The organism is Halalkalicoccus sp. NIPERK01 (assembly GCF_030287405.1).
Classification (GTDB): domain Archaea; phylum Halobacteriota; class Halobacteria; order Halobacteriales; family Halalkalicoccaceae; genus Halalkalicoccus.
The window spans coordinates 766,712-987,542 of record NZ_JASVVV010000001.1 but is presented as its reverse complement, the minus strand read 5'-3'; the positions used below and the strand labels follow the sequence as shown (position 1 = coordinate 987,542).

245 protein-coding genes, 8 tRNA genes and 1 pseudogene (2 of these 254 cut by a window edge) are annotated in these 220,831 nt (G+C 65.4%); 144 read left to right on the top strand and 110 right to left on the bottom strand.

Going from position 1 to position 220,831, the window contains the following annotated elements; all coding sequences use genetic code 11:
• Both QRT08_RS05330 and QRT08_RS05325 read right to left on the bottom strand, forming a co-directional pair.
• Positions 1-714, bottom strand: the 5' portion of a protein-coding gene (locus tag QRT08_RS05330; protein WP_286044876.1) for an alpha/beta fold hydrolase. 180 nt of this gene lie to the left of the window's left edge; only the first 714 of its 894 coding nucleotides appear in the window; it begins with the start codon at positions 712-714; its stop codon lies beyond the left edge, outside the window.
• 91 nt (positions 715-805) lie between these two features.
• Complete coding sequence (locus QRT08_RS05325; RefSeq protein WP_286044875.1) at positions 806-1,657, bottom strand: eIF2B alpha/beta/delta subunit family protein; 852 nt, start codon at positions 1,655-1,657, stop codon at positions 806-808.
• A 332-nt stretch (positions 1,658-1,989) separates the two neighbouring features.
• On the opposite strand from QRT08_RS05325, the gene QRT08_RS05320 reads away from it, so the two are divergent.
• Complete coding sequence (locus QRT08_RS05320) at positions 1,990-2,334, top strand: DUF7969 family protein (RefSeq protein WP_286044874.1); 345 nt, start codon at positions 1,990-1,992, stop codon at positions 2,332-2,334.
• Between the two features lie 40 nt (positions 2,335-2,374).
• Entirely contained in the window at positions 2,375-2,578 is a 204-nt protein-coding gene (locus QRT08_RS05315) for a hypothetical protein (protein WP_286044873.1), read from the top strand.
• Here QRT08_RS05315 and QRT08_RS05310 read toward each other — a convergent pair.
• Together QRT08_RS05310 and QRT08_RS05305 are read right to left on the bottom strand one after the other, a co-directional pair.
• Positions 2,575-4,035: an RtcB family protein gene (locus tag QRT08_RS05310; protein ID WP_286044872.1), complete on the bottom strand. Its 1,461-nt coding sequence runs from the start codon at positions 4,033-4,035 to the stop codon at positions 2,575-2,577. The two genes, QRT08_RS05315 and QRT08_RS05310, sit on opposite strands and share 4 nt — an antisense overlap.
• Positions 4,036-4,077: 42 nt before the next feature.
• A complete protein-coding gene (locus QRT08_RS05305; RefSeq protein ID WP_286044871.1) occupies positions 4,078-4,665 on the bottom strand; it encodes a DUF8159 domain-containing protein in 588 nt (195 codons plus the stop codon).
• A 91-nt stretch (positions 4,666-4,756) separates the two neighbouring features.
• Between QRT08_RS05305 and QRT08_RS05300 the strand changes: the two genes are divergently transcribed.
• Together QRT08_RS05300 and QRT08_RS05295 are read left to right on the top strand one after the other, a co-directional pair.
• The gene (locus QRT08_RS05300) at positions 4,757-5,986 is read left to right on the top strand and encodes a cation:proton antiporter (protein WP_286044870.1); all 1,230 of its coding nucleotides are present in this window, start codon (positions 4,757-4,759) and stop codon (positions 5,984-5,986) included.
• Positions 5,987-6,108: 122 nt separating this feature from the next.
• On the top strand, positions 6,109-6,864 hold the full coding sequence (locus QRT08_RS05295) for a hypothetical protein (RefSeq protein WP_286044869.1): 756 nt from the start codon (positions 6,109-6,111) through the stop codon (positions 6,862-6,864).
• A 17-nt stretch (positions 6,865-6,881) separates the two neighbouring features.
• Here QRT08_RS05295 and QRT08_RS05290 read toward each other — a convergent pair whose 3' ends face one another.
• Positions 6,882-7,292 (bottom strand): archease, encoded by a 411-nt coding sequence (locus QRT08_RS05290; protein ID WP_286044868.1) that lies wholly within the window; start codon positions 7,290-7,292, stop codon positions 6,882-6,884.
• 77 nt (positions 7,293-7,369) lie between these two features.
• Between QRT08_RS05290 and QRT08_RS05285 the strand changes: the two genes are divergently transcribed.
• The 3 genes from QRT08_RS05285 (at position 7,370) to QRT08_RS05275 (ending at position 9,993) form a co-directional block, all read left to right on the top strand.
• A complete protein-coding gene (locus QRT08_RS05285; protein WP_286044867.1) occupies positions 7,370-7,846 on the top strand; it encodes a GNAT family N-acetyltransferase in 477 nt (158 codons plus the stop codon).
• 45 nt (positions 7,847-7,891) lie between these two features.
• The gene (gene priS, locus QRT08_RS05280; RefSeq protein WP_286044866.1) at positions 7,892-9,064 is read left to right on the top strand and encodes a DNA primase small subunit PriS; all 1,173 of its coding nucleotides are present in this window, start codon (positions 7,892-7,894) and stop codon (positions 9,062-9,064) included.
• Positions 9,065-9,132: 68 nt separating this feature from the next.
• Complete coding sequence (locus QRT08_RS05275) at positions 9,133-9,993, top strand: DNA replication complex subunit Gins51 (protein ID WP_286044865.1); 861 nt, start codon at positions 9,133-9,135, stop codon at positions 9,991-9,993.
• A 42-nt stretch (positions 9,994-10,035) separates the two neighbouring features.
• Here QRT08_RS05275 and QRT08_RS05270 read toward each other — a convergent pair whose 3' ends face one another.
• Both QRT08_RS05270 and QRT08_RS05265 read right to left on the bottom strand, forming a co-directional pair.
• Positions 10,036-12,306, bottom strand: coding sequence for a CDC48 family AAA ATPase (locus QRT08_RS05270; RefSeq protein ID WP_286044864.1), 2,271 nt, complete (start codon positions 12,304-12,306; stop codon positions 10,036-10,038).
• Entirely contained in the window at positions 12,303-12,551 is a 249-nt protein-coding gene (locus QRT08_RS05265; RefSeq protein ID WP_286044863.1) for an Hsp20/alpha crystallin family protein, read from the bottom strand. Before QRT08_RS05265 ends, QRT08_RS05270 begins: the two co-directional genes overlap by 4 nt.
• A 141-nt stretch (positions 12,552-12,692) precedes the next feature.
• Here QRT08_RS05265 and QRT08_RS05260 point away from each other — a divergent pair, with 141 nt between their 5' ends.
• Positions 12,693-13,466: an alpha/beta fold hydrolase gene (locus QRT08_RS05260; RefSeq protein ID WP_286044862.1), complete on the top strand. Its 774-nt coding sequence runs from the start codon at positions 12,693-12,695 to the stop codon at positions 13,464-13,466.
• On the opposite strand, the gene panB is transcribed toward QRT08_RS05260, so the two are convergent.
• Positions 13,460-14,266, bottom strand: a complete 807-nt coding sequence (panB, locus tag QRT08_RS05255) for a 3-methyl-2-oxobutanoate hydroxymethyltransferase (protein ID WP_286044861.1) — start codon at positions 14,264-14,266, stop codon at positions 13,460-13,462. The two genes, QRT08_RS05260 and panB, sit on opposite strands and share 7 nt — an antisense overlap.
• A gap of 90 nt (positions 14,267-14,356) precedes the next feature.
• On the opposite strand from panB, the gene QRT08_RS05250 reads away from it, so the two are divergent.
• Positions 14,357-14,602 carry a DUF5822 domain-containing protein gene (locus QRT08_RS05250; protein WP_286044860.1) on the top strand — a complete coding sequence of 82 codons (246 nt, stop codon included), beginning with the start codon at positions 14,357-14,359 and terminating at the stop codon, positions 14,600-14,602.
• On the opposite strand, the gene QRT08_RS05245 is transcribed toward QRT08_RS05250, so the two are convergent.
• The 4 genes from QRT08_RS05245 to QRT08_RS05230 all read right to left on the bottom strand — a co-directional run bounded on the left by QRT08_RS05245 (position 14,599) and on the right by QRT08_RS05230 (position 18,352).
• Positions 14,599-15,150: an HAD family hydrolase gene (locus tag QRT08_RS05245; RefSeq protein ID WP_286044859.1), complete on the bottom strand. Its 552-nt coding sequence runs from the start codon at positions 15,148-15,150 to the stop codon at positions 14,599-14,601. The genes QRT08_RS05250 and QRT08_RS05245 overlap by 4 nt on opposite strands.
• Positions 15,151-15,442: 292 nt before the next feature.
• Complete coding sequence (locus tag QRT08_RS05240; RefSeq protein WP_286044858.1) at positions 15,443-16,561, bottom strand: acyl-CoA dehydrogenase family protein; 1,119 nt, start codon at positions 16,559-16,561, stop codon at positions 15,443-15,445.
• 41 nt (positions 16,562-16,602) lie between these two features.
• Positions 16,603-17,823: an alanyl-tRNA editing protein gene (locus tag QRT08_RS05235; protein WP_286044857.1), complete on the bottom strand. Its 1,221-nt coding sequence runs from the start codon at positions 17,821-17,823 to the stop codon at positions 16,603-16,605.
• Between the two features lie 31 nt (positions 17,824-17,854).
• A complete protein-coding gene (locus QRT08_RS05230; RefSeq protein ID WP_286044856.1) occupies positions 17,855-18,352 on the bottom strand; it encodes a helix-turn-helix domain-containing protein in 498 nt (165 codons plus the stop codon).
• A 136-nt stretch (positions 18,353-18,488) separates the two neighbouring features.
• Between QRT08_RS05230 and QRT08_RS05225 the strand changes: the two genes are divergently transcribed.
• From QRT08_RS05225 to QRT08_RS05110, 24 genes are all read left to right on the top strand, one after another.
• Positions 18,489-18,573, top strand: a tRNA-Leu gene (locus QRT08_RS05225).
• A 382-nt stretch (positions 18,574-18,955) separates the two neighbouring features.
• A complete protein-coding gene (locus QRT08_RS05220) occupies positions 18,956-19,306 on the top strand; it encodes a hypothetical protein (protein WP_286044855.1) in 351 nt (116 codons plus the stop codon).
• Entirely contained in the window at positions 19,281-19,781 is a 501-nt protein-coding gene (locus QRT08_RS05215) for a hypothetical protein (RefSeq protein WP_286044854.1), read from the top strand. Before QRT08_RS05220 ends, QRT08_RS05215 begins: the two co-directional genes overlap by 26 nt.
• Before the next feature lie 217 nt (positions 19,782-19,998).
• Positions 19,999-21,651 (top strand): DNA cytosine methyltransferase, encoded by a 1,653-nt coding sequence (locus QRT08_RS05210; protein WP_286044853.1) that lies wholly within the window; start codon positions 19,999-20,001, stop codon positions 21,649-21,651.
• A gap of 375 nt (positions 21,652-22,026) precedes the next feature.
• Entirely contained in the window at positions 22,027-22,242 is a 216-nt protein-coding gene (locus QRT08_RS05205) for a MarR family transcriptional regulator (RefSeq protein ID WP_286044852.1), read from the top strand.
• 387 nt (positions 22,243-22,629) lie between these two features.
• On the top strand, positions 22,630-23,001 hold the full coding sequence (locus QRT08_RS05200) for a hypothetical protein (protein WP_286044851.1): 372 nt from the start codon (positions 22,630-22,632) through the stop codon (positions 22,999-23,001).
• Complete coding sequence (locus tag QRT08_RS05195) at positions 23,001-23,210, top strand: hypothetical protein (RefSeq protein WP_286044850.1); 210 nt, start codon at positions 23,001-23,003, stop codon at positions 23,208-23,210. The genes QRT08_RS05200 and QRT08_RS05195 overlap by 1 nt, the downstream gene beginning before the upstream one ends.
• 183 nt (positions 23,211-23,393) lie before the next feature.
• Entirely contained in the window at positions 23,394-23,603 is a 210-nt protein-coding gene (locus tag QRT08_RS05190) for a hypothetical protein (RefSeq protein ID WP_286044849.1), read from the top strand.
• Positions 23,604-23,921: 318 nt separating this feature from the next.
• Complete coding sequence (locus tag QRT08_RS05185) at positions 23,922-24,269, top strand: terminase small subunit-like protein (RefSeq protein ID WP_286044848.1); 348 nt, start codon at positions 23,922-23,924, stop codon at positions 24,267-24,269.
• On the top strand, positions 24,266-25,633 hold the full coding sequence (locus tag QRT08_RS05180) for a PBSX family phage terminase large subunit (RefSeq protein ID WP_286044847.1): 1,368 nt from the start codon (positions 24,266-24,268) through the stop codon (positions 25,631-25,633). The genes QRT08_RS05185 and QRT08_RS05180 overlap by 4 nt, the downstream gene beginning before the upstream one ends.
• Positions 25,634-25,687: 54 nt before the next feature.
• On the top strand, positions 25,688-27,136 hold the full coding sequence (locus tag QRT08_RS05175; RefSeq protein ID WP_286044846.1) for an anti-CBASS protein Acb1 family protein: 1,449 nt from the start codon (positions 25,688-25,690) through the stop codon (positions 27,134-27,136).
• Between the two features lie 3 nt (positions 27,137-27,139).
• Entirely contained in the window at positions 27,140-28,240 is a 1,101-nt protein-coding gene (locus QRT08_RS05170; protein ID WP_286044845.1) for a phage head morphogenesis protein, read from the top strand.
• Positions 28,241-28,347: 107 nt separating this feature from the next.
• Positions 28,348-29,589, top strand: coding sequence for a DUF2213 domain-containing protein (locus QRT08_RS05165; protein WP_286044844.1), 1,242 nt, complete (start codon positions 28,348-28,350; stop codon positions 29,587-29,589).
• A 2-nt stretch (positions 29,590-29,591) separates the two neighbouring features.
• Positions 29,592-30,047 (top strand): hypothetical protein, encoded by a 456-nt coding sequence (locus QRT08_RS05160; RefSeq protein ID WP_286044843.1) that lies wholly within the window; start codon positions 29,592-29,594, stop codon positions 30,045-30,047.
• Positions 30,044-31,069 (top strand): major capsid protein, encoded by a 1,026-nt coding sequence (locus QRT08_RS05155; protein ID WP_286044842.1) that lies wholly within the window; start codon positions 30,044-30,046, stop codon positions 31,067-31,069. Before QRT08_RS05160 ends, QRT08_RS05155 begins: the two co-directional genes overlap by 4 nt.
• 5 nt (positions 31,070-31,074) lie before the next feature.
• Positions 31,075-31,365 carry a hypothetical protein gene (locus tag QRT08_RS05150; RefSeq protein ID WP_286044841.1) on the top strand — a complete coding sequence of 97 codons (291 nt, stop codon included), beginning with the start codon at positions 31,075-31,077 and terminating at the stop codon, positions 31,363-31,365.
• A gap of 98 nt (positions 31,366-31,463) precedes the next feature.
• Entirely contained in the window at positions 31,464-31,820 is a 357-nt protein-coding gene (locus QRT08_RS05145) for a hypothetical protein (RefSeq protein ID WP_286044840.1), read from the top strand.
• A 1-nt stretch (position 31,821) separates the two neighbouring features.
• Positions 31,822-32,157: a hypothetical protein gene (locus QRT08_RS05140; protein ID WP_286044839.1), complete on the top strand. Its 336-nt coding sequence runs from the start codon at positions 31,822-31,824 to the stop codon at positions 32,155-32,157.
• Between the two features lie 5 nt (positions 32,158-32,162).
• A complete protein-coding gene (locus QRT08_RS05135) occupies positions 32,163-32,591 on the top strand; it encodes a hypothetical protein (protein ID WP_286044838.1) in 429 nt (142 codons plus the stop codon).
• Positions 32,588-33,130, top strand: a complete 543-nt coding sequence (locus QRT08_RS05130) for a hypothetical protein (RefSeq protein ID WP_286044837.1) — start codon at positions 32,588-32,590, stop codon at positions 33,128-33,130. The genes QRT08_RS05135 and QRT08_RS05130 overlap by 4 nt, the downstream gene beginning before the upstream one ends.
• A 15-nt stretch (positions 33,131-33,145) precedes the next feature.
• Positions 33,146-33,409: a hypothetical protein gene (locus tag QRT08_RS05125; RefSeq protein WP_286044836.1), complete on the top strand. Its 264-nt coding sequence runs from the start codon at positions 33,146-33,148 to the stop codon at positions 33,407-33,409.
• 128 nt (positions 33,410-33,537) lie between these two features.
• Positions 33,538-34,821 (top strand): hypothetical protein, encoded by a 1,284-nt coding sequence (locus tag QRT08_RS05120; protein ID WP_286044835.1) that lies wholly within the window; start codon positions 33,538-33,540, stop codon positions 34,819-34,821.
• A gap of 29 nt (positions 34,822-34,850) precedes the next feature.
• Positions 34,851-35,273, top strand: a complete 423-nt coding sequence (locus QRT08_RS05115) for a hypothetical protein (RefSeq protein WP_286044834.1) — start codon at positions 34,851-34,853, stop codon at positions 35,271-35,273.
• A 164-nt stretch (positions 35,274-35,437) separates the two neighbouring features.
• Complete coding sequence (locus QRT08_RS05110; protein WP_286044833.1) at positions 35,438-35,935, top strand: hypothetical protein; 498 nt, start codon at positions 35,438-35,440, stop codon at positions 35,933-35,935.
• A 166-nt stretch (positions 35,936-36,101) separates the two neighbouring features.
• Here the strand turns inward: QRT08_RS05110 and QRT08_RS05105 are convergent, their stop codons facing one another.
• Positions 36,102-36,434: a hypothetical protein gene (locus QRT08_RS05105; protein WP_286044832.1), complete on the bottom strand. Its 333-nt coding sequence runs from the start codon at positions 36,432-36,434 to the stop codon at positions 36,102-36,104.
• Between the two features lie 50 nt (positions 36,435-36,484).
• Between QRT08_RS05105 and QRT08_RS05100 the strand changes: the two genes are divergently transcribed.
• The 12 genes from QRT08_RS05100 to QRT08_RS05045 all read left to right on the top strand — a co-directional run bounded on the left by QRT08_RS05100 (position 36,485) and on the right by QRT08_RS05045 (position 50,801).
• On the top strand, positions 36,485-40,087 hold the full coding sequence (locus QRT08_RS05100; protein WP_286044831.1) for a phage tail tape measure protein: 3,603 nt from the start codon (positions 36,485-36,487) through the stop codon (positions 40,085-40,087).
• Positions 40,088-40,111: 24 nt separating this feature from the next.
• Positions 40,112-42,415 (top strand): glycoside hydrolase family protein, encoded by a 2,304-nt coding sequence (locus QRT08_RS05095; RefSeq protein ID WP_286044830.1) that lies wholly within the window; start codon positions 40,112-40,114, stop codon positions 42,413-42,415.
• A 9-nt stretch (positions 42,416-42,424) separates the two neighbouring features.
• Positions 42,425-44,014, top strand: a complete 1,590-nt coding sequence (locus QRT08_RS05090; RefSeq protein WP_286044829.1) for a hypothetical protein — start codon at positions 42,425-42,427, stop codon at positions 44,012-44,014.
• 22 nt (positions 44,015-44,036) lie between these two features.
• Positions 44,037-44,276: a hypothetical protein gene (locus tag QRT08_RS05085; RefSeq protein ID WP_286044828.1), complete on the top strand. Its 240-nt coding sequence runs from the start codon at positions 44,037-44,039 to the stop codon at positions 44,274-44,276.
• Positions 44,276-44,851 (top strand): hypothetical protein, encoded by a 576-nt coding sequence (locus QRT08_RS05080; RefSeq protein ID WP_286044827.1) that lies wholly within the window; start codon positions 44,276-44,278, stop codon positions 44,849-44,851. The genes QRT08_RS05085 and QRT08_RS05080 overlap by 1 nt, the downstream gene beginning before the upstream one ends.
• Positions 44,851-45,996 carry a hypothetical protein gene (locus QRT08_RS05075; RefSeq protein ID WP_286044826.1) on the top strand — a complete coding sequence of 382 codons (1,146 nt, stop codon included), beginning with the start codon at positions 44,851-44,853 and terminating at the stop codon, positions 45,994-45,996. The genes QRT08_RS05080 and QRT08_RS05075 overlap by 1 nt, the downstream gene beginning before the upstream one ends.
• Before the next feature lie 2 nt (positions 45,997-45,998).
• The gene (locus tag QRT08_RS05070; protein WP_286044825.1) at positions 45,999-46,688 is read left to right on the top strand and encodes a hypothetical protein; all 690 of its coding nucleotides are present in this window, start codon (positions 45,999-46,001) and stop codon (positions 46,686-46,688) included.
• A gap of 94 nt (positions 46,689-46,782) precedes the next feature.
• The gene (locus tag QRT08_RS05065; RefSeq protein ID WP_286044824.1) at positions 46,783-47,481 is read left to right on the top strand and encodes a hypothetical protein; all 699 of its coding nucleotides are present in this window, start codon (positions 46,783-46,785) and stop codon (positions 47,479-47,481) included.
• 4 nt (positions 47,482-47,485) lie between these two features.
• Positions 47,486-48,769, top strand: a complete 1,284-nt coding sequence (locus QRT08_RS05060) for a hypothetical protein (protein ID WP_286044822.1) — start codon at positions 47,486-47,488, stop codon at positions 48,767-48,769.
• Between the two features lie 23 nt (positions 48,770-48,792).
• The gene (locus tag QRT08_RS05055; RefSeq protein ID WP_286044821.1) at positions 48,793-49,368 is read left to right on the top strand and encodes a hypothetical protein; all 576 of its coding nucleotides are present in this window, start codon (positions 48,793-48,795) and stop codon (positions 49,366-49,368) included.
• Between the two features lie 351 nt (positions 49,369-49,719).
• Positions 49,720-50,079 (top strand): hypothetical protein, encoded by a 360-nt coding sequence (locus QRT08_RS05050; protein WP_286044820.1) that lies wholly within the window; start codon positions 49,720-49,722, stop codon positions 50,077-50,079.
• A 101-nt stretch (positions 50,080-50,180) separates the two neighbouring features.
• Positions 50,181-50,801, top strand: coding sequence for a hypothetical protein (locus QRT08_RS05045; RefSeq protein WP_286044819.1), 621 nt, complete (start codon positions 50,181-50,183; stop codon positions 50,799-50,801).
• A gap of 227 nt (positions 50,802-51,028) precedes the next feature.
• Here QRT08_RS05045 and QRT08_RS05040 read toward each other — a convergent pair whose 3' ends face one another.
• From QRT08_RS05040 to QRT08_RS05020, 5 genes are all read right to left on the bottom strand, one after another.
• Positions 51,029-51,289, bottom strand: a complete 261-nt coding sequence (locus tag QRT08_RS05040; RefSeq protein ID WP_286044818.1) for a hypothetical protein — start codon at positions 51,287-51,289, stop codon at positions 51,029-51,031.
• Entirely contained in the window at positions 51,286-51,876 is a 591-nt protein-coding gene (locus QRT08_RS05035) for a DUF6884 domain-containing protein (RefSeq protein WP_286044817.1), read from the bottom strand. The genes QRT08_RS05040 and QRT08_RS05035 overlap by 4 nt, the downstream gene beginning before the upstream one ends.
• Positions 51,873-52,145 (bottom strand): hypothetical protein, encoded by a 273-nt coding sequence (locus QRT08_RS05030; RefSeq protein ID WP_286044816.1) that lies wholly within the window; start codon positions 52,143-52,145, stop codon positions 51,873-51,875. Before QRT08_RS05030 ends, QRT08_RS05035 begins: the two co-directional genes overlap by 4 nt.
• 1 nt (position 52,146) lies before the next feature.
• On the bottom strand, positions 52,147-52,353 hold the full coding sequence (locus QRT08_RS05025) for a hypothetical protein (protein ID WP_286044815.1): 207 nt from the start codon (positions 52,351-52,353) through the stop codon (positions 52,147-52,149).
• 246 nt (positions 52,354-52,599) lie between these two features.
• The gene (locus tag QRT08_RS05020; protein WP_286044814.1) at positions 52,600-52,905 is read right to left on the bottom strand and encodes an SWIM zinc finger family protein; all 306 of its coding nucleotides are present in this window, start codon (positions 52,903-52,905) and stop codon (positions 52,600-52,602) included.
• A 187-nt stretch (positions 52,906-53,092) separates the two neighbouring features.
• On the opposite strand from QRT08_RS05020, the gene QRT08_RS05015 reads away from it, so the two are divergent.
• Entirely contained in the window at positions 53,093-53,581 is a 489-nt protein-coding gene (locus QRT08_RS05015; RefSeq protein ID WP_286044813.1) for a hypothetical protein, read from the top strand.
• Between the two features lie 223 nt (positions 53,582-53,804).
• The gene (locus QRT08_RS05010; protein ID WP_286044812.1) at positions 53,805-53,993 is read left to right on the top strand and encodes a hypothetical protein; all 189 of its coding nucleotides are present in this window, start codon (positions 53,805-53,807) and stop codon (positions 53,991-53,993) included.
• Positions 53,994-54,016: 23 nt separating this feature from the next.
• Here the strand turns inward: QRT08_RS05010 and QRT08_RS05005 are convergent, their stop codons facing one another.
• From QRT08_RS05005 to QRT08_RS04995, 3 genes are all read right to left on the bottom strand, one after another.
• A complete protein-coding gene (locus tag QRT08_RS05005; RefSeq protein WP_286044811.1) occupies positions 54,017-54,592 on the bottom strand; it encodes a DUF8164 family protein in 576 nt (191 codons plus the stop codon).
• 63 nt (positions 54,593-54,655) lie between these two features.
• A complete protein-coding gene (locus tag QRT08_RS05000) occupies positions 54,656-54,835 on the bottom strand; it encodes a hypothetical protein (protein WP_286044810.1) in 180 nt (59 codons plus the stop codon).
• 46 nt (positions 54,836-54,881) lie between these two features.
• Positions 54,882-55,631: a hypothetical protein gene (locus QRT08_RS04995; protein ID WP_286044809.1), complete on the bottom strand. Its 750-nt coding sequence runs from the start codon at positions 55,629-55,631 to the stop codon at positions 54,882-54,884.
• Between the two features lie 78 nt (positions 55,632-55,709).
• On the opposite strand from QRT08_RS04995, the gene QRT08_RS04990 reads away from it, so the two are divergent.
• Positions 55,710-55,844: a ribbon-helix-helix domain-containing protein gene (locus QRT08_RS04990; protein WP_286044808.1), complete on the top strand. Its 135-nt coding sequence runs from the start codon at positions 55,710-55,712 to the stop codon at positions 55,842-55,844.
• Positions 55,845-55,864: 20 nt separating this feature from the next.
• Here QRT08_RS04990 and QRT08_RS04985 read toward each other — a convergent pair whose 3' ends face one another.
• Entirely contained in the window at positions 55,865-56,323 is a 459-nt protein-coding gene (locus QRT08_RS04985) for a hypothetical protein (RefSeq protein WP_286044807.1), read from the bottom strand.
• Positions 56,324-56,388: 65 nt separating this feature from the next.
• Complete coding sequence (locus tag QRT08_RS04980) at positions 56,389-56,679, bottom strand: hypothetical protein (RefSeq protein ID WP_286044806.1); 291 nt, start codon at positions 56,677-56,679, stop codon at positions 56,389-56,391.
• 543 nt (positions 56,680-57,222) lie between these two features.
• Between QRT08_RS04980 and QRT08_RS04975 the strand changes: the two genes are divergently transcribed.
• The 11 genes from QRT08_RS04975 to QRT08_RS04925 all read left to right on the top strand — a co-directional run bounded on the left by QRT08_RS04975 (position 57,223) and on the right by QRT08_RS04925 (position 61,579).
• On the top strand, positions 57,223-57,486 hold the full coding sequence (locus QRT08_RS04975) for a hypothetical protein (protein WP_286044805.1): 264 nt from the start codon (positions 57,223-57,225) through the stop codon (positions 57,484-57,486).
• A gap of 176 nt (positions 57,487-57,662) precedes the next feature.
• Positions 57,663-57,956, top strand: a complete 294-nt coding sequence (locus QRT08_RS04970; protein ID WP_286045025.1) for a PadR family transcriptional regulator — start codon at positions 57,663-57,665, stop codon at positions 57,954-57,956.
• Positions 57,949-58,344 carry a DUF7344 domain-containing protein gene (locus QRT08_RS04965; protein WP_286044804.1) on the top strand — a complete coding sequence of 132 codons (396 nt, stop codon included), beginning with the start codon at positions 57,949-57,951 and terminating at the stop codon, positions 58,342-58,344. The genes QRT08_RS04970 and QRT08_RS04965 overlap by 8 nt, the downstream gene beginning before the upstream one ends.
• Positions 58,331-58,615: a hypothetical protein gene (locus QRT08_RS04960; RefSeq protein WP_286044803.1), complete on the top strand. Its 285-nt coding sequence runs from the start codon at positions 58,331-58,333 to the stop codon at positions 58,613-58,615. Before QRT08_RS04965 ends, QRT08_RS04960 begins: the two co-directional genes overlap by 14 nt.
• Before the next feature lie 118 nt (positions 58,616-58,733).
• Entirely contained in the window at positions 58,734-58,880 is a 147-nt protein-coding gene (locus tag QRT08_RS04955) for a hypothetical protein (protein ID WP_286044802.1), read from the top strand.
• Complete coding sequence (locus QRT08_RS04950) at positions 58,880-59,017, top strand: hypothetical protein (protein ID WP_286044801.1); 138 nt, start codon at positions 58,880-58,882, stop codon at positions 59,015-59,017. Before QRT08_RS04955 ends, QRT08_RS04950 begins: the two co-directional genes overlap by 1 nt.
• Positions 59,018-59,138: 121 nt before the next feature.
• The gene (locus QRT08_RS04945; protein WP_286044800.1) at positions 59,139-59,828 is read left to right on the top strand and encodes a hypothetical protein; all 690 of its coding nucleotides are present in this window, start codon (positions 59,139-59,141) and stop codon (positions 59,826-59,828) included.
• Positions 59,825-60,151, top strand: coding sequence for a hypothetical protein (locus QRT08_RS04940; RefSeq protein ID WP_286044799.1), 327 nt, complete (start codon positions 59,825-59,827; stop codon positions 60,149-60,151). The genes QRT08_RS04945 and QRT08_RS04940 overlap by 4 nt, the downstream gene beginning before the upstream one ends.
• Before the next feature lie 132 nt (positions 60,152-60,283).
• Complete coding sequence (locus QRT08_RS04935; RefSeq protein WP_286044798.1) at positions 60,284-60,499, top strand: hypothetical protein; 216 nt, start codon at positions 60,284-60,286, stop codon at positions 60,497-60,499.
• Positions 60,496-60,669, top strand: coding sequence for a hypothetical protein (locus QRT08_RS04930; RefSeq protein WP_286044797.1), 174 nt, complete (start codon positions 60,496-60,498; stop codon positions 60,667-60,669). The genes QRT08_RS04935 and QRT08_RS04930 overlap by 4 nt, the downstream gene beginning before the upstream one ends.
• Positions 60,670-60,802: 133 nt before the next feature.
• On the top strand, positions 60,803-61,579 hold the full coding sequence (locus QRT08_RS04925) for a winged helix-turn-helix transcriptional regulator (protein WP_286044795.1): 777 nt from the start codon (positions 60,803-60,805) through the stop codon (positions 61,577-61,579).
• A 10-nt stretch (positions 61,580-61,589) separates the two neighbouring features.
• Here the strand turns inward: QRT08_RS04925 and QRT08_RS04920 are convergent, their stop codons facing one another.
• Together QRT08_RS04920 and QRT08_RS04915 are read right to left on the bottom strand one after the other, a co-directional pair.
• Entirely contained in the window at positions 61,590-62,795 is a 1,206-nt protein-coding gene (locus QRT08_RS04920; RefSeq protein WP_286044794.1) for a tyrosine-type recombinase/integrase, read from the bottom strand.
• A gap of 344 nt (positions 62,796-63,139) precedes the next feature.
• A complete protein-coding gene (locus QRT08_RS04915) occupies positions 63,140-64,444 on the bottom strand; it encodes a polysaccharide deacetylase family protein (RefSeq protein ID WP_286044793.1) in 1,305 nt (434 codons plus the stop codon).
• A 140-nt stretch (positions 64,445-64,584) separates the two neighbouring features.
• Between QRT08_RS04915 and QRT08_RS04910 the strand changes: the two genes are divergently transcribed.
• Positions 64,585-65,148, top strand: coding sequence for a DUF420 domain-containing protein (locus tag QRT08_RS04910; RefSeq protein WP_286044792.1), 564 nt, complete (start codon positions 64,585-64,587; stop codon positions 65,146-65,148).
• Between the two features lie 161 nt (positions 65,149-65,309).
• On the opposite strand, the gene QRT08_RS04905 is transcribed toward QRT08_RS04910, so the two are convergent.
• The 5 genes from QRT08_RS04905 to QRT08_RS04885 form a co-directional block, all read right to left on the bottom strand.
• Complete coding sequence (locus QRT08_RS04905; protein WP_286044791.1) at positions 65,310-65,444, bottom strand: hypothetical protein; 135 nt, start codon at positions 65,442-65,444, stop codon at positions 65,310-65,312.
• A 68-nt stretch (positions 65,445-65,512) separates the two neighbouring features.
• Positions 65,513-66,964, bottom strand: a complete 1,452-nt coding sequence (purF, locus tag QRT08_RS04900) for an amidophosphoribosyltransferase (protein ID WP_286044790.1) — start codon at positions 66,962-66,964, stop codon at positions 65,513-65,515.
• A gap of 151 nt (positions 66,965-67,115) precedes the next feature.
• Positions 67,116-67,292, bottom strand: coding sequence for a 50S ribosomal protein L37e (locus QRT08_RS04895; protein ID WP_286044789.1), 177 nt, complete (start codon positions 67,290-67,292; stop codon positions 67,116-67,118).
• The gene (locus tag QRT08_RS04890; RefSeq protein ID WP_286044788.1) at positions 67,289-67,474 is read right to left on the bottom strand and encodes an LSM domain-containing protein; all 186 of its coding nucleotides are present in this window, start codon (positions 67,472-67,474) and stop codon (positions 67,289-67,291) included. The genes QRT08_RS04895 and QRT08_RS04890 overlap by 4 nt, the downstream gene beginning before the upstream one ends.
• Before the next feature lie 41 nt (positions 67,475-67,515).
• Positions 67,516-68,571 (bottom strand): M20/M25/M40 family metallo-hydrolase, encoded by a 1,056-nt coding sequence (locus QRT08_RS04885; protein ID WP_286044787.1) that lies wholly within the window; start codon positions 68,569-68,571, stop codon positions 67,516-67,518.
• Positions 68,572-68,650: 79 nt separating this feature from the next.
• Here QRT08_RS04885 and QRT08_RS04880 point away from each other — a divergent pair, with 79 nt between their 5' ends.
• Together QRT08_RS04880 and QRT08_RS04875 are read left to right on the top strand one after the other, a co-directional pair.
• The gene (locus tag QRT08_RS04880) at positions 68,651-69,073 is read left to right on the top strand and encodes a hypothetical protein (protein ID WP_286044786.1); all 423 of its coding nucleotides are present in this window, start codon (positions 68,651-68,653) and stop codon (positions 69,071-69,073) included.
• Between the two features lie 39 nt (positions 69,074-69,112).
• The gene (locus QRT08_RS04875; RefSeq protein WP_286044785.1) at positions 69,113-70,066 is read left to right on the top strand and encodes a zinc-dependent metalloprotease; all 954 of its coding nucleotides are present in this window, start codon (positions 69,113-69,115) and stop codon (positions 70,064-70,066) included.
• On the opposite strand, the gene QRT08_RS04870 is transcribed toward QRT08_RS04875, so the two are convergent.
• From QRT08_RS04870 to QRT08_RS04860, 3 genes are read right to left on the bottom strand one after another with little or no spacing between them, the layout of a single operon-like run.
• The gene (locus QRT08_RS04870; protein WP_286044784.1) at positions 70,063-70,248 is read right to left on the bottom strand and encodes a hypothetical protein; all 186 of its coding nucleotides are present in this window, start codon (positions 70,246-70,248) and stop codon (positions 70,063-70,065) included. The two genes, QRT08_RS04875 and QRT08_RS04870, sit on opposite strands and share 4 nt — an antisense overlap.
• Positions 70,249-70,259: 11 nt before the next feature.
• On the bottom strand, positions 70,260-70,628 hold the full coding sequence (locus QRT08_RS04865) for a nuclear transport factor 2 family protein (protein ID WP_286044783.1): 369 nt from the start codon (positions 70,626-70,628) through the stop codon (positions 70,260-70,262).
• A gap of 29 nt (positions 70,629-70,657) precedes the next feature.
• The gene (locus QRT08_RS04860; protein ID WP_286044782.1) at positions 70,658-71,206 is read right to left on the bottom strand and encodes a hypothetical protein; all 549 of its coding nucleotides are present in this window, start codon (positions 71,204-71,206) and stop codon (positions 70,658-70,660) included.
• A gap of 100 nt (positions 71,207-71,306) precedes the next feature.
• Between QRT08_RS04860 and QRT08_RS04855 the strand changes: the two genes are divergently transcribed.
• Both QRT08_RS04855 and QRT08_RS04850 read left to right on the top strand, forming a co-directional pair.
• On the top strand, positions 71,307-71,741 hold the full coding sequence (locus tag QRT08_RS04855; protein ID WP_286044781.1) for an NUDIX hydrolase: 435 nt from the start codon (positions 71,307-71,309) through the stop codon (positions 71,739-71,741).
• 37 nt (positions 71,742-71,778) lie between these two features.
• On the top strand, positions 71,779-74,481 hold the full coding sequence (locus QRT08_RS04850) for an AAA domain-containing protein (protein ID WP_286044780.1): 2,703 nt from the start codon (positions 71,779-71,781) through the stop codon (positions 74,479-74,481).
• On the opposite strand, the gene QRT08_RS04845 is transcribed toward QRT08_RS04850, so the two are convergent.
• On the bottom strand, positions 74,478-77,303 hold the full coding sequence (locus QRT08_RS04845) for an ATP-dependent helicase (RefSeq protein WP_286044779.1): 2,826 nt from the start codon (positions 77,301-77,303) through the stop codon (positions 74,478-74,480). The two genes, QRT08_RS04850 and QRT08_RS04845, sit on opposite strands and share 4 nt — an antisense overlap.
• Before the next feature lie 103 nt (positions 77,304-77,406).
• On the opposite strand from QRT08_RS04845, the gene QRT08_RS04840 reads away from it, so the two are divergent.
• Positions 77,407-78,186, top strand: a complete 780-nt coding sequence (locus QRT08_RS04840) for an MBL fold metallo-hydrolase (RefSeq protein WP_286044778.1) — start codon at positions 77,407-77,409, stop codon at positions 78,184-78,186.
• On the opposite strand, the gene QRT08_RS04835 is transcribed toward QRT08_RS04840, so the two are convergent.
• From QRT08_RS04835 to QRT08_RS04770, 14 genes are all read right to left on the bottom strand, one after another.
• Positions 78,183-78,554: a 2Fe-2S iron-sulfur cluster-binding protein gene (locus QRT08_RS04835; protein WP_286044777.1), complete on the bottom strand. Its 372-nt coding sequence runs from the start codon at positions 78,552-78,554 to the stop codon at positions 78,183-78,185. The genes QRT08_RS04840 and QRT08_RS04835 overlap by 4 nt on opposite strands.
• A 210-nt stretch (positions 78,555-78,764) precedes the next feature.
• Positions 78,765-78,893 (bottom strand): hypothetical protein, encoded by a 129-nt coding sequence (locus QRT08_RS04830; RefSeq protein WP_286044776.1) that lies wholly within the window; start codon positions 78,891-78,893, stop codon positions 78,765-78,767.
• A gap of 869 nt (positions 78,894-79,762) precedes the next feature.
• Positions 79,763-80,830: an mRNA surveillance protein pelota gene (locus QRT08_RS04825; RefSeq protein WP_286044775.1), complete on the bottom strand. Its 1,068-nt coding sequence runs from the start codon at positions 80,828-80,830 to the stop codon at positions 79,763-79,765.
• Between the two features lie 38 nt (positions 80,831-80,868).
• On the bottom strand, positions 80,869-81,507 hold the full coding sequence (locus tag QRT08_RS04820) for a DUF4013 domain-containing protein (protein WP_286044774.1): 639 nt from the start codon (positions 81,505-81,507) through the stop codon (positions 80,869-80,871).
• A complete protein-coding gene (locus QRT08_RS04815; protein WP_286044773.1) occupies positions 81,507-82,400 on the bottom strand; it encodes a DUF4013 domain-containing protein in 894 nt (297 codons plus the stop codon). The genes QRT08_RS04820 and QRT08_RS04815 overlap by 1 nt, the downstream gene beginning before the upstream one ends.
• Before the next feature lie 37 nt (positions 82,401-82,437).
• Positions 82,438-84,531, bottom strand: a complete 2,094-nt coding sequence (gene rqcH, locus QRT08_RS04810; RefSeq protein ID WP_286044772.1) for a ribosome rescue protein RqcH — start codon at positions 84,529-84,531, stop codon at positions 82,438-82,440.
• 48 nt (positions 84,532-84,579) lie between these two features.
• On the bottom strand, positions 84,580-85,020 hold the full coding sequence (locus QRT08_RS04805; protein WP_286044771.1) for an SHOCT domain-containing protein: 441 nt from the start codon (positions 85,018-85,020) through the stop codon (positions 84,580-84,582).
• A 40-nt stretch (positions 85,021-85,060) separates the two neighbouring features.
• Entirely contained in the window at positions 85,061-85,573 is a 513-nt protein-coding gene (locus tag QRT08_RS04800; RefSeq protein WP_286044770.1) for an HVO_2922 family protein, read from the bottom strand.
• A 34-nt stretch (positions 85,574-85,607) separates the two neighbouring features.
• Entirely contained in the window at positions 85,608-86,309 is a 702-nt protein-coding gene (locus tag QRT08_RS04795) for a DUF4013 domain-containing protein (RefSeq protein WP_286044769.1), read from the bottom strand.
• A 272-nt stretch (positions 86,310-86,581) separates the two neighbouring features.
• Positions 86,582-88,237, bottom strand: coding sequence for a tRNA uridine(34) 5-carboxymethylaminomethyl modification radical SAM/GNAT enzyme Elp3 (locus QRT08_RS04790; RefSeq protein ID WP_286044768.1), 1,656 nt, complete (start codon positions 88,235-88,237; stop codon positions 86,582-86,584).
• Between the two features lie 44 nt (positions 88,238-88,281).
• Positions 88,282-90,309 (bottom strand): DHH family phosphoesterase, encoded by a 2,028-nt coding sequence (locus QRT08_RS04785; RefSeq protein ID WP_286044767.1) that lies wholly within the window; start codon positions 90,307-90,309, stop codon positions 88,282-88,284.
• A 65-nt stretch (positions 90,310-90,374) separates the two neighbouring features.
• Positions 90,375-90,992, bottom strand: coding sequence for a YIP1 family protein (locus QRT08_RS04780; RefSeq protein ID WP_286044766.1), 618 nt, complete (start codon positions 90,990-90,992; stop codon positions 90,375-90,377).
• A 96-nt stretch (positions 90,993-91,088) separates the two neighbouring features.
• On the bottom strand, positions 91,089-91,679 hold the full coding sequence (locus QRT08_RS04775; RefSeq protein ID WP_286044765.1) for an NADPH-dependent FMN reductase: 591 nt from the start codon (positions 91,677-91,679) through the stop codon (positions 91,089-91,091).
• Positions 91,680-91,709: 30 nt separating this feature from the next.
• Positions 91,710-92,606, bottom strand: coding sequence for an HhH-GPD family protein (locus tag QRT08_RS04770; protein ID WP_286044764.1), 897 nt, complete (start codon positions 92,604-92,606; stop codon positions 91,710-91,712).
• Positions 92,607-92,750: 144 nt separating this feature from the next.
• Between QRT08_RS04770 and QRT08_RS04765 the strand changes: the two genes are divergently transcribed.
• A complete protein-coding gene (locus tag QRT08_RS04765) occupies positions 92,751-93,077 on the top strand; it encodes a ribbon-helix-helix protein (protein ID WP_286044763.1) in 327 nt (108 codons plus the stop codon).
• Positions 93,078-93,342: 265 nt separating this feature from the next.
• Here the strand turns inward: QRT08_RS04765 and QRT08_RS04760 are convergent, their stop codons facing one another.
• From QRT08_RS04760 to QRT08_RS04745, 4 genes are all read right to left on the bottom strand, one after another.
• Positions 93,343-94,686: a class-III pyridoxal-phosphate-dependent aminotransferase gene (locus tag QRT08_RS04760; protein WP_286044762.1), complete on the bottom strand. Its 1,344-nt coding sequence runs from the start codon at positions 94,684-94,686 to the stop codon at positions 93,343-93,345.
• A 65-nt stretch (positions 94,687-94,751) separates the two neighbouring features.
• Complete coding sequence (locus QRT08_RS04755) at positions 94,752-96,005, bottom strand: MgtC/SapB family protein (RefSeq protein WP_286044761.1); 1,254 nt, start codon at positions 96,003-96,005, stop codon at positions 94,752-94,754.
• Positions 96,006-96,044: 39 nt separating this feature from the next.
• Positions 96,045-96,320, bottom strand: coding sequence for a PadR family transcriptional regulator (locus tag QRT08_RS04750; RefSeq protein WP_286044760.1), 276 nt, complete (start codon positions 96,318-96,320; stop codon positions 96,045-96,047).
• 415 nt (positions 96,321-96,735) lie between these two features.
• On the bottom strand, positions 96,736-96,882 hold the full coding sequence (locus tag QRT08_RS04745) for a hypothetical protein (protein WP_286044759.1): 147 nt from the start codon (positions 96,880-96,882) through the stop codon (positions 96,736-96,738).
• 129 nt (positions 96,883-97,011) lie between these two features.
• On the opposite strand from QRT08_RS04745, the gene QRT08_RS04740 reads away from it, so the two are divergent.
• Positions 97,012-97,737, top strand: coding sequence for a DUF7117 family protein (locus tag QRT08_RS04740; protein WP_286044758.1), 726 nt, complete (start codon positions 97,012-97,014; stop codon positions 97,735-97,737).
• On the opposite strand, the gene QRT08_RS04735 is transcribed toward QRT08_RS04740, so the two are convergent.
• Positions 97,729-98,622, bottom strand: coding sequence for a bifunctional methylenetetrahydrofolate dehydrogenase/methenyltetrahydrofolate cyclohydrolase (locus QRT08_RS04735; protein WP_286044757.1), 894 nt, complete (start codon positions 98,620-98,622; stop codon positions 97,729-97,731). The two genes, QRT08_RS04740 and QRT08_RS04735, sit on opposite strands and share 9 nt — an antisense overlap.
• Positions 98,623-98,796: 174 nt before the next feature.
• On the opposite strand from QRT08_RS04735, the gene QRT08_RS04730 reads away from it, so the two are divergent.
• The 3 genes from QRT08_RS04730 (at position 98,797) to QRT08_RS04720 (ending at position 101,299) form a co-directional block, all read left to right on the top strand.
• On the top strand, positions 98,797-99,354 hold the full coding sequence (locus QRT08_RS04730) for a DUF6789 family protein (protein ID WP_286044756.1): 558 nt from the start codon (positions 98,797-98,799) through the stop codon (positions 99,352-99,354).
• Positions 99,355-99,467: 113 nt separating this feature from the next.
• Positions 99,468-101,024: a Na+/H+ antiporter NhaC family protein gene (locus tag QRT08_RS04725; protein WP_369684814.1), complete on the top strand. Its 1,557-nt coding sequence runs from the start codon at positions 99,468-99,470 to the stop codon at positions 101,022-101,024.
• Positions 101,021-101,299 (top strand): DUF7513 family protein, encoded by a 279-nt coding sequence (locus QRT08_RS04720; RefSeq protein WP_286044755.1) that lies wholly within the window; start codon positions 101,021-101,023, stop codon positions 101,297-101,299. Before QRT08_RS04725 ends, QRT08_RS04720 begins: the two co-directional genes overlap by 4 nt.
• A 12-nt stretch (positions 101,300-101,311) precedes the next feature.
• Here QRT08_RS04720 and QRT08_RS04715 read toward each other — a convergent pair whose 3' ends face one another.
• Together QRT08_RS04715 and glyA are read right to left on the bottom strand one after the other, a co-directional pair.
• Positions 101,312-101,755 (bottom strand): luciferase domain-containing protein, encoded by a 444-nt coding sequence (locus QRT08_RS04715; RefSeq protein WP_286044754.1) that lies wholly within the window; start codon positions 101,753-101,755, stop codon positions 101,312-101,314.
• A gap of 47 nt (positions 101,756-101,802) precedes the next feature.
• Positions 101,803-103,050 (bottom strand): serine hydroxymethyltransferase, encoded by a 1,248-nt coding sequence (gene glyA / locus QRT08_RS04710; RefSeq protein WP_286044753.1) that lies wholly within the window; start codon positions 103,048-103,050, stop codon positions 101,803-101,805.
• Between the two features lie 145 nt (positions 103,051-103,195).
• Between glyA and QRT08_RS04705 the strand changes: the two genes are divergently transcribed.
• The 3 genes from QRT08_RS04705 to QRT08_RS04695 all read left to right on the top strand — a co-directional run bounded on the left by QRT08_RS04705 (position 103,196) and on the right by QRT08_RS04695 (position 107,931).
• Positions 103,196-105,202: a hypothetical protein gene (locus tag QRT08_RS04705; protein WP_286044752.1), complete on the top strand. Its 2,007-nt coding sequence runs from the start codon at positions 103,196-103,198 to the stop codon at positions 105,200-105,202.
• 158 nt (positions 105,203-105,360) lie between these two features.
• Entirely contained in the window at positions 105,361-106,176 is an 816-nt protein-coding gene (gene tbsP, locus QRT08_RS04700; RefSeq protein ID WP_286044751.1) for a transcriptional regulator TbsP, read from the top strand.
• 51 nt (positions 106,177-106,227) lie between these two features.
• Positions 106,228-107,931 carry a YcaO-like family protein gene (locus QRT08_RS04695; protein WP_286044750.1) on the top strand — a complete coding sequence of 568 codons (1,704 nt, stop codon included), beginning with the start codon at positions 106,228-106,230 and terminating at the stop codon, positions 107,929-107,931.
• Here QRT08_RS04695 and QRT08_RS04690 read toward each other — a convergent pair.
• The 4 genes from QRT08_RS04690 to QRT08_RS04675 all read right to left on the bottom strand — a co-directional run bounded on the left by QRT08_RS04690 (position 107,928) and on the right by QRT08_RS04675 (position 110,530).
• The gene (locus QRT08_RS04690; RefSeq protein WP_286044749.1) at positions 107,928-108,278 is read right to left on the bottom strand and encodes a hypothetical protein; all 351 of its coding nucleotides are present in this window, start codon (positions 108,276-108,278) and stop codon (positions 107,928-107,930) included. The genes QRT08_RS04695 and QRT08_RS04690 overlap by 4 nt on opposite strands.
• A gap of 64 nt (positions 108,279-108,342) precedes the next feature.
• Entirely contained in the window at positions 108,343-109,476 is a 1,134-nt protein-coding gene (locus QRT08_RS04685; RefSeq protein WP_286044748.1) for a DUF63 family protein, read from the bottom strand.
• 39 nt (positions 109,477-109,515) lie between these two features.
• Positions 109,516-110,004: a Mut7-C RNAse domain-containing protein gene (locus tag QRT08_RS04680; protein WP_286044747.1), complete on the bottom strand. Its 489-nt coding sequence runs from the start codon at positions 110,002-110,004 to the stop codon at positions 109,516-109,518.
• A gap of 442 nt (positions 110,005-110,446) precedes the next feature.
• A tRNA-Leu gene (locus tag QRT08_RS04675) sits at positions 110,447-110,530 on the bottom strand.
• A 184-nt stretch (positions 110,531-110,714) separates the two neighbouring features.
• On the opposite strand from QRT08_RS04675, the gene QRT08_RS04670 reads away from it, so the two are divergent.
• From QRT08_RS04670 to QRT08_RS04660, 3 genes are all read left to right on the top strand, one after another.
• A complete protein-coding gene (locus QRT08_RS04670) occupies positions 110,715-112,238 on the top strand; it encodes a phosphoenolpyruvate carboxykinase (ATP) (protein WP_286044746.1) in 1,524 nt (507 codons plus the stop codon).
• A 421-nt stretch (positions 112,239-112,659) separates the two neighbouring features.
• Positions 112,660-112,920, top strand: a complete 261-nt coding sequence (locus QRT08_RS04665) for a hypothetical protein (RefSeq protein ID WP_286044745.1) — start codon at positions 112,660-112,662, stop codon at positions 112,918-112,920.
• A 22-nt stretch (positions 112,921-112,942) separates the two neighbouring features.
• On the top strand, positions 112,943-113,476 hold the full coding sequence (locus QRT08_RS04660; protein ID WP_286044744.1) for a DUF309 domain-containing protein: 534 nt from the start codon (positions 112,943-112,945) through the stop codon (positions 113,474-113,476).
• Here QRT08_RS04660 and QRT08_RS04655 read toward each other — a convergent pair.
• The 3 genes from QRT08_RS04655 to QRT08_RS04645 form a co-directional block, all read right to left on the bottom strand.
• Complete coding sequence (locus tag QRT08_RS04655; protein ID WP_286044743.1) at positions 113,473-114,813, bottom strand: tryptophanase; 1,341 nt, start codon at positions 114,811-114,813, stop codon at positions 113,473-113,475. The two genes, QRT08_RS04660 and QRT08_RS04655, sit on opposite strands and share 4 nt — an antisense overlap.
• Positions 114,814-114,903: 90 nt before the next feature.
• Entirely contained in the window at positions 114,904-115,353 is a 450-nt protein-coding gene (locus tag QRT08_RS04650; protein WP_286044742.1) for a UPF0179 family protein, read from the bottom strand.
• Between the two features lie 25 nt (positions 115,354-115,378).
• Positions 115,379-115,762 carry a DUF5820 family protein gene (locus QRT08_RS04645; RefSeq protein WP_286044741.1) on the bottom strand — a complete coding sequence of 128 codons (384 nt, stop codon included), beginning with the start codon at positions 115,760-115,762 and terminating at the stop codon, positions 115,379-115,381.
• A 341-nt stretch (positions 115,763-116,103) separates the two neighbouring features.
• Between QRT08_RS04645 and QRT08_RS04640 the strand changes: the two genes are divergently transcribed.
• The 7 genes from QRT08_RS04640 (at position 116,104) to QRT08_RS04610 (ending at position 126,002) form a co-directional block, all read left to right on the top strand.
• Positions 116,104-118,173: a PrkA family serine protein kinase gene (locus tag QRT08_RS04640; protein WP_286044740.1), complete on the top strand. Its 2,070-nt coding sequence runs from the start codon at positions 116,104-116,106 to the stop codon at positions 118,171-118,173.
• Entirely contained in the window at positions 118,170-120,446 is a 2,277-nt protein-coding gene (locus QRT08_RS04635; RefSeq protein ID WP_286044739.1) for a PrkA family serine protein kinase, read from the top strand. The genes QRT08_RS04640 and QRT08_RS04635 overlap by 4 nt, the downstream gene beginning before the upstream one ends.
• Complete coding sequence (locus QRT08_RS04630) at positions 120,437-121,747, top strand: YeaH/YhbH family protein (protein ID WP_286044738.1); 1,311 nt, start codon at positions 120,437-120,439, stop codon at positions 121,745-121,747. Before QRT08_RS04635 ends, QRT08_RS04630 begins: the two co-directional genes overlap by 10 nt.
• A complete protein-coding gene (locus tag QRT08_RS04625; RefSeq protein WP_286044737.1) occupies positions 121,744-123,741 on the top strand; it encodes a SpoVR family protein in 1,998 nt (665 codons plus the stop codon). The genes QRT08_RS04630 and QRT08_RS04625 overlap by 4 nt, the downstream gene beginning before the upstream one ends.
• Before the next feature lie 206 nt (positions 123,742-123,947).
• Positions 123,948-124,442, top strand: a complete 495-nt coding sequence (locus QRT08_RS04620) for a DUF7344 domain-containing protein (RefSeq protein ID WP_286044736.1) — start codon at positions 123,948-123,950, stop codon at positions 124,440-124,442.
• A 542-nt stretch (positions 124,443-124,984) separates the two neighbouring features.
• A complete protein-coding gene (locus tag QRT08_RS04615) occupies positions 124,985-125,449 on the top strand; it encodes a DUF7344 domain-containing protein (protein WP_286044735.1) in 465 nt (154 codons plus the stop codon).
• Positions 125,450-125,771: 322 nt separating this feature from the next.
• Entirely contained in the window at positions 125,772-126,002 is a 231-nt protein-coding gene (locus QRT08_RS04610; protein ID WP_286044734.1) for a hypothetical protein, read from the top strand.
• A 306-nt stretch (positions 126,003-126,308) separates the two neighbouring features.
• On the opposite strand, the gene QRT08_RS04605 is transcribed toward QRT08_RS04610, so the two are convergent.
• From QRT08_RS04605 to QRT08_RS04595, 3 genes are all read right to left on the bottom strand, one after another.
• Positions 126,309-126,383, bottom strand: a tRNA-Glu gene (locus QRT08_RS04605).
• A gap of 104 nt (positions 126,384-126,487) precedes the next feature.
• On the bottom strand, positions 126,488-128,464 hold the full coding sequence (locus tag QRT08_RS04600; RefSeq protein ID WP_286044733.1) for a 3-hydroxyacyl-CoA dehydrogenase/enoyl-CoA hydratase family protein: 1,977 nt from the start codon (positions 128,462-128,464) through the stop codon (positions 126,488-126,490).
• 155 nt (positions 128,465-128,619) lie between these two features.
• Complete coding sequence (locus QRT08_RS04595; RefSeq protein ID WP_286044732.1) at positions 128,620-129,054, bottom strand: universal stress protein; 435 nt, start codon at positions 129,052-129,054, stop codon at positions 128,620-128,622.
• A gap of 115 nt (positions 129,055-129,169) precedes the next feature.
• Between QRT08_RS04595 and QRT08_RS04590 the strand changes: the two genes are divergently transcribed.
• On the top strand, positions 129,170-129,760 hold the full coding sequence (locus QRT08_RS04590) for a DNA-3-methyladenine glycosylase family protein (RefSeq protein WP_286044731.1): 591 nt from the start codon (positions 129,170-129,172) through the stop codon (positions 129,758-129,760).
• Positions 129,761-129,766: 6 nt separating this feature from the next.
• Here QRT08_RS04590 and QRT08_RS04585 read toward each other — a convergent pair whose 3' ends face one another.
• A complete protein-coding gene (locus QRT08_RS04585; protein ID WP_286044730.1) occupies positions 129,767-131,131 on the bottom strand; it encodes a RimK family alpha-L-glutamate ligase in 1,365 nt (454 codons plus the stop codon).
• 84 nt (positions 131,132-131,215) lie between these two features.
• Between QRT08_RS04585 and QRT08_RS04580 the strand changes: the two genes are divergently transcribed.
• The 5 genes from QRT08_RS04580 (at position 131,216) to QRT08_RS04560 (ending at position 135,880) form a co-directional block, all read left to right on the top strand.
• A complete protein-coding gene (locus QRT08_RS04580) occupies positions 131,216-132,232 on the top strand; it encodes a succinylglutamate desuccinylase/aspartoacylase family protein (protein WP_286044728.1) in 1,017 nt (338 codons plus the stop codon).
• 93 nt (positions 132,233-132,325) lie between these two features.
• Positions 132,326-132,718 (top strand): succinate dehydrogenase, cytochrome b556 subunit, encoded by a 393-nt coding sequence (sdhC, locus tag QRT08_RS04575; protein ID WP_286044727.1) that lies wholly within the window; start codon positions 132,326-132,328, stop codon positions 132,716-132,718.
• Positions 132,719-133,087, top strand: a complete 369-nt coding sequence (locus QRT08_RS04570) for a succinate dehydrogenase hydrophobic membrane anchor subunit (RefSeq protein WP_286044726.1) — start codon at positions 132,719-132,721, stop codon at positions 133,085-133,087.
• Between the two features lies 1 nt (position 133,088).
• Positions 133,089-133,970 carry a succinate dehydrogenase/fumarate reductase iron-sulfur subunit gene (locus QRT08_RS04565; RefSeq protein ID WP_286044725.1) on the top strand — a complete coding sequence of 294 codons (882 nt, stop codon included), beginning with the start codon at positions 133,089-133,091 and terminating at the stop codon, positions 133,968-133,970.
• A gap of 50 nt (positions 133,971-134,020) precedes the next feature.
• Complete coding sequence (locus tag QRT08_RS04560) at positions 134,021-135,880, top strand: FAD-binding protein (RefSeq protein ID WP_286044724.1); 1,860 nt, start codon at positions 134,021-134,023, stop codon at positions 135,878-135,880.
• A 4-nt stretch (positions 135,881-135,884) separates the two neighbouring features.
• Here the strand turns inward: QRT08_RS04560 and QRT08_RS04555 are convergent, their stop codons facing one another.
• From QRT08_RS04555 to QRT08_RS04540, 4 genes are all read right to left on the bottom strand, one after another.
• The gene (locus QRT08_RS04555; RefSeq protein ID WP_286044723.1) at positions 135,885-137,177 is read right to left on the bottom strand and encodes a 5'-deoxyadenosine deaminase; all 1,293 of its coding nucleotides are present in this window, start codon (positions 137,175-137,177) and stop codon (positions 135,885-135,887) included.
• 1,316 nt (positions 137,178-138,493) lie between these two features.
• Positions 138,494-138,567, bottom strand: a tRNA-Thr gene (locus QRT08_RS04550).
• Between the two features lie 17 nt (positions 138,568-138,584).
• On the bottom strand, positions 138,585-139,055 hold the full coding sequence (locus QRT08_RS04545; protein ID WP_286044722.1) for a GNAT family N-acetyltransferase: 471 nt from the start codon (positions 139,053-139,055) through the stop codon (positions 138,585-138,587).
• A gap of 46 nt (positions 139,056-139,101) precedes the next feature.
• A complete protein-coding gene (locus tag QRT08_RS04540) occupies positions 139,102-139,653 on the bottom strand; it encodes a CBS domain-containing protein (protein WP_286044721.1) in 552 nt (183 codons plus the stop codon).
• 124 nt (positions 139,654-139,777) lie between these two features.
• Between QRT08_RS04540 and udk the strand changes: the two genes are divergently transcribed.
• Positions 139,778-140,545, top strand: coding sequence for a uridine kinase (gene udk / locus QRT08_RS04535; RefSeq protein ID WP_286044720.1), 768 nt, complete (start codon positions 139,778-139,780; stop codon positions 140,543-140,545).
• Here the strand turns inward: udk and QRT08_RS04530 are convergent.
• Entirely contained in the window at positions 140,542-140,862 is a 321-nt protein-coding gene (locus QRT08_RS04530) for a DUF5785 family protein (protein WP_286044719.1), read from the bottom strand. The two genes, udk and QRT08_RS04530, sit on opposite strands and share 4 nt — an antisense overlap.
• Positions 140,863-140,951: 89 nt before the next feature.
• On the opposite strand from QRT08_RS04530, the gene QRT08_RS04525 reads away from it, so the two are divergent.
• Complete coding sequence (locus QRT08_RS04525; protein ID WP_286044718.1) at positions 140,952-141,719, top strand: CPBP family intramembrane glutamic endopeptidase; 768 nt, start codon at positions 140,952-140,954, stop codon at positions 141,717-141,719.
• A gap of 218 nt (positions 141,720-141,937) precedes the next feature.
• Here the strand turns inward: QRT08_RS04525 and QRT08_RS04520 are convergent.
• A tRNA-Ser gene (locus tag QRT08_RS04520) sits at positions 141,938-142,021 on the bottom strand.
• A 270-nt stretch (positions 142,022-142,291) separates the two neighbouring features.
• Between QRT08_RS04520 and QRT08_RS04515 the strand changes: the two genes are divergently transcribed.
• Both QRT08_RS04515 and QRT08_RS04510 read left to right on the top strand, forming a co-directional pair.
• A complete protein-coding gene (locus QRT08_RS04515) occupies positions 142,292-142,780 on the top strand; it encodes an ester cyclase (protein ID WP_286044717.1) in 489 nt (162 codons plus the stop codon).
• Positions 142,781-142,985: 205 nt separating this feature from the next.
• Positions 142,986-144,575 carry a DUF7282 domain-containing protein gene (locus QRT08_RS04510; protein ID WP_286044716.1) on the top strand — a complete coding sequence of 530 codons (1,590 nt, stop codon included), beginning with the start codon at positions 142,986-142,988 and terminating at the stop codon, positions 144,573-144,575.
• A gap of 48 nt (positions 144,576-144,623) precedes the next feature.
• Here QRT08_RS04510 and QRT08_RS04505 read toward each other — a convergent pair whose 3' ends face one another.
• The gene (locus QRT08_RS04505; protein WP_286044715.1) at positions 144,624-145,361 is read right to left on the bottom strand and encodes a hypothetical protein; all 738 of its coding nucleotides are present in this window, start codon (positions 145,359-145,361) and stop codon (positions 144,624-144,626) included.
• 45 nt (positions 145,362-145,406) lie between these two features.
• Positions 145,407-146,114: a CAP domain-containing protein gene (locus QRT08_RS04500; RefSeq protein WP_286044714.1), complete on the bottom strand. Its 708-nt coding sequence runs from the start codon at positions 146,112-146,114 to the stop codon at positions 145,407-145,409.
• Between the two features lie 126 nt (positions 146,115-146,240).
• Between QRT08_RS04500 and QRT08_RS04495 the strand changes: the two genes are divergently transcribed.
• The gene (locus QRT08_RS04495) at positions 146,241-146,441 is read left to right on the top strand and encodes a hypothetical protein (RefSeq protein WP_286044713.1); all 201 of its coding nucleotides are present in this window, start codon (positions 146,241-146,243) and stop codon (positions 146,439-146,441) included.
• A 343-nt stretch (positions 146,442-146,784) separates the two neighbouring features.
• Positions 146,785-147,012 (top strand): hypothetical protein, encoded by a 228-nt coding sequence (locus QRT08_RS04490; protein ID WP_286044712.1) that lies wholly within the window; start codon positions 146,785-146,787, stop codon positions 147,010-147,012.
• A 4-nt stretch (positions 147,013-147,016) separates the two neighbouring features.
• Here QRT08_RS04490 and QRT08_RS04485 read toward each other — a convergent pair whose 3' ends face one another.
• From QRT08_RS04485 to QRT08_RS04470, 4 genes are all read right to left on the bottom strand, one after another.
• Positions 147,017-147,646: a uracil-DNA glycosylase gene (locus QRT08_RS04485; protein WP_286044711.1), complete on the bottom strand. Its 630-nt coding sequence runs from the start codon at positions 147,644-147,646 to the stop codon at positions 147,017-147,019.
• Positions 147,647-148,074: 428 nt separating this feature from the next.
• Positions 148,075-148,446, bottom strand: a complete 372-nt coding sequence (locus QRT08_RS04480; RefSeq protein WP_286044710.1) for a hypothetical protein — start codon at positions 148,444-148,446, stop codon at positions 148,075-148,077.
• 29 nt (positions 148,447-148,475) lie between these two features.
• A complete protein-coding gene (locus tag QRT08_RS04475) occupies positions 148,476-148,700 on the bottom strand; it encodes a DUF7976 family protein (protein WP_286044709.1) in 225 nt (74 codons plus the stop codon).
• Positions 148,697-149,737: an Mrp/NBP35 family ATP-binding protein gene (locus QRT08_RS04470; protein WP_286044708.1), complete on the bottom strand. Its 1,041-nt coding sequence runs from the start codon at positions 149,735-149,737 to the stop codon at positions 148,697-148,699. The genes QRT08_RS04475 and QRT08_RS04470 overlap by 4 nt, the downstream gene beginning before the upstream one ends.
• A gap of 117 nt (positions 149,738-149,854) precedes the next feature.
• On the opposite strand from QRT08_RS04470, the gene QRT08_RS04465 reads away from it, so the two are divergent.
• From QRT08_RS04465 to QRT08_RS04360, 22 genes are all read left to right on the top strand, one after another.
• Positions 149,855-150,433 (top strand): hypothetical protein, encoded by a 579-nt coding sequence (locus QRT08_RS04465; protein ID WP_286044707.1) that lies wholly within the window; start codon positions 149,855-149,857, stop codon positions 150,431-150,433.
• A 68-nt stretch (positions 150,434-150,501) separates the two neighbouring features.
• Positions 150,502-151,485, top strand: coding sequence for a GTP 3',8-cyclase MoaA (moaA, locus tag QRT08_RS04460; protein WP_286044706.1), 984 nt, complete (start codon positions 150,502-150,504; stop codon positions 151,483-151,485).
• A 172-nt stretch (positions 151,486-151,657) separates the two neighbouring features.
• On the top strand, positions 151,658-152,416 hold the full coding sequence (locus QRT08_RS04455) for a hypothetical protein (RefSeq protein ID WP_286044705.1): 759 nt from the start codon (positions 151,658-151,660) through the stop codon (positions 152,414-152,416).
• Between the two features lie 119 nt (positions 152,417-152,535).
• Positions 152,536-153,843 carry an aspartate aminotransferase family protein gene (locus tag QRT08_RS04450; RefSeq protein WP_286044704.1) on the top strand — a complete coding sequence of 436 codons (1,308 nt, stop codon included), beginning with the start codon at positions 152,536-152,538 and terminating at the stop codon, positions 153,841-153,843.
• A gap of 98 nt (positions 153,844-153,941) precedes the next feature.
• Positions 153,942-154,024 (top strand) — tRNA-Ser (locus QRT08_RS04445).
• A 72-nt stretch (positions 154,025-154,096) separates the two neighbouring features.
• Positions 154,097-154,609: a 30S ribosomal protein S13 gene (locus QRT08_RS04440; RefSeq protein WP_286044703.1), complete on the top strand. Its 513-nt coding sequence runs from the start codon at positions 154,097-154,099 to the stop codon at positions 154,607-154,609.
• Positions 154,609-155,133: a 30S ribosomal protein S4 gene (locus QRT08_RS04435; RefSeq protein WP_286044702.1), complete on the top strand. Its 525-nt coding sequence runs from the start codon at positions 154,609-154,611 to the stop codon at positions 155,131-155,133. Before QRT08_RS04440 ends, QRT08_RS04435 begins: the two co-directional genes overlap by 1 nt.
• Positions 155,134-155,523: a 30S ribosomal protein S11 gene (locus tag QRT08_RS04430; protein ID WP_008417422.1), complete on the top strand. Its 390-nt coding sequence runs from the start codon at positions 155,134-155,136 to the stop codon at positions 155,521-155,523. It abuts the gene before it with no gap.
• 1 nt (position 155,524) lies between these two features.
• A complete protein-coding gene (locus QRT08_RS04425) occupies positions 155,525-156,271 on the top strand; it encodes a DNA-directed RNA polymerase subunit D (protein WP_286044701.1) in 747 nt (248 codons plus the stop codon).
• Between the two features lie 118 nt (positions 156,272-156,389).
• A tRNA-Leu gene (locus QRT08_RS04420) sits at positions 156,390-156,474 on the top strand.
• A gap of 42 nt (positions 156,475-156,516) precedes the next feature.
• Entirely contained in the window at positions 156,517-156,870 is a 354-nt protein-coding gene (locus QRT08_RS04415; RefSeq protein WP_286044700.1) for a 50S ribosomal protein L18e, read from the top strand.
• Between the two features lie 115 nt (positions 156,871-156,985).
• Positions 156,986-157,423 (top strand): 50S ribosomal protein L13, encoded by a 438-nt coding sequence (locus tag QRT08_RS04410; RefSeq protein WP_286044699.1) that lies wholly within the window; start codon positions 156,986-156,988, stop codon positions 157,421-157,423.
• Entirely contained in the window at positions 157,417-157,812 is a 396-nt protein-coding gene (locus tag QRT08_RS04405; protein ID WP_286044698.1) for a 30S ribosomal protein S9, read from the top strand. The genes QRT08_RS04410 and QRT08_RS04405 overlap by 7 nt, the downstream gene beginning before the upstream one ends.
• Positions 157,813-157,823: 11 nt before the next feature.
• Entirely contained in the window at positions 157,824-158,015 is a 192-nt protein-coding gene (locus QRT08_RS04400; protein WP_286044697.1) for a DNA-directed RNA polymerase subunit N, read from the top strand.
• Positions 158,012-158,191: a DNA-directed RNA polymerase subunit K gene (locus QRT08_RS04395; RefSeq protein WP_286044696.1), complete on the top strand. Its 180-nt coding sequence runs from the start codon at positions 158,012-158,014 to the stop codon at positions 158,189-158,191. The genes QRT08_RS04400 and QRT08_RS04395 overlap by 4 nt, the downstream gene beginning before the upstream one ends.
• Positions 158,188-159,387: a phosphopyruvate hydratase gene (eno, locus tag QRT08_RS04390; RefSeq protein WP_286044695.1), complete on the top strand. Its 1,200-nt coding sequence runs from the start codon at positions 158,188-158,190 to the stop codon at positions 159,385-159,387. The genes QRT08_RS04395 and eno overlap by 4 nt, the downstream gene beginning before the upstream one ends.
• The gene (gene rpsB, locus QRT08_RS04385; RefSeq protein ID WP_286044693.1) at positions 159,384-160,175 is read left to right on the top strand and encodes a 30S ribosomal protein S2; all 792 of its coding nucleotides are present in this window, start codon (positions 159,384-159,386) and stop codon (positions 160,173-160,175) included. The genes eno and rpsB overlap by 4 nt, the downstream gene beginning before the upstream one ends.
• A gap of 60 nt (positions 160,176-160,235) precedes the next feature.
• Complete coding sequence (locus QRT08_RS04380) at positions 160,236-161,192, top strand: NAD-dependent epimerase/dehydratase family protein (RefSeq protein WP_286044692.1); 957 nt, start codon at positions 160,236-160,238, stop codon at positions 161,190-161,192.
• Positions 161,193-161,587: 395 nt separating this feature from the next.
• Positions 161,588-162,898 carry a glycosyltransferase family 2 protein gene (locus QRT08_RS04375; protein ID WP_286044691.1) on the top strand — a complete coding sequence of 437 codons (1,311 nt, stop codon included), beginning with the start codon at positions 161,588-161,590 and terminating at the stop codon, positions 162,896-162,898.
• A 234-nt stretch (positions 162,899-163,132) separates the two neighbouring features.
• A complete protein-coding gene (locus QRT08_RS04370) occupies positions 163,133-164,014 on the top strand; it encodes a polysaccharide deacetylase family protein (RefSeq protein ID WP_286044690.1) in 882 nt (293 codons plus the stop codon).
• Positions 164,004-165,026: a lipid II:glycine glycyltransferase FemX gene (locus QRT08_RS04365; protein WP_286044689.1), complete on the top strand. Its 1,023-nt coding sequence runs from the start codon at positions 164,004-164,006 to the stop codon at positions 165,024-165,026. Before QRT08_RS04370 ends, QRT08_RS04365 begins: the two co-directional genes overlap by 11 nt.
• Complete coding sequence (locus QRT08_RS04360; RefSeq protein WP_286044688.1) at positions 165,023-165,670, top strand: alanyl-tRNA synthetase; 648 nt, start codon at positions 165,023-165,025, stop codon at positions 165,668-165,670. Before QRT08_RS04365 ends, QRT08_RS04360 begins: the two co-directional genes overlap by 4 nt.
• Here the strand turns inward: QRT08_RS04360 and QRT08_RS04355 are convergent.
• The gene (locus tag QRT08_RS04355) at positions 165,667-166,818 is read right to left on the bottom strand and encodes a glycosyltransferase family 4 protein (RefSeq protein WP_286044687.1); all 1,152 of its coding nucleotides are present in this window, start codon (positions 166,816-166,818) and stop codon (positions 165,667-165,669) included. The two genes, QRT08_RS04360 and QRT08_RS04355, sit on opposite strands and share 4 nt — an antisense overlap.
• A 111-nt stretch (positions 166,819-166,929) precedes the next feature.
• Here QRT08_RS04355 and QRT08_RS04350 point away from each other — a divergent pair, with 111 nt between their 5' ends.
• From QRT08_RS04350 to QRT08_RS04335, 4 genes are all read left to right on the top strand, one after another.
• Positions 166,930-167,715 (top strand): polysaccharide deacetylase family protein, encoded by a 786-nt coding sequence (locus tag QRT08_RS04350; protein ID WP_286044686.1) that lies wholly within the window; start codon positions 166,930-166,932, stop codon positions 167,713-167,715.
• A gap of 148 nt (positions 167,716-167,863) precedes the next feature.
• Positions 167,864-168,970 carry a phosphotransferase gene (locus tag QRT08_RS04345; protein ID WP_286044685.1) on the top strand — a complete coding sequence of 369 codons (1,107 nt, stop codon included), beginning with the start codon at positions 167,864-167,866 and terminating at the stop codon, positions 168,968-168,970.
• Between the two features lie 130 nt (positions 168,971-169,100).
• Positions 169,101-170,549 (top strand): oligosaccharide flippase family protein, encoded by a 1,449-nt coding sequence (locus QRT08_RS04340; protein WP_286044684.1) that lies wholly within the window; start codon positions 169,101-169,103, stop codon positions 170,547-170,549.
• A 261-nt stretch (positions 170,550-170,810) separates the two neighbouring features.
• On the top strand, positions 170,811-172,919 hold the full coding sequence (locus QRT08_RS04335; RefSeq protein WP_286044683.1) for a DUF2206 domain-containing protein: 2,109 nt from the start codon (positions 170,811-170,813) through the stop codon (positions 172,917-172,919).
• Position 172,920: 1 nt separating this feature from the next.
• Here QRT08_RS04335 and QRT08_RS04330 read toward each other — a convergent pair whose 3' ends face one another.
• A complete protein-coding gene (locus QRT08_RS04330; RefSeq protein ID WP_286044682.1) occupies positions 172,921-174,198 on the bottom strand; it encodes a right-handed parallel beta-helix repeat-containing protein in 1,278 nt (425 codons plus the stop codon).
• 232 nt (positions 174,199-174,430) lie between these two features.
• On the opposite strand from QRT08_RS04330, the gene QRT08_RS04325 reads away from it, so the two are divergent.
• The 3 genes from QRT08_RS04325 (at position 174,431) to QRT08_RS04315 (ending at position 177,567) form a co-directional block, all read left to right on the top strand.
• Positions 174,431-175,429: a DUF1616 domain-containing protein gene (locus tag QRT08_RS04325; protein WP_286044681.1), complete on the top strand. Its 999-nt coding sequence runs from the start codon at positions 174,431-174,433 to the stop codon at positions 175,427-175,429.
• A gap of 50 nt (positions 175,430-175,479) precedes the next feature.
• The gene (locus QRT08_RS04320) at positions 175,480-176,298 is read left to right on the top strand and encodes a glycosyltransferase family 2 protein (RefSeq protein WP_286044680.1); all 819 of its coding nucleotides are present in this window, start codon (positions 175,480-175,482) and stop codon (positions 176,296-176,298) included.
• 108 nt (positions 176,299-176,406) lie between these two features.
• Positions 176,407-177,567: a glycosyltransferase family 4 protein gene (locus QRT08_RS04315; protein WP_286044679.1), complete on the top strand. Its 1,161-nt coding sequence runs from the start codon at positions 176,407-176,409 to the stop codon at positions 177,565-177,567.
• 161 nt (positions 177,568-177,728) lie between these two features.
• Here QRT08_RS04315 and QRT08_RS04310 read toward each other — a convergent pair whose 3' ends face one another.
• Positions 177,729-178,760: a lipid II:glycine glycyltransferase FemX gene (locus QRT08_RS04310; RefSeq protein WP_286044678.1), complete on the bottom strand. Its 1,032-nt coding sequence runs from the start codon at positions 178,758-178,760 to the stop codon at positions 177,729-177,731.
• A 55-nt stretch (positions 178,761-178,815) separates the two neighbouring features.
• The gene (locus tag QRT08_RS04305) at positions 178,816-179,706 is read right to left on the bottom strand and encodes an NAD-dependent epimerase/dehydratase family protein (protein WP_286044677.1); all 891 of its coding nucleotides are present in this window, start codon (positions 179,704-179,706) and stop codon (positions 178,816-178,818) included.
• Between the two features lie 120 nt (positions 179,707-179,826).
• Here QRT08_RS04305 and mvk point away from each other — a divergent pair, with 120 nt between their 5' ends.
• The 5 genes from mvk (at position 179,827) to QRT08_RS04280 (ending at position 185,951) form a co-directional block, all read left to right on the top strand.
• Entirely contained in the window at positions 179,827-180,810 is a 984-nt protein-coding gene (gene mvk, locus QRT08_RS04300; protein ID WP_286044676.1) for a mevalonate kinase, read from the top strand.
• Positions 180,807-181,532 carry an isopentenyl phosphate kinase gene (locus QRT08_RS04295; RefSeq protein WP_286044675.1) on the top strand — a complete coding sequence of 242 codons (726 nt, stop codon included), beginning with the start codon at positions 180,807-180,809 and terminating at the stop codon, positions 181,530-181,532. The genes mvk and QRT08_RS04295 overlap by 4 nt, the downstream gene beginning before the upstream one ends.
• Positions 181,533-181,744: 212 nt before the next feature.
• On the top strand, positions 181,745-183,091 hold the full coding sequence (locus tag QRT08_RS04290; protein ID WP_286044674.1) for a ribonuclease J: 1,347 nt from the start codon (positions 181,745-181,747) through the stop codon (positions 183,089-183,091).
• Complete coding sequence (gene idsA3 / locus QRT08_RS04285) at positions 183,091-184,185, top strand: geranylfarnesyl diphosphate synthase (protein ID WP_286044673.1); 1,095 nt, start codon at positions 183,091-183,093, stop codon at positions 184,183-184,185. The genes QRT08_RS04290 and idsA3 overlap by 1 nt, the downstream gene beginning before the upstream one ends.
• Positions 184,186-184,232: 47 nt before the next feature.
• Positions 184,233-185,951, top strand: a complete 1,719-nt coding sequence (locus QRT08_RS04280) for a glutamate--tRNA ligase (protein ID WP_286044672.1) — start codon at positions 184,233-184,235, stop codon at positions 185,949-185,951.
• Position 185,952: 1 nt separating this feature from the next.
• Here the strand turns inward: QRT08_RS04280 and QRT08_RS04275 are convergent, their stop codons facing one another.
• The 3 genes from QRT08_RS04275 to QRT08_RS04265 form a co-directional block, all read right to left on the bottom strand.
• Complete coding sequence (locus QRT08_RS04275; protein ID WP_286044671.1) at positions 185,953-186,120, bottom strand: DUF8014 family protein; 168 nt, start codon at positions 186,118-186,120, stop codon at positions 185,953-185,955.
• Positions 186,113-188,332, bottom strand: a complete 2,220-nt coding sequence (gene tmcA, locus QRT08_RS04270; protein WP_286044670.1) for a tRNA(Met) cytidine acetyltransferase TmcA — start codon at positions 188,330-188,332, stop codon at positions 186,113-186,115. The genes QRT08_RS04275 and tmcA overlap by 8 nt, the downstream gene beginning before the upstream one ends.
• A gap of 190 nt (positions 188,333-188,522) precedes the next feature.
• Positions 188,523-189,752 (bottom strand): MFS transporter, encoded by a 1,230-nt coding sequence (locus QRT08_RS04265; RefSeq protein WP_286044669.1) that lies wholly within the window; start codon positions 189,750-189,752, stop codon positions 188,523-188,525.
• 355 nt (positions 189,753-190,107) lie between these two features.
• Between QRT08_RS04265 and rpl7ae the strand changes: the two genes are divergently transcribed.
• The 5 genes from rpl7ae (at position 190,108) to QRT08_RS04240 (ending at position 192,306) form a co-directional block, all read left to right on the top strand.
• Entirely contained in the window at positions 190,108-190,470 is a 363-nt protein-coding gene (gene rpl7ae / locus QRT08_RS04260; protein WP_286044668.1) for a 50S ribosomal protein L7Ae, read from the top strand.
• Positions 190,471-190,481: 11 nt separating this feature from the next.
• The gene (locus QRT08_RS04255; protein ID WP_286044667.1) at positions 190,482-190,706 is read left to right on the top strand and encodes a 30S ribosomal protein S28e; all 225 of its coding nucleotides are present in this window, start codon (positions 190,482-190,484) and stop codon (positions 190,704-190,706) included.
• Positions 190,706-191,146, top strand: coding sequence for a 50S ribosomal protein L24e (locus tag QRT08_RS04250; RefSeq protein ID WP_286044666.1), 441 nt, complete (start codon positions 190,706-190,708; stop codon positions 191,144-191,146). Before QRT08_RS04255 ends, QRT08_RS04250 begins: the two co-directional genes overlap by 1 nt.
• Complete coding sequence (ndk, locus tag QRT08_RS04245) at positions 191,143-191,607, top strand: nucleoside-diphosphate kinase (RefSeq protein WP_286044665.1); 465 nt, start codon at positions 191,143-191,145, stop codon at positions 191,605-191,607. Before QRT08_RS04250 ends, ndk begins: the two co-directional genes overlap by 4 nt.
• 243 nt (positions 191,608-191,850) lie before the next feature.
• Complete coding sequence (locus QRT08_RS04240; RefSeq protein ID WP_286044664.1) at positions 191,851-192,306, top strand: hypothetical protein; 456 nt, start codon at positions 191,851-191,853, stop codon at positions 192,304-192,306.
• A 9-nt stretch (positions 192,307-192,315) separates the two neighbouring features.
• Here the strand turns inward: QRT08_RS04240 and QRT08_RS04235 are convergent, their stop codons facing one another.
• From QRT08_RS04235 to QRT08_RS04195, 9 genes are all read right to left on the bottom strand, one after another.
• Positions 192,316-193,314, bottom strand: a complete 999-nt coding sequence (locus tag QRT08_RS04235; RefSeq protein ID WP_286044663.1) for a PfkB family carbohydrate kinase — start codon at positions 193,312-193,314, stop codon at positions 192,316-192,318.
• A 60-nt stretch (positions 193,315-193,374) separates the two neighbouring features.
• Positions 193,375-194,433: a methionine synthase gene (locus tag QRT08_RS04230; protein WP_286044662.1), complete on the bottom strand. Its 1,059-nt coding sequence runs from the start codon at positions 194,431-194,433 to the stop codon at positions 193,375-193,377.
• Between the two features lie 55 nt (positions 194,434-194,488).
• Positions 194,489-195,478 (bottom strand): 5-methyltetrahydropteroyltriglutamate--homocysteine methyltransferase, encoded by a 990-nt coding sequence (locus QRT08_RS04225; RefSeq protein WP_286044661.1) that lies wholly within the window; start codon positions 195,476-195,478, stop codon positions 194,489-194,491.
• 71 nt (positions 195,479-195,549) lie between these two features.
• The gene (locus QRT08_RS04220) at positions 195,550-196,125 is read right to left on the bottom strand and encodes a HemK2/MTQ2 family protein methyltransferase (RefSeq protein ID WP_286044660.1); all 576 of its coding nucleotides are present in this window, start codon (positions 196,123-196,125) and stop codon (positions 195,550-195,552) included.
• Complete coding sequence (locus tag QRT08_RS04215) at positions 196,122-197,303, bottom strand: mechanosensitive ion channel family protein (protein ID WP_286044659.1); 1,182 nt, start codon at positions 197,301-197,303, stop codon at positions 196,122-196,124. The genes QRT08_RS04220 and QRT08_RS04215 overlap by 4 nt, the downstream gene beginning before the upstream one ends.
• Positions 197,300-198,133, bottom strand: a complete 834-nt coding sequence (locus tag QRT08_RS04210) for a 16S ribosomal RNA methyltransferase A (protein WP_286044658.1) — start codon at positions 198,131-198,133, stop codon at positions 197,300-197,302. The genes QRT08_RS04215 and QRT08_RS04210 overlap by 4 nt, the downstream gene beginning before the upstream one ends.
• A gap of 51 nt (positions 198,134-198,184) precedes the next feature.
• Positions 198,185-198,751, bottom strand: coding sequence for a DUF655 domain-containing protein (locus QRT08_RS04205; RefSeq protein WP_286044657.1), 567 nt, complete (start codon positions 198,749-198,751; stop codon positions 198,185-198,187).
• A 40-nt stretch (positions 198,752-198,791) separates the two neighbouring features.
• Positions 198,792-199,148, bottom strand: coding sequence for an RNA polymerase Rpb4 family protein (locus QRT08_RS04200; protein WP_286044656.1), 357 nt, complete (start codon positions 199,146-199,148; stop codon positions 198,792-198,794).
• Positions 199,145-199,435, bottom strand: coding sequence for a 50S ribosomal protein L21e (locus QRT08_RS04195; RefSeq protein WP_286044655.1), 291 nt, complete (start codon positions 199,433-199,435; stop codon positions 199,145-199,147). The genes QRT08_RS04200 and QRT08_RS04195 overlap by 4 nt, the downstream gene beginning before the upstream one ends.
• Positions 199,436-199,524: 89 nt before the next feature.
• Between QRT08_RS04195 and QRT08_RS04190 the strand changes: the two genes are divergently transcribed.
• Complete coding sequence (locus QRT08_RS04190; protein WP_286044654.1) at positions 199,525-200,700, top strand: cystathionine gamma-synthase; 1,176 nt, start codon at positions 199,525-199,527, stop codon at positions 200,698-200,700.
• A gap of 236 nt (positions 200,701-200,936) precedes the next feature.
• Here the strand turns inward: QRT08_RS04190 and QRT08_RS04185 are convergent, their stop codons facing one another.
• The 6 genes and pseudogenes from QRT08_RS04185 to QRT08_RS04160 all read right to left on the bottom strand — a co-directional run bounded on the left by QRT08_RS04185 (position 200,937) and on the right by QRT08_RS04160 (position 204,812).
• Positions 200,937-201,203, bottom strand: a complete 267-nt coding sequence (locus QRT08_RS04185; protein WP_286044653.1) for an elongation factor 1-beta — start codon at positions 201,201-201,203, stop codon at positions 200,937-200,939.
• Positions 201,204-201,205: 2 nt separating this feature from the next.
• Positions 201,206-201,385, bottom strand: a complete 180-nt coding sequence (locus QRT08_RS04180) for an HVO_2753 family zinc finger protein (protein ID WP_286044652.1) — start codon at positions 201,383-201,385, stop codon at positions 201,206-201,208.
• A 101-nt stretch (positions 201,386-201,486) separates the two neighbouring features.
• A pseudogene (locus QRT08_RS04175) lies at positions 201,487-202,678 on the bottom strand (tripartite tricarboxylate transporter permease).
• A gap of 100 nt (positions 202,679-202,778) precedes the next feature.
• Positions 202,779-203,114, bottom strand: a complete 336-nt coding sequence (rpl12p, locus tag QRT08_RS04170; RefSeq protein ID WP_286044651.1) for a 50S ribosomal protein P1 — start codon at positions 203,112-203,114, stop codon at positions 202,779-202,781.
• A 15-nt stretch (positions 203,115-203,129) separates the two neighbouring features.
• Positions 203,130-204,173, bottom strand: coding sequence for a 50S ribosomal protein L10 (locus QRT08_RS04165; RefSeq protein WP_286044650.1), 1,044 nt, complete (start codon positions 204,171-204,173; stop codon positions 203,130-203,132).
• On the bottom strand, positions 204,174-204,812 hold the full coding sequence (locus QRT08_RS04160; RefSeq protein WP_286044649.1) for a 50S ribosomal protein L1: 639 nt from the start codon (positions 204,810-204,812) through the stop codon (positions 204,174-204,176).
• A gap of 227 nt (positions 204,813-205,039) precedes the next feature.
• Here QRT08_RS04160 and QRT08_RS04155 point away from each other — a divergent pair, with 227 nt between their 5' ends.
• On the top strand, positions 205,040-205,750 hold the full coding sequence (locus tag QRT08_RS04155; protein ID WP_286044648.1) for a hypothetical protein: 711 nt from the start codon (positions 205,040-205,042) through the stop codon (positions 205,748-205,750).
• On the opposite strand, the gene QRT08_RS04150 is transcribed toward QRT08_RS04155, so the two are convergent.
• The 3 genes from QRT08_RS04150 to QRT08_RS04140 all read right to left on the bottom strand — a co-directional run bounded on the left by QRT08_RS04150 (position 205,751) and on the right by QRT08_RS04140 (position 206,966).
• Positions 205,751-206,005 (bottom strand): amphi-Trp domain-containing protein, encoded by a 255-nt coding sequence (locus QRT08_RS04150; RefSeq protein ID WP_286044647.1) that lies wholly within the window; start codon positions 206,003-206,005, stop codon positions 205,751-205,753.
• A gap of 45 nt (positions 206,006-206,050) precedes the next feature.
• A complete protein-coding gene (locus tag QRT08_RS04145) occupies positions 206,051-206,539 on the bottom strand; it encodes a 50S ribosomal protein L11 (protein ID WP_286044646.1) in 489 nt (162 codons plus the stop codon).
• 226 nt (positions 206,540-206,765) lie between these two features.
• The gene (locus QRT08_RS04140; protein ID WP_286044645.1) at positions 206,766-206,966 is read right to left on the bottom strand and encodes a VNG_1110C family protein; all 201 of its coding nucleotides are present in this window, start codon (positions 206,964-206,966) and stop codon (positions 206,766-206,768) included.
• A gap of 168 nt (positions 206,967-207,134) precedes the next feature.
• Here QRT08_RS04140 and QRT08_RS04135 point away from each other — a divergent pair, with 168 nt between their 5' ends.
• From QRT08_RS04135 to QRT08_RS04115, 5 genes are all read left to right on the top strand, one after another.
• A complete protein-coding gene (locus tag QRT08_RS04135; RefSeq protein ID WP_286044644.1) occupies positions 207,135-208,244 on the top strand; it encodes an OBG GTPase family GTP-binding protein in 1,110 nt (369 codons plus the stop codon).
• 54 nt (positions 208,245-208,298) lie between these two features.
• Positions 208,299-209,972 carry a Na+/H+ antiporter NhaC family protein gene (locus QRT08_RS04130; protein ID WP_286044643.1) on the top strand — a complete coding sequence of 558 codons (1,674 nt, stop codon included), beginning with the start codon at positions 208,299-208,301 and terminating at the stop codon, positions 209,970-209,972.
• 51 nt (positions 209,973-210,023) lie between these two features.
• Positions 210,024-210,740 (top strand): phosphatase PAP2 family protein, encoded by a 717-nt coding sequence (locus QRT08_RS04125; RefSeq protein WP_286044642.1) that lies wholly within the window; start codon positions 210,024-210,026, stop codon positions 210,738-210,740.
• Between the two features lie 66 nt (positions 210,741-210,806).
• Positions 210,807-211,604 carry a VOC family protein gene (locus QRT08_RS04120; protein WP_286044641.1) on the top strand — a complete coding sequence of 266 codons (798 nt, stop codon included), beginning with the start codon at positions 210,807-210,809 and terminating at the stop codon, positions 211,602-211,604.
• Between the two features lie 84 nt (positions 211,605-211,688).
• The gene (locus QRT08_RS04115) at positions 211,689-212,507 is read left to right on the top strand and encodes an undecaprenyl-diphosphate phosphatase (protein ID WP_286044640.1); all 819 of its coding nucleotides are present in this window, start codon (positions 211,689-211,691) and stop codon (positions 212,505-212,507) included.
• Here QRT08_RS04115 and QRT08_RS04110 read toward each other — a convergent pair.
• Both QRT08_RS04110 and dph5 read right to left on the bottom strand, forming a co-directional pair.
• Positions 212,490-212,870, bottom strand: coding sequence for a VanZ family protein (locus QRT08_RS04110; protein WP_286044639.1), 381 nt, complete (start codon positions 212,868-212,870; stop codon positions 212,490-212,492). The two genes, QRT08_RS04115 and QRT08_RS04110, sit on opposite strands and share 18 nt — an antisense overlap.
• Positions 212,867-213,640 (bottom strand): diphthine synthase, encoded by a 774-nt coding sequence (gene dph5, locus QRT08_RS04105; RefSeq protein ID WP_286044638.1) that lies wholly within the window; start codon positions 213,638-213,640, stop codon positions 212,867-212,869. The genes QRT08_RS04110 and dph5 overlap by 4 nt, the downstream gene beginning before the upstream one ends.
• A gap of 83 nt (positions 213,641-213,723) precedes the next feature.
• Here dph5 and QRT08_RS04100 point away from each other — a divergent pair, with 83 nt between their 5' ends.
• From QRT08_RS04100 to QRT08_RS04090, 3 genes are all read left to right on the top strand, one after another.
• A complete protein-coding gene (locus QRT08_RS04100) occupies positions 213,724-214,764 on the top strand; it encodes a class I SAM-dependent methyltransferase (RefSeq protein WP_286044637.1) in 1,041 nt (346 codons plus the stop codon).
• 57 nt (positions 214,765-214,821) lie between these two features.
• Positions 214,822-214,894 (top strand) — tRNA-Thr (locus tag QRT08_RS04095).
• Between the two features lie 622 nt (positions 214,895-215,516).
• Positions 215,517-216,170: a helix-turn-helix domain-containing protein gene (locus QRT08_RS04090; protein WP_286044636.1), complete on the top strand. Its 654-nt coding sequence runs from the start codon at positions 215,517-215,519 to the stop codon at positions 216,168-216,170.
• A 290-nt stretch (positions 216,171-216,460) separates the two neighbouring features.
• On the opposite strand, the gene QRT08_RS04085 is transcribed toward QRT08_RS04090, so the two are convergent.
• From QRT08_RS04085 to cysS, 5 genes are all read right to left on the bottom strand, one after another.
• A complete protein-coding gene (locus tag QRT08_RS04085) occupies positions 216,461-217,696 on the bottom strand; it encodes an MFS transporter (RefSeq protein ID WP_286044635.1) in 1,236 nt (411 codons plus the stop codon).
• A 733-nt stretch (positions 217,697-218,429) separates the two neighbouring features.
• Entirely contained in the window at positions 218,430-218,552 is a 123-nt protein-coding gene (locus QRT08_RS04080) for a cupredoxin domain-containing protein (protein ID WP_286044634.1), read from the bottom strand.
• 10 nt (positions 218,553-218,562) lie between these two features.
• Positions 218,563-219,207: a DUF6517 family protein gene (locus QRT08_RS04075; protein WP_286044633.1), complete on the bottom strand. Its 645-nt coding sequence runs from the start codon at positions 219,205-219,207 to the stop codon at positions 218,563-218,565.
• Between the two features lie 50 nt (positions 219,208-219,257).
• Positions 219,258-219,905 carry a DUF6517 family protein gene (locus tag QRT08_RS04070; RefSeq protein ID WP_286044632.1) on the bottom strand — a complete coding sequence of 216 codons (648 nt, stop codon included), beginning with the start codon at positions 219,903-219,905 and terminating at the stop codon, positions 219,258-219,260.
• A gap of 48 nt (positions 219,906-219,953) precedes the next feature.
• Positions 219,954-220,831: the 3' portion of a cysteine--tRNA ligase gene (gene cysS / locus QRT08_RS04065; protein WP_286044631.1), read on the bottom strand. It continues 592 nt past the right edge of the window; the window shows 878 of its 1,470 coding nt (coding positions 593-1,470); its start codon lies off the right edge, out of view — the gene reads right to left on this strand; the stop codon is at positions 219,954-219,956.

Genomic DNA, 220,831 nt, shown 5'->3' with positions numbered 1-220,831 from the left:
CCGGCCGATCAGCCCGTCGCTGGTGGTCGCATCGGGCAGGCTCCGTCCGGGGACCTTCGAGCGGAGCGTCCCCCGGAACAGCGCCCGGTAGTAGTTGAGCATCGCGGTCATCGCACCCGGCCGCAGGCAGGCCTCCGTGTAGCGGCGTATCGCCTCGTCGTCGAACGCCTCGGGATTCGCTGCACCTCCCCGAAACAGCGATTCCAGCAGGCGCCCTCGCCCGGCTCGAACGAGGAGTTCGGGCAGCCACGGCAGTTGGAAGAACAGCACGTACCACGAGCGTTTCGCCTGATCGGACTCGGGGTTCCAGAGTTCGCGGCGATACGCGCTCGGGTGGGGTGCGTTGAGGACGACGAGCCGATCGACGCTGTCGGGGTGGCGGGCGGCGACCTCCCACGCGACGACGCCGCCCCAGTCGTGGCCGACGAGGTGGGCGCGGTCGGCCCCGCAGTGGGCGATCAGCGCGCGGACGTCCTCGACGAGGTTCCCGATCCGGTAGGCGCTCACGCCGGGCGGTTTCTCCGAGCGGTTGTACCCGCGCATGTCGGGGGCGACGACCCGGTAGCCCGCCTCGACGAGCGCGGGGATCTGCTCGCGCCAGCTGTACCAGTGTTCGGGAAACCCGTGGAGGAGGACGACGAGCGGTCCCTCCCCCGCCTCGACGTAGTGGAGCCGGACGCCGTTGACGATCGCCTCCTCGTGGGACCAGTCCATGTCCCCCGTGTGAGCGGCCACCGGGTAGTTCTTGCGCCCGGCGGGTCATCTCGCGGGGATCTCGTTCGAGGGCTCGGTTCGAAGGACCGCTTCAGAGCGACATGGCCCCGTCGTCGGTGATGATCGCGTCGAGAAGCCGAACCGGGGTCGCGTCGTACAGCGGGTTCTCGATTGCGAACCCCTCGACCGGTTCGAGCATCACCTCGCTGGCCGGGCGATACTCGTTCTCGAAGACGAAGCCGCCGTCGATGAGCTTCGCCCCCGATCCGGTCACGTACATCGGCACGTCGAGGTCCGCGGCGGTCGCCGCGATTGGATAGGTGCCGATGCGGTTGTAGAGCGTATCGCTCACCAGACAGTCCATCCCCATCAGCACGCAGTCACACTCGTCGAGGTAGGTGCCGGCGGCGCTGTCGACGATCAGCGTCGGCTCGACGCCGTCCATCCCGGCGAGTCGGCGGGCGGTCTTGCGGCCCGCGAGTCTGGGCCGGGCCTCGGTGACGTAGACCGACAGCGAGACGCCCCCGCCGACAGCCCGCTCGATCGCCGCGTTCACCGTCGAGGAGTAGTCGTGGGTCAGAAGCGTCATGCCGTCCTCGAGGTAGTCGGCGGTGTGTGCCGCGGCCCGGGCCTTCCCGTCCTCGATCCGGTCGACGACCTTCTCGATCGCGGCCGTGAGCGCCGCCTTCCCCTCCTCTACGGTCTGGGGGTCTGCCTCCTCTACCTCGCGCGTGATCGTCCGCTGGACGTTGTACAGCGATGCGTGCGAGGGGTTCGCCCGCCGGAGCACCGAACTGTTTCGCTCGACGTCGCGGACGAACTCCTCGACCGTCGCGTACTCGCGGCCGGTCAGTTCCGAGAGCGCGCGGGCGGCCTTGACAGCCACGATCGAGGAACTGTGCGTCTGCATCTCCTCGATCTCCTCGACCGTCTCGTCGATCATACCCGATCCTCTCGGTCTCGGGGCAAAGACCTTCCGACGAAAGCCCTCGCTCCGGCTTGGCAGCCTCCGCTCGCCCTTTTCATGTCCCTAAGAAAGGCCGCGAAGCGGCCTTTCTGGGTCCCGAAAACCGGAGGTTTTCGGGGACCGCCAGGACCGCATCGCAGCCGTCCGGCCGGACGGCTGCTCTCAGGGACGCCAGCCCTTCCCCGCCCCGCTCACGCAGGCGGCGAAAGCGCCGCCTGCGTTCGCGCCGGCCACCCCGTCGCCTGCGGTATCGATAGCAGGCAGTCGCCGCGCCGCAGAGCTAAACGGTCCCGGCCACTACACGAACTATGGTCGCCGTCACCTACTACTGCCCGCGCTGTGGAGCGATCGCCGAACTCGAACGCGACGCCTACCTCGCCGACAAGTCGGTGACGCCCTATCCCCTCGAGGGGTGGGAGTACGTCACCCCCGAGGAGGCCTACGAGGAGAGCGACGGCGTCCGGTTCGTCTGCGGGGAGGACGGAACCCTCGCGGACGAGAGCGACACCGGCGGGTGTGGCGAGCCCTTCTACCTGAGTTTCGTCCGGTTCGAGGCCGGCGAGGAGGTCGATCCCGCGCCGCCATCGGAGTACGTCGAGATCGGGGCCGGGATCGGACCGCGTGGTCCGCGTGGACCCGGCAGACGGCCGTAGCAGGCAGAAGGATAAGGGGGCTGACGACGTAGCGGGAACCATGGACGAGGAGATCCTCGCCGATCAGCGCGAACTCGTCGAGCTGCTCGAATCGGCCGGATGGACCGTCACCGACGCCGAACTCTCGGTCTACGAGAGCCCGTGGGAGGACGACGAGACGCCCGAGGCGTCGGTCACGCTCAGCGCGCGAAAGCGCTACCCCGATGAGGACGCCGACGAGGACAACCCGTTCCGGGTGCGCTAACCCTTGATGTTGCAGACCGGGAACGTGCGCGCGACCTTGTCGCCGATCCCCAGCGCGTCGCTGACCCGCACGACCTCGTCGACGTCCTTGTAGACGCCGGGGGCCTCCTCGGCGACGGTCGCGCCGCTCTGTGCCTTGACGTAGACGCGGTCCTGATCCCGGAGGTCGGTCCGGACGTCGCCGCCCCAGAACTCCTTTTTCGCCTGCGTCCGGCTCATGACTCTCCCTGCCCCGTGGGCGGTCGAGCCGAACGTCTCGGTCATGGAGTGCTCGCCGCCCCGGAGGACGAAACTGCCAGCGCCCATGCTCCCGGGGATGATGATCGGCTGGCCCACCTCACGGTACGCGGCGGGCACCTCGGGGTGGCCCGCGGGGAACGCACGCGTCGCCCCCTTTCGGTGGACGTAGAGTTCGCGATCCTCGCCCTCGACGTCGTGGACCTCCTTCTTCGCGATGTTGTGGGCCACGTCGTAGAGCAGGTCCATTCCCATCTCCTCCCACTCGCGCCCGAACACCCGTTCGAAGACCTCCCGGGTCCGGTGCATCACGAGCTGGCGGTTGACCCACGCGAAGTTGATCGCCGCACACATCGCACCGTAGTACTCCTCGGCCAACTCGGAGCCCGCGGGCGCAGCCGCGAGTTCCTTATCGGGGAGTCGAGCGAGCAGGTCGCCGTGGCGCTTCTCGATCTTCCGGAGGTAGTCCGTACAGACTTGGTGACCCAGCCCCCGCGACCCGCAGTGGATGAGCACGACGATCTGGTCCTCGCTCAGGCCGTAGGCGTCGGCGGCGTCCTCGCGGAAGACGTCGGTCACGCGCTGGACCTCGAGGAAGTGGTTGCCCGATCCCAGCGAGCCGATCTGGTTCTTCCCCCTGTCCTTTGCCTTCTGGCTCACCGCCGCGGGATCGCTGTCGCTCCTGACGCCCTCGTCCTCACAGTGAGCCAGATCTTCCGGGGTCGCGTACCCCTCCTCCAAGGCCCACTCCATCCCCCTGTCGAGGATCGATTCGACCGTGTCGATCCCGCTCTCGACGACGCCGCCGCCGCCGAGTCCCGAGGGGATGTTCGCGAACAGGGCGTCGACGAGTTCCTCCTCGCGCCCGTCGACGTCCGCGTAGGTGAGGTCCGTCTTCATCATTCTTACACCACAATTGATGTCGTAACCAACCCCACCCGGCGAGATACAGCCGTCCTCGGCGTCGAGCGCGGCGACACCCCCTACTGGAAAGCCGTATCCCTGGTGGCCGTCGGGCATACACAGCGCGTACTTCCGAATGCCGGGCAGGTGGGCGGTGTTCTTCAGCTGTTGGAGGGTCTTGTCGTCGCTGATCTGTTCCAGGAGGGCTTCGCTCGCGAGCACGCGGGCGGGGACGCGCATCCCGTCCTCCCGTGGGATCTCCCAGACGTTCTCACGCACCCGTTCGAGCGTGATCCCGTCGGCGTCGAAGGTGGTCATACCCGTCCATCGACTCGGCGTCGGGGAATAGGTTTCGACGGCTCAGCCCTCGGGCGTCGCCCCCACCTCCGTGGGGTATCGTCGTGACTCGATCGTGCCGGCGACGAGTTCGCCGTACTCCTTCGCGGTGTACGCGTCCCGGTTGTACTCGATGGCCCACGAGGTTTCGACCTCGGCGGCGCCGACCGACGACGAATCGTCGTCGAGGATCGTTATCTCGAGGAACTCGGCCTCGTAGTCCGTCCCGATGAGCGCGGCGTACGCCCCCGCGATCGGTCCGACCTCGTGGAGCGTCCCCTGCCCGTCCCGGTCGGTCGCGACGTACTCGACCGTGAGGGTCCCCTGTTCTCGCTCGACGGATTCGACGTCGATGCCGTGCTCCTCGAGGGCGCGCTCGAACGCCTCCTCGTCCTCGATATCGCGTCCCTCGAACGCCTCGACACCGGATTCGACGACGGTCGAGCGCTTCGTAACGGGGAGATCCGGTGCGTACTCCCCCGTCGGCCACTCCCGACCCGGGGGGAACTGCTCGCCGATCTCCTCGACACAGCCCGAGAGCCCGACGGCGATCCCGAGCGCGCCGATACTCCGGATCAGCAAGCCCCGTCGCGGGAGCGAACGGTCGTCCATATCCGGCTTCACGCACGCCTCGGGTATGGATCTACGGCCGGCAACGGCGTGCAGGCTCAACCGTTTTGTGTGGCCTCTTCGTACGGTTTCTGTGGCGATCGAACTGTACGACGTCGGGTTGGTCGTGATCGGACTCACGTTGCTGGGGATCACCGTGTTGCAACTCGTCGCCTCCGAGCGGGCGATCTCGTTGCCGATCTTCTTCGTCGCGTTCGGCGCGGCGGTCTTCTTGATCCCCGGTATCCCCGCTCCCGACCCGCTCGAACAGGGGCTGCTCGTCGAACACCTCGCCGAACTGGGGGTGATCATCGCGCTGATGGCCCTGGGCCTGAAGATCGATCGCCCACCCGGCCTTCGGCGGTGGGCCGTAACGTGGCGACTGCTCGCGATCACGATGCCGCTGTCGATCGCCGGAGCCGCGCTGCTGGGGTGGTGGCTCGTCGGCTTCCTCGTCCCGACGGCCGTGTTGCTTGGGGCGGTCATCGCGCCGACCGATCCCGTGCTCGCGAGCGAGGTGCAGGTCAAGGAACCCGGCGAGGGCGGCATGGACGAGGAGGGCTCCGAGCCACGGTTCGCGCTCTCCTCGGAGGCCGGGCTCAACGACGGGCTGGCCTTTCCCTTCACGAACCTGGCGATCGCGATCGCGCTCGTGGGCCTCGCCCCCGGAAACTGGCTCGGCGAGTGGCTGCTCGTCGCCGTGGGCTACAAGATCGTCGTCGGCACCGTCGCCGGGGTCGCACTCGGCGCGGTCCTCGCCCGGATAATCTTCGCGGCCGCACCCGAGACGCGGATCGCCCAGTCGGTCCGGGGCCTCGAAGCGATCGCTGGAACGCTGTTCGCCTACGGACTGACCGAGGTCGTCGGGGGCTACGGCTTCATCGCGGTGTTCGTCGCTGCGCTCACGATCCGCCACTACGAGCGGGACCACGAGTACAACGCGTCGCTCCACCAGATCGCCGAACTCGCGGAGCAGGTGCTGATGGCGCTGATCATGCTCTTTTTCGGCGGGGCGATCGTCGGCGGACTGCTCGGCCCGCTCACACTCGAAGGGACGCTCGCGGCGCTCGCGGTCGTCTTCCTCGTCCGCCCGCTCGCGGGCGCGATCGGACTCGTCGGCTTCGACCGCCCGTGGGGCGAGCGGGGCGCGATCGCGTTCTTCGGGATCCGTGGGATCGGCTCGTTCTACTACCTCGCCCACGGCCTGAACGAGGCCGCGTTCGCCGACGCCGACCTGCTGTGGGCGGTCGTCGGCGCGATCGTTCTCGTCTCGGTCGTCGTCCACGGCGTGACGGCGACGCCGGTGATGAAGCGCCTTCACTGACCCGCGCCGTTACGGGTCGGTCCACACGAAGGCCCGCGCGGCCGGATCGGCGAATCCGACCGACGAGCGGTCTCGCCCAAAACAGTCAGAATATATATCTATCGAGTGCGTCGATAGACGGTATGGATCGACGAACGGCCCTCAAGACGGCGGGCAGCGCCCTCACGTTCACCGTCGCGGGCTGTCTCGGGGACGGCGACGGGCCCGGAGATGGCTCCGGGAGTACCGGTTCCGAGGGGAATGACCCGGAGACCGACAACACCGAGGGGAACGGTTCGGAGTACTCGATCGAGGACCGGACGTACGAGGAGTGCCACCTGATTTCGATCGAGTACGAGTGGCTTCCCGAAGACGTCAGAAACGAAGTCGACATCGCACTCGACGACGGACGATACGAAGCGGACGAATTACTGTTCGCCGAGGCCGTCGATCCCGGACGGTCGTATCTCGTCGTCGACGATACACCCTACGATCCGACCGTCGAAACCGATGGTGAGACGTGGACGCTCGAACTCCACGAGGACGAGGTCGTCCGGGCGCCGGAGCCGCGGCTCATTATCGTCCAAAACTCCGCCGGACGTGATCACGAGGTACACGTCGAACTGACTGGCGACGATACGTTCGTCGACGAAACCGTGACGATCACCGCGGGCGAAGAACGCGAGATAGCGGCAACCGACGAGTTCGGACGGTACGAGTTGACCGCTCAAGCGCTCACCGGCCACGAAGGGATGGATAGCTTCGAGTTCGTGGTCAGCGACTCGGCTTTCGACGGGATCGTCGAGGTGACCGACACCGAAGTATGGGTTTCACAGGACGTGGCCGATGTCGTACCCTGTTCGTGGGACACGACGAAGTCCGGTGCGAGCGGAGGATAACCGACGAAATCATCTCCCTACACGTCTAGGACGACGTACGCCTCCCAGCCCCCCTCGACCTCCTCGAGGCGCATCTCGGAGTAGGTGACGGCCTTCACCTCCCGGGCCTCGATCCCGTCGAGGGGGACGCCGCGCGCGCTCGCGTCGAGTTGCCACTCCTCGGGATCGATCCGGACCTCGTTGCCGACGGGGAGCACCGACCGGACGTCCCGTTCGTAGATGAGTTCGTCGAGGTAGTCGAACAGCAGCGCCTCGGGGCTCTCGGCGGTGATCGAGAACGCGAATCGCTCGCCCGTTTCGGGGATCGAATCGCACTGGGCGGCCGCCAGACCGTCGCCGAGCGCGCCGAAGACCGCCTCGAGCGTGGCCCCCTCGGCGGCGACGGCGACGTCGGCGGTGTGGTCGCGCAGTTCGAACGCCGTGTCCATGGTTCGACGCCGGCGGCGGGACACAAAGCCCTTGCCCGTCGGTGGAGTTATAACGGGGTCGGTACTATACTTCGGGAGTGAGTGTCAACGTCGATCTGCAGGTCGTCGGGCCGGGCGACGATACCCACGTCGAGACCGCCTGGCGGCTGAAGGAGGACATTCGCCTCCGGGAGGACGTCCTCAAGCAACGGCGTGGTTTTTTCACCGACGCCTATCGCCGATCGACGGTTCACCTGCTCTTCATCGACGACCGGCTCGTCGGCTTCGCGGCGACGCGCCGCGACGGCTACCTCCTCTTTCTCGCCGTCGACCCCGAGTACCGCGGGGAGGGGTTCGGCGAACGACTGATCGATCTGGTCGCCGAGAAACACCGGACGGTGACGTGTCACGCCCGGACGACGAACGAAGAAGCGCTCGCCTTCTACGACCACCTCGGGTTCGAGATCGTCCGCCGGATCGACAACTACTACGAGGACTCGGGGGACTCCTTTTACCTCAAACGCGGCGACACCGACGGAATCGCCGGCCGGCTCTCGGAGTACCTCCGGCGCTGACCGGATCGCTATCCATTTATCGACGGGACCGAGAGTCACTCGGGTATGGAGGAGCGAACGCGCGCGTATCTCCGGGGGCGCTTCAGCGACCACTACCGCCGGACGACGGTGACGCCCCCGCCCGCCGCGGGCGAGCGCGAGTGGGGGTACATCCCGTGGCGGGCGGGCGGCACGACGATGATCCGCCACCGCTCGCTGCTCGACCTCGGCGAGATCGGCGACTTCCTCGCGCGCGAACGCCCCCGGCACGTCTACTTCTCGGCGGGCCGGTACGACGACCCGGGTGCCGGTTCGATGGGCGAGAAGGGCTGGCGCGGCTCCGACCTGATCTTCGACCTCGACGCCGACCACCTTCCCGGCGTCATCCCCGGCGAGGACACCTATGGAGAGATGCTCGAGACCTGCAAGGGGGCGCTCTACAAACTGCTCGACTTCCTCGACGACGACTTCGGCTTCGAGGAGCTGACGGTCGTCTTCTCGGGCGGGCGGGGCTATCACGTCCACGTCCGCGATCCGGGCGTCCAGGAGCTCGAACGCGACGCGCGACGCGAGATCGTCGACTACGTCCGCGGGATCGGGCTGGACTTCGAGGAGCTGATCACCCGCGAGACGGTCGCCGGTCTCGGCCGGCGAACCCCCGCCGAGAAGCGCACCCTCGACACCCGCGGCGGGTGGTCGAGACGCGCACACGAGCACGTCGTCGAACTCGTCGACGACCTCGCCGACGCGAACGACGAAACGGCCATCGACCGGCTCCGGGAGTTCGAGGGGATCGGCGAGGGGAAGGCGAAGGCGGCCCTGAAGGCGATGCGGGAGAACCGCGCTGAGATCGAGTCGGGCAACGTCGACGTCCATCCCGCCTTCTTCAGCCTCGCCCGGCAGGTCGTCGCCGAGAGCGTCGCCCGGGACAACGCGCCGATCGACGAGCCGGTCACGACCGACACGAACCGGCTGATTCGCCTGCCCGGGAGCCTCCACGGCGGCAGCGGTTTGGCGGTCCAGCGACTGAGCCGCGAGAAACTCGACGACTTCTCCCCGCTGATCGACGCGGTCCCCGAGACGTTCCAAAACCACGAGATCACGGTCGACCTCGACGAACCCCGACGGGTGGAACTGGGCGGGCTCTCGCGCTCTCTCGAAGCTGGAACGCACACGCTCCCCGAGTACGCGGGGATCTTCCTGATGGCCCGCGGGTGGGCCGAGAAGGGACGCGAATGAAACAGTTAAGGGGATCGGGAATGACAGTCGGGGGTATGTATCGGTTCGTCGGGGAGGTGCGTCGATAGGTGGATCTCGACGAACTCCAGACGGTCAAGGACACCGAGCGGGGAAAGGACAGCCTCCAGCATCTCCCCGACTCGTTTTACACCGACGTGGCCGACCACATCGCGGCGCTGAAAGACGAGCGATCGGAGCGCGCCGCGGCGGCCGACGACCCCTTCGGCGACCCCGAGGTCCAGCGCCTGACGAGCGAGATCGACTCGACCGAGCAGGTGGTGAAATCGATCTACGAACGCCGCGTCGGCAAGCTCGTCAAGCTCGCGAGCTTCGCCGCCGCGGACATGCCCGCCGACGAGGAGGGCCTCACGAGCGAGGAACGCGACCTGTTCTCGGATCTCGTCGCCCGGATCAAGGACAACCGCGCGCACGTTCTCGACGTGCTCGCCGGCGAGGCCGAAGCGGACACGAACGCCGACGACGGCGAACCGGCCGGCGATCCCGGGCCGACCGGGGCGAGCGAGGCGGCCGATCCGGCCGCCCCACCGGAGGAACCGACCCCGACCGACGAGCCGTCCGTGAGCGCCGCGGACCTCATGGGCGACGGATCGGAGACCGAGGAAATCCCGTCGACCGCCGGGGCCGCGACGGACGACCCCGAATCGGCCACGGTCGGTGAGTCGGCGCCACCCGAAGGGGAGAACGACGAGACGACGGAGGCGTCCGCCGGAGACGACGTCGATCCGGTCGAGACGGGCGCGGACGAGGAGGGAATCGAGCGGGCGACCCTCCGGATCACCCGTGACGTGGGCGAGATCGTGGGGATCGACGACCGGGAGTACGATCTGGCGACCGACGACGTGGTGAGCCTCCCCGAGGCGAACGCCGGTGCGCTCGTCGAGCGCGAGGCCGCGGAACGCCTCGAGTAAGGGTGATCGGCCGATCGGAGGCGTCGGGAAAACAGTACGGGCCTACTGGAAGGTGCGGCTGACTTCCTGTTCTTCGAGTTCCGCGCCGCCCCGGTCGAAGCGCTCCTCGATCTCGGCGTAGCGCTCGCGGGTCTCGGGGGTGACGCTCGGGTTCACCTCCTCGAGCGCCCGCTCGAAGTGTTCGCGGCTCACCCGGACGTTGCCGACGCTGTCGAGCGTCTCCTCGGGGTCGACGCTGGTGATGAACTCGCGGGTCGCGGCCATCGAGGCCTCGCGGCTGACCGCCTCGATGTCCGCGCCGACGTAGCCCTCGGTCTCGGCGGCCAGTTCGTCGAGGTCCACGTCGTCGGCGAGCGGCTTCTCGCGCGTGTGGACCTCGAAGATCGCCCGGCGTGCGGCCTCGTCGGGCACCGGCACGTGGACGTGGCGATCGAGGCGGCCCGGCCGCAGGAGGGCGGAATCGATCAGGTCCGGGCGGTTCGTGGTTGCGATCACGACGACGTCCTCGAGTTCCTCGAGGCCGTCGAGTTCCGTCAGCAGCTGTGAGACCATGCGCTCGCCGACGCCCGAGTCGCCCGAGTGCCGGCCGCGCTCGCCCGCGATCGAGTCGATCTCGTCGAAGAAGATCACCGTCGGGGCGTTCTCGCGGGCCTTGCTGAAGACCTCGCGGACCCCCTTCTCGCTCTCGCCCACGAACTTGTTGAGCAGTTCGGGGCCCTTGATCGAGATGAAGTTCGACTCGGCCTCGTTGGCGACGGCCTTCGCGAGCAGGGTCTTCCCGGTGCCCGGCGGGCCGTAGAGCAGGACGCCCTTCGCGGCGTCGAGGTCCATCGCCTCGAACACCTCGGGGTACTCGAGGGGCCACTGGATCGTCTCGCGGAGGCGCTCTTTGGTGTCCTCGAGGCCGCCGACCTGCTCCCAACTCGTGTCGGGCACCTCGACGAACACCTCGCGCAGCGCCGAGGGTTCGATCCCCTTGCGCGCCTGTTTGAAGTCCTCCTCGGTCACGCGCAGCGCGTCGAGGACGTCGGCGTCGATCTCCTCGCTCTCGAGGTCGAGTTCCGGGCGGATCCTCCGAAGGGCGTTCATCGCCGCCTCACGGGCGAGGGTGGCGATGTCCGCGCCGACGAACCCGTGGGTGTTCTCGGCGTAGCGCTCGAGGTCCACGCCGTCGGCGAGCGGCATCCCGCGCGTGTGGACCTGCAGGATCTCGCGGCGGCCCTCCTTGTCGGGGACGCCGATCTCGATCTCGCGGTCGAAGCGGCCACCCCGGCGGAGCGCGGGGTCGATCGCGTCCACCCGGTTGGTCGCGCCGATGACGATGACCTGCCCGCGTTCCTCGAGGCCGTCCATCAGCGAGAGAAGCTGGGCGACCACGCGGCGTTCGACGTCGCCGCTGGTCTCGCCGCGCTTAGGCGCGATCGAGTCGATCTCGTCGATGAAGACGATCGCGGGGGCGTTCTCCTCGGCCTCCTCGAACATCTCGCGGAGCTGTTCTTCCGATTCGCCGTAGTACTTCGACATGATCTCCGGCCCGGAGATCGTGTGGAAGCTGGCGTCGATCTCGTTGGCGACGGCCTTCGCCATCAGCGTCTTGCCCGTTCCGGGCGGGCCGTGCAGCAGGACGCCCTTCGGCGGCTCGATCCCCAACTGCTGGAACAGTTCGGGGTGGCGCATCGGCAGCTCGATCATCTCTCGGACCTGTTCGAGCTCCCGATCGAGGCCGCCGATGTCCTCGTAGGTGACGCTGGGCGACCCGCCGGGGACGCCGCCCGCGCCCTCACGGATCTGTTCGGCGGGCTTCTCGCTGATCGTGATCTCCGTCCCGTCGGTGACGACCACCGTGCCCGACGGCGAGGTATCGGCGATCTTCAGCGGGATCTCGCGACCGCCGCCGGACATCGGGCCGATCCCGAAGCCCACTCGGACGGTCTGGCCCTGCGTGACCGCCTGCCCGCTCAGGCGGTCCCGGACGAGCGGGCCGATGTTGCCCTGGATGCGGAGGTTCTGCGGCGTGGCGATGGTGATCTCGGTCGCGGGCTTGACGTCTGCCTTCTCGACGGTCGCGCGGTCGTCGATCCCGACGTTGGCCTCCTGTCGGAGTCGGCCGTCGATGCGGATCACGCCGCGGCCGTCGTCCTCGGGGTAGCCCGGCCAGACCCGCGCGACGGCGCGCTCGCCGCCCGATCCCCCGATCAGGATGTAATCACCGTTCTCCAGTTCGAGCTCCTGCATCGACGCGCGGTCGACGGCCGCGAGCCCGCGACCCGCGTCCTTCTGCTTCAGCGGTTTGACGGTGAGTTTCGCGCTCATGACTCTACCTCGATGGTAAGGACGCCGTTTTTGATAAACGCTCGTGCTCCCTCGCTCGGAAGGTCGAACTCCTCCTGGCGTTCGCCCTCCGCCGTCTCGACGACGACGATCGCGGTGTCGTCGACGACGTCGACGCTCGCGTCGCTCGCCTCGCTGCCGAGGTCGATCGCGATCACGGCCTCGTCGTCGTACTCGTAGCGGCGAACCAGGGTGTCGCGCCCGTCCGTGATGTGCTGTGGGGTCATGATGATACTAACTCCAAGTTAGTCATTTGAATATAAAAGCCTTTCTCAAGAAGTAGCACTACTGGAGGGGGGCAACGCCCGAGCGGTTGTATTGCGGTTCGGGGTAATGAGCTTTATCAGACGAGCGGCCGAACCGACCGTATGGAGACCGTCTCGCACCACGGCCGGGAGACCACCTACGAACGCCACGACCGAGGCGGCGAAGGGCCGGCGATGCTCTGTGTTCACGGCAGCGGCGGCGAACGCGGCGTCTGGAAGTCCCAGGCCAGGATGGCCGACGAGCGACCCGTCGTCGCGCTCGACCTCTCGGGCCACGGCGACAGCGACGACATCGACGCCGACCCGGGTTTCAGTACCCTCTCGGCGTACGCCGACGACGTGATCGCCGTGGCCGAGGAGACGGGGTCGGGAGTCCTCGTCGGCAACTCGCTGGGCGGGGCCGTCTCCCTCCACGTCGCCCTCTACCGCGAGTTCGAACCCGACGCGCTGGTCCTCGTCGGCACCGGCGCGCGACTCGCGGTCCTCGAGGACCTCCTCGCGTGGCTCGCCGACGACTTCGAGCGCGCCGTCGACTTCCTCCACGAACCCGAACGGCTCTTTTACGACGCCGACGACGACCTCGTCGCGCTCTCGCGGGAGGCGATGCGGTCCTGTGGGAGGGCGGTCGTCGAGCGTGACTTCCTGAGCTGTCACACCTTCGACGTGCGCGGCGACCTCGACCGGATCGACGTCCCGGCACTCGCGGTCTGTGGCGAACACGACCGGCTCACGCCTCCCAACTATCACGCGTATCTGGCCGAGGAGATGCCCGACTGCGAGTTCGAAACGATCGACGAGGCGGCGCATCTGGCGATGCTCGAACGACCGGCGGCGTTCAACGAGGTCGTCTCGGAGTTCCTCGGTCGCGCTCAGTAGACGTCGTCGATCTCCTCGACCGTCTCCGAGTGCTCCTCGGCGGGAAACTCGCCGCTCTCGACGGCCTCCTTGTACTTCCCGACGGCCGATTCGATCTCGCCGCGAACGTCGCCGAACTGCTTCGAGAAGGGCGGCGACCAGTCGCCGAGACCGATCACGTCGGTGATGACGAGGACCTGCCCGTCACAGTCGGGACCCGCACCGATCCCGATCGTCGGGACGTCGAGCGCTTCCGTGATCCCCGCGGCGAGGTTCGCGGGGACGTGTTCGAGCACCAGCGAGAAGGCGCCGGCCTCCTCGTGGGCGCGCGCGAGGTCCACGATCTCCGCGGCGGCCTCCCTCGTGGTCCCCTGGCGGCCGTAGCCGCCGATCTGGTTGACGCGCTGGGGGGTGAGCCCGAGGTGGGCCATCACCGGGATCCCCAACTCGACGAGCCGTTCGGTCAACCCGACGGTGTGGGGGCCGCTCTCGAGTTTGACGGCGTCCGCGCCCGCCTCCTTCACCATCCGCCCAGCGTTCTCGATGCTCTCGGCCTCGTCGACCCCGAAGGAGAGAAACGGCATGTCCGCGACGACCAGCGCCTCGTCGGTCACGCGGGAGACGGCTGCCGTCCTGCTCGCGACCTCCTCGATAGTCACGGGGAGCGTCGAGTCGTGGCCCAGGACGGCGTTTCCCATGCTGTCGCCGACGAGGATCACGTCGATGCCCGCCCGCTCGACGAGTTCGGCGGTCGGGGCGTCGTAGGCGGTGAGCATCGTGATCGTCTCGTTGGCCGCGCGAATGTCCGCGACAGTCGGCATGGAGGGGGTTGCCGCCGCCCGACCTAAACGCCCGCGGTTTTCGCAGCCCGAATCCACAGGCTTACGACCGCGCCACGCCCACCGTCGGGCGTGCCAACCCCCGTCGAACGCCACGACCCCGAGGGGGTCGACTACGCGTGGGTCATGCAGGTCACGTTCGTGCTCACTATCGTCGTCGGCGCACCCGTGGTCGCGCTGCTCTCTACCGCGACCGTGTTGCCGACGTGGGGCGACCGCCTCAAGTTCACCGTCCGAGTGGGGTCGGTCGTCTGGATCGCCATCGGCCTCACGACGTTCCTCTACGCGCGCAGACGGGCGGAGCGAGAGCGCGTCTAGAACAGGTCACGGACGTACAGAAAGCCCGTCCCGGCGCGTTCGGCGGTGATCGCGTCCCGGTCGGTGTCGCCGACGAACACCGTCCGTTCGGGCGGCACCTCGAGCGCCGCCGCGGCCGCCTCGAGCGGCCCGGGGTCGGGTTTCGGCTTCGCGGCCGAGTCCCGCCCGATCACCGCGTCGACGTGTTCCTCGAGGCCGTGGGTGGCGAGCGCGATCCGACACGCCTCCTCGCAGTTGAGCGAGCAGACCGCGATCGGGCGCTCCTCCTCGATCACTTGCTCCGCGAGGGGCAACCGCTCGGAGTATCGGGCCCCCTCGCGTTCGTACTCCGAGATGATCTCCTCGACGTGCCCGCGCAGGTCCGCCCGCGAGGCGCGTTCGAGCAGGTCCCAGAGGTTTCCGCTCGTGTCGATCCCCCGTTTCGCGAACGTTCCCACCACCGCGGTCGCGACCTCGTCCCAGTCGACCGCCAGATCGACGAGGGTGCCGTCGAGGTCGTAGATGATCGCCTCCCACCCGTCGTCGATCCGGCGTGGCCCGCCAGTCATACCCGGTGTTAGGCGGTGGGGAGGAAAAATAGCTTGCCCACGAAAGCCCTCGGCACGGCTTGGCAGCCGTGCCTCGCCCTTTTCATGTCCGCCAGGACAGCAGGCCGCGGTGCGCGACAGCGAGGGACCGAAGGTCCCTCTGGCCGTTCGAGCGGGCCGAAGGCCCGCGAGAAGATCGCGCACCGCTTCCGAGGACACCAGCCCTTCCCCGCCCGCTCGCGGAGCCGTCGAGAGTGACGGCTCCGCTCGCGCCGGCCACCGCGCCGCCAACCGACGCACCGCACGGTACCGGCTATTTCAACAGTTCACGGGCGATCACGCTCTTCTGGATCTGGCTCGTCCCCTCGTAGATCGTCGTGATCCGCGCGTCCCGGTAGTAGCGCTCCACGTCGAAATCGGTGGTATATCCCGCCCCGCCGTGGATCTGGACGGCCTCGTTCGTGATCTCCATGGCCGCCTCGCTCGCGAAGTACTTGGCGACGCTCGCGTCCATCCGTGGGTCCTCGCCCGCGTCCTCCTTGCGGGCGGCCTCGCGCGTCAGGAGGCGGGCGGCCCGGAGCTTCGTCTCCATGTCGGCGAGCTTGTGCTGGATCGTCTGGATGTCGCCGATGGGCCCGCCGAACTGCTCGCGCTCCCCCGCGTAGGCGAGCGCGTCGTCCATCGCGGCCTGCGCCAGTCCGACCGCCTGACTCGCGATCCCGATCCGCCCGCCGGTCAGGGTCGAGAGGGCGGCGCTCAGCCCGCGCCCCTCCTCGGTGAGGCGGTTCTCCGCTGGGATCCGCACGCCGTCGAACAACAGGGCGGTGGTGTCGCTCGCGCGCAATCCGAGTTTCTCCTCCTTCTTCCCTACGTCGAGGCCCTCGCTGTCGGCGGGCACGAGGAACTGCGTCACCTCGCCCTCGCCCGTCTTCGCGAAGAGGATCACGACGCCCGCGCGCGAACCGTTCGTGATCCACTGTTTCTTCCCGTCGATGACGTACTCCTCGCCGTCGCGCTCGGCCCGAGTCGACATCTCCGCGGGGTTCGACCCCGCCTCGGGTTCCGAGAGGGCGAAGGCACCGACGGGCCGCCCCGCGACCATCTCGGGGAGCCACCGTTCCTTCAGGTCGTCGCTCCCGAACTCCGCGATACACGAGGTGGCCAGACAGTGGACCGAGAGGGCGGTGGCCACCGAGAGGTGGCCGTAGGCGAGTTCCTCGTTGACGAGGCTGTAGGTCGTCCTGTCGGACTCGAACCCGCCGTAGGCCTCGGGCACAGTAAGACCGGTCAGGTCGAGGTCCGCCAGTCCGTCCCAGACCTCCTCGGGGAACGTCTGGGTGCGGTCGGCCTCGGCCGCTCGGGGCCGTAGCTCCTCCGTGGCGAACTCCCGGACCACGTCCCGGATCGCACGCTGCTCCGACGTGAGTTCCATACCGCCCGTTCGGTCACGGACGAAAAAAGATGATCGATCACTCACTCGCGCAGGAACGACACGACCTCGTCGGGGTCGGCCGCGATCCCCCCACCCTGTGCGAACTCGGGGCCGCCGCCACCGCCCCCGCCGAACTCGCTCGTCAGGGAGTCGACGACCGCGCCCGCGTCCGTCTCGCCCGCGCTCGCGACGGCGACCGTCACCGGGTTCCCGTCCGTGACGAGCGCGACCACCTCACACTCCTCGCCGGCCAGGTCGCGCGCCCGGTCCGACAGCGTGTCGCCGTCGATCCCCGACAGCGAGCCGACGAGCCAGCGTTCGCCGTCGCGTTCGACCGGTTCGGGGAGCGCGTCGATCTGCGCGTCCGCGACCCGTTCGAGCAGCGAGTCGCGCTCGCTCGTCAGGTCCTCCAGTTCCGCTCGCTGGCGCTCGATCGCTCCCCGGAGGTCCGAGACGCGAACGCCGAGTTCGCGGGCGGCAGCCAGCGCCGACGCCCGCGTTTCGGCCCGATGCTCGATGGCCGCGGGACCGACCGCTAGCTCCACCCGCGTCAGCCCCTCGCCGGGGTTCGACCGGTCGAGAACCGATATGAGACCGATCTCGCGGGTGTTCGAGACGTGCGTGCCACCGCACGCCGCTGCGTCCCACGGATCGGCCGCAGCGTCTCCCGTCTCACTGCCGCCGACCGTCACGACCCGAACCCCGTCGCCGTCGTCGAAGACCCCCTCCTCGGTCTTCGTGTTGAACGCGACGCCCTCGCGGGCGCGGGCCTCGGTCGTGGGGACCGTCTCCCACGAGACGGGCCGGCCCTCCCAGACCGCGCGGTTCGCGAGCGCTTCGAGCTCCACGAGGAGTGCGTCGTCGATCTCGGTGGTGGTCTCGAAGTCAATACGGGCCTTTCGATCGTCGATATCGAACCCGCCGTAGCCGAGGTCGTCGAGGAGGCGACGGCCCGCGCCGTAGAGGACGTGACTCGCGGTGTGTGTTCGCATGCAGTAGGTTCGAAACGCCGAATCGACCGTGCAGGCGACCGTCGCGCCGGGTTCGAGGTCGGTTTCCTCGGCGGTCGTGTGAACGACTTCCCCGTCGCGTTCCTGTACGTCGGCGACCGTAGCGCCGCCGATCTCACCCCTGTCGGCGGGCTGGCCCCCGCTCTCGGGGTAGAAGTACGTGCGCTCGAGGACGACCTCGCGTCCGTCGACGTCCTCGACGCGTGTCTCGAACTCGCTCCGGTAGGGTTCGTCGGGTGCCAGGGAGTTCATCGGGGTTGGCTTTTCGCCGCAGGTGGAAAACCTACTCGGCGAGTTCGACGTCGAGTTCGGACTCGAGGGCGGCGATGAGCGACCCGCCGACGTCCGCGCGTGCGGCACGACCCTGTTCGACGGCCACGAGCTGTTCTTCGGGAACGTCCAGCGAGTCGGCGAGCTCGTCGATCTGGAGGCCGGCGTCGCGTCTGGCCTCGCGAAACCGGTCCCCGTAGTCCGAGACGAGGTAGGGCAGCGGATCGTCGGCGTAGTTGGTGCCCTCGCGCTCCCAGCGGGTCGAGTCGCCCTGCTGGGCGTCGTGCATCTTCGCGACCGTGCGGGCGGCGCGCTTCTTGCGGTCGCGCTCGTCCGGCGCCTCCTCGCGTCGCTCCTTCTTGGCGTCGTCGTGGGGCGTACAGGCAGAACAGACCTGCAGGGTCGCCCCGGCGATCGACGCCGTCGTGAGCGATCCCGAGGTCGCCCCACAGAGTTCACAGGAGCCGCCGTCGCCCCCGCCCGCGGAGTCGCCGGTGGAGTACTTCGCCATGTGACTCCTACGGAACCCGGACATTTGAATATACGGTCGATCCCGCGTTGGGGGTGGGAAACCTGGCCAGGGGACCGGCGAAACGAAAGCCCTTTTATCGGAGGTGGAATAGAGTCGGGTGCAAAGACGCACGCGAGCGTGGGTAGCCAAGCCAGGCCAACGGCGCAGCGTTGAGGGCGCTGTCCCGTAGGGGTCCGCCGGTTCAAATCCGGTCCCACGCACTACCCCAACGGTGCTGATACTCCTCACGGAACAGCACCCACGCACAATCCTCACGAAGCGAATCCCGTAGCGACGGGATCAGCGCGGTTGTTTATACCGCGTTTCGGTTTATCAACTCCGACAGCCACGGCCACGGAGGTGGCGTCATGAGTCTGGCGCCGATCCCGCACCCAGACGCCTGCCCCGAGTGTGGTCGGCCCGGGCTCGAATTCGAGGGCGAGCTGTACTGTGCGAATGCGTCCTGCCCGAAGTACCGTGAGGTGGTTCGATGACGCCCGCCTGTACGGCGTGCGGCACGATCCTTCCGGAGGATGCTCGGAGAGGCTTCAGCGGTGAGTGCCCCCACTGCCGTCGACAGAACCGGCCCGAGGAGGTACTGCTATGAGCGTCGATCAGCCCGATCCACAGCTGATCGAGGCGCTTCGAAAGCAGGTTGCCGCCCTTCGCGATCGCGTCGACGAGCAGGACGAACGGATCGCCGAGCTCGAAGAACAAATCGATAACGGAGGGTCATCCTCCGGTGTCGGTGGTCGCGATCAGGCGGTGATGGACCAGCTCGAGGTCGGCGACGTCGTCACCAGCGCGCGACTCATGGAGCTGTACCGGAACCACACCGACGTCCGGAACAAGAAGACACTGAAAAAGCGCGTTAAATCGATCAAGAAGCGTCCGGAGTTCGAGGCGATCGGCTACGGTAAGTGGCGATATGGTGGGGGTGACTCCGATGTCTAAGAGGCGGAAATCGGTCTCCCTCGACGAGCCGGTTTACGAGCAAGTCCAAGATGACGATGCCGAATTCAGTCCGCTCGTGAACAAGTGGGCCGAGGACTACTACGCCGAGGGCCGACGACCCGCGATGAAAGAGCAACAGGTAGAACAGATGCTTAGTGACCTCAACGAGCGAGAGGAGCAGTTCGAAGAGTTCGTCAAAGATACGATGGCGATGTTTGACCAGCACCGTTCGATGCTGAAATCTGCTCTTGGAGATACCGCTGCCGAAGACGACGTCCTCGAGGAGCAGTTCGAGGACGTCTACAACGAGCTCACCGAACGGACACAATTTACTGACTACAGCACGCCCCGCGATCCGGAGAATCCTGCGATCCGCCAGCACGCGAATCGGATCGGTGTTTCTCCGCAGCGCCTCGTCGAGGAACTCAAAGAGCGCGATCGTCGTGATGGATTCGGCCAGGAGGTCGAACAGTGATGTTCCCGACTGCCCCCGTCCGAATTGACGCGAGTGAAGTAGCCGACCGAGTATTACGTGTTACGGGGGAGTGTTACGTAATACTCAAACACACACTAGACCTCCGTAGAAACACACACCACCAAGAAGAAAGAAGAAATAAAGCAACAGCTAACTGCCGCAGGCTTGATTCTGTCTATGCTGGCTCTTCTCTTAAAGGTTCGGGAGGCGGGTCGCGATGAACGATCGACGCAAGCGCGACGACACCGTTCGCGCGGTCGACCTCTTCTGCGGCGCCGGTGGCCTCTCCTGGGGGCTCGCTCAGGCCTGCGAATCACTCGATCGCGACGTCGAGCTCGCCGCGGTCAACCACTGGGAGCGGGCGATAGAGACCCACGAAGTCAACCACCCATGGGCCGACCACTACCACGCGAAGGTCGAAGAGCTCGATCCGCGGGATGTCTTCGATACCGAGCGCGTCGACATCCTCACCGGCGGTCCGCAGTGTACCCATCACTCGAACGCGCGCGGTAGTCGTCCCGTCGACGAACAGAAGCGAGCGAGCCCGTGGCACGTTCTTGACTGGCTTCAGAAGCTCTACGTGGACCACTTCGTGATCGAGAACGTCCCTGAGTTCCGCAACTGGGGGCCTGTCGGTGCCGACGGCCAGCCGATGAAGTCCAAGCGCGGCGAAACGTTCGACGCTTGGATCAACGCGCTGCACTCGCTTGGCTACTCGGTCGACTGGAAGATCCTCAACTCGGCGAACTACGGTGACGCGACCGCACGTCGACGACTGTTCGTTGTCGGACGACGTCAACAGCAACCCGAGTTCCCGACGCCAACCCACTCCGAGGGCGGCGAAGATCCCGGGACGGAGCCGTGGAGATCGGCTGCAGAGATCATCGACTGGTCCGATCCCGGCAAGAGCATCTGGGAGCGCGACCGCCCGCTCGTGAACAACACGATGCAGCGCATCGCCGAGGGGATCCGTCGGCACGGTCACGAGGATCTCAAGGCGTACGCCGACGCAATTGCGGAGCTCGGAAAAGAGGACGTCGAAGCGATGCAAGAAAGCGTCGTCGACGGGCCGGACATCGAGCGGGCTGTCGAGGAGCGGGATGGCCCGTTCCTGGCGCGCAGTGCCGAGGGCGTCGAGTCGATGGGGCTGTGCCTTCCGTACCTACTTCGCCAGCAGTCGGGTGGCGTCCCTTCCTGTGCGGATGCTCCGGTGCCGACGATCGCGACGAAGGGGGCGATCAGCAAGGTCGAACCCCGGCCGTTCGTCCTCCCGCGCAACGGCTTCCATCGCGGCCTGCACAGCAACCCTGCGTACGATCCGGACGAACAGCCGTTACACACCATCACGGCGAAGAACCACGACGGTCACCTCGTCACGCCGTATCTCGTCCCGTACTACAGCGAGCGCGCCGGGCAGGCACCCCGGACGCACGATATCGAGGATCCGCTACCCACCGTTACGGCCACCGGGTCACAGACCTACGTTGCCAACCCATTCCTCGTCGAGTATTACGGGAATGGCGGCGCTCAGCCGGTCGACGAACCACTCCCGACGGTGACGACGCGCGATCGCTTCGCGCTCGTCCTGCCCGATCAGTACCCGTGGGGGATCGACATCCGTTTCCGGATGCTTCAACCCCGGGAACTGGCGGCGGCGATGGGCTTCCCTGACGACGTCGAGTTCGTCGGCAACAAGACCGAGACGATCGAGCAGATCGGGAACGCCGTCCCGGTCAACCTCGCACAGTCGCTCTGCGAGCAGCTGCTCCTCGAGGGCGACCCGACGCTACGCTCGTTCACAGATTCGGATCCGATCGAAGTCGCCGTGGATGGCGGCATCGATGCCGGTGCCCAGGAGGCGGATGACTGATGAACTGCCTCTCCTGTAGCGGCGAGATGGACGCCCTGCGGACCGTCGACGTCGACCACGACGGCTCGACCGTAGGATGGAGCCCCGAATTCGTCTGCCCGGACTGCACTCCGACGTACCACCGGAGGTTCGCATGAACTCATCCAGTGCAGCCTACCGACACACTATCAATCATGACTTATACTGCGCGATAGCGCAAGCCTTCTCGCTAATCGGGTCCGTTTCCTTCCAACAACTATCCGGGAAGGGGTGGGATAGAGCTCCTGTACGTGTCCATGGTCACGGCCGTATAGTGACCCACTCCCCCCGGTATGCCTCTGACAGCGGCATTCTTTTGCGCGACCCACTACGGTCACCAGCGGAGCGTGGTCGCGAGTGACTCAGACCGATGACCTCCCACCGGGGGCGCTGTTCGTTCGCCACATCGTCAAAACGCAGGGCCCGATCGAGCGCTCGGAGCTGATCGAGACGACGGGCCTCCCGCGGACGACCGTCGCCGACGCGGTCGCGACCCTCGAGGAACGGGGCGAACTGACAAAACAGCAATCTGAGAGGGATAAACGCCGAGTCCGGTACGATATTCGGAAATAAGCTTATTTTATCGGACTAGAATGAGATGAATAGACTCCGAGTGCTCGGAGTCAAGCTGTCAGAGGCACTATCAACCCCTCCCCATCACAACACAGCTTTCCACGTTCCCCCTGGCACTCGCCGAACAGGCTCCCAAATGGGAGTCTCGTCCAACAGCCCTGCGAATCCCCGTTTCCCTGATTTCGATTCATGAGACCATTCCGTGACCTTCCCATAGAGACACGTCCATCGGACGAAGCGGGATATCAAGCGTTCAAAGACCTCGTGTGGTACTGTGGCGAGGTGTGCAACTCCTGCTTTTCTCAGGTGCGCACCATCGGGCCGGAGCATACTAGGCAACTCGACACCTCTGGTCCCCGGCACCTCGCCGATGGCCCGCCACTGTCCATGACTATCAACGAGTGGTACGATCGAACGGAGCAGGGCTCACAGGAGCACACGACGTGGGATCACAACAAGCGCTTCGGGACGTGCTACTGTCTCACCTGTGGAACCGACTGTAACGGCGGGCATCGTAACAAGTCCCTCGAGGAACTCACGCCCCTCGTCGAGAACATCTTTCGATACATCAAACGCGAGACAGCGTACGATCTCGATGGGAAGACCTTCGGGCGGCAGGTCCGCGAGCTGAAACAAGATCCGAGCGCACAGGGCCTCGAGACAGAGGTAATGGCGCTGGCCTTCGGTCGTGCCCTGGTCCGCGATCGGGCTCGTGTTCGCGGTGAGACGTCGAACTACGCAGGTGCAACGGCGGACTGATGGCAACCGCACCAACACCGGTGCTCACGGAGTACATCGGCCAGCGCGTCGAGGCCGAGTTCGCCGGGCGGCGCATCGACGGCGTCGTTCGCGATGTTGAGCACCGCCTGGAGACGATCCACTACGAGCCCCAGCTGCTGATCGCGCGGAAGGGTGGCGCGACGATCTCCGTGCCACCCGAGGCAGTAGTGGATCGGCACGATCACTAATTTTCATGCACAAAACTTATGCAAAGACCCGAGTTAGACGGTAGTGGCCGCAAGGCCAGCGCATAGGGTAGTAAACGAACTGGAAGGTCGTATGGGCCCTGTCCCCCCCTCCCCCCGATTGCCACCCTCTGCTCTCCCCTCCCCCGGGGAGAGCCTGCCATTTCCCGGTGATGTCCAAGACCGATGAGTATCAACGACCGCGATCGCACCACTGACCGTGACGAATGGGGCCGTGTCGACACTGCCGCCCACCTTCCACGTCGTCCCGATCGGCTCGCCGGAACGGTCGCCGACGGCGTGCTCGCCATTTACGATCCGGCAAACGCGTTTGCGTGGATCGAACTCGAGTTACCCTACGAGGGCGCCGTCTTCAACCTGAAAAACGCCCGCTGACTGCTCATGCCCTCCTCCGCTGTCATCCTCGTCGACCAGTGCCCGGTCTGGGGTGAGGGTTTCTATGACGACGACCGGCGCGGACCTCCAGCGCCGGCTGAACGCCCATGACGAAGTCCGACCTGCGGATCCACCTGAACGTCCTGATTACTCATGACCGATGACGATCGCTGTGGATCGACTGATACGGTTACCGGCGAGCCCTGCCGCCGCCCTGCTGGCTGGGGTCGCGACGCCGACGACGGTCCCTGTGTAACCCATCACGAGGAGGACGAACCGTCGACGTCCCGGCCGGCGAACCGGCCGACGAAGCTCACCATGCAGCGCCAAGAGAACATCGCAGCGATGCTCGAGCAAGGCCAGTCGGTCGCTGCGGCCTGTCGCTGCAACGGGATCGGGACGACGACGTTCTACGAGTGGCTCGATCGTGGCGACAAGCAAGAAGAGGGCATCTACGCGGACTTTGCGGATCGGGTCGCACGCGCACGTGGGGCCGGCGAAGCCGAACTCGTCGACGAACTCCTCGAGATGGTCCGGGAGACGGGCGACACGCGAACGATGCTGTCGGTCATCAAATCCCGGTATCCCGAGTCGTGGGGCGACGCCGAAGCGGCCGAAGAGGGTGGGACAGTCAACATCCACCTCTCGCCGACCGATGACGCATGAGCACGACTGGTACGTCCCGCCAGTATCGTGATGCGTTCCCCGAGCCAACGCACTCGAGGTTCGATCGCGGTGCCGATACAACGACCGACCTCGCTCCCTACCGGCACGACGAGACAGGACTCGCGCCACAGGCGCAGTTCCTCGCTGGGCCGGCGGGACAGGCCGATATCGTCTCGGAGGCGCGCAACCACGCGTTCGTCTCCGGGCTCGGCGCCGGCAAGACGGCGTCACTGATTATTCGGGCATGGGTCAACGCTGAACACTGGAACCCCGGCGAGCTCGGGATGCTGATCGCGCCGACGGTGCCGGCGATCAAGAACGTCATCCTCCCCGAGATGCGCTCGATGGGGCTGCTCGACGTCTGCGAATACAACGGCAAAGGCTCCGAGCGTCCTGGGATCATCACCCCCTCGGGCTCGCGGATTATCCTCGAGTCGGCGGACAACACCCGCAAGATCGAGCGCCTCCGAGGCCCGTCGATCGCGTGGGCCGGGATGGACGAGGCGTCCTCGATTGCCGAGCGTGCCTACGAGATCATCACAGGTCGACTTCGGACCGGCGAGTACCGCAACCTGTTCGTCTCAACGACGCCGAAGGGCTTCAACTGGGTCCACGATCGCTTCTACGACGATCCGGATCCAACGATCCGCTACGAAGGGGCGTACGAGTGGCTCGAAGCTAACGGAACGAACGGCGTCTTCGGCGTTCCGTCGTGGCTCAACCCACACAACCCGGACGACTACATCGAGCGCCTCGAGGAGGAGTTCGACGGGTCGTTCTTTCAGCAAGAGGTTCAGGGCGCCTTTACGAAATTCGAGGGGCTGGTTTACCCGTGGTTCTCCCGCCCAGAGCACGTTATTGACGACCTCCCCGAGGAGGGAGAGTACGACGAGGTCATATACGGCGTCGACTGGGGGTTCAACAATCCCGGCGTGATCCTTGCGCTGGTTCGCCAGGGCGATCGCTGGGTCGTCGTCGAGGAATTCTACGAACGGCGCTGTACGGACGAGGATATGGCCGAGCACGCCAATGATATGATCGATCGCTGGGGCCCGGGACGGATGTACTGTGATCCTGCCGAGCCCGCCTCGATCGAGACGTTCCGTCGTAAGGGCGTCCCCGCCCGGTCTGCAGAGAACGCCGTCACGCCAGGAATCAAACGCGTCTCGAGTCTGCAGGACGATCTCAGGGTTCACCAGGACTGTCAGAGCATCCGCAACGAGTTCTCACAGTATCAGTACAAGGACGCCGAGGACTCGGACGACCCGCTCAAGGAGAACGATCACGCGATGGACGCCCTCCGCTACGCGCTGTTCACGCACAACGCCGGCCCGACTGTCAACGACCTCGGCTGGGGATCCTAATAATAACTCATGACTGACGAGACTACCACTGAGACTCGCGGGACGTTTGAAGGGATGTCCACAGCACAGGCCGTGATGATGGCGGCGACCGCGTCGAACCTCGCCGCTCGTCACGAGTTCGCGAATCGAGCCGGCCTACAGCACAACGGCCAGCGTGATCTGTGGGAGGAGTTCGGTTACAAGAAGGGGTTCACCTACGCGGACTATCGGGACTGGTACGATCGGGGCGACATCGCGAAGCCGATCATCGATAAACCCGCCGAGACTTCCTGGAGCGAACGCCCGGATATCATCGACGACGCGGAGGTCGGCGAGGACGAACAGACCGAGTTCGAGAAAGACGTCGAGAAACTGTTCGACGCCTCGGAGGATACCAACCTCGATCGCGGTCTCTCACACTATTTCGAACGAGCCGACAAGCTCGGCCGGATCGGCGAGTATTCCGTGCTCTTTCTTGGACTGAGCGATATCGAGAGTGCTCGCGAACTCAAAAATGAGGTCGATCCCTCTCAACTCAGTGGGCTTGACGATCTCCTGTATGTAACGCCACTCGGGCAGGGCGACGCGGAGATCAACGAGTGGGTCACCGACGTCACGGACCCACGGAACGGCCTCCCGAAAACGTACAAGCTCGACCTCGCGAACGGGGACCAGACGAACACACAGGTCGTCCATCACTCGCGAGTAATTCATATCGCAGAGGGGGTCCTCGATGACGACGTCAACGGCGAGCCAGCACTTCGCGCAGTCATGAACCGGCTGTTCGACCTCCAGAAGGTCGCTGGTGCCTCAGCCGAAGCCTACTGGATGCTCGCGAATCCGGGGCTTGCGCTGTCGGTCGACCCTGATTTCGCGGACGTCCCGACCGAGAAGATGGACGAACAGGTCGAGGAGTACGAGCACAGCCTTCGGCGGGTCATGAAACTGTTCGGCACCGACGTCGAGCAGCTCGAGAGCCAGGACGTCGACCCGAGCGGCGTGACCGACGTGCTCATGAAGCTTATCGCCGGAACGATCGAGATTCCCCGCCGCAAACTCGAAGGGAGCGAACGTGGTGAGCTCGCAAGCTCCCAAGACGAGGCGAACTACCTCGAGATGATCAGCGCCCGTCAGGAGTCGTTCAACGAGCCGGTGATGCTGCGGGCCTTTTTCGACCGGGTGCTCCGCTTCGGGATCGTCCGCCCACCGCGTGCCGGGTCGTACTCGGCGGAGTGGCCCAACTTGTTCCAGCTCACCGAGCTCGAGGAGGCCACCCTCAAGAAAGAACTCTCGACAGCAATCAAGAACATCGCCCCAATGGGCGACGTCGAACTGCTACACTCGCTCGAAGCGCTGCGGGAGTTCTCGCCGGTCGAGGAACCCGAGGACGCGACACCGCCCGAAGAGGCGGAGGACGTCGACGAGGAGATCGACGAAGAGGACGAGCAGGTCCAAGAGCAGTTCGATCAGCAGATGGGGCGGACGCCCACGGTTGCTGATGGTGGGACGGAGGCCGACGACTAACCGATGAGCGTTCACGCTGGCCACGGGCAGGACTGCGACCACGCCGCCTGCCAACCTCGATTCGGTGCTCGCGAAGAGCAGCGTCGGACTGATCCAACGAGGACAAAGACACCACGCAAGCGGTTCGCCCAGCATCTCCGTGGCCGGTTCGACGCGATCAAGTATCACGTCAACCGGGGAATCGTCGACAACGACGCTCTCGGACTCGGGGGCCCGGACATCAGCAACCTCGAAGCGGGCGACGATACCGATGAGTTCGGCGTCCAGGTCGACACGAACGATGACCTTACCCCGGGCACCGGCCAGTTCGATTTCCCGAGCAACGCTGACGCGGCGGCGGCGTTCGACGACTGGCTCGACGAGGCCTTCGAGGGCGAGATCCTCGAGAAATACAACGGCGATCGGTACGTACGAACCGGCTACCGTCGTGGGATCGATCACGCTGACAAGCAACTCCGTGATTACGGCGCGACCATTCCGGAGGATAACGCCGCGCAGACACTTCGGATCCCGATCCACGAGGACAAGCTCTCGCTCATGTACGAGCGGGCGTTTGAGGAACTCGAGGGGATCACACAGGCGGCGGGCCAGGAAATCCGCCGCGAGCTGACTGAAGGACTCGCCCAGGGGCAGGGGCCCCGCAAGATCGCCCGGAACATCAACGACCGCGTCGAGAAGGTCGGCAAGACGCGGGCGACGGTCATGGCCCGGACGGAGGTGATCCGGGCCCACTCAGAGTCCTCGCTGACTGAGTACGAGCGGATTCTCGGCGAGGATGCAGCTGTCTCGGCGAAAGCGGAGATCTCCACTGCCGGCGACAACCGCGTCTGTGATATCTGTCTTGGGCTTGAGGGCCGTGTCTTCTCGCTACAGGAGGCGCGAGGAGTCATTCCTGTACATCCGCAGTGCCGGTGCGCCTGGGTCCTGGCAGAAGAGACGCTGCAGGGATCGACGAACAGCGCCCGGCTGCAGGACAAGCGAGTGGCGTTGGCCTGCGACGAGTGTGGGATCCCACTCGCTGAAGAACGGCCTCGGTGTTGGCACTGCGATCGGGCGGCTGCAGTGGACCTCCCGATGACGGATCTCCGAGACGTCGCGGGATAACACGATCACCGATGATGGCACGGCCCGCCGGAGCCGTGTACTGAGGTTGCCCCGGCGAATCGCGCAGTAGACGCGATCGCGGTCAGAGCTTCAGTTTCCGTACAGATATGCAAAGCAAATACGCGACGCAGAGCGCCACGCTCGCAGCCCAGGCTGACGAGGTCCGAACTGAGGACCTCCGAGGTCGCGAACACGTCGTCGCACCAGTGACTCTCGTTCAGGAGATGGTCCTGAAGGGGGAGTTCCTTCCCCTCGAGGAGATCGAGGCGACGCAACTGGCGTGGAACGCGAAGCCATCGACAATCACCCACCCGACCAACCAGTCGGGTGACTTCGTCCCGGCCTCGAGTCCTGCGCAGTTCGAGAGTCACGCCGTTGCGACGCTATTCGACGTCGAAGCGTCCTCGGCGAGCCGTGCCCTCGAAGGCGAGGTGTGGATCGACCGGGAGCGCTCGGCGACTGTCGCCGAGGATCTCGATCGGGACGATCCCGCCGAGATGCTGCTCGACGATGAGACGGTCGAGGTCTCGGTCGGCTACTGGTACCAGCGCTTCGAGGCGGACGGAGAGCACAACGGCACCGAGTTCGACGCCGTCCAGGTCGGGGTCCAGCCCGATCACCTCGCACTCCTTCCGAACTCGACGGGCGAGTGTTCGATCGAGGACGGCTGCGGCGCTGGTCGCGACGATGCGGCCGGGGCAGCCATGAACACACAGTCGGGTGCGCCGACGTCGATTCTCCAGTGGGGCGCCCAGCGCCTCCAGAATCTGGGGATCGATTTCGGTGGGGCATGCGACGGATGTGGCGGTACCTGCGACGCACACGACGGCGGCGGATCGGATCCGAACGATACGGAGGACACCATGAACGACAGAATCAGAGAACTCGCAGAACAGAGCGCGTTCGACGCCGAGACGCTCGAGGAGTGGGACGAGGACGACCTCGCCTCTCTCGAAGCAAGTCTCGACACGTCGAACTCGAACAACGACGGTGGATCGCCGACGAACAACGACAACGGCGCGGACACGGACGACGCCGTCCTCGAGGAGCTGCAGAGCCTCCGCGAGGAGATGGTCACGGAGGACGACGTCGAGACGATCGTCTCGCAAAAGGCGACCGAAGACAAGCGCGAGGACCTCATCCAGGATCTCGTCGCCCACACTGGCAAGGACCCCGAGGACTACGAGGACTGGGGCACCGAGCAGCTCGAAGCCCATGCCGAGGTCGTCGTCCCGAACGGCGGCGTCTACGCCGGACGCTCCGGCGGCGCGTCCTCCCAGTCGAACAGCAACGACGGGTCGGACATCCCGATCGGCGTTGGCGACCGCTACCTCGAGGAGGCTGACTAACAATGGGATCGAACGTTATCGCCGGGCCCGGCGAGTACCAGACGCACGAACGCGAAGCAGCGGCGGACGTCGAGATGGGCCATCTCGTTGAGTACGCTGCTGACGGACGGGTCCAGCCCCACTCGACCGCGGGCGGTCCTGGCTTCACGGCCTTCGCTATCCCGTTCCGATCGCTCGGCCAGACGGTCGACCACACGGCGACGTACGATGCCGACAACGATGAGGGCGAGCGGGTCAAGTACGCGTTCCCCTCGCCAGGAACGAAGGTCCCTGGAGCTCGCCTCGCGGCTGGCGAGAGTGTCACGGACGGCGACCCGCTGGTCAGCGCCGGCGACGGCACGCTTCAGGCCGCAGCTGGAGACGGGACGGAGGACGCGGCGATCGTCGCGTACGCGAACGAATCGACGGATAACTCGGGCGGTGCCGAGGCCGTCCGTCACGAGGTGATTAGCGCATGAGCGCAGGCATGAACGGGAACGGCATGAGCGGCGGCGCACAGGTGACGGGCGGACAGAACTTCGGCGCGCAGTCGGCCGCCGAGCCGGTCCTCGCCGGCCAGCGCGCCCGCCAGCAGTATCGGGCCCAGGCCTCGGCACTTCCCGAGGATACGTGGTACGATCTCGACGATCTGATGGTCACAGTCGCTCAGGAGCGACTCAACATCGTCGCCGACTGGCAGGGTCGCGGCCTGATCGACACGGTCGGGATCGGGACGACTATCACCTCGTGGCAGGAGACCAACGCCTTCGGCGAGGCAGCGGTCGACATGGCCCCCGAGTCCCTCGGCGATGAACAGGCGAGCGAGTACGCGACCAAGTACGCGCCCGTCCCGATCATCCACCAGGACATCCGCTTCAACCGCCGCGAGGGCGACCAGCACGACGTCCGCGGAACCGACGCCCCGAAGTCGATCCGGTCGGTCCTCGAGAAGATGGAAGAGTTCGCGGTCGAAGGCTGGGGCCAGACGATCGTCGACGCCGACGGACGCGAGGCCCACATCTACGGGCTTCGCACCCATCCCGATCGGAACACCTACCCCGGCTCGAACTGGTCGACTGACTCGAGCGCTGTCGATCCAGACGTTCGGGAGATGATCTCAAGGGCGAAGGCGGACAACTACTACGGGCCGTATACGATCTACATGTCCGGCGGTGTCGAGGATGTCCTGATGGCTCCCTCGCCGGACTTCGACAACATGCGGCTGGCCCAGCAGATCAACAACATGAGCGCGATCGAGCGCATCGTCGTCTCGGACAAGATCCCCGACGGCGAGATGTTCCTCGTCGACGTCTCCTCGGAGGTCATCGACGGGAAGATGATCGAGGGTGGCCCGGTCGACACCGCCGAGTGGGAGAACACCCCGTTCGTCACGAAGGTCAAGGCCTTCGGCGGGTTCGCTCCCCGGATCAAGTCCGACATGGGCGAGGACGGCGGGGAGAGGCAGTCCGGCGTCGTCCACGCAACCGGCCTGCTCGGGTGATCACCGTGGCTGATCAATTTCGGTGGACGGCCAGCAAGCCCCTCGGCCGGGACGATCCCGTTGAGCAGGGCGAGACGTTCGAGCCGACCGACGCCGAGCGCCGGGCCTACAGCGACCTCATGAGTCCGGTCGAGTCCGAGCCCGACAACGGCGATGAGGACGCCGGCGAAGGCGACGATCGCGATCTCGAGGAGCTGACTCACGACGAACTCAAAGAACTCGCCGAAGAGCGAAGGGTCGCCGACGAGATCGACCTTCGAAGCAAAGGTTCGATTATCGACGCACTGGAGGAGTAATCTCCATGCCCTACGGCACTGCGTACGTTCCCGACGACGAGGACGAAGACGAGGAAAGCGACGACGAAGACGAGGAGAGCGACGACGAGGAGTAACTCATGGCCGACCCGATCACCGTCAACTCAGAGGACGTCCGCGACATTCTCGATGGCGACGCTGACGACAGCTATGGCATCGAGATCAGACTGGCCGAGGCCATCGTCAACGACGACCTGCGGCCGGCTGCCTCGACGAACGTTACGGCCGATCGACTGGAACTCGTCGGCGCACTCATCGCCGCCGCCTACGCGAAAGACGACGGCGACGGAAACCTCTCGAGTATCACGCAGGGCTCGGCTCAGATATCGTTCGACAACGATAACGCCCTCTCGTTCTGGCGTCGGGCGAAGCAGCTCGATCCCACTGGGGTGCTAGCAACACTTGAAAAACCCACTGCATCGTTCGAGGTCTACTGACATGGCTGGGATGCAACTGCTTGGGACGGCCGCCTTCCTGGACGGCCTCGAGGACATGATTGACTACCACACGCCCGACACGGACGGCTACCGGATCGGCAATACTGTCGACTACGTCGACGATCAGGAGTTCGGGGCGAAGAACCAGCCCGGGACGCCTCATTTCCGCCCGGGAATGGACGCGACGCGGGCGCAGCTTGCACAGATAGCCGTTCAAGCCTCGGGGATAGACGAATTCATGCGCCTCTCAGCCTTGCGCTGGCACAAGGAAACGACGGAACGCGCGCCGGTCGACCTTGGAACTCTCAAAGCGGGCTGGACAATCGAGGAACTCTAACCGCCATGCCATCGGGACCATTCGACGCCATCCAGAGCCCCGTTCGCAACCTGCATCAGCAGGCGGGCTGGCCCGGAACGGTCTACAACCACGCGCCTGCCGACGACGGCTCAGGCGACTGGTACGACGACTCGGGTGGCGGCGACGACGGCTGGATTGAGGACGACGGCGTCTCCCTGACGATCCGCGTCGAGGTCGGGACGGCCCCGAACATCATCCGAAGCTCCGGCGGCCGGGAGATAACGGGCGACGCGACCGTAACTGTCGACCCGACCGATCACCCCGACGGCAAAGGCGCGTTCACGAACGGGAACGCCACTGATCGCAAGGCAACCGAGATCGTCGACGAGGACTCGGGGGACCGCTATCGCGTCCTGCGCGTGATGGACGAACACAACGGTGTCCTCCTGCTCGACTGTGACCTCCTAACATGAGCACCGAGCAGACCGACCTCCGAGAGGGTAGCGTCCGCGTCGCACTGGGCGACCTGCTCCGTTCGGAGTGGAATTCCGCGAACGCCGCGGGCTACGATCCCACGGTCTCGGAGGGTAACGGGAAACACCTCAACGTGACGCTGGGAACGTACGACGAGAACGGCCCAGACCCTCAGATCGCCCTCCGGGACGTCTCGGAGATGCCGACCGGTGGCGATGGGTATTCGGCGATCAAAGCTACGGGCGCGGGCCCGATCCAGACCTCTCGCGGGCGGATCGACTGCAACGTCTTCACTGGCGCACAGGACGATCTCCCCGAGCACCCCCAGTTACTCGCCAAGCGGATCGGCCTCGAGGTTCGCGAGATCATACACGACAACGCCCAGGGGATCATGGACTCGGCGACCGGCGAGCTGCTCGTGACGGACGTCGCCTGCTCCCGTCCTCGGGTGACGCCCGACACCGACCGGCCCACCGTCGAGTGGATCGGCCGTTGTGAGGTCACGTACACGATCCACGACGATCCGCCGGAACGCTAACACGTCACCGATATCATGAAGATCAGGAACACCGCCGCGAGCAGCGGCACGACCACGCTCCACGACGCGGAGTGTATGCCGGCCGACTACACGGTCCGGTTCGACGAGGACGACGGCACGGTCTCGACCGTCCGCGAGAAGGTCGGCGAGGCGCTCGTCGAGAAGTACCCATCGATCGAGCCGGTCGACTCGGGCGAGGTAGAAGACGAGTCAGAGTCGATCGAGGAGCAAGCCGCCCGCGTCGTCAGCAAACAAGATTTCGGAAGTGACAACGAATGACAATCCTATCCAGCGGCGGGATCAGACCTTCCCGCCTCGAATACGTCGCAGAGCCCACGCAAGGAGAGAGTCCTGCCGATCCCGATTGGCAGCTCGTCTCCCCTCGCGTTGAAACACTTAATCCCTCGATGCCGGTCGAGTACAGCGAGGACGCCGGCCTCGGGGACGTCGATTACCGGCGCACGCCGCTACTCGAATCGCCAGAACTGGAGATCGAGTACGCACTCAATCGCTGGTTCGTCGACGGCAACGGCGATCCCCAAGAGATGGCAGCCTACGGGATGCAGCGCATCGCGAACATCCTGCCCTCGAGCCTGACGTTCGTCGCTCGGACCACGTACGGCCTCGTCGATAACGATACGAGTACGCCGAAGGCCCAACCGGGATCGACAGTCGACGCCCGGTACAACCCCGACAGCGCGAGCGACGGCAGCGAGTCGACCGGAAAGGCCTCGCGGACCTACTCGGTCATGAAGGGCGTCGACGTCGGTGAGGGAACGCTCACCTGCGAACGTGGCGAGTCGACGTGGATGGTCGAGCTCACTTGTCCCGCTGAGCACGCCCGGCCCTATCAGATCGACCAACCCAATGCCGAGACCGAGCTCGTCATCCACAGCACCGATGCTGGCGACACGGGCCTAGAGGTCACGATCGAGGATGAGGGCGCTGAGACCTCGGAAACCCTCACGCTCGACGGCGCTGATGCGACGACGCCCGTCTCGACGACGGCGACGTTCACCGATCTTGATGCGATCGAGATCGCGGACGCGGACGGCGACGTGATCGACGGCGACGCCGGACATGACTACGCCGGCAACATCGTGATCGCCATCAACGACGGATCGGCCGAGACGCCCGAGGAGGGCGAGTGGCTGGCCGTCATGTGGGGCTCCGACGAGTACGGCTCCACCTACGGCGATCCCGGTATCCCGGCGCTCGGTGCGGGCTCGCACGCTGAGGATCCGACGACCGCCGAGGGCGAGCTCCCGTTCTACCATCCGAACAACATGAGCCTCGAACGGCCCGTCGGCCAGACCTTCGAGAACGTCGGCGGCGTCCAATCCGTCGAGTTCGAATTCGGCAACAACGTTGAGCGGACTCCGTCGGGCGGGCGCGAGCAGGTCCAGCATCACGCGATGTTCGAACCGGAGGCCACCGTTACCGCAAGCGGCGAGACCGTCACGCAGGCCATGCAGCACGAACAGGCCGCCGGGACGGGAGAGGACACGCGGATCATCTTCAATCGAGCGGATGACGAGTACCTCGATCTCATCAACGCGGTCGTCTCCGAGACCGACCTCGAGTCGAGCGCGACGGAGAACAACACCGAGAACGAGTTCACGATCCTCCCGCAGAAGGGCGAAGACGGCGGCCGTGCCCTCGAGATCAGCACGGCCGGCAGCGGCGCATGATCTAATCCATGAGTAGCAACAGCGAATCCATGACTGACCAGCACGATGATCCAGACCAGCGCGACGAACCCTCGCACGAAACCAGCGCCGAGCCGGTTCGACAGTCCACGACCACAGGCGACTACGAGCGCGCCCCGCAGGACTTCGAGTCCGACATCGACCCGCGGGCCGTTCGCGTCCCCGATCACCCGGTCAAGGTCTTCCCGAAGGTACGCGGCAAGGAACGCGAGGCCGCGGCCTACCTCGTCACCCAGGGCGACTTCGAGGAGTACCTCGAGGAAGCACCCGACGATCCTGACTCGACTGACTTCGGCGTTGAGGCGATCGTCGAGCTCCTGAACGAGAAGTACGTCTCGCCGGATTTCGACCTCACCGTCGAGGACTATCGCAAGTCGCCGGCGGGCTACTACGACGAGTTCTTCAATCAGATCGTCCCCGAGATGGGAAACTAAGCCCTGACGAGCGCATTACCGTCGAGGGTCGCGCTGCCCGCGATGCACAGGGCCACGTCATCGAGCGTCGCGCACCGATCACGGGACTCGGCGAGCTCTACGTCCGCCCGCTTCAGTACGGCGATTCGATTCGGTTTTACGATAATCGCGAGCGGACACCACGGATGCTCGCCGCTCTCTTTCGGCGCTCGATCGCGGGCTTCGAGACGATCGGCCCGGCGGACGTCCGGCAGATGGCTGCGGGCGTCCCCGATCTCCTCGAGTACGCGATCGTCTCCGCATCGGGCTTACTCGCATCCGAACGCGAGGCCGACGACCTGACGGACGACACTGAGGATTTGTATGAGGGCTACGAGATCCCCGAGCCGCGGGCGATGGCGCCTGAAGCGGGATCGGCAGAAGAAGAAGCGACGGCGACGCTCGACGAGTTCGAGGAGGCCGACTTGGTCGACTTCCTCCACGAGAAGGGCTACACCTACGATGGGATCTATCGCTTGCTCATGCCCGAGATCGAGCAGCTCCAGGAAGGGCACAGGCGCTCCGAGAAACGACGCGAGCGCCAGCGGCGCAAACAGAAGCGCTCGAAAACCAGCGGTGAAACCGCGAGCGCCTACCAACAGGATGCGACGGGACCACCTTCGACCGCACCGAACGCCAGGTAACTACACATGAGTGCCATAGCTGACGACATTTTCGACGAGACGAGCGACGAGATCGCGTACTGCCCTCGCTGTGGGAACAAACTGGAAGATGACTTTCCAGTCCGCTGTCCGAATCACGGCCCAGTGAATATCGACTACTGGGAGTCAGGAGGATAGCGAACTACTGTTACTGCGGCAGACGATCCTCGAACCAGCCGTCGCCGACGTCCTCAAAGCGGGGCTCACCGCTCTTTTTCCGGCGCTTGAGCTCGCGTTCGAGTTCCTTCCGGGCATCGAGATACTCCTCGCCGACGTCGGAGAACTGCCGCCGTCGATAGAGTCCGTAAGCGACCAGCGGCAGGCCGATCGGGATGCCGATCACGAAGATACAGAGGAGGCCGCCGATCCCGCCGACGATGTTCGCGTTTCGAAATGCTTTGCCCTGCTCGATCGCCTCGTCGTCCCAGCCGTTCGCCCGTAGTTGGTCGTGGATCCACTCGACACTCGGATTTTCACTCATCGTTCGTACGCTGATCAAAACACTTCGAATCCTCAAATAAGTAACTCATCATGTCCGCAGGAGAGTACGTTCTAACCGGTCGCGTCGAGGCCGATGGCGTCTCGGCGTTCACGTCCAAGATGGCCGGCGCTGGCAGCGCCGTGTCCGACTTCAAGACAAAGGTCGGGCTCGCCGGCGGGGCGCTCGCGGCGGTGAGCGCTGGCGGACTGGCCGCCGCAACGTCCGCCGCTGCCGACTTCGAGCAGCAAATGGTGGAGCTCGAGAAGGTCACCGATCCACAGACCGCCCGGGAGATGGGCACCGCGATTCAAGAGATGAGTTCGCGGATGCCTCTCGCCCAATCCGAACTCGCCGGGATCGCCGAGCAGGCGGGGCGTCTCGGAATCACAGGCACGGACAACATCCAGAACTTCACGCAGGTTGTCGGCGAGATGGCGACGGCAACGGACCTCACGGCCGAGCAGGCGGCCGACTCGTTCGCCCGGATGACCACGCTGATGAACGAGCCCATCGAGAACGCCCGGGCGATCGGCGACGCGACGAATGCGCTATCGAACACGATGGCGACCTCGTCGAGCGAGATCACCGACGCCGCGACCCGCTCGGCGGGTGCGCTGACGAACATGGGGATGTCCTCGTCGGACATCCTCGCGCTGAACGCCTCGATGAACGAGGTCTCGCCCTCTGCGCGCGTGGCCGGGACCCAGCTCCGCCGGATGGCCCAGGAGCTGATGGATCCCAAGAAGGTCAACAACATCGCGCAGGCGCTCGGGATGACCGCCGGCGAGTTCAAGACGATGCGCAAGGAGGACCCGACGGCGGTCATCCAGATGATGGCCCAGAAGATGGGCGAGGGTGGGCAGGCCGCCGACGACCTCCGAGCCGTCCTGTCGACGACCTCCCGGCAGGCGCTTGCGGGCCTCTCGAACAATCTCGACAGTACGAACCGCGCCCTCGAGACGTCGAAACAGCAGTTCGAGGAGGGCGGCTCGCTCGCCGCCGAGTTCGAGACGGCGATGTCGACGTTCAAATCCACGGTGCAGATCACGAAGAACAACCTCCGGAACCTCGCCATCTCGACGGGCCAGCAGCTCCTCCCGGCGCTGACGACCCTCGCCCAGATGGTCAACACGCTGCTCTCGCGGTTCGCGGCCTTCAACGAATCGACGGGCGGGCTGGCCGGCGCGATCACGCTCATTACGGGGCTGTTCGGCGGACTGATCGTCGCCGGTGGCTCGCTCGTCTCGATGATGGGCGGGCTGTCGGCCATCCTCGGACCCGTGATGGCGGGCTTCGGGACGCTCGCGACCGTGCTGGGTGCGCTGGCGACCCCGATCGCGACGACGGCCAGCCTGATCGGGACGGTCATTGCCGCCCTCAATCCGGTGACGATCGCGATTGGCGCGGTGATCGCCGCCGCGGTTGCCCTCGCCGCCGCGTGGACGACGAACTTCGGCGGGATCCGTGACCAGACGATGCGGGTCGTCGCGGCCGTTCGTGCTGCCCTCCAGCCCCTGCTGTCGTGGCTCGGCAGCGAGGGGCCCGGCTATATCGACACGCTCCGGAACGTCTTTTCTGCATTCGCGGCGCGGGTCGAACCTATCGTCTCGCGGGTCGCGACGCTGATCGCGGACGTCCTGGTCGCGACGATTCAGTGGCTGGCGCAGGCGACCGCCGACGCCATCGCCCGCGCACGACAGATCTGGGCTCGCCTCCAGCCCGCCGTACAGACGGCGATGGACGGCGTTCGAACTGTGGTCACGGCTGTTCTCGCGGCGCTGCAGACCGCGTGGACGACCTACCTCCAGCCACTCGTCGCCCGCGCACGGCAGATCTTCGGGCAGGTCCGCACGGCCGTCGAGACGGCGCTTGGTGCGATCCGAACGGCCGTCACGAACGGACTCAGCACCGTCCGATCAGTGTGGAACGCTGTCTGGCCGACGCTGCAGGCCGTTATCCAGACAGTATGGCCGCAGATCCGGTCCGTGGTCGAAACCGCTCTCGGAGCGATCCGGACGGCGATCCGAACCGGAATGGCGGCCATCCGGACGGCCTGGAACGTCTGGCAGACGTTCGCCGGCGTCGTCAGGACGGTCTGGAACACGATCGGGCCGATCATCCGGACCGGGATGCAATCGGTTCAGACGGTCATCAACACCGGGCTGAACACGATTCGGCGACTATGGACGACGTACCTGCAGCCGCTGATTCAGCGAAGCCGGGATATCTTCAACCGGGTCCGATCTGCGATCGTCACGGCTGTCTCGGCGATCTGGTCGTTCATCCAGCCCTACGTGCAGCGGATCCGGGATGCCTGGAACCAGCACGGCCAGCGGATCCTCTCGGATGCACGGACGACGTGGACCGCGATCCGAACGGCGATCGAGACGGTCGTAGGAGCGATTCAGACCGCCATCCAGGCAGCGCTCACTGCGATCCGCGGTGTGTGGAACCGGATCTGGCCGGAACTCCGAGCGACGATCAACGCAGTCTGGCCGCCGATTCGGACTGCAGTCGAGACATCGATCGGTGCGATCCAAACGGCGATTCAAACGACGCTCACCGCGATCCAAGCCGTGTGGAACACGGTCTGGCCGGCGATCCGCACGGTGGCCGAGGCGATCTGGCCGCCGCTTCGGGCGACGATCACAGCCGCGCTTGGGGCGATTCAGACAGTCATCCAGACGACGCTCAACGCCGTCCGCCAGTTCTGGGACACCTGGGGCGCCGACATCATGGCGACCGTCCTGATGATCTTCGAGACGATCGTCACCGTCATCGAGCAGGCCATCGACATGATCGCGACGGTCATCACGGTCGGCCTGCAGCTCATCCGCGGCGACTGGGAGGGCGCGTGGGAGACGATCCTCGCGTTCGTCACTCGGACGACCGATCGGATCGAGGGGCTCATCTCGGGATGGGTCGACGTCCTGATCGGCTATGTCGACACTCTTGTCAGCGAGATAATCGGGTTCTTCGAGGACCTCTATCAGCGGCTGGTCGGCAGTTCGATCGTTCCCGATATGCTCACCGCAATCGAGAACGCCTTCCAGAACGCGATCGACGCGGTGCTCGGCCTCATTCAGGGCTTCGTTGCCGACGTCATCGGGCTGTTCGAGGACCTCCGATCAAGTGCCGTCTCACAGATCGAGGAGTTCCGCACGGCGATGGAAAACGGCTTCCAAAATGCCGTTGACAGCGCCAAAGACCTCCTGAACGGCCTGCTCGACTGGATCGGACGATGGGACATCGCCGGCGCGCTTGGCTCGGCGTTCCGCGACGCCGGATCGGCCGCGGCCAGCGCGCTGAAATCGGCGTTCAACAGCGCCGTCCCCAGCTCGGTGTCGCTCCCGAGTGCGACCGTCGCCGGCAAGACGATCGGCGGTGGCTCACTCAGCCTGCCCCGACTCAACACCGGCGGCCGGATCGAGCGGACGGGTCCGGCGGTCGTCGACCGCGGCGAGCAGGTCCTGACGACGGCCGAGGTGAGTCGCCTCGAGGGGCTGGCAAAGGTGGCCAACAGCTCGGGATCAGGCAGATCGGAAAACAACACCTACGACATCGACATCGAGGTTCGCTCGGAAGACCCCGATCAAGCCGGTAATTCGGTGATGGAACGGCTCGAAAAAGAACTCGGAAGCGGAGGTATCTAATACCATGTTACACACATGTAGGTCATGGACGAATCGGAGAGTAGCCCGCTCGCGACCACTCGGCGCTCGTTTTTCGGCGTTCTGGGCGCTGCGGCTGGTGCAGTCGGCTACCTCTTCGGTCGCTCACAGGAGGGGGGAGGTGGTAGTCAGATGAGCGGTGAGGACTATCGTGTCGGTGATCGTGATGGGATCCAGGCGCTCGATACGAACGCGCGATCGGATCGGTATCATGGCTACCACGTCGACGAGGGATGTCAGGTCACGCTCGGTTCCGGGCAATTTGGTGTGTCTGACACACTGATCGTCGATCCGGGCAGGTACTTCGTCGCCGGGTCGCCGGTTGACATCAAGGAAACGTCTGTTGGTCTCGGGACCAGTCCGAGCCCCGGAACGGCCCGCTGGGACGTCGTCCACGGAACAGAGAGTGGGATTGACGTGGAAGAGGGAGCCGAAGAAAATCCCCGACCATCGGATTCACAACGGGCTGGGGTCGAGCGCCCAGCACCCCCACAGGTCGAGGGGACGCCGCTGGCGTGGGTGTGGGTTTCCTCTGAGTCCGGCACACTCACTGCTGGTGATGTGATCGATCGGCGGCTGTTCGGCCACTCGAAACCCGCCCAATCGGAGCCCCATCAACTTTCCACACGCACTCCGACCGGACGCGAACGTGGTGAGACTGCCAAGTGGAGTCAGAACGACAGTCTAACCCGCGATCCGCCGCTCAACCCTGACGCATGGACGATCCGAGAGGATGCGCTCTTCCCAGGCAGACGTCTCGACGAACGATTTGGGAGTCGGACGAACCCGCGCTCGCTGTATCGGTTCGGCGAGGGGCTGTATGCGTTACTCTATCAGAGCAAACCACGGCCGCACGAGCAGGACGCCGATCCGCAGTTGGCGAATCAGACGGGATCGCTTGCGTTCTCCCGTGACCTTTTATCGTGGACAGATTCGCCTGCGAATCCGATTGTCGGCTACAATGTTGCCGACTGGCACGGGTCCCGTGTGCTGGCTGAGGCACTCGTGTGGGATGACGACCGAGATCAGTGGGCAGTCGTCACGACCGGGATCGTCGCCGATGATGAGACGATCCCTGGCATTCGAGCGGGAGGTGTCGGATTCAGCGACGATCTCGAACGGGGTTCGTGGGAGTGGACAGATGACCCCGTCATCACTGTCGCTGATTTCGGCAGTTGGACGCACGCTGACGCCGATAGGGTCTACGTCCGAGGACTTCACAAGGTCGACGGGACGTGGTACGCGTTCTGTAACGTCGGCGTATCGAATGAAACGAATCGAGAGATCAAAGTCGGCGTCCTCAGATCTGATGACCTTCTCAACTGGACGGAGATTGACAGTAACCCAATCCTCGAAGTCGATCAGGCGTGGGAGGATGAGATCACGTCGATCCAGTCACCGATCCGGTGGAACGGCCGCTGGTGGACGTGCTATCGCTCAGATGATTTCAACGTGGGTCGGGTAGGGATCGCCCACGCCGATCAGATTGATCAGAAGTGGGAGAAGGCCGACGGCCCAATCATCTCGACGGAGGGGACGCGATGGACCGGTTTCGAAGGTCCGTGCCTGGTCCCGTTCGGCGAGACGTGGGCGATCATCCACTCGGTCTTCGAGGACGAAGGTCGAGATCAGGGCCGACTCGGGATCTCGCATGCGAGCGTTGGTTCGTCGATCGTCCCCAATACAGTGGATTTCGACGACGATGGGATTACGGCGTATGCCTTCTTCGACGACTTCGGCGACGGGCAATTCGAAGCGAATCGAATTCCGACTGTTGGAGGGGTCCAAGCCGGTCTGCTCCGCCCCGAGTGGACAGTCGAACTCGGCGCTCCATCAGTGCAGGACGAAGCGCTCGTCACCGACACCGACGGTGGCAACACGGTCGTGACCGCACCCTGTGCGTTGCGCACTGGCCGCTGGCAAGCCTCGTTTCAGGCGACTGATTCGATAACGGATCAGCCGATTATATTCGCTCCGCTTGTAATCGACCGCGATCAGTACGAGTACCGAATCCAGCTAACGCATCACGATGAGAGCGCCTCGACAGCCTCTCTCCGCGTGACGGAGATTCTCGATGGGGCCGCAACAGACGTGATTGAATCGTCGTGGCCGAAAGATACCGAGCCCCACACAGTGAGCCTAATCCGCGATTCTGATGGAATGATCCAGTTACTGTTCGATGGTGCTTCTCGGGGGGTCTATGAACCCGCTGCCGCGGATCAAGACTGGATTGGCGATACCGACCACATGTTCCTTTTGCATGCGGCCGATTCGACTGCCATGCGCTGGGACGAGGTTGTTGCCTGGTAGAGTCTACACATGGTTCTCACGATCACGGACGCCGAGCTACAGGTGTTCCACCCTGGCAACGAGTCGGGCAGTGCCGACGAGGTGTTTGATGTCTCCGGCGACGAGGAGACGAATGACCTCATGTACCGCGGCGGTATCGCACCCGTCGAAATCACACGGCGGGTGGCAGGCTGGAAAGACAGCGCCACCTTCGAGATCCTGTCGCCGAACGGGAAGTACACCGGGACGGTCCGATCCGGGTCTCGGATTGAGTTCCTCGTCGAGCACACGACCGATCAGGACATCTCCGGCATCGAGACAGAGACAGACGAGGCGCTGTACGGCGAGACGCGATACGGCGAGACGCTGTATGGCGGTCCACACGACGCCTTCGCGGATCGGCGGTGGACGGGCTGGGCCCAACAACCCGAATACGAAGAACTCGGTGCCCACCGGGTCAACATGGCCTTCGGTGCGCACGACTTCGTGTTTGAGGTGCTCGACAATCGCCGATTCTACGGTGAGTTCCGCGATGAACCGGTCGCTACGGGCGACTCGGATGACCCTGGGATCGTTGAGCAGCTGGTCGACGCGAAGTGTCCCGAACTCACGACCGCTGGCGTCGAGCCCGTCACCCACCGGACCGACATCGAGATCGACGGCCTCTCCCTACTCGAAGCGCTGACCGAGCTCGCACAGCGAGGGGCGGCGCTGCTGGGATCGTCCGGCACGACAGTCACGTTTCGACCACTCGGTAGTGCCGACCGACGGTTCTGGATGCAGCGGGGGCAGGCGAACACACCTGATGACTTCTACTTACTCGATGTGGACCCCTCCGATGACGACCTCTACAACGACGTCCGCGTTGACGGCGGCTCCGACATCAGTGAGGACGAAGTGACGGCTGTGGACGCCAGTGACGTCGTCTCGTATCAACGGGTGACTGAGTTCGATCGGATCCACTATCGCCTTGATCCCGAAAAGTCACGATTGGATCGAGTCGCGGTGTGGACACGCCCCGTCAGCGAGGAGGATCTCCGCGTGCGCATCCAGCGCGGGAACGCCGACGATACGGGGCCGCGTCGCCCTGACGATGACTCAGCGGACATCGTGTCGGATCGGTCGTCGTTCGAGTTCTTGGGCGACGAGTCGTTCCGCGATCGGTTCCGTCTGCGATCAGACGCCGCCCTCCCGCCTGATCCGTGGCTCATCATCGAATCGGCTGGTGACGAGGGCCACGATATCGGAATTACGGCGAGTGGTGACCCGGCCATCAAGACCTACTACCCGTTCCCGTTGTTCAGCCGGGATCAGAACCGTGATTCCGTCGAGCAATACCGGCTCCGCGAACACCGAGATAAAAAAGATTCGCTCTCCTCGTTTCGAGCGGTCGAGGACCATCTAAGTGCAAAGCTCCGCGAGAAGAGCACGATGCCCCAGACGCTCGAAACCGAGGCGCGGTCGTTTCGCGCTCATCAGCTCCAACCCGGAGAGATCGTCGGGTTCGAGTATCCGCACGTCGACGCCGTCGGCGATTATATGCTGATCGAGCGCTCCGACACGTTCGACGGGATCAACCTGCGGACCGACCTGACGTTCCAGAACGTCGCGTCGCTATAACCGACTTCGTTCGACACAACCCATGCCAAACATCCAGTCTCCAGAGCACCGCATCGCAGCAAAGTTCCGCCGACAAGACGAGCGCCTTCGAAGCCTTGAGGAGGGGCGTGAACCGGGCGATCGGATCGACGTCTCCCGACGCTTCGCCGAAACGTTCAGTTTAGGCGACGCGACCATGACGGGAAACATCGACACCGACCCAGCATTCCGCTGGGACGACAGCACCTCAGGAGGCTGGGACCTATCGGAGGCCATGTACTGATGGTGGCTACGCGCACACGCACTCTTAGCGAGGGCGCAACTGCTGTGTCCGGCCGAATCGGGTACCTGCTTTACGATATCGACACGCTTCGGCGGCACGCTGACGTGGATGCCGACCGCTGGCACGCACTTGATCCACAGAAGAAATTACAGATCGCCGACGAGGCAGGCCCACTCAAAGAGTCGTGGACATCGAATCTGATCTGCATCGGGATGGATCGGTCGATCGCCCGAACAGTTAGTCAGGGCGAGGGTCTAAGTGACACGTTCGACGCAATCGCTGTCGGGACGAGTGACGTCGCTCCAGAGTATACCAATGAGACGATCAACGACGAACTCGATCGCTCGACGATCGCCACGTACGACCGTAACGACACCGTCCTCACGATGCGTGCCTTTTTCGACACGAACCAAGCGAACACGACGACCGCCGGGCCAATCGTCGAGGCCGGGACGGTCACCAACCACGGACACCTCGCCAATCATGCACTCACCAATTCAGTCGAGAAATCCGATCAGGAGGGACTGGTAATGGTCGCTGAGTTCACGTTCGATTCGTCAGGAGGCAGTAGCTAATGGCCGAACGAGAAGCTGTCGAGCCGAGTCCAGGCACACTCTACAGCATGGCGCACGCAGCGGCTCATCAGTTCTGGGCCGGGCAGGGGTTCATCACGCCGGAGGGCGAGCGATACTTCTCCGATGCGTCCCCGCACGCACCACAAAATTCCCAGAACGCCTTCGCGTACGATTCGGATCGATGGGACGATACGACCGTCCGCATCAGGCACGGCGAGGCATTCATTGCGGGAAAAGGGCTCTTTAAGGATACGGTTACTGACTACGAACTCCCGGATAACATAGCCGGGCAGACGCTTTATCTCGGGTGGGCCGGTGGGTCGAGTGACACAATTCTAATTGGCCTTGAAGCAGATTACCCCGAGGACCACGCCAAGATCCCTATCTACGAGTTCAACACTGCTAACGGCGAAGTCACCGACTGGGAAGACCTGCGCGTTATCGGTCCACGTATTAAAACCGATGACGACGGACATGTAGTAATTCCACCTGCGTTTAGCGGGCATAGCGGATGGATCCGATCGGAAGAGGATGGTGACGGACGTCCGAATCTTGGTGTCGGGCACCCGGATAATTCAGAGGGAATTTGGCTGTCAGCGACTACTGATGGGACGATTTCCTATATCGCCCCTGAAAAACCAGGGGAGCCGGCCGGCGGGAATCAACTCCGATTTGAACATGACGATGAGCTCCCTCAGAATGGTCGATGGATCTTCCGACGCGGTTTCGGTACGACTGGCGATTTCTACGTCAATGGCAATACGATACATGAGGTTGAAGCAATTACTGGCGGCCCAACGCTCACAGGCGGCATGACGGTCAAGGGGACGACCGAAAACATCGTTGATACTGTAGTCGGACAATGGAAAACGACTAACTCAAACAACTGGATCGAACCCGAATGGAGTTCAGACGGTCAGCGGTTCGTTCTCACTCCAGTCATTGACGGCAATAAACGAACCCAGCAGCAACTCCGCTATAACTTCGACACAGAACGATGGGAATTTCGCAGCAGTGTCGATGTAGGTGGAACGCTTACGAGTAGCGACCGTGGGGTCGTGTCTGAAGCGAGCGAGTGGGACGGCAACACGATGGAAATACGGACCGAGAGCGGCGATACGATCACCTTTATCGCGGAGGAATAGCCGTGCCACTCGAAATCAACGGCACGCCGATCGAGGGCCGCATCGAAATCGGCGGGACGGAGATCGTCGAGGTCCAGGTCAACGGGACGACCGTCTACTTGCCACACCGAACCATCGACGACTTCGAGCACAACGACATCCCCGCGTACTACACCGACCCGAGCGGGACTGGCACCGTCGATACGACGAGTGTCGCGGCATATGACGGGTCCTACGGTGTCCACTTCGACGGCCAGCGTGAAATCTACTCGGTCCCCGGCGACGGCTTGCCGAACTACTACGAGCGCGGGACATGGGCTGAGTTCTGGATTCGGCCGATCAGTACCGACAGCGCACACTCATACTGGGTCGCCTTCGGCGGCAGTACGAGCGACTGGGATAACCACTACACAGTCAAACTGTTCATGGACGGCGCGTTTCGCGTCGATCGACGTGAGGATGGATCACTAACAACCGTCGCCGACGACGACGGGACGGACGTCAGTTACTCGACCCAGTGGTATCGTGTCGAGTTCCTCGCCGATCCCGACCAGATCCGCGCCCGCCTGTACGACTCGTCGGGCACGCGCCTCGAGAACCTCCAGGGTGACGAGAATACAGATCGCTTCTCGTGGCCCGGCAAGCTCGCGTTGCGGTGTAACGACGGCGAGATGTACGCCGACGAGATCCGGATGAACTCCTTGATCGTGTGATACGATCTCATCTCTCGACCGGCCCTGATGATCCACCAACAAGTCCCATGTCGATGGGGCCGGGCAGCGATCTCTACGAACGATCTTCCTACCCATGAGTAACAACCCAACAGACGACAACGCGGACGTCAACGAACCGGTCGACAGACGAATCGAACAGCAACTATCCAGTATCGACACCGGCGCGAGCGAATCACGCGTTCACGAGATCGTCAGTGCCGAACTCGAGGAAATCGAGGCCGGGGTAGTCGGGAGTGTCGACCGTGAGCTGGTCCGCGAGATCATCCGCGAGGAGTTCGCCGAGGAGATCCAGGCAGCTGCCGGACGGATCATGCTTCCGGCGCGGAAGCTCGGTCCCTCGCCGGCCGGCCCGCATCACACTGTCGACCGATGGGGGATCCACTTCTCGACCGGACGCGGCGCCCACCTCGGCCGGGCCGTCGTCGACGCCGGCAAGTCGGGGACGTTCACCGCGGCGCTGTATCGCTTCGACGGTTCCGACATCGTCGAGGAGGTCACAGTCCGCGAGCTCACCGTCGAGGAAGGCATCAACTGGATCGACCTGGACATGACGATTCCCGGCGCGGGTGAGTACCTCCTGACGCGCGTCGGGAATTTCCCGCTCGCTCGGCGTGACTGGGGTGGCTGGGACAGCCAGTCTCGCGAGGGTGTCACGCTCCACGGCGGGAACAAGCCCGACAGCGTCGATGAGAGCTATGCACCCTACGATCGCAACGACTACTGGTACTACTTCTTCAACCTCGAGATCGCCGCTGATGAGGACGCTCACTAATACCATGCCAGTTGACCTCTATACTGACCAGTGGATTCGCGAGGAGCTCCTGCCTCGCTCGGAGATCGGGGGAGGCGAGGGCTACGAGCCCGCCAATCGCGTCCACCGGACTGACGCCGACGTAGTGGTTCGGACTGGTGACGAGCTCGCCGATATCCTGGACAGTCGCACCGAAGGTGTCGTCTGGGTGCCCGACGACGTAGAACTTGATCTCGCCCCACACACCTACCACCTGCGCGGTGAGACCGTCCTCGCGAGTGATCGCGGCCTCGACGGGTCTCCGGGCGCGAAGCTGTTCACCCGCGAGAAGGGTGTCCGATCCCACGCCTGGGCCGGCGGCGGGGCGACTGGCGTCTTCCACGTCCACGATGACGCCCGGCTGACGGCGCTCCGGCTCATCGGCCCACAGATCGACTACTTCGATAACCCCCGGATGCCGGGGTACATACCCTTCCCGCCGCAGGATACCTACGCCGAGCGCAAGGCACAGGTCTATTCGCCGAACCGGGCCCGCGGGATGGTCGTCTACGACAGCGGCGTCGAGATCGACAACATCGAGCTTGCGGGCTGGGCGAATCAGGGAATGTATCTTGGCGCTCGTGAGTGGTCGGCCGGCACGCCGTCGATCCATCACATCGACGGCCACAACTGCATGAAAACGAGCGCGGGCTACGTGATCGACGTCGTCCGGGGCCATCCGACGATCACGGACTCGTATTTCAACGCCGCACGCCACCCGCTCTGCGGGTTCGGCCACGAGGACGGCGGCTACACGCTCGAGAACTGCCTGTTCGGACCGACGTTCTCCTCGCACATCCTGGATATGCACCGGGTCGGAAACAACATGAGCGGCTCGGACGATCCCGAACATCGCGAGTGGAAGTATCGAGCTGGTGGCCGGATTGACGTCCGCCGATGCACCTTCGTTGAGACGCACATCCCGCCCGCCTCGGAGGGGATCAACTTCAGCCCCGGACGGCTCAACCCGGTCGCCTCGATCCGCGGCGTCCCCAAAGAGGGCGTCCGCATCGAGCGCTGTCACATCCCTCACGAGAGCCCGGAGGACGCCTTCGCACAGTCGGGCGTTCCTGCAGCGTATCAGGACGAGAACGGCTACTGTAACTTCTCGTGGACGGATAACCAGTACGGCATGAGCCGGCACTACCCCGGCTACGGGTGTGAGTTGAACCTCGAGGACCCGATGGACGGCGAGCCGCTGCTGTCCGCCGAGCGTCGCGAGGCCTACGGAGATGGGATCGGACGCCTTCGCCGAACGCTCGGTATCTAACACTCCTTCAGACCGACGTCATGATGATCGACAACTACGTAGACGAATCCACAGCACAGTTTTTGAAAACACTCGGGACGGTCCTCGCCTTCGCTGTGATCGGCGCCGGCCGGACAGTTTACGCCGCCCGAAAGAACGGCGAGTCCTGGCAGTGGGCGAAAGGCAAGGACGAGGTCGCCGCGATGGCGATCGTCGGCGCGATCGCCGGCGTCTATACGCTCTCTGTCGGCGCGGACATCGGCAGTGCGGTATTCGTCGGCGCAGTCACGGTCGGCGGGATCGTCGCCCGAGAGATGTACCAGATCGCGACTACGAGCCGCGACCGGTATGGCGAGCTCCGCGAGGCTGGTGTTGGGACGCTCGACTCGACGCTGCTCTCACTCCAGCACGGCATCGAGCAGAACGATCCTGAGGAGGCGTGGGCGGCCGTCCAGTCGCTCATAGGAGCGCACGGCCAGCCCAACCGCGCCGAGCTCGACGAACGCCGCGAGCGCCTCGAGGAGCGCTACGCCGAGGAGGGTTCTCGCGGCGTGGCCGAGGACGTTCTTGCCAATGGAGATGGAGATGAGAATACCGAATGGATCACGGAGGGTGCCTAACCCCCGATGAACGATGCGCCGGGGAGCCAGCCCCGACGCCTGTCCCGCCGGGGTCGCACCCCCGAGCGAGACACCCACACCACCACAACCCATGATAAAAACCCAATGGTCGGCATTCTCGCTCGGCCGGAAACGGGTATCCAGCGATGCTTATTCTCCTAACAACTCAGGTACAGGGATACGTTCGTCTGTTACTCGGGACCGGCGCGTTCGCCTTACTCGCGTACCTCAATATCGTCGGCCGAGCGCCAGGGCCGACGACGACCATTTTGTGGTTGCTGTTCATCCTCGCAATGACCGGGCTCGCACACGTCATTCCGGCGATCACCGGTCATACGGTCGGGAGCGGCGATGACTAACGCTGCATGGCTGGCGGACGTCCTTCGCTTGACCGTCCCGAGTTTCTACATCGCGTCGCTGATTTATCTCGCCGCACTCGGTGGTGGACACGCACGAAAGAAGCATCTCCTCGTATTCGCTGCAGCCGGTGTCAGCGGGTATATGGTTCTCAACCAGCCCGCTTGGGAATGGGTTCCCTCGTGGATCACGACCGATCACTGGTTGATCGTCGCGTTGGTGGCGATTCTCGTGCTCGGGCTGTTGCTCTTTGCTGACGCGATCGAGTCCTCGTCGGATCTCAAGTGGCCTTGGGAGCGCGTCGGCGATCTCTGGCGATGGGTCAAACGGCAGGTGACACGAATTACAACGTAGGTCCTCTCCGTCCGCGTGGCAATTCCCAGTCTATTATTAATTATTAGTAATTAATATAATAATCCAAAGGTATATAACTACTAACATAATATAGATTATTGATGGAATCTGATACAAACTCGACGAAGATCTCCCGCAGAACACTCATCCGTGGTGGTGTCGGTGCTGCTGGTCTCTCTGTCGCAGGAGCCACGTTAGTCCACTACTCAACCCAGCCTGCTTTTGCAGCAACCTTAGGGACATGGAGTGCAACTGATCTCACAATTGAAACCGGAGATGGTACGATTAGCGACGTGTACATCGCGTCGGATGCTGACGTCGAAATGACTGTGAGCTGGGACAACTACACTCCAACACAGACGGTCACCTTCACGCTGGAAGCTGGCCTAAATGGCACCGACTGGGGCCAGATTACGAGCGGTTCCTTTGACATCTCGACCGAGAGCGGTTCACACGCGACATATGCTGATATCCCGTGGGATGAAACCGCTGGAGCTCCTTTTGCTTCGCAGGTTAGTTTCCTTGACTCGGAGTTCGTCTCGGCATCAGACTTTGAGAATACCGCTGATGGGACGACTGCAGATACCACGCTGCACATCCGTGCTCTGTTCGATTATGGTCACGGTACCGAAGAAATTGCGTTCACCACTCTCGTCACGACTTCCAACCTTGAGGCTGCATTCCAGTCTGGTGGCGATCTGACGATCAGCGGCGACGCCTGAGAACCGAGACTCATTTTACATTAGTATTGCCTGAGTGAGCGGTCTTACTTGAAGAGTAGTATAGTGCGTAACGGCAGCACTGTCTTACCTTGTGCAACATAATCTGACCGTGAAAGGTGGGTGTTGAACAAGGTAATACCTCGGAAACGCGCTGTCAGCAGTTGGAAAGCGGACGGGGCCCGAAGGGGCTGCGGCCGATCAAAACAAAACGTCAGGGGGAGGGGGCGTCAGCGGGAACTCGCGAGCAGCGCGCTCGCGAACACGGCGATCACCGATGCCGAGCTCACGACCGTCAGGGCGAGGGTCGTCTGATCCGGGATCGAGACTGAGGGGACGGCGAGCGCGATCGCGACCAGGAGGGCGGCGACGGCCACGCCGATCACGACCGCGCGCAGCGCTGCGCCGACCGTCCGAACGGCGAGGTCGCGCAAGTCCTTCCAGGCGACGTAGCGCTCGATCTCCTCGAGGGAGTCGAGGCCGGCGCTCATTGGTCCGTCACCTCTCTGATTTCATCAGTGAAGATATGTCGATACCGCGGGCTGACGGGGGCGGAATGATCGGTCTGGTTCTTGAGCCATGCCATCTGCTCACCAATCCCTGATGTATCATCGAACGGATAGCGGATCATGAGGTCGAACTCGTCGGCAATCGCGGAAAGCCCGTCCCGAACTGGGTCGAGATAGTCTTTCCCAGCAAGCATCACGATCTCGTCAACGGCATCGGCTTCGTCTTGCTCTTGGTAGCGACGCACCGCGACACCGACCTGCTCAACGACGTGCTCGGCCCAGTTCTCTATCGTCTCGAACGGCGCATTACCACCCTCGATCGGGTAATCCGACATCGTGACATCGTAGTGCTTCAGGCGAACGAATGGATGGATCGGGCCGTGCTTCGCTGAGAGGATCCACCACGACTCGGAAGCGCGCTCAGCGTACCGGCGCTTGAGCGCGAAGTAGTTACTCGTGTACAGGGCAGCGGCCGGGTACTGGTTCTTAGCATGATTTGGATGACCGTCGATCTCGCGTTTTGCTTTCCCGCATCCAACGTAGGTGAAGCGTACCAGATCAGCGCTCATCGATTCGTCACCTCGGCGATCTCGACGATGTAGTGGTCGTAGCCCTGTGGCATCACGTCGTGAATCGCAAAACCCGCCGCACCGATCTCGAGCAGCGCCTTCGGCGGGACGAGTCCTCGCTCGAACGTAACTTCGAGATACCCGTCGCGCCACTCGAGCGGATCGTCGTTACGAACGTCGGCCCCAAGGACGTCCTCGCGCTTGGCGAGCACGCCCGCGAGGTCTTCGAGTGAGACTGACGGGTCGTCGAGCTTCGATTCGGAGCCCATTTCAGAACCCTCCGTCGATGACGTCGAGATCTCGCTCTACCTGGTCGATCTGTTCGATGATCTTCTCTTGGCGCTCGGCGAGTGTGCATGCCGGGCACGATCGGGGGAAGTTCTTGACGTAGATAGTCCCGCACTGCGTGCAGTAGACTGACTCCTCGCGGTGATCCTCGCTGCTGTGGAGTTCTCGACCGGTGCCGTTGAACGGCATTATGCCGACCCTGCCAGTTCGCCGATAAACCGTCGCGTCCGAGCGCCACACTTCGGGCACGCGATCTGTTCGGCACTCTCGTATTCGTGACCGCAGGCCGTACACTCGTACTCGAGGACGGTCATCGGCTCGTCATCGCTCTCATCGTTGAGTCCCTGCCCGTAGCGCTTGTCGAGCTCGCACTGGCGGCAGAGCCGTCGGCCGCGAACGGGCTGACCACATTTCGCACATTCGGTTCGCCCCATCTCAGATCGCCTCCTGGTACGTATCGATCATCGCCTCAACGTCCGGCCGACCCGGCAGGTCCGGAATCTCGCGCTCGCCGAGTAGCATCTCGATCCGGCGGATGTGTTTGCATTTACCTGCTTGATACTGGAACGCCGGGCACTCACAGGCGGGCTCGAGGATGTCGACGACGTATTCCGACGCCTTCGACCCGGAGAACACCCGGTACAGTCCCGGTGCCTGCCGCATCGTTGTCATGGACTCGCGTGCTGCGCGGATCGTTCGCTTGTCGATGCTCTTTTCGTCGGTCGCATTCGTAGGTTGCATTGCTTCGGTTCTCCCGAAGCACGGTCGGGGGCGCTGGAACGCCCGCCGACCAGATCGATTCTGGCCGGACTCCCGTGCCCAGTTACTACTCTATTCGCCAGCTACTTATAGATATGCATATAGCACAATAGGATAACACAATATCATTGCACAAGTGCTAAGTGCATAGACAATAAGAACAATACGCATGGCAGAACAGCAGTATCGTATGTTAGACGCCGACGATCTGACGGATGCCGACGAGAAGATTCTTGACGAGTTGAGAGACGGTGCCCGGACAAAGGGTGCAATCGTCGATGCGACTGGCCTCCACCGGAATACAGTCGGGGGACGCCTCCCGGTTCTCGAAGCTGGCGATGCGATCCGATGTATCCACGACTCAACGGCGCTGTATGAGTTGGTCGATGACCCGCGCGGAACGAACGATACGGCGACTCCAGACGAGAGTGAGGTCAAACGGCTTCGCGAGCAGCTCGACGACGCCCACAAACGCATCCAAGAACTCGAAGCTGACGATGGCTCTTCAGCAGCAGACGAGTGTCACGAGGCTGTCCTCAACGCCCGTGGTGACCTCGAACAGGCGAGCGCCGAACTTGACTCGCCAAACTGTGATGGTGAAATAGTCGCCCGAAACGTCGACAGCGCGCTCAAGACGCTCAACGAGGTAGACGTCTGATGAGTCAAGAACTCGCACGCGATCTCGCGATCGCGACTCGGGCCGCAGCGCTCGTCCGGGAGGTGACGATCGGATCAGGATACTTCGATCCGGTGTACCCGTATCACGGTGCGATTCGCAAGTGTCCGTTTTGCGGCGAGCTGTACCGTCGCCACGGTGGGTTCGCCGACCACCGTGATCGATGCGAAAAAGGACCTTGTCCAGGCTCGAACCCGGTGAGTCCATGACGGAACGCCTCTCTCGGCCTGGCGTCGATCTCGTGCTCAAGCTCGGCGAGCATAACGCGCCCCGGGGCTGTCAGAACTCCGACTGCGATCTCGGCGGAGACTACTACGTGCTGACCGACGACGTCCTCTCGGTGTTCGCCTGTGACACGCACCTTGAGGATGCGGTCGAACGCGCTCAGGCCTGAGCGGCAAGTGCTATCTTTACATTTCAGATCGAAGTGGCTAATATTCCGATAGTAGCGATAATCCCAAATAGACCAATAACCTCTAGCTTTCTTCTGTGTCGTTCTACCCAGCTAGTTACATGTACTGTTATGTCTTGACGATCTTGCTTGATAACATCTTCAAAGGAATAATTAAGTATTATTGATATAGAGTAATCGCCAGTATACATTCGAATTTCCGCAGGAGAGTGACCATCATGATCCCTCTCTGCAACAAGTGGCGGAACATCATCTAGGGTGCTGTTAGCGTGCACATCTTCATAAAAAAGAGTCTCAACAAATCCAAGATGAGTCCCCGGGATTGCAATCTGATCTGATTGTTCGAATTCCTCGCCTGAAACTGGATGGATTTCTCCGGTGGCACGATCCGTACCCTTTTTCACATATGTTCTTATTTCGCCTGTATTTTGATGATCAAGTAATCCTTTGTTATAACTCAAATAAAGCCGGTTTTCATCAGGTATACCCCCACCTGATAGATAGAGGTCGATCTCAATGGTATCGCCTGGCGCGATTTCAGGAGTTCTGTTGTGTGGTACTATCGTGTATTCTGGTTCCATAGAGATATTCGAGATGTGTATTCTATTAGGTAAGACCTTTGCATACTTACTATATGAGCTAATTTAGGCCAATCCGGACAGTTCGCACTCATCGAGATCCCAGTAGTATGCGATGTCCTCGAGCAATGAATCGACCGTATCGCACTCGTAGCACCGACAGTCCTCGTGTTTCGCTTCGCGAAGCGCGCTCGCGATCAGTTGCCAGTCCTCGAACAGCCACTCGTCGGGAGTTCCGTAGGGCATACACTCCGTGGTCCCGTAATCCGTTATAAAGTGTTGGGCAGCTAGCCTACTCCATCTCGAGCGTCCAGGAACCGCTCGCCTGGACGACGACGAACCCCAGACCGTTCATGGAGAACGTGTTCGAACCCTCGAACGAGTCGATCTCGTTGAAGACGAGCTCGTGGTAGCCTGGATCCACCGGATATACCTCAACGATAAAGTTACGCTGGCCGTCATACGATCCTGTTGCTTTAACCCGACCGTCGAATTCGTAAGGACCGATCACACTTGGGCTGTCGCCACTCTCTTCGACTGGGAGTGAGTCTCCCTCCGTTGGGCGGGGTTGGCGAAGCGTGATTTCCCAATCGCCATCCGCGTTGATGTCGAGAACGTATGACCCGGCCTCGGGCGATGCACCCGCTTTGCCGTCAAATTCGCCAATCTCGTTGACGAAGAGTGCTGCCATATCGCCGTTATCGTCTACCAGCTCGATCTGGAAGTTCGAATCCCCTCCAGTGTGGGTTGCCTCGACGATGACGAACCCACCTTCAAGGTCGAATTCGTCGGAGACGTCCGCTCCTGAACCCGAAAGTTCGATTGGATCTGGCTCGTTACCACCGTCTTGTCCAGACCCATTCTCGTCTCCACCGTTCTCAGAGTCGGTGTCGTCATTGCCGTCGCCCGAGCCACCGCCATTGCTTCCACCGTTATCTCCGTCGTCATCGGCACCCGTGCATCCAGCGAGGACAGTCGTCGTTGCAAGTCCGCTTGCCAATAGGAATTTCCTACGTTGCATGATTATCATATCATAGAGCATACTATTATAGTTACCGATCTGTTTATGGTCTGTTTACGATCTGGAAACGCTTATTGGTGAAGCAAGCATTGGGTATGTATGGTCGACACGAAGCATGCCCGCCTCCCTGAAACGGTCTACAACCAAGCTGAAGCAATTCAAGAGGAATACGGCTACCCGAGTATCGGCGAGGCAATCCGCCATATGTGCAAAGAGGCGGGATACGACGTCTGACGCAGTTTCTTTTTGACCGTTCACTCGCCGGACTGCTCGATCGCGTTCAACTCCCGCGCCCGTTCAAGGCGACTAATCATCCCCTCCATTTCCCCGCCTTGATCGATATAGCGCTCCAAAATTGCGACCTCGTCATCGTTCCGATCGTCCTTCCGGTACACGATCGCGAGATGTCGGTAATACGCCGGTGGCACAGTATCCCACCCATATGCGGCTACTTCATTTTCGGCGAAGTCGATACACCACAATAGCAAGTCTTCAACCTCATCGTGCCGCCGTTCTCGTTTCAGTTGTTTAATTCTCTCAATAGCGTCGGTATAATGCTCAAACTCATACTCGTCGATACGCTCAAATTGCCAGTTGTCTCTTGCGTCAAGATACCTGTCGAAATTGTCCGAGTCGGAGATGGTTTCTTGCTGATCCGGTGAGTTGGTTGCATCTGAGCGATCAAGGAGGCCGCTGAGGAGTCTCCGAAACATAGCCGCATATCAGGAGGTTAGATTATCAGTGTTGTGACTGGTCACATATACCAGCGACCTCCCTGTTAGCTTTCTGCTGGCTCGATCGCGTTCAACTCCTCGGGCGAGATCTCGTTATCGACGACGCGCTGACCAAGATCCGTGATCGTATATTTCGCCGCGTCGTCGTGCCGCTCGAGGAGTCCATACTTCGAGAGTGCTGAACAGCGATTCGCAGTATGGCGATTCCCGTAGCCGATATTCGGGCCGATACTACTCGGCTTCTGAATGACGCGCTTGTTACGGTAGTGAAGGCTCGCGAGGAACTCCAGAATATACTCGTCGGCAGGAACCATCCAGTCGACCTCGCGATGCATATCCCCAAGAGGGGCAGGCCCCCCATTTGCAGTTACGGATTTGTCCCTTGGCATACTATATGACCTCTGTACGAGTAATATCCGTAACTGAAAGTACGTTTCGTTAACTACAGTTCTCTTTTGTTAGCCATACAGCACGTATCAGTAACTATAATACAGCGCGGACATATCACACTCACGGAAGCTGTGTTCATGGACTAACTGCTGCAAGTAAGTGTCCGGGGTGTGACACCACCCCGAACGCGGCTTCCTCCCCAGATCGAGGTGGTTGCCAGTGCCAGGCTACAATGCACGCCCAAATAAATACGACCTAACTAATCCAACCGGTCGGCGGTGTAATCAACCGCTAATCCGGACGGATACTGCTCATGGAGCCTGTACGCCCGCACAGGAACGGCAGTCCATCACTTTCACTGGTGTGTCTAGGGGCGATTTTGAGGAGTTATCGACTCGTACTCCTCACAGATCGACAGGTCGAGGTACGTTCACTTCCACCGAACCGTTGAACCGCCTTCATGACGGGGTGGAACAACAGTCTCGGCCGTGTCACGAACAGAATCCCACTCGCCCCGGGCCGATGGCAGCAGTACCGAGGATCGCCGACGGATCATCCGAATCGACCGGACAGATCCCATCCAACGGATGCGCTGGCGGTGTCCGAACAATCACACGACGTGGGAGCCCACGAACTCACACGCCTACTGTGCGAGCTGTGCTCGCCACGTCGGTCTCGATCCGGAACACTACGAACTGCTCGATGCTCGGACTGGCGAGCGCGTCTCGTGGGCCCGGATCGAATTGGAATAAATCGACTGAGGAAGTCCGCTGTCTCACGCGGCCGTGTCCTGCTGTCCAGGCCGACGCGACCGCGCGAGGCGGTGGTCTTGCTCTGAGGGAACAGTGGGGGACGGTCGATTCCGTCCCAACACAAGACCATGCTAACAGACTCAACGCAGATGCAAGATAGTATCGACGCACGACCGCTGAACGAACTCACTCGGTTTCAGATCGACATGCTCGTCGCGATCGACGGGCTTGACGATCCCTGTGGACTCGACGTCAAGCGCGTCCTTGAGGCCGAGTACGGTAAAGAAGTAGCTCACGGCCGGTTGTATCCCGGCCTCGACTCGCTCGTTGACAGGGGGCTCGTCGAGAAAGAATCCGGGTCTGTCGACGGCCGGACGAACACCTACCGCCTCGCCGATGGAGGCCGGCAGGCGCTAGATGCTCGCCGACGATGGATCGGCCGGGCTGAGGAGCGTGATCGTGATGAGTGAAAGCAAAAGTGACGCCGACTCCGGGACGGGACCGACGGTCACACCGGAACTGACGACCGACGATGCCCTCTCGGCGATCGGCGTCGAGGCCCGCCGGCGGATCATCTACGCGCTCAGCCCCGGCGACGAGGTCGCCTCGGCGAACCTCTCGGTGCTGCTCTCACGGCGCGAAGGCGCGCCCAGACCCGAGATCGTCACCCGGTCGCTCGAGCACATGCACCTTCCGAAGCTCGACGCCTGTGGTGTGATCGACTACGAGCGCTCCTCGGGGCTCGTCCGGACGGGCCCGAACTACAAACTGGCCCGCGACCTCGCGACGATCGTCACACTCGCGATGGATCACGGTGCGACAGTCACGGAGGTTGAGGAGCGTGATGACGATGAATGATGACCCCTTCGACGATCCGTTCTTCGACGATATTCGCGAGGATCAAAGGAAGATGCGCGACGAGGTCGTCGGAGCGCAGAAACGCGGCGTCATCGGGCTACTCCTCGGCGTATCCGTCGGTGCTTTGAGTGCGTATTTTACATGGGGATACGCCGAACCTCAAGTCGGTGTCTGGGCGATTCCGCTTGTCCTGCTCGTGTTCGTCGTTATCGGTTGGCCGCTCGCATGGCTGATCGGTACCATGCTCACCGCCTGGGGGTTGTTCCGATGATTCGCGAGATGGCCTGTTCCATCGTGGGATTTATCGCCGGCTATCTAGTCGGCGCGCACGCCATAATTCTGATCGGCCAACGTGAGATGTCGAGCTACCGAATGGAGCGTGATCGTCGATGAGCCGCGAGGACGTTCGCGAGCACGTCGACCGGGCGCTCGAATCCGCCGTGGCGACAAACACCGATCTCGACGACGTCGAAGCTGAGTTTCAAAATGCACTAGAGCGCGTCGAAGAACTGCGCGTGATTCGGGGGGAATCGTGATGGCGTACATCAACTACTCGGAGGACGACGTCGGATTCGATATCGAAGTCGAGGCTGAAAACCCGGCAATCGCGGCATATTGGTGGTCGGCAATCTACCAAGTAGTGACGGATACGGAATCGGAGGTCGAAGCGTGATGGCCGTCGTCCGACACCCGGACGGCGCGTGCCAGACCTGTGGTGAGCCGTTGCGTTTCCGTCCCTGTACGAACTGTGCAGCTCGGCGAGCCAGCACGGCCACTCGGGAGGTGAGTCGCTAATGGCCTTCGAACGCGTCGAGAAACAACGCTTCGACGGCGAACCGATAGCATCCATCTATACCGACGGTGGGGTTCGGTTTAATACCGGGGCGACGCGGCGCTGGCTCGACGATGTCGACTCGGTCGACGTCCTGGTCGATCGCGAGAAGCGGAAACTCGGCTTCGATCCCGACTACTCAGGCCCCCACGCACGGACCGTCTCTCGAGATGGTCAGAAAGGCGGTGCGTCAGTATCCTGTCGCGCACCACTTCGACAGCTTGGCTTTGACTTCCCGATCGGTGAGACCATCCGCGCGCCCGTCGAGCGTGATCCTGACTCCGGCCTGCTCGTCGTCGGTCTCGACGGCGACCTCGCGAGCGCGTGGGAAGACATCGCCGAGACGGATGGTGGCGCCATGGCGGATAGCGAACTGTCGGCAGAGGAGTGTCCGTGGCTCGAGGGCGACCCCGAGGAAATTATCACGGAAGTGTACGGGGCGCGAGGTGGCGTCCGCAGTCTGTCCGAGGTCCTCGATGCCGTCGAGCAGGCGGATAACACCGTTTTGCTCAACCAGCGCCTCGCACTCGGCGGCGTCAACAACACGCGAGCACTGGTCACCGAACTCGGACTAGCCCAACCTAACGGTGCGCTGCTCGATCCGCGCGAGCGGAGTGATCGTATCGAAGCGATGCGGGAGGCATTCCTATGAGTTCGGACGTCACGGCGACCGATCCTGCACCGTTCGTCGCCGAGCACGCCCGCCAGCGCTGGAGCGAGCGAGTCCCACAGGCAAAGGGATCGCTTATCCAGGCGTGGGAGCGCGGTCAGCGCCTCTCCCGACTCCCCCGCGAGTTCGGTGTCGACGAGGTGCGCGTCGATCGAGTGAGTGAGACGCTAATCCTGCGCCGGAAGCTCGCGATCGTCTCCGTGCTCCGTCTTTCGGAGATCTCGCGCAAGGAGTCCGATGTCGTCACCGCCGCGATCGACCTGGAGGGTGATACCGAAACCAACAGTGGTGATCGCCATGAGTGAGAGCAACGAATGCACTCATCCCGACTGCGTCGTCTGCGAGCGTGAGCCGTCCTTCCCGCCGGATTGGATCGACGGTGAGCCCCATTGTATCGTGTGCAGTGACCTCGACGCCGAGACGGAGAGTGGTGTCTGATGGCGGCCGACAGCCAGGGACAACACTACACGCTGATCAACCGCGATGCATCGGACGGCCAGCGCGAAGTCCGCGAGGACGCCAGCGAGACGGACGTCGAGATGCTCGAGCCCCTGTTCGAGGAATTCGACTGTCGCGGCGAGGTGATCCGCCCGGATAACAGTCGCAAGCTGATCGGTCCCGATCGTCCGCAGGAGCAGGAGGCTTCCCGATGAGCCAAGCACTCCCCGCCGACGCGCGCGACGACCGAACAATCGACGAGCGCCTGCGCGAGCTCGAGGCGATCGAGGACGAACTCCGACTCGTCGCGACGACCGACTGCGCGTATGCGGACTACTGTCGGGCCTGGCTCGACTCACTCGAGGAGGCGAGATCGGATGCGTAGCGGCTTCTCGCGGTCCCCCCCGGTGGTTTTAAGATACTGGCCTGAGAGAGATGTAACTAAGAAGCACATCTCGTTCCCAGAACGGGGCCCGATGTTGACGCATCGGGCGGGTGCTTCCTCCGGTGATTACACAATGCAAGGAAGCAAGCGGAAAGAGGCGGAGAGTATAGTTAATTGTACCGGCTGCGAGCCGGATCAGGACGAACAGTCCTCCATCAAATTCCGCAGTTGTGATTGCGGGTGGGATCAAAGGCTGATCAGGCAAAGTACCCCGTGGCGCAATGAGATAGTACTCAACCACCTATACAACTGTGAGGGGCATTCTCTCGAATCTGTAGGCGATATAGTCGGCTGCGGCGAAACGTGTGTTCTGAAGTGGATGGACAGAAACGGCATCGCGCGGCGAGATATGTCGGAAGCTGCTAAAATCAGGTTTTCCGATGAGCCGGTTCCGTTTAGAATCCACGATAAGGGATACGAAGTGTGGGACGAGGGCTATGACGGCAACTCACCTACGATATACGTCCACCGGTTAGCTGCTGTCGCCTGGTATGGTTTTGAGGAGGTCTGTAGCTCACAGATCCACCATCAAAGCGAGGTTCCATGGCTGAACATCGACGGCAACGATTGGTCTGAGTTAGGGATAGTCCCCCTCAGCCGCGCCGAACACAAAAAGGAGCACTATCGAGTCTCCGACCAATCATTGCTCCAGGCTGTCGCTGAGAACGGTGATAAGGGCACGACCCGCGTCGGTGATTCGGTTGGATTGAGTGGGACATCGCTCCAGATGAGGATTCGCCGACTAGAGCGCAACGGATTAGTCAAAAGTCAATACCGTGACCGGGAACGCGGAGGAACGCTGCGGCAATTGAGCCTTACCGAACAGGGACAGGAGGTCCTCAATGACTGATCCCGCCCCTTCATTCATCGAAACCAGCGGCTCGAATCCCGCCATCATCTCCCATGAACCGTTCGATGGTCTGGATCGCATCAGCCACCTCCTCTGGAACGATTCTGGAACTTTTGAGTGCAGCCTCACGTTGCTCTTCGATCCGTTGAGTAGCTTCGTGAGATTGAGATTGACCGCACCACATACACGCCGGGTTCTCGCGCGGCGTCTCCCGATTACAGCGCGGGCACGTCATCGGCGCCGTCGGGTCGGGTTCGTCCTTCTCGACGTCGAGGCCGTGCGCGCGGGCGATCTCCCGGTCGGAGGCGTCGGCGAAGACGGAGACATATCGGGAAGCGACGCGCGATCCTCGCGACCAGCCGTGGTGCTCCTCGAGGACGGCCTGATTGAGGCCCTGACTGGCGAGGTAACTCGCGCTCGATTTGCGGAAGTTCGTCAGCGTGACGGGCTTGTGAACGCCGGCGCGCTCGGCCGCCTCGTTGAGTGTCTTCCGGACCGCCTGGTAGGAGAGGTCCTCGGGCGAGTGGAGCTTACTCCAGAGGGGCGCGCTCGGGTCATCAGCGGGATGCTCGGCGAGCCAGCGCTGGAGGTACGGAACCGACGGGATCAGCGTGATCGTCCGCTGGCCGGTCTTGCCGTCGACGGTGATCCGGAGCCCATTCGGGTGATCACTGACGTCGCGGAGCTGGAGATCGCGGAACTCCCCCGAGCGCGCGCCGGCGTCCCAGGCGACGGCGACCATCGCCTCGTCGCGCGCGTAGCGACAGGCGTCGATCATCGGGAAGACATCCTCGTCCCAGTGGAGCATCTCGCCGGGCTTTGGCTTGGGCTTGTAGTTGCGCGAGGTCGAGCCAGGGATCCACTCGATCGACTCGGGCAGCTCGTCGTCCTCGCCGGAGCGCTTCCCGAAGACTCTGAGGGAACCCCGGTAGTCCCGGTTGGTCTCCTCGTTATCGTACTCGCGATGGATCCATTTGACGAGCTCCTCGGCAGCGCTGCGCTCCTCGAGGGCGTCGGCGAGGCCGCCGACCTCCTCGGCCATGCGGACGCAGCGTCGGAGCAGGTGCTCGTGACGATGGTCGGAGTAGCGCGAGGAGAGGAGTCGGAGTCGATCACTGAAGGCGAGCAGCGTCTCCTGATCGGCGCTGCTGATCTCCTCGCCAGCCTGGATACGTTCGCGAAGAGCGTCGATTCGCTGGCCCGGGTTCTCGGTCATCGTCTGGACGAGAGGTCGGAGGATGCGGATGTAAACTCTCGGTTCAAATCCGGTCCCACGCATCGTTTGCAAATCCGGCGGATTTGCAAGCCAGCGAATCCCCGATTTGCGTGTACGGCGGCACACCCGCCGAAGATGCAGGTGATTCCGCCGGGCACCGCCCGGCGGCCGGTCGACGCACGACCGGTCCCTTCGCGGACATCACCCACGCACAATCCTTCCGACGCGACGACTCCCGAGATCCCTCTCTAGAGCGATCACCGATCACGGTATTCACGCCGAACGGTCTGCCGGACCGTCTCGCTCCCGAACTCGATGCCGACGGAATCGCTCGGGACGGCTATCTAGTAGTACTCGAGCAACTGCGTCGGCGTGATCGGCTCCAGCCCGCCGCCGTAGCTGTTGTCCTCGATCCGGTCGAGTTGCATCTCGAACTCCTCGACGCTCATGCCCTGCTCGCCGATGTGCTCGAAGTACGGGACGACCACCTGGTTGTGGATGTCCGCACGCAGGATCGGTTTGCGGGTGCTCTCGTAGCTCGACCCGCTGATGGCGGAGATGGTGTGGCGTCCCGTCGGCGGGATGCCGCTGGAACACGCCCCGAAGACGAACGCCGTCTCGTGGGCCTCCCGGAGGATGTCGAGCGTGTCGTTGTTCATCGAGTTGTACGGCGTGAAGAAGTGCTGTGCCCCGTCCTCGAACCCGCGGTTCGCGAGGTAATCGCGGTTGCCCTCGATGACGCGGCGCTGCTGTTCGGCGTCGAGTTCCGCGAGCCGACCGCCGTGCTGCGGGTACGAACAGACGTCCCAGCCGGCGTCGCGCATCTCGCGCAACTGGTCGATGTTCAGCCGTCCGGAGCGGTTGAGCAGGTCCTGCGAGATCCCGAGCGCGCCGACCCAGCCGCGGTCTTCGAGTATCGGGAAGACCGTCTCGTAGTGCTCTTCGAGCCCACCGTAGAAGGAGAGGATCACGTGGCTCTCGTCCTGGGCGGGCGTCGTCCGCAGGTCGTCGATCCGGTAGTCGACCGAGCTACCGTCGGGACCGACCACCTCGAGGCGGAGCTCCTGGACCTGGGAGAAATCGGGACCGCCGTAGCCGACGGTGTACCCGAAGTCGACCCGGAACCACTGATCGACGCCGTTGGGAAGTCTGCGGGCTGAGGTGACGTAGTCGTCGCCGCCGGGCGCGCGGACGTGGAGCGCGAGGCGCCCACCCACCGGCGAGTTCACCTTCACCGCCGCCGAGAGGTACTGGTCGGTGAGGTCGATGGGGGAGGAGGGGGACCACGCGATCGTCGAGACGTTGCTGTCCAGTTTGACCGCCATCGACTGGTTGCCGGTGACCGCCTGGCCGTCGTCGGGGGAGATATCCTCGTCCCTGAGCGCGTACCAGTTGATCTCCTCGAAGTCGTCGAGCACCTCGCCGTACTCCGTCGCGGCGGCCTGTGCGGCCTCGTTCGAACCGCCGCCGTTGTCGTCTCCGTTCCCGTCGTCGGAGTTGTTGCCGCCGTTGCCGTTACCGCCGTTGTCGTTACCGTTTCCGGTTCCGTTGCCGTTACCGCCGTTTCCGTCGTCCATACAGCCGGCGAGCGCGACGGAGGCGGCGCCAACGGTTCCCAAGAAGGTGCGACGGGATAGTGGGTCTCTCATGCCAGTAGTGTTCTCCGTACTCTACACTCTTTCTAATATGGTGCTTAAATCCTGTTAACTGAATCGTAACGGATTTATTATGTAATCTGTCGGACTCGCGGGTGACAACGGCTATACGCGCGTCGTCCCACCACCCGAGTATGCAACGGCAGGTCCGCGCACACGTGCCCGAGTTGACGGGCGCGTTGACGACCGTCTCGCTCGCGCTCGTCTTCGGGGCCGCCCTCGGCTACATCCCGAGCGCCCTCGTTCCCCCGGCCCCGGACTGGGTCGTGACCGCGATCCCGCACGTGAACGCCGTCGTCAGCCTCACCGCGATCGCCACCATCTCGCTGGGGTGGTACTGGATCCGCCGGGGACGGGTCGCGCGCCACCGACTCGCCATGTTCGCCTCGACCGGCCTGTTCGCCGGCTTTCTCGCCCTCTATCTCTACCGGCTGATCCTCTTAGGGGGTCCCGAACCGTTTCCCGGCCCCGAAACGGTCTACCGGTTCGTCTACCTCCCGCTTTTGGGGGTGCATATCCTGCTCGCGGTGATCTGTATCCCGCTGGTCTACTACGTCCTCCTGCTCGCCTTCTCGTACTCGGTCGGCGAACTCGGGCGTACGCGCCACCCGACCGTCGGGCGGATCGCCGCCTCGCTCTGGCTGATATCCTTCAGCCTCGGCGTCGCCGTCTACACGCTGCTTCACGTCGTCTACTGACCCAACCCACTATCGGCGTCCGGCCGGTAGAACCCGGACGACGGCGCTCAACACCGATCGAGCGCGTCGACTAGCGACGCATACTCGACGTGATCGGTTCGGCGCTCGTACTCGACCGCCAGCGCGAGCAGCGGCGCCTCCTCGCCCGCGTATCCGACGAACTACAGGGCCGTCGGAAGGCCGCGCTCGCCGAACCCGTTCGGCGTCGTGACGCCCGGCAGTCCGGTCGCGTTCATCGGCGACGATCCGAACTGATCGAAGTACTCGCCCAGCGACTCCTCGATCGGATTGGCCACCGAGGACCGGGCCGGCGTCACGAGCGCGTCGTAGTCGGCGAGCAGTGCGTCGAGTTCGTGCTGGGTCGTCAGCCGTCGGCTGGGAGTTCGCGATCGCCGACGGCCGGGCGCTCGACGTCGCGGTCGGTCTCTTCCCCACTGATCTCGTAGGGGTATTCGCCCGTGACACAGCCCAGACAGAGGTCCGCGCGCGCCTCGCCGAGCGCCTCGGCGATGGCGTCGATCGAGAGGTACGCGAGGCTGTCGGCACCGATCTCCTCCTCGACGTCCTCGACCGACCCGCCGGCGGCGATCAGTTCCTCGCGGGTGGCCATGTCGATCCCCATGTAGCAGGGGGCGGTGATGGGTGGCGCGCCGATCCGGAGGTGGACCCCCGTCGCGCCGGCCTCTCGAAGCAGCGAGACGAGCTGGTTCGAGGTCGTCCCCCGGACGATGCTGTCGTCGATCAGCGTCACCGACTTGCCCTCGACGGTCGACCGGATCGGGTTGAGCTTCAGTCGCACCGCACGCTCGCGTTCGTCCTGCGTCGGCATGATGAACGTCCGGCCGACGTAGCGGTTCTTCATCAATCCCTCCGCGAACTCCACCCCGTCGGAGGCCTCCGCGTAGCCCGAGGCAAAGGCCCGTCCCGAGTCCGGGACCGGCATCACGACGTCCGTCTCGATCCCGCTCTCGTCCCAGAGCCGTCTCCCCAGCTCGCGGCGCACCTCGTAGACGAGGTTGTCGTCGATCACGCTGTCGGGCCGGGCGAAGTAGACGTGTTCGAAGAAGCAGTGGGCGGTGTGCTCGCGCTCGACGAGCTGGTAGGAGTCGAAGCCGTCGGGCGAGAGCACGACGAGTTCGCCGGGGCGGACGTCCCGGACGAGTTCGCCGTCGAGCGTGTCGATCGCGGCCGACTCGGAGGCGACCATGTAGCCGTCCTCGACCCTCCCGATACACAGCGGTCGGTTCCCCTCTGGATCGCGCAGGCCGAGGACGGTGTCGTCGTGGGAGATCGCGAGCGAGTACGAGCCGTGAATTCGCCCCATCGTGTGTTTGACCGCCTGGATCAGGTCCTCGTCCAGGAGGTTTCGCGCCAGGTCGTGGGCGATCACCTCGGTGTCCCCGTCGGACGTGAAGGCGTGGCCCATTCCGGCGAGTTCGTCGCGGATCTCGTCGGCGTTGACGAGGTTTCCGTTGTGAGAGAGCCCGAGCGACCCGCTCTTGAACGAGACCGAGAAGGGCTGTGCACACGAGGAGTCGACGCTCCCCGCCGTGGGATACCGGACGTGGCCGATCCCCGTCCGGCCGTTGAGTTCGTCGAGATCGCCCTCCGAGAAGGCGTCGCCCACGAGGCCCATCCCGACGTGGCTGTGCTGCTGGAAGCCGTCGTGGGTGACGATCCCGGCCGACTCCTGCCCGCGGTGTTGCAGCGCGTACAGCGAGTAGTACAGCGGCCGCGCGGCGTCGCGGCCCCGGAAGGAGACGCCGACGACGCCACACTTCTCGGTCGGCCCGTCGGCGACCTGGCCCGTGTCCATGTCCGTTGGATGCACTCCCAGCAGTAAAAATCCCACGTAGCTGGATTCGTGGGCTGTTCCGCGACAGGAGGTATGCACGTCCGTGGATAGGTCGCGGTCGCCGTCGGACGGACGCGCCGCTGGCCGAGGAGAGACGAGAGAGAAATCCGGGTCAGTTGTCGCCGGTCTTGCCCTGCCACTCGTAGCTCCGGCGTTTCTTCGACTCGCCGAAGCCACACGAGGCACAGACCTTCTTTTTCACGTGATACGACTTCTCACCACAGCGCCGACACTTGACGTGGGTGGTGATGTTCTTCTTGCCCTGGCTCGGGGTGCCTGCACCGGTCATGGAGTTATCGAAACGACGTTATCGCCGCGTATAATGGTTGTGTTGTCGTCGTCCTCGACGACGACGTTCATGTGCTGGTCGTACCCCGTCAGGGTGCCGACGAACTCCTCGCCGTCCTTCAGGCGCACGGTGACGACGTCGCCGATCGCGGCCTCGAGCACGTCAAGCGGGCGTCCACTCATACCCCTACGCGCACTCGATTCTCACTTAAGCGTACCGGAATTTACACCTCGACGCCGAACCCCTCGTCGCCCGCCGTCCGACCGAGGAACGCCGAGAGCAGCGCCACCGAATCCAGCAGGTCCGCGGTGTCGATCACCTCGACCGGCGTGTGCATGTACCGGTTGGGAATCCCGAGGTTCACGGACGGAATCCCGCCGCGGGCGGTGTAGAAGGCGTCCGCGTCGGTGCCGGTCGCGGTCCCGAGGGCCTCCAGCTGTACCCCGATCCCCGCCTCGCTCGCCGCCGCCCTGAGCGCGTCGACCAGCGCCGGGTGGTTCGCGCTCCCCCGCCCGATCACCGGCCCGGCCCCGAGGTCGATGTCGCCGCCGCGGTCGGCGGGGGCGTCCGCGCCGTCGCTCGCGTGGGTCACGTCGACGGCGATGGCGGCGTCGGGCGACAGGTCGAACCCGACCATCTCCGCACCGCGTACCCCGAGTTCCTCCTGGATCGTGCTCACGGCGTAGACGGTCGGTTCGACGTCGGCGTCCGTGACCGCCCGCAGGACCTCCGCGGCGGTCCACGTCCCGACGCGGTTGTCCAGCCCGCTCGCGGCCAGTCTGCTCCCCTGCAGGTCACTAACCCGTGATTCGACCGTGATCGGGTCGCCCACCGAGACGAGTTCGCGGGCGGCCTCGCCGTCCGCCGCGCCGATATCGACCTTCTGGTCGCGGATCTCGTCGTACTCCTCGTCGCCCTCGCGCAGGTGGATCGCCGTCTGGCCGATCACGCCCGGAACCGTCCCCGAATCGGCGTGAACCGTGACGTACTGGCCCCGCGAGACGGTCCTGTCGACGCCGCCGATCGGCCCGAGGTGCAGGTAGCCGTCGTCGTCGATCCGCCGGACGATGTAGCCGATCTGGTCGGCGTGGCCGACGACCGCGATCTCCGTGGGGCCGCCCTCGATGACGGCGACGGCGTTGCCGTAGGCGTCGGTTCGGACCTCGTCGGCGACCTCGCTCACGGCGTCGATCCAGACGCGCTGTCCCTCGGTCTCGAACCCCGACGGGGAGGGCGTCGCGAGCAGGTCGTCGAGGAAGGCGCGTTGGCGGTCGTCCATACCCGTTCTGTCGAGCGCCCACCTATCAACGTTCCGACCGTCCACAACGGCTAAGTGTTCGGTCGGCCCACGTTGGGCCATGGGAGAGAAGAAGACCACGCTGTTCGAGATCAACGTCGAGAACTTCGAGTTCAGCCCGAGCCCCCGTTTCGGGGACGAACTCGCCGAGACGGTCGAGGAGCTCGAGGGGAAGGGCTCGAAACTCGGCCTGTTCGGTTCGAAAGGCGAGGCCGAAACGGAGGTCGAGGGGGCCGAGGAGGAGTCGTCGGGCGGCCTGTTCTCGCGGAAATCGAAGGAGAGCGAGGACGACGAAACCGAGGTCGAGGAGACCGAAGTCCCCGTCGAGGAGCCGGAGGAGGCCGCCGAGGCCGAATCCGGGGGCGGCCTCGGTCTCGTCATCGGCCTGCTGTTCCTGCTGGTCGTCGCGGCGGTCGCGAAGAAGTTCGTCGCCGGCGACGTCGAGGAGTACGAGGAAGTCGAACTCTCCGAGTACGAGAACTAGTCCCGAAGCATTTTGTCCGCGCGGCCCCAACACTGTCGCGTGAACTTCCTTCGCAGTCTCCGTACTATTTCGCGGGCCTCGGGCGACGGCCCCGTCGACTGGGCCGCCGTCGGAGCGGCCGCAAAGGACGTCACTTCGCCGGGCTCGGTCGACCTCACCGAGGGGGAGATCGAGGGCTATCGCGGCGACGTCAAGGCCGCTCGCCGCTCCATCCGTGAGGTCGCGGCCGTCTCCTTCGACCTGCCCAAAACCATCGAGATCCAGAATCGCCACCACTGGATCGACGCCAACGTCTCGACGTTCCGCCGGGTGATGGCCCCCATCGAGGCCCACACCGACGTCTTCTTCCCCGACGCCTCGCGGGTGCTGAACACCGGGTCGACGACGCTCATGCTCTCGTTTCTCGGGAAGAACGTGCTGGGCCAGTACGACCCCCTCCTGCTGGCGGAGGGCGACGCGGGCCACGCGCTGTACTTCGTCCACCCGAACATCCGCCGGGTGGCGACGGAACTCGACGTCGACGAGGAGCGCTTCCGGCGGTGGATCGCCTTCCACGAGGTCGCCCACGCCGCCGAGTTCGGCGCGGCCCCGTGGCTCTCGTCGTACCTCGAGTCGGGGATGGAACGCGGCATCGAGGCGCTCGCGAACGGCTCGCTCGACCGCGAGGCCTTCCGCGAACTCGACGCGGCGATGACCGCCGTCGAGGGCTACGCCGAACTGATCATGGATCGCGCGTTCGACGACGAGTACGCCGACCTGCGCGAGAAGGTCGAGGAGCGCCGTCGCGGCGGCGGCCCGCTCGCCCAACTGGTGCGCCGGATGCTCGGACTCGGTCTCAAGCGCCGCCAGTACGAGCGCGGAAAGGCCTTCTTCGAGGCCGTCGCCGACGCCCGGGGGATCGAGGGCGCGAGCGTCGTCTGGGACTCGCCCGAGACGCTGCCGACGAGCGAGGAACTCGACGCACCCGAGAAATGGCTCGCGCGCGTCGGCTAGACGATCCGGAGCAGCCACCACATCAACGCCCCGCCCAGCACCAGCCCCGCGCCCGCGCCGATCGCGGCCTGCGCGAGCGTCGCGCCGCCCGAGAGCGCCATCAGCCCCGCCGAGACCCCAACGAGGAGGACGAACGCGGCGTACAGCCGTTGGGAGCCCGCACGCCGCTCCTCGTCGCTCATCGGCCCGACCATCACAGCTCCCGCGGAACGCTGACGTGCATCCCGACGAATCGCCACCCCTCCTCCCGCCGTTCGAGCGTCCCGCTCCAGCGCGTCTCGAAGTCGTGTCGTTCGCCCTCGTCGGTGGTCCACGCCATCCGGACCTCGTCGGCGAACCACGCGACGGACTCGCGCTCGGCCACGTGCAGGTCGCGGCTCTCGACGACCCAGTCGCTCGTGGTCTCGGTCTGCTCGCGCAGTCCCTCGGCGACCCGTTCGAAGCCGACGAGGCGCTCGGAGATGCCGACTTTCACCGTCTCTCCCTCGGCGAAGTACGGGACCAGCGGCTCCTCGGCTCGGAGCGCGTCGTAGTACCCCTCGATCGTCTCCTCGGCGCTCATACCTCGTCGTCGGTCCCCGTGGCCTTAACCTACTGGAAGCCGCGGTCGACGTCGTCGGCGTCGATCAACTCGTCGAGTTCGGCGTTCAGCAGGTCGTCGGCCTCCTCGAAGCCCGCCGCGAGGCGGTCGAGGTTCTCGGGTCTGCCATATGAGTCGTACTCCATCGGGCCGAACGCGGGGCTCTCGACGGCCTCCATCACGTCCTCGAACAGGGCGTCGGGCGTCGTTGGCGCGTCTGCGTGGACCCTGACCGTCTCCTCGAGGCGTTTCGCCTGCGCCCTCGCGGTCTCCTCGTCCTCGGGCGCCGAGCGGACCGCGAACCGGCCGTCGTCGTCCTCGGGGAGGTAGCTCCCGATCTCGTCGTCGAGCCTCCGGGCGACCTGCGTGCCGACGCCCCGGACCGAGAACGGGTTCTTCGCGTAGGTCTTCAGGTGGTACACGCCCGCACGCGGGTGGCCGAGGTAGAGGTCCTCGCCCAGCCCCCGCGACCGGTCGCCCGCGACCGCCCGCCAGCCGTCGGGGTCGGCGTCGGACTCGATCACGTCGCGCAGAACGTCCTGCCACTGGCGGATCCGCATACCCCCACTTACCACGCGGCGCGAAAGAACGTATCGGTCACTGTGCGGGTTAATGACATACCCGAAACAGTTTACCCCCTGCTCCGAGTAGGAGAGGGGTATGTACGGTCCGGGGGCGGCCTACAGCCAGAAGGCCTACGCGTACGTGACGAGATCGACCGGCGACGGTCGACAGCTACTGGTCTTCCGGGAGCGCGCGGACCCCGACGCCGGGGTGCAGGTCCCCAAGGGCGGGATCGACGACGGGGAGCGCCCCTGTCGCGCGGTCAGGCGCGAGTTGCGCGAGGAGGCGGGGCTGAACCACGACCGCCCGGTCTACCACGTCGCCTCGGACCGCTACCGCCGGTCGGACGGGAAGCGCGTCGCCCGACACTTCTTTCACTTCCCGGTCGAGGAGGCCCGCGACGAGTGGGCCCACGAGGTGACCGGCGGCGGCGAGGACGACGGCCTGATCTACGACCTGTTCTGGCGCCCCCTCCCGCTCGCCGACCGCCTCGCCGCCGGGATGGACGCGTACCTCCCGCTCGTCGAGTAACCGACAGCGTTTTTCACCGCGCAGGCGTGATTCGACCGTGCAGCTACGCGGCACGGTCGTTTCGCCCGGCGAGAGACGGACCGTCAGCACCCGCCACGGCGAACGCGACCTCGCGGAACCGGTGGTCCGAACCGCCGGAGGCGAGTTCTCGGTCACGCTGTGGGGCAAGTGGGTCGAGACCGTCGAGTACCTCCAAGCGGGCATGGAACTGGTCGTCACCGACGCCGAGGAGACGGAATGGCAGGGTGAGACGGGGTACGCGACCACGCGCGAGTCGTACGTGGTCGTCGAACCCGGCTTCCTGGTGAACGTCACCGATGTCCGCTCGTGGGTGCAGTGTCCTCGGATGTACTACCTCAACAAGCTCTCGGGCGTTCCGCTGAACTACCCCGTGGTTAAGGGGACGATCGTCCACGAGGTGTTCGGCGACCTCCTGCGCGGGGCGGACTTCGAGGAGGCCGTCGCGGATCGCGTCGATGAGGCCGGATTGGAACTCGGCCTGCTGGATCGCGACCCCGAGGAAGTACGAGAAGAAGTCAGACGGAACGCCCGCGCGATCGACGGCTGGCTCTCGCAGGGCACCCTGGATACCGAGGACTCGTGGCGCTCTGAGTACACCCTGATCAGCGAGCGCTTCGGGATCAAGGGCCGGGCCGACGCCCTCAGGAGGGGGATGCCGGTCGAACTCAAGACGGGGAAGAACACGAACCGCGAACCGCGCTTTCCCGACAAGATCCAGGCGGCCTGCTACGCGCTCCTGTTGGAGGAACGGGGCGGCGTCGGCGACGGGGCGGCGACGGACGGCGGAGCGCCCGACACCGGGACCCTGCTCTACACGAAGAACACCGCGCTCGATCGCAACGAGGAGACGGGCGACCTCTCGCCGGCCAAGGAGTTCTCGATCGGTCGCGGCCTCCTCGAATTCGTCGTGCGAACCCGAAACGAGATCGCGGCCATGGAGTTCGATTCGGGGGTACCCACGGGCTACGAGGCCAACGCCAAGTGCGAGTACTGCTTCGAACGCGACACCTGCATGGTCATCTCCGGACGGCTCGATCAGGAGTCGAAGGCCGGGAAGATCGGGAGCGCGCTACCCGAACGCGAACGCGCGTACTTCGAGCGGATGTACGAGGCGGTCGAGCGCGAGCGCCGGGCGGCCCACCGCGAGTACGCGAAGCTCTGGGAGCAGAGCCCCGAGGAGCGCGCCGACGACGACCGGGCGCTGATCGGCCTCGAACCCGTCGGCGAGCGGATGCGCGAGGACGGGCGCTGGGAGCTTCGCGCACGGCCGACGGGAGCGGTCTCGAAGATCCGCGAGGGCGACGTGGCGCTGGCGAGCGACGGCGATCCCATCTCGGGGCACGCCGAACTCGCGCGCGTCGAGCAGTTGGGAGACGAGATCGTCGTCACCACGGACGAGCCGATCGCCCTGAAACGCCTCGACGTCTACCCCTCCGACATGAGCGCGAGCGGGATGCTCACGGCGCTGCACGACGCCCTGCTGAAGGGCGAGAAGCGCCGCAAGGACCTGCTCTTTGGCGACGCAACCCCCGAGTTCGAGACGATCGAGGAGGAGTTCATCGCGAACAACGCCGCCCAGAACGAGGCGGTATCGCGGGCGGTCGGCGCGGAGGACTTCGCGCTGATCCACGGCCCGCCGGGCACCGGCAAGACCTACACCATCGCCCGGGCGATCCGCGCACTCGTAGAGCGCGGCGAGCGCGTCCTCCTGTCGGCGTTCACCAACCGCGCGGTCGACAACGCGCTGGAGGCGCTTTCCGACCAGGGCTTCACCGACTTCGTTCGCGTCGGCACCGAACACGGCGTGCGCGAGGACATGCAACCCTACCGCCTCGACGGTCGGGGCGACCCCGCCGACCTCGCGGGCACCCTCCGGGAGGCGCCCGTGGTCGCCTCGACGACCGCCAGCTGTGGCTCGCGCGTCATGCGCGAACAGCGCTTCGACGTGGCGCTCGTCGACGAGGCCTCCCAACTGACGGAGCCCGCGACGCTCGCGGCGATAAATCGAGCGAAACGGTTCGTCCTCGTGGGCGATCACCACCAGTTGCCGCCGGTCGTCCAGTCCGAGGGCGACGCGGGCGAGGAAAGCGCGGACCTCTCGCGGTCGCTGTTCGAGCGGCTGATCGGCGAGCACCCCGAAGCGGGCGTCATGCTCGAACGCCAGTACCGGATGGCCCAGCGCATCCAGGCCTTTTCCTCGCGGGAGTTCTACGACGGAAAACTCAGACCCGCCACGGGAGCCGTCGCCGCCCAGCGGATCGGCGACCTGGAGGGCGTTTCCGCGGACGCCATCCCCGAGGAACTCCACGATCCCGTCGCCTTCGTCGACTGTGCGGGCGACGACGCGGCCCACACCGACGCCGAGGAGACCGCGCGGATCGCCGAGTTGGTCGAGCGATACGTCGCGGCGGGGGTCGCCCACGAACGGATCGGCGTCATTGCGCCGTTTCGCGCGCAGGTCGCGACGATCTCGCGGGCCGTTCGTGAGGGTGTGACGGTCGACACGGTCGACCGGTTCCAGGGGTCGAGCGAGGAGGTGATCCTCGTCTCCTTCGTCGCCACCACTCCCGCCGATCTGGAGGGACCGATCTTCGACGACTACCGCCGGCTGAACGTCGCGCTCACACGGGCGAAGAAGTCGCTGGTGCTCGTGGGCACGCGAGACGCGCTCGAGTCCGACCCCCTCTACGGGCGGATGGTCGACTGGGCGAGTCGCTAGTCCTCGGCGGGCAGCGCGCCGCCGGCACGCTCGCCCTCGCCGATCGATTCGAGCACGCGCTCGTGGAACTCCCGCAGGACCGCGCTCTCGTCCTCGGCGAGCACCACGTCGCTGGCCGAGAGCGTCGCCAAGCCGAACGAGAGCGGCGAGGGCGAATCCACGCGATCGATCGAGAGGGCGACCTCGCCCGATCGGATCGCCTCGAGGACCGTAGAGATCGCCGAAACGGCGAGTTTGTCCTCCAGGATCTCGCGGTAGGTCTCCTCGAGGACCGCGAACCCCTCCAGATCGCCGGCGAACCCAAGGAGCATCTCGCTCGAGACCTGCTGTTCGCTCGCCGATTTCTCGTAACCCTTGTAGCGTTTCAGGATCATCAGCGAGCGGGTGGCGTTGATCCGGAAATATCTCTGTAGAAGGTCGGTGCCCTCCAGACCGTCCCGCAGGAGGTCACGGACCTCGTCGGGGTCGGTCCCCTCGATCAGTCCCACGAGATCGATCTTCCGGTTGAGCGGCATCGCGAGCGTGAAGCCGTTGTCCGCGACCGCGACGGTGACGTTCGCGTTGGCCTCCTGGGCGCAGCGGTAGGCGAGCAGGCGCGAGAAGCCCTCGTTGAACTGCCGACCGTAGTTCGAGCGAACGTAGTAGCGGCGCTTGTACTCGGCCCGGTCGCGCTCCTCCTCGACGGCCAGTCGAGTATCGGTGCTGACGCTCTCGGGGCCCGCGTATCGGATCTGCTCGTCGAACATCCGCGCGAGCGCACGGGCGCTGTCGTCGTCGATCGGGAACCCCCGGAGCCAGTTCCTGACTGCGGGCGGGCCGCCCGCCTCGTGGCGTTCGAGGAGGTCGCGCTTGAACGTCAGTATCTCGCGGCCCAGGTCGTAGGAGAGCGGCAGACGCTCGGAGAACCACGTCGGGACGGTGGGCCGGGCGCTCGTCGGGTCGACGTAGACCTTCGAGCCCCTCCTGTACCTGAACTCGAAGCGCCGACCTCCGATGACGAACACGTCGCCCGGATCGAGCGTGTCGAGGTAGTTCTCGTCGAGGTCGCCGACCCGTTCGTTCTCGGCGCGGGTGAAGACGCTGCAGGTAAAGGAGTCGGGGATGGTCCCGACGTTGGTCATGTAGATCACCCGCGCGAGCCGTCCCCGCTTGCCGATCAGGTGCTCTCCCACGGGGTATTCCTCGTAGTGGTGCTCGCCGTCGGGCGGGTCGTTCGTGTCGCGCCAGACCTTCGCGTAGACGTTCTTCTCCTCCATGCCCTCGTAGTCGGCGGTGAGATAGCGCATCAACGACTCCCATTCTCGATCAGTGAACTCCCGATAGGGGTAGGCCCGTTCGAGGGTAGCCCGGACCTCGCGTTCGGGTCTGACGCCGTTGATCGCCATCCCGTAGACGTGCTGGGCGGCGACGTCCATCGCGCCCTCCGGGACGAACACCCGGTCGACGAAACCCGACTCCGCCTTCTTCAGCATCACCGCACACTCGATCAGTTCGTCGCGGTCCAGCGCGATCACTCGGCCGGTGACCGTCCGTCCCAACTGATGGCCCGCCCGTCCCACCCGCTGGAGCAGCGAGGCGACGGATTTGGGCGAGCCGACCTGCACTACCAGATCGACGTGGGGCATGTCGATCCCGAGTTCCAGGCTGGTCGAGGTCGTCACCACGTCGAGTTCGCCGGCCTTCAGCCCCTCCTCGACGCGCTGGCGGGCCTCCTTCGAGAGGCTTCCGTGATGGCATCCGGAGTCCGTTTCGTCGTAGCCGAACCGTTCCCGGAGGTTCTGGAGGACGCGCTCGGCGCCCGACCGGGTATTGGTGAACACGAGGGTGTTCTCGTGATCGCTGACCAGATCGTAGAGCCCCTCGTAAAACCGGTTCTGAACCACCTCGGGGGGCGTGTTGATCAGGTCGTCGGTCGGACAGGCGAGTTCGAGGTCGAACTCCCGGACGAAGCGGGTGTCGACGATCTCGTACTCGCGGGGATCGCGTCGCTCACGGCTCGCGTCGTCTGCTCGCGGGCCGAGCGACGCGCAGCGTCCCTCGCTGTTCGTCGTTCGCGTGTCCGAGACACGCGATGTCTCGCAGTTCTCATACCCCACAAGAAACTCCGCGATGGTATCCAGCGGCTCGACGGTCGCAGAACAGCCGATTCTGGTGGGCGAGCGCTCGGCGATCCCCTCGACGCGTTCGAGGCTCACCGAGAGGTGCGTGCCGCGTTTGTTCGCCGCCAGCGAGTGGATCTCGTCGACGATCACGTACTCCACGGTCGAGAGCTTCTCCTTGAACTTCGGGGAGTTGAGCAGGATCGCGAGCGTCTCGGGGGTGGTGTTGAGGATGTGCGGGGTTTCGCGAAGCATCCTCCGGCGTTCGCTGTCGGGCGTGTCGCCGTGGCGGATCGCGTGGCGCACCTCGCAGTCCTCGTCGCGTTCGGCGAGCCGATCCGTGATCTCCGAGAGCGGCACGTCGAGGTTGCGGTGGATGTCGTTGGCGAGCGACTTCAGGGGTGAGACGTACAGACAGTACACCGAGTTCTCCAGGCCGTCCCGCCGGTCGCGCTCGATCAGGTCGTCGATCATGGCGGTGAAGGAGGCGAGCGTCTTCCCGCTTCCCGTCGGCGCACAGATCAGGGCGTTCTCGCCCTCCCGAACGAGGGGTATGGCCTCGCGCTGTGGCGGGGTGAAGACGCCGCCGTTCTGCGGGACGTACTCGCCGAAGCGGTCGATCCACCACTCCCCGACGACCGGCGAGAGCGAATCGAGAACTCCGAGGTCGCTCGCCTCCTCGGGATCGACGCCCCGGGCGGCGAGGCGCTCGCGTACTCCCATCGCCCGCAGTTGGGGACGGGTCGTCAAGTGCGTTGGGCTACCGCGGCGAAAGTGAACCCGGCACGACCGAAGGGGTTTCGGTGATGGCGCTCCCTCGGTCGGTATGAGAGTCACCTTCCTCGGCACCGGCAGCGCGATGCCGACCGGCGAACGGTTTCAGACCGGGTTGCTGCTCGAGGGCGACGAGGGTACGTTGCTCGTCGACTGCGGGAGCGGTGCGCTCCACGGACTCGCGCGCACGGGCGTCGGCTACGAGGGGGTCTCCTCCGTCCTGTTGACCCACCACCACCTCGATCACGTCGCGGACCTCATGCCCCTGATGAAGGCCCGGTGGCTCGCCGGCGAGGAACACCTCGAGATCGCCGGCCCGCAGGGGACGAAGGCTCTGGTCGACGGCCTGCTGGACGTCCACGAGTACATGCAGGACCGTCTCGACCTCACCGTCCGGGAGGTCGGCCCCTACGGCTTCGGGATCGCGGGCTTCGACGTCGAGGGCTACGAGACGCGCCACTCGATGTACTGTCTGGCCTACCGGTTCGGGGAGGCCGCCGCGTCGGGGGCGGAAGGCAGCGGAGACGACTCCCGCGGCGTGTTCACGTTCAGCGGCGACAGCGACGCCTTCGAGGGACTGGCGAACTTCGCCGAGGGGTCGGCGGTGCTCGTCCACGACTGTTCGTTTCCCGACGACGTCGACGTCTCCGGCCATCCGACCCCGTCGCAACTGGGCGAGGCCCTTTCGGGCCACGAGATCGGTCGTGTCTACCTCACGCACCTCTACCCCCACACGGACGGGCGTCACGACGAGATGCTCGAGTCTATCGCCGAAGCCTACGACGGCGACGTGCGCGTCGCGGAGGACGGCCTGAGCGTGACGATCAGCTAATCGAGTTTCGCCTTCCCCGGCGGGTTGTCGTTCTCGGCGCGGTGTTCGAGCATCTCCCGCTGCTGGTGGGAGCGTATCCGCAGGTCGGACCGGGGCTTGGCGGTACACGGCAGGATCATGCCCGCCTCCTCGTCGGACTCGTAGTAGCGTTTCGCGTCGGACTGGTCGACCTCCCCCTCCAGCAGTTCGGCCGCGCAGGTCGTACACCAGCCCTGCTGGCAGTCCGCCGGGAGCCACAGGCCTTCGTCCCGCGCCGCGGCGAGCACGTAGTCGTCCTCGCCGACCTCGATCTCGACGGTCTCGCCCGCCCGATCCGAGTCGGCGTCCTCCGGCACGAGGATCTCGGCGCGGTGCGTCGTCTCTCCCATCGTCGGAACTGAGGACCGAAGCGCGAAAAAGGGCGCGAACTTCGTACTGCTATTCTTCGTTATCGTTTTGGCTGTCAGGATTAGATTCGTCGCCGAGAGCAGCCACATGACCCTCAAACCTCACTACTGAGCTGGAATCATCGGTTTCGGAGTCCGACCCATCTTTATTTTCATATCCAGAATCATCTGTTTCAGACATTTATTTCAAGACTATTCTTCATTTGATTTTTCTATGGATTCCTCATTCTTGTCCAGACCTTTAACTACTGTATGGCCACTAAAAACAACAACTTTCTCTGCCTCTTCCGAAGTTGATTGCCCTCCCTGAGATCTAGCCATACTATGACATAGTCCGTTAGACATAAAAAGGTAGTGCGATATTTAGTGGAGATACCGCTCGACAAGCTTCGTCCAATGATTCCACAGCGGCGCTAGAACATCCCAGTATTTTGTTTGAGGAAGGTATATCAAAAACATAAGTAGAGGTGTAATTATGAGGAGGATAATTAGAAGTAGCCAGCTTGGTAAGGGTGGTAGAATCACCCACAGGACAGCGACTGAATAATACCCTAAACTCAAAAGTAAGAACAAGTGACTTACGAACAGTGTGCGTGCATCGCGTCGATTGGTATGCCCGTTCTTCCGAATCCACTCCCCATGACTAAGAACTAGGCTCAATAGGAGTGCTTTCTCGGTCATACCATTTTCGAGAATTGGTCTGAGATCTCCTACGGTCAGTCCAGGGGTGATCGTTGACCGCGTATAAGTAATTAGTGCCGTAAGCATCGAAAGACCGGAAGCACTCAAGCCAAAAAAATAGCTATATTCAAGAATTGATTTATTTCGGGAAGATTCTGGCTAAGTGCTAGCGAAATACCAGTCAGTAGCAAGCCGATAATGATCGTATTGAGTCGGAGAGTTTGACCTGCCTTACTGTCAATATCGCTCAAGAAATCCTTGATCGTATCTAGTGTAGGTCATGTTTCTTGGAGAGTTCGTCGTAGAACCTCGATATCTGTATTCTCGAATATTTCCTTGATTTCATCTTCAGTGTACTCCAACTGAACCGACTCCGGCGATATCTCGGTACTGTCAACGTCATTAGCTTCCTCGTCACTATCGGATTCGGTCACCTCCGCTTGTTTCTCAGAATCGCCGGACACAACCTGATATGTGCTCACCCTTCATTTAAATTTGAGGGGATTAGCTCACCCCAGACGATAGCGCAACAGGGCCGCCACGCCCCCGAGGTTCTTCAACTGCTTCGCGGGGTCGAACTCGCTGGAGAAGACGACCACGTCGCCGCCCTTCCGCTCGACCCCGGTGATGAGGTCGTTCACATCCAAACTCCACTCGCCCGAACCCGCGCGCTCCTCGCGCAGGCGCTCGTCGGTGATCAGTAGGGTCTCGACCGCGCCGAACTCCGAGGCCTCCGCGACCTCGTCGACCCCGTAGGCGGCCTTCGCGCCCTCGGCCATCCGCCGGGTCAACTCGTCGATCAACTCGGCCTCGCGGGCGATGCGCGTCTCGGCCTGGACGTCCTCGACCGCTCCCCGCTTCAGTACCTCGTGGACGCCGCGATCCCCGACCCCCGAGGTGTCGACGGTCGTGATCAGGTCGGCGAGGTCCTGCGTGTTCTCCGCGATGTAGTCGTAGGCGTCCTGTTTGGTGAAGCCCGGCCCCGCGAGGATGATCGCGTCGACGTCCATCCGCGAGAGGGCGTCGGCGATCTGTGAGAAGAGTTCCGAACGGGCACGGGCGAACTCGCCCTTGCCGGTCGGGCCGGTGAGGGTCGCCCGCTCCTCGGTGCCGTACTGGGCGACGGTGTGGATGTGGGCTTCGCCCTCCTCGACGGTGACGATCGCCACGTCGGGGTTCTCGCTCGACTCCTCGGCCTCCTCCAAGCGTTCCCGTTGATCCGCCTTCAGCACTTTCTCGACCTCGATCTCGTCGTGTTCCTCGACGTTGAGCGTGTGGTGGTGGCCGATCTGGTCCTCGCGGGAGGCCCACGTGATCTCCCCGCCCACCCGGAGACGGTTCGCGAACTTGTGGAACTCGACGTCCTCGACGGCGATCGTCGCGCGCATGGGTTCGCGCTCGCCGCCCGTATCGCGCATCTGATCGTCGTTTCGCTGGATCCGGCGGGTGGTGTCCGCGGAGACGAGGTCGCCGGGTTCGAGGACGTAGGTGAGATGCCAGAGGTCGTCGAGGTGCTCGGGCACGAGCGTGAGGCGCTCCTTGCCGCCCTCGACGCGCTGTCGGCTCTTGATCCGCATACCCGGAGTCGGCGCCCGGGTGGTAAGTGTCCTGCCCTTCACCGGGCGGCCCGATAGGCGGCCGCGAGCCGTCGAGTCGCCGCGAGGACGACGACCCACCGGACGAGCGGCGCGAGGACCGGGCCCGCTACCGGCAGGCGTTCGACGACGCCGCCGGCGGCGACCCCGAGCGCGAACAGCACCACGCCGCCCGTCCAGCCGACGAAGTAGGCGGCGTGGCCCGCGACCCGGAGAAACGGGCGACCGGGCAGCGCGGCCCGAATTCCGCCGCGGGCGGAGGCACACAGCGCGATCGGGAGGGCGTACAGCCCCGCGAGGACGACGAACAGCGTCGTCGTCGACCCGAGCAGGAAGAGGGGCGAGGCCCCGCCCGTCGGGTCGACCGCCGTTCCGCTCGCCAGCGAGACGGTGACCGCGCCGACCGCGAGCGGGACCAGCCCGTAGCCCAGACAGACCGCGCTCGCGGCCGCGCCGTCCGAGACGAGCGCGCGCAGGTCGACCGGCGGCAGCGCCGACTCGTCGTCGATGGTCGCCCGCGCGACGGCGACGAGATAGCCGAGCGCGGGCACGAGCGGGAGCACCGGGACGAAAAGCGAGTGGGCGAGCAGACAGATCCACCCGACCAGCAGCGCCTCCTCGGCGTGCCCGCCCCGGAGGAACGCGAGTCGCTCGGCCATCAGCGCTCGTCGCTCTCCCAGTCCGGCCAGCCCCGTTCGGTGTCGCGGTCCCCGGTGCGGGTCGCAAAGGAGTCCTGCTCCTCGATCACCGGGATCGTCCTCGCGTCGAACGGCGCCGCCACGCTTTCGGTCGCGGGGACGAACGGGTCGGCCGGTTCCGTCGATTCGGGCGCGTCGGTGTCGCCGTCCGAGAGCGCCCGCCGAAGCCCGCGACCGTAGAGGTAGTAGCGGGCGACGTCGGCGTAGAAGCCGACGAACAGCCCCACGAGGACGATCCACAGCGCCCCCTCGAGCGCGCCGCCGACGACCCAGACCAGCGCCGCGAGCAGCCACGCGACGGCGTACGCCTTCGAGAGGCCGGCCCTCCTGAGGGTGTCGAGGTCGAACGCCGCCCCCAGCCGGTCCTCCCGTGCGAGGTTCGCGAGCGCGAGCGGCTGGAGGTAGGCGTAGACGAGCAGGTAGCCCGCCGCGAGCAGCGCGGTCGCCGCGGCGGCGACGGCGGCGACCGTCTCGGCCGCGGCGTTCCCCACCGCGGCCTCGCTCGCGGCAACCACCCCGAGGAACGCCCCCGCGAGGACGACCAGGGGAACGGCGTAGGCGACGCTGACCGCGACGAACCGAACGCCGTCGACGAGCAGTCGCCTCCAGTCACGGAACCGCGGCGGGTCGGGGTCGCCGGCGGTCACCCGGCGGAGGACCGCGACGTAGTAGCCGAACAGGGCGAGCCCCGGCACTAACGCCAGCGGGAGGACCGCGATGCCGACGAGGACGACCGAGAGGACGAGTCCGACGAACCCGATCATCGCCGAAAGCACCGGCAACAGCCCGCCGACGAGCAGCGTCGTGAGCGCGTCCTCGCCGCGGGCGGGGTACTCGATCGCGTCGCCTAGCATCGTCCCGATCCCCTCGGCGAACCGACGTCCATCACGGTCACTCCTCGACCATCCGGCTGCCGCCCGCGGGCAGGAACTCCTGGATCAGGTCGGGACTCGCGACCTTGCGGACGAACGAGGTGTCGGCGAAGCGCTCGCGGAACTCCCGGTAGAGCATCTTCGCCATGTCGTTCTGGGCGTAGCGGCCGGGTTCGACTTCGACTGCGGTCTCGGCCCGCGGGACGATCGCCGAGGGCGGCCCGCCGATCACCCGCGTGGTCGGCTCGCAGGTGATGCCGACGGCGACGCCGACCTCGACGTCCCGGTGGTAGGTCCGGTCGCCGCGGATCACGAACCCGCCCTTCTCGATGTACTCGCCGCTCTCGGGCGTCTTCGAGACCTGATCCGGGGTGACGGAGTAGGCGTCGTCCGCGAAGCGACCCTCCTTCCAGACCGACGAGTACGACACCGCGAACTGCGCGGCCTCGTGGATGCTCGATTCGGGGAACTCGACCTCCTTCGCGGGTTCGCTCGGCCCCGTCGCCTTCAGGACCGTGACGGGGCCGCCGTGGGCCTGCGTGTGGAAGAAGCGATCGCCCCGGTCGAGGTACTTCTTGACGAGCGCCTCGTTCTGGTCGGCGTTGCGGCCGCCGATGACGAGAAAGCCGTCGCTCGTGTGGAACCAGCGAAAGTCCTCGTACCACTCCTCGCTCTTGCGAACGGGGATCGACGCCCGCGAGAGCCAGTCGATCTCCGCGGGTTCGTCGTCCGCGTCCGTCTCCCCATCTCCCGCGTCGCCCTCCTCCCACCGCCGTTTGCGCTCGCGGAGCGTTTCGAGTTCCTCGCGGGTCTCGGCGATGGCCTCCTCGGCGCCCGCCTTCTTCTCCTCGATCCGTTTGGCCTCGGTGTAGAGGCGATCGGCGTTCTTCTCGACGCCCGAGCGGACCTCGAGCGAGGCGGTCGCCTCGCCCAGATCGACCGTCACCATGCCGTTCTCGGGGTCGAACCCCGAGACGCGTTCGGCGGCCTCGATCCCCTCCTCCTTCCCTCGCTCGAAGGTCGCCTCGATCTCGTCCCAGCTTCGGCCCTCCTCCAGCGCGTTTCGGATCGTCGTCAGGACCTCGTCGACGGTCCCGTAGTTCGCGTAGACGAGTTCGGCGCGCTCGCGCTCCTCTGCGGCCTGCCGTTCGAACCCCTCGATCGCGCCCTCCTGCTGGTCGATGATCCGCTTCTTTCGTTCGATCTCCTCGTCGAACTCGGGGCTCGTGTCAGTCTCCTCGTCCTCGGTCGTGTCGAGTTCGAAGAAGTAGTCGTCGAGCGCCTCGTTGAACCGGTCGTACGAACTGCTCTCGAGGTCGGCGTGTTCCTCCAGCGCGATGGGTGTCACGTCGACCAGTTCGTCCTCGTCCCGGTAGACCCGCGGGTCGAATCGCTTTTCCCGTACTTCCGCGGCGAGCCGCGAGAGGGCGTCGTAGAGCCGGTCGAACTGCTCGTCGCTCGCGTCCTCGATAGCGACGGTCTTCTCGACGCCCGCGCGGGTACAGACCTCTTCCGCGTAGAGCCCCCCGAGGTTGAGCTGGGTCGCGAGCGTTCGCACGAGGTCGGTGTCCGACTCGCGCATCAGCGCGACGAACCCCTCCTCGTCGACCTCCAGCGGGTTGACCCGCGAGTCGGGGAACTGATAGCGCGAGCCGGGCGCGACGGTGCGGGATTTCAGTCGGATGGTCTCGAGCGAGTCGATGACGTGGCGCGTCTCGTCGCACGCGGCGACGTTGCCCTCGCCGAACAGTTCGGCGATGATCGTCGTGTTCCCGTCCTCGCGTTCGAACTCGAAGCGGAGGATGCGGTCGAACTCGTACTGGGAGACGCTGGCGAAATCCGCGCCCGACAGCCGGTTTCGAAGCATCTTCGCGAAATCGGGTGGGCGCCCCGGCGCGTCGGGGACGTGTTCGGGAACGGCGACGTGGGCGCGTTTCACGTCGCCGACCTCGATCAGCAACTCCACCCGACCGCGGTCGAAGTCCCGGAGTTTCAACCGGAGGAAATCGTCGCCGTAGAGGTAGGCCTTGTCGACCTTCGCGCCCCCGTACTCGTTCAGTTCGCCGACCAGCGCCGCCAGATCGATGCTGGTCAGCTCCCGTTTCTGGTCCATGGCGATACTCGCAGGCCGCGGGGAAAAGGCGTTGTCGTTCGGACTGGCCTACCGCTCGTGGAGACGCTCGCGTGCTCGCTTTCGGTCCTCGACGCTCTCGAGGGTATCGGTCTCGAGCAGTCGTTCGAGTTTCCGCTCGAACTGTTCGTCGGTGAGGTCGCCCCGTGCGTAGCGGTAGCGAAGCGTTTCGAGGGCGTCACGGTTCGACTCGACGCCGCCGGGTTCGTCCCTCTCGCCGTCGCTCCAGATGTCGTCCCACCACCCCTCCCAGTCGGAGTCGCCCACCCAGTCGTCCCACCACTCCTCGCGGTCGTCCTCGTCGCCGAAGAGCAAGGCGACGACCGGGACGACGACCACGTAGCCGAGGATCAACGCCCCGAGCCACCAGCCCTGGCCGGTGAGCAACGCCGCGAGCCACACCCCCGTGACCACCGTGGAGGCGACCGCCGTCGCGTTCTCGCGCAGGCGGTCGGCCGGGGTTTCGTTCATGGTTCCGAACGCTCATTCCGCGGACAAAAGGGTGTCGCCGTCACTCCACGTCCTCGATCCCGGCGCCGGGGGCGTTGTGCTGGACGCTCCGGAGCCCCTTGATCGCGTTGTGCTTGCTCGAATAGCCCTCGCCGCCGTCGGCGATGATGTTGCCGTTTCGATGCACCAGCCGCCAGCGCCACTCGCCCGCCCTGTCCCGATAGACCTCGAAGCGACCCTGGCTCGGTTCGGGACGCTCCTCGGAGTCGGGCGCGAACTGGATCCCGACGTCGGGTTCCGACGGTTCGTCGATCCGTTCGGCGCTCGACTCCTGGCTCTCGTCCCACTCGATTTCGAGTTCGACCTGCAGTTCGCTCTCCCCGTTCTCGGACTCGCGTTCGACCTCGACGTCGAACGTGGCGCGCTCGGGAGGCGTCGCCGCGAGCGCGTACTCGCCGTCGCGGAACGTCACGGGGCCGTCGGAATCGAACTCCGCGGCGAGCGCCCTGAGGTAGGCCGCGATCTCCCCGCGGGTGCGCTCGGCTGTGGACTCGAAAAGGGTCTCCTCTCCCATGGTACCAGTACGTCGGATACGTATAAAAAGTCGCTCAGATCTCGGCCTGACCGCTGACCTCGGGACGCTCCCGGACGGGCGGGTGTTGGATCTCGCCCCAGGTGTGGCCGATGACGTAGTAGGCCGCCACGGCGACGTAGAAGCCCACGAACGCGCTCGCGATGAACCCGAGCAGGGGGACCATGTTGAGCAGGCTCGAAACGATCGCGCCGGCGAAGACGATCGCGAAGGCGGTCAGCCAGCCGGTCGCGTAGGTCCTGTCGACGAGCACCCGTCGCATGGTCGCCCACTCGAAGCCCGCGCCGACGCGGCGGGTTTCGGCGAAGTTCGCCAGCGCGGCGGGGACGGCGTAGGCGACGGCCAGGGTCAACGCGAGCCAGACCAGCAGGCCCAGGAAGATCCCGATGCCGCCGATCGCGCCCAGCACGTCGCTGCCGCTCGCGCTCAGCAGGCCGCCGCTCGCCATGAACCCGATCAGGACGACCGTGGGTACGAGCGCGTAGACGAACGTGATCGCACTCGCCTTCAGGCCGTCGACGATCAGTTCGCCCCAGTCGTCGAAGACCGGGGGTTCGTCGTCGCCCTTAGCGGTTCGGTCCAGCACCCGCACGAGGTAGCCCGCGACCGCGAACAGCGGGACGAGCAGGAACCCGAACAGCGTCAGGACTCCACCGAGGAGCACCGTCGTGGCGGCGTCGTCGCTCTCTTTGAGGTAGTTGATCGCCTCCGAGATCATCGTCGCTCACCGCCGTTCGATTCACAGTACGTCGTGTCTATTGTCGTGATGTTCATCGTCTCCCTCTTTCTGACCGCTCACTGTGTGAGTGTTCAGTGAGTCCATTAAGACGGAAGAGATATTAAATTAGTATGCTCATAAATGAATGAATTCCAGACTATTATATCGAATGGCGTATTTTCGGTCGGTTCGCCTCCGTAATGCCGTTGGGTCGGCTCGCGTCTTCGGAAACCGTGGGGATTCCGGCGGGCCGGAAGTGGAGCGACGACCGTTCAGAGGTGCTTCGAGACGTACGGCCCGTCCTGGTGATAGCCGAGTTTGTTCCGGTAGTACTCGCGCGCGCCGATGCCCGAGATGACGCTCACCTTCCCGAAGCCGGCGTCCGCCGCGAGGTCCTCCGCGCGCTCCATCAGCCGCCGGCCGTAGCCCTTGTGCTGCCAGTCGTCGTCGCTTTCGGCACCGACCCCCAGTTCGTTGCCGTAGACGTGGAGTTCGCGGATCAACGCGGCGTTCCGTAGCTCCTCTCGTACCGGCTCCCCCGGGAACCGGAGCCGACAGAACCCGACGAGGAGGTCGTTGTCGAGGTCCTCGAAACTGACGAACTTCTCCGTGCCGCCGGCCGCCTCGTAGGTCACGACGTCGAGTTCGACCGACTCGGGCTCGCCGTCGTTCATCCCGACCTCGCGACATCGGATGCAGTCACAGCTCCAGCCGTGTTCCTCCATGCGCTGGCGCGCGAGTTGGCGGAGGTTCGACTTCCAGACGCCCGCGTCGATGAAGTCGGCGGGGATGTCCCGCTGCACACGTTGAAGGCGGACGTACTTCGGTAACATGGCCTTGATCTCCGCGACGAGTTCGGCGGCCTGCTCGTTCGTGAGGGGTTCGAACTCGTCGCGTCGCCACATGTCGTACGTGCGGGTGCCCCGGACGACGAGGTTGGGGTAGATCTTGAGGTAGTCGGGCCGCCAGTTCGGGTCCGAAAACAGCTGACGGAAGTCCTCCCGGCACATGTCGAGGCTCATGCCGGGCTGGCCGGGCATCATGTGGAAGCCGACCTTGAACGCCGCGTCGCGCAGTCGGCGGTTGGCGTCGATGCTCGCCCCCGCTCCGTGGCCGCGGTGCATCTCCCGATTGATGCGCTCGTAGGTGGTCTGGACGCCGACCTCGACCTTCGTCCCCCCGAGCCGGAGCATCCGGTCGATCTGTTCGGGGTCGCACCAGTCGGGCTTCGTCTCGAAGGTCGTCCCGATGTTTCTGACACTGCCCGTCTCGTTCTCGGCGATCACGTCCTCCAGGTACGAAAACTCGTACTCCTCGGGGTCCTGCGCGAAGCTCTCGCCCTCCGCGGGTTCGGGCGGGTCCTCCCGGTCGAAGTCGTTCATCGCTTCGAGGGCTCGCTTGACGAAGTGTTCCTGGTAGTCGTGGCTTCTCGCGGTCATCGTCCCGCCCATCAGGATGAGTTCGACCTTGTCGACGGGGTGGCCGATCTCGCGCAGTTGGGCCAGCCGGAGCGTGACCTGTCCGTAGGGGTCGTAGTCGTTCTGGACGCCGCGGGCGGCGGCGGGTTCGTGACCCGTGTAGCTCTGTGAGCTGTCGAACTCGCTCGCCGGACCGCCCGGACAGTAGAGACACTTCCCGTGGGGACACATGTGCGGCGAGGTCATGATCGCCACGGGCGAGACGCCGGAGGCGGTGCGGACGGGCTTTCGACGGAGGACCGCCTCCGCCTCCTCGCGGCGCTCGGCGGGCGCTCTCGCGAGGATGTCGCCGTTGGTCGGCACCTTCGGCGAGGAGAACTCAGAACAGACATCTAGCTTGGCGCTCTCGACGTCCTCGCGTTCGATCTCGCCGTCGAGGACGCGCTCGACGAGTTCCTCGCAGGTCCGCTCGAACGCCTCGGACTCCGCTGGCTCGGCGTCGGTGCTCATTCGGTCGTCGGATCTCCGTGATTCGACGGAATAAGGATGTCGGCCTACGCGGCGAGGTCGGCCGCGATCTCGCTCGCTGCCTCGCGTACCGCCTCGCGCTCGCCGATCAAAAAGGAGAGTCGACCGCGCCGGACGCCGGAGGCGAGGACGCCGCCCTCGGGGACGCGCTCGGCGACCCGCTCGGCGAGTTCCCGGACGTCGATTCCCTCGGTGCTGCGGATCTGGAGGTCGGCCTCGTCGAGGCCGACGACGACCAGCCGGTCGTGCTCGGCGCGCAGGTCGCGGAACAGCGCGTCGAGCAACAGCGCCGTCGGCGGGAAGTCGAAGCGGTGCGTGAATGCGTCGGTGTCCAGCACGGCGACCGCCACGTCGCCCTCCTCGCGGGTCTCGACGTGCGGTCGGACGGTCTCGAGTTCGTCGTCGAGTTTCGCGCGGAACTGCTCGCTGACGTGCGAGGCGAGGCTCCTGACCTCGTCGTCGCCCGCGAACAGCAGGTCGGCGACGAGTTCGCGCTTGTCCTCGTAGGCCTGGTAGTACGCCTCGAGGGCGACCGCCTCGCGGAGTTCGCGGACGGCGTCGGCGCCGTAGCCCGCCTCGCGGGCGAGTTCGGCGTACCGTTCGGGGGCCTCCTCCCAGTAGCTGACCGCGGGCAGGTGGGCGATCTCTCCACGGACGTCGCCGACGCCACAGGCGACGTTCGCGGCCAGCACGGTCGTCGTGATCGACCCGTCGTCGGGAACGACGCCGTCCGCGACGTCGCTCGTCTCGAAGCCGGGGTCGGCGTCGACGACGAGGCGTTCGACGTCGTAGACGTCGAGTAGCTCGATGCCGTCTCGGGATTCGGCGGTGCTGCCGGTGTCGACGAGGACGACGAGCGGGAGCTTCTCGTCGTGGCGCGCGCGGTTGTCGAGCATCCGGGTGACGTCGCTGGTCGCGGCGGCCATGTCGTAGTCCTCGCCCTCGAGGGGCTGGCGGTCGAAGTAGTGGTACTGGGCGTCCTCGCGGTCGTGCTGTTCGCGCACGAGCGGGAGGACCGCGCGTTCGATGGCCGCCCCGGCGACGTAGCCGTCGGCGGTCGCGGTGTGGCGGAGTACGATCGGCCGGGACTCGATGACGGCCCGCCGGATCGCACCCGCGGCGTCGGCGATCTCGTCGGTGAGATCGGCGAGCGCCGGATCCTCGGCGAGGGGTTCGACCTCGCCGGGGTGGGCCTCGGCTTCGAGCGCGTCGTCGAGTCGCTCGACGACCGCCTCGGCGTCGGCCTCGGCGAGCGGTTTGAGCGACTCCGTCTCGACCTGGATGCCCCCGTGTCGGCGCTCGACCTCACCGGTGAGGCGGATCAGATCGCCGGCCTCGACCTCGGGATACGCGCGAACGCCGGCCTCCTTGAACGCCGCACACTCGGCGGCGCCGGTCTCGTCGCGCACCTCGAAGATCGTCGGGCCGCCGGTCTGGCGGACGTCGACGACCCGTCCCTCGATGCGGATCCGCTCGCCGACGGACTCCTCGAGCGCGTCGACCGTCACCCGCTCGGGCGGCCCCGAGTCGATCGGTCCGGCCGTCGACTGGGGTTCGACGCTCGCGCTCCCGCCGTTGGTCGAGGCCTCGGGCTCCTCGTCGTTCCTCGATTCGTCCGCGGTTCGTGGCTCGGGTTCAGGTTCGGGTTCGGTTTCGGTCGTCGGGGTCGGCTCGTCGTCGGGGAGGCGATCGCCCTCTGGGCTGTCGATCACCTCGCCGCGGAACTCCCGAGGCGACTGGCGGATCGACCACGAGAGGTCGACGTTGCCGTTGTCCTGGACGCCCGTGACCTGGACGTAGACGGTGTCGCCCTCGTCCCAGTCGAGGCTCTCGAGGCGCCGATCGAGTTCGCTTCGGTGCAGCAAGCCGGTGACGGAGTCGCCGATGTCGACGAAGACGCCGAAATCGGCGAACCCGTCGACGGTCCCCTCGTAGAACCGTCCGGGGGTGAGCTGGTTCGGATGGTTGCCGGTGAATCGAAACGCGACGTCCTCCTGATGTGAACGGCAGACGACCCCATCGACCGAGGTGCCGCAGATGATACAGTGACCCATTTAGAAGGCCAGAGTGGTCCCGCACTAAAACGGTTGTCGAAACGTCGCTCCGACGGGCGACGTCGCTACCCGACCGCCGCGGCCAGAAACGCGGTCTCCGCGGCGTCGAACCCGCCGAACCCGATCCCGAACACGGCCGCCGCCGGGAGCGCACACAGCGCCACCGCGCGCGGCATCGATACCGAGTGGACCTCGCCGATACCGATCGTGAACAGGACGGCCCCGTACCCGGCGGCGAACGCCTGTACCGGGGGAGCGGGAATCCCGACGAGGACGCAGGGCGCCACCGCGTAGCCGATCACCTGGACGGTCTCGCTGACCCCCCCGCGGTCGGGGGCGAACGGGATGAGCAGGAGCGTCTGGAGCGCCGCGGCGAGATGGAGCACCAGCGGGGCGACGAGCGTCACGATCACCGCGAAGACGAGCGCGACCGAGAGACCACGCTGGCCGCCGAACGTCGGATAGGGGGTGCCGACGACCGTCTCGCCCGCGAGCGCCAGTCGCAGCGCGGAGGCGACCGCGACGACGCCCACGGCGAAGAGCAGGCCGGGCGCCTGATCGCCGGGCGCGACGCCGACCCGGTAGAACCGCCGGGGGCGCACGAGCACCTCGATCCACGCGCGCGCTGTCCCGCGCGCTCCGCGCTCGCGCCCGCCCCTCGGATCGGCGATCCACTGTGTCACGCCCTCCCTACGTGCTTCGCGGTGTATGAGGATTGCGACACGCCGTCTCGCCGGACGCCCCGGCCGGCGGGCGAACGCGCGTCTCGATCGGTGTCCTCAGTCGCCCGTTCCCTTCGCGCCGACGTTCTGCTCGCTCTCGAAACACGCCGGGTCGGGTTCGATGTTCGCGTACTGGACGGTTCGCCGGCCGAGCACGCGGACCCGTTCGGCCGCCTTCTCGTCGACGAACTCGCCGTCCTCGAAGGCGCCGTGTGCGCGGGGAACCGCCGCCTGGTGGGGCAACACCCACGCGTTGAGCGCCCGACAGACCGACCGCAGGTGTTCGAGCGCCGTGATCGGGAAGGCACCACCGGAGACGGCGAGCAGTCCCACGGTCTTGTTCTCGAACTCGTCGAACCCGCAGTGATCCAGCGCGTTCTTCAACACCCCCGAGTACGAGCCGTGGTACATCGGCGTCCCGAGCAGGACGGCGTCGGCCTCCCGGACGGCCGCCGTGAAGGCGTCGACGCCCTCGGCGGGGTCGTCGTCGGTGTTCAACAGCGGGAGGTCGTACTCGCGCGGATCGAGGAGTTCGCCAGTTCCGCCGGCACCCTCGACCCCGCGGATCGCCTCGCGGAGCGCGTCTCTGGTGTGGCTGGCCTCGCGGAGGCTGCCGGGGATCGCCACGACGTGTGGTGCGTCTGCCATACGCCACGAACGGGCGAGAACGGGGAAAAACTACCGTCTGAGCCGCACCCGGTCGCCCTCGATCTCGACCAGCCCGTCGTCGGCGAGGTCGGAGACGAGACCACGGAGCCACTCCTCGCCGGTCTCGCCGCCGTAATCGACCCGGACTCGGGGCCCCAGTTCGTCGAGCGGGAGTTCGTCGTACTCCTTGAGAACGCGGATCGCCCGCCCGCGTTTCTGCCGCCGGGACCCCTCGAACGTCGGCTGGGTCGGCACGTCCGGCGCGGTGAAGTCGCCGGTCTCGTAGGCGCGACACCACTCTCGCCACGGGCAGCCCGCCTCGTCACACCGCGGCGTCTTCCGGCAGGCCACCCCGCCCAGTTCCATGATCGCGTTGTTCCAGACGCGCGACTCGCCGGCGGGCATGAGTTCTCCTGCCGTCTCCTCGAAGGCCGAGTCGTCGTCCGGCACGTCGAACGCGCGGTACAGCACGCGCTTGACGTTCGTGTCGACCACGGCGTCGCCGTTGTCGAACGCGAAACTCGCCACCGCGTTCGCGGTGTAGGGGCCGACGCCCTGTAGCTCCCGGAGGTCGTCGGGCTCCTCGGGAAACTCCCCGCCGAACTCCTCCCCTACCTGGCGGGCGGCCTCGTGGAGGTACTTCGCGCGGTTGTTGTAGCCCAGGCTGTGGTCGGTCCAGAAGCCCACCACTGCGGAGCGATCCGCCGCCGCGAGCGCCTCGGCGTCGGGCCACCGTTCGAGGAACGCCGCCCACGCCTCCTCGACGCGCTCCAGCTGGGTCTGCTGGCTCATCACCTCGCTGACGAGGATCGCGTAGGGGTCGTCGGTACGGCGCCACGGGAAGTCGCGGTGATCCCGTCGATACCACTCGATCAGCGACTCGCGTACCCCCTCGAGGTCGTCCGGCAACGAATCCGCCCCACTCATTCGTCCGGGGTAGGACACCTGCGGGTTTAGTCCCCGCGATCCCGCTCGCCGTATCCGATTATCGCGGCCTCGTCTCGGCGTGGTCCCCGAGATGTTCGAAAGCGCAGTCGAAACCCGTATCCCGAGACCGCGCCACGTCCGGGTATGAGCCTCGACGACCTCACGGCCGACGTCGAATCGGCCTACGCCGACCTCGACGACGACCTCACCGTGTCGCTCGACACGCAGGCGAAGAACGAACTCGCCGTGCTGAACGCCGCCCTCGGCCCCGAGAGCACGGACGACCTCGTTCGCCGGGCGGTCCACCTGCTCTTTCAGTCGACCGCGGACACCGGCCAACTCGACATGCACCTCCGACAGGGCTACGACGTGACATACGACGAATACCTGTCGGGGATGACCTACGAGGAGATGAGCGGCGGGATCGCGCCCACCAAGCCCGACGACAAGGAACGGCGCTACCAGTTCTAACGAACGCCCTCGGCGCGCCTTGGCAGGCGCGCCTCGCCCTTTGCATGTCCAAGAAAATAGAAGATTTTCTATGACCGCCAGGCTCCGCCGAGTCGCGGCGCGTGATTCCGCGCCGCTTCCGGGGACGCCTGCCCTCCCCCGTCCCACTCGCGGAGCCGTCGAGAGTGACGGCTCCGCTCACGGGACGCAGAGCGTCCCGTTCGCAATCGAGGTTGATACGCAACCTCGCCTCGCTCGCGCCGGCCACCGCATCCGCCTCGGTCAGCTACTCGTCGACGGCCGCGACCGCCTCACACAGCAGGTCGATCCCGAGGTCGATCTCGCGCTCGGTCACGTCGAGCGGCGGCAACAGTCGGAGGGTCTTGTAGCCACAGCCGAGCGTGAGCAGCCCCCGTTCGAGCGCCGCCTCGATGACCGCCTCGCGGCGCGCCTTGGTGTCGAACTCGACGGCGAGCAACAGCCCCCGCCCGCGCACGTCGACGACCCCGTCGGGGGCGGCGTCCCGGAGCAGAGCCTTGGCCTGCTCGCCGCGCTCGCGGGCGTTCTCCACGAGCCCCTCCTCGCGGATCGCGTCGATGGTCAGGACTCCCTGCATCGCGGCGAGGACGTCGCCGGCCCCCCACGTCGAGGAGATCCGGGCCTCCTCGTCGGGGAACACGTCCGAGCGCGAGACCGTCGCGCCCACCCGTAGCCCCTTCGCACACGTGATCACGTCCGGTTCGATCGGGGACTGGTCCGAGCCCCACATCGTCCCCGTCCGGCCGAGGCCCGTCTGGATCTCGTCGGCGATCACCAGTACGTCGTAGGCGTCACAGACCGCCGCTACCTCCCGCATGAACGCGTCGCTCGGGATCCGATAGCCCCCCTCCCCCTGCACGGGTTCGATGACGAGATAGGCGAGGTCCTCCAACGGGAGGTGGCCGGTCTCGGGATCGAGTTTCGAGGAGAGGGCGGATCCCTCCTCGCGGAAGAAGCCACAGCCACACGTCTCGGGCGTGCAGGTCCGGTCGTCGCAGTAGGGCACGTCGGCGATCCCCGGGAGTTCGGGATACCCTTTTCGCTGGACCGATTTCGAGCGATTCAGGCTGAGCGCGCCCAGCGTCCGGCCGTGAAAGCCGCCCTCGAAGGTGATCCCCCGGGTTCCCCCGCTCGCGTCGTAGCAGATCTTGATCGCGTTCTCGACGGCCTCTGCCCCGGAGTTCGAGAGAAAGACCCGGTCCATCCCGTACTCGCCCGTGATCTCGATCAGCCGGTCCATGAGCTGTGTCGGTCCCGGAAGTTCGGGATCGAAAGGGGTTCCGGGCGACCCGGCGTAGAAGTCCTGGCCGGCGATCTTCGTCGGGTCGGGGAGGTCGAACTCGCGGAGCCGATCCGTGATCAGGGGGTTGTTGTAGCCCAGTGGAGCGGCCGCGACGTGGCTCGTGAAGTCGAGCAGCACGTTGCCGTCGACGTCGGTGCAGAACGGCCCCTCGGCCTCTTCAGTGATGTCCCAGACGAAGTCGTAGACGTAGGTGCTTCTGGCGGCCGTTCGGCGGTGGTGGGCGGCCCACTCGCGGGCGCGCCCGCCGGGCATCTCCTCGACGTGTGGCTCGGCCGTCTCGCGGTCCATACGACGAACTGGCGGCATGACGCCGTAAAATATTCGTTGTGGTCACGACAGTATTTGCGCCCCGCTCAGAGCAACACCACCACGACCGTCGCCCCCGCGATCCCCAGCAGGACGGCCGTCCAGATCCCCACCCGACGGGCGAACCCGCGGTCGGCGCTCGCCGCGACGAGGACCGCCTTCACGACGAGGCTGGAGGCGGTCGCCAGCAGGATGGCGATCACGGCCACGTCGTGCTCCAGCGATCCGGTCCGGTAGAGCACGACCGCCGAGGTCGTCGCACCGGCGCTGGAGACCAGCCCCGAGAGCGCCGCCGTCGCGTAGAAGCCGGCGGTCCCCAGATACGCCTCCGCGAACCCCCCGGAGACGACGATCAGCAGGAAGATCGCGCCGAACCCCAGCGCGTTGCGAAGCGAGAAGGGGCTCTCTAGGTCCATTTCGACCTCCTCGCTCCAGTCGGCGATGACCGCGGCGATGGCGACCGCCCCGACGACCACCGCCCCCAGCGGGACGATCGCCCCCAACAGGGGAGAATCGATGGTGAACGCGAGCGCGATCCCGAGATTGCGCACGGCCATCGCGGCGTCCGCGAGCAGGATCGCCGCCACCGCATAGGAGGCGGCCGCCGGACGCTGGCGGACGTGATCCAGCATCGTCCCGACGACCGCCGTCGAGGAGGCCAACCCACCGAAAAAGCCGGTGACGGCGATCCCACGACCGCCGTACGAGCGGACGATCGCGTAGTTGACGATGCCGATCCCCGCGACGGTGACGACCATCAGCCAGATCACGCGCGGTTCGACCGCCACCTCGAAGCCCGCCGCGGCGATCGGGACGTCCCCGGCGGGGAGGAGCGGGTAGACGACGAACGCGAGGACGGCGAACTCGGCGGTCGAACGCAGTTCCTCGCGGCTGAGCCCCCACGCGAAGCTGTGGAGTTCCCGCTTCAAGACGAGCAACAGCGAGGAGAGGATCGCGACGGTCACGCCCTCGATGAGTCGGCCCGTCCCAACGAGCACCCCGACGCCGTAGGCGACGAGCATCGAGACGCTGGTCGTCAACGAGAGGCCCGATTCCTCGACGAGAAGCCCCTGTACCGCGAGCAACAGCCCCTGCACGGCGACGAACAGCCCGCCGACCGCAAGCAACAGCGGCTGATCGAGGACGGTGAAGACGGCCGCCAGCAGGCTGATCAGCGAGAACGTCCGGATCCCGGCGGACTTGTGCGACCACTCGCGTTCGAGCCCCAAGAAGAGTCCGAGCGCCCCGGCTACGACGATCCGGAGGAGGTCCCCTTCGACGACGAGGCCGACGCTGTTCACGAACTCCCTACTCGGAGTACCCCTGTTAACGCCTGCGTTTCAGAGGTCGACGTAGCGCGATTCCCACTCGCGGCGCGCCTCGATCTCCCGGCGTCCACGGCGGGTCAGCGTGTAGTAGTTGGTCCGGCGGTCGCGTTGGCCCTTCTCGACGAGCCCCTTGTCGACGAGCGTATCGAGGTTGGGATAGAGCCGCCCGTGGTGGATCTCCTTCTCGTAGTACTCCTCCAGTTCCTCCTTGATCGCCAGCCCGTGTGGTTCCTCCTCCCCCACGATGACGTAGAGTAGATCGCGCTGAAAGCCTGTCAGGTCATGCATGGCTATACCTTGTTGACAAATCGGGGGCGATTCCCATAAGCATGTCGGGAATTCCAACTCCGTGTGTCGATTTTCGCACGTTGGACAGGTATAGTATCTACTATGTGAGGCGAGAGTACCCAACTAATTGACTACCGACTAGTACACAATTTTGACTGGCATCTACGGCAACTATCTGCGGCTTACCGGTCCGAGGTGGACTCGTCAGTCTCCCCCAAACGTACCGGACTACAACTAATCGCACGGCTCACGGACGTTGGATCAATGGAAGCAATCCACGCGGGGAGGAAAAATCCCCGCGTGACTGCTTGCCGCCCTGAATTGGTCCCCGCTGACGCTTCGGCCCTCCAAAGCGAAGCGTCACTCGACTAATCACGCCATGGCGTCTTAAACCTACCGACACTAGTCCGATCGCTTAGATGTACTCCTCCTCGAGGACCCAGCCGAGCGCACGTTTGTAGTACGTAAACATCTCCCTGACGCCCTCGTGGCGCATCTCCTCGCTTTCGAGCTGTTCCGCGAGGAACTCGTACTGCTCGCGGATCTCCTCTTCCGTGCGCATACGCGAATCTACGACCGCACGCCACATCAAACCACCCGCCGGTCGACGACGACCCCGACGACCGCGTTCCCACCGTTCGACGACCACGGTGGTCGGACGGGTTTTACCCGCGGGCCCGAAACGACCGGTATGGAGATCAGAGGCGAGCGCGAGTGTACCGATTGTGGCACGCGCTGGTCGTACTACGAGACCGGGGAGGTCGCCTGTCCCGACTGCGGCAGCCTCCGGAGCGTCGGCCGGGAGGGACGAAAGCTCCACACCGATAGCCCCGCAGAGCTCGATCTGACGCCGGTCGTTGAGGGGATCGCCGATCGGCCGCTCGCCGAGGTCGCGAGCGAGGCCACCGACCGCTGTCGGGACTACGTCCGGAAACGGGGGTTCGTCGCGGGCGGCGACCTCCGCACGCTGGACGAGACCTACCTGATCGCGAGCGAACTCGCCGCCGCGATCGGGAGCTACGAGCGGTCGCTCTCGTCGGGGTCGCTCGATCCGGGGGCCGACGACGCGGAACAGCTGTACCTCCTCGCGTTGCTGGGCGGCGAGCGTCCCTCGCCGGCCGAGATCCCCGACTCGCTCGCACCCGCACGCGGACTCGCGTACGCGAAGGCGGTGTCGACCTACCGCGACGACCTCCTCGCGTTTCTCGACGCCGACCCCGAGGAGTATCCGGCGGTCCGACGCGCGCTCGGCCGTCTGGAGGACCACTGCCGCCGGGTCGAGGCGCTCGACGGCGACGTCGACCCCCGGACGGCGGAACGACTCGTCGAGGTCGCCCGCGACCTCGGCCGGGCGACGAGCGAGGACGACGAGGTCGCCCTCGCGCGAGCGGGGGAGCGCCTCGACTCCTTAGGGTAGTTCGACGGGGACGCCCTCGTGGGCGCTCGCGGCCTTGACGGTGTTGTAGAGCAACATCGCGCGGGTCATCGGCCCGACGCCGCCGGGGACCGGGGTGATCGCGCCCGCCTTCTCCTTCGCGCTCTCGAACTCGACGTCCCCGACGAGTTCGTAGCCCTTCTCGGTGTCGGCGTCGACCCGGCTGATCCCGACGTCGATCACCGTCGCGTCCTCCCCGATCATCGAGCCGTCGATCAGTTCGGTCACGCCGCAGGCCGCGATCACGATGTCCGCACCCCGGGTCTTGCCCGCGAGATCCTCGGTCCGGGAGTGACAGACGGTGACGGTGGCGTTGCCGTCGGTCGACTTCTGCATCAGCAGGTTCGCCATCGGCTTGCCGACGATCTCCGAGCGGCCGACGATCGTCACGTCCGCGCCCTCTGTCTCGACGTCGTACGCCGCGAGGAGCTTCTGGATTCCGTGGGGCGTACACGGCCTGAACCGGGCGTCCCCGGCGACGAGCCGACCCACGTTCTCCGGATGAAAGCCGTCGACGTCCTTCGCGGGGTCGATCCGCCGGATCACCTCGCGGTAGTCGATCTGTTCGGGCACGGGATCCTGCACGAGATAGCCGTGGACCGCGGGATCGGCGTTGAGGTCCTCGATGACGTCGTAGAGTTCCGCGGGCGAGGCGTCCCCGTCGAGATCGACGTGGATCCCGTTTATCCCCACCTCCTCGCAGTCGCGCTGTTTCATGTTTACATACGTTTGGCTCGCGGGGTCGTCGCCGACGAGGACGGTCGCCAGACCGGGCGTCACGCCCCGATCCGTGAGCGTGTCGATCGCCGCGCCCAGGTCGTCCCGAATCCCGCTCGCGACCCGCTCCCCGTCGATGGTGGTCGTCATGGGTGCGAGTGGGCGATCCACCGCCTTCAACCCTCGGGTTCGTGCCTATTTCTGGACTGGATATTCCTTAGATATACACATACGTGGATATTTGGGTGCGTCGAGCGCGCCGGGCGGGGAGTCGATCAGGGGCCGGGAGTTATGGGGACGAACGGACAAGGTTCGAGAGGACCAATGACGCTACCAGGTACGGACGGAAACGGGGACGGAGATGGGCCGTCCTCCGAGAGCGAGGCGATCGAGTCGGCCCAGTCGACGCCCGTCTACGTCGCCCGGTCGCTGTTCCGGGCGGTCCAGGGTGGGATGTTCGCGACGGTCGTGATGACCGCCTTCCGGTTGCCGATCCTCCGGTCGCTGCCGCCGTCGGCGAACTTCTGGGCGAAGTACGTCGGTGACGGCCACCCCGAGGAGTACACCGGAATGGGGATCGTCCTTCACTTCCTCTACGGGATCACCTTCGGCGCGCTGTTCGGCCTGCTGTATCCCCGGGTGAACCTCCCCGGGTCGGCGACCGAGACCGAGGGCGTCGTCTGGGGGACGCTCTTCGGCCTCGCGCTCTCGGCCTTCGGCGAGCGCGTGATGCTGAACTGGCTGCTCGACATGGAACTCGACGCGGATGCCGAGACGGTCTTTCACGCCTCACACGCCGTCTACGGGATCGCGCTGGGCACGTGGGTCGGGTCGCGGATCGACCCCACCCGGAGCTACGAGGAGTACGAACACAGCCAGTAATCGACGCCCGCCGGATCCACGGGCCCGACGGATCGAGGGTCGACGGAGACGGGATAGACGCCAAGTTTATATGGTCCGATTCTGAGCCATACAGTGAATGAGATGAGTGTGAGATGAGCGAATCACGTGACCCGGAGGTAATGAGCGGGTTCGGCGGCGAGGAGGGGGACGGCCCCCGCATCGAGTTCTACGGGGGGCGGGGGATGAGCGCGTTTCCGATCGCCTTTTTCATCGTCTGGGCGATCGCCCAGACCGCCCTCTGGCGGATCTCCGACGAGGGCGGCCTGATCGCGGGGATGTTGATCGGCCTGATCGCGGGGATGTTCTTCGTCAAGGGCAACTGGACGTCGTACGCGAACACGATCTTCGAGGGGATGACCCAGCCCGTGGCGGTGACGGCGATCGTCGCGTGGATCTGGGCGGGGATGTTCGCCGAGACGCTGCAGGTCGGCGGGTTCGTCGACGGGCTGGTCTGGCTCGCGAACGCCGCGGGCGTCGGCGCGGCGCTGTTTCCCGCCGCGACGTTCGTCCTCGCAGCCCTTCTCGCGACGGGTATCGGCACCGGCTACGGGACGACCGTCGCGTTCGTCGTCCTCTTTTTCCCGGCGGGCGTCCTGCTCGGGGCGAACCCCGTGTTGATGTTCGGGGCGATCCTCTCGGGAGCGATCTTCGGCGACAACCTCGCGCCCGTCAGCGACACCACGATCGTCAGCGCGGTCACGCAGGACTCCGACATCGGGGGCGTGGTCGCCTCGCGGTTCAAGTACGCCATCATCGCCGCGGCCCTCGCCTTCGCGGGGTACGTGCTCGCGAGTTCGTTCATGCCCGGTGTCGAGATCGCGGGCGACGCCCAGGAGATCCTCGTCGCCGAGAGCGAACCCATCGGGCTGGTCCACCTCCTCTCGATGGCCGCGGTGATCGGGACGGCGATCGCCGGCCGCCACATCGTCGAGGCGATCTCGTGGGGGATCGTCGTCGCGGTCGGGGCGAACCTGCTGTTGGGACTCACGCCGGTCAGCGCCATCGTCTCCTTTAACGCGCCGCCCGACGCACCGCTGGCCCAACCGCTCGCCTTTCTCCCGTTCCTCGACGTCGTTCAGGACCCCGACGCCGTCGGCGTCGGCGGGAGCATCATCGACGGGGCCTCCGGCTTCTTCGCGCTGTCGATCCTCGTCCTCCTCATCATCGCCGCCGCCCAGATCATGATTCGGGGCGGCGCGTTCCAGGCGATCCTCGACTGGTCGCTCGAGAACGTGGCGACCAACGTCCGGAACGCCGAACTCACGATGGTCGGCTCCGCGGCGCTGATCAACGCGATCATCACCATCAACACCGCCGCCGAGGTCGCCATCGGCCCGTACATCTCGAAGATCGGCGAGCGGTTCAACCTGAACGGCTATCGCCGGGCGAACATCCTCGACGCCCAGACCGCTGCCCTCGGATACATCTTCCCGTGGTCGGGCGGCGTGCTCGTCGGCTACACGTCGATGCAGGACCTCCCCGACCAGTACGAGTGGTTCGACCAGTCCCTCATCGTCAACCCCGTCGAGGTCGTCCCGTTCGTCTTCCACGGCTGGCTGCTGGTCGCGGTGTTCGTCGTCGCAGCGATCACCGGCTTCGGGCGGGAGTACCTGATCGACCGTGAAAGCCAGGAGGTGGCGCGGGTATGAGCTTCCTCTCGAAGTACTTCAAGGGGTGGTCGCTCCGCACCACACATCCGACCCTCCAGCCCGGAAAGGAGGTCAACGTCTTCCTCGCGGAGTACGACCCCGGCGAGGAGGCCGCCCTCGCGCTCGTGGGCGACACCCGTCTGTACGTCTCGAACGCGGGACCGGAACACGTCGGAAAGCGCGTCCGGGTCGCCGTCAGGGAGTTCCAGCCCGACGACTCCGTCGGGTACGGCGAGTTCGTCGAGGTCGTCGGTGAGAGCTCGTATTCGGGGTAGCTCCCCGACGGATTACGGCCGCATTCGGTCGAACATCGCCCGGATCTCGGGATCGGGTTCCAGTCCGTCTAGCTCCGCATCGAGGTCGAGTTCCGCGAGGATCGCCCGTCCGACGGGTTTTCGCCGCATCGTCAGGAGGGTGTAGAGATACGAGAGGCGAAGCAACCGGACGGCGTGTTCGACGTCGTCCGGAGAGCCGACGTGGTAGGTTGTCCAGCCGCCGCCCGCGAAGCGGTGGTGGTGGACCCGCCCGTCCGCGATCAGACGGTCTTTCATCCGCCTGGGGAAGTTGACGTCGAGCACCCGCCCGCCGTGGATGTGACCGATCTCCCGGCCGTCGATGGTGAACTCCGTCGCGTCGAATCGGTGGGGACCGGTCTCGACGCCGGGCCACGCGGCGACGGTCTCGACGATTCGCTTGCGGTTCGTGGCCGTTCGACTGGTGGTTGTTGTCATGATACACACATAGGTCGCCGGGAACGATAACCTCGTCGTGGACGCGGTTACTCGTACAGCGGGTGGGACTGACAGAGCGCGCGGACCTCCTCTCTGACCTCGTTCCTGACCGTCTCGTCGTCGTACCCGTCGACGACCCGGGCGATGGCGTCGCCAACCGCCTGCATCTCCTCGCTCTCGAACCCGCGGGTCGTGATCGCGGGCGTTCCCGCGCGGATGCCGCTGGGGTTGAACGCGCTTCGCGTCTCGCCGGGGACGGTGTTGGCGTTCAGGACGATGCCCGCGTCCTCCAGCGCCTCTTCTGCGTCGCCGCCCGTCGTCTCGGGATGCGAGTCCCTGAGATCGACGAGCACGAGGTGGGTGTCGGTTCCGCCCGAGACGAGCGAGAACCCGTGTTCCTGCAGCGTCTCCCCGAGGGTCTCGGCGTTCTCGACGACCTGCCGTGCGTACTCCTCGAACTCGGGTTCGAGCGCCTCCTTGAATCCGACGGCCTTGCCCGCGATGTTGTGCATCAGCGGTCCGCCCTGCGCACCGGGGAAGACGGCCGAGTCCACGTCGCTCGCGTACTCCTCCTCGCACATGATGATCCCGCCGCGACCCGCCCGGATGGTCTTGTGCGTCGAACCGGTGACGAAGTCGGCGATCCCCACCGGCGAGGCGTGGACGCCCGCCGCGACGAGGCCGGTGATGTGGGCGATGTCGGCCATGTGGTAGGCGCCCACGTCGTCGGCCGCCGCTTGGACGCGCTCCCACTCGACCTCGCGGGGGTACGCCGAGTAGCCCGAGACGATCATGTCCGGTTCGAACTCCGCCGCCTGCTCCGCGAGGTCCTCGTAGTCGATGTAGCCCGTCTCGGGGTCGACCTCGTACTGCTCGACCTCGAACAGTTGGCCGGCGAAGTTCGCGGGATGGCCGTGCGAGAGGTGCCCGCCGTGGGTCAGGTCCAGCGAGAGGATCTTATCGCCCGGCTCGAGGACGGCGAGGTAGACGCCCATGTTCGCCTGCGAACCGCTGTGGGGCTGGACGTTGACGTGCTCGGCGCCCCAGAGTTGCTTCGCGCGTTCGATCGCGAGTTCCTCGACGGTGTCGGCGTGCTCACAGCCGGCGTAGTAGCGCTTGCCGGGATACCCCTCCGCGTACTTGTTGGTCAGCGCACTGCTCTGGGCCTCGAGTACCGCCTTCGAGACGTGGTTCTCGCTCGCGATCATCTGGAGCCCCTCGCGCTGGCGTTCGACTTCGCCTTCGAGCGCATCTGCGGTCTCGGGGTCGACCTCGCGGACGGTCTCGTAGTGCATGCGTGGGCTTTCGTCAGGGCGGGCTAAAGTCTACCCCATATCCGTCCGGAGGGGTCCGGATTCCACGGTTTGGGTTCATTTAACTAAACATTATCCTCCTCCGACAGACCTATTATCTATCAGTGATATCAATCTATGTCGCAACATGATCGACTGGGAGGTAACGACGGCGGGGCTCAGGGTGTCTGATCGCCGCGCCGCCGTCGAGATCGCGGCCCCCGACTGGGGGGAGTTCTACGCTGGCGGGTCACTGCCACGTCTGGTCGATACGACAGTTTCCGGTCAGGTGTCGAAACTCGGGTTCGGCACGCCGCGCGCGACGGTCACGAGCCTGACGAACGGCGGCGGACACACGTCGATCGACGACGATCGGACGGAACTCCCGCCGGACTCGTACCTTCTCGACGTTCCCACGCCGATCGAGACCGCCGTCCGGTTCGACGGACCGGCGACGGTCCACGCCCCCGAGCGATCGCTCGAACTCTCGTTCGGCGGCCGCCAGTCGGTCACGCTCGGGTTCAGGAGTCCGTTCCGGGGGCCCGAATCCACGATCCGGATCCCGCCGACGCCCGCCGGGTTCGCGCGCGCGATCTCACACCTCCACGCCGGCTTCGAGACGACCGGTCCCGCGAAGTCGTTGCCCGCGCTCCGCGGGCATCCCTCGCGGATCGAGTTCGCCGAGACCGTCGAGATACCGGACGTGATCGCGAGCGCGACCGCCGAGACGGGGATCGAACTGCGCGTGCCGGCCGACCTCGAAACGATACTGACGGTGTCGCCGCTCGCGTACTACCTGCAGGCGCGTGTCTCCATCGAGGAGGGGGTCGTCCCGACGATCACGGCGCCGGGGTTGACGCATCGACTGGACGGCGACCTCCCCGAGGTGGTCGCCTCGCTGCTCAGACGGGTGTTCTACCTCGATTGCTGCTGTCGGGAGGCGGGACCCCCGCTCGCCGGGCTTCCCGATCCCGACCGGCTCGGACTCGATCCCGACCGGCTCTCGGATCCGGTCCGACGACTCGCCGCCTACCTCGAACTCGACGCCGATTCGATCGACCTCCCCGAGTGGCACCTCGCGACGTACCTCCCCGCAGAGCCCGAAGCCGCCCGCGCGCTGCCGTACGCCCTCGATCGACTGAGCCTGATTCGACCGCCCGAGACGCGCCCGCTCGACGGGAAGGAACTGCTCCGGCGGTCGCTGACGGACTTCTATCGGCGGGGCGACCGGCCGTCGGCGTCGGTCGAGGCGGTCAAACCGGTCCTCGGGCCCGCCCGCTCGCACGCCTGGGTCGACGAGACGGTCCCGATCGACGTGTTCAACGCCCGGACCGAGGCGTTCGAGAACGGCCTGTCGGGGCTCGACACCGACGGACGGCTCCCCTTCATCGTGGTCCAGAACGACCCGGAGATGGGCGAGGAGTACGCCGAGGTCGCCCGGATCTACGAGAACCACGCGGCGGACCTGCCGATCGACGTCACCGCCCACCGGGAGCTCACCTGCGAGGAGCTCTCGGCGGTGTTCGAGCGCCCGAGCGCGTTCGTCCACTACGTCGGCCACTGCGATACCGAGGGGCTTCGCTGTACCGACGGCAACCTCTCGGTCGAGGAGATCCCCGAGAGCAACGCCCAGACGTTCTTCCTGAACGCCTGTGGCACGTTCTACGAGGGCGAGGCGCTCGTCGAACGGGGCAGCGTCGCGGGCGGGGTGACGTTCTCGAAGGTGCTCAACGAACAGGCCGCCACCGTCGGAACCACGTTCGCCCGCCTGCTCGTCTACGGGTTCAGTATCGACCGGGCGATGCAACTGGCCCGCCGGCAGATCATGATGGGCAAGAATTACGCGGTCGTCGGCGACGGCACGCACGTCCTCGGAGGGCGACGCGACCGTCACCCCGGAACGTTGCTCGCCGAGCCGACCGACGGGGGCTTTTCGGTCACGTACGACGTACTCCCCAACTGGACGGCCGGCGGCTGGTACTACCCCCGGGGAATCGGCAGCGACACCCCTCACCTCTACGGGACGACGACCGAATCGACGCTCGATCGCGCGTCGTTCCTCGCCGTCGTGGAATCGATCGACGCGCCGATCATCTACGAGGGCCAGTTCTTCTGGCCCGAGGACCTCGCATCACAGCTCCGTTCGCAGAACTGATAACGACACCCCGACGGGTGTCACTGACCCACATACGTCAAAATCGACAGCAGGAGGGATGAAGTTGTCGAGACCGATGATATTTATTCCCGCCGCGATATCCCTGTCTCTCGGCCGTTATAATTAAATACTTGTAAAAACATTGTACACCCACAACTATGGCCTCAAATTTACTCGATGATAACATCGAAGATATCCTCCGGACGGTCCTAGAGACCTCGTCCGAGGACCTCATCGTGGTGAATCCGTCTGCGGACGCGATCGAGGACCTGATCGACGTCGCCGGCGATATCACGGAGCTACCGCAGATACGGCTGCTCGGAGACGAATCGATGCTGAAGGGCGTTATGAGCGACTTCATCCTCGCGAGCAACGCTGCGGACCTGATCGACGACGGAACGCTCGACCTTCGGACGCTCGAAGACGGTAGTGAGAACTCGCTTCTGATCTCCCCGAACGAGGTCGTCGCCCTGATCAACGTCGGCGACACCGTCGCCGGGCTGACGACCGACGACGAGGAGTTCGTCTCGCTCGCGTACGACTCGTATACGACGGCGTGGGAGGAGGCCGACGAGTTCAACCTCCGAACCCCGCCGCTCTCGCGCGTCCGGTCCACGCTCGCGGACGAGATCGGCGAGCCGGTCGAAGCCGACTTCACGGGCGTCCTCGACTCGCTACAGACCGCACGCGGCGACGGCGACGGCCTCGACGAGGTCACGATCAGCCTGCTGATCGCGGCGAAAAACGAGGTCCTGCTCTACGACATCAGCAAGTGGGGCGAGGACGTCGGCATCGCGAGCAAGGCGACGTTCTCCCGGACGAAGACCCGTCTCGAGGACATGGGGCTGATCGACACCGAGAAGGTCCCGATCGACGTCGGCCGGCCGCGCCTGCGCCTGAAGTTCGGCGACGAACGCCTGCGCGAGGCCAACACCGACCAGCTCGCGAGCGTCGCACAGAACCTGCTCAACTGATCCGATCGGCGATCGGTCGGTTTTATTCGGCCTCTCCTCCGAGCCGACGGTATGGACGTATCCATCGGTATCGTCGGCTCGGGTCCGGCAACCGAGGCGGTAGCGGCCGCACTCGACGACGTCGACGTACCTACGCGACGAGGCTCCATCGAGGCGCTCTCGGCACACCGCCTCGCGGTCGTCGTCGGTCGCGCGGGCAACGACGTGTTCACGGCCGTCGACGGTTCACGAGACGATCCGTGGGTCGGTATCGAACTCGGCGGTATCGGGGGGCACGCGATCGAGGGCGTCGAGGCGTCGGTCGCGGGATTCGCCCCCGAAACGGGCTGTTACGACTGTCTGCGAACCAGGATTGCGGCCGGCGAGATAGAACTCGAGGAGGGCGACCCCGGACCCGCCATCGCGCGCCTCGCGGGTGCGATCGCCGGTCACCGGATCGTGGCGGCGCTTCGCGGCGAGGGAGACGAGGTGTTCGGCCGTGTAATCGAACTACCGTACGCCGAACGCCGCCTTCTCCGGGTTCCGACCTGCGATCGCTGCGGCGGTCGTCCCTCGCCACCCCCGGACGGGGGCGAGAGTCGATCCGTCGAGGAGGCCATCGCCCACGCCGAAGCCGGGGTCGACGAACGGGTCGGGATCGTGCGGTCGGTCGGCGAGGTCGCGTCGTTTCCCGTCCCCTACTATCTCGCGACCACCGCCGAGACCGACGGGTTCAGCGACGCGAGCGCGGCGAACCAGGCGGCGGGCGTTGCCGCCGACTGGAACACGGCGTACGTGAAGGCGCTGGGCGAGGCGCTCGAACGCTACAGCGCGGGCGTCTACCGGGACAGGTGGTTCGAGTACGCTCGGACGGACGAGATAGAGGACGCAGTCGTTCCCGAGCGGTTCGTCGGCGTCGACACGACCGACGCCGAGATCCCGTGGGTGGCGGGTGAACGTCTCGACACCGGCGAGTCGGTGTCGCTTCCCGCGGAGTTCGTCCACTTTCCTCCGCCCGAAAAGCGGTTCGGGCCCGCGATCACGACCGGTCTCGGGCTCGGGAACACCCGGACGGAGGCGCTCCTCTCCGGGCTGTACGAGGTGATCGAGCGCGACGCGACGATGCTTGCGTGGTACTCGACGTTCGAACCGCTCGAACTCGTGGTCGAAGACGGGACGTTCCGAACCCTCGAACGGCGGGCGGCGAGCGAGGGGCTCTCGGTGACGCCGCTGCTCGTGACCCAGGACGTCGATGTACCGGTCGTCGCGGTCGCCGTCCACCGAGAAGCGGGAGAGGACGAGTGGCCGCGCTTCGCGCTCGGATCCGACGCCGACCTCGACGCGGAGTCGGCCGCCCGATCCGCGCTCTGTGAAGCCCTGCAGAACTGGATGGAACTCCGATCGATGGGGCCCGAGGCCGCCGCCGAGGAGTCCGGCTGGATCGGACGCTACGGCTCGCTTCCGAACCCTGCACGGGAGTTCCTCGACGTTTCGGGTCGGGTCGAGGCCGACGCCGTCGGGGAACGGTCGCTCGGTCCCGACGACGAACTCGCGTCGCTCGTGAGGCGGGTGACGGGCGTCGAACTGACACCCTACGCTGCGTGGATCACGCCACGGGACGTGCGCACGCTCGGGTTCGAGGCGACGCGCGTGGTCGTCCCCGAGGCCCAGCCGCTGTTCACGCGCCAGCCGACGTTCGGCGAGCGCGCGGAGACGGTACCCCGGTCGATGGGGTTCGAGCCGCGACTGGAGCGCGATCCCCACCCGTATCCCTAGGCGAGGTGTTTGACCGACAGCGCGAGTCGCTCGCCGGTCTCCAACTGCACGGCGAACACGCTCGGTTCGTCGGCGAGGTCGAACACGTCGACGATCTCCCCGGAGACGCGTTCGACGCACTCCTCCTCGCCGTCGCATTGGACCACCGGTATCTCGACGCGCTCGCCGATCAACTCGTGTGCCTGTTCGGCGGCATGCTGCGTCTCGATCCGAAGGAAGCCGAACAGGTGGCCGACGACGACTCGGCTGACACACAACCAGCAACAGTCGTCGATACGGCCGCGATAACAGCCCCCGCTGTACGCCGGGAGATGTCGCTTTTTCTCCGGCCCCCGTTCTCCTATCATCATCACCTGTAGACCCTGTGATTACTTAAATCTATACAATTATTGACAACACTAGACGTATCAATTAGATACCGAAGGTTGCACGCAGGAAGTCGCGGGTGCCGGGACCGAGCCCGACGGCGAGGATTGCGACGAGGAGCAACATCGAGTAGCGCGGGCTTTCCTCGAAGATCTCGTCGTTGAACACCCAGACCACGAACAGCGCGGCCCCGATCTTCACGAACAGAAACGGCCAGGCGGTCCCGATCGCTTCGGAGATCGATCGGGGCTGGAGCGCGCCCGTGATCTCGATGATCGCGCTGTTGACGACGTGTTTCGGCGTGTAGCTCGGGATCCCCAGTTCGCTCGCCCAGTCGAGGCTGAGGACGTTCGCGATCCCGTCGACGGTGTGGCCCCAGACGACGAGCACGCCCATGTATCCGGTTCCGACGTTCACCGCCGGGACGAACCGCTCGGTGCCGATCCAGGCGAGGCCAGCGACGAGCGTCGCGCCGACGAGCGTGATGAACGCAACCGCCGGGTGGAACCCGAGGACGTCGGTCGTGACGGAGAGCCAGCCCAAATAGCCGATCGTCGTCGCGAACGCGAGCGTACCGATCGCGGCAAGCGGGTACTCGTAGCGGGGGACGAGTCCTCGCCGTGCGGCGGCGACGCTCACGAGCAGCGCCGCGAGCGTGACGAAGAAGACGGTGAAGTAGATGAGCGGGCTGATGAACAGACCGCTGAGGGGAAAGGAGATCGCCGGCTCGCCGGTCGTCCGCAGCATGGCGACGCTCGCGTCCTCGACGGTTCGAAGCGCGCCGCCGAAGAGCATGAACGGGAAGAGCGCGAAGAAAAACCCCCGCTCCCGGCCGATGTCGAGGCGCCGGAGGAGGAAGACGACGCCGACCAGCGAGAAGACGAGCACGACCGCGTAGCTCAACGTGGAGACCGTCGTGTAGCCGGGTTCGGCGACGATCCCCGTCGCCTGCTGACACTCGACGGCGCTATCGAGCAGCCGGGTTTCGCCGCCGATCCGCTGTGCGCAGGTCGAGCCCGTTCCGTCTGCGACGACCGGCCCCCAGAAGTACCGCCAGAGGAACCCGTCGTGGACCCGTCGAGGGAAGGCGAACGACCCGACGACGAGGGCGGTGAGCGCCGTTATCGCCGCGGCGACCCACGCGCGGGCGGGATCGATCCGATCCGAGACGTCGTCCATGTTCCAGAGGGTGCAGGCGGGAGCTTTCAGGGTTCCGGTCTAGTCGTGCCGATACGTTTCACGACGCTCGCGGGCCGATTCGAGCGTCGACTCGACGTCCCGCCAGTGGCTGCCGCGCCAGAACGGTTGGCCGCAGTCACGACAGCGCCACACGGGCCGTTCGGCGGGAGAGGGGGCGAACGGGGGCGTTTCCTCGCCTCTCGCAACCTCTCTGAGGAGCCCGTTACAGATCGAACACCGAACCGGCTCGTCGAGGTCGAGGCTGAATCCCGCTTCGAGGAGTTCCGTGAGCTGTCCCTCGATCGTCCGCTCACACAGGACGAGCGCGCCGTCGGTGGTCCGAGCGAGGTCGACGTCGCGAGTCAGCAACGTTCGGCCCTCCTCACGGGCGAGTTCCCTGAGCCGCGGATCGGCCTCGATGTCACGGTCGAGCGCGTACGCGGTGTCGTAGCCGCACATCCGCAGATACGTCGCGAGTTTGCCCAACATGACGTCGAGTAGCAGAGCCGCGTCGTCCGGCGTCGGCATGGTCGTGAGAGGGTGGCGATCCCTATGTACGAATTGGAAAAGGGTGTGACAGCTACCCAAAGGCATATATCGAAGTATGCCACTCTATCACACTGTGGGTTCGATGAACAGACGATATCCGGAATGGCACTGTCAGACGTGTGGGAAACCGCTTCGTATCCGGCCGTGTCTCAACTGCCACCACCGCCAGCGGTTGGGGCCCGCGTCCTCGAACTGAGCGATACGGACGGTAGATCCGAGTTTTTGTATCGACGCTACGATGACCGGAGCCTGCGGCTACCCGGTCGGCGTCGGTGAGAACTTTGCGAGGGAAGACGCCCCCGAGAGGGTGTCTTCCGCACTCTTTCGAGTGCGAGGGGAGGGATTCGAACTACCGCCGGACTACGTCCGGCATCATTCAAATCCCTCCTGCATTCACGGGACGGCGTGGGCCGTCCGTTCATGCGAGGGGAGGGATTTGAACCCACGGACCTCTACAGGAGCGGATCTTGAGTCCGCCGCCGTTTCCGGGCTTGGCTACCCTCGCACGCATCACCGACTCCGTTAGCCGCCCGCTAAAAGATTCCGAATCCCCGAGACGGCCGACGATGACCGTCCGTCCGTTTCTACCTCGTTTCATACTACGATATGAGTTAATTCCCAGCAAATGTGATCGTGTGATTTGTAGCCACGGTATAATTAATACTCGTGACGGTAGTAGGGGATCGTATATGTCCGGCGACGCTACCCCCGGTGAGACGGTCGGGACGATCAGGTCGGTCGATCCCCGCTCGTCGTTTCCCGACCCGACCGCGGGGACGGTCACGTACGGGCCGAGCCTCGAGGAACTGCGCGAGTTCTCCAAACCGCTCGAAACGACGACCGAATACGGAAGTCCGGCGTACGTCAGCGAGTTCCGGTCCCGGAGCGCCGACCGGACGAAGAACGCGATCGACGACGCCTTCACCGAGGACGACTGGCGACTCGTCCACCGGGCGCTCGAACGGGCCGAGACGACGGAACTGGTCTGCCTCGACCGGATGGTCGGTCGCCACCCCGAGCACGCCTACTGCTGTCGGCTGTTCGTTCCGAAGGAGTACGGCCGGATCGCCCTCGCGTGGGCGAAGCTGCTGGAACCGGCTCCCGAGGGGCGCGAACCGGACTTCTACACCCTCCAACTGCCCGACTGGGAGGAGACCGCGATCCGCGTCCTGCCCGACGAGGGCGTCACCGTCGTGCTGGGCAGCGATTACACCGGGGAAGCGAAGAAGTCGTTCCTCCGGCTGTTCATGTACCGGGCGAAACAGCGCGGCGGTCTCGGACTCCACGCCGGGACGAAACGTCTCGCGCTCGAAACCGAAGACGGACTCTCGGAGGTGTATCAGGCGTTCCTCGGCCTTTCGGGCACCGGCAAGTCGACGCTGACGGGTCACGGTTGCTGGCTCGACCCGCCCGAGTCCGCGGTCATGCTGCAGGACGACGTCTGTGCGCTCTTTCCCGACACGCTCGCGGGCAGCGAGGGCGGTGGCCTCTACATCAAGACGATCGGCCTCAGTGAGGACGAACAGCCTGCGCTCTATCGGGCCGTCACCCAGCCCGAGGCGGTCCTCGAGAACGTCGCGGTCGATCCCGATGGAACGGTCGACTTCGACGACGGCTCGCTGACCACGAACGGGCGGGCGGTGGTTCGACGAGAAGACCTCCCGAGCGCCGCCCCCGAGATCGACTGTGAGCGCGCCGATCAGGTGTTCTTCATCACGCGCAACCCGCTGATGCCCCCGATCGCGCGGCTCACGCCCGAACAGGCGGCGGTGGCGTTCATGCTGGGCGAGTCGATCGAGACCAGCGCGGGCGACCCCGAGCGCGCGGGCGAGTCGATCCGCGTCGTCGGGACCAACCCCTTCATCGTCGGGCCGGAGGGCGAGGAGGGCAACCGATTCGCCGACCTCATGAGCGAGACCGACGCGGAGTGTTTCGTCCTCAACACCGGCTCCGTGGGGTCGAAGGAGATCGAGGTCGAGGACACCATCGCGATCCTCACCGCCGCCGCCCGCGGGGGGATCGAGTGGATCCACGACGATCGACTCGGGTTCGAAGTTCCCGAAGAAGTGCCGGGGATGGAGATCGAGGAGTTCCGTCTCGCGGAGAATCACGACGGATACGGCGAGAAGCTCGCCGCGCTGCGCGAGGAACGCCGGGAGTACCTCGCGGGCTTCGAGACGCTGCGCGAGGGGATCCGCGAGGCGGTTTACTGACCTCTTGGATTTTGGATATTCGTTCACGATAGAAACTCATTTGAAGCGAACAACTACATGAAGACCTATGCGACGTCTTTTGGAGCGACTCGCAACTGACTTCTCTACTGCGATTCCAAACGTAGACAGGATTGCCACCCACGAACGCTGGCAACCCGGGATCGGCCCGTTCGAGGAGACGAATCAGATTCGAATGATTCTCGAGAATCTACGTGATCGCCATGAAATCTATCAGCAGGTAGAAGAATCCGTACCCTATCCCGGCTCACGACAACAATGTGATCTCGTTATCAGGCGTGATGGAACATCCATTCCGATAGAAGCCAAACTGCTTCGATTTAGACGCGATAACGATACGGAAGATCCAAACCGATATACCACGATCTTCAGTCCGTTCAACTCGAACAACCCTACGACGTTGATGAACGATGCACAGCGGCTCTACACTTCTCGGTTCGAACATCCCGGTGGCCTCCTCGGTATCTATTACGAGCGGAAAAACGAGCCACTCGACCAGATGAACGTGAGGACTATCGCGAAGAAATTCTCGCGAGATGTCGACTACTGGTACGAATTCGAGGCAGAAATAGCGACTATTGAAGAGTTCGACGGGCTACGACATCCCGTGTTCCAGCAGGGAGCGGTTGTGACGTGGCGGATTGTCGAGAACCAAGACAATTAGGGATCCGACGTATAGAAACCGTATGGACGACCACACCCGCGATCCCTCCGTCCCCGCCCCCGAGGGCGATCCCACCGGGTGGCGCGAGGACGGCCAGTGGGAACACGCCACCCTCAGGCGGGCGACGGTCCACGGCGTGCGCCTGTTCAACTCCGGGGAGTACCACGCTTCACACGACTGTTTCGAGGACGAGTGGTACAACTACGGCAGCGGGAACACCGAGAGCAAGTTCCTCCACGGGATGGTACAGGTCGCCGCGGGAACGTACAAACACGTCGACTTCCGTGACAGCGAGGCGCAAGACGCCTCCGGCGGCCGAGCGCAGTCAGGTGACGACGCGGGGATGCGCTCGCTGTTCGAGACCGCGCTGCAGTACCTCCACGGCGTCCCCCGGGACTTCTACGGCGTCGACGTGCTCGACGTGCGAACGATACTCACGAACGCCCTGGAGGACCCGGCCGCGATCGAGGGCTGGCGGATCCGACTCGACGGGCGAACGCCGGAGGCCCGCGAGGAGGACTACGCGTACGCCGAGGCGGTGGAACACGGGCCCTAAACCGGTCGGAGTTCAGCGCTGAAGTGTCGGAGCGCCTCGTTTTCGGGTTCCGAGACGACCTCCAGTCCGCGAACCTCCTCGCGTCGATCCAGTACCGCCCCGACCGTCTCGGCGACGTGGTCGACGTGTTCCGCGTGGTAGGTCCGTCGGGGGAGCGCGAGGCGGACGAGTTCGGGGCGCTCGGCGTTCGGGAAGGCGAAACTCCCGAGTTCGACGCCGCGAACCCCGCCCTCGCGGTAGAGTTCACAGACGAGCGCCTGTCCGGGGAACTCCTCGAGGGGGATCTGTGGAAGGGCCCGCTCGGCGTCGACGTAGACGGCGTGTCCACCGACCGGCGTGTAGATCGGGACGTCCCTCTCGCGTAGTCGGGTGCCGAGGTCGCGGACCTGTCCGATCCGCGCGCCGAGGTACTCCTCGGTGACGGCCTCCCGAAGGCCGACGGCCATCGCGGCCATGTCCCGGCCGGCCATCCCGCCGTAGGTCGAAAACCCCTCGTAGAGGATCGCCCGCTGTCTCGCGCGTTCGAACAACTCGGGGTCGCGGACCCCGACGAATCCGCCGACGTTGACGAGACCGTCCTTCTTCCCGCTCATGACGATCGCGTCGGCGTGCGAGAGCTGTTCGCGTGCGATCTCGGCGATCGGGCGGTCGTCGTAGCCGTCCTCGCGCTCACTGATGAAAAAAGCGTTCTCGGCGAACCGGCAGGCGTCGATCACGAACGTCGCGTCGAGTTCGTCCGCGAGTTCCCGCGTCTCCTCGATATTTGCCATGCTCACGGGCTGCCCGGCCACCGAGTTGTTCGTGACCGTGAGGATCACGACGGGGATCCGGTCCGGGCCGACGTCGGCAGCGAGTTCGCGGACCGTCTCGGGGTCGAGGTCCCCCTTGAACGGTTCCTCGCTGTCGAGGTCGTCCGCGCCGTCGGCGGGACAGTCGACCGGGTCGCCGCCGTTCGCAGCGACGTGGGCGCGGGTGGTGTCGAAGTGGGTGTTGTTCGGCACCACGTCGCCCTCCTCGATCAGACAGCCGTAGAGGACGTTCTCCGCGCCACGGCCCTGGTGGGTCGGGACCACGCGGTCGAACCCCATTACCTCGGAGACCGCCTCCTCTAGCTCCTCGAAGCTCTCGCTGCCGGCGTAGGCCTCGTCGGCACGCATCATCGCGGCCCACTGGGCGTCGCTCATCGCCCCCGTCCCGCTGTCGGTGAGCAGGTCGACGAACACGTCGGCGCTCGCGAGGTTGAAGACGTTGTAGCCCGCCTCCTCGAGTCGGCGTTCGCGCTCGTCGCGGGGGAGCAGTTCGGTCGGGGTCGCCATCCCCGACGTGTAAGAGGACATACGACCCGAAATCGTCCGGGGACCGTTTAATCCTGCCGCGACAGAACTGCACACGAAAGTCGGTATCCGTTCACCGGCGAGCGATCCCGGTCACTCCTCGGGCGGGGCGAACTCCACCATCGTGAGGTCCCGGTCCAGCATACAGTAGTCGTGGGGCGGGTCGCCGAGCACCTCGCGGACGCGGTACTCCTCGTCGAACCCGACGCCGTCGGGGACGCAGAGTTCGTGGCTCGGACACTCAGTGTAGGGACACCCGCCGGCCAGTCGTGCCTTGCTCCCCGCGTAGAGCCCCTTCGAGGGGACGTTCGCCTTCATCCCTGCGGGTTCGACCTCGACGGCGTTGACGCCCGTGTCGTGGACGCCACATTCGAGGGTCTGGGCGTTCTCCCGAACGCTCTCGACGCGGTACTTCCGTCCCTCGGTGAGGTTCAGACACTGCCCGCGGTAGGGACAGCCCTCGCAGGCGTCGGCCTCGCCGTGGTAGACGAACTCGGTTCCCACCTCGGCGAGTCGCGTTCCGATCAGCGTGAGCGTACTCATTGCCGTCGATAGACCGACACGCGGGTTAAGCCTCTCGCCCCGTCAACTCGTCGAGTCGGTCGAGGTACGCCTCCCTGGGGACCTGGTAGGCACCCCTGTAGTCGAGGTCGCCCGCGGCGAACCGCCGCGCGAGGTCGGCTACACCGTCCTCCGCACCCTCCCGGTCGTCGTAACGCTCCTCGGCGAGGACCACGTCCGGTTCGAGATAGAGGGTGAGATACCAGCCGTCGCCCACCGCGCCGTGGCGCTGTTCGGGCCTGCGGTTCCTGTGGGGACCCTCGCTCAGATACAGCGTCGGAAGGCAGGGAGCGGGAAACGCCCGCGAATCGAAGACGTCCGGCCGGTAGACGAACACCTGTCGACCGGGTTCAACGCTCCAGCGCTCCCACCCCGCCGGTGGTTCCTCCATGTCCCCGGTTCGCGCCACCCCGACAAGTGGGCTCGGATTTTCCGGGCTCGTCGACGAAATCAGGGAAAGGTTTATGCTAACGTAGCACACCTATATTAAATAGTATCGGTGTCCGCCCGCCGAACGACCCGTGCTGTCAGTGCCCCCCTCTCTCGATAGTCCCGACCGGGGTCACGGCAGCGCCTTCGTTCCATGACAGCTACCACCACCCGTCCGCGCTTCCCCCGTCGGCCCGTGTCGAGCCAGCGGCGGCGGTCGGCTGTCGGCCGTGACACCCCTCCTGTCGGTGACGTGGCTCCGTCGGTCTGTGCGTCTGCACTCTTCTCGGTCCCGAACCAACCATGACCGATGACAACACCCTCGAAACGCTCAGCCAGCAGTACAGAGAGACGGTTCCAAGCGACCTGCGCGACGCGAAGACGTTCGCGTGGTACCTAGAGACCGTCCACGACGACCCGAAAGTCACGAGAAACGCCCACCAGCGCGTCGCCGACATGTTCGACTACTACGGCACGCACTACGACGAGGACTCGGGTACGGTCGAGTACATACTGGCCTCGGAGGACCCCCTCGGTGACGGCGAGAACACCTTCTACGGGGAGGTCGTCCACCGAGCGATCCACGAGTTCGTCAACAAGGTCAAAAGCGGTGCGCGCGGGCTGGGTCCGGACCGACGGATCAAGCTCCTTTTGGGGCCAGTCGGCTCCGGGAAGTCGGCGTTCGACGCACAGCTCCGGCGGTACTTCGAGGACTACACCGCCCGTGACGAGGGGCGGATGTACACGTTCCGCTGGACGAACCTCTGTGACGTGATCGCCGACCAGGACCCCGCAGACGACGTGGTCCAGTCGCCGATGAACCAGGACCCGCTCGTGCTCCTGCCGCTCGAACAGCGCCAGCAGGTCATCGACGAACTCAACGAACGCCTCGAGGCGCCCTACACCATCCGCAACGAGCAGTCGCTGGATCCGGTCTCGAGTTTCTACATGGACCGCCTGCTCGCGTACTACGACGACGACCTCCAGACGGTCCTCGAGAACCACGTCGAGATCGTCCGCCTGATCGCCGACGAGAACAAACGACAGGCGATCGAGACGTTCGAACCCAAGGACAAGAAGAACCAGGACGAGACCGAACTCACGGGCGACGTCAACTACTCGAAGATCGCGGTCTACGGCGAGTCGGATCCACGAGCGTTCGACTACTCGGGGGCGTTCTGTAACGCGAACCGGGGGATCTTCTCGGGCGAGGAGCTCCTGAAGCTCCAGCGGGAGTTCCTCTACGACTTCCTGCACGCGACCCAGGAACAGACGATCAAGCCCAAGAACAACCCCCGGATCGACATCGACCAGGTGATCGTCGGGCGGACGAACATGCCCGAGTACCGCGACAAGAAGGGCGACGAGTCGATGGAGGCGTTCAACGACCGGACGAAACGGATCGACTTCCCCTACGTGCTCGAGTACGTCGCCGAGTCGAGGATCTACGAGAAACTGCTGAACAACGCCGACGTCCCCGACATCCACGTCGAGCCCCACACCCTGGAGATGGCCGGCCTGTTCGGCGTGCTGACCCGGATCGAGGAGCCGGATACGGAGGCCGTCGACATCGTCCAGAAGGCGAAAGCCTACAACGGGGAGTCGAGCGACGGCGACGACATCGACGTGAAGAAGCTCCGCGAGGAGGGCGAGTCGAACGCCGAGATCGCGGAGGCGATGGTCGGCGTCTCGCCGCGCTTCATCGGCGACGAGATCGCCGAAGCAATCATGGACTCGATGCACCGGGGCAGGTCGTATCTCTCGCCGCTCGCGGTGTTCAACCACTTCGAGGAGAACCTGGAGAACCACGGGTCGATCCCCGAGGAGAACTTCGAGCGGTACCACCGGTATCTCGAACTCGTTCGAGAGGAGTACAAGGAACGCGCCATCGAGGACGTGCGCCACGCGCTGGCCTACGACCTCGACGAGATCCGCCGGCAGGGCGAGAAGTACATGGACCACGTGATGGCGTACATCGACGACGACACCGTCCTCGACGACCTCACCGGGCGCGAACAGGAACCCGACGAGACGTTCCTCAGGGCCGTCGAGGAGAAACTCGACATCCCCGAGGATCGGAAACACGACTTCCGCCAGGAGGTCTCGAACTGGGTTTCCAGAAGAGCCCGCGGGGGCGAGGCGTTCAGCCCCGAGGACAACGACCGCCTGCGCCGCGCGCTCGAACGCAAGCTCTGGGAGGACAAGAAGCACAACATCAACTTCTCGGCGCTGGTGAGCGCGAACGAACTCGACGACGACGAGCGAAACGCCTGGGTCGACGCGCTGATCGAGCAGGGGTACTCCCGCGAGGGAGCGATGGAGGTCCTCGAGTTCGCCGGCGCGGAGGTCGCCAAGAGCGAACTCGAAGCATGACGGGCACGGAGTACCTCAGGGAGGCGGATCGGGAGCTCGACGCGGCCTACGAGGAGCCGATGAGCCTCGCCGAGTACGTCGACCGGCTGTTCGAACGCCCCTCGATCGGTGCCCACGCCTCGAAGTACCTCCTGAATGCCATCGAGGCCGCCGGCACGCGCACGGTGATCGAGGAGGGCGAGGAACGGGAGCGCTACCGCTTCTTCGACGACCTGCACAACGACGGCGAGCACGCGATCCTCGGCAACACCGAGGTGCTCAACGGCTTCGTCGACGACCTGCGCTCGATCGCCGCCGGCCGCGGAAAGGAGGAGAAGATCATCTGGTTCGACGGACCCACGGCGACGGGGAAGTCCGAACTCAAGCGCTGTCTGGTCAACGGCCTGCGCGAGTACTCGAAGACGCCCGAGGGGCGGCGCTACACCGTCGAGTGGAACATCGCGAGCGCGGAGGACTCGCCGGGGCTGACCTACGGCGACATCCCCCGCGTCGACGAGGACAGCTGGTATCAGAGCCCCGTCCAGTCGAACCCCCTGTCGGTGTTCCCCGAACCCGTCCGGGAGGCGATCCTCGCGGACCTCAACGTCGAACACGACGACCACACGCCGATCCGCGCGGAGACCGACCTCGATCCGTTCTGTCGCGAGGCCTACGACTACCTCGAGAAACGCTACCGCCGTGAGGGTATCGCCGACCTGTTCTCGGCGGTGACGGACACCCACCACCTGCGGGTGACCAACTACGTCGTCGACGTGGGCCGGGGGATCGGCGTCCTCCACTCGGAGGACGACGGCCGGCCCAAAGAGCGGCTGGTCGGGAGCTGGATGGCCGGAATGCTCCAGAAGCTCGACTCGCGCGGCCGGAAGAACCCACAGGCCTTTAGCTACGACGGCGTCCTCTCGCAGGGCAACGGGCTGCTGACCATCGTCGAGGACGCGACCCAGCACGCCGACCTGCTCCAGAAGCTGCTCAACGTCCCCGACGAACGGCACGTCAAGCTCGATAAGGCGATCGGGATGGACGTCGACACCCAGTTGTTGATCATCTCGAACCCCGATCTGGACGCCCAACTCAACCAGCACGCGGACCGCAACGGGGCCGACCCGCTGCGCGCGCTCAAACGCCGGCTGGACAGACACGAGTTCCGGTACCTGACGAACCTCCGCCTGGAGTGTGAGCTGATCCACCGCGAACTCACCGGCGAGACGTCGATCTGGGAGGGAATTGACGGTGAGGAACTGCACGAGCGGGTCCGAGCGCCGCTCTCGATCCGCGTCGGCGAGCGCGGCGGCCGGGTGACCGAGCGCGAACTCGCGCCTCACGCGGTCGAGGCGGCCGCCCTCTACAGCGTCGTCTCGCGGCTGGATCGCGAGGACCTTCCCGAGGGGATCTCGCTCGTCGAGAAGGCCCTGTTGTTCGACCGGGGCTACCTCCGGGAGGGCGACGAACGGGCCGAGACGGACGACTTCGACTTCGACCCGAACGCGAACGACGGCGCACACGGCATCCCGGTCACGTTCACCCGCGACGTGATCGCGGAGCTCCTCAACACGGCCCGCGACCGCAGCCACCCCGAACTGGCGGTCGAGAACGTCCTCATGCCGCGGGACGTGCTCAACGCGATGGCGGAGGGGCTCCACGAGGCGCCGATGTTCTCGCGCGCGGAGCGCCGGGAGTTCGAGGACCGGCTCGTCTCGGTCAAGAACCACGTCTTCGACCAGCAGGAGACCGACGTGATCGACGCGATCATGCACGAAAAGCGCGTCGAGAAGGAGACCGTCGAGGAGTACGTCGAACACGTCTACGCGTGGGCGACCGACGACGTCGTCACGACCGCACAGGGCGAGGTCGAGCCGGATCCGTTGAAGATGAAGGTCTTCGAGATCGAGCACCTCGGCCGGTTCAGCGAACAGGAGTACGACGGAACGACGCCGATGCCGACCGTCAGGACGTTCAGGAACGAGCGGATCATCACGGCGCTGAACCGCCACGCCTGGCAGCACCGGACCGAGGACTTCGCCATCGACGAGGTGAACCTGCTGGACATCCCCGTGATCCGTGACGTCCTCGAGACGCACGGCTGGAGCGACGTCGCACGCGTCTTCGAGGACTTCGATCCCGAGCAGTGGGACGACCCGCCGGCGAACACCGAGACGGCGGCGGTCAAAGCGCGGACGATCGACACCCTCGTCTCGGAGTTCGGCTACTCGCCGGCCTCGGCCGAACTGACGAGCCGGCATGTCATGGGACAGGTGAGCTACCGATGGGACTGAGGGAGGACCTCGAACGCTACCGGGAGGTGGGCGAGAAGCGCCGTCAGGACCTCGCGGAGTTCATCCAGTACGGCGACCTCGGACGGAGCGACGAGATCCACATCCCGATCAAGATCGTCTCGCTTCCCGGGTTCGCCTACGACCGCCTCGACAAGGGCGGCGTCGGACAGGGTCAGGGCGGAACGCCCGAACCCGGCGATCCCGTCGGCAAGCCACAGCCCCAACCCGGCGACGGCGAGGACGGCGAAGCCGGCGAGGAGTCGGGCGACCACGAGTACTACGAGATGGATCCCGAGGAGTTCGCCCAGGAACTCGACGAGGAACTCGGACTCGACCTCGAACCCAAGGGGAAACGGGTCGAGACGGAGGAGGAGGGCGACCTGACCGATCGGACGCGGACGGGCCCGGACAGCACGCTCGACGTCGAGCGCCTGTTCAAACAGGGGCTCAAGCGAAAGCTCGCGATGGAGTTCGACGAGGGGTACGTTCGCGAACTGCTTCGCGTCGAGGGGATCTCCCCCGGGGAGGCGTTTCGGTACGCACGGACGAACCACATCCCCGTTTCGAAGGCGTGGATCGACGACGCCTTCGAGGCGATCCCCGACGACGAGCGCGGCCGCTGGTCGAGCATCGAGGAGATGGAGGAGAACGTCGAGAGCGAGCCGCTCAGCCAGCGCATCCGTCGGGAGGGGATCGGCCACATCCCGTTCCGACGGGAGGACGAGCGCTATCGTTACCCCGAGGTCGTCAGGAAGCCACAGCACAACGTCGTCGTGGTCAACATCCGCGACGTCTCGGGGTCGATGCGCGAGGACAAGCGCGAACTGGTCGAACGAACGTTCACCCCGCTGGATTGGTATCTCACGGGGAAGTACGACACCGCCGAGTTCGTCTACATCGCCCACGACGCCACCGCCTGGGAGGTCGAACGCGAGGAGTTCTTCGGGATCCGTTCGGGCGGCGGGACGAAGATCTCCTCGGCGTACGAACTCGCCGCGGAGATCCTCGAGGAGCGCTACCCGTGGCGCGAGTGGAACCGCTACGTCTTCGCCGCGGGCGACTCGGAGAACTCCTCGAACGACACCGAGGAGCGCGTGATCCCGCTGATGGGGGAAATCGAGGCGAACCTCCACGCGTACGTCGAGACCCAGCCGTCGGGGAGCGCGATCAACGCGACCCACGCCGAGGAGGTCGAGCGCCGACTCGGCGACCGCGAGAACGTCGCGGTCACCTACGTCTCGGGGCCCGACGACATCACGAACGCGATCTACGAGATACTCAGCACCGAGGACGAGCCATGACCACGAACTACCACACCCAGCGCGTCGCGAGCGAACTCGAAGAACCGGTGAGGGAGGCGAACGAACTGGCGAGAAAGCTCGGCCTCGAACCGTACCCGGTGAACTACTGGATCGTCGACAACGACGAAATGAACCAGCTGATCGCCTACGACGGCTTTCAGGAGCGCTACCCCCACTGGCGCTGGGGGATGAAGTTCGACCGCCAGCAGAAGACCAACCAGTTCATCGGCGGGAAGGCGTTCGAACTCGTCAACAACGACGACCCCTCGAACGCCTTCCTCCAGGAGTCGAACTCGCTCGCGGATCAGAAGGCCGTGATCACCCACGTCGAGGCGCACGCCGACTTCTTCGCGAACAACCGCTGGTTCGGCCTCTTTACGGGCGACGCGCCCGGCTCGAGTCCGAAGGCGGCGGCGATGCTCGCACGCCACGCGAAGACGATCGAGGCGGCGATCGCCGACCCGGACGTCGAGCGAAGCGAGGTCGAGCGCTGGATCGACAACGTGCTGTGTATCGAGGACGTCATCGACCAGCACAGCGCCTTCGTCTACCAGCGCGTGAGCGAGGACGACCCCGACCGCGAGGACATCGAGGCGGCGCTCGAAGGGCTCGGCATCTCCGAGGCGGTCAGGCGGGAGGTGTTCGACGAGAAGTGGGTCGAACGCCAGCGCGAGGGCGGTTCCATGGAGTCGTTCCCCGAGACGCCCGACCCCGACCTGCTCGCGTTCCTGCGCGAACACGGAAAGCAGTACGACACCGAGGCCGAACGCGCCCGGGAGATGGAGCCGTGGCAACGGGAGGTGCTCGACGCGCTCCGGACGGAGTCGTACTACTTCGCGCCACAGCGGATGACGAAGGTGATGAACGAGGGCTGGGCGGCCTACTGGGAGTCGATGATGATGGGCGAGGAGGGGTTCGCCGACGACGACGAGTTCATCGACTACGCGGACCATCAGGCCCGAGTGCTCGGCTCGCCCGGTCTCAATCCCTACAAACTCGGCAAGGAGCTCTGGGAGTACATCGAAAACACCGAGAACAGGCGCGAAGTGGTCGACAAACTCCTCCGTGTCGAGGGGGTGACGTGGCGAAACTTCCACGATACCGTCGACCTCGAACTGGTCCGGGAACTCCTCGAACCCCGTACGCCTCTCGCCGAGGTCACACGGAACCGGCTGGACGAACTGGCGTCGCTCGGCGACGCGGTCGATCACGACGCACTCGAACGCGCGAGAGCGGGCGAGATAGACGTCGACCGGTATCCCTGGAAGGTCCTCACCTACGAGGGACTCGCGGAACGCCACTACTCGCTGGTGAAGCCCCAGAACGGGGGCGTCCTCCGGCGGATCACGCAGGCGGACCTCGAACGGATCGGCCGATACGTCCTCGACGACACCCTCTACGGGAGCGTCGAGGAGGCGATCGCCGACGTGGACCGAACCGCGGGCTGGCGGCGGATGGCCGAGGTCCGGGCGAGCCACAACGACGTGACGTTCATCGACGAGTTCCTCACCCAGGAGTTCGTCGACCGCCACGACTACTTCACCTACGAGTACGCCCACGCGACGGGCGATTACCGCGCGACCAGCACCGATGCCACGGACGTCAAGAAGAAACTGCTGTTGCAGTTCACGAACTTCGGAAAGCCGACCATCGAGGTCCACGACGGCAACTTCGGGAACCGAAACGAGTTGCTGTTGGGCCACCGGTACAACGGCGTCGCCCTCGACATCGAACAGGCCAAACAGACGCTCGTTCGCGTGTTCGAGCTCTGGGGCCGTCCCGTGAACCTCATGACGATCCGCAAGGAGGTCTCCGAGAAGGACGTCGAGGTCGCTCGCCGACGAAACCGCGAACCCAAACCAACGGAACAGGGGATCCTGATCCGGTACGACGGTATGGAGTTCGAGACGAGCGAGTTGGACGGCGACCGGGTCGCCGCGATCGAAGCGAGCGACATCGACTACGATACGAAGCCCGAGGAGTGGCTCGCCTGATCGTCGGCTTCGACCAGCCTCGTGGTCGACGCCACACCACACGCCGTTCTAATCGCCACTATACGCGATAATCAGTGCTTAGAGAAGCTATCGGCCTCAATAATGTTTGATGGGCTAGTGGTGTAAAAATACGTAACAATAATAACATCTCCCTTTGAGAGGGTAAACGGGGATGAACGGAGATCGGTCGTGCGAGGGAGAACAACATGAGTGAGGAGACGTCGAAACTGGACGAGGGGGAGATACACGACATCCTCAGGAACGACCGTCGACGGGCAGTCATCGAGTTCCTCTCAGAGCGCGGCGATCACGCGACGATCAGGGAGCTATCGGAACACATCGCCGCCCTCGAAAGCGGCGAGGACCCGCCGCCCCGAAACGTCCGTCAGAGCGTCTACGTTTCGCTCCACCAGACACACCTCCCGAAACTCGAGGGACTCGGTGTCGTCGATTACGACACCGACAGCAAGGACGTCCAACTCCGCGAACGAGCGACTTCCGTCGAGGCCTACATGGGGCAGGACTCCGACGTGATAGATCGGTTCGCCCTCGCGTACCTCGTGATCGGCTCTCTCGGTATGTTGCTCGCGCTCGCGCCGTTCGTCACCGGTTCTACCGCCGGAACGGGTATCGACGTGGGGGTGCTCGTGCTGTTCGCGATAGTCACCGGTCTCGGCGCGTACCAGTCGTGGATTCGATAGCGGCGAAAACGGGGCGATGGGATCGATCGGCTCCGTTCTCCCACTCATCGAGCGCATGACGAGTGGAGCCCTCGCCGTTCGAGAACGATGGCCCTTCGGAGCCGATAGTCCTACTAGGTGCGGATGGCGTGATGACCGAAGGATTGCCCGACCGCGTGGCGGTGGGCGTCAGATCTAGCTCGAACTGCTATGGCGTGACAAGATCGTTGATACCGAACGAGAGCGTGCGTATGCGAGACTCGACCACACCACCCACTATGGAGGTGGCGGATGCCGAGTTGAAGCGAACATATCCCGTATCGCGGGGTTTAGGATGTCGTTTCTGCACATGTTCTCATCAAATAGCGTGATTATTCGATCAAGAGACCGATACCGAGGCGAGATCGGTTCTCCTGTATCGCCGTTCTGATCGAGTGTTGGGTCGTTAAGGAGTATGCTAAAACCTGGTTAAGGGCCAATTTCGTAATGGTTAATGAGTTGAAAATTCTCTGAACTATATTCTGTTTTTATTATACTTTCCGAGATATGTCTGATTAGGCATCATGAGTATCCAAACGCCGCCCACCGAAGACGCCGCTGTAGAGACGGTCGACGAGCATCTCTCGATTTCGAAAGACGACCTGTTCCACCTCCTCCAGAACGCTCGCCGCCGCGCTGTGTTGCGGTACTTCGCCGCCCATCCCGAGCAAGACGAGTTCAACATGCGCACGGTCGCGGAGGCGATCGCCGCCTGGGAGAACGAAACCACGGTCGAGCAGTTGACCTCCGATCAGCGCCAGCGCGTCTACATCGCGCTGTATCAGTCCCACCTCCCCAAACTCGACGACTACGGGGTTATTGAGTACAACCAATCGCGCGGGCTGATCGTTCCGACCCCGTTGACCATGCTCTTCGAACCGTACCTCGACGAGGAATTCGACGCCGCCCCAATCGATCAGCGAATCACCGTTTCCAACGATCGGTCGTCCTTCGGCCTCTCTGCGGTTCGGTCGCTTCTCAACCGCTGATCGGTCCGTTTTCGGGTCGTTACGGATCGGATCTTCCCGTGTGTACTGATAGGGAGTGTCGTAGACGTTCAGCGATTACCTCTCCACGAATCGAACGCCGGACCCAGTCGAGACGCGCCGTGTCTCCGGCTCGTTACGATACCCTCTATGACAGCCCTATCCGGGAGTAGAACCCGACATCGTACTCGAAGGAGGTTCGATTGCAGGATTGAATCGGGTGTTCGACTCACGAGCGTGGCTTACTCGAAGCTCGTCGATTCCGTCGTTCCGGGTCTGGCCGACAAATATTAGCTGTAGTTCCACTAACATAGGTTCGGTCACCATGTCCGTATCGAGAGACCGCCTCATCGAGCGATCAGTGAGGGTTGTTTCAGTCATCGTGATCGGTCTCATGGTCTTTGGCCTGCTCTTCGAGACGATCGGGGTCGACGTACTGGGATCGCTCGCGCACGTCGTGGACGATCTCACCCTTCAACAACACGGGGTAATCGCGATAGGGATCGTCCTGTTGACGGTGTCCGTGGTGGTAGAGAAATCCTGTAATATGTCTTGAGCGATATGGGGTGTACCGTGGCTTCAGGATCTCGGAACCATCGCTCATGAGACTCACTCTCCCTATATACAATACTTATCATACAACAGGGACCGCTGTAAGGCGTCGGGGTCCGTCTTCCGCTGAGTCGTCTCGGGCTGCGGCATGTGAAGTACCTGTGGGTAGCTCAGCGATGAAATCAACAGAGGAAGACGGTCTGGAGTGCTCGGTCGGGGATTTGAACTCGCCCGAGAACCCGGCTGAAGGCCGGAACCTCGGTCTGCTCACATCCATCTCCCTGCGCTTTTCCTCGCTATACTCGGAAAATGCTCGGTCGGGGATTTGAACCCCGGTCATCGGCTCGAAAGGCCAATATGATTGGCCGGACTACACCAACCGAGCGGTCGCGTCGGTTCACCCGATGTGCCTCACGCCAGTGAGACGGCTGCGCCAACGCACCCTACCGTTCCCGGCAGATTTGTTTAAACGTTCCGTTCCGTGCCGGCTTATTTACCTTCGAACTCCGGATCCCGATCGCTCTGGAAGGCCGACAGTCCCTCCCAGAGGTCGTCCGTGGTGAACAGGTGGCCGAACGCGCTCGCCTCGAACTCGAGTCCCGCGTCGATGTCGTCGCGGCCGGCGAGCATCGCGCGCTTCGTGAACCGCTGGGCGATCGGCGGACCCGCCGCGAGGTCGCGCGCGAGTTCCCACGCCCGGTCCTCGAACCCGTCGGGGGAGACGACCTCGTTGACGAAGCCGTAGTCGGCCATCGTCTCGGGATCGTAGTCGTTTCTCGCGGTGAAGATGATCTCCTTGGCACGGCCTTCGCCGACGATCCGGGGGAGCCGCTGGGTTCCGCCCCAACCGGGCATGAGGCCGAGGTCGTGTTCGGGCTGGCCGAACCGGGAGCGCTCGGTGGCGAGGCGCATGTCGGCACAGGCCGAAAGCTCCATCCCGCCGCCCAGACAGTAGCCGTCGATCGCGGCGATGACGGGCATCGGGACCTCCTCGAAACGGCCGAACACGTGCTGGCCGCGCCGCGCCAGTTCGGCCGTTTCGAGGCCGCTACCGGCGGCGGCCGTCGACGCGTCGAAGCCCGCCGAGAACGCGCGGTCGCCCGAACCGGTCAGGAGGACGGCGCGAACGTCGTCGTCGTCGACCAGTCGGTCGAGGGCGTCGTCGATCTCCTCGATCATCCCGGTCGTGATGGTGTTCATCCGGTGTGGACGGTCGATGGCGAGGTGGCCGACCCGTCCGTCGACCTCGACCGCGATGGCGTCGTACTCGTAGCCGTCCGATTCGGCTTCGTCATCGTCCGCGTCGTAGAAGCCGCCCGCCTCGGCGCGCTCGCGCAGGTACTCGTCGGGTCGGTATCGTTCGTGGCCCGTCTCCTCGTGGGCCGTTTCGAGCGTCTCGAGCAGCGTCTCGATCCCGTACTCGTCGACGACCGTGACGGGGCCGTCGGGCCACCCGCCGCCGAGGGTGACCGCCTCGTCGATCGACTCGGGCGGAGCGACGTCGCCGCCGATCAGCTTCGCGACCTCGTTGGCCATCGACGCCAACAGCCGTCTCTCGACGAACTCCGAGCCCTCGTCGGCCGGTATCTCCGCGCCGGGGCCGTCCTCGTAGTCGTAAAACCCCTTGCCGGTCTTCTTCCCGAGTTCCTCGTTCTCGACCTTCTCGGCGAGCAGCGGCGCGGGCTCGTAGGCGTCGCCGAGGACCTCGTGCATGTACTCGAGGACGTGGTAGCTCACGTCGTTTCCGACCTGGTCGCCGAGTTCGAACGCGCCCATCGGGTGGCCGATGTCGAACTTCGTCGTCGAGTCGACCTCGGTGATGGTCGCTTCGCCCTCGCTGACGAGCCACGCGGCCTCGTTCATCAACGGGACGAGGATCCGGTTGACGATGAATCCCGGGCTATCCTTGTGGACGCGAACCGGGGTTTTGTCGAAGTCCTCGGCGAGCGATTCGGTCAGCTCGAGCGTCCCCTCGTCCGTGTGGGCGCCGGAGATCACCTCGACGAGCGGCATTCGAACGGGCGGGTTGAAGAAATGCATCCCGCAAAAGCGCTCGGGGCGGTCGGTCACCTCCGAGAGTTCGGTGATCGACAGCGAAGAGGTGTTCGTGGCGAACACCGCACCCTCGGGGGCGTAGCGCTCGACCTCGGTGTAGACGTCCTTCTTGATCTCCATCTGCTCGGGGACCGCCTCGATGAGGAAGTCGGTGCCGGAGACCGCCTCCTCGACGTCGACGACCGGGGTCACCCGATCGAGGGCGGCGTCGGCTTCCTCCTCGGTCAGACGGTCCTGTTCGGCGAGTTTTCCGAGGCTCCACTCGATCTGCTCGTAGCCGTTCCGGACGAATTCCTCCTTGATGTCCCGCATGTACACGTCGTAGCCCGCGATCGCGGCGACTTCCGCGATCCCGTGGCCCATGTTGCCCGCCCCGAGAACCGTGATGGTGTTGACGTCGTCTAACTCCATACCGTCCGTGTGGCTGGAACCCGTTTCAACGTTTCCCTCTCCGAGATTAACAACCCACGATCCGTTTATTCCTCCGCCATCGTCGGGTTCGGAACGGAACGACCGGGTCGGTCGTCTACGGATCGTCGTCGGGTCGGTCGACGGGTGACGCCCCGTCAGCGGACGATCGTCACGGGGACGGGTGCGCGTCTGGCCACCCTTTCGGCGACGCTCCCTAGCAGGATCCGTGACGCGCCCGAGCGACCGTGACTGCCAAGGACGACGTGATCGACATCCTGTTCCTCGGCGTACTCGACGATCGCCCGGGCCGGCTTTCCGACGCGGGTGGCGGTGTCGATCTCGACGCCGTGGTCGCTCGCCACCTCGCGTGCCTCCTCGAGCAGGGTCTCCGCCCGGCGTTTGTGCTGCTCTCTGACCTCCTCGACGTCGAGCGGGACGCTCAGTTCGCCGCCGGTGTAGATCGCGTCGTCGCTCGGATCCATCACGTGCAACGCGGTGATCTCGGCGCCGGGGTACTCCCCGAGCGCGAACTCCAGTGCCTTCGTCGAGCGTTTCGAGTCGTCGATCGGGACGAGAACGTGTTCGACCATACACACGATGAGGCCGAGAACGACCAAATAAGCTCGGGTAGCCGGCGATCGCCACCGATCGGGTCCGGGGGTCGAGGACCGACACGGTCAGGTGGTTCGGATCCCAATCCCGTCCATGGACGACGCGCTCTCCCGCCTGCGCGAGGACCCCGTGATGGCGGCGGTGATCGAGGAGCACGACCCCTACACGGAACCGGAGTGGGACGAGGAGTTCGAGCGTCTCGTCGTCTCGGTGATCAACCAATCGATCTCGACGGCCGCCGCGAACGCCGTCAAGGAGCGTGTCTACGCGCTGTTCGACGGCCCGATAACCCCCGAAGCCGTCCTCGACGCGGCCGACGCCGACCTCGCGGCGGCGGGACTCGGCGAACAGAAGACGAGGTACGTCAACAACGCCGCCGAGGCCTTCCTCGAACGCGACCTGACCCGTGAGGGCCTGGCCGATCACACGGACGCGGAGGTCATCGAGGATCTCACGGCGATCCACGGCATCGGCGAGTGGACCGCCCGGATGTACCTCCTGTTCGTCCTCGAACGCGAGGACGTCCTCCCGCTCGGCGACCTCGCGGTCCGGCGGGGGATCGAAGAGCTGTACAACGACGGTGGGGAACTCTCACGAAGCGAGATGCGCGAGATCGCGGAGGCCTGGCGGCCCTATCGATCGACGGGAACGAAGTACGTCTGGGCGGCCTACGAGGCCGACTGAGCCGGCCTACTCGAGTTCTTCCTCCTCTTCCTCTTCCTCTTCCCGGTCGGGGTCGTAATCCTCGGCCTCGGCGCGACGGCGGACGTCGACCTGGTAGTTCTCGAGGATGTCCCGTCCCAACAGCAGGGCGTAGTCCATGTGGCTGCGGTCCTCGATGCTCGCGGTGACGGTGTGCTGGTTGCCGCTGACCCCGACGACGAGGTCGACGACGGGGCGGGACTTGCTGGACTTCGAACTGCCCGAGCGGACCCGCGTGATGGATTTGATGGGGCCCGCGCCGATCTCCGCCGCGAGGCCGGTGTCGATGCTGGTTCGGGCGGCGCCGGTGTCGGACTTGGCGATCACGGTCCTGCTCCCGCTGGTCCCGCTGACGAGTACCTCCTCCGTGTAGCCGATGCTGACGGCCTCCTCGCGGATCTGTTCGGCCTCGGGCGGCATCGAGGCGGGCCGCGAGTCGTCGAGCGTCGCCGAGAGGTCCGCGACCCGTTCGGGATCGACCTCGCCGCCGCCGAGTTCGATCGCCAACTGTGCGATGTATGGCGCGGGGCTGACGTTCGACGCCTTGTACAGCCCCCGGAAGCCCGCCGTGGGGTTGACCTCGAGGACGAACCAGCCGTCCTCGCCCTCGATGAGGTCGACGCCGGCGTAGTCCAGTCCCACTACATCGGCCGCCGTGGTCGCCATCTCGACGACGGTATCGGGGAGTCGGTCGCTCGCGTCCTCGACGTCCCCGCCGAGGGCGACGTTCGTCCGCCAGTCGTTCTCGGGGGCGTAGCGGTTCATCGCGCCGATGATCCGGTCGCCGACGACGTAGACGCGCAGGTCGCGGTGGTGTTCGCCGTCGCGCTCGATGAGTTTCTGGAGGAACGCCTGGCGGTTGCCGACGCGCGGGTTGACCGTCTCGTCGGGGCCGATCTTCCAGGTGCCGCCGCCGTGGGTGCCGATCGCGGTCTTGTAGACGACCTCCTCGCCGAACTCGCCGCGACCCTCGTTGAGCCGGCGATTGTCGAGCGCGAGCAGGGCGTCCGGCACCGGCACCCCGGCGTCGGCGAGTTTCACGCCGGTCGCGAACTTGTGCAGCGCCGTGAGCGTCGCCTGGGGCTTGTTGAGCATCGGGCGAAGCGACTCGTAGGTCGTCGCGAGTCCGAGTTCCTCGCTGGGGTGGCCGGTGTTCGAGAGCAGGAGTCGGTTTGCGATCACGTCGACGTCGGGTTCGAGATGCACACCCTCCGAGTCGATCTCGATCGCGGTGTTCTCCTGTCTGATCCACTCGCCCTCGTGACCGAGGTCGTCGACGGCGTTCAGGATGGCTTTCGTCTCCTTGCTGCTGTGCAGGCTCAGCACCCCGACGCGGACACTCCCTGTTCCCATACTCCCGACAACTCGCGGGGGGTGCAAAAACGTTGCTTGTCCCGTGTGGGCGCTTACTTATACGCTGCGGACACAGATACGGCTATGACACCGCCGCCCTCCCCGTTCACGTACAACGGTGGGACGGTCGCCCCCGGCGAGACGGCGAACATCCGCTACACCGTCAGCGAGACCTACCTCGGGGACCCCGTCCGCATCCCGGTGACGATCGTCAACGGCGAGCACCCCGGCCCGACGGCGTGTCTCACCGCGGCGACCCACGGCGACGAACTGAACGGCATCGAGGTCGTCAGGGCCGTGGCCTACGAGTGGGACCACACGGAGCTTCACGGGACGATCGTCTGTCTCCCCGTCCTGAACGTCCCCGGCTTCCTCGCTCAGCAGCGCTATCTCCCCATCCTGGACCGCGACCTCAACAGATCGTTTCCGGGCTCCGAATCGGGAACCAGCGCCCGGCGGATGGCCCACCGGATCTACACGAACTTCATCGAGCCGTGTGATTTCGTCCTCGACTTTCACACCTCGACTCGCGGGCGGAACAACATGCTCCACGTCCGGGCGAACATGGAGAACCCCGACGTCGAGCGTCTCGCGAACGCCTTCGCCTCGAACGTCATCATCGCCGGGCAGGGGCCCGAGGGGACGCTGCGCTGCGAGGCGACCGACGACGGGGTCCCGACGGTGACCATCGAGATGGGCGGGGCCCACCAGTTCCAGCGCGACCTGATCGACCAGGCGCTCACGGGCGTCGAGAGCGTCTTCGCGGAGTACGGGCTCCGCCCGAAGACGCGGGTCCGCTGGCCGGGGTGGCGGACCGTCATTCAGGACGACCTCGAGAAGACGTGGATACGGGCGGACTCGGGCGGGATCGTCGACATGCACCACCGACGCGGGGCGCTCGTCTACGAGGGCGACGCCATCTGTACGATCACCAACCCGTTCATGACCGAGAAGGACGTCGTCGAGGCACCGTTTACCGGCCTGCTCGTGGGCGTCCTCGAGAACCCCGTCGTCTATCCGGGCAACCCGCTGTGTCACCTCGTCGAACTCGACGAGGCCATCGAACACATCGTCTCGTCCCAACACCCGGTCGGGGAGTGAATCGCCTCCAAGAACCGTCACGAGCGCCATCGAGTCGGTCGATCGTGCGAGGTAGTAACCTCTTTAGTCCACGAGTCCAAGGCCCAAGCAGGAATGAGTCAGTCGTACAATCGCGGCCTCATCGAGGACTTCGGCCGGTGGCGGGAGTTCACCGCCGGCATGTGGGCGTGGATCTTCCACAAGTTCACCGGCTGGGTTCTCGTCGGATACCTGTTTACACACATCGCCGTCCTGAGCACGGCCACCGTCGGGACGGGGGCGTACACCGAGACCATCCAGGGGCTCGAGAGCCTCTTCATCGTTCGCGTCCTCGAGGTGGGTCTGCTCTCGGTCGCGGTCTTTCACATCCTGAACGGCGTTCGCCTGTTGATGGTCGACCTCGGGGTCGGCCTCGAATCGCAGGACAAGAGCTTCTACGCGGCGCTGATCGTGACGGGCGTCATCGCCATCGCGAGCGTCCCGACGTTCGTCGAGGGGGTGTTCTAGATGGCGGAGCGCTACTCCTCGTTCAAGCCAGGCGGTACGCTCTGGTTGCTCCAGCGCGTGACGGCGGCGTTTCTGGTCGTCGTCCTCGCCTTTCACTTTTTCCTCCTTCACTTCGTGAACCACGCCTCGGAGATCACCTTCGCGGGCAGTCAGTACCGGATGGGCGATCTGGGCTACTACTCGCTGATGGTGCTGTTCCTGATCACCGCGACGTTCCACGGCGTCAACGGCGTCTACAACGCGCTGATCAACCAGGGGCTCGACGGCACCCAGAAGACGGTCGTCAAGTGGATCCTCGTCGTCGCGGGCGTCGCGCTGATCGTCCAGGGGATCCGAACGGCAAACGCACTCGCGGGCATCACACTCTAACATGAGCACACAAGTTCCACAGGAGCAAGAGGAAGCGGAGGTCGACGCGGGCGAATCGAGGCCGCGCTCGCCACATCAGGAGCGTCGCCTTCAGGAGAAGGCGTCGAAACGCGAGGAGGGACAACGGGAGAGCGAGGAACGCGCACGAGAGGGCGAGGAGACCGTCGAGATCAAGGTGTTCCGGTACGACCCGGAGGTCGAGGCCAAACAGGAGCCGCGGTTCGACACCTTTCACGTTCCCTTCGAGAAGGGGATGACCGTCCTCGACGCGGTGATGTACGCGCGCGATCACTACGACTCGTCGCTCACGTTCCGCCACTCCTGCCGGCAGGCGATCTGCGGGTCGGACGCCTTCTTCATCAACGGCCGACAGCGACTGGGTTGTCAGACCCAGATCGCCGAACTCGACACCCCCGTCAGGATCGAGCCCCTGCCCCACCAGGAGGTCGTCAAGGACCTCGTCGTGGACATGGACTCCTTTTACGAGCAGATGGAGGCCGTCGAGCCGTACTTCCAGACGAACGAACTCCCGGAGGGCGACCTCGAGGAACAGCGCCAGAGCCGCGAAAACAGGGAGAAGATCAAGATGGGCACGCGGTGTATCTGGTGTGCCTCGTGTATGTCCTCGTGTAACATCGCGGCGGGCGACGACCAGTATCTCGGCCCGGCGCCGATCAGCATGGCCTACCGGTTCGCGATGGACGAACGCGAGGGCGAGGACATGAAGGAACACCGCCTGCGGATCATCGAACAGGAACACGGCGTCTGGCGGTGTCAGACGCAGTTCTCGTGTACGAACGTCTGCCCGAAGGACATCCCGATCACCGAGCACATCCAGGGACTCAAGCGCGAAGCGGTCAAGAAGAACCTCAAGTTCTGGTAGGATCGCAATACAGACCACAGCCTCAATACGACACACTCCAATCACCAACCATGCACGAACACGACGTACTCGTCGTCGGCGCTGGCGGTGCCGGCCTCCGGGCCGCGATCGCGGCTCACGAGGAGGGCGCGGACGTGGCGATCGTCACGAAACTCCACCCCGTTCGCAGCCACACCGGCGCCGCGGAGGGCGGCATCAACGCCGCGCTGCGCGACGGCGACTCGTGGGAGGACCACGCCTACGACACGATGAAGGGCTCCGATTACCTCGGGGACGCCCCCGCGATCGAGACCCTCTGCCAGGACAGCCCCGAGGAGACGATCCAACTCGAACGCTGGGGGATGCCCTTCTCGCGCGAGGAGGACGGCCGGGTCTCCCAGCGCCCCTTCGGCGGCCTCTCGTTTCCCCGAACCACCTACGCCGGCGCGGAGACGGGCCACCACCTGCTGCACACCCTGTATCAGCAGGTCGTCAAACGCGGGATCGCGGTCTACGACGAGTGGTACGTCAGCCGACTCGCCGTGACCGAGGATCCCGATCCCGAGAAACGCGAGTGTCACGGCGTCGTCGCCTTCGACGTGCAGACGGGCGAAGTAGCCGGCTTCCGGGCGCGAAACGGCGTCGTCCTCGCCACTGGTGGACCGGGGCAGGTCTACGACCACACCACCAACGCCGTCTCCTGTACCGGCGACGGCCCCGCGATGGCCTACCGCGCGGGCGTTCCGATGGAGGACATGGAGTTCATCCAGTTCCATCCCACCACGTTGCCCTCGACGGGCGTGTTGATCTCCGAGGGCGTCCGCGGCGAGGGCGGCATCCTCTACAACGACAAGGGCGAGCGGTTCATGTTCGAACACGGCTACGCCTCGAACTCGGGGGAACTGGCCTCCCGCGACGTGGTCGCGCGCGCTGAACTCACCGAGGTCAACGAGGGCCGCGGCGTCAACGACGAGTACGTCCACCTCGACATGCGTCATCTCGGCGAGGAGCGCATCATCGACCGTTTGGAGAACATCCTGCATCTCGCGGGCGACTTCGAGGGCGTCGACGGGCTGGTCGAGCCGATGCCGGTCAAACCGGGCCAGCACTACGCGATGGGCGGGATCGAGACCGACGAGAACGGCGAGACCCTCGTTTCGGGGCTGTACGCCGTCGGCGAGTGTGCCTGCGTGTCGGTTCACGGCTCCAACAGGCTCGGCGGGAACGCCTTGCCCGAACTCATCGTTTTCGGCGCACGCGCGGGGCGGCACGCCGCCGGGACGGACCTCGGCGAGGCGATCATCGAGACCGGCCGGACCGAGGACACCGAGATCGGCGAGGTCGACACGCCGGTCGCACCCGGCGCGATCCACACGGATACGGACGACGAGGCCGTCACGGACGGGGGCGACCCCCGCGGCGAGGGCGCGAGCGTCATCCCCGAACCCGTGGAGATCGTCGAACGGGCCGTCGAGGCCGAGAACCGGCGGATCGAGCACCTGATGGAGAAAGACGAGGGCGTCCAGCAGGCCGAACTCCGCGAGAAGCTCCAGAAGACGATGACGCGGAACGTCAACGTCTTCCGGACCGAGGCGGGGCTCAAGCAGGCGCTTCGGGACATCCGAGAGGTGCGAGAACAGTACCAGGACGTCTACGTCGCCGATCCCTCCCGTACCTTCAACACCGACCTCCAGCAGACCATCGAGATGCGCAACCTGATCGACACAGCCGAGGCCATCACCCTGGGCGCGCTCGCCCGCGACGAGTTCCGCGGCGCACACTGGCGCCAGGAGTACCAGGAGCGTCGCGACGAGAAGTGGCTCAAACACACGCTGCTGTCGTGGAACGACGGCACGCCCGAACTCTGGTACAAGCCGGTGATCCTCGAGGGCGAGGAGAAGACCTACGAGCCGAAGATCAGGAGCTACTGACCGTCTAGACGACCGTCTCCGCCAACTCGGCGGCCCGTTCTCTCACCGCGTCCGCGTCGACGGTCGTCGGCTCGCCGTCGTCGTACAGCACCTCCCCGTCGACCATCGTAAAGCGCACGTCGTCGCCGTGGGCGGCGAACACGAGGTGCGAGAGCAGGTCGTGGATCGGCGTCGCCCGCGTCAGGTCGGTCGAGAGGCCGACGACGTCGGCGCGCCACCCCTCCCGGAGTTCGCCGATCCGGTCGAACCCCGCCGCACGAGCGCCGTTCGCCGTCGCCATCTCGAAGACGCGTCTCGCGGGAAGGGCGGTCGGATCGAGCGCGTCGACTTTCCCCAATAGACTCGCCTGACGCATCTCGGTGTACGGATCGAGGGTGTTGTTACACGGCGGCCCGTCGTTGCCGAGCGCGACGTTGATCCCCCGATCGAGGTACGTCTCGACGGGGGCGACCCCGCTCGCGAGTTTCATGTTCGAGGAGGGGCAGTGGACGACGTGGGTGCCGGTCTCGGCGAGGATCCCGCGTTCGCGCTCGCTCGTGTGGACGCAGTGAGCGAGTACGCAGTCCTCGCCGGTGAGGCCGACCTCGTCGAGCCACTCGACGTTCTCCATTCCCGTCTCCTCGCGCACCGCCGCGCACTCCTCGCGGTTCTCGCTGGCGTGGACGTGGATCCGAAGCCCGTACTCGTCGGCGAGGTCGCGTACTCCGCGGAGACACGCTTCGGTACAGGAGAGCGCGAACCGGGGGGTGACGGCGTAGCGGATCCGGCCGCCGTTCGCGCCGTCGTAGCGACGGGCGAGTCGCTCGCTCTCGGCGAGTGCGGCGTCGGTGTCCTCGCGCAGGCCCTCGGGAGCGTCCTTATCCATCAGCACCTTGCCGAGCAGCCCCCGAATCCCGACCGCGCGGGCGGCCTCGAACGCCCGGTCCGCGTGGGCGACCGAGAGGTGGTCGATACAGGTCGTGACGCCGCTCTCGACGAGTTCGAGGTAGCCCAGCAGCGCCGCGACCTCCATCGCCTCGGGGCCCATGTTCGCCTCCATCGGGAGGACGTACTCGTAGAGCCACTCGAGCAGCGCGGTGTCGTCGGCGATGCCGCGCCCGAGGCTCTGAACCGAGTGGACGTGCGCGCCGACGAGTCCCGGCACGAGCACGTCGTACGATCGACGCACGTGGTCGGGATACCGATCGGCGAGGTCGGCCGCCTGGCCGACGGCGATGATTTCGTCGCCATCGATGACGACCCCGCCGTCTTCGACGACCGTCGAGGCGTCGACGACGACCGTACCACTAAGGAGCATGACGAATCATCCGGGGGCGCAACCTATATACCAACCGACCCCTGGTTTCTTGTCCACAAATATCCTCCAGCGGCGCGAACACGTTCGTGAGCGCCGCTAAGGGGAAAAGGGATTCGAGCAGACCGGACGCAGTCCGTGAGCGTGAGCGAGCGAAACCGTCCGGACGAGTTCGAATCCCGCCCCTTCCGTCGCGTGTCACCAGCGGACGCGAACGACCCGTTCCACGACGACGGGGCCCGCCCTCCGGGTCATTCGAATTCGAACCGGCCGTGGGCAGAGAACCATACTTTAGTTCACATATGAAAATAAATATATTTTTATAGCATCTCGTCGTATCGTATTTTGGAGGTGAATACGTGTGTCATCGATGTTGATCATCACGCTGGTCGTGCCGCTGGCGGTCGCGCTGTTCGTGACCGAGTGGCTCTTCGTTCCCCGCTCGCAGTAGACCGATCCGATCGTCTTCTCGGTTGACCACGGTTCCCGTTCGAAGCGTGTCCTCTCGAGCGTTCTACGGACGGTGGATGGGGGCGAGTCGACTCTCGCCCCGGACAGGAGACTGTGCCGCGTGTTCAGGCGGACCAAGCGGGGGTGGGCGGCGAGTGGTGGCAACCTGCGTACCACGCCCCCACACCGTGCTGGCAGTCTGCCAGCGGATACTGCTACATCCGGCGTTCATATAGATATACAGACACTAACCGGTCGTATGGGTCGGCCTATCCTCGACGAGGAGGTGGCTAATTCCCGGCGAACGGCGAGCAGTGCTCGTCCGTTCTACTACATCGAACGGCGGTCACAATCCGTCCGATATGGACCCACCCGCGGCGCGATCGAGACGTTCCGAGACGTGTTCGAGGCCGGGACCTTCCAGAAAACGGGGAACATACCGCCGCCGGCCGGTGAGATCACGGAGTCACCCGCTCGGGCGAACGGTCGCGGTCGAGCAACGATGAGTGCGGGAGTCCTCACACCTCCCTCTTTGGCTCCGGGATAACGTACAGCGGAAGAATGAAGCGGAACGGATATCTCTCCACGCCCGGTGTGTCACGTTGTCGCAATCCATGAAAGAGACTGCCCTTCGACTCACGATTCGCTATCACCGAATCGCCATACTCCTGGCGATCGTCGCACTGTTCCTCCTCGTCGGCGCTGCCGGTGAGGTGGCTGCACACGGTCCGTGTCACGCGAACGCCGGGAACGTCCCGTCCGACGTCTGCACTGACCTCCCCTCTCAAGAGGCTCCACGAAACTAGTACCGATCGCTTACCCCGTCTCGACGTTTTCTCTGTGACGACTGCGGGGGCCTCTCGTTCCGAAGCCAGAGGAGGGATTTGAACCCCCGAACTCCCGATTACAAGTCGGGTGCTTGAACCGCCCAAGCTCCTCTGGCGCGTCTGTGTGCTGTCGCTACGGGGTGTTATCGGTTTCGACTCGTTTTTCGAGTTCGACCCGATGCGGGCGGTACTCCCGGTCGGCGTAAAAGCGCCGTGCGTCCTCGTTGTCGGCGAGCACCTCCAGTCCGACCACCGCTGCACCCTTCTCCGTCAGGGTCGTCTCGGCTGCGTCCATCAGCCTCGTACCGATCCCTTCGCCGCGTCTGTCGGGCACGACGAAGAGGTTGTGGACGATCCCGCGGGTCGTCTCGACGACGTAGAGGCGGTACTCGATGGCGAACATCACGAATCCGACGATCCGGTCGTCCGAGCGGGCGACGAGGAGGTTCCCGTCGGCGATGTGACGGCCGAGCGCCTCCCCGATCCGCTCGCGGTTCGCCTCGCTCGCGAGGCGCGAACCGAAGGTACGCTGTCCACGGGCGAGTTCGACCCAGAGGTCGGCGACGGTAGCGGCCTCGTCGAGGTCCGGCGTTTCGATCCGCATCGATCGAAAGGAGACGCGCGAGCACGAAGAACTACCCGATGGCCGGTCAGACCCCGCGACAGTCCGCACAGATGACCTGCCCGTTGACCGATTCGAGTCCGGGCATCAGCGAGCCGCAGACCTCACAGACGCTCTGTGTGGTGTACTCGGGGTCGTCCACGGTCGTTCCGGCTTCGGGAGCGGACATCGTCTCGGGTTCCCGCTCCGACGCCGATAGAAGCGACGCGGCGGCCGTGATCACGTCCTGTGACGTGAGGACGCCGACGATCCCTTCGCCGTTCCGGACGAGCAGCTGTCGCCTGTCCTCCGTCGAGAGCGTGCTCGCCGCGTCGGAGAGCGGAACGTCCGGTTTGACGCTCGGGCCGGGGCCGGACATCACCGACGCGATGCTGGCGTCGGTGGGGATCGATCCGGTGGTCGTCGCCCGCAGGAGGTCGCGCTCGGTGACGGTGCCGACGGCCTCCGGGCCCCGGAGGACCACGACGCCGCTGACGCCGTCGTCGATCATCACCTCGATGACGTCCCCGATCGTATCCGATTCGCTCACCCCCACGTAGGCCGTGGTCATCGCGTCTCTGACGGTGAGATCTTCAACCATGTGTGGATCTTTAGCACAGGCGGTCTAAAAGCTATTCCCGGCAGAGTTATGCCCGTGTGAGTGATACTTCCACGGTCGGTGCGGAACCGGGACGTTGAAAGCCTCGCGCGTGTCAGGTCCGGTGATGACCATCCCCTCGTTCGTGCTCGGGATCGCCGGCGGGACCGGTGCGGGCAAGACCACCGTCGCCCGGGAAGTGACCGACGCGCTCGACGGCAGCCCCGGTGGACGCGCGGCCGACTTCCGAACGGATGCCGGGGAGGGTATCGGACGAGGTTCTGCCGACCGGCGGGGATCGCCCGGCGATGGCTCGGTGACCCACATCCCGCTCGACAACTACTACGCGGACCGGTCGGATCTCCCCTTTTCCGAACGTCGGACGATCAACTACGACCACCCCTCGGCGTTCGACTGGGACCTCCTCCGGACGCACCTCGATCGTCTCCTTTCGGGCCGACCCATCGGGATGCCCCAGTACGACTTCGAGGCCCACACCCGCACCGACGAGCGCGTGCGCGTCGAGCCGACCGACGTGATCGTCATCGAGGGGATCCTCGCGCTCTACGACGAGGCGATCACGGAGATGCTCGACCTGCGCATCTACGTCGAGACCGACGCGGACGTGCGGATCCTCCGGCGCATCCGCCGCGACGTCCTCGAACGCGGGCGGAGCCTCGACGGCGTGATCGAACAGTACCTCTCGACGGTGAAGCCGATGCACGAGCAGTTCGTCGAACCGACGAAAAAGGAGGCGGACCTCGTCATCCCCGAGGGGGCCAACACGGTCGCGGTCGACCTCCTCGAGGCGGCGATCACGGCGGCCCGCGACCGCCGGTTCGGAGAGTCTCCGGCCGGTGGCTCGGAGCCACCGCTGATCGAGTACGACGACTAGGCCGACTTCCGCTCGGGGTTCGCGCCGACGGGGTGGTAGTCCCAGAGTCCGCCCTCGCGCATCGCGCGGCCGACCGCGCGGTGGAACTCGACGATGTCGGCGACCTCCTCGGTGTCGACCCGTTCGAGGATCTCCCGGGCGGGGACGACCTTCGCGTAGTTGATGCGGATCGGGTCGTCGCCGTGGTCGGCGAGGAACTCCTCGAACCGAAGGGGGAAGTCCCCCTCCTCGTCGACCTTCTTGGCGAAGATCGCCATCCCGTACTTGCGCATTCCCTCGCTGCCCTCCTCGCCGTCGGGGTCGTGCGGCCAGTCCATACCCGGGATGGGCGTGACGGGCGAAAAAAGGTTACTGTGTGTCGCCCTCGAACGACAGGGAAAAGGTACGCCGGTCCGAACCCCCGTCAATGGTCTCTCGAACGACGGACGCGGGTCCGCTCGCGTACGCCACCACGCTCGTCACCGTTCTCCTGATCGGCTTTGCGGGGTTCGCGGTCGGATCGATCCTTACCCTCGTCGCCGCCGGTCTCCTCGGGACGATCGGAATCGACGTGTTCGGCAGGCCGGTCCTCCAGATCGTCGTCGGCGTCGTCACGCTCCAGGGGCTGGGGTTCGGCTCCGTCGCGTTGTTCTACCTCTCGACCCGCGTCGAGGGACTCGGCCTGTTGATGCTCTCGATGCCCGACCTCCGGGACGCGATCTGGGTCGCCGCCGGACTGATCGCGCTGTTCGTCGCGCTGATCGGGATGAGTCTCGTCCAGACCACGTTCGGGATCGAGTCCGCCGATCACAGCCTGCAGGAACTCGGCACCCAGAACCCGGAGATCCTCCTCGTCCTCGTCCCGTTGTCGCTCCTGCTGGTCGGACCCGGCGAGGAACTCCTCTTTCGGGGCGTCATCCAGCAACTGCTCAGGCTCCGCTTCGGGGTCGTCGTCGGCATCGCCATCGCCAGCGTGATCTTCGCCGTCGCCCACGTCGGCTCGCTCACCGGCGAGGGGCTGGCCGCGACGCTCTTCACCTACGTCGTCCTGAGCGTGATCCTCGGCGTGAGCTACGAGTACAGCGAGAACCTCGTGGTCCCCGCCGTGATCCACGGCCTGTTCAACGCGATCCAGTTCCTGTTGCTCTACTGGGCGACCACGACCGGCAACGCCCCCGTGGTCCTCCTCGTCTGATCCCGGCGTCGTTCGTGCAACGACACGGCGATCGTTCGATCACGCTATCTCAGTCGAAAGCGCCGTGGAAAAGCGGCGGGGATGGGATTTGAACGCCGTCTGAGAACCTGCGCTCCGCGCAGAACCCCTGTCTACTTCAAATCCTCGTTCACGATTTCGCGCTCACGGCGTCCCGAACACACGCTTCGCGGTGTTCGGCGAACTGTTCGTGAGAAATACGGTGGGGATGGGATTTGAACCCATGGGGCCTCTCGGCCACCTGCTCTCAAGGCAGGCGCGTTCGTCCGCTCTGCCACCCCACCTCTAGAGTACCGTCGAACCCCGCTCCCGTATGGCGGTATCCACGACGCACGTGACGGGCATCGGGTGACCGTGCCGAACGCCAGCGAGCCGTCACCGCGCGACGGGAGCGCTATCGACGGTGTAACACTCGTCTCCGGGCCCTCAAAAGAGTTCCTGAACGCTACCGCTCTCGGCTACCGCGGCCACGACCCCTCGAACGGTGGTTGCCGACCGGTCGGGCTAGCTCGCGCTACGGTTATCCCCTCGCGAGTCCTTACTGATTGTGCACAATGAGCCCACAAGCCTTCGCCGACGAGAATCAGGAGATCGCCGAGCGCGTCTTTACCGACCTCCTCGACGGCCACGACCTCGACCTCGTTTCCGAACTGTACGCCGAGGACTGCGTCTTCTACGGGATGAGCGGCCCCGAAGCGATCGATCGCGATGAGTACGAGGCGTTCCTCGCGATGTACTTCGAGGCGTTCCCGGACCTCTCGTTCGAGATCGAGGAGATGATCAGCGACGACGGCCGCGTGAGCGTCCGCTGGACCTCGCGTGGCACCCACGAGAACGACCTCATGGACGTTCCGGCGACCGGGAAGTCGGCGACCGTCACCGGGATGTCGTTCGTCCACGTCGAGGACGGGCGGATCGTCGAGACCTACAACAACCACGATCGGCTCGGACTCCTCGAACAGCTCGGCGCGATCCCCGACTCGCCCCGGAAGGTCGTCCGCATGATGCTCGGGCAACTGAAGGGTCGCCTCACCGACCGATAGAACCGTCGGTGTCCCGACTCGACGCGGGTGAGCGCCCTTCTTCGGGCGTCAGCTATCGAGAACGGTCGCCCTCCGTCTCGTTTCCATTCCGGATCAGCTCGTACCGCCGTCCGGCTTCATTACATCCAATTATATAAAATATTATTTATAGAGATATGGAAACCGTGATCTCCTCAGGGGCCGTTTACTACTAGGGAGATGTGTTGTGAAACGACGTAGCGTACTCGGAGGGTTGTTCGTACTGGGTGCCGGCACGGCCGGATGGGCGTACAGGGCTATCGGCGGTGCGCGAGCGGCGGAGCACGTCCCGGAAGGGTCGGAGTCGGTCGAACCCGGGGCGACGGTCGAGGGCACGCTCGCCGACGGGGAGGAGGCGTGGTACACGATCGAGCTTGCGGCCGAGGACACGCTCGGCGTCGTCTTCGACTCGGCGTTCGGCGAGTGGACCGAGCAACGCGCCGAGATCGGCGTGTACGACCCCGACGGGGCCGTACTGGATTCGGCGGCGGTGACCGCGAACGAGCCGATCCGGACGGCCATCGGTGCAACGGTATCCGAACCGGGGACGTACGCCGTCCGGGTCGCGTCCGTAGACGGGGAGGTCCCCTACTCGGTGACGATCGACGTCGCCGACGAGGACCCCCACGAACCGAACGACACCCGCGAGAGCGCGACCGAGATCGCCCCCGGCGAGGAGGTCGATGGCGTGGTCGTCGGCGACGAGGAGGACTGGTTCGCCTTCGACGCCGTCGCGGGGGAGGGTATCGAACTCGAACTCACCGTCCGCGACCTGGCGCTCAATCGCGACGTCGAGATGACGCTGTTCGATCCCGCGGGAGCCGAGATCGGCGCGCTTCCGACCGACAACCCGAACCGCGGCGCGTATCGGACCGACTACGAGTTCCTCGCGACGGTCGGCCTCCCGCCGTCGGTGGACCCGTCGGTTGTCGGCGCGGACGTCGCCGAGGAGACCGGGACGCACTACGTTCGGGTGAGCGAGATCGGACCCGATGCTCTCAACGGAGAGATACACGGCTTCGTCGCCTACACCCTCGCGGTCGAGACGGTCGTCCTCGACGAGTTCGACCCGAACGAACGGCAGGAGACCGCGACGCGACTCGAACCCGGCGAGACGATCGAGGCCGTCATCGCCGGCTACGACCGCGACTGGTACGCGTTCGACGCCGAGGAGGGCGACGAGATCGCCGTCGACTACGGGTTCGTCGACACCACCGACGGACTGTTGGGCACCGAGCGCGAACTCCACGGGCCGACCGGTGAGGTCGTGACCGACCTCCTCGAACCGGTGATCGCACCCGCCTCGGGGACGTACTCCCTCCTCGTCACGCCCGACGACGACACCACCGCGAGGGACTTCGTCGCGAAGGAGACCTACCGGCTGACGGTCACCGTCGGCGGGGATCCCACGCCAACCGACCGGGCAGAGGTGACCGTCACCGATCAGACGTCGGACGGGACGTACGTCATCGTCGACGGGGCGACGCTCCCCGAGGGCGGGTTCGTGGCGATCCACGACGGGACCCTGCGCACGGCGGACGATCCGTTCGGGAGCCTCCGCGGGGTTTCGTCGTTCCTCGGGGCGGGGAGCCACGACCGGATCGGGGTGGCCCTCGACGAACCGCTCGCGGAGACCCAACGGGTGTGGGCGATGCTCCACCGCGACACGAACGGGACCCGGACGTTCGACTTCGGTGCGACTGCGGGGGACGAGGACGGCCCGTACACGCTCGAGGGTCGTCCGGTGATCGCCGACGCCTGTATCACCGTCGAGTAGGCCGTACCGCCGACCGAACGCGAGGTCCCGACGACTCCGCTGTTCCCCTCAGTCCTCTCGAACGAGCTCGTCGCCCTCGACGCGCAGCCCTCGGTCTCCGATCCATTCCGTGGTGTGCGGCGGGACGATCCGCTCCGCGACGCGGCGTGCCCGGATCAACGAGACGACGGTTCGGAGGTCCGCTCCGGTCTCGACGACCGGGAGGACGGGGAGGAAGTCGGTGTCGAGGCCCGCGTCGCTCGCACGCCACGCGAGCGTCTCGATCTCGGGGGGCTGGTAGGCCCCCTCGAAATCGATCGGTTCGGTGAACCCGGCGAAGTACACCCGTCCCCTCGTGGCGGGACCGAGGACGACGGGGCTGTTCCTGAGCTTCATCGCCGCGCCGTCGATGTGGGTCCGAAAACAGAACGGCGCGGTCGGGGTGACGACGGCGGCCGAGGCGACCTCCTCGGTTTCGAGCAGGTGGGAGACGGTGTTCCCGACCCTCGCCGCGCGGGTCGACCCCACCTGAGTCTCCACACGCGGCGGTTCCTCGAGCACGCCGTCGAGGAGGTCGCGGATCTCGGCTTCGGCGTCGCCGCCGGCGTGTTCGTCGGGGAGCAGGTCGTCGGGCCGGTAGTTGACGAGCAGTTCGCCGCCGCTTCGCTCGACGGCGAGACACACGTCCGAGAGCATCGCCCCGTAGAGGTCGGCGGCCTCCTCGGTCGATATCGGGCTCGTTTCGATCAGTCTCGACAGAACGAGTCCAGAGCGTGGCGGGTCCGCGAAGACGGCGACGGTGGTCATGGTCGGGAGTCGACTCGCTATCCCCTTCAACCCGTGGATACCGGCTCAGGTCGTCGTACAGAAGTTCTGGGTGGCGTCGATCCGGCCGTCGGCCATGTAGACGCCGATCCCCTCGCTGTCCCAGCCCTCGCGGAGGATGTTCTCGCGGTGGCCCTCCGAGTCCATCCAGCCCTGGACGATCCGCTCCGCGATCTCCTCTGCGGAGTCATCGGAGCCGAAACCGGTCTGGATGTACGCGAGGTTCTCGCCGACGGCGCGACACTCGCTCGGGTAGAGGTCGCCGAAGCGGTCCGCGGGCGACTCACCCTCCGGGTTGGTGTGGCTGAAGTAGTCGCGCTCGTTCATGTCCTGGCTGTGGGTTCGGGCGACCGACGCGATCTCGTCGTCGTGTTCTAGCTGGGAGAGGCCGTGTTCGGCACGGATCTCGTTGACCTGCGAGTGGATCTCGGCTTCGACCTCGTCGGAGGTCACGTCCCCGGCGGAGGTCGTCCCCGGATCGCCCTCCGGGGGCGACGAACCCGGCGGCGCCTCCGGCGGTTCGCCGCCCTCGCTCTGTGCGGGCACCTCCCAGACGAACGGCGAGTCGATGAACCACTCGGGCGGTTCGACCACGTCCTCGACGACGGGCGAGTCGACCCCGCTCGTGTCGACCAGCCCCATCAGCGAGGCCGACCAGATCAAGCCGAGCAGGAGGCCGACGAACAGCACGAGGCTCAACAACGAGAACACCGCGCCGATCAGTCGCCGGATCATGGCGCTCCTCTGTGATTCGACCGTCCCCATCCCGAAACGCGGGTAACCATCGAAGGTAGCTATGGGCCGGGAGGCCATAAGCTACCGGACGGATCGTTTATGACGCGGTAGCACGACTCACGAGCCATGCGCGCAGGCTCGTTCGCGGTCGCCGCCCTGCTGGTCGGGACGGCGCTCCTCGCGGTCGGAGCGCTCGTGACGCTCGCGACGACCACGCTCGTCGACGCGGGGGCGGTCGGCACGCTCGTCGTCGTGGTCCTCGCCGTTCTCGCCGCGGTCGTCCTCGGGACGTGGGCGGACGAGAAGCCGCGGACGCCCTACTGGTAACGAAAGCCCTCGTCCGAATTTGGCAGTCCGGGCCCGCGGTTCGAGGCGCGTAGCGTCTCGCTGTCCTCGCCCTTTTCATGTCGCTACGAGAGACCGCAGAGCGATCCCTCGGCGCTGAGCGGCGACGATGTCGCCGCGAGGTCCGCGGAAACTCTGTTCCCGCGAGATCCCGGAAATCTTCGATTTCCGAGGACCGCCAGGACAGCAGGCCGCGGTGCGCGGCCGCGCACCGCTATCCGGGAATGCCAGCCCTCCCCCGTTCACTTCGCGGCCGCTGGCCGCGAAGCGAGGCCGCCGCTCCGGCGGTCCGAATCGTTATGTATCAGAAAACAGTAGTGTATGTATGCCGCGGAACCCCGTCGAGCGGAACGTCGTCACCAGGTTCATCCTCGGGTTCGCCGTCCTCACGCTGATGTACGTGGTCGGCGGTGCCGTCGCCCGGCCGCTCGTCTCGGTCGCCGGTCCCGTCGCCGGTTTCGCGGGCGTGTTCGTCGGCGCGCTCGCCGCGTTCGTCCTCTTTGCCCACTGGTATGCCCGCTACGACGCCTCCTTCGAGGCGGACGCGGAGTGACTCCCTACCGACCCTGTCGCCCCTTCGTCTGGCGGTAGTCCCGGCCGAACAGGTCCGAGAACGCTTCGAGGAACGCTTCCTGCTGCTCGTCGGTCGCCTCCGCGGGGTGGACCGTCGGCACGATCTCGAATCCCCGGCCTCTGATCTCGGTCGCGTGATTCTCCTCAATGTCGAACTCCTCTGCGGGCGTCGTCGTGTACTCCGCCGTGATCTCCCGCAGGGCGCGCTCGCCGACGGGGACGATGATCTCGGGGTTGATCATCCGGATCTCGGCGTTCAGGTAGGGTTCGCAGTTTCCGATCTCCGCGTCCGTCGGCGGGCGCTCGGGATGGCGACACCGCGTCAGGAGGGTGAGGTAGGCGTTGTCGAGTTCCGGCTCTTCGCCCGGGTCCTGACCCGCGAAGTCGAGCGCACGCAACACGTCCTGAACGGCCTCGCCGCGGTCGTCGCCGAAGAAGGGGATCCCCGTCTCGTCGGCGCCCGGAGAGGGTCGTTCGCCCACGAAGAGGAACTCCGCACCCACGTCGCCGTAGCCGTGGGCGATCTTCTCGCGAGTTTCGCAGAGCTCGGGACAGTTCGTGCACGCCTCGTCCATCCCGAACGGATTGCTCGCCGAGAGCTGATTGGCGTCCATACTTATGGATTCCACTAGAGCCCGATAAGAGTCGTGTTTGGGTTACTCATACTCCGAGAGTGTTCTATTTTTCGGAACATCGTTTTCTCTGTATTCCTGCTCATAGAACTCAGTCATTAGTTCATTGAGAAATTCCTGTTCGGCCTTACGGGATCTTCGCCACAGGAGAATCACGACTCCTATAAAGACGATAGCAACAAAAGCCAAGAAAAGAAAACTAACTACAACAACGCCGATGGTCAATGTAAATTCTCTGGAGATAAAAGATAGAAAGTCCCATAGAACCATAACGCCGACCAACACCATAGAAATAGATAAATTACGATAGAATACGTATAATTTTTGTACTCGACAAGTACGATCATTCAGCGGTTCAAGAGAATGCATCACGAGTCGATATAATTCAACATAATCATCGAAGGAGTCATTTAACTCATACTTACTTTTGCAATAGACCAAAATTCTTTTTTGGTTTTCGTTAAGTTAATGCGATCAACTGCTCTGAATTCGAGCATTTTGCTCGCTAACGTGGGTTCTCTGTTCAACTCTTCTTCTGCTTTGGCAGGATCACGAGATAGAGTAACTGTACTTGTAAATAATTGGGGATACCAACTTGGTTGATTTGATATTTTCGTCGGTAATTCCATTAGTAGAAACGATACTACTACAAATATCCCAATAGCAAGAACAGATATAGACGTTATATACTCAACATCCCCAGTTAAATAGAAGAACGTGAAAACTACGAGGCCCCCAGGTATTACATTGATGAGTATTTCATCTGGGTCGAAAACTCTCATTATTTCTCTCGTAAAAGTCTATTCGTTAACTATCGCTCCAACCCGCCCCGCTCCTTGACGTTCAGGATGTTGCGCACCGCGATGTAGATCTCCTGCGGGTCCGTCTCCTCCTCGGCGTCGTAGAGATCGCTCACCCGGTAGAGGATCGCCGCCAACTGCTTGCTCTCGGAGCTCTCACCCCGGAGGTCGTCAGCGGTCTCCCGGAGCAGTCGGACCCGTTCGGGGTCCGGGTCGCGCTCCTCGGCGTCGCTCATTTCTGGCTCTGTTGCTGGCGCTTCGTGACGCCGACGTTGTTGGCGACGTTCTCGGTGAGTACACGAAAGGCGTCGCCCGTCTCGCTGTCCGAATCGAGGACGATGGGCTTGCCCTCGTCGCCGCCCGTCCGAACCGAGGGGTCGAGCGGAATCCCGCCGAGATAGGGCAGTTCGTTCTCGGCGGCGAACGCCTTGCCGCCGCCCTTGCCGAAGATCTCGTGTTCGGAGCCACAGTCCGGACAGACGAACCCGCTCATGTTCTCGGCGATCCCCAGCACGACCGTGTCGTGGCGGCCGAACATCCGCAGGCCCTTGTTGGCGTCGTCGAGCGCGACCTCCTGGGGGGTGGTGACGATCACCGCGCCCGTGACGGGGACGCTTTGAAGCAGGGTGAGTTGGGCGTCGCCGGTTCCGGGCGGGAGGTCGACGACCATGTAATCGAGGTGGCCCCACTCGACGTCCTCCCAGAGTTGCGTGAGGACCTTGTGGACCATCGGGCCCCGCCAGATCACGGGGTCGTCCTTCCCCACGAGAAAGTCCATGCTCATGAGCTTCATCCCGAACTTCTCGGGAGGGATGATCTTCTCCTCCTCGGTCGCCTGCGGGCGCTGGTCGGCGTCGACCATCCGCGGGACGTTCGGCCCGTAGATGTCGGCGTCGAACAGGCCGACGCGCGCGCCCAGTTGCGAGAGGCCCGCCGCGAGGTTCACCGCGACGGTCGACTTGCCGACCCCACCCTTACCTGAAGAAACGGCGATGACGTTCTCGACGTTCGGGAGCACCTGTTCGTCGGGCGAGAGGCCGCTGTCGACGTGCGCCGAGAGGTCGATCTCGCGGTCGAGATCCGAGAGCGCCTCCCGGACGTCGGCCGCGATCCCCGTCTCGGTCGGCGAGTAGGGCGCGCCCAGCGCGAGCGAGACGGCGACCCGGTCGGGTTCGACCGTGACCTCGTTGACGAGGCCGAGCGAGACGATGTCGTCGCCGAGATCCGGATCCTCGACGGCTCGAAGTCGATCGAGAACGGCGTCTTCGTCCATGGTCCGGGTAGGCGTTCTCGGGCCGATAAGGCTTCTGAACGGTCGCGTAACGGACACAATACGTATGTCGGTCGGCCAAGTAGTGTGTAGACGTCCCACGGTGGGAGGGGGAGACCAATGGACCCGCACGAACACGACACGAACGGCCGAACGACGACAGCACAGCCGGCCGACGGGGCCGCCACGGCGACGTCCGACGCCGACGCCCTCGCCGACGAACTCGGCCGGATCCAACTCCGATCGATCGACGACCGACGGCTGCGCGCGCGGATCGACACCGTCGTCGATCACGACGCCGAGACGATCCGGCTGTGGTACCGGCTTCCCCACGACGCCTACGCCGTCGAGGAGTTCGAGAAACCGATCCCGTGGAGCGACCGGTTCAAGTTCGCGCGCGTGATCGAGGACCTGGGCTACAGCCCGAGCAGCCTCGGGGGGATCGAGGGCGAGGAGATCGTCCTCGAACGGGTCGACGGCGAGTGGCGCGCGGAGGACCCCGAGAAGCGCTTCGACGACGGGTTTCCGCCGAGCGCCACGGGCGGGACCGGCCCGATCGCCGGCCTCGGGTTCGGCATCACCGTCCTCTACCTCCTCTTGCTGTTCGTCGCGACCGCGGGCGCGATGAACGTCGTCGGCGCGCTCGCCGCCGCGTTCATGCTCTGTTTTCTCACCCTTCTGGTCGCCTACCTCTGGTAACCGACTTCGGTTACATCGATCGCGGACGTGCCCTCCAGTTTAAGTCCGTCCGATTGATACTGTGGGACATGAGCGTCCTCGCCGACGACTTCGGACGGGAGGTCACGGGGGTTCGTATCTCTCTGACCGATCGCTGTAACTTCGACTGTGTGTACTGTCACAACGAGGGGCTTGGCGACACGCGTGGCCCGATGGACCCACAGGACGACGAGATGACGGCCGACGAGGTCGTCCGCTTTCTCGAGGTCATGACCGAGTTCGGGATCGGCAAGGTGAAGTTCACGGGCGGGGAGCCGATGCTCCGGGACGATTTGGAGGAGATCATCCGGCGCACGCCTGAGGGGATGGAGGTCTCGATGACGACCAACGGCACGTTCCTGCCCGGTCGCGCCGAGGGACTGGTCGAGGCGGGCCTCGATCGTGTCAACGTCTCGCAGGACGCGCTGGACCCGAAGGCGTTCGCCGAGATCACCAAGAGCGGCGCGTACGACCGGGTGATCGAGGGGGTCCACGCGGCGCTGGATGCGGGTCTCGACCCGGTGAAGCTCAACATGGTCGTCTTCGAGCACACCGCGGGGTACGTCCCCGAGATGGTCGAACACGTCGCCAAAAACGACGGGCTTCAGCTCCAGCTCATCCAGTACATGCCCGAACTCACGGGCAAACCCGAATGGAACATCGACATCGAGCGGGTCCACGGCTGGCTCGAAGAGCAGGCGACGAGGGTCGAGCGCCGCGAGATGCACCACCGCGCGCGCTACTGGATCGAAAACGAAGACGGCAAGGGAGAGGGGATGGTCGAGATCGTCGATCCCGTCGAGAACCCCGAGTTCTGTGCGAACTGCCACCGGGTCCGGGTCACGCACGAGGGCTATCTCAAGGGCTGTCTCAACCGCAACGACGACCTCCGGCCGATGGGCGAGATGACCAGGGCCGAGATCCGCGAGACGTTCCGCGAGACCGTCGAGAACCGCGTGCCCTTCTACGGCGAGTACATGGTCCGAAACGGCGACGGCGGCTGGGAGATGAACGACAAGTACGTCGACGCGTAACCGGGCCGTTCGATTCCTCCTTCCCTAGCCGAACCCGCGTCCGACGTAGCGGAGCGACGCGCTCGAACGCCCTCCGTCGGACGTCTCCCCTACCGACGGGTGATCCGCCGGGGTTACCTCCCGGTTCGCTGAACTATACCCCCGGTGGGCGGCTGGCCCCTCTCGAGAAACCGTGTCGACCACCCTCTCGTCCCTCCCGAACCCCGAATACGTCCGAACGCTACCGGATCTCACCCTCGTCGGCGTCGTCCACGACCATCCCGCGAGCGTCGCGCGGGTCGAGGCGGTGGTCCGCGATTCGAGTCACGAGACGCTCGCGCTCGAACTCCCGCCGCTCGCGATCCCGCTGTACCGCTCGTACGCGGCGGACGACTCCTCGGACGCGGGCGGCGAGATGAGCGCCGCCATCCGCGCGAGCGCCGCGCCGGTCGTCGGGATCGACGGGCCGGGAAGCGGGTTCGCGCGCGCGTTCTACCGATACATCGAGCGCGAGAATCCCGATGCGGAGACGCTCGAACGGCTCTACGAGAGCGTTCGAACCGCGAGCGCGCGTGCGCTTCGGTGTCGACTCGCCGCCACCGGGATCGGCCAACGGGCGGGAGTCGAGGGCGAACGCCCCTTCACCTACGACTGCGATCCGGACGACGATATCGAGGATCTCGCTTCGGACGAACGATCACACGTCTCGACGGCGCGGGCGGCGACGGCGTTCTCGCCGCCCCACGTCGCCCACCGCGACGCCATCCGCGAGGATTGCATGGCCGAGGCACTCGGCGAGCTACCGGGACCGGTCGTCGCGGTCGTCGGGATCGACCACCTAGAGGGGCTCGTCGCCCGGCTGCGCCGATCGGCGGCCGATCGCGCGCCCGTTCTCGAAGGCGGGGGCGATCCGGCCCTCGCAGGCGACCGAGCCGCCCGTGACGAACGGTGACGTTTCCCGGTCTTCCGCGCGTGATCAGGCGGCGTCGACACCCCCGTCCCTTCGTCGGGCCGCCGCCGTAGTCCCGCTCGAGTCGATAGCGTTAGGGCGGCCTGTGTGGTTGCCCCGATATGGAAGACGACGTGACGAACCGCTCGGTCGTCGAGCGCGCTCGGGCGGTCATCCCGGGCGGCGCACAGACCGGGCTTCGGGCACAGGCGTACGACCTCGGGGAGGTCGCGTTCTCGGGGGCGAGGGATGCGACCCTCGAAACCGTCGAGGGCGAGACGTTCACCGACTACCACCTCGCGTTCGGCCCGATCGTGCTCGGCCACGGCCACCCCGAGGTCGACGCCGCGGCGAGGGAGACGATCGCCGAGGGGGTGCTCTACGGGGCGGCGACCACTCCCCTGGAGGTCGAGGTCGCGGAACGACTCGTCGACCTGATCCCGAGCGCCGAGCAGGTGAACTTCTGTAACAGCGGCACCGAGGCGACCTACCACGCGATCCGACTCGCACGCGCGTACACGGGCAACGACCGCGTGATCAAGTTCGAGGGCTGTTATCACGGCTGGCACGACTACGTCGACGTGAGCGTCTATCCCCCACGGGAGCGCGTCGGCCAGCGGTATCCAGAATCGGCGGGGATGCTCCCCGAGGCGGTCAAACACACCGAGGTTCTGCCGTTCAACGACCCCGAGGCGTTCGAGGAGGCCTTCGAGGAGTTCGACGACGTCGCGGCGGTGATCTGCGAGCCGATCCCCCACTCGGTGGGCTGTCTGCTCCCCGAAACGCGGTTTCTCGAGACCCTTCGAGAGGTCACGGCCGGGAACGACGTGCCGCTGATCTTCGACGAGGTGATCACCGGCTTTCGCCACTCCACTCGCGGGGTTCAACACGAGTTCGGCGTGACGCCGGATCTGACCTGTCTGGCGAAGGCGATGGGCAACGGCTACCCCGTGGCGGCGGTCTGCGGCCGCGAGGACCTCATGGCCCAGGCCAGCGGCGACAACACCAGCGGCGTGGTGATCAGCGGGACCTACTCGGGCCATCCCGTCGGGCTTGCGGCGGCCCGCGAGACGCTGCGGGTGCTCTCGGAGGAGCCCGTCGTCGAGGAGATCTCGGCGCTCGGCGAGCGCTACCGGGCGGGGCTCGCCGACCTCCTCGCGGACCGCGGGATCGAGGGGCGGGTAGTGGGCTACGGCAGCGTCTTCTCCCCGCAGTTCGGCGTCACGGAGGAGCCACGGCGCTACGAGGACGTCCTCGGACTGGACGAGGGGGCGTTCTCCGAGTTCGCACGCGGGATGCGCGAGCGGGGACACTTCTTCACGCCGAACCCCTACAAGCGCCAGCACATCTCGTGGGCCCACGGCGAGCGCGAACTGGAGGGGTATCTCGCGGACGCGGACGCGGCCCTCGGATCGATCTCGGTGAACTGATCCGGTGGGCTTAAATAGCCGACGCGGATACGTTGGGGTGCATACACTGTAGGGGCGCGACGTCCCGAGTCCGTGAGGGCGACAGTACAGACCGCAGTGTCGTGGTAGCCAAGCGGCCTAAGGCGCAGGGTTGCTAACTCTGTGGCGTTCAGCCTCCGGGGTTCGAATCCCCGCCACGACGCTACACTACCAGTCGCAGTTGGTAGTCCACCACCGCAACGGTGCGGCCGGAAAGACCCCAGCACAGAGACACATGAGTGCAGAAGACCCAGAACAACAGGACGGACCGGAGGACGACGAGGACCTCCGGTACTTCGTTCGCATCGGGCAGACGGACCTCGATGGGACGAAATCCGTCGAACGATCGCTTTCCGAGATGAACGGTATCGGCCGCCGAGCGGCCAGAATCATCGCCCAGAACGCCGGTATTCCGCGTACCGCGACGTTCGGGCGACTCGACGACGACGAGATCGACGCCATCGTCGAGGAAGTCGAGGGCTTCGCCGAGAACAACCCCGAGTGGCTCGCGAACCACCGGAGCTACTACAGCGGCGAGATCACCCACGAGACGGGCAACGACCTCGAACTCACCCGCCGACAGGACATCAACCGCCTGCAGATGATCAGCGCCTATCGCGGCGTGCGCCACCAGCGCGGCCAGAAGGTCCGCGGCCAGCGCACCCGTTCGACCGGGCGCTCGGAGGGGACCATCGGCGTGAACGTCGAGGCGATCAAGGAAGAGGCCGAGGAGGGCGGTGAGGAGTAATGGCGCTCGGTAGCAACACCAAGTTCTACGAGACGCCGAACCACCCCTTCCAGGGCGAGCGCATCGCCAGCGAGCACTCGCTCGTCGGGCGCTACGGCCTGAAGAACAAGGAGGAACTCTGGCGCGCGCAGTCCGAACTGCGCTCGTTCCGCCGGGAGGCCCGCGAACTGCTGGGCCAGACCCAGGGCGACACCGACGGCGCCGCCGAGGAGGGCGGCGAGTTCCTCTCGCGCCTCCAGCGCATCGGCATCCTCGGGGGCGAGGAGGGTCTCGACGACGTTCTGTCGCTCGAGGTCACCGACCTGCTCGAACGACGCCTGCAGACCGTCGCCTACCGAAAGGGCGTCGGAAACACGCCCAAGCAGGCCCGCCAGTTCATCGCACACGGTCACGTCACGGTCGACGGACGCCGGGTGACGGTCCCCTCGTACAAGGTGAGCGTCACCGAGGAGGACTCGGTGGACTTCGACGAGAACAGCCCGCTCGCGGACGAACTGCACCCCGAACGCGCGGAGGAACAATAGATGAGCGAATCAGGAGACAGCAAGTGGGGCGTCGCACACGTCCACGCCTCGTTCAACAACACGGTCATCACGATCACCGACCAGACCGGCGCCGAGACGATCGCGAAGTCCTCGGGCGGGACGGTCGTGAAACAGAACCGCGACGAGGCCTCGCCCTATGCGGCGATGCAGATGGCCGAGACCGTCGCACAGGAAGTGCTCGACGCCGGCATCGAGGGCGTTCACGTCCGCGTGCGCGGACCCGGCGGCAACCGCCAGCAGAACCCCGGACCCGGCGCACAGGCGACGATCCGGGCGCTCGCTCGTGCGGGCCTCGAGATCGGCCGGATCGAGGACGTCACGCCGATCCCGCACGACGGCTGTCGCGCGCCGAAGAACAGCGGGTTCTAGCATGGAGGGGGATTTCGACGTCGAGATCGTCGAACGCGACGACCGGAGCGCCCGGTTTCTCGTCCGTGGCGCGACGCCCGCGTTCGCGAACGGCATCCGCCGTGCGATGATCGCGGACGTTCCCACGCTCGCGATCGACACCGTGCGGTTCATCGAGAACTCCTCGGTGATGTTCAACGAGCAACTGGCGCTTCGTCTGGGCCTCGTCCCGCTCACGACGCCCGACGACTACGAACTCGGCGAGGAAGCGACCCTCGCGCTCGACGTCGAGGGCCCCGCGACCGCCTACTCGGGCGACCTCGTCAGCTCGGACGAGCAGGTCGGACCCGCCGAAGGGAACGTCCCCATCATCGACCTCAAGGAGGGTCAGCGCCTCGAACTCGAGGCCGACGCGGTCCTGGACGTCGGACGCGAACACGCCAAACACCAGGGCGGGGTCTCGGTCGGCTACCGACACCTCCAGCGCGTGATCGTCGAGGGCGACGCGGACGAGTTCGCCGAGGAGGAAGCCCGGATCGTCCGGGGAGTCATCGAGACCGAAGAGGGCGAACTCGTTCCGACCAGCGAGTTCGGCCACGACCTCACCGAGCGGTATCCCGGCAAGGAACTCCGTGTCGAGGACGTCCCCGGCGCGTTCGTCTTCCACGTCGAGACCGACGGCTCGATGACGGTCGACGAACTGGTCGACCGGGCGGCTGCCTCGCTCGGCGACCGCGCACGGGAACTCGAAGACGCCGTCGCGCTATAGCATCGTATGTGTCCCGCAACCCACCCCCCGGCGTTCGCTTCCGCGGAGAGCGCTCGCTTTGGCCAGCGGTGGGTAACCGAAAGGGGTTTTACGGGGCAGAGACTACAGCAGATCGCGCGCAGGGATAGCCAAGTCTGGCCAACGGCGCAGCGTTCAGGGCGCTGTCTCGTAGGAGTCCGCAGGTTCAAATCCTGCTCCCTGCACTCCGATTCGACTTCTCCGCGTTCCAATCATCAGGAGGAACTATGAGCAAGACCAATCCGAGGCTCACCAGTCTCATCGCCGAATGCAAGTCGGTCGCCCGCGAGTCGGGCGCCGACGTGTGGAGCGACATCGCAGACCGCCTCGAGAAACCACGCCGGACCCACGCCGAGGTCAACCTCGGTCGCATCGAACGCTACGCGACCGAAGAGGAGACCGTCGTCGTGCCCGGGAAGGTTCTCGGTAGCGGTGTGTTGCAAAAGAACGTCACCGTCGCGGCCGTCTCCTTTTCGGGGACCGCCGAGACGAAGATCGAACAGGCCGATGGCCGGGTCGTGCAGTTGGAGGAGGTCATCGAACAGAACCCCGACGGCAGCAACGTGAGGGTGATCGCATGAGAGAACGCACGGAAACGAATGAGAGTACGTCGGAACAAAGTTCCGACGGTGGTCGCGTGAGCGAGCGGAGCGAGCGAACGCGAGTACACCAGAGCTACGCTCTGGGGGTGATCGCATGAGCGTCGCAGAGTTCGAGGCCGACCTCGTCGTCGACGCCCGCGATTGCATCCTCGGTCGCGTCGCGAGTCAGGTCGCGGAAGCCGCACTCGACGGCCAGCGGGTGGCGGTCATCAACGCCGAGTCGGCCGTCATCACCGGCAACGAGGCCGACGTGATGGACGTCTACCGCAAGCGGACCGAGGTCGGGAGCGATCGCGGCCCGTACTACCCGAAACGTCCCGACGGCCTCATGAAGCGCGCGATCCGCGGGATGGTCCCGTACAAGACCACCCGCGGGCGCGAGGCCTTCGAGAACGTCCGCGTCTACGTCGGCAACCCCCACGACCGGGACGCGGAGGTCCTCGAGGGGACGTCGCTGGATCGGCTCTCGAACATCAAGTTCGTCCAGTTGGGCGAGGTAAGCGAGAAGCTGGGGGCAAACGTCACATGGTAACGAACACGAGCGGAAAGAAGAAGACGGCCATCGCCCGCGCCACCGTCCAGGAGGGCGAGGGGCGCGTTCGCATCAACTCCCAGCCGGTCGAGCTGGTCGAACCGGAGATCGCCCGCCTGAAGATGCTCGAACCGTTCCGCATCGTCGACGGGATCCGAGACGATGTCGACATCGACGTGAACGTCCAGGGCGGCGGCTACAACGGACAGGCCGACGCCGTCCGCACCGCGATCGCCCGCGGGCTGGTCGAGTTCAACAACGACGCCGAACTGCGCGACGCCTACATGGAGTTCGACCGCTCGCTGCTGGTCAACGACGTCCGCCAGTCCGAACCGAAGAAGTGGGGCGGGCCCGGTGCGCGGGCGCGCTACCAGAAGTCCTACCGCTAGGTGATCCACCCATGATGGTACCAGTCCGGTGTTTCACGTGTGGTAACGTCGTCGGCGAGCACTGGGAGGCCTTCACGGCCCGCGTCGACGAGGGCGAGGACCCAGCGGCGGTGCTCGACGATCTGGGGGTCTCGCGACACTGCTGTCGCCGGATGCTCGTCTCGCACACCGACCTCGTCGACGTGGTGGCTCCCTACCAATGACGAGCCAACAGTTCAGCCGGTACGAGAAGGCACGCATCCTCGGCGCGCGAGCGCTGCAGGTCTCGTACGGCGCGCCCGTGCTGATCGAGACGGACCAGTCCGAACCGATCCTGATCGCCGCCGAGGAGTACGACGCGGGCGTGCTCCCCTTCACCGTTCGACGGGGTGACACATGACCCGGATCGCGGACGTCAGGCTCAGACGGATCCTCGACTCGCGGGGCAACGGCACCGTCGAGGTCGACGTGCTGACCGAGAGCGGCGGGTTCGGTCGTGCGGCCGCACCGAGCGGCGCGAGCACGGGCGAGCACGAGGCGATCGAACTCGCCCCCGAAGAGGCGATCGCCGCCGCCCGCGAGCGGGCGGTCCCCCGCCTCGTCGACGAAGTGTACGCCGGCGACCAGCGAAGCGTCGACGCGGCGCTCCACGCCGCCGACGGCACCGACGACTTCTCGGAGATCGGCGCCAACAGCGCGGTCGCCATCAGCATGGCCGCCGCGAAGGCCGGCGCGGACATGCTCGGCGCGCCGCTGTACCAGCATCTCGGGGGAGCGTTCCGCGGGGAGAACTTTCCCATACCTCTTGGAAACGTCGTCGGCGGGGGCGAACACGCCGCCGACGCGACCGACATCCAGGAGTTCCTCTCCGCACCCGTCGGCGCCCCCAACGTGACCGACGCGGTGTTCGCGAACGCCGCGGTCCACGGCGAGATCCACGACGTTCTCGCCGAGCGCGCGATTCCCGCGGGCAAGGGCGACGAGGGCGCGTGGGCGCCGTCGATCGACGACGAGGAGGCCTTCGAGATCGTGGCCGAGGCCACCGAGACGGTCAGTCAGGAGGTCGGTTTCGAGATCGGCTTCGGCCTCGACGTCGCGGCCGCCGAGATGTTCGAGGACGGCGAGTACGTGTACCGCGACCGGACCCGCTCGACGGAGGAGCAGATCGAGTACATCGCGGATCTCGTCCGCGAGTACGACCTGGTCTACGTCGAGGACCCCCTCGACGAGAACGACTTCGAGGCGTTCGCCGACCTGACCGAGAAGGTGGGCGAGCGGACGCTGATCTGTGGGGACGACCTGTTCGTCACCAACACCGAGCGTCTCTCGCAGGGGATCGAGCAGGGATCGGCCAACTCGATTCTGATCAAGCCCAACCAGATCGGGACGCTGACCGACGCCTTCGACGCGATCGAACTCGCGACGCGAAACGGCCTCGATCCCGTCGTCTCCCATCGCTCGGGCGAGACCGAGGACGCGACGATCGCACACCTCGCCGTGGCGACCGACGCCCCGTTCATCAAGACGGGCGCGGCCGGCGGCGAGCGAACCGCCAAACTCAACGAACTCATCCGCATCGCGGAGGACGCACTATGAGCAACGAACCAGACCAAGACGGGCTCGACGCCGCCGAGGAGGAGATCGACGAGGAACCCGAACCCGAAGCGGGCGGGGACCCCGAAATCGATCCCGACGAGGACGTCAGGGCCGAGACCGACGAACCGAGCGCCGAGGCCGAGGAGGCCGAGGCCGAACCAGAAGACGAGGGGCCGGCCCTCGACGAGGACGTCATGTCCGACGAGGAGGCCGACCTCCTCATTCCCGTCGAGGAGTACCTCGGCGCGGGGGCCCACATCGGGACCCAGCAGAAGACCAAGGACATGGAGCGGTTCATCCACCGCGTTCGGACGGATGGCCTGTACGTGCTCGACGTCTCCAAGACCGACGAGCGCATCCGCACCGCCGCGGACTTCCTCTCGAACTACGACCCCGAGCAGGTGCTGGTGACCTCCTCCCGACAGTACGGTCGGTTCCCCGCCGAGAAGTTCGCGGAGACCATCGGCGCGCGCGCCCGGACGGGCCGGTTCATCCCGGGGACGCTGACCAACCCCAAGTACGACGGCTACATCGAACCCGACGTGCTCGTGGTGACGGACCCGATCGGCGACGCCCAAGCCGTCACGGAGGCGATCACCGTGGGCATCCCCGTCATCGCGATGTGTGACTCGAACAACTCGACGAGCAACGTCGACCTCGTGATCCCGACGAACAACAAGGGTCGCAAGGCGCTGTCGGTGGTCTACTGGCTGCTGGCCAACGAGACGCTCGACCGGCGCGGTGCCGACACCGTCTACGCGCTCGAGGACTTCGAGAGCGGGATTTAACGACTCGTTCGGCCCACTTATGCGGGGAATTTTTTAATAGCTGACAGTATAGGGTCGGGTATGCGCAACCAGCGCGTTCTCGTGACGGGTGGAGCCGGGTTCATCGGATCGAATCTCGCCAACTATCTCGCCGAAGACAACGACGTGATCGCCGTCGACGACTGCTATCTCGGCACGCCCGAGAACCTCGACCGAACCGTCGAGTTCCACGAGACGAGCGTCCTTGAGGATGACCTCCCCACCGACGTCGACGTGGTGTTTCACCTCGCGGCGCTGTCCTCGTACGGGATGCACGAGGACGACCCCACGAAGGGCGCGCGCGTCAACGTCGAGGGGTTCGTCAACGTCGTCGAACAGGCGCGCGATGACGGCTGCGAGACGGTCGTCTACGCCTCGACCTCCTCGATCTACGGCAGTCGGACCGAGCCCTCGCCCGAGGAGATGGTCGTCTCCGTCAACACGGGCTACGAGGCGTCGAAACTCGCCCGGGAGCGCTACGCCGAGTACTTCGCGAACCACTACGACATGTCGATGGCCGGGATGCGCTTCTTCTCGGTCTATCAGGGCTACGGCGGCGCCGAGGCCCACAAGGGCCAGTACGCGAACGTGATCGCCCAGTTCGCGAACGACCTCGCGAACGGCGAGGCGCCCGTGATCTACGGCGACGGCACCCAAACCCGCGACTTCACGCACGTCTCGGACATCGTCCGGGGACTCGAACTCGCGGCCGATCACGAACTCACTGGCGTGTACAACCTCGGGACGGGCGAGGCGTACGACTTCAATACGGTCGTCGACCTGCTCAACGAGGAACTCGGAACCGACATCGACCCCGAGTACGTCGAGAACCCGATTCCCGACAGCGTCTACGTTCACGACACGTGCGCCGACCCCACGAAGATCAACGAGAAAACCGGCTGGGAGCCCCGGATCGCCTTCCGGGAGGGGATCCGCCGCGTCTGTGCCCCGTACGTCTCCGAACCCGCACCCGTGGATCGGACGACCGACGACCGATGAGGAGTATCGTAGGAGTGCAGGGGCGCTCGCGTTGAGCGTCGAACACCGTCCCCGGTCGAGACGCGCCGTCTTCGGCTGGCTACGATACTCCCTACGAGCCGACCATCCGGCTGGCGTAACTGTCAGTCCGATCGGACTGATTAACGTTCCGACGGCTTGGCTAAGGTAGCGGTTACAGAAATGTATTGACCAATTAACTAATAGCCCGTCGTTCGTTTCATCCATCCGTCTGACAGCGAGTCAGCACTCACAGGGGTGGGATATATGAAGCAGGGAGATCTATCACAGGGGGAAGAATCGACCATTTTACGCACCTCGGGGTCCGTACCGCTCGTATTCGATAAACGGGCCGCCCTCCGACGGAGTATATATACCGAACATATCGGTGGCTGAGTATGTCGGAATACACCGCCGAGGAGGGCGTCTACGGGCAAGAACATGCGAAGCCGGCGATCGGTTTGATCGCGACCCGGGAGAACGACGCCGAGCTGACCCTGACGATCCTACAGGCGATCCGACAGGGATACGACGTGCTGGTGACGCACGGGGAGGCCGCCGAACCGGAGGCGGTCGATCTGGCTCGAATGCTCGACGCGCGGATCGTCCAGCCCGATCACGCGAACGACGACCGGGAATCGCTCGTGTCGACGCTGACCATCGCCGCCCGCACGGGAGGCTATCCGGGTTTGATCTATCAGGCTGCGGACTCGTCCGCGATCGACTACGCGCGAAGCGAGGCGGAACTCGCGGAGGGGACCGGTTTCGCGGTCGAGGCGGTTCCCGCAGGGGTCGTTCGCCAACGGCCCTCGATCGTCGTCGGGATACCCGCCTACAACGAGGCGGGATCGATCGCAGAGGTCGTGAGGGCGGCCAGCGAGTACGGCGATCGCGTCCTCGTCGTCGACGACGGTAGCCGGGACGACACCGCGCTCGTCGCGAGCGAGGCGGGTGCGAACGTCATCGAACACGAGTACAACCGCGGCTACGGCGGGGCGCTCAAGACACTGTTTCAGGCCGCCGAGCGACAGGACGCGGAACACCTCGTCATCCTCGACGCCGACAACCAACACGATCCGGCGGACATCCCGCGTCTCGTCGCCGCACAGCGCGAGGCCAACGCGGAGATCGTCATCGGCAGTCGGTTCGTCGACGGCGCGATGAGCGACGTCCCCCGGTACCGGCGGCTGGGGCTGTTCGTGGTCAACACGCTCACGAACATGAGCATCGGGGCGTTTCACCCGAAGAAACGGATCTCCGACACCCAGAGCGGTTTCCGGGCGTACAACCGCCGTGCGATCGCGGGGCTGGCCGAGGACGACGCCATCGGGAGCAAGATGAACGCCAGTACGGACATCCTCTATCACGCACACCAGCGGGGATACGCGATCGAGGAGGTCGGCATCCGGGTACGGTACGACGTCGAGAACGCGAGCAGTCAGGACCCGTTCTCGCACGGGTACAACCTCGTGAACAACATCGCCGCGACCGTCCAGAACACGCACCCGCTGATCAGCCTCGGCATACCGGGCCTCCTCTGTCTCCTCTTGGGCGTCAGCGGTACCTACTGGCTCGTCTCGAACTTCCTCGCGACGGGGTCGCCGTCGTTCGCCCTCACGGCGTTCTCCGCGCTGTTCTGGTTCGGCGGCTTCTTCGCCTGTGCCGCCGCGGTCATCCTCCACTCGCTCAAGATAGCCAACCGTCGGTGACACCCGTCCTCCCGACGGTGCTTGCGTTCGAATAGTCAGATAGAGAATAAATCACTCGATATGGATACTAATACGCTATTAACAACCGCTTGCGCCGGCCACGATCGCTACGGGTGGTGGAGGCGCGGCGGACGTCCCCGTCGGTTCGGTGGGACAGCGACGTACCTGTCGTCGAGACGCCAGTAGTATTATGACGCTGATAATAAAGGCCGGTACGGACGCCATTCGAACCGTATGGATCGGGACACGCGGGACGCGATAGCGGGTGGGTTCGCGAACGTCGTTTCGTTCGACCTCGAACACTGGTACACCGCGACCCTCCTGCGCGACGAGGTGACGGACCCGGTCGATCGGATCGAGACGTCGGTCGGGATCGTCCTCGACGTGCTCGACGAGCACGACACCACCGCGACGTTCTTCGTCGTCGGCGAGGTCGCCCACGAGTACCCGGAGTTGATCGGACGGGTCGCCGACGCCGGTCACGAGATCGCCTCTCACGGCCACACGCATACCCCGCTGTTCGAACTCACGCCGGGGGCGTTCGCCGGGGAACTCGACGCGAGCGCCGACGCGATCGAGGCGGCTATCGGCGAGCGCCCCGCCGGGTTTCGCGCGCCCAACTTCTCGGTGACGACTCGGACGCAGTGGGCGTTCGACGCGCTCATCGACGCCGGATACCGGTACGACTCCAGCGTCTTTCCGGTCGAGACACCGATGTACGGCGTCAGTGGCGCGCCGGTAGGGCCGTACTGGGTCGACCGCGACCGACCGTTCACCGACACCCCTCCCGGCGACGCCGACGGCCTGCTCGAACTCCCGCTCGCGATGTTCCACCCCCGGATACGGATTCCGACCGCCGGGGGGTTCTACGGCCGACTCCTCCCGACGTGGCTGCTCTCCCGCGGGATCCGCAACCTCAACCGACGGGGAATTCCCGCGACGATCTACTTCCACCCCTGGGAGTTCAACCCCGAGGTCCGGGTCGACGGCGTGCCCGCCCACAAGCGGTTCGTCAGCTTTTACGGCCTCGATCGCGCGCGCGAAAAGCTCTCGACGTTGCTTTCGACCCACGAGTTTACCACGTGTGAACGGGTGGTCGAGACCTATGATCGCTGAATACACGCTTCGGCCGGCCAACGAAACCGAGTGGGAGCGGTTCGTCGGGCGACGGGCGAACGCCACGGTGTTTCACACCCTCGGCTGGAAGCGCGCGGTCGAATCGGCGTTCGGTTACACGCCACGGTATCGGCTGGTCGCAGAGGGCGATCGGACCGTCGCTGCCGTCCCCGGGTTCGAGGTCCCCTCGCTGTTCGGGACGACCGTCACGACCCCGTTCGGGGAGTACGGATTCCCCCTCATCGAGGGGGAGAGCGAACCGGTGCTCGCCGCGCTGGCCGAGGCGACCTCGCCGTTCGAGACGCTGGTCCTCAAGGAGTCCAACTGGAGCGGGACGACCGGCTACAGCGCGGCCGGTTTCGGCGGCATCGAGACGGGGATCGCCCTGCAACTCGACGTCGACCGCCCGTTCGAGGCGGTCCGGGAGACCTCGTTCACGAGCGGCGCTCGCCGGAACGTCCGCAAGGCGCGCGAAGAAGGGGTGGTCGTCACGGAGGCGGAGACCGTCGAGCCGTACTACCGTCTCTACCTCGCGACGATGCGTCGGCTCGGTAGTCCGCCGTTCCCCGCCGACTTTTTCGAGGCGCTTCGACGGGAACTCGCCGGGAACGTGACGCTCCTACTCGCGAAACACGAGGGGACGGCTATCGCCGGCCTGCTCGCGTTCGAGTACGGCGACCGCTGTCTGATCTGGGGCAACGCCTCGAACCCCGACGCGTGGGACCTCAAGCCGAACGACCTGCTCTACGCCGAAATCGTCGAACGGGCCTGTGAGAGCGCCGCGTCGGTCGTCGACTTCGGGCGCAACGAGCGAGGTTCGAACGTCCACGAGTTCAAGACGGAGTTCGGCGGCGAGGAGGCGCAACTGACGAGCCTCGTCTATCCTCCCGATCGGACGGGGAGGGCGTCGATCGAGGCGTACAAGCGGGCCGCGCCGCTGGCACGCAGGGTCGGGCCGATCGTCGCCAATCGAACGGTCGGCCCGTGTCTCAAATGGTGGATACACGAATGAGGGCGAACACGCTACTCGCGGTCGTAGTCGGGACTGCGGCTACGGCCGTCTCGAACCTCTACTGGTGGAACAGGACACGAACGATCCGCGAGTCCCTCGCGGTCAGCGCCGCCCGCGACGAGGCGGTCGTCGGCGAGCGGACACGGGCGAACCGGACGCTCGAAGCGGCGGCGAAACGGGCCGATGTCGACCCGGAGGACCTCCCGGCGGCGATCGACGCCCTCCACGAGGAACTCGCCGACATGGAGCACGAACGCGACGCCGTCAAAAGCGAGGCCGGATCGCTTCGCAGCCGGTGGGCGGAGCGCTGGTGGCAGGCGCGCATGGCCGAGGCCGACGGCCCGCGGGCGATCGCGATCACGATCGAGGGGGACGACGCCGACGCGCGCGCGCTCGCGAAACACGCACCCGGCTACAACGGGGGCGTGACGATCGTCACGACCGAACCCAATCACACGTTCGTCGTGACCGTCGGCGACGCGATGGCCGACCTCGACGCGACCGACCTCGCGGCCGAACTGACCGACCTCGCGGGCGGCGGGGCCGGCGGATCGGCGAGGCGGGCGACCGGGGGCGGCGCGTCGGCCGGGCTAGCGGAGGCCGCCTCGGATCTCGCCGACCGGCTGTCCGGCGAACTCGACTAGTCGTCGAGGATCGATCGGTACACGTCGAGGTGGCGCTTCCCGACGTTCTCCCACGAGAGGCGCTCGGCCTGCTTCTCGCTGTTCTTCCCGAATTCGGCCCGAAGCCCGTCGTTCTCGAGGATGGAGACGATGGCGTTCGCGAGCCGATCGGCGTCCTCCGGCGGGACGACCAGCCCGCTCCCCGAGCGTTCGACCAGCCGGGGAAAGTCGCCGATCGAGGTGGTGACGACCGGCGTGCCGAAGGAGAAGGCGGTCGCGAGCGCGCCGCTGTGGCCCTTCACTCCGCCTTCGGACCGATAGGGCATCACCGCGAGGGCGGCCCGCGAGAAGAGTTCGCCGACGAGGTCGTTCGGGACGAACTCGTTGTGGACCTCGAAGTGCTCGCCGTGGGTGGCGATGACCCTCGCCGTCCGCGCCGAGAGCCTACCCGACCCGGCCACGACGAGCGTGATGTCGGGTATCTCCTCGCTCGCGAGGACGACCGCCTCCACGAGGGTGTCGAGCCCCTTCGAGGGGATGACGTTGCCGAAAAACAGCAGCGTGGTGCGTTCCTCCGACCGCTCGTCGTAGTCGTATCCGGTGAAGAAGTCGTAGGTCCCGTGGGGGATGACCGCCAGGTCCGACTCCTCGAAGGGTCCTTCGAGGAGGGCGTCGCGCTGGCCGTGCGTGTGGACGATCGTCTTCGCCAGGTTCACGTCCGGGACGAGCGCCCCCGCGAGTCGCTCGGCGAGAACCGGCGGACGGGTGATCGGGAACCGGGTCGCGGAGACCTCGTGGCGCGTGGCGACCAGCGGGTGGCGATCGAGGCCGTAGCGTCCGGCGAAGAACTTTACGTACGGGAAGAAACCGGTCGGGTCGTGGACGATATCGGGATCGAGGTCGTGGACGCGTCGGAGCGACCGATACGACCACATCGCTCGGAGGTTCTCGCGCACGTTGAACTCGCGGTCGTACAGCGCCGGAAGGGAGAGCGACAGCGGTTCGAACGCGTCGATCACCCGTACGTCCTGGGAGAAGACGTCGTCGGCGGTGGTCTCGGTGGGTTTGAGGACGGTCACGTCGGCGTGGTTCCCCACGGCGTTCGCGAGTTCGGCCGCGTAATGCGGGAACCCCCCCGTGTTCTGTGTGACGAGATACACCACGTCCATTGGTCGGGTGAACCACACGAAAAGATATAAAAGTTGTTACATATGTCGTGCGGGAGGCCGAGGATGTAATCCGATCGACATAGTTACGTCGGCGTTGGCCGTGGAGGACGTATGCTCGCGGGAGAGACCGGTCGGCGGTTGGTAGATCGGGTGTTTCGTGCCACGCTGAAACCGTACTATCGACCCGACGGGGTCCGCTGTCCGATCGTTCTCTATCACGGCGTGGAGGAATCCGGCGGGCCGTGGAGCGTCACGCCGACGCGCTTTCGCCGACAGATCGACTGGCTCTCGCGGAGGTTCGACCCCCTCACCCTCGGCGAGGCGCTCGGGCGGTGGCGAGACGGATCCCTCCCGGCGAACCCGGCGGTCGTGACCTTCGACGACGGACTGCAGTCGGTGATCGAGAACGCGCTCCCGGTCCTCGACGAGTACGGGGTCCCGTCGACTCACTACCTCGTCCCGGGCCTGTTCGGGGAGCGCTTCGAGGGGTCGCGCGTCATGGACCGCGAGGACGTCTCGAAACTCCTGGCATCCGGCCACGAGATCGGGGCGCACACGATGACCCATCCGGACCTGACGGACGTCGACCGGGAGACGGCCCGCCGTGAGATCGAGGGCTCCCGGGACGCGCTCGCGGCGATCACCGGCGAGGTGCCGACGAGTTTCGCGTACCCCTACGGCGCGTTCGATCGCGGAACCGCCCGCCTGACACGGGACGCAGGATACGAGAGCGCGACGACGGTGATCGGGACCGATCTCGTCGACTTCACCGCACCGTTCTCGATCCCGCGCATCACGATCATGCGCCAGCACGACCTCCCGATGGTCAAGCGGTTGGTCGGCGGGGATCGACGCTGGCAGCGGCTACTCGGGAGCGTCGCCCCCGATTCGCTCTGAACGGCGAAGCCTCCACTGGTCGCTTCCCCGTCTCGTCGCCGTTGCTTCATTGCCCGGATCGTTCGTATGGTACCTCGATGATGATCGTTTTCCGCCGGTGTTATGTATTCGAACGTACAACTATAGATGACTAATGAGGGCTACCGAGGTGGGACAAGAGACACCAGTCGGTCCCCTGAAGCGGATTTCGGCGTTCTACGACCATCTGGACCTCCCGACCGAACAGCGGACCTATCTGGTCCTCGACACGGGGAACTACATCACGTACGCGTTTCGACCTGATTCCCGAGCGATCGACTGGCTCGTCGGCCGGATCACCGGTACCGACTGGAAGAGCCGCCTCGGAACGATGGCACTCGAAACCGGCTCCGTGGTCCCGTCGCTGCTGTCGTTCGTCCCGATGATCCGCTCGGAGACCGTGACCGTCGCCGCCGAGGACCCGTTCGACGTCGCCGTCATCGGCGACCGGATCACGCTACTAGAGCTGAATGGAGGTCGGGTATCGACGATCGCGATCGACGACCCGGTGAAGCTACGGAGCGAGATCGAACGCCGGAAACGGCTCCCCGACTCGATCAACACGGTACCGATCGTCGAGGCCGACCCGGACTACCCGTACGTCGTAGAGGAGTATCTCGACGGACGGGAACTCGTCGATCCGATAACCGAGTGGGAGTCGCTGCTCGTCGCCCTCGAACAGCTCACCGCCCTCTACGAGACCGATCGTCAGCGGATCGAGACCGCGACAGCAGTCGCGTCCCTCGAGGACCGGTTGACGGCGGAGCAGGGCTCGGACCGGACCGTTCGATCGGCGCTCGACCTCCTCGCGCATCTCGATCTGCCGCCGGCGCTCTATCGGGGATCGGTCCACGGTGACCTCCACGCCGGAAACGTCTTCGTGAACGACGGAGTGTACCTCCTCGACTGGGAGGACGTCCGGGAGGACTACCTCGTCGACGACCTCTTCCGGCCGTTCGTCATCCACCACTACGACACGCCGCTCCACCGGGTGTTCGTCGAGATGATGGAGAATCGGGGCGTCGGGGGGCGGATCGTGACCGACTACGCGCGGACGATCGGACCCATCGCCTACGGCGAGTCGAAACCCTACTCCGGACTGCCCCTGTTCTACCTCCTGTCGTTGCTCGCGGACGTCACTCCACACGGGTCGCTCCGGACGCCCTGTCGGGAACTGCTCTCGGGGGTGGTCTCCGCGTATCGCCGGGTGTCGTCCCGCTCGGGGACGACGAGATAGTCACGACCACCCCGTTTCAGGATGCAGACCGAACGGCGCTGGCTCTCCGATCCTCCGTCGATAAAATCAGTACGTCCGAACCTGTAACGGAACTGGAAGTATATAACCGCGGGCGTAGTAGGGTCGGCAGATGGATCTGTCCCGTTCGGCGCTGAAGATCTTCCTCGCGAAAGGCGGCAACGCGGTCGTTTTCTTCGCCGGCATCACGGTCTTCGCCCGCGAACTCGGCCCGACCCAGATCGGGATCTTCTTCCTGTTTCAGACGGTGCTCGGGTTGACGACCGTCGTCGCGGACTTCGGCGTTCGCGGCGCGCTCGAAAAGCGCCTAAGCGAGGGCCAACAGCCCGCGACGATGCTGGCGACCGCCCTCGCGTTGAAGGTCGTGACGATCGTCGGGGCCGCCGGCCTGATCTTCCTGATCCGTCCGTACCTCAACCAGTACCTCGGCGGCGAGTTCGCGGTGTATCTGGTGATCGCGCTGACGATCCAGGAGTTCGCGGACCTGTTCATCCAGGCGGTCCGGGGCGAACTCCGGGTCGGGGAGACGGCCATCATCGAGTTCGCCCGCGAGGTGGTCTGGGTCGTGAGCGGTCTGGTGCTGGTCGCGGCCGGCTACGGGGTGATGGGTCTGATCTACGGGCTCATCCTCGGATCGACGACGGCGGCGTGCTGGGCGTTCGTCAAACTCGAGACGAAGGTCGGCCGGCCAGCCGAACTCTCGGCGTGGTCGCTGTACGACTACGCGAAGTACTACTTCCTCTCGTCGGTCAGCGGGCAGGTCTACCAGTGGATGGACGTCGCGATCATCGGGCTGTTTCTGACCTACGCGGACGTCGGTGCCTACGAAGTCGCCTGGGAGGTGACGCTGTTGGTGTTGCTGGTCAGCAAGACCCTCTCGATCACGCTGTTCCCCCAGATGAGCCAGTGGAGTTCCGAGGCGGCCGTCTCGCGGATCGAGGCGGTCGTCCCCGAGGCGATCGGGGTCGCGCTGTTCCTCTCGATCCCCGCGTTCGTCGGGGTGTTCGTGCTTAACTACGAGGTCCTGGCGACCATCTTCGGCTCGGAGTACACCATCGCGGCGGGCGTCCTCGTGGTGCTGATGGTCGAAAAAGTGTTCCAGTCGGTCAACGACGTCCTCGGGAGTACGCTTCGCGGTATCGATCGCGTCGACCTCGTGGCGCGGGCGGTCGTGGTGACGATCGCGATCAACCTCGTGCTCAACGTCGCGCTCGTGCTCACCGTCGGACTGCTGGGTGCGGCGATCGCGACCACGACCGCCGCGATCGTCCAGACGCTCCTCAACGGGCGGTACCTCGCGCGGAACATCACGCTACGGGTGCCCTATCGGCTCATCGGGTGGTCGCTCGTCAGCGCGACGGGGATGGGGCTGGTCGTCGCAGGGGTTCGCGCGACACTTCCCTTCGACGGAGCCGTCCTGCTCGCGTCGTGCGTCGGCATCGGTGTAGGGAGCTACGTTCTGCTCTCGGCGACCGTCCCCTCGATAAGACGACAGGTACTCGTTCCCGGCCTGCGCGTAGTCACCTCCATGATCCGGCCCGGCGAATCGCTCACGGACTGACTGCAGCAGTCGATCGAGGGAGGAGTTCGACACGTGTCGGCAGTGTGAGGGGTAAACGAGGTGGCGAACTTCGAGGGCGTCTGTCGTCGTCACCCTTCGTACGATGGTGTTAATTCCGTTATAGTTATATGTGTCTGACTGATCGATGTGGGTATGGCCTCCGGGAGGGGTTCGGTTCGTCGTACGCGCTCGGTGGGTGGGACCGGACGGTCGGTCGAACGGACCGTAATACGGTTCCATCGCTGGACGACGGTCGTTTCGGTGGGGTGTCTGCTCGTCGCGTTCTGGGGTGTCGTCGCAGCGGGGTCACTCGGCATCCGAGTCGGACTGCTGCAGGAGGTGCTCGGAACCGTCTTACTGACGCTCGTGCCGGGGTTCTTAATCCTCCTGCTCGTCGAACACGACATAGATAGCGGCGGCGAGATCCTCCTGTACACCGTGGGGTTCAGCCTGGTGTCGCTCGCGACCACGGGCGTCCTCGTCAGCCTCCTGTACCCGGTGTTCGGCGTCATCGCGCCCCTCTCGTTCCTCCCGCTCGCCCTAACGATCAGCGCGATCAGCGTCGTGCTATCCCTCTCGGCGTTCCAGCGGGACCGGAGTCTTACGCTCCGAGTTCCACCGTTCGACACCCGTGACATCACGGTCGGCGCGTTCCTCCTCTCTCTGCCGCTGCTCGCGGTGCTGGCCGCGAGTCGGATGAACGCCGTCGGTGACAGCGGCTTGATGTACGTGTTCCTCCTCCTCGTGGCGGGCGTCGTGGTCGTCTCGATCAGGGTCGTCCCGCCGAAGCTCTACCCGCTCGCCGTGTTCGCGGTCGCCGCCGCGGTCGTCCTCCACAACAACCTGATCACCAACGCGGTCGTCGGCTCCGACATTCAGATCAACCACTTCTTCGTCGAACTGCTGTTGGAAAACGGCGTCTGGGAGGCGGGGATGGGCGACGTCTATTCCTCGATACCCGTCGTCGGGACCGTCCCGGCCGTCTATGCGGCCGTGACCGGTATCAGCCCGGCGTTCGTCTTCAAGGTGCTCTACTCGCTGCTGTTCGCGCTCGTCCCTGTCGGCATCTACTACGCCTTCAAGGACGTTTTCGGATCCGACGTGGCCTTCGTCGGGGCGTACTTCTTCGTCTTCTACTTCCGGACGTTCAACGGCACGCCGGGCAAAACGCGCATGGCCCAACTGTTCGTGGTCCTGTTGCTTCTGGTGTTGCTCACCGACCGGGAGCGGCTTCCCGGAAAGGAGTGGATCGGGTTCGTCTTCGGCGTCGGACTGATCTTCTCGCACTACACCACGACCTACATCGTCGTCATCTCGCTCGCGGTGGCCTACGTGCTCGGTCGGATCTACGTGGCGTACGCGAACGAGAGCCTCGACTGGAACATCGTGGGCGTCTACGCGGTCGCGTTCGGCGGGACGGCGGTCGGCTGGTACGCCGTCACGACGCCGGGAATGATCGCGAGCGTGGTCGAGGTCCTCGGCGGTATTCCCGTCGAGATCTACGCGGCCCTCTCCGGCGAGGCGGTCCATCGATCGGGCGCGAGCGCGATTCAGGAAGGGTCCGGTACGGTCTATCTGATCACGCTGTTGTTACACATGGGACTCATGGCGCTAGCGGGAATCGGTGTCCTCTCGCAGGTCCTCGTGGCGCTGTTCCCGACCGATCGAAACCAACGACTCGAAGCGGTCAAACTGGCGACGATCGCGATCCCGATGTTCGTGTTCCTGGGCGCGTCGTACTTCGTTACCGGCGATCTCGGCGCCGACAGAATGTACCAGATCGTTCTAGTCGTGCTGGCCCCGTTCATGCCGGTTGGCGCGATCGCGCTCGCGGGGATCGTCAGCGCGATCCGTGACGTAGAGGTACCCGTCTGGCGTCCGATTCTGGCGGCCCTAGCTGTTCTCCTCCTGCTCAATACGGGTGTCGTCTACAACGCCGTCGGAGCGCCGGTGACGTCGGACATCGCACTGGACGACGACACCCACTCGCTCGCGTACACCGACGCTGAGATCGACGGCGGCGAATGGATCGACGATACCAGCATCGCCGCCCCGGTCATCTACACCGACAGCTACACCGGTGAGATGTTCCGGGGGATCGTTCCGGAGTCCTACACCGACGCGAGCGTGGTACAGATCAAGGTCGACTGGCGTCCCGGTATCGAGTTCTCCGAGGGCTACGTCTACGTCCGCGATCGGGCCGTCGTCGACGCCGCGGCGTACGACGGGGACCCTCCGGAGTACTACCTCACGGAACCGGAGCGAGCGGCCATCGAACGCTCGACGAACAAGGTCTACACGAGCGGCGAGGCCGACGTGTTTCGATACGACGGTTCGGACAGCCAGCAGTTCGGGCGCGATGGGGTCTGACTCAGGCGATCCGGTACATTCCTTCGCGCGCTTTCACCCAGACGGTGTTGTCGTCGGTGTTCTCGACGAGTTGGTAGGTGAAGTACCGATCCGCGTTCGGCGTCCCGTCGACGCCCGCCGCCTCTGCGACGCCAGTCAGTCCCTCCGCGTCGAAGTAGCGGGCGGCGTTCGGGCCGACGACGGATCGGTCGAACGCCTCGACGCCCGGTGCGGCGACGGCCGTACCGGCGGGCTCGTCCGAGGAGAACCCCTCGATCTGGTTGTACGCGAGGAAGCTGTTTGCAAGTTCCGAGCCGATGTCGAGACGGATCCCGTCGGCGCCCGACGCGACCTGAACGAGGTTCTGGGAGACGATCGACCGTTCGCTGGCCGTGATCTCGATTCCCGCCCGACTGGACTCCCCCTCGATCCGGTTGTTCACGACGCGAACCGCGGGGGCACCGATCCGGATGCCGACGGTCGAGTCCGACGCCGGATGGGTGTAGGTGTGGTTCAGCGAAACGATCGCGCTCTCCTGGTTGACGACGATCTCGGTGTCGAACCCCGCGACGATGTTGTTTATCACCTTCGCGTCGTTCATGTTCTCGATCCGAACGCCGACGCTCTCGCCGTCCGCGCCGGTCGTCGAGAGGACGCGATTGAAGTTGAGACGGGGTTCGGTCGTCCGTTCGTCCGGACTGCAGTCGATCCCGTAGCGTCCCGCATAGATGTCCGTATGCGATACCCGACCGGTGTATCCGGTCATACGGATCGCGTCGCCGCCGCCAGCGGTGTTGACTAGGGCGAGTCCGACGACCTGGGTGTCGTTGCCCGCCACCTCGACGAGGGGGCCCTCGTCGTCGGCCCGAAGGCCGTCGCCGCCGATGACGTCGAGCGCCTGCCGGTAGACGCCGTCCCCACACAGGATCGTGTTCTGGGGGACTCTGATCGGGGTCTCCCCGCTCACGTCGATCTCGCCGGCGATCCGCACCAACGAGCTCTCGTCGAGTGCCTGCTGGAGATCCGCCGCCGAGGCGCCGTCCCCCTCGCCGTTCTCGTCGTCTCCGCCGACGATCGTCCCACCACCCGACCCGTCCTGCCCGATGAGCGCCGAGAGGCCGTAGCCGGCGACGCCGCCGGCCGCCACTGCCATGGCCTCTCGTCGTGAGACACCCTCGCGGACCGCGTCGGGAACCCGTCCCGAGGCGCACTCGTCCAGCAGTTCGGCCAACCGCTTCTCGACCCGTCGGTCGACGAGGCGCTCCAGTCGTTCGGGCGTCATCCCCTCCCCATTCTCCATGCCGATGCCTTCGGCCCGATCGAGTAAATATATTGTCTTACTGATGTCACTTGCGAACGTCCGACAGCCGACCCTGACGCGACGCGACACCCCCTCGATCGGTTCGGGCCCTCGTGGACGGCTCAGCCCTCGTATCGGAGGCTCTCTCTCGAACGGTCGAACGATGAATTAACGGATCGACGTGCCGTAGGAACTGTCATATTTATATCAGTTGCCTCACTATCTCCGGGAGATGGAAGACACCGTCGACGAGCGCTCGGCCCTCTCGTCGCTCCGACAGGTTCCCGCCGACCTCCTCGTCGTCGGACTGGCAGTCGCCCTCGGAATCTTCGCGACGCTCCCGGGAGTCGAGGGGTCCCCGTTCGGCGCAGTGGTTCGGGCGGCGTTCGTCGGATTCGTTCCGGGGTACGCCCTCGTGGCCGCGCTGTTCCCGGCACGGGGGCCGGATCGCACCTCGACCGACCGCACCCGGAGCCGACACGCCGGACACATCACCCGCTTCGAACGGGCCGTGCTCTCGGTCGGCGTGAGCGGTGGCCTCCTCGCGGTCGTCGCCGGGGGTCTGGTCGTGGCGTCCGTCGCGGGCACCGCCGTGACGGCGGTTCGCGTCCTGGCCGTCGGGACCGCCGCGTTCGCGGCCGTCGCGGCGGTCCGACGGCTGGCGCTTCCCCCGTCGAATCGATTCGGTCGCTCCACGATGGCTTGGGTCGACGCCCTCACCCCGCTGCAGTCGGTGCGAAGGGACCTGTTCTCGACGGTAGCGGTCGGATTCGTCGTGTTGTTCGTTCTCAGCAGCGCCGTGTACGCGATGGTGCCGGTACAGAACGACGGCTACACCGAACTGTACCTGCTCCACGAGGAGAACGGCGAAGCCGTCTCCGAGGACTACCCGTCCGAACTCGCCGTCGGTCAGGACCAACCGCTGATCGTCGGGATCGGGAACAACGAAGGAACCGAGACCACCTACACCGTCGTCGTGCAGCTCCAGGAGGTCGACTCCGGCGAATCCGGCGCGACCGTCCAGTCGGCGACGGAACTCGACCGGTTCGAGGTCACCCTCGACAATGGGGAGACCACGGAGCGCGAACACGTCGTCACCCCCGACCGCACCGGCGAGAACCTGCGGCTCACCTACCTGCTGTACGTCGGGGCGCTCCCCGAGTCGCCGAGCGAGGAGAACGCCTACCGGAGCGCCTACGTCTGGGTCGACGTCGCCGACTCCTCCGGGTGATCGAGTCACGTGACACAATAGTCAAGTGTATCGACTTTGTTATCAGAGTCATGTCATCTACCGACGCGGCGACCGTCTCCGTCGTCATCCCCTACAGCGCCCAACACACGCCCGAACGGATGCTGGAGGAGGCGAAACGGTCGGTCGCCCGCCAATCGGTGCCGACGGAGACCATCGTGGTCGAGGACCCCGAGGGTCGCGGACCGGCGGCGACGCGCAACCGAGGTATCGAACGCGCCACCACCCGTTACGTCGCCTTTCTCGACGCCGACGATCTCTGGAAGCCCGACAAACTCGAACGGCAGCTGGGACGCATGGAACGGACGGGCGCGGGGCTCTGTCTCGACGGCGACCCCTCGATGTCGCGCGACGACTTCCTCTACGAACTGTTCGTCGGCGACCTCAACGAGGTCATGTCCTCGATCCTGCTGGACACCGAGCAGGTCGACGTGCGTTTCGAGGAGCGTCTCGGACGGTGGGAGGACCACCTCTTCGCGCTCGAAGCATCGCACGCGGGCGTCTGTCTCTGCCGGGAGACGTTCACGGTCCGGTATCACGAGACGAGCATGTCCGCCGACCGGATCGACCCGTCGCACTACCTCACCGAGGGCAAGAAGTACGTCGCGTTCGCCAGCGACCGCGTTCCCGAAATCAGGCCCTTCACCTACGTCTTCTACCGGCAGATGTACTTCGCGATGGGCTATTACCTCCACCGCGACGGGGAGTACCGGGACGCGATGACCTACTTCGTCCGGTCGTTGCAGATCGGCGTCTCGCCCCTCCCGGTCGTCGGATTACTCGGGAGTTCGATCTTCTACCTCGTCTTCGACGTGTTGCTCGGATCGGATCGCTCGACCGAAAGCAAGTAGGAACCCGCGGGCGACGCCATGAATCCCATCGAGCAGTCGCTCAATTAACGCGGACGGTCTCCCGAATAGTCAGGAGGATATAATTATCGTCGCGCTGTACTACCGGTGATGGAAATCGCGTACGTCCTCTCGCAGAACAGCGGTGGACTCCCTCATTATGCCGCTCAACTCGCGAACGCCGTGGGGAACCACGCCGACGTGACCGTCCTCAAACCAACCGAAACCACCGCCGACGACGTCTTCTCCCAGGACGTCCGGGTCCTCAACGCGTTCGAATCGATGAACATCTCCCTGCCCGAACTCCAGCGGTTCAACTTCGACGTTCGGCGCAACCTGAAGGCGCTCGCCTCGTACAAGAACCTCCGCCTGATCGAGGCGGTGGATCCCGACATCGTCCACGATCCGACCGACCTGTTCCCGCAGGTCAAGTTCTACGCGAAACGCTATCGACTCGACGAGCGCTACCCGTTCGTGGTCACCTACCACGAGGTGCCGGTCGAACGGTTCCCCATCTCGCGTCCGCCCGATGCCCTCGAGGGACTCGTCGATGCGCTGATTCCCGAACTCGATATTCGGCGATCAATCGTTCACACCGAAAACCAGCGGCGGGTGCTCCGAGAGCGCGTCCCCGACCCGGAGTCGGTGTCGGTCATCCCCCACGGGGTCAACGACATGTTCGGCGAGTACGACTACGAGGAACTGCCCGAGGAGGACCACACGGTGCTCTTTTTCGGCCACATCATCCCAGCGAAGGGCATCGACACGCTGGTGAAGGCGATCCCGCTCGTGCGCGAACGGGTTCCCGACGTGACCCTCGTGATCGCCGGCAACGGCCGACTCGGCAAGCGCTCGCGCAAGATCGTCGGGCGGTATCCCGAGAACTTCGAGGTCCACGACCACTTCATCCCGAACGACGAGGTCGGGGAGTTCTTCTCGCGGGCCGCGCTCGTTGCGGCCCCCTACCGCCGGCAGAAGGGCGGGACGAAGGGACACAGCGGCGCGCTCGCGACCGCCTTCTCCTTCGGCAAACCGGTCGTTTCCTCCTCCGCGGGTGACTTCCCCCGACTGGTCGGCGAGTCCGGCGCCGGGGAGGTCGTTCCGCCGGAGGACCCCGAAGCGCTCGCCGACGCGATCGTCGACCTGCTCGAGGACCGCGAGAAGCGGGATCGAATGGCCGAGAACAGCGCCGCTCAGGGCGACCGACTCTCGTGGGACGCGATCGCCGAGACCCACCTCGACCTGTACGAATCGGTCCTCGACGAGTGGTGATACTGTCGGTCATACCGCCGTGACTCGCGTGGAGCCACGACCGGCGCGACTCCTTTGGTGCTCGTCGAATCAGGCCACCGCAGGTCATACGCCCATGACCGACAGTATGAGTCGACGGTACACCCGTCGTCGAACCCGTTCGGGCGATCGCAGCGATCGTATCAGAGGCTGATCTGTCGACGGATCGGCGGGCCGATCACTCTCGTCACCGATAGCGGGAGGCGCTCCCAGACGTCCTTGACCCGGTCGTACTTCTCGTCGTCGGGGTTCGGAAGCTCCGTCGACCCGTTCGGGAAGTAGTGGTAGTCGTCGAACCACGCCTTCTCACCGCCCCAACTCTTCTTGAAGTTGTAGACGCCGGTCCCCTCCCGGGTCCGTCCCATCGTGTACGTCGAGTAGCCCGCCTCGCAGGCGTGTTCGATGCCGTTCCACAGGAGGAGGCTCCCGCCCTGCAGGTCGCGGTACTCGTAGTCGGTGACCCCACCCCAGTCGAAACACCGGTCGCCGTAGAGGAACCGTATCTGGCCGTTGATCAGGTGATCGTCCTTGAGCGCGAGTTCGACCACCATGTGGTCGCCGAGGCCCTCCCAGAGTCGCGTGAAGAACGAGAACGAGTGGGGCGGACTGCCGAACGCCCGCATGTTCTTCAGGTACAGGTCGTAGTACCGCTTCAGGTCCTCCCTCGAGGTCCCCCGTCGATACTCGACGTTCTCCTTTCGGGCCTTGCGGACGTGCGTTCGGTTCGACCCGTCGAGCGCGCTCCACACCTCCTCGGGATCGTCCGACAAGGGAATGTCGAACGTGACGAAGCGGTTCTCCCTCTCGAAGCCGGACGGGTCGCCGAGGTCACGTCCCCGAAGGCTGACGAAGTCGACGCCGAGTTCGTCGGCGAGGTCGCGGACGGGTTCGAGCAGGAGGTCTGTCGCCGCCTCGGGGGCGTCCTCCCGGCTCACGACCGAGCCGTAGGCGCTGTAGGGCATCGAGACGAGTTGATCGCCGAACAGTCGACTCTCCATGTAGACGAGGGGTACGCAGGCGAGCAGGTCCCCGTCCTCCTCGACGGCGAGGCGATAGGTCCGATGGCCACACGCCTCACAAAGTTCCCCCCACGCCCACCCATCGAACACCGGGCCGTTGTTCCCCTCCACGAACCCCTCCCATCGATCCGAATCTGTCACGCGGATGACTCTCATCGTGTTTGGAATCCAACGCCTTCCTATAAATATACTGTCGTTGCGACTCGGCGGGTCAGGCCAGCGTCCGGAGGCCGTCCTCGAGCGTGACCGTCGGTTCGTAACCCAGGTGTTGTCGGGCCTTTTCGATCGCCGCACGGCTCCGGTCGACGTCCCCGGCACGGCCCTCGGTGTGGACGATCTCCGAGTCGGACCCCGTCACGTCCCGGATCGTCCGCGCGAGGGCGTCGATCGTCGTCGTCTCGCCGGTGCCGACGTTGTACGCCTCGCCCACGCGGTCGGTCTCCATCGCCAGCAGGTTCGCCTGTGCGACGTCGTCCACGTGGACGAAGTCCCTGGTCTGGGAGCCGTCGCCGTGGACCGTGATGGGCTCGTCCTCGAGCGCCTGTCGGAGGAAGACGCTGATGACGCCGCTGTAGTCGCCGGCGGTCTGTCGCGGGCCGTAGACGTTGAAGTAGCGAAGCGCGACCGTCGGCAGGTCGTAGAGGTCGTTGTAGACGCGGGCGTACTGGTCGACGCTCAGCTTCTCGATGCCGTAGGGGGACTCGGGGTCCTTGGGCATGGATTCGGGGATCGGTACCGACTCGGGTCGGCCGTAGATCGCCGCACTGGAGGCCAGCACACACCGGACGTCGTGTCTCCGTGCGGCCTCCAGCAGCGAGAGGGTCGCGTCGACGTTGACCGCGTGACTCCCCGTCGGGTCCTCGACCGACCGGTCGACGCTGACGCTCGCGGCCTGATGGAAGACCACGTCCGCCCCGCCGACGACCTCGTCGAGACGGCGCTCGTCGCGGACGTCCCCCTCGACGACGCGCGCCGAGGGGTGGACGTTCGCGCGGCGGCCGCTCGAGAAGTCGTCGAGGACGGTGACGTCGTGGTCGGAAACGAGCGCGTCGGTCAGGTGACTGCCGATGAAACCGGCCCCGCCGGTGACGAGTACGTTCACGGTGCAACCCCACCGTCAACGAACAAAAATGTGTCGGTGATTGACATTTTTTCGAAACGGGGTCGGCTGAGAGATAGCCGAACCTGTACGTATAAACGGCGTCGTTGACCACGTTTCCACATGATCACCGCAAGCGCGCCGGGGAAGGTCTACCTCTTCGGCGAACACGCCGTCGTCTACGGGGAGCCCGCGGTGCCGTGTGCGATCGCCCGGCGAGCGCGGGTCTCCGTTCAGCGCCGCGGGGACAGCCGACTGCGCGTCCACGCCGAGGACCTCTCGCTTGACGGTTTCACCGTCGAGTACAGCGGCGAGACCGACGCCACGCCCGACGTGGACGTGTCGACCGACCTCGTCGAGGCGGCGATGGGCTACGTCGACGCGTCCATCGAGCAGGCCCGCGAGGCCGCCGACGCGCCGGACGCGGGCTTCGACGTCACGGTCGAGAGCGAGATTCCCCTTGGCGCGGGACTCGGCTCCTCGGCGGCCGTCGTCGTCGCCGGGATCGACGCCGCGACCCGCGAACTGGGCGTCGAGTTGGGTACGAACGAGATCGCCGACCGGGCCTACCGCGCGGAGTACGAGGTTCAGGAGGGCCAGGCCTCGCGGGCCGACACGTTCTGTTCAGCTACTGGAGGAGCGGTCCGCGTCGAGGGCGATGACTGCCGGTCGATCGAGTCCCCGGACCTCCCGTTCGTCATCGGGTTCGACGGCGGCGCGGGCAACACGGGCGAACTCGTCGCGGGCGTTCGGGAACTGCGCGAGCGCTACCCGTTCGCGGCGGACACGGTGAAAACGATCGGCGACATCGTCCGACAGGGTGAGCGGGCGCTTGAGGAGGCGGACGTCGCGGAACTCGGTACCTTGATGGACTTCAACCACGGCCTGCTCTCGGCGCTGGGGGTCTCCTCGCGCTCGCTCGACCGGATGGTCTGGGCCGCCCGCGACGCGGGTGCCCACGGCGCGAAGCTCACGGGCGCGGGCGGCGGGGGCTGTATCGTCGCGCTCGACGAGACGGAGGAGACCGAGACGGCGCTGCGGTTCACGCCCGGTTGCGAGGAGGGCTTTCGCGCCGAACTCGACGACGAGGGGGTGCGCGTCGAGTGATCGTCCTCAAACTCGGCGGGTCGGTGATCACCGACAAGGATCGCGAGGAAACGGTCGACGAGGACCGTCTCGGGAGCCTCGCGGGTGCGATCGCGGGTCGCGGGGACCTCGTCGTCGTCCACGGCGCGGGGAGTTTCGGCCACCGCTACGCGGCGAAACACGGCGTGTCGGTCACCGAGGGAACTCACGACGGGGCGGCGGTCCGGGAGATCCACGCCTCGATGGAACGACTGAACGAGCGCGTGCTGTCGGCGCTCGGAGCTGAATCCGTCCCCGCAGTGCCCGTCGATCCGCTCTCGGTCGCTCACCGGACGCGAGACGGAGAACTGTCGCTCCCGCTCGACGGGATCGAGACGATGCTTGCCGAGGGGTTCGTCCCGGTGTTGTACGGCGACGTGATCTCCCACCGCGGCGAGGGCGCGACGATCGTCAGCGGCGACGAACTCGTCGTGGCGCTGGCCGAGGGACTGGACGCCGATCGCGTGGGACTCTGTTCGGCGGTACCGGGCGTCCTCGACGACGCGGGCGGGGTGATCCCGGAGATCGGGAGCTACGACGAGGTCGCGGCGTATCTCGGCGAGAGCGAGTCGACGGACGTCACTGGAGGGATGGCCGGAAAGGTGCGGGCACTCTTGGAACTCGGCGTTCCGGCGTCGATCTTCGGACCGGATGCGCTGGCGGAGTTCCTCGCCGGCGGGGCTCCGGGTACGCGGATCGACTGAGGGGCGGTTCCGCGACGAACCCACGCTCTTTATACGGCCGGGGGTCATAGCGCCACGCAACGAAACCCGCGGGTAAATGCGGCGTCGCCGCATGCGGGAACTCGAAGCGATCGGGACCTGTCGACTCACGGCTGTAAGACGCCGGGGCCGTCCGCGGCTTTCAGTGAGCACGTTCGCCACTCTGTGGCTTTGAATGCTCGGAGAATCCAACTATGGAAATCGAAATCGCAACGATCGGCGGCTACGAGGAAGTCGGGCGGCAGATGACTGCCGTCCGCGCTGGCGACGACGTCGTCATCTTCGACATGGGGCTGAACCTGTCGAAGGTCCTCATCCACGACAACGTACAGACCGAGACGATGCACAGCCTCGACCTGATCGACATGGGCGCGATCCCGGACGATCGCGTGATGTCCGACATCGAGGGCGACGTTCAGGCGATCGTCCCGACCCACGGCCACCTCGATCACATCGGAGCGCTCTCGAAGCTCGCACACCGGTACAACGCCCCGATCGTCGCGACGCCGTTCACGATCGAACTCGTCAAACAGGAGATCGAGGACGAGAACAAGTTCATGGTCGAGAACGACCTCCAGACGATGGAAGGCGGCGAGACGATGGAGATCGGCAACGGGCTCGAACTCGAGTTCGTCCACGTCACCCACTCGATCATCGACGCGATCAACCCCGTGCTCCACACGCCCGAGGGAGCGATCGTCTACGGGCTCGACAAGCGCATGGACCACACGCCCGTGATCGAGGACCCCATCGACATGGAGCGCTTCCGCGAGATCGGCCGCGAGGGCGAGGGCGTCCTCTGTTACATCGAGGACTGTACCAACGCGAACAAGAAGGGGCGCACGCCCAGCGAGTCGGTCGCCCGACGGCACCTGCAGGACGTCATGACGAGCATCGAGGACTACGACGGCGGGATCGTCGCGACGACGTTCTCGAGCCACATCGCCCGCGTCAAGTCGCTCGTCGAGTTCGCCCGGGAGATCGACCGCACCCCGATCCTGCTCGGCCGGTCGATGGAGAAATACTCGGGCACCGCAGAACGGCTCGGCTTCGTCGACTTCCCCGAGGAAGTGGGGATGTTCGGCCACCGGAAATCCGTCGACCGGACGTTCAAGCGCATCATGAACGAGGGCAAGGAGAACTTCCTGCCCATCGTGACGGGCCATCAAGGCGAGCCACGCGCGATGCTCACCCGGATGGGCCGGGGCGAGACGCCCTACCAGCTCGACGACGGCGACAAGGTGCTGTTCTCGGCGCGCGTCATCCCCGAGCCGACGAACGAGGGCCAGCGCTACCAGTCCGAGAACCTGCTGCAGATGCAGGGCGCGAGAATCTACGACGAGATCCACGTCTCGGGTCACCTCTGTCAGGAGGGCCACTACGCGATGCTCGACGCGCTCCAGCCCCAGAACGTCATCCCGGCCCACCAGAACATGAAGGGCTACTCGGGCTACGTCAACCTCGCCCAGAACCAGGGCTACGAGCTCGGACGTGACCTCCACGTCACGCACAACGGCAACGTCGTGCAGTTGGTCGAGTGATGACCCACCCCGAGGCACGGTCGGTGACGGAAGCGGTGGCGGAACGCCGCGAGCGGGTCAACCGGGCGATCGAGGCCGAACTGCCGATCGCCCGTCCCGAACGGCTCTACGAGGCGTCTCGCTACCTGCTGGACGCGGGGGGAAAGCGGCTCCGACCGGCCGTCCTCCTGTTGACCGCCGAGGCGCTCTGTGACGTCGAACCCCTCTCGACGGACTACCGCGAGTTCCCGACGCTTGACGCGAACGCCGGACGTGGTTCCGCGAACGACGCGGACGGAACGCGCCGAGCGCCCGCGACGATCGACGTGATGCGCGCGGCGGTGGCGATCGAGACCATCCAGTCGTTCACGCTGATCCACGACGACATCATGGACGACGACGACCTCCGCCGTGGCGTCCCGGCGGTCCACCGCGAGTACGACCTCGAAACCGCGATCCTCGCCGGGGACACGCTCTACTCGAAGGCGTTCGAGATCATGCTCGAAAGCGGGGCACGACCCGATCGGGGATTGGAGGCGCTTCGGACGCTCGCGCGCACCTGCACGCGGATCTGCGAGGGGCAGTCGTTCGACGTCGAGTTCGAGCACCGTGACGACGTGGGCGAGGCGGAGTACCTGGAGATGGTCGAACTCAAGACGGCGGTGCTCTACGGGGCCGCGGCGAGCGTCCCCGCGACCCTGTTGGGGGCCGACGACCGAACGATCGAGGCGGTCTACCGCTACGGGATCGACATCGGCAAGGCGTTCCAGATCCAGGACGACGTGCTCGACCTGACGGTGCCGAGCGACGTGCTCGGCAAGCAGCGCGGCAGCGACCTCGTCGAGGGCAAGCGGACGCTGATCACGCTCCACGCCCGCGAGCAGGGGGTCGATCCCGACGCGCTTGTCGACGCGACCGACCCCGAGGCGGTCTCGGAGGCGGAGATAGACGCGGCGGTCTCGCGGCTCGAATCCGTGGGCAGCATCGCGTACGCCCGCGAGGCGGCGGAGTCGCTCGTCCGCGAGGGGAAAGACGAACTCGGGGTGCTGCCCGAGAACGAGGCCCGGGACCAACTCGAAGCGGTCGCGGACTACCTGATCGAGCGCGGCTACTAGGGCGGCGATCAGTTTCCTTTTCACCCGGTCGCGCGAACCGGCCGGTAATGGATCAGGAGCTCCGAGAACGGATCGAACGGGAGGCCGAGAAGCACGCGCTGATGAACGCCGTCAAGCACGGGGGCGAGGCCGACGTGGGCGCGATCATGGGCCCGCTGATGGGCGAGAACCCCGACTTCCGACCGCACGGCGACGAGGTCCCCGGGATCGCCGCCCCGGTCGCCGCGCGGGTCAACGACCTCACGCCCGAGGAGCGCCGCGAGCGACTGGCCGACCTCGCGCCCGAACTGCTCGATGAGTTGGAGGCCGACGAGGAGGACGACGAGCACGTCCTGCCGGATCTACCGAACGCCGAGGCCTACGACGAGATCCGGATGCGGTGTGCCCCGAACCCGAACGGGCCGTGGCACCTGGGCCACGCCCGGATGCCCGCCGTGATCGCCACCTACAAGGAGCGCTACGGCGGGTCGATGCTGTGTCGGTTCGACGACACCGACCCCGAGACGAAGCGGCCCGACCTCGAGGCCTACGACGCGATCCTCGACGCCATCGAATATCTCGGGTTCGAGGCCGACGAGGTCATCCGCGCCTCCGATCGCGTCGAGACCTACTACGAGCACGCGAGAGATCTGATCGACCGCGGCGGCGCCTACACCTGTACGTGTCCCGGAGAGACGTTCTCCCAGTTGAAGAACTCGGGGAAGGCCTGCCCGCACCGCGAGAGGAGTGTAGAGGAGACCCGAGAGGAGTTCGAGGCGATGGTCGACGGCGAGTACGACGCCGGCGAGATCGTCCTCAGAGTTCGCACCGACATCACCCACAAGAACCCCGCCCTGCGCGACTGGGTCGCCTTCCGGATGGTCGACCGCCCGCACCCCCGCGAGGAGGCCGCCGAGTACCGATGCTGGCCGATGCTCGACTTCCAATCGGGGATCGACGACCACCTCACGGGGATCACCCACATCGTTCGGGGGATCGACCTGCAGGACTCCGCGAAGCGCCAGCGCTTCCTCTACGACTACTTCGGCTGGGAGTACCCCGAGGTGATCCACTGGGGCCACGTCCAGATCGACGCCTACGACGTGAAGATGAGCACCTCGCGGATCAAGGAACTGATCGAGACGGGCGAGCTAGAGGGCTGGGACGACCCGCGCGCCCCGACGATCGCGAGCGTCCGTCGCCGTGGGATCCGCGGCGAGGCGCTCACGGAGGCGATGATCGAACTCGGTACGTCGACCACCGATGTGGATCTGGCGATGAGTACCGTCTACGCCAAAAACAGGGAACGGATCGACGACGCCTCCGATAGGTACTTCCTCGTCCGGGAGGGCGAGCGGGTCGCACTCTCGGGCGAAGGGCCCGACGTGGCCGAACCGCCCCGACATCCCGACCACGAGGAGCGTGGCACCCGCGAGATTCCAGTCGGGGACGCCGCCCTCGTCGAACCCGCCGATCTTCCGAACGAGGGCGAGCGCGTCTGGCTCAAGGGGCTCGGTTGCGTGCGCTATTCGGGCGAGGAGTTCGAATTTACCGGCGACGACATCGACGCCGTGCGGGAGGAGGGCGTCGACGTGATCCACTGGGTGCCCGAGGAGGGGAGCGTCCCCGTGCGCCTGCGGACGATGGACGGGGACGTCGAGGGACGGGCCGAACCCGAGTTCGCCGACACGGAAGTGGATGAGATGGTGCAGTTCGAACGGATCGGCTTCGCGCGGGTTGACCGCCACAGCGATGTCGAGTCGGTGGCCTACTTCGCCCACCCGTAGCCTACTCCCAGTCGGCGTCGTCGAGTGGTTCGGCGACGACGCCCGCTTGCTGGGCGAGCGTGCGAGCGTGGGCAGTGCAGACGTTCCTGTTTTCCTTCCACGGGATGTGCAGGCGGACGGCCGCGGCGCGGTCACAGTCGTCCTCGGCGCAGGTCTCAGTGTCACTCATCGGCGTAGCGGCGCCTCTCTTCGAGCGCCGCCTCTGACCCGTACTCGTCGACCAGCGGCTTGAAGCTCTCGCCAAGAGCCCGCATACACATCCGCGTCGAGACGAACCCCAACTCCTCGGCGACCCCGTCCCACGGACGGCCCTGCAGGACCTTCCGGACGAGCAGGCGCTCCCCTCGGTCGGTGAGCGGCGCCTCGCCGTCGATCAGGTGCGAGACGGCGAGCGGACGAAAGCTCCCCGGCGAGACGTCGAAGGTTCCGGGGCCGTAGGCCGCGCCAGCGACGTGGATCCAGTCGCGCTCGGAGAGGCCGGGGTCGACGGCGGCCTCGACCGACCCCAGGGCAGCACGGACCACGTCCGGATCGGCGTCGTCGAGGGGATCCGAGAGCACCCCCTCGATCCGGTCGGCGAACCACGCGGCGTGTCGGTCGTGCAGTTCGCGCCCCACATCGCTCGTCGGCGAGAGCATGACCGCCGAGTACTCGCCGCTGGCGTCGTTCCTGGTTGTCGAGAGGTGGACGGTCGAAAAGCCGTTTTCCGACCAGAAGGAGAGGAGTTCGGGCGTCGCGCCGTAGCCGACGCCGAGCCAGTCCGCGCTCCGGGAGAACTCCTCGCGCACCTCCGAGAGCAGGCGCGATCCGAGGCCGCGCGAGCGAACGGCGTGGTGAGTGGCGATCCGCAACACCCGCCAGCCCACCGGCCCGCCCGCGCGCTCGTCGCGCAACTGGCTCATCAACAGGTCGGGTATCATGTTCCCGCGGATCCGACCACCGTCGTAGAGGCCCTCCCGAACGTCGGCGGGAAGGTCGCCCTCGCGGGCGAGGAGCGCGACGCTCGCGACGTGGCCGTCGTGGGTCAGCGCGCGCACCGAAAGGTTGGGCGCGTCGAGGAGCCTCGCCAAGTCGTTCGGCTCGGTCCGGTAGTGGGCCGCGACGAGCAGGCCGAACGTCTCCCGGAGGAGTCCCTCGTCGGAAGCGAGAGCCGACCGCGAGAGACGGCGATAGGCGACCGTCCCGGGGGTCGCCTCGGCGACCAGTTGGGCGACGGGCGGACGCGCATCGAGCAACAGGGCGCGAAACGCCCACACCTCGACCGGGTCGCCCGCGGCGTAGCGAATGGGGTCGGCCATCGTTACCGAGCGGCCCTCGTGTCCGCTTTCGTCGAGGCGGTCGCGAAACCTGATCGAAAAGCCGCGGCCCGCGCCCTCGTAGCCGTGGATCGTGGTGACGAAGGCCACCCGACCGGTTTCGAGACAGCGTTCGAGCACCCGCACCGGAAGCGCGGCCGCCTCGTCGACGATCAGCACGTCCGGGTCGGCGTCGGCCGCCTCCACGGGGCGGGCGAAACGCACCCGCCCCCCCGCGGCGGTTTCGAGGCGATACTCGCCCGTTTCGGGCTCCGCTCCGAGCAGCTCGCGCGCGCGCGAGAACACCTCGGCGGCGTTGCGGGCGTCGGGGGCGGTCACGAGTACGTCCGCGCCGTCGGCCGCGAGAGCGCCCGCGGCCAACCCGGCCGCGCTCGACTTTCCCCGGCCGCGATCGGCCTCGATCACGACCGCCCGCCCGTCCTCGCGGAGGGATTCGAGCGCGGCGAGCGCCTCGACCTGATCTCTCGTCAGGCAGGCCTCGTAGGCCGCCCGCGGGAACGCCCGGGTGTCGGGGATCGCTACCCGATCGCGTTCGATACGCGGGGCCGGACGGGTCAACCCGTCGCGCTCGACGTCCCCGCTGTCGACGTTCACGATGGCGATTCCGGGGTGGGCTCCGAGGAGCGTGACGAGGCGCTCGCGGAACCGTCCGGTCACGTCGGCCTCCCCAAACGGCGGGACCGCGAGGCTCGCGTCGAACTCGTCGCGCCGGTCGGGCCAGCCAGCGAGATCGGGCACGAGCAGGACCAGCAGGCCGCCGCCGTCGACGACGCCCGTGAGCCGTCCCAGTGCGTTCGGCTCGAACCGGTCGTGAGCGTCGTAGACGACGACCTCTCGGGTGGTCCCGAGCAGTTCGGCGGTTCGCTTCGGATCGACCCGCTCGCAGGGGAGGACCTCGCGGTCGCTCACGAGGACGGTGTCGGTGACGGCGACCGGCAGGCTATCGAGGGCCTCGCCGAGCGCGTCGATCCCCCGATCGGGGTCCCCCGAGAGGACGAGCAGGCGGCGCTCGTTCGTGGCTCGTGCCTCCGCGAGGAGGGCGGTGGCGACCGCCGGGATGTCCATCACGGGTCCTTCTCCGGGTTCGCCTAAGAGGGTTACTGATGCTGTCGGTCATGGGACGATCGCCGTCGGTGGCACGATTCGACCGACAATAGCCCGGTTCCTCCTCGTCCTGACTGTCTCGGATCCACGCGTATGACCGACAGTATGACCACGTTCCCCGGACGGGCACACCGACTCTGTTCCGGTTCTCTCAGTTCGTGATCCGCGAGAGGACGAAAAACAGCCCCGCGAGGGAGAGGCTCACGACGGCGATGGCGGGGTAGGCGGCGACGACCCCCCACTCGGTCGCGAGCACGCCGAAGACGGCCGGCCCGGAGGCGCTACCGATCGCGCTCGCGGTCTGGATCACCCCGAAGAGGCTGCCGCTGAACTCGCGTTCGGCCTGCTCGGAGATGAGGGCGTTCTTCACGGGAACGCAGGCGTACATCACCGCGCCGATGACGAAAAACCAGACCGCGAGGAAGGCGAAGAGGAGTTCCGCCGGGACATCGCCCGGGAGGCGTGTGACGAACAGCGTCGCGCCGACGAGCAGCGTGGTCGAGAGCGCGGCGACGACGCCGAGCGAGCCCCGGTCGAACCGGTCCGAGAGGCTGCCGGCCCACAGCGACGAGAGGCTCCCGCCCGCGAGCAGGGCGAAGAAGCCGAGGTTTCCGACGGAGGTCGAACCACCGGTCCCGGCAGCGATGTAGGTGGTCGTGAACGTCTGGATCGCCCGGCTCTGCAGCGAGATCAGGACGGTCACGCAGAACAGGACGGCGATCCCTCGCGTAACGGGGACGTCCACGGCCTCCACCGCCGATCGAAGCGGAGCGCGCGGCGAGAACGAGCGACCACCGTCCGAACGCGGACGGGTAGCGTCGTCGGATTCGGGTTTCGACTCCGTTTCGGACTCGTCGAACAGCGGGACGAACGCGAGGGTGACGACGAGTCCGAGGGCCGCGGCCGCTCCGAGCGCGACCCGCCAGCCGAACAGCGCCGCGAGGCCGCCGATCAGGACCGGCGAGGCCATCGTGCCGACCATCCCGCCGAAGCCGAAGACGCCCATCGCCTTTCCCTCCGTGCTCGACGTCTCGACGTCGCTGATGAGCGACATCCCCGTCGGGTGGAACGTACTGCCGCTGATCCCGGCGACGGCCTGTGCGACGAGCAGGGTCTCGTAACCGCCCGCGGTGGCCGCGAGCGCGACCGCGCCGGCCATCCCCCCGAGGCCGGCGACGAGCAGGCGTTTCTTCCCGAGGCGGTCCGCGAGTACGCCCGCGGGAAGCTGGAAGATCGAGTACATGACGAAGAAGACCGTGAGCAGGAAGCCCGCCTGCGCGTAGCTGATGCCGAGATCGCTCACCAACAGGGGGATGATCGGCGGGAGCGCGACCGAGAAGAACTCGTTCGCGCCGTGGGCGAGGCTGATCGAGCCGACCACGCGGGGTCGGGTGACGGCGGTGACGGCGCGGATCGAATCGAGGACGATGCGCCTGGTTCGCTACTGGACCACTAAAACGGTCGGTTCGCGGCGAGTTCGGCGGTTCACGCGGGCGGTCGCGCGGCGGGTCCGATCCCGTCAGGATCCCCGGATCGGCCGGGATAATTGATTTCACCAACGTATTGGATACACGTAACCCCGTGCGTCCGGCTCACACGCCCTCTATCGTTTGAACACGCTTTTATGGGGTGGTGCGCTACTCCAGTCTACAGCCTGCGCGGGGTCATGACGCTCCTAGCCGTTTAGGATCTATGCAGGCAGGGGAGCGAGAGCCCGCGTGCAGGAGGAGATCACAATGCCAGTATACGTCAACTTCGACGTCCCGGCCGACCTCCAGGAGGACGCCCTAGAGGCCCTCGAGGTCGCCCGAGACACCGGTTCGGTGAAGAAGGGAACGAACGAAACGACCAAAGCCATCGAGCGGGGCAACGCCTCGCTCGTCGTCATCGCCGAGGATGTCCAGCCCGAGGAGATCGTGCTGCACCTGCCCGAACTCGCCGACGAGAAGGGCATCCCCTTCGTCTTCGTCGAGACGCAGGACGACGTCGGCCATGCCGCAGGTCTGGAGGTCGGATCGGCGGCCGCCGCAATCGTCGACGCCGGCGAGGCCGAGAGCGACGTCGAGGACATCGGGAAGAAGGTCGAGGACCTCCGCTGAGGTGACAGAGGATGAGTACAGAAGAAGCGACCGACGGATCCACGTCCGCCGAGGTCATCGAGATCGTCGGCAAAACGGGGATGCACGGCGAGGCCATGCAGGTCAAGTGCCGCATCCGCGAGGGCGAGAACCAGGGACGCATCATCACGCGAAACGTCCTGGGCCCGGTCCGCGAGGGTGACATCCTTCAGCTCCGCGAGACCGCCCGGGAGGCCGACTCCATCGGGGGTCAATGATGGTCGAGACACGCACCTGCGACTACAGCGGCGAGGAGATCGAACCCGGGACGGGCATCATGTTCGTCCGGACCGACGGCACCGTGCTCCACTTCGTCGACTCGAAGGCGGAGAAGAACTACTTCCTCGGGCGCGAGGCCCGCGATTTGGAGTGGACCGCTGCGGGACGCGCCGAGAAGGAAGGACGCGCCCGCGCCGCCGAGAAGGCCGGCGCACGGGCCGAATCGACGGCCGCCGCCGCCGGCGAACCGGGCACCGAGGTCGCCGCCACCGAGGAGGAGGCGACGGTCGAAGCCGACGCGGAGACCGCCGAAGAGGTCACCGCCGAGGAGGGCGACGTCGAGAGCGACGACGGCGCGGAACAGGCCGAGACCGTCGAGGACGAGGCCGAAGCGGAAGCGGAGAGCGACACGGACGAGAGCGAGGACCGCGAAGAATGAGCGAAACCGAGCGCACCTTCGTGATGGTCAAGCCCGACGGCGTTCAACGGGGTTTAATCGGCGAGATCGTTTCGCGCTTCGAAGAGCGCGGGCTGAAGCTCGTCGCCGGGAAGTTCATGCGGATTGACGAGGAACTCGCCCACGAACACTACGGAGAGCACGAGGACAAGCCCTTCTTCGAGGGGCTCGTCGAGTTCATCACCTCCGAGCCCGTCTTCGCGATGGTCTGGGAGGGCCAGGACGCCACGCGGCAGGTTCGGCGGATGATGGGCGAGACCGACCCTGCCGATTCGGTGCCCGGCACCATCCGCGGCGACTTCGGGTTGGATCTGGGTCGCAACGTCATCCACGGCTCGGACCACGCCGACGAGGGCGCGAACGAGCGCGAGATAGAGCTGTTCTTCGACGAGGAGGAACTGCTCGACTACGAGCGGGTCGACGAGACCTGGCTCTACGAGTAACGCTGTTTTCTCCGCTGCTGTCGTCGACCACGAGCGAGTGAGCGGCTTTTTGGAGGGGATTTTTCGAGTAGCGCGGGAGTGAAGCTCCCGCGGACCATGCGAACGGCAGCGAAGCCGCCGTGAGCAGAGAGCGGTTCCCGCAGCGCGGCCTACGGCCGCGCGAGGAAACCAGACGAGAAAAAGGTCTCTCAGAACCTTGCGCCAGCGCTCCGTCCGGAGGACCTCGTCCTTCATCGTCGAGCAGTGCTGCTTCGCGCGGTCCTCGCCGAACTCGTCGATCATGTCCTCGACGCACTCCTCCCAGGAGCCGCCGACCCCCTCCCAGTACTCGAGGACGCTCTCGCGGTCCCAGCCCTCCGGCAGGGAGTCGAGTCCGTTCACGTCCTCGTCGATCACCTCGGCGAGGCGCTCGCCGTCGGTGCGCTCGGGATCCTCGTCGAAGCCCGACGCCTCGAGCGCCGACGCCCGGTAGACCGCCGAGCCGACCGACTCGAGGCCGACGACGTAGGCCGGTTGGTCTGCCGTGGCCGTCACCTGTTCGTACTCGTCCTCGCCGCCCTCCTGCGGGAAGTCGAACGTTTCGGTCAGGACGGCGGCGACGACCCCACGCCCGTCCGGCGTCGCGACCACGTCTCCCTCCTCGTAGCGCGTGCCCATGTTCCGGAGTTTTCCGTCGCAATGGGTATGCGTTTCGCCTGAAAACGCAAATCAGAGCCACTCGCGGAGCGCCTCTCGGTCGGCGGTTCGGGCCGTCTCGACGTAGTACGACGCACACGCGTTCCCGAGCGCGAGAGCCGTCTCCCAGCCCCACTCACGGGCGAGCGCGTGGGCGAGTCCGGCGGAGAACCGATCTCCCGCCCCCGTCTTTCGGATCGGATCTTCGACCGAGCGGTTGTCCACCGCGACGATTCCGTCCCCCGTTGTGGCGACCGCTTCCGGGGCGGCGTGGAGCACCGCGGCACTGATCCCCGTCTCGACCCGGATGGCCGACAACCGCTCGCGTTCGTCGCCGTCGGCGTCGAGTGCCGTCGCCGCCGCCGCGAGTTCCGTCCCGTTGACGCTCAGAACCACGTCGTAGGTGGATTCGAGGTCGGAGAGGGCGTCGAACAGCTCCCGGATCTCGTGGGTCGAGCGGACCGTCACCGGGCCGGGGTCGAAGACGAGCGTACCGCCATCGAGCGGGGCGTCCGCGAGGTCGCGAAACGCCGCCGTCAATCCGGGAACGGACGCCCAGTTGCCACAGCAGACGGCATCGGCTTCGAGGCGTTCTCCCGGGTCGTCCGCGACGGCCCGAAACACGTCGATCGTCCAGTCGGCCAGTTCGGCCGAGCGCTCGGCGAAGAGCACGTCCTCGTCCATCGGGTAGACCTCGACCCGCGAGGGCTGGCCCATCGAGACCGTCTCGACCCCGAGGGCATCGAAGACGGGATGATCGAGGTGGCCGAAGAGGCGCACCGAGTCGCCGAGCGCGTCGGCCTGGACGGCCATGTTGACCGCCTGCCCGCCGGGTTCGGTCGAGCGGCGGTCGACCGGAAACGCCGGCGGGTCCTCGGTAAGCCGGTCGGCGAACGTCTTGCGGTCCTCGATCCGCTCGCCGTGGACGTCGTACGCGGTGTAGTAGACGTCGACGCTCCCGTCTGGAAGCGCGGTGACGGTTTGGCTCTCCCCGTCGGCTGCGAGCATCTCCGACAGTTCGGCGTAGCCCATACCGAGCGGGACGAGCGCGCGAGTGAAAAGGGTAGCCGGCGTGCGAACGGCGAGTCGAGTTCAGTCCGCGCTCGCGGGCGTGCGCGCGACGTCGATCTCGCCGCGGTCGATCTCGGCTTCGACCTCGCGGGCGGCCCGCACCATGTTCGCCATCTTCTCGTAGGCGACCTCCCTCGGGAGGAGCTTCAGCCCGCAGTCCGGCGAGATCGTCAGGTGGTCGGCGGGCACGACTTCGAGCCCCTTCTTGATGTTCTCCTTGATCTCGGCGACCGACTCGACCTCGGCGACGTGGACGTCCGTGACGCCGAGCGCGAGGTTGCCGGTGAACTCGTGCTCTTTGAAGACCTCGAGCTGTTCGTAGTCGCCGTTGGCGAGTTCGAGGTCGTACTCATCCACTGGATAGTCGAGGATCTCGGGGTAGATCCTGGAGTAGTCGCCGTAACAGACGTGCAGGCCGAGGTAGACGTCCTCGTGGATGTCCTCGGCGATGCGTTCGAGACACTCACCGACGATGGCGTGGTCGTCGGGCGTCGTCGCCAGCGCGGGTTCGTCGATCTGGATGTACCGCGCGCCCGCGTCGACGAGCTTTCCGATCTCCTCGTTGACGAGGTCCGCGAGGTCGTAGGCGAGTTCCTCCTCGGTGTCGTAGGCCTCGTTGAACGACCAGTTCGCCAGCGTGTAGGGGCCCGTGATCGGGATCTTGATCGGTCGGTCGGTGAGGCCGGCGGCGAACTCGTACTCCTCGACCAGCCAGTTCTCGTCGTACTCGACCTCACTGACCACCGAGGGCTTGTCGAAGTAGTTGTGGCCCCAGACCTTCACGGGGCCGTTGAACTCGTAGCCCTCGATCCGGTGGGCGAAGAACTCAACCATCTCGTTTCGCCGGACTTCGCCGTCGACCAGCACGTCCAGCCCCGCCCGCTCGTGTTCGTCGGTGATGACGCGGGCGGCATCGTCGGTCGCCTCCTGCCAGTCCTCGTCGTCGAAGTTCGCTTCCTCATCCTCCCACAGATCCCGGACCCGGTGGAGCCACTTGGGTTTGGGGTAGCTCCCCACCACCGTCGTCATGATGAACGTCTCGTTGTCGTGGTCGGGCCGGCGGAACTGATCGCGTTTCATGCGAGACACCTCCGGTGGCGAGTGTGAGCAGGGAGCAACTCCGTTGCGACTGAGTTCATGCCGTCACCTCCTCTCGGGCGGCGACCTCGCCCAGCGCCGCGAGCTTTTCTTTATATTTGTTCTCGGGAAGGTAAAATAATTCGGTATTGGTCGTCACGTACGTGGTCTCGAACTCCTCGGCGGGCAGGCGCTCGCCGATCCAGTCGATCCGCTCTGCGATCGTCTCGGGGCTTTCTACCAGTGTGTTCTGCCCGTCGAGCAGGCCGAGCGCGATCGAGTCCTTGGTGCCGTACTCCTGGATGTTGTAGAGGTTGTCGTCGACGTCGCTGACGAAGTCGTAGCCCACGGCGTCGATATCGGCGTCGAGCAGGTGGGCGTGGACCTTCTCCTCGAGCGCCCCCCAGTAGGTGTGGACGATCACGTCGGCGTCGGTCGCCGCGGCCACGCGATCGATCGCCTCGCTCGCGCGCTCGTCCTCGCCGTCTTCGGGCGGGTTCTCGACGAGCGACGGTTCGAGGAGAAAGAGCGTCTCGTGGGACGGGAACGCCGCGAGTTCGCCGGCGAGGAAGTCCGCGATCGCGTCGAGGAACTCGCCCTCGCCGTAGTGTTCGTCGGTCGCGAGGTCCGCGAGCGAGTACGGCCCCGGCAGGACGGCCTGCAGCGAGTCGGTCAGTTCGCTCGCCGACCGGAGTTCGCGGGCGACGTCGCCGCTCTCGGTCAGTTCGCCCGTCACCACGGGGTCGCGGTAGAAGTTGTTGTTGTCGTAGTACCGGACGATCCCGCGGGTCTCGACGTTCTCGTGGACCGCGAGCGGATGGGCGAGCATGTCGTCCCAGCGGGCCTGTCCTTCGACCACGAGGTCGAGTCCGGCCTCGCGCTGGTCCGCGATCAACTCCTCGCGGATCTCGTCGTAGACCGCGGTGATCTCCTCGTCCTCGTCGCCCCCGATCAGGTCGCCCTTCTGGTGGCCCTTCAGCCCCGAGAGGGCGTCCTTCCCCCAGTCGGGAAGGGGGTACAGCCCCGGTGTGGTCGTGACGATACTCATGTACTCGCCGTAGGTAATGCGACTGTTTAATATTTCTTATTCTGGTTGATGCCCAGAAGTAATATTCGCTCCTATCGAGCCAGTTCCAGTACCGACAGCGTCTCGAAGGGGAACGACTCCTCGGCGACGACGCCCGCCTCGAAGCCCCTGTTTTCGGCGTACTCGACGACCGTTTCGAACCCCGTGAGGCTGCTGACGAGCAACAGGGCGATGCCCTCGGGCGCGAGTACCCGCCCCACCGAGTCGAGGAAGGGTTCGATCACCGCGCGGCCGGACTCGCCGCCCGAGAGCGCGACCTCCATCCAGTCGTCCCACTCGGCCTCGGGATCGGTCGGCAGATAGGGTGGATTGAACGCCACGGCGTCGAAGACGCCCCGACGGAAGGGGGCGAGGAGGTCCCCACGGACGGCTTCGAGCCCCCGATCGCGGGCCCGCTCGCAGGCGTGGGGGTTGAGGTCGGAGGCGATCACGCGCGCGCCGCGTTCGGCGACCCGCCCGCCGACGTGGCCCGAACCGGTGCCGCAGTCGAGGACGGTCCATCCGGGTTCGACCGTTTCGACCGCCGCGTCGGCGAGGAGCGCGGAGTCCTCGGCGGCCCCGTAGACCTCGGTTTCGAGCCCGCGGCGCTCGGCGAGGTCTCGGGTCACTCCTCACCCTCCTCGGAGCCTCGTTCCGAGGCGGATCGGTGATCTCCAGGTCCCTCCGCGGTGGCTCGCGTATGGAGGTCGCGTTGCTCGCCCGTCCCGCGGGCCGTCTCGAACCGGCCGTTCCGATCCGAGAGGGAGCGTTGTGGGAACGGGATCGAGATCCCCTCGCGCTCGAACGCGTCGGCGATCGCCTTAATCACGGCCTGTTTCGCCCGCCAGCGCCGGCGCGCGCTCGGCTTGTCGATCCAGAAGCGGACCTCGAAGTCGATCGAGGAGTCGCCGAACCCGGTGACGGCGATCTGCGGGGTCGGCACCCGCATGAGCGAGTCGAGATCCGAGATCGCCTCGCGGATGACCGCTTCGGCCCGGTCGAGGTCGGTGTCGTAGTCGACGCCGACCGGGACCCGAAGGCGCAGGCGCCCCTTCTTCGAGCGGTTGTTGATCGTCTGGGAACTCACCTCGTCGTTCGGGACGATCATGTACTCGCCGTCGAACGTCTGGATCCGGGTGCTGACGATCGTGATGTCGCTGACGATCCCCTCCTGTTCGCCGATCTCGACCCAGTCACCGATCTCGAAGGGCCGCGAGAACATCAGGACGAACCCCGCGAAGATCGACGCGAGCGTCTGCTGGGCCGCGAGCCCGAGGATCGCACCGAGGACGCCGGCCCCGATCAACAAGCCGCTCAGGTTTACGTTCCAGAGCCCGAGAGCGACGAGACCGGCGAGCAGGTAGGTCCCGACCTGCGTGAGCCGGTAGGTCACCTCCAGTTGGTGTTCGCTGACCGTCTCGTGGCCGCCGAGCAGTTCGGTGAGTAGCCCCTTGAGGAAGCGCACGAAGACGAACGTCCCGACGAGCAGGCCGATCGTCAATACCACGCGACTGAACGTCCCGGCGTCGAGGTTCGCCTGATCGAACGCGAACGCGACGGTGCCGGCCTGCCCCCAGACCCCGATCACGACGGCGATCGCCCCGAGCAGCGAACCGGCGATGACGATCGAACCGGCCAGATCGACGACGGTGGACTGCACCTCGTCGTCGGGTAGCCGACGAAGGCGGGCGACGCTCCAACTCACCAGCGAGACGACCGCGACCGCCAGAAGCGTGATCGCGATTCGCGTCGGAACCGTCGGGTAGCGCTCGGCCAGAACGTCCAACCCGGCGAGGACCCCGCTCACTCGGGATCGCCCCGTTCGAGCGCCAACTCACACAGCGCGGCGAACTCGGCGGGCGCGAGGGTTCCGGCACGCCGTCCCATCAACCCCTCGTCCGCGGCCTCGACGACCGCCTCCGGTTCCTCGAGCCCGGAGATATGGCCCGTGTTGCGGATCGCGTTCCGGAGGGTTTTGCGCCGCTGGGTGAACAGCGCCTTGACGAACCGCAGGAAGAACGCCTCGTCCGAGACGGTGTACTCGGGGTCTCTGGGGCGAGCCCGGACGACCGCGCTCTCGACCGCCGGCGGGGGTGAGAACGCCTCCTTCGGGACGGTCTCGACGATCTCGGGGTCGGCGTAGTGCTGGGCCGAGACCGACAGCCGGCCGTACTCGGGCGTGTCCGGTTCTGCCACCATCCGTTCCGCGAACTCCCGCTGGAACATCAACACGAGCGGTCGCTTTTCGGGGAACAGGCGAAACGCGATCCGGCTGGAAACGCCGTACGGGAGGTTCGAGACGCAGGCCGTGAACTCCGGGAGCGACACGTCGAGGGCGTCGCCCTCGATCACGGTGAGACGCCCCTCCTCGATCTCGGTTACGAACTCGCGGCGGAGAAACGAGACGAGGTCCCGGTCGCGCTCGATCGCGGTGACGTGATCGGCGACGCGACAGAGCCTGTCGGTCAGCGCGCCGGTACCGGCACCGATCTCGAGGACGTGGGTGAGATCCGCGCCGATCCCGGTGGCGTACTCCGGGAGCCGATCGAGCACGCGGTCGTCGACGAGGAAGTGCTGGTCGGCGTTCGGGTCGCCGCGAACCCCGGCGCGAGCGAGCAGTCCGTCCGGGTCTCTCATTTCACGGGCATAGACGACCGCTCGCCCTAAACCTCTCGTTTCTCGTCCTCGTTATTCCTCGCGGGCGAACAGCCGGTATTTGAGTTCGTCCTCACGCAACTCCTCGAGGATCCGATCGGCGAGGACGCCCTTCGGGTCGTGAAGCCCCGTCACCCGGTCGTCGAGGTCTTCGAAGCTCTCGAAGGGCTTTCGCTTGCGTTCGTCGAGGATCGAGTTCCTGAGTTTCTTGCCGATCCCCGGCAGCAGGTTGAGCTGGTGGAGCCGGAGGGTGATCGGCTGGGCGTCGTTGTAGAAGGCGACGAACCGGTCTTCTTCCTCCTCGACGAGGTCCTCGATGACGTACTCCAGTTCCGAGCGCGCACCGCTCGAGATGTCCGCGTAGTCGACGGAGCGGACGCTCTCGACGCCCTCGGGCGGGGCAGAGAGATCGAGGCGGTCCCCGATCTTGACCCCGGCGTCGTCGGTGAGCGTCAGTTCGGAGAGGGAGAACCGCTCGCTGTCGAGGGCGAACGCGATCGGGGGTTTCTGGTAGCCCGGCCGGTCGTCGTCGGCGCGACCGTGGGGGAGGTAATCGAGGACGATCGCGTCCTCTGCAGGGGTAGCGTCGCTCTCGCTCATGGCGGACGTACGCGAAGCGTTCACTTAAAGAGTCGGCCGACTACGCGTACTGCGAGACGACGTTGAGGATCTCGTCGAGTTCGTCGCCCGAGAGCGAGTAGCGCTCCTGGGCGTACACCGAGCGCAGCTCGTCGCGGTCCCGCGGCAGGAGGTCCGCGATCTTGTAGGCGGTCGACTCGTTCACCTTCTCGAACTCCCGCAGGTCCGAGACGAGCGCGTTCGCGTCCTCGGGCGAGAGGAACGCAAACCGGTTGACGTGCTCGATCGCACGCGCGAGTTCGTAGCGCATCTCCCGGTCGGGATCGGCGGCGCGCTCGGCCTCCACGTCCGAGAGTAGCGCCTTGGTCTCCGAGACGGTGAGATACTCCTCGTCGAGCACCTCCTTGAAGATCGTCATTCCTGAGCGCGCAGGTGGGCGGGTTTGGCGATCAGCGTCTTTCGCTTGCCGCCGTCGGTGATCTCGACCTTGTACGCGGTGCCCTGTTTGCCGGCGACGACGCCGGTGTGACCGTTGAACCGGGGGTGGAACCGTCCCTCGGGGACGCTCGGGTCGATCTTGAGGTGGACGCGCTGGCCCTCCTCGTAGCGTGCGACCGCGCGCTGTGGCGGCGAGGTCCCGCGCTCGCGCGGGTGGTTCGAGAGTTTCTTGCGTGTGCCGTTGAGGGGTCCGTTCGAACTCGGCATAGTCGTACCGACGAGTTACCCCGTGACGGTTATAAATCGTATGATCCGTCGAGGACAAGAGTAATCGACCCGGCCACGCGACAGCGTGTATGGACGACTCCGAGGAATCCACCACGAAGCGAATCGAGACCCGCGCGATCCACGCCGGGCAGGTCCCCGACGAGGAGACGGGCGCGCTCATGACGCCGATCCACGCCAACTCGACGTACGTGCAGGACGCCCCCGGCGAGCATCGCGGCTACGAGTATTCCCGTACCGGGAACCCCACCCGGACGGATCTGGAGGCGAACCTCGCCTCGCTCGAGGGCGGCGAGTTCGGGCGGGCCTTCTCCTCGGGGATGGGTGCGATCAACACCGTCTGTAACCTGCTCGAATCCGGCGATCACGTCGTCACCGGCGAGGACGTCTACGGCGGGACCCACCGCATCTTCACGCAGGTCTACGAGGACTACGACATCGAGTTTACGTTCGTGGACATGACCGACCTCGACGAGATCGAGGCGGCGTTCCGAGAGAACACGGAGCTACTGTGGCTCGAAACGCCCACGAATCCACTCATGTCGATCGTCGACATCGAGGGCGCGAGCGCGATTGCACACGAACACGACGCGCTCTGCGCGATCGACAACACCTTCGCCACGCCGTACCTCCAGCGCCCGCTCGAACTCGGCGCGGACGTGGTCTGTCACTCGCTGACGAAGTACCTCGGCGGGCATTCGGACGTGGTCGCCGGCGCGCTAGTGACCGACGACGCGGACCTCGACGAGCGCTTCGGCTTCTACCAGAACTCCGTGGGCGCGACGCCCGGTCCCTTCGACTGTTTTCTGGTCCTCCGGGGGACGAAGACCTTGCCTGTGAGAATGGATCGTCACTGCGAGAACGCCCGGAAGATCGCGGGGTGGCTCGACGATCACGCCGACGTGGATAGGGTGTTCTATCCCGGCCTCGAATCGCATCCGGGCCACGAGATCGCCGCCGAGCAGATGGACGACTTCGGCGGGATGTTGAGCTTCGAACTCAACGGCACCCTCGAAGAGGCGAGCACCCTCGTCTCCGAGACGGAGGTGTTCACGCTGGCCGAGAGCCTCGGCGGTGTCGAGAGCCTGATCGAGCAGCCCGCGCCGATGACCCACGCGGCGATTCCCCGCGAGGAGCGGGTCGCGGCGGGGCTCACCGACGGCCTGATCCGGGTGAGCGTCGGCATCGAGAACGGCGAGGACCTGATCGCGGATCTGGAGCAGGCGATCGACACCGCCGTGAACTGAGTGCCGGAGGGCCGCTCACAGTGGAGTGGTGGCCTCGCTCAGCGGACGCCGAATCGGCGTCCGCTGAGCGAACGGGGAAAGGCTGGTATACCGGAAGCGGCGCGGAATCCCGCGCCGCGACCTGACGGACCTGGAGAACATAAAAAGGGCGAGCGGCAGACGCCAGTCTGCCGTGAAGGCTTTTGTGGAAATGAAAAGGGCGAACAGCCGCTGTCAAGCGGCTGTGAGGGCTTTCGTTAGATGCGGCCGACGTTCTCGACTTCGACGCTCTCGACGCCCTCGACCTCCGAGAAGCGCTCCTCGACGGCCTCCGTCCCTCCTGCGTCGTCGGGGACGATCACGGTCGGGAGCAGCGCCACGAGGCCGAAGGCGACGTCGTCACGCTCGAACCCGTTGATCTTCGCGCCCTCGGGGAGCGACCCCTCGAGGCGGTCCTGAAGCTCGTCGAGGTCGATCTCGGGGCTCTGGGGCATCACCTTGAGTTTCGCGGCGACCTTGCCCATGATCAGGGCCCCGTGAAACCGCAATCGGGACACTCGTAGAGGTTGCTCTGCTTGCGACATTTCGCACAGCGGTAGATCCGGGTTCCACACTCGGGACACGCGAACCGGGCGGCGTTGGTCCCCGAGATGTTGATCCCACACGAGACGCACTTTCGCGCCTGCTTCTGTTGGGACTGACTCATACCCCGTCCTTACCTCGCGGCGCTTTTAACCGTTGTCGTTCCCGATCGGGCCGTGCTATTCGCCCCAACGGAATCGGGGGATCGACCGATCCATATCGAGATCAGAGCCCGTAGTAGAACAGCGCGATCGGCCCGATCAAAACGCCCATCAGATGGACGCGGTTCGCCCCGAAGCGCACGGGGACGAACCCGACGAGCGCGCTCACGAGGAAGACGACGATACCGATCGCGCCCGCGAAAGCGTACGACAGCACCACGAGCAGTGTGAGAACCACGAGACAGAGTTTTGTGTAATCGACCCGCCCGATGACCCGAAGATACCAGTCGCCGACGACCAGAACGAGGACGAACCCGATTGCGGCGGCGATGGCGACGCTCGAAAGCAGAACGGGGAGGTTCAGCGGTACCTCGGTGCGTTCGAGCGCGACGAGCACGCCCGTCCGGGGTGCGCCGAGCGCCACCAGCGCGAACAGCGCGAAGATCGTGTTGGCGGTGTTGACCCCGCTGGTCGCGATCACGAACCCCCGGTCGCCGCTCGAACCCGGAAGCGCCAACAGCGCGATCACGGCCGCGATGGCGCTCGATACCCCCGGAAGGTAGCCGACGACCGCACCCGCGAGCGCGCCGGCCGCCGCGGGCAGCAACACCGCCCGCCGGGGCGACCAGGATCGGTGCGCCAAAGAGCCCCGCGAACAGCGGCGCGAGGACGTCGCCGTACAGCGGTGCGTCCGGGGCGAGGTCGAGCGTCGTTATTCCCAAGAGAGCGCTGATCGAGAAGGCGAGCACCCCGCCGACGAGTCCTGAAACCGAGTTCTCCGTGAGGAGCATGATCGCGACCACGGTTCCGAGAACGAGCGGCATGTTCGCCGCGAGCGTCGGCCACGCCTCGACCATCACCAGCGTCACCGGGACCGCGAGCGGCACGGCGAACACGACGGCGAGGGCGCTGCCCATCGCCGAGAGGCGCAGCGCCTCGTAGCCACGCCCTTCGAGCACGAGGCGATGCCCCGGCAACGCGATCACCGCCATGTCCGCGTCGGGGACGCCGAGCGCGAGCGCCGGCACCACGTCGAGAAAGGTATGGGCGACGCCCGCCGAGAGCATCGCCGCGCCGACCAGAAGCGGCGGACCCGGGATCAACGGCGCGAGTCCGGCGAGGATCAGCGCGAAGTTGTTCGCGTGCAGTCCCGGCGTCAGGCCGCTCGCGGTCCCCAGAAGGACGCCACCGAGGACGAACGCGAGCGCCTGGAGCGCGAACGAGGGGTCGCTGGTGACGGTGACGCCGAGATCCACGACCCCTCTGGACCCGGTTCCGTATTTGAACCTCCGGGCTTGCGAGCGGAGCGTCCCCTCTTCACGCGGAAAATAAACGGAAGAACTCGTATCGAGGCGTCTAGCCGAACAGCTGGCCGAGGCCCTCGCCGCCCGCGTCGTCGTCCTCGTCGTCCTCTTCTTCCTCGGCTTCGGCCTCTTCCTCGGCCTCGCCGCCTTCGTCGGCCTCGTCGCCCTCGCCGCCCGCGGCGCCACCGGCCGCCCCGCCCGCGGCGGGAACGGCGGCGGCCTGCTCGACGGCCTCGTCGATGTCGACGTCCTCGAGGGCGGCGACGAGCGCCTTCACTCGGGACTCCTCGACGTCGGTACCAGCGGCCTCGAGGACGCTGGTCAGGTTGTCTTCGTTGATCTCTTCGCCGGTCTCGTTCAGGATGAGTGCTGCGTAAACGTATTCCATTTTGGTATCTCCTCGTTATCCGAACATCGCTCCGAGACCTTCGCCGCCCGCGTCGTCGTCATCGTCGTCGTCCTCGGGTTCGGCGTCGGCCTCGTCTTCGTCAGCCTGTTCTTCCTCGTCCGCTTCCGCGTCGGTCTCTTCCTCCGCGGGCTCGGGCGCTTCGACGCCGCGAAGCTCCTCGGGAAGGGCCTCCTCGTCGTCGATCCGTGCGGCAAGTGCGCGCACCTGCGCGTCGGCCTTGCTCACGAGGTCGTCGGCGAGGTCGGGGCTCTCGATGGCGGCGAACAGGCCGAGGCTCTTCGCCTCGCCCGTCGCCTTCGAGAGCAGCGCGGGTGCCGTCTGGGTCGTCGGGTAGACGGCGTTGATCGAGAGGTTCCGCGCGCCGGCGGCGGCGGCCTCGATGTCCGCGCGGTACTCGTCGACGTCGATCGCGAGGTCCTCGGGATCGAAGAGGATGCCCTCGCTGTAGACGGATCGAAGGTCGAGTCCGACCTCCTTGGGCTCGATGCCGAGCTCCGAGAGGACGTTCGCGAGGTCCTGCGAGACCTCCTCGCCCTCCGAGAGGACCTGCGAGTCCTCGGTGACGTGGATCGAGCCGTCCTGAATCCGGGCGGCGGCGCCGACCTGCTGGAGTTCGCCGACGAACGGGCCGGGGTCCACGCCGGTATCGCCCTCGGGGATGACGATGTCGTTCGGCGCGACCTCGCCGGCACCGATCGGTGCGGGCGTCTTCGACTCCTCGAGCTGTTTGTACAGCCCGAACGGGTTGTCGTTCGTCCCGATGACGCCGACCTGTCCCGTGACGTGTCCCGTCAGCTCCTCGAGGCCGTCGTTGACGTCCTCGAGCGCGCGGACCAGCAGCGTGTTTCGACTGACGCGCAGCTCCGCGCTGCCGTGGAGGTCACGGCGCATGTTCTGGAGCTGTCTGCTCGGGATGCCGGCGATGTTGACGACGCCGACGCTCGCGTACGAGTCGAGCATCTCGACGAGTTCGTCGACCTCTTCGCGCTTCCACTCGGGGAGGTTCTCCGTTTTGCGTTCGGTCTGTGTGGTGCTCATCTAGGCCACCTCCACGGCCGGCCCCATCGTGGTCTTGACGTAGACCGAATCGATGTTGAGCGGTCCCTTCTCCAGGTCGCCGTACAGCCGGCGCAGGATCGTGTCGATGTTGTCCGCGATGTCCTCGGCAGACATTTCCTCGGTGCCGACGAGCGCGTGGAACGTTCGTCGGTCGCGGCTGCGGACCTGCACCGTGTTCTTCATCCGGTTTACGTTCTCGACGACGTCCTCGTCGGGCTGGAGCGGCGTCGGCATCTTCCCGCGGGGGCCGAGCACCTGCCCGAGGCTCGCACCGATTCGCGGCATCATCGAGGCCTCGGCGATGAAGAAGTCTGTGTTGTCGGCGAGGTCCTTCGCGGCGTCCTGGTCGTCGCCGAGGTCTTCGAGGTCGTCGTTCGAGAGGACCTCGTCGGCGACTGTTTCGGCCCGGACGGCGGTTTCGCCCTCGGCGAAGACGACGATACGCGTGTCCTGTCCCGTTCCCGAGGGGAGGACGACGCTCTCGTCGACGCGGTTCGACGGATCGTTGAGATCGAGATCGCGCAGGTTGATCGCGAGGTCGATCGTCTCACGGAAGTTCCGTGGGGGGGCGTCCTCGAGTGCGCGAGCGACTGCTTGTTCTATGTCCTGATCTGCCATCGTTCACCTCCGTAGTACGACGCGTGTCTGCTACGGTGTGAAACAGGCATACTGTCGGTCGTAGCTGGGTCGATGGGATCACCACGCCGCAGTGGAGATCCCGTCGACCGGCGGACGATCGTCAGTATCTCGGCCTGTCTCTACCTGAAAAAGTGGAATGGGCGACTTAAACCCGTCGAACCGGTAGCCGGGGGAAAGCGCATACGTCCGACCGGTCTATCGGGCGTATGCCGGCGCTCTCCCTCCTCGCGGCGTGTTGTCTCGCGGCCGTCCACCTGCTGGCCGGTCGGCTCCGTGGTCTCGACCGGATTCCCCGTAGCCGGTGGCTGTCGGCCGGCGGCGGCGTCTCGGTCGCGTACGTGTTCGTCCACATGCTGCCCGAACTGCACGACCACCAGCGTGCGTTCGAGGCCGTCGCCCCCCTCGCGGGGTTTCTCGACCGGCACGTCTACCTCGTCGCACTCGCCGGGTTCGTCTCCTTCTACGGGCTCGAGCGACTCGCCTACCGCTCGCGCTCGAACGGCGATCCGAACGACGACCCCGTCTTCTGGATCCACGTCGGCTCCTTCGGCGGGTACAACTGCATCGTCGGCTACCTCCTCGTCCACCGGATCGCCCCCGGCGTCGAGTCGCTCTTGCTTTTCACCGTGGCGATGGCGCTTCACTTCCTCGTCAACGACTACGGGCTTCGCCATCACCACTCGGTGAGCTACCACCGACTCGGTCGATGGGTGCTCGCGGGCGGCGTCCTCGCCGGGTGGGCCCTCGGAACGACGACGACCCTCGCCGGGATCGCGCTCGCGGTCCCGGTCGCTTTCCTCGGCGGCGCGGTCGTACTCAACGCCATCAAAGAAGAGCTTCCCGAGGAACGCGAGAGCCGCTTTTTCGCGTTCGCACTCGGTGCTGGGGGTTACGCGGCGCTGTTGCTCGCGGTCTGATCACTCCTCGGCGTCGATCTCGATCTCGTCCTCGGTGCGCTCCCACTCGATCTCGAGTTCGAACTCGCGTTCCTCGTCCTCGTCCTCGAGTTCGACCCCGAACTCGACGGTCTCCGCGGGATCGATGTCGACCGAGATGTCGCCGACTGCGACGGTGAAGGCCTCGCCCGATCGCAGTCCCTCGGCGACCTCCTCGAAGTAGGTCGCGGCGTCCTCCCGACTCAGTTCCTCCTCGTGTTCGATCTCTCCAGCCATAGCGACTGCTACGTCACGCGGATATCGGGTAAAACTGTCGCCTGATTACGCCGCGACTTCCTCGGCGAACTCGTCGTCGTACTCGCCCGAATCGAGCCGTTCCTTGAACTCGCGTGGGTTCTCGCCCTCGATGGTCACGCCGAGCGAGGTGCAGGTGCCGACGACCTCCTTCGCCGCGCCCTTCAGGTCGTACGCGAGCAGGTCGGGAAGCTTCTGTTCGGCGATCTGCTTGACCTGGTCGATCGAGAGGTCCGCGACGAACTCCTTCTGGGGCTCGCCGCTGCCGGTCTCGAAGCCGGCCTCGTCCTTGATCAGCGCCGCCGTCGGCGGGACGCCGACGTCGATCTCGAAGGAGCCGTCGTCCTCGTAGGTGACCGTCACGGGGACTTCGGTGCCGTCGAACGCCGCCGTCTGGTCGTTGATCTCCTGGACGACGGCCTGTACGTCTACGGGGGTGGGTCCGAGCTCCGGACCGAGCGGCGGGCCGGGGGTGGCCTCGCCGCCCGGAACGAGCGCTTCGATCGTTCCAGCCATACCCGGAGGAACCGCCGCATCGGGTTTAAGACTTGCCTTCCGCCCAGCGGGCGTGTGACGGGCACACACCTAGCGCATCGAAGCGCGCGACCGACGAGAATCCGCCACGCGTTCTCGATTCGATCCCCGGTGGCCGTCCGGACGGGTTCGATGGCTCGCGGTCCCCCGTCGAAGAAACATAGGATTCACGAGGCAAATTCAGGCCGGGTTCGTCGGTCGGTTCCGCTCAGGGGACCGAGACCCCGTGACGGGCGAGATACGTGTTCACGTCCTTGATCTCGACGGGGCTACCGATGATCCGGACAGTCTCGCACTCGTCGAACACCGTCACGGCGAATTCCGACTCGAGGTCGTCCCTGAGGTCGTCGATCGCGGTCGGTGGGACCACGATCTGGGTGCTGTCTCGCAACCGCGACGGGTCTGGCATCGTACATTTTTAACGAGACAGGCGAGTGGTATGAAGGTATCGAAGTCGGCTCCGCTTACACGATCGGTCCCGCTTCCGTCGACGGGATTCACGCGAACGTCTCGCAGACGGTACACCCGGGGGTGCGAACGGAAAGGGTTTTTCGCTCGAAGCGGCGAGTATGGAGCGATGGGACTGGAAGAGGAGATCGAGGCGATCGAGGAGGAGATCGCCTCGACGCCCTACAACAAGTCGACCGAGGCCCACATCGGCCGGCTGAAGGCGAAACTCGCCGACAAGAAGGAGAAACTCGAGAACCAGTCCTCCGCGGGCGGCGGCAGCGGCTACGCCGTCGAGAAGACCGGCGACGCCACCGTCGCGCTCGTGGGCTTTCCCAGCGTCGGCAAATCCACCCTGCTGAACGCGCTTACCAACGCCGAGAGCGAGGTCGGCTCCTACGAGTTCACTACTCTCAACGTGAACCCCGGTATGCTCCAGTATCGCGGCGCGAACATCCAGATCATGGACGTGCCGGGGCTGATCGAAGGGGCGGCGAGCGGCCGCGGTGGCGGCCGGGAGGTCCTCTCGGTGGTGCGCGCGGCGGATCTGGTCGTCTTCGTCCTCTCGGTGTTCGAGATCGACCAGTACGCCCGACTGAGCGAGGAACTCTACGCGAACAAGGTCCGACTCGACACGGAGCCGCCGAGCCTCTCGGTGATCAAGAAGGGGCGGGGCGGGATCCGCGTCACCGCCAGCGACGACCCCGGACTGCCCGAGGAGGTGATAAAGGAGGTGCTCCGCGAACACGGCTACGTCAACGCGAACGTCACGGTACGGGAGGAACTCGACGTGGACCGGCTGATCGACTCGATCATGGAGAACCGGGTGTACCTCCCCTCGATCGTCACGGTCAACAAGGCCGACCTGATCGATCGGGAGTACCTCGAAACCGTCTACGACGACCTGCGCGAGCACGACCTCGATCCCGAGGAGGTGACGTTCATCTCCGCCGAGGAGGAGAAGGGACTGGAGGGGCTCAAGGAGCGGATCTGGAACACGCTCGGGTTGATGCGGATCTACATGGACAAGCCCGGCCGCGGCGTCGACTACGAGGAGCCGCTGATCCTCCGCGAAGGCAGCGATATCGAGGACGCGATGGAGAAACTCGGCGGGGAGTTCGAGGAACGCTTCCGGTTCGCGCGCGTCTCGGGCCCGAGCGCGAAACACGACGAACAGCAGGTCGGCACCGACCACGAACTCGCCGACGAGGACGTGGTGAAGTTCATCCTCCGGCGATAGTTCGGCGAGGCTTCATGAGCAGGCTTTTGTGGGCTTTTCCCGAACGTCCGCGACATGCCTGATGGATTCGGTGTGATATCGGTCGTGCCGCCGCTTCTGGCGATCGTGCTCGCGATCGCGAGTCGGCGGCCGGTTCCGGCGCTCTTCGTCGGGGTCTGGTCCGGCGGGGTGATCTACACGTTCGCGGACAGCGTCGATCGGGTAGCGGCCGTGACCGGCGGCGTGGTCGGTCTCGACGCCGTCCTCGGTGCGGTCGTCGCCGCCGTCTGGGGCTTCACGCAGGCGGTCCAGTGGATCGTCGAGTCCATCGGCGCGGACACGTTCCACGCCCAGATCCTGCTGTTTACCATCCTGCTGGGGTCGGGCGTCGCGCTGATCTGGCAGCTCGGCGGGTCGATCGCGGTCAGACGGGCCGTTTCCGACCGCCTCGACACCCAGCGGAAGGTCGGGCTCACCGCGTGGGCGCTCGGCATCCTCATGTTCTTCGACGACTACGCCAACACCGCCATCGTCGGGAGCGTGATGAAGGACCTCTCGGATCAACTGCGGATCTCGCGGGAGAAGCTCTCGTACATCGTGGATTCGACGGCCGCGCCCGTTGCGACGCTGGGCCTCTCGAACTGGGTCGCCTTCCAGATCGGGATGGTACAGGAGGGCTACGAGATCGCCGGGATCGCCGCCGACGCGCCCTCGGCGTTCGTGACCTACGTCGGGTCGATCCCCTACAACGTCTACTCGATCTTCGCGATCCTCATGGTCGCGCTGATCGTCCTCACCGGGCGGGACTTCGGCGAGATGCTCGACGCCGAGCATCGCTCGTTCCGGACGGGACGGGTCAGCCGCGAGGGCGCGACCCCGATGCAGGCCATCGAGAGCGAACTCGGCGAGCCGAGTAGTGACGATCCGATGCTGCGCAGTTTCGCGATCCCCGTCGTGGCGCTCGTCGCCGTCGCGATCACGGGGGCGCTCCTCACCGGCTACGCGCCCGGCGCGTCGACGCTCGACGTGCTCGGCGAGGCCGACTGGGGCGCGGCGCTGCTGTGGGGGGCGTTCGCGATGGTGTTCGCGGCGCTCGCCGTCGGCTTCTACTACCGGATCTTCTCGCTCCGGAGCGGGATCGAGGGCGTCATCGACGGCTTCTCGATCATGCTCACCGCGGTGACGATCCTCGTCCTCGCGTGGGCGATCAGCACGGCCGCCGAGGTGCTCGGAACCGGCGAGTACGTCGCCGGGATCGCCCAGGGCGTCGTCTCGCCCGCGCTGCTGCCCGTGGTCGTGCTCTTCACCGCCGCGTTCATCTCCTTCTCGATGGGGTCGTCGTGGGCGACCATGGGCGTGCTGACTCCCATCGCCATCTCGGTCGCGTGGCAGCTCACGGGTAGCTACGAGGCGATGCCCGTGATCGTCGGCGCGGTCTTCTCGGGGGCGATCTTCGGCGATCACACCTCGCCCATCTCGGATACGACGGTCCTCTCGGCCACCTTCACGGGCGCGGACCTGATCGACCACGTCCGCACCCAGATCTACTACGCGGGGACCGTCGGCCTCGTCGCGGCGGTCTGTTTCCTCCTTTACGGCTACCTCGGCCTCTCACCCGTGATCTTCCTCCCGATCGGCCTCCTCCTGCTCGTCGGTCTCGTCTACGGGCTCTCCGAACTCGACGCCCGTCGGAAGGGCGTCTCCCCGACGGCGTCCGCGGGCGAGCGCGCCCCCCCGAGCGACGACTGACGGTTCCGTCCGACCCGATCCACCTATACCGCTCGGGCCGAACGTCCGTGTATGTTCCGTGGCGTCGGCGAGTTCGAACCCGTTCAGGGGGCGATCCCCGACTCGCTCGCGATCCTCGTCGCGTTGCTCACCCAGTTGGGCGACGTCTGGTTCGTCACGCTCCTGTTTCTGGTCCTTGCCGTCCGGTACGACGGGTTCGACCGCGACCGGATCGTCGCCGCCGGCGGCCTGGTGATCGGCGCGATCGCGCTGGTGTTGCTCCTCAAGGACGTCTTCGCGCTGCCGCGGCCCGACCAGCCGCTGGTCGCGCTCGAAGCGCTCTGGGTCCCGTTCCAACTCGTCTACTCGCTGACCGCCTACGCCAGCGGCTACGGGTTCCCGAGCGGTCACGCCGTCGTCTCGACGGCGACGTACCTCTCGCTTGCGGCGGTGCTGCCGGTAAGCACCCGACGACGCCGGTACGCCGTCGCGACGGCCCTCATCGCCGTCGTGGGGTTCTGTCGGATCGCCCTCGGGGTCCACTACCTCGTCGACGTGCTCGCGGGGATCGCCCTGAGCGCCGTCTTCCTCCTGCTCGCGTTCCGCCTATTGGCTCGCTACCGCTCCTCGGGGGCTCGTCGAACCGTCGCGTTGGGGCTGGGAGCCGCCCTCGCGCTCGCGGCCGTCGTCGTCACCGGCGCACACGTCGAGGCGCTCGCGCTGTTCGCGGTCGCGATCGGGCTCTTCGGCCTCTCGTGGCGGGCCGACCGGCCGCGGGTCGCCGCGTAGACCCAACGGGTGGCAACCCCGTTGGCTCTCGGTACTGTTTTGCCCCTCGACGGTGTCCTCCCGACCATGGGAGCGACGCTCGACCACGTCATGATGCGCGTCTCGGACCTGGAGGAATCGCTCGAGTGGTACGGCGAGCATCTGGGTTACGAGGAGAAGGACCGCTGGGAGGCCGACACGTTCACGAACGTATATCTCGGCCCCGAGGAGATGGGCGAGGAGGGTGCGATGCTCGAACTCACGCACAACCACGACGGCGGGCCCGAGGAGATGGGCGACGCGTGGGGCCACATCGCAGTGCGGGTTCCCGAGGGCGAACTCGAGGACTACTACCAGCAGATGATGGACGAGGGCGTCGAGGACTATCGCGACCCCGAGTCCTGCGGGGGGCGCTACGCGTTCGTCAAGGACCCCGACGGCCACGAGATCGAGATCGTCAAACGCGACCCCGAGCAGGGCGCGCTCTGGTCGATCGACCACACGATGATCCGCGTCGAGGACGCCGACGAGGCACTCGGCTGGTACACCCGGAAGTTCGAGTACGAGCACACGGGTCGCTGGGAGGCCGACTCCTTCGCGAACTACTTCATGAAGCCCGAGGGGGCCAGTGATGAAGCGATGGCGCTCGAACTCACCTACAACTACGGCGACAACACCTACGACCTCGGCGACGCGTGGGGCCACCTCTGTGTTCGCGCGGACGATCTGAACGACTTTTGGGACGACCTGATGACGCGGGACGCCCCCGACTACCGCGATCCCGAGTCCTGCGACAACGAGTACGCCTTCACGAAGGACATGGACGACCACGAGATCGAGATTATCGAGCGCGACCCGAACGCCGAATCGCTGTTCCCGAGCTAGGCGCGCTCGGACGGCCGATCGAGGACCCCGAGTCGAAACCCCAAACCGCCACCCCTATTATCGCGACGTGACCTCTCGTGAGTAGTGACGCTTCGCGAGATCCTCGTCGCAATCGCCGCCGGGGTCGTTCAGGGATTCGTCGAATGGCTGCCGATCTCGAGTTCGGGCAACCTCTCGCTGTTTCTCACCGCCCTGGGTACCTCGCCCGATATCGCCGTCCAACTCGCGCTGTTCCTCCAGATGGGGACGACCCTCTCGGCGGCGATCTACTACCGCGAGACCATCGTCGACGCCGTCCACGACGCCCCCGGCTGGCGGCCCCGAACCGCGTTCGCGGGGGCCAACGCCGAGACCTCGTTCGTGCTCGTCGCGACCGCGATGACCGGGCTGGTCGGCATTCCACTCTACCTCCTGTTGATCGACTTCGCGAGCGAACTCACGGGCGGGGCGTTCGTCGCGCTGATCGGGTTCCTGCTCGTGCTGACCGGCCTGCTCCAGCGGGCGACCGACGTCGTCTCGCTGGGGGATCGCGGGACGCCCTCGCTCGTGGACGCGATCCTCGTCGGCGCGTTCCAGGGCGTGACGATCCTGCCGGGCGTCTCGCGGTCGGGAACCACCGCGAGCGTACTGCTCTTTCGGGGATACGAGGGGCCCGCGGCGTTTCGCCTCTCCTTTTTGCTCTCCATTCCGGCCGGAATCGGTGCCGGCCTGCTCGTCCTCGCCGACGAGGGACTGCCGACCACCGGAGTAGAGGCGGTCGTCGCGCTGGTCGTGAGCGCGGTCGTCGGCTACGCGATGATCGACGCGATCATGCGGGTCGTCCACGAGGTCGAGTTCTGGCTCGTCTGCGTCGTCCTCGGCGGGTTGGCCGTCCTCGGTGGCGGGCTAACGATGCTCATCTGAAGCCGAGAGCACGAGCGCACAAAACAGGGCGACCGCCCCGAGCATCGCGCCCGCGGCGTTGACGAGCATGTCGAAGTAGCTGAACGACCGGTACGGAATCGGGTACTGGAGACACTCCATCAGCGCGCCGTAGGCGCTCGAACCGGAGGGGGCGGTGACGGCCGCCTGCACCCGGTCCGATCGATCGAGTACCGTGAGTCCGAGAGTCGCCGTGAGCGTCCCGTAGCCGAGGAAGTGAAACAGGACGCTCGTCGGGATCCCGCCGCCCTCCTCGGGAACGGCCCCCGGGACCGGGATCACCGAGACGACGAGGAGCGCGCCCGCGACCACCGCGACGGCCGTCCACCGGTTTCTTCCCCTCATTCGAGCGGCGTCAACTCCGCCGGCGCGTCCGCGAACGCGCGGAGCGCCTCCGCCTCGATGTGGTGGAGGTCGCCGGGCACGACCAGCAGGTGCAGCGGCCCGCCGAACTCACGGGTCGCGAGCGAGGCGATCGAATCGGCCGCGACGACCGGGTCGGGGCTTCCCGCACGACAGACCGCGACCGCGAGGATGTCGGGGTACTCCTCGCTCAGCAGGTCGGCGGCGACGTCCGCGGTCATGTAGTCCCCGCGTTCGTGTTTAATGTCGAGGTAGACGAGCGTGTGAAGCCCCCGTTCGCGGTTGTCCTTGACGGTGCTCGTGACGCTCGCGGGCAGGCCCTCGGCTCCGTGGGCGTACGGAAACGGCAGCGTCGTCGCCGGGCCGAAGCGGTAGTTCTGCAGGCCGGTCAACGAACTCGCGGCGGCCTCGGCGGTGGTGCCGTGGACGATCCGAGTGTCGGTTTCCCGATCCCTCGCCCTGAGTCGGAGGTCGACGTGGGTGGTCGAGATCATCGGATCGCCCGCGGTGAGGAAGGCGACGTCCTCGCGTTCGGCGGCCGCGAGCATCTCCTCGGGGTCTCCTTCGACGCCCGCCCGATCCCGGAGTTCGATCTCGGTTCCGTGTTCGACTTCGAGGGCATCGACGTCGGTCCCGACCAACCGGCTGGTGTACTGTTCCATGAAGACGCGATCCGCGCCTCGGAGGGCGTCGCGGCCCTCGACGGTGATCGAGCGCTCGTCGTAGAGGCCGAGGCCGATGAACGTGAGCATACACGATCTGGGAAAGCCGGCGGGTTAAACGGCGCGTTCGATCGAAACGCCAACGGTAAACCGATCGGTCGGCTGGATCCGGTATGGAGGTTCCGTGCGTCCGCGTCCCGCGAGAGGACGGCGAGGAGGCGCGCCGCGAGCTGGCGGACGCCGACCTGATCGCCGACGGCTACGAGATCACCGTCGAGGACGGCTGGCTCTACATCCCCGTGGTCGATCCCGAGGCGGTGCCCGAGGGGTTCGACGTGGTCGAGCGCGAAGCACCCGACCGCGAGACCCAGACAGCGCCCGCCGACCTGCTCGGGTTCGATCCCTCCTACGAACGCCTCGGCGACATCGTCATCCTCGACGAGGACGACCCCGAGCGCGCCGCGCGGATCGCCCGCGCCGTCGTCGAGTCGGACCTCCCCGTCGAAACGGTGTTGAACAAGGCCTCGAAGGTGAAAGGCGAGACGCGCGTGCGCGAGTGGGATCTCCTCGAAGGCGAGGGTACCGAAACCGTCCACCGCGAGTACGGCTTCGAGTACGCGCTGGACCTCGCGGCGGTCTACTTCTCGCCGCGCCTCGCCACCGAGCGCCACCGCGTGACCGAACAAGTAGGTGAACACGAGCACGTCTTCGACATGTTCGCCGGGGTCGGCCCGTTCGCCATCCCCGCGGCGGCCCGCGGTGCGCGGGTGGTGGGCGTCGACGTGAACGAGCGAGCCGTCGAGTACCTCCGCGAGAACGCCCGACGAAACGGCGTCGCCGACCGGGTGACGGCGATCCACGGCGACGTCCGCGACGTGGTCGCGGGTACGTCGGACGAGCGCTGGTCGTCGGACGGTGTTCGGGACGTCGCCCCCGAGTACGAGGGCTGGGCCGGTCGGATCGTGATGAACCTCCCCCACAGCGCCGACACGTTCCTCGACACCGCCGTCTCGCTGGCCGGCGAGGAGTGCGTGCTCCACTACTACGACATCGCCCACGACGAGGACCCCTTCGGGCCGGGCGAACGGGCGATCCGTGAGGTAGCTACGACTGACGGGTACGACGTCGACGTCGAGACGCGCCGCGTCGTTCGCTCGTATGCGCCCCACGAACTGAACGTCTGTCTCGACGTCCGCCTCTCGCGGTCGGCGTGATTCACAACGCTTAAACCGATGTTGGAGGTAGTTACGAACGCGCACGAAGTGCGGCAGGCCGGTGTAGCTCAGCTGGCAGAGCGATTCCTTCGTAAGGAATAGGCCGAGGGTTCAAATCCCTCCACCGGCTTCAGAACGGCGGTACCCGCCGCAGGATACTATTAGTGTAGTGGGTTTCGACTCCGTTGCCGCCCCTCGCCGACGAAGAAGACCGATCAAGCACCCCGTATCCATCAGATACACCCCACTACCGACCTCCTGCGGGGGTCTCCGTGCTCGAAATAGAGACGGGAGTATCGGGATACGTCGGCAACACTTCCGACTCGTTCGACGGGATCCCGGTTGCTGCCACCGCCCGCTACGTGCTAGCCTAACCACCCCGTTGGCCGACGGACGACGCCGTTTCCCTCTCGAACTGTATTCAGCAAACCTCTCTTTCATACAATAGTATTAACAAATCTAGAAATACACAACGCTAAAGTAACACTTTCGCGTACAGTGACCGGGCACAGTCCCCTTGCCAGAGGCAGTCCATGGGTCGTGTCACCACCAGCGTACCCCCGCCCGGGTCCACCATGCTAGCCCCCCACCGTGAATTCGATCGACGCCGAAAGACGCGACCAAACGAGCGATGGTCGGAGTACGCTACATAAACAACCATGATTCACCATCCTACCTCGGCTCTCGATGGGGGTCGTGTCGGGTTTCCTCCCATGGCCATCCCTTCCTCACGGAGGTGACTACTGTAATCGATGAGCGTGTTGGTGACGTTGGAGATCGGGACAGGGGATTTCGAACTCGGACGGGTGTTCTCCACGCTGGACGACGCGACCACCATCGAACTCGAACCGCGGGTTCCGCTTCCCGGGGCGACGATACCGGTCGTCTGGCTCGAAAACGGTGACCACGACGCGCTCGAAGACCACATCGGAGCCCACCCGACGGTCGCGACCGTCGAGAAACTCGAACGCCTCGAAGAGCGCTCGCTGTACGCGCTGGAGTGGGCCCTCGAGTACGATCACCTCTTTCGGTATTTCCGAGACGAGGGCGTTCACGTGCTGGCTGCCTCCGGTTCGGTCGAACGCTGGCGATTTACGCTACGATTCGGGACCCACAAAGCGCTCTCGGCGTTCCAGGACTACTGTACGAGCGTTCCGATCGACATCGAGGTCCTGAGCGTCTACAACACCCCCGAACAGGAGTCCGATAGCGCGTTCGGTATCACGCAACCGCAGCGAGAGGCGCTCACGTTGGCGGTTCGTGAGGGATACTACGACCTGCCGCGCGGGTGTAGCACCGACGATTTGGCCGAGCAGTTGGGGATCTCGGATCAGGCGGTGACCGAGCGGTTGCGCCGGGCGATCGCGACGTTGACGCGGAACACGGTGATGAGTACCACGCGGTAACGGCCATCTATACGTTAATTAGAGTGAAGGAATTACGCGTTCGGTGGCTAAATCATGATGTGCCAAGTCAATAACTATGCATATAGCGTTGATAGATAGAGTCGTCTGCTTCTGGCAGACACGACCCGGGGGATGTGCCCACGTCTCCGGGTGCCTCTGACACATTCGGGACTCGGACGAATCCGAGTCTCTCACTCATTGAAACCGATGGATACGGATTCAGAGGGTAAAGCGTGGAATCGGCGGACGCCGACGAGACCGCAAGCGGAGAGGATCTAGCCGAACTGTGGCTACGCGCCCTGTCGGTGGAGCCAGACCGCACACCCGATCGAGACGACGCCGGCAGCAGCACCGATCCCGAAGGCGACTCGATACCCCGTCGTGGTGTACACGCGGACCCCGTCGATGTAGTCGCCGGTCCAGTAGACGTCGAGCGCCCACCCCATGAGGGTCGGGAACGACGCCGCGCCGAAAAACGACGCCCCGTTTATCGTTCCGAGAGCGATCCCGCTGGCCCGGTCGTCGTATCTGCGTTGGATCAGCGGATACGTCAGCACGAACGCACCCAGCAGGCTTCCGAGGAGGAAGAACGCCACCCCGACCAGCACGAGCGGCGGATCGCCGACCACCGCGATGAGCCCCAGTGCCGACGTGTGGGCGATCGCGCCGACGACGACGAACGCGGTCGGGCGCTCTACCTCCTCCGAGAGCCGACCGAACGCGGGGGGACCCACGACGGAACCGACGCCGCCGAGCAGCGTGATCGTCGACGCGGCCGTCACCGAGATGCCGTACACTTGAACCACGTACGGGATCCCCCACAGGCCGACGAGCGTCAGGTTCACGCCCCCCGTACAGTACAACAGGACGGCGATAACCCACGTCCACCGGTCGGAGACGATCCGGGCGGTGAACGAACGGATCTCCCCGATCGACAGCCGCGGTTGCTCCGGAACGTTCTCGATCGGTTCCAGCCCCGCTTGCTCGGCCGAATCGCGAACGAACGCGGCCGTCGCGCCCGCGACGGCCAACCCGAACAGCCCGAGTACGAGCACCGTCGTCCGCCAGCCGACGAGGTCGATAGCGACGGCAAACGGCGTCGTCGCGAGGATGCCGCCGACGCCACCGACGGCGAAGCTCAACCCGTTCATCGTCCCGAACTCGTCGACCCGATACCAGTTCGCACAGAACCGAAGCATCGAGACGAAGATCACGCTCCCGCCGAGTCCGATCAGAAACCGCCCACCGAGCGCGGAGCCGTACGTGGTCGCGAGCGCGAACCAAACCGCGCCGAGGTTCATCACCACCGCACCACCTGCGGCGGTGAGTCTCGGACCGACACGGTCGACGAGGATCCCGGTCGGGATCTGCATCACCGCGTAGACGAGGAAGAATATCGCGTGTAACGTGCCTAGCTGGGCGCCCGTGGTTCCGAGTGCGTCCATCAACTCGCCCGAGATGACCGCCGTCGAGAGTCGGTAGACGTTCACCAGGAGAAACGCGAGGGCCAGGATCCCCCACAGCACCCACCGTCGATGGATCGGATTCGACCGGACGGACCGTATCGCTTGCACCTTCACACCGGTGGTGGTTTCGGTCGAGAGCTAATGAATCCGTGATATCGATCCGAACGGGATGGCTTTCACCCCGCGCCCGACCGGGATTAGCACCCCCGTAGCTATGGGCGATGAAGTCCACTCTCGAATCGCGTAGGCCGGTGTAGTGTCCGGCGTACCGCGCGTGGGGCTGTCCGATTCGGACGACAGCCCGCACGGCCGACCGTACGGCTCGGGTCGTGCGTTCGTGTTTCGTTTCCCCGCTTCTCGGACGGGTATCGCCCCGTCTCCGGTCGAATCCACGTCGATTCCGAGCGGTGCTGTCCCCTCCTCCCCGAAACCCGTTCGACCGGCCGGGATCGGCGGGGAATCTCGTTGATTCCCGAGGGGATTTTGGGGAAACTACTATGGGGCTGGACGTTGCGGGTTGTAATGCCAGAGGTCACACACATCGATTGACGGTCGACGTTCAGGGGCGCTCTGGCACTGCGGTTTCTCTCTGCGCGGGTGCGACACTCTCGTCGCCCGCTTTCGGGCACGGATACACCCGTTATCACCTGCATAGGTATATCGGACCCGACTGTACCACCGAATGCTGGCACGCGCCAGCGCACGGACGGATAGTGATACTCGATGCCCCCCGCCCGACCGGGCGGGGTTTCGGTCAAACGGGTTATCCGCGGTCGTCGACCCGCCGTACTTCTCACGTCCGTTCGTGCTCGCCCTCCTCGACGCGTATCACGTATCCGGCGAGGGTACCCTCTATCGTCACAACCGCCGGTCGGGGACCGATCCCGAGGACGGACGCTCCGTCACCGACCCTCATAGGGGTCGCATCACTCCTCGATCGTCACGCCCTCCGAGAGCGCGACGATCCTCCCCTCCTCGCCGGAGAGGAGTCGGGGGTAGATCCCGACGACGACGACGAACTCGTCGTCGCCCTCCGCGAGCGCGGTGTGGACGAACACGTCGATCCCGGTACCCATGAACGTCGCCTCGCCCTCGAACTTCGAGAGGTCGACGCGCTCACCGAGCACTTGGACCGTTCGGCGGTCGATCTCGGATCCGATCGAGAGTCGCTCGTACTGGGACTGGACCTCCGCTGCGATCTCGCGGTTGTCCATGTCCTCGACGGGATTGAAGGTTCGACCGAGCACCGAGACGGCGGGCGTGCAGAGCGTCGCGAAGACGGCGCCCCGCACCTCGCCGAGCGGTCCCACGTCGATCGACCTCTGGTACTCGGAGATCCGATTGACGACCTCGACCTCGCGGCTCAGTCCCGCCACCTCGAACGTGCGGGTCTCCTCGGTCTCCGTCGTGTCGGCGAGTTCGTATCCGGTCTCGTCGAGAACGTCGTCCGCCACCGGCGCGGGCGGGGCGACGAACCGGGCAGGCCCGCCGCCGATGACGTCGAGACAGCCGGTGCTGCCGGCGAGACCGAGCGCGACGAGCGAGCAGAAACCGCGCCGTGTGGTCGCCATCGCTGTCGTCGGGTTGTACTCCGCGAGATATAAACGCCGTGGCCGTGGGGTCACTCGATCGGGACGAGCGATTCGGCGAGGGTTGCGATGCTCTCGCGTTCGCCTTCGAGTTGACGCGGGTGTGCCCCGACGAAGATGACGAGGTCGTCGTCGTTGGTGGCGATCCCGAGGTGGACGTGGACGTCGAGGTCAATCCCGTTCATCGCCGCCCGCCCCTCGAACGTCGAGACGTCGACCTCCTCGCCGAAGACCGTGAGTTCCCACTCCTCGACCTCCTCGCCGATCGAGAACTCGTCGTAGTTCGAACCGAGTTCGGTCGCGATCCGCCGCGGACCCACGCGCTCTCCGGGGTGGAACGACCGGCCGAGCACCTCGAACTTCGGCGTCGAGAAGGCGACGAACGTCGCCGCCCGGAGCGTCCCGAGCACCCCCAGATCGACGCCCCTATCACACTCGACCACGACGTTCTCCAGTTCGACCTCGCGGGTCTCGCCGGCGATCTCGATCGTCTCGGAGAGCGGCTCGACTTCGGTACGCGCGTGTCGATACCCCGTCCGTGCGAGCGCCTCGTCGCTCGGGCGCGCGCCGACCGCCTCGAACGCCAGCGAGTCGTCGCCGCGAACGAACCCGAGACAGCCGCTCGCCGCGCTCAGCCCCGCGATCAGTCCCGCTCCGAACGCCCGCCGCGTGAAATTCATACCCTTCCTAATACTTCAGATAAAATAAATGTCTAGTGTCGTATCTTCCTACAACCGGTAGGTCGTCTCGTCCCCCTCGTCCTCGATATCGATGCCGAGGGCGGCGAGGTCGTCCCGGAGTCGGTCGGCCCGCTCGTAGTTGCCCGCCTCGCGTTCCTCCTCGCGTACGCGCAGGACGAGGTCGACGAGGTCCTCCGCGAGGCCGACCTCCCCCTCTCGTTCGGGGCCGAACGAGAAACCGAAGACGCCGCCGCCGAGTTCCTCGAACGCCTCGATGGCCCGGCGAAGCCCCCGGTAGTCGTACTCCCCGTGGCTGTCGACGTGTCGGTTGACCGCGCCCGCGAGCGAGAGGAGGGCGGTCATCGCCTCGCGCACCCCGAAGTCGTCGTTCATCGCCCGCGCGAACCCCTCGCGGGCCTCCTCGACGGCCACCCGGAGGTCGTCGTCCTCGACTTTCGTCCGCGCGTCGGGGCCGTCTACCGCCTCGGTCGCGCGTTCGTAGGCGCGTTCGAGGCGCTCGAACCGCTCTCTCGCCTCGACCATCGCCCCCTCGGAGAACGTCTGGTTCGAGCCGTACTCCGTCGAGAGGTAAAACGAGCGCAGCACGTCGGGACCGAACTCCTCGAGCGCCGCCGAGACGGTGAAGAAGTTGCCGAGGCTCGAACTCATCTTCTCGCCCTCGGTCTCGAGGAGGCCCGTGTGGAGCCAGTACTCGGCGAAGCGCTGGCCGGTGGCGGCCTCGCTCTGGGCGATCTCGTTTTCGTGGTGGGGGAACACGAGGTCGTGGCCGCCGACGTGGACGTCGATGGTCTCGTCGAGGTGGGTCATCGCCATCGCCGAACACTCGATGTGCCAGCCGGGACGTCCCTCGCCCCACGGCGAGTCCCACGTCTCGCCCCCGGGCGGGTGGTCGTGTTCGGTTTTCT

Coding starts and splice junctions, on each gene's coding strand:
- QRT08_RS05045 (WP_286044819.1), top strand. CDS start 50,181: ATGGAATCTGATACAAACTCGACGAAGATCTCCCGCAGAACACTCATC.
- QRT08_RS04735 (WP_286044757.1), bottom strand. CDS start 98,622: ATGACGACCACCATCGACGGGGAGCGGGTCGCGAGCGGGATTCGGGAC.
- QRT08_RS04995 (WP_286044809.1), bottom strand. CDS start 55,631: ATGCTCTATGATATGATAATCATGCAACGTAGGAAATTCCTATTGGCA.
- QRT08_RS05175 (WP_286044846.1), top strand. CDS start 25,688: ATGTCCACAGCACAGGCCGTGATGATGGCGGCGACCGCGTCGAACCTC.
- glyA (WP_286044753.1), bottom strand. CDS start 103,050: ATGCACTACGAGACCGTCCGCGAGGTCGACCCCGAGACCGCAGATGCG.
- QRT08_RS04200 (WP_286044656.1), bottom strand. CDS start 199,148: ATGACGATCTTCAAGGAGGTGCTCGACGAGGAGTATCTCACCGTCTCG.
- QRT08_RS04920 (WP_286044794.1), bottom strand. CDS start 62,795: ATGACCGAGAACCCGGGCCAGCGAATCGACGCTCTTCGCGAACGTATC.
- QRT08_RS04815 (WP_286044773.1), bottom strand. CDS start 82,400: ATGCTAGGCGACGCGATCGAGTACCCCGCCCGCGGCGAGGACGCGCTC.
- QRT08_RS04495 (WP_286044713.1), top strand. CDS start 146,241: ATGCGCGCAGGCTCGTTCGCGGTCGCCGCCCTGCTGGTCGGGACGGCG.
- QRT08_RS04720 (WP_286044755.1), top strand. CDS start 101,021: ATGAGCTTCCTCTCGAAGTACTTCAAGGGGTGGTCGCTCCGCACCACA.
- QRT08_RS05085 (WP_286044828.1), top strand. CDS start 44,037: ATGCCAAACATCCAGTCTCCAGAGCACCGCATCGCAGCAAAGTTCCGC.
- QRT08_RS04555 (WP_286044723.1), bottom strand. CDS start 137,177: ATGCTCCTTAGTGGTACGGTCGTCGTCGACGCCTCGACGGTCGTCGAA.
- QRT08_RS04955 (WP_286044802.1), top strand. CDS start 58,734: ATGAGCCGCGAGGACGTTCGCGAGCACGTCGACCGGGCGCTCGAATCC.
- QRT08_RS05190 (WP_286044849.1), top strand. CDS start 23,394: ATGAGTATCAACGACCGCGATCGCACCACTGACCGTGACGAATGGGGC.
- QRT08_RS04545 (WP_286044722.1), bottom strand. CDS start 139,055: ATGCGGATCGAAACGCCGGACCTCGACGAGGCCGCTACCGTCGCCGAC.
- rqcH (WP_286044772.1), bottom strand. CDS start 84,531: ATGGACCAGAAACGGGAGCTGACCAGCATCGATCTGGCGGCGCTGGTC.
- eno (WP_286044695.1), top strand. CDS start 158,188: ATGACCCGGATCGCGGACGTCAGGCTCAGACGGATCCTCGACTCGCGG.
- QRT08_RS04830 (WP_286044776.1), bottom strand. CDS start 78,893: ATGGCTAGATCTCAGGGAGGGCAATCAACTTCGGAAGAGGCAGAGAAA.
- QRT08_RS04435 (WP_286044702.1), top strand. CDS start 154,609: ATGGCGCTCGGTAGCAACACCAAGTTCTACGAGACGCCGAACCACCCC.
- QRT08_RS04770 (WP_286044764.1), bottom strand. CDS start 92,606: ATGAGTGGGGCGGATTCGTTGCCGGACGACCTCGAGGGGGTACGCGAG.
- QRT08_RS05020 (WP_286044814.1), bottom strand. CDS start 52,905: ATGCAACCTACGAATGCGACCGACGAAAAGAGCATCGACAAGCGAACG.
- QRT08_RS04405 (WP_286044698.1), top strand. CDS start 157,417: ATGGTAACGAACACGAGCGGAAAGAAGAAGACGGCCATCGCCCGCGCC.
- QRT08_RS04840 (WP_286044778.1), top strand. CDS start 77,407: ATGAGAGTCACCTTCCTCGGCACCGGCAGCGCGATGCCGACCGGCGAA.
- QRT08_RS04865 (WP_286044783.1), bottom strand. CDS start 70,628: ATGAGCGCCGAGGAGACGATCGAGGGGTACTACGACGCGCTCCGAGCC.
- QRT08_RS05165 (WP_286044844.1), top strand. CDS start 28,348: ATGCAAAGCAAATACGCGACGCAGAGCGCCACGCTCGCAGCCCAGGCT.
- panB (WP_286044861.1), bottom strand. CDS start 14,266: ATGCCGACTGTCGCGGACATTCGCGCGGCCAACGAGACGATCACGATG.
- QRT08_RS05160 (WP_286044843.1), top strand. CDS start 29,592: ATGGGATCGAACGTTATCGCCGGGCCCGGCGAGTACCAGACGCACGAA.
- QRT08_RS04195 (WP_286044655.1), bottom strand. CDS start 199,435: ATGCCGAGTTCGAACGGACCCCTCAACGGCACACGCAAGAAACTCTCG.
- dph5 (WP_286044638.1), bottom strand. CDS start 213,640: ATGCTCACGTTCATCGGCCTCGGCCTCTACGACGAGCGCTCGATCACC.
- QRT08_RS05200 (WP_286044851.1), top strand. CDS start 22,630: ATGACTATCAACGAGTGGTACGATCGAACGGAGCAGGGCTCACAGGAG.
- moaA (WP_286044706.1), top strand. CDS start 150,502: ATGAGCGTCCTCGCCGACGACTTCGGACGGGAGGTCACGGGGGTTCGT.
- QRT08_RS04125 (WP_286044642.1), top strand. CDS start 210,024: ATGTTCCGTGGCGTCGGCGAGTTCGAACCCGTTCAGGGGGCGATCCCC.
- purF (WP_286044790.1), bottom strand. CDS start 66,964: ATGGACACGGGCCAGGTCGCCGACGGGCCGACCGAGAAGTGTGGCGTC.
- QRT08_RS04845 (WP_286044779.1), bottom strand. CDS start 77,303: ATGGGAGTACGCGAGCGCCTCGCCGCCCGGGGCGTCGATCCCGAGGAG.
- QRT08_RS04665 (WP_286044745.1), top strand. CDS start 112,660: ATGAACGATGCACAGCGGCTCTACACTTCTCGGTTCGAACATCCCGGT.
- QRT08_RS05050 (WP_286044820.1), top strand. CDS start 49,720: ATGACTAACGCTGCATGGCTGGCGGACGTCCTTCGCTTGACCGTCCCG.
- QRT08_RS04480 (WP_286044710.1), bottom strand. CDS start 148,446: ATGAGAGTTTTCGACCCAGATGAAATACTCATCAATGTAATACCTGGG.
- QRT08_RS05230 (WP_286044856.1), bottom strand. CDS start 18,352: ATGGCGAAGTACTCCACCGGCGACTCCGCGGGCGGGGGCGACGGCGGC.
- QRT08_RS05305 (WP_286044871.1), bottom strand. CDS start 4,665: ATGGACGACCGTTCGCTCCCGCGACGGGGCTTGCTGATCCGGAGTATC.
- QRT08_RS04210 (WP_286044658.1), bottom strand. CDS start 198,133: ATGAGAGACCCGGACGGACTGCTCGCTCGCGCCGGGGTTCGCGGCGAC.
- QRT08_RS04925 (WP_286044795.1), top strand. CDS start 60,803: ATGCAAGGAAGCAAGCGGAAAGAGGCGGAGAGTATAGTTAATTGTACC.
- QRT08_RS05110 (WP_286044833.1), top strand. CDS start 35,438: ATGCTCGCCGCTCTCTTTCGGCGCTCGATCGCGGGCTTCGAGACGATC.
- QRT08_RS04745 (WP_286044759.1), bottom strand. CDS start 96,882: ATGCGCACGGAAGAGGAGATCCGCGAGCAGTACGAGTTCCTCGCGGAA.
- QRT08_RS04450 (WP_286044704.1), top strand. CDS start 152,536: ATGGAAGACGACGTGACGAACCGCTCGGTCGTCGAGCGCGCTCGGGCG.
- QRT08_RS04120 (WP_286044641.1), top strand. CDS start 210,807: ATGGGAGCGACGCTCGACCACGTCATGATGCGCGTCTCGGACCTGGAG.
- QRT08_RS04250 (WP_286044666.1), top strand. CDS start 190,706: ATGGTCGAGACACGCACCTGCGACTACAGCGGCGAGGAGATCGAACCC.
- QRT08_RS05145 (WP_286044840.1), top strand. CDS start 31,464: ATGGCCGACCCGATCACCGTCAACTCAGAGGACGTCCGCGACATTCTC.
- idsA3 (WP_286044673.1), top strand. CDS start 183,091: ATGACCCACCCCGAGGCACGGTCGGTGACGGAAGCGGTGGCGGAACGC.
- QRT08_RS04225 (WP_286044661.1), bottom strand. CDS start 195,478: ATGAGTATCGTCACGACCACACCGGGGCTGTACCCCCTTCCCGACTGG.
- QRT08_RS04560 (WP_286044724.1), top strand. CDS start 134,021: ATGCACGAACACGACGTACTCGTCGTCGGCGCTGGCGGTGCCGGCCTC.
- QRT08_RS04370 (WP_286044690.1), top strand. CDS start 163,133: ATGGATCGGGACACGCGGGACGCGATAGCGGGTGGGTTCGCGAACGTC.
- QRT08_RS04895 (WP_286044789.1), bottom strand. CDS start 67,292: ATGACCGGTGCAGGCACCCCGAGCCAGGGCAAGAAGAACATCACCACC.
- QRT08_RS04855 (WP_286044781.1), top strand. CDS start 71,307: ATGTACGGTCCGGGGGCGGCCTACAGCCAGAAGGCCTACGCGTACGTG.
- QRT08_RS04165 (WP_286044650.1), bottom strand. CDS start 204,173: ATGAGCACCACACAGACCGAACGCAAAACGGAGAACCTCCCCGAGTGG.
- QRT08_RS04860 (WP_286044782.1), bottom strand. CDS start 71,206: ATGCGGATCCGCCAGTGGCAGGACGTTCTGCGCGACGTGATCGAGTCC.
- QRT08_RS04400 (WP_286044697.1), top strand. CDS start 157,824: ATGATGGTACCAGTCCGGTGTTTCACGTGTGGTAACGTCGTCGGCGAG.
- QRT08_RS04355 (WP_286044687.1), bottom strand. CDS start 166,818: ATGGACGTGGTGTATCTCGTCACACAGAACACGGGGGGGTTCCCGCAT.
- QRT08_RS04880 (WP_286044786.1), top strand. CDS start 68,651: ATGGGAGAGAAGAAGACCACGCTGTTCGAGATCAACGTCGAGAACTTC.
- QRT08_RS04500 (WP_286044714.1), bottom strand. CDS start 146,114: ATGATCCGGCGACTGATCGGCGCGGTGTTCTCGTTGTTGAGCCTCGTG.
- QRT08_RS05025 (WP_286044815.1), bottom strand. CDS start 52,353: ATGCCGTTCAACGGCACCGGTCGAGAACTCCACAGCAGCGAGGATCAC.
- QRT08_RS04580 (WP_286044728.1), top strand. CDS start 131,216: ATGACACCGCCGCCCTCCCCGTTCACGTACAACGGTGGGACGGTCGCC.
- QRT08_RS04800 (WP_286044770.1), bottom strand. CDS start 85,573: ATGGGAGAGGAGACCCTTTTCGAGTCCACAGCCGAGCGCACCCGCGGG.
- QRT08_RS04740 (WP_286044758.1), top strand. CDS start 97,012: ATGGAGATCAGAGGCGAGCGCGAGTGTACCGATTGTGGCACGCGCTGG.
- QRT08_RS04625 (WP_286044737.1), top strand. CDS start 121,744: ATGACCACGAACTACCACACCCAGCGCGTCGCGAGCGAACTCGAAGAA.
- QRT08_RS04325 (WP_286044681.1), top strand. CDS start 174,431: ATGGAAGACACCGTCGACGAGCGCTCGGCCCTCTCGTCGCTCCGACAG.
- QRT08_RS05245 (WP_286044859.1), bottom strand. CDS start 15,150: ATGACTGGCGGGCCACGCCGGATCGACGACGGGTGGGAGGCGATCATC.
- QRT08_RS05075 (WP_286044826.1), top strand. CDS start 44,851: ATGGCCGAACGAGAAGCTGTCGAGCCGAGTCCAGGCACACTCTACAGC.
- QRT08_RS05005 (WP_286044811.1), bottom strand. CDS start 54,592: ATGGAACCAGAATACACGATAGTACCACACAACAGAACTCCTGAAATC.
- QRT08_RS05195 (WP_286044850.1), top strand. CDS start 23,001: ATGGCAACCGCACCAACACCGGTGCTCACGGAGTACATCGGCCAGCGC.
- QRT08_RS04650 (WP_286044742.1), bottom strand. CDS start 115,353: ATGAGTACGCTCACGCTGATCGGAACGCGACTCGCCGAGGTGGGAACC.
- QRT08_RS04640 (WP_286044740.1), top strand. CDS start 116,104: ATGACCGATGACAACACCCTCGAAACGCTCAGCCAGCAGTACAGAGAG.
- QRT08_RS04475 (WP_286044709.1), bottom strand. CDS start 148,700: ATGAGCGACGCCGAGGAGCGCGACCCGGACCCCGAACGGGTCCGACTG.
- QRT08_RS04870 (WP_286044784.1), bottom strand. CDS start 70,248: ATGAGCGACGAGGAGCGGCGTGCGGGCTCCCAACGGCTGTACGCCGCG.
- QRT08_RS04645 (WP_286044741.1), bottom strand. CDS start 115,762: ATGGAGGAACCACCGGCGGGGTGGGAGCGCTGGAGCGTTGAACCCGGT.
- QRT08_RS05315 (WP_286044873.1), top strand. CDS start 2,375: ATGGACGAGGAGATCCTCGCCGATCAGCGCGAACTCGTCGAGCTGCTC.
- QRT08_RS05090 (WP_286044829.1), top strand. CDS start 42,425: ATGGTTCTCACGATCACGGACGCCGAGCTACAGGTGTTCCACCCTGGC.
- QRT08_RS04980 (WP_286044806.1), bottom strand. CDS start 56,679: ATGCATCGCGAGGTCGACTGGATGGTTCCTGCCGACGAGTATATTCTG.
- QRT08_RS04890 (WP_286044788.1), bottom strand. CDS start 67,474: ATGAGTGGACGCCCGCTTGACGTGCTCGAGGCCGCGATCGGCGACGTC.
- QRT08_RS05295 (WP_286044869.1), top strand. CDS start 6,109: ATGGATCGACGAACGGCCCTCAAGACGGCGGGCAGCGCCCTCACGTTC.
- QRT08_RS04885 (WP_286044787.1), bottom strand. CDS start 68,571: ATGGACGACCGCCAACGCGCCTTCCTCGACGACCTGCTCGCGACGCCC.
- QRT08_RS04610 (WP_286044734.1), top strand. CDS start 125,772: ATGTCCGTATCGAGAGACCGCCTCATCGAGCGATCAGTGAGGGTTGTT.
- QRT08_RS04360 (WP_286044688.1), top strand. CDS start 165,023: ATGAGGGCGAACACGCTACTCGCGGTCGTAGTCGGGACTGCGGCTACG.
- QRT08_RS05125 (WP_286044836.1), top strand. CDS start 33,146: ATGAAGATCAGGAACACCGCCGCGAGCAGCGGCACGACCACGCTCCAC.
- QRT08_RS04135 (WP_286044644.1), top strand. CDS start 207,135: ATGGGACTGGAAGAGGAGATCGAGGCGATCGAGGAGGAGATCGCCTCG.
- rpl12p (WP_286044651.1), bottom strand. CDS start 203,114: ATGGAATACGTTTACGCAGCACTCATCCTGAACGAGACCGGCGAAGAG.
- priS (WP_286044866.1), top strand. CDS start 7,892: ATGGAGGAGCGAACGCGCGCGTATCTCCGGGGGCGCTTCAGCGACCAC.
- QRT08_RS04540 (WP_286044721.1), bottom strand. CDS start 139,653: ATGGTTGAAGATCTCACCGTCAGAGACGCGATGACCACGGCCTACGTG.
- QRT08_RS04835 (WP_286044777.1), bottom strand. CDS start 78,554: ATGGGAGAGACGACGCACCGCGCCGAGATCCTCGTGCCGGAGGACGCC.
- QRT08_RS04100 (WP_286044637.1), top strand. CDS start 213,724: ATGGAGGTTCCGTGCGTCCGCGTCCCGCGAGAGGACGGCGAGGAGGCG.
- QRT08_RS04090 (WP_286044636.1), top strand. CDS start 215,517: ATGAGCGTGTTGGTGACGTTGGAGATCGGGACAGGGGATTTCGAACTC.
- QRT08_RS04825 (WP_286044775.1), bottom strand. CDS start 80,830: ATGCGGATCAAGAGCCGACAGCGCGTCGAGGGCGGCAAGGAGCGCCTC.
- QRT08_RS04430 (WP_008417422.1), top strand. CDS start 155,134: ATGAGCGAATCAGGAGACAGCAAGTGGGGCGTCGCACACGTCCACGCC.
- QRT08_RS04180 (WP_286044652.1), bottom strand. CDS start 201,385: ATGAGTCAGTCCCAACAGAAGCAGGCGCGAAAGTGCGTCTCGTGTGGG.
- QRT08_RS04310 (WP_286044678.1), bottom strand. CDS start 178,760: ATGAGAGTCATCCGCGTGACAGATTCGGATCGATGGGAGGGGTTCGTG.
- QRT08_RS04940 (WP_286044799.1), top strand. CDS start 59,825: ATGAGTTCGGACGTCACGGCGACCGATCCTGCACCGTTCGTCGCCGAG.
- QRT08_RS04805 (WP_286044771.1), bottom strand. CDS start 85,020: ATGAACGAAACCCCGGCCGACCGCCTGCGCGAGAACGCGACGGCGGTC.
- QRT08_RS04330 (WP_286044682.1), bottom strand. CDS start 174,198: ATGGAGAATGGGGAGGGGATGACGCCCGAACGACTGGAGCGCCTCGTC.
- QRT08_RS05040 (WP_286044818.1), bottom strand. CDS start 51,289: ATGAGCGCCGGCCTCGACTCCCTCGAGGAGATCGAGCGCTACGTCGCC.
- udk (WP_286044720.1), top strand. CDS start 139,778: ATGACCATCCCCTCGTTCGTGCTCGGGATCGCCGGCGGGACCGGTGCG.
- QRT08_RS04775 (WP_286044765.1), bottom strand. CDS start 91,679: ATGGCAGACGCACCACACGTCGTGGCGATCCCCGGCAGCCTCCGCGAG.
- QRT08_RS04415 (WP_286044700.1), top strand. CDS start 156,517: ATGAGCAAGACCAATCCGAGGCTCACCAGTCTCATCGCCGAATGCAAG.
- rpl7ae (WP_286044668.1), top strand. CDS start 190,108: ATGCCAGTATACGTCAACTTCGACGTCCCGGCCGACCTCCAGGAGGAC.
- QRT08_RS05220 (WP_286044855.1), top strand. CDS start 18,956: ATGAGCGTCGATCAGCCCGATCCACAGCTGATCGAGGCGCTTCGAAAG.
- QRT08_RS04255 (WP_286044667.1), top strand. CDS start 190,482: ATGAGTACAGAAGAAGCGACCGACGGATCCACGTCCGCCGAGGTCATC.
- QRT08_RS05265 (WP_286044863.1), bottom strand. CDS start 12,551: ATGACCCCACAGCACATCACGGACGGGCGCGACACCCTGGTTCGCCGC.
- QRT08_RS05325 (WP_286044875.1), bottom strand. CDS start 1,657: ATGATCGACGAGACGGTCGAGGAGATCGAGGAGATGCAGACGCACAGT.
- QRT08_RS05010 (WP_286044812.1), top strand. CDS start 53,805: ATGACGGAACGCCTCTCTCGGCCTGGCGTCGATCTCGTGCTCAAGCTC.
- QRT08_RS04790 (WP_286044768.1), bottom strand. CDS start 88,237: ATGAGCACCGACGCCGAGCCAGCGGAGTCCGAGGCGTTCGAGCGGACC.
- QRT08_RS04205 (WP_286044657.1), bottom strand. CDS start 198,751: ATGAGCGAGAGCGACGCTACCCCTGCAGAGGACGCGATCGTCCTCGAT.
- QRT08_RS04690 (WP_286044749.1), bottom strand. CDS start 108,278: ATGATAGGAGAACGGGGGCCGGAGAAAAAGCGACATCTCCCGGCGTAC.
- QRT08_RS05235 (WP_286044857.1), bottom strand. CDS start 17,823: ATGAACTCCCTGGCACCCGACGAACCCTACCGGAGCGAGTTCGAGACA.
- QRT08_RS04525 (WP_286044718.1), top strand. CDS start 140,952: ATGGTCTCTCGAACGACGGACGCGGGTCCGCTCGCGTACGCCACCACG.
- QRT08_RS05055 (WP_286044821.1), top strand. CDS start 48,793: ATGATCGACAACTACGTAGACGAATCCACAGCACAGTTTTTGAAAACA.
- QRT08_RS04380 (WP_286044692.1), top strand. CDS start 160,236: ATGCGCAACCAGCGCGTTCTCGTGACGGGTGGAGCCGGGTTCATCGGA.
- QRT08_RS05130 (WP_286044837.1), top strand. CDS start 32,588: ATGAGCACCGAGCAGACCGACCTCCGAGAGGGTAGCGTCCGCGTCGCA.
- QRT08_RS04760 (WP_286044762.1), bottom strand. CDS start 94,686: ATGGACCGCGAGACGGCCGAGCCACACGTCGAGGAGATGCCCGGCGGG.
- QRT08_RS04140 (WP_286044645.1), bottom strand. CDS start 206,966: ATGCCAGACCCGTCGCGGTTGCGAGACAGCACCCAGATCGTGGTCCCA.
- QRT08_RS04410 (WP_286044699.1), top strand. CDS start 156,986: ATGAGCGTCGCAGAGTTCGAGGCCGACCTCGTCGTCGACGCCCGCGAT.
- QRT08_RS04915 (WP_286044793.1), bottom strand. CDS start 64,444: ATGAGAGACCCACTATCCCGTCGCACCTTCTTGGGAACCGTTGGCGCC.
- QRT08_RS04950 (WP_286044801.1), top strand. CDS start 58,880: ATGGCGTACATCAACTACTCGGAGGACGACGTCGGATTCGATATCGAA.
- QRT08_RS04275 (WP_286044671.1), bottom strand. CDS start 186,120: ATGAGTGACACTGAGACCTGCGCCGAGGACGACTGTGACCGCGCCGCG.
- tmcA (WP_286044670.1), bottom strand. CDS start 188,332: ATGGACATCCCGGCGGTCGCCACCGCCCTCCTCGCGGAGGCACGAGCC.
- QRT08_RS05140 (WP_286044839.1), top strand. CDS start 31,822: ATGGCTGGGATGCAACTGCTTGGGACGGCCGCCTTCCTGGACGGCCTC.
- QRT08_RS05115 (WP_286044834.1), top strand. CDS start 34,851: ATGACTGACCAGCACGATGATCCAGACCAGCGCGACGAACCCTCGCAC.
- QRT08_RS04820 (WP_286044774.1), bottom strand. CDS start 81,507: ATGGCCGAGCGACTCGCGTTCCTCCGGGGCGGGCACGCCGAGGAGGCG.
- QRT08_RS04680 (WP_286044747.1), bottom strand. CDS start 110,004: ATGCCGACGCCGGACGACGCGGCTCTGCTACTCGACGTCATGTTGGGC.
- QRT08_RS05185 (WP_286044848.1), top strand. CDS start 23,922: ATGCAGCGCCAAGAGAACATCGCAGCGATGCTCGAGCAAGGCCAGTCG.
- QRT08_RS04910 (WP_286044792.1), top strand. CDS start 64,585: ATGCAACGGCAGGTCCGCGCACACGTGCCCGAGTTGACGGGCGCGTTG.
- QRT08_RS04440 (WP_286044703.1), top strand. CDS start 154,097: ATGAGTGCAGAAGACCCAGAACAACAGGACGGACCGGAGGACGACGAG.
- QRT08_RS04290 (WP_286044674.1), top strand. CDS start 181,745: ATGGAAATCGAAATCGCAACGATCGGCGGCTACGAGGAAGTCGGGCGG.
- QRT08_RS04340 (WP_286044684.1), top strand. CDS start 169,101: ATGGATCTGTCCCGTTCGGCGCTGAAGATCTTCCTCGCGAAAGGCGGC.
- QRT08_RS04515 (WP_286044717.1), top strand. CDS start 142,292: ATGAGCCCACAAGCCTTCGCCGACGAGAATCAGGAGATCGCCGAGCGC.
- QRT08_RS05000 (WP_286044810.1), bottom strand. CDS start 54,835: ATGCCCTACGGAACTCCCGACGAGTGGCTGTTCGAGGACTGGCAACTG.
- QRT08_RS04150 (WP_286044647.1), bottom strand. CDS start 206,005: ATGGCTGGAGAGATCGAACACGAGGAGGAACTGAGTCGGGAGGACGCC.
- QRT08_RS04365 (WP_286044689.1), top strand. CDS start 164,004: ATGATCGCTGAATACACGCTTCGGCCGGCCAACGAAACCGAGTGGGAG.
- QRT08_RS04615 (WP_286044735.1), top strand. CDS start 124,985: ATGAGTATCCAAACGCCGCCCACCGAAGACGCCGCTGTAGAGACGGTC.
- QRT08_RS04985 (WP_286044807.1), bottom strand. CDS start 56,323: ATGTTTCGGAGACTCCTCAGCGGCCTCCTTGATCGCTCAGATGCAACC.
- ndk (WP_286044665.1), top strand. CDS start 191,143: ATGAGCGAAACCGAGCGCACCTTCGTGATGGTCAAGCCCGACGGCGTT.
- QRT08_RS04425 (WP_286044701.1), top strand. CDS start 155,525: ATGGAGGGGGATTTCGACGTCGAGATCGTCGAACGCGACGACCGGAGC.
- QRT08_RS05260 (WP_286044862.1), top strand. CDS start 12,693: ATGGAGACCGTCTCGCACCACGGCCGGGAGACCACCTACGAACGCCAC.
- QRT08_RS04375 (WP_286044691.1), top strand. CDS start 161,588: ATGTCGGAATACACCGCCGAGGAGGGCGTCTACGGGCAAGAACATGCG.
- QRT08_RS04320 (WP_286044680.1), top strand. CDS start 175,480: ATGTCATCTACCGACGCGGCGACCGTCTCCGTCGTCATCCCCTACAGC.
- QRT08_RS04705 (WP_286044752.1), top strand. CDS start 103,196: ATGATCGACTGGGAGGTAACGACGGCGGGGCTCAGGGTGTCTGATCGC.
- QRT08_RS04160 (WP_286044649.1), bottom strand. CDS start 204,812: ATGGCAGATCAGGACATAGAACAAGCAGTCGCTCGCGCACTCGAGGAC.
- QRT08_RS04190 (WP_286044654.1), top strand. CDS start 199,525: ATGGACGACTCCGAGGAATCCACCACGAAGCGAATCGAGACCCGCGCG.
- QRT08_RS05310 (WP_286044872.1), bottom strand. CDS start 4,035: ATGACCACCTTCGACGCCGACGGGATCACGCTCGAACGGGTGCGTGAG.
- QRT08_RS04565 (WP_286044725.1), top strand. CDS start 133,089: ATGAGCACACAAGTTCCACAGGAGCAAGAGGAAGCGGAGGTCGACGCG.
- QRT08_RS04965 (WP_286044804.1), top strand. CDS start 57,949: ATGAGTGAAAGCAAAAGTGACGCCGACTCCGGGACGGGACCGACGGTC.
- QRT08_RS04785 (WP_286044767.1), bottom strand. CDS start 90,309: ATGGGTCACTGTATCATCTGCGGCACCTCGGTCGATGGGGTCGTCTGC.
- QRT08_RS04070 (WP_286044632.1), bottom strand. CDS start 219,905: ATGAATTTCACGCGGCGGGCGTTCGGAGCGGGACTGATCGCGGGGCTG.
- QRT08_RS05100 (WP_286044831.1), top strand. CDS start 36,485: ATGTCCGCAGGAGAGTACGTTCTAACCGGTCGCGTCGAGGCCGATGGC.
- QRT08_RS04930 (WP_286044797.1), top strand. CDS start 60,496: ATGAGCCAAGCACTCCCCGCCGACGCGCGCGACGACCGAACAATCGAC.
- QRT08_RS05270 (WP_286044864.1), bottom strand. CDS start 12,306: ATGAGCGCGAAACTCACCGTCAAACCGCTGAAGCAGAAGGACGCGGGT.
- QRT08_RS04695 (WP_286044750.1), top strand. CDS start 106,228: ATGGACGTATCCATCGGTATCGTCGGCTCGGGTCCGGCAACCGAGGCG.
- QRT08_RS05155 (WP_286044842.1), top strand. CDS start 30,044: ATGAGCGCAGGCATGAACGGGAACGGCATGAGCGGCGGCGCACAGGTG.
- QRT08_RS04620 (WP_286044736.1), top strand. CDS start 123,948: ATGAGTGAGGAGACGTCGAAACTGGACGAGGGGGAGATACACGACATC.
- QRT08_RS04660 (WP_286044744.1), top strand. CDS start 112,943: ATGGACGACCACACCCGCGATCCCTCCGTCCCCGCCCCCGAGGGCGAT.
- QRT08_RS05210 (WP_286044853.1), top strand. CDS start 19,999: ATGAACGATCGACGCAAGCGCGACGACACCGTTCGCGCGGTCGACCTC.
- QRT08_RS04630 (WP_286044738.1), top strand. CDS start 120,437: ATGGGACTGAGGGAGGACCTCGAACGCTACCGGGAGGTGGGCGAGAAG.
- QRT08_RS04485 (WP_286044711.1), bottom strand. CDS start 147,646: ATGGACGCCAATCAGCTCTCGGCGAGCAATCCGTTCGGGATGGACGAG.
- QRT08_RS04570 (WP_286044726.1), top strand. CDS start 132,719: ATGGCGGAGCGCTACTCCTCGTTCAAGCCAGGCGGTACGCTCTGGTTG.
- QRT08_RS05240 (WP_286044858.1), bottom strand. CDS start 16,561: ATGGAACTCACGTCGGAGCAGCGTGCGATCCGGGACGTGGTCCGGGAG.
- QRT08_RS04670 (WP_286044746.1), top strand. CDS start 110,715: ATGTCCGGCGACGCTACCCCCGGTGAGACGGTCGGGACGATCAGGTCG.
- QRT08_RS05290 (WP_286044868.1), bottom strand. CDS start 7,292: ATGGACACGGCGTTCGAACTGCGCGACCACACCGCCGACGTCGCCGTC.
- QRT08_RS04600 (WP_286044733.1), bottom strand. CDS start 128,464: ATGGAGTTAGACGACGTCAACACCATCACGGTTCTCGGGGCGGGCAAC.
- QRT08_RS04945 (WP_286044800.1), top strand. CDS start 59,139: ATGGCCTTCGAACGCGTCGAGAAACAACGCTTCGACGGCGAACCGATA.
- QRT08_RS04465 (WP_286044707.1), top strand. CDS start 149,855: ATGGACCCGCACGAACACGACACGAACGGCCGAACGACGACAGCACAG.
- QRT08_RS04235 (WP_286044663.1), bottom strand. CDS start 193,314: ATGGGCTACGCCGAACTGTCGGAGATGCTCGCAGCCGACGGGGAGAGC.
- QRT08_RS05065 (WP_286044824.1), top strand. CDS start 46,783: ATGAGTAACAACCCAACAGACGACAACGCGGACGTCAACGAACCGGTC.
- QRT08_RS04530 (WP_286044719.1), bottom strand. CDS start 140,862: ATGGACTGGCCGCACGACCCCGACGGCGAGGAGGGCAGCGAGGGAATG.
- QRT08_RS04715 (WP_286044754.1), bottom strand. CDS start 101,755: ATGACAACAACCACCAGTCGAACGGCCACGAACCGCAAGCGAATCGTC.
- QRT08_RS05035 (WP_286044817.1), bottom strand. CDS start 51,876: ATGAGCGCTGATCTGGTACGCTTCACCTACGTTGGATGCGGGAAAGCA.
- QRT08_RS04505 (WP_286044715.1), bottom strand. CDS start 145,361: ATGACCACCGTCGCCGTCTTCGCGGACCCGCCACGCTCTGGACTCGTT.
- QRT08_RS04230 (WP_286044662.1), bottom strand. CDS start 194,433: ATGAAACGCGATCAGTTCCGCCGGCCCGACCACGACAACGAGACGTTC.
- QRT08_RS04590 (WP_286044731.1), top strand. CDS start 129,170: ATGGACGACGCGCTCTCCCGCCTGCGCGAGGACCCCGTGATGGCGGCG.
- QRT08_RS04655 (WP_286044743.1), bottom strand. CDS start 114,813: ATGTCCTCTTACACGTCGGGGATGGCGACCCCGACCGAACTGCTCCCC.
- QRT08_RS05030 (WP_286044816.1), bottom strand. CDS start 52,145: ATGGGCTCCGAATCGAAGCTCGACGACCCGTCAGTCTCACTCGAAGAC.
- sdhC (WP_286044727.1), top strand. CDS start 132,326: ATGAGTCAGTCGTACAATCGCGGCCTCATCGAGGACTTCGGCCGGTGG.
- QRT08_RS05095 (WP_286044830.1), top strand. CDS start 40,112: ATGGACGAATCGGAGAGTAGCCCGCTCGCGACCACTCGGCGCTCGTTT.
- QRT08_RS05120 (WP_286044835.1), top strand. CDS start 33,538: ATGCCGGTCGAGTACAGCGAGGACGCCGGCCTCGGGGACGTCGATTAC.
- QRT08_RS04585 (WP_286044730.1), bottom strand. CDS start 131,131: ATGGGAACAGGGAGTGTCCGCGTCGGGGTGCTGAGCCTGCACAGCAGC.
- QRT08_RS04595 (WP_286044732.1), bottom strand. CDS start 129,054: ATGGTCGAACACGTTCTCGTCCCGATCGACGACTCGAAACGCTCGACG.
- QRT08_RS05320 (WP_286044874.1), top strand. CDS start 1,990: ATGGTCGCCGTCACCTACTACTGCCCGCGCTGTGGAGCGATCGCCGAA.
- QRT08_RS04635 (WP_286044739.1), top strand. CDS start 118,170: ATGACGGGCACGGAGTACCTCAGGGAGGCGGATCGGGAGCTCGACGCG.
- QRT08_RS05015 (WP_286044813.1), top strand. CDS start 53,093: ATGGCAGAACAGCAGTATCGTATGTTAGACGCCGACGATCTGACGGAT.
- QRT08_RS04685 (WP_286044748.1), bottom strand. CDS start 109,476: ATGGACGACGTCTCGGATCGGATCGATCCCGCCCGCGCGTGGGTCGCC.
- QRT08_RS04080 (WP_286044634.1), bottom strand. CDS start 218,552: ATGAGGGTCGGTGACGGAGCGTCCGTCCTCGGGATCGGTCCCCGACCG.
- QRT08_RS04155 (WP_286044648.1), top strand. CDS start 205,040: ATGCCGGCGCTCTCCCTCCTCGCGGCGTGTTGTCTCGCGGCCGTCCAC.
- QRT08_RS04490 (WP_286044712.1), top strand. CDS start 146,785: ATGCCGCGGAACCCCGTCGAGCGGAACGTCGTCACCAGGTTCATCCTC.
- QRT08_RS04130 (WP_286044643.1), top strand. CDS start 208,299: ATGCCTGATGGATTCGGTGTGATATCGGTCGTGCCGCCGCTTCTGGCG.
- QRT08_RS05215 (WP_286044854.1), top strand. CDS start 19,281: ATGGTGGGGGTGACTCCGATGTCTAAGAGGCGGAAATCGGTCTCCCTC.
- QRT08_RS04315 (WP_286044679.1), top strand. CDS start 176,407: ATGGAAATCGCGTACGTCCTCTCGCAGAACAGCGGTGGACTCCCTCAT.
- QRT08_RS04395 (WP_286044696.1), top strand. CDS start 158,012: ATGACGAGCCAACAGTTCAGCCGGTACGAGAAGGCACGCATCCTCGGC.
- QRT08_RS05080 (WP_286044827.1), top strand. CDS start 44,276: ATGGTGGCTACGCGCACACGCACTCTTAGCGAGGGCGCAACTGCTGTG.
- QRT08_RS04935 (WP_286044798.1), top strand. CDS start 60,284: ATGGCGGCCGACAGCCAGGGACAACACTACACGCTGATCAACCGCGAT.
- QRT08_RS04145 (WP_286044646.1), bottom strand. CDS start 206,539: ATGGCTGGAACGATCGAAGCGCTCGTTCCGGGCGGCGAGGCCACCCCC.
- QRT08_RS04990 (WP_286044808.1), top strand. CDS start 55,710: ATGGTCGACACGAAGCATGCCCGCCTCCCTGAAACGGTCTACAACCAA.
- QRT08_RS05105 (WP_286044832.1), bottom strand. CDS start 36,434: ATGAGTGAAAATCCGAGTGTCGAGTGGATCCACGACCAACTACGGGCG.
- QRT08_RS04470 (WP_286044708.1), bottom strand. CDS start 149,737: ATGGACGAAGACGCCGTTCTCGATCGACTTCGAGCCGTCGAGGATCCG.
- QRT08_RS04765 (WP_286044763.1), top strand. CDS start 92,751: ATGAGCCTCGACGACCTCACGGCCGACGTCGAATCGGCCTACGCCGAC.
- QRT08_RS04960 (WP_286044803.1), top strand. CDS start 58,331: ATGACGATGAATGATGACCCCTTCGACGATCCGTTCTTCGACGATATT.
- QRT08_RS05060 (WP_286044822.1), top strand. CDS start 47,486: ATGCCAGTTGACCTCTATACTGACCAGTGGATTCGCGAGGAGCTCCTG.
- QRT08_RS04750 (WP_286044760.1), bottom strand. CDS start 96,320: ATGCATGACCTGACAGGCTTTCAGCGCGATCTACTCTACGTCATCGTG.
- mvk (WP_286044676.1), top strand. CDS start 179,827: ATGATCACCGCAAGCGCGCCGGGGAAGGTCTACCTCTTCGGCGAACAC.
- rpsB (WP_286044693.1), top strand. CDS start 159,384: ATGAGCAACGAACCAGACCAAGACGGGCTCGACGCCGCCGAGGAGGAG.
- QRT08_RS04280 (WP_286044672.1), top strand. CDS start 184,233: ATGGATCAGGAGCTCCGAGAACGGATCGAACGGGAGGCCGAGAAGCAC.
- QRT08_RS04185 (WP_286044653.1), bottom strand. CDS start 201,203: ATGGGCAAGGTCGCCGCGAAACTCAAGGTGATGCCCCAGAGCCCCGAG.
- QRT08_RS04075 (WP_286044633.1), bottom strand. CDS start 219,207: ATGGCGACCACACGGCGCGGTTTCTGCTCGCTCGTCGCGCTCGGTCTC.
- tbsP (WP_286044751.1), top strand. CDS start 105,361: ATGGCCTCAAATTTACTCGATGATAACATCGAAGATATCCTCCGGACG.
- QRT08_RS05180 (WP_286044847.1), top strand. CDS start 24,266: ATGAGCACGACTGGTACGTCCCGCCAGTATCGTGATGCGTTCCCCGAG.
- QRT08_RS04725 (WP_369684814.1), top strand. CDS start 99,468: ATGAGCGAATCACGTGACCCGGAGGTAATGAGCGGGTTCGGCGGCGAG.
- QRT08_RS05170 (WP_286044845.1), top strand. CDS start 27,140: ATGAGCGTTCACGCTGGCCACGGGCAGGACTGCGACCACGCCGCCTGC.
- QRT08_RS04795 (WP_286044769.1), bottom strand. CDS start 86,309: ATGATCTCGGAGGCGATCAACTACCTCAAAGAGAGCGACGACGCCGCC.
- QRT08_RS04730 (WP_286044756.1), top strand. CDS start 98,797: ATGACGCTACCAGGTACGGACGGAAACGGGGACGGAGATGGGCCGTCC.
- QRT08_RS05135 (WP_286044838.1), top strand. CDS start 32,163: ATGCCATCGGGACCATTCGACGCCATCCAGAGCCCCGTTCGCAACCTG.
- QRT08_RS04350 (WP_286044686.1), top strand. CDS start 166,930: ATGCTCGCGGGAGAGACCGGTCGGCGGTTGGTAGATCGGGTGTTTCGT.
- QRT08_RS04110 (WP_286044639.1), bottom strand. CDS start 212,870: ATGAGGGGAAGAAACCGGTGGACGGCCGTCGCGGTGGTCGCGGGCGCG.